This window comes from Halomonas sp. DP8Y7-3, assembly GCF_019801675.1.
In the GTDB taxonomy this organism is placed as follows: Bacteria; Pseudomonadota; Gammaproteobacteria; order Pseudomonadales; family Halomonadaceae; genus Halomonas; species Halomonas litopenaei_A.
Map to the genome: position 1 here is coordinate 1 of NZ_JAHVIO010000002.1, position 230,686 is coordinate 230,686.

At 62.3% G+C, this 230,686-nt stretch carries 173 protein-coding genes, 5 tRNA genes and 1 pseudogene; 116 read left to right on the forward strand and 63 right to left on the reverse strand.

Annotated elements, in window-relative coordinates; translation table 11 throughout:
* The 9 genes from KUV86_RS01470 to KUV86_RS01510 form a co-directional block, all read left to right on the forward strand.
* Positions 1 to 3,603 (forward strand): DUF637 domain-containing protein (locus tag KUV86_RS01470; protein ID WP_222483371.1); only part of this gene is annotated, 3,603 nt, incomplete at its 5' end.
* Positions 3,604 to 3,612: 9 nt separating this feature from the next.
* Positions 3,613 to 3,975, forward strand: a complete 363-nt coding sequence (locus tag KUV86_RS01475) for a hypothetical protein (RefSeq protein ID WP_222483372.1) — start codon at positions 3,613 to 3,615, stop codon at positions 3,973 to 3,975.
* Positions 3,976 to 4,160: 185 nt separating this feature from the next.
* Positions 4,161 to 4,505: a hypothetical protein gene (locus KUV86_RS01480; RefSeq protein ID WP_222483373.1), complete on the forward strand. Its 345-nt coding sequence runs from the start codon at positions 4,161 to 4,163 to the stop codon at positions 4,503 to 4,505.
* Positions 4,506 to 4,617: 112 nt separating this feature from the next.
* Positions 4,618 to 5,712, forward strand: coding sequence for a ribonuclease domain-containing protein (locus tag KUV86_RS01485; RefSeq protein WP_222483374.1), 1,095 nt, complete (start codon positions 4,618 to 4,620; stop codon positions 5,710 to 5,712).
* Between the two features lie 46 nt (positions 5,713 to 5,758).
* A complete protein-coding gene (locus tag KUV86_RS01490; RefSeq protein WP_222483375.1) occupies positions 5,759 to 6,136 on the forward strand; it encodes a barstar family protein in 378 nt (125 codons plus the stop codon).
* Between the two features lie 1,108 nt (positions 6,137 to 7,244).
* Positions 7,245 to 7,889: a hypothetical protein gene (locus KUV86_RS01495; protein ID WP_206940355.1), complete on the forward strand. Its 645-nt coding sequence runs from the start codon at positions 7,245 to 7,247 to the stop codon at positions 7,887 to 7,889.
* A 304-nt stretch (positions 7,890 to 8,193) separates the two neighbouring features.
* Positions 8,194 to 9,309, forward strand: coding sequence for an alanine dehydrogenase (gene ald, locus KUV86_RS01500; protein ID WP_206940353.1), 1,116 nt, complete (start codon positions 8,194 to 8,196; stop codon positions 9,307 to 9,309).
* 165 nt (positions 9,310 to 9,474) lie between these two features.
* Entirely contained in the window at positions 9,475 to 10,509 is a 1,035-nt protein-coding gene (gene trpS / locus KUV86_RS01505) for a tryptophan--tRNA ligase (RefSeq protein WP_206940351.1), read from the forward strand.
* 237 nt (positions 10,510 to 10,746) lie between these two features.
* The gene (locus KUV86_RS01510; protein ID WP_206940349.1) at positions 10,747 to 12,426 is read left to right on the forward strand and encodes an NAD-dependent malic enzyme; all 1,680 of its coding nucleotides are present in this window, start codon (positions 10,747 to 10,749) and stop codon (positions 12,424 to 12,426) included.
* Between the two features lie 166 nt (positions 12,427 to 12,592).
* Here the strand turns inward: KUV86_RS01510 and acnA are convergent, their stop codons facing one another.
* Positions 12,593 to 15,337, reverse strand: a complete 2,745-nt coding sequence (gene acnA, locus KUV86_RS01515; RefSeq protein WP_206940347.1) for an aconitate hydratase AcnA — start codon at positions 15,335 to 15,337, stop codon at positions 12,593 to 12,595.
* 209 nt (positions 15,338 to 15,546) lie between these two features.
* On the opposite strand from acnA, the gene KUV86_RS01520 reads away from it, so the two are divergent.
* The 3 genes from KUV86_RS01520 to trxB all read left to right on the forward strand — a co-directional run bounded on the left by KUV86_RS01520 (position 15,547) and on the right by trxB (position 17,781).
* Positions 15,547 to 15,756 (forward strand): CPXCG motif-containing cysteine-rich protein, encoded by a 210-nt coding sequence (locus KUV86_RS01520; RefSeq protein WP_206940345.1) that lies wholly within the window; start codon positions 15,547 to 15,549, stop codon positions 15,754 to 15,756.
* Positions 15,757 to 15,991: 235 nt separating this feature from the next.
* The gene (locus KUV86_RS01525; protein WP_206940343.1) at positions 15,992 to 16,594 is read left to right on the forward strand and encodes a peroxiredoxin; all 603 of its coding nucleotides are present in this window, start codon (positions 15,992 to 15,994) and stop codon (positions 16,592 to 16,594) included.
* A gap of 233 nt (positions 16,595 to 16,827) precedes the next feature.
* The gene (gene trxB / locus KUV86_RS01530; RefSeq protein ID WP_206940341.1) at positions 16,828 to 17,781 is read left to right on the forward strand and encodes a thioredoxin-disulfide reductase; all 954 of its coding nucleotides are present in this window, start codon (positions 16,828 to 16,830) and stop codon (positions 17,779 to 17,781) included.
* Between the two features lie 290 nt (positions 17,782 to 18,071).
* Here trxB and KUV86_RS01535 read toward each other — a convergent pair whose 3' ends face one another.
* A complete protein-coding gene (locus KUV86_RS01535) occupies positions 18,072 to 18,350 on the reverse strand; it encodes a SlyX family protein (protein WP_222483376.1) in 279 nt (92 codons plus the stop codon).
* 132 nt (positions 18,351 to 18,482) lie between these two features.
* Between KUV86_RS01535 and KUV86_RS20050 the strand changes: the two genes are divergently transcribed.
* Complete coding sequence (locus KUV86_RS20050; protein ID WP_206940336.1) at positions 18,483 to 18,947, forward strand: cold-shock protein; 465 nt, start codon at positions 18,483 to 18,485, stop codon at positions 18,945 to 18,947.
* Between the two features lie 72 nt (positions 18,948 to 19,019).
* Here KUV86_RS20050 and KUV86_RS01545 read toward each other — a convergent pair whose 3' ends face one another.
* The 7 genes from KUV86_RS01545 to map all read right to left on the reverse strand — a co-directional run bounded on the left by KUV86_RS01545 (position 19,020) and on the right by map (position 26,881).
* Positions 19,020 to 19,406: a hypothetical protein gene (locus tag KUV86_RS01545; RefSeq protein WP_222161653.1), complete on the reverse strand. Its 387-nt coding sequence runs from the start codon at positions 19,404 to 19,406 to the stop codon at positions 19,020 to 19,022.
* A gap of 7 nt (positions 19,407 to 19,413) precedes the next feature.
* Positions 19,414 to 20,610, reverse strand: coding sequence for a succinyl-diaminopimelate desuccinylase (dapE, locus tag KUV86_RS01550; protein ID WP_222483377.1), 1,197 nt, complete (start codon positions 20,608 to 20,610; stop codon positions 19,414 to 19,416).
* Positions 20,611 to 20,655: 45 nt separating this feature from the next.
* Entirely contained in the window at positions 20,656 to 21,681 is a 1,026-nt protein-coding gene (gene dapD / locus KUV86_RS01555) for a 2,3,4,5-tetrahydropyridine-2,6-dicarboxylate N-succinyltransferase (RefSeq protein ID WP_206940332.1), read from the reverse strand.
* Positions 21,682 to 21,718: 37 nt separating this feature from the next.
* On the reverse strand, positions 21,719 to 22,057 hold the full coding sequence (locus tag KUV86_RS01560; protein WP_206940329.1) for an arsenate reductase: 339 nt from the start codon (positions 22,055 to 22,057) through the stop codon (positions 21,719 to 21,721).
* 39 nt (positions 22,058 to 22,096) lie between these two features.
* Positions 22,097 to 23,293: a succinyldiaminopimelate transaminase gene (gene dapC / locus KUV86_RS01565; RefSeq protein WP_222237047.1), complete on the reverse strand. Its 1,197-nt coding sequence runs from the start codon at positions 23,291 to 23,293 to the stop codon at positions 22,097 to 22,099.
* Between the two features lie 114 nt (positions 23,294 to 23,407).
* A complete protein-coding gene (locus KUV86_RS01570) occupies positions 23,408 to 26,083 on the reverse strand; it encodes a [protein-PII] uridylyltransferase (RefSeq protein WP_222483378.1) in 2,676 nt (891 codons plus the stop codon).
* A gap of 6 nt (positions 26,084 to 26,089) precedes the next feature.
* A complete protein-coding gene (map, locus tag KUV86_RS01575; RefSeq protein ID WP_206940323.1) occupies positions 26,090 to 26,881 on the reverse strand; it encodes a type I methionyl aminopeptidase in 792 nt (263 codons plus the stop codon).
* Between the two features lie 422 nt (positions 26,882 to 27,303).
* Between map and rpsB the strand changes: the two genes are divergently transcribed.
* From rpsB to tilS, 18 genes and pseudogenes are all read left to right on the forward strand, one after another.
* On the forward strand, positions 27,304 to 28,047 hold the full coding sequence (rpsB, locus tag KUV86_RS01580; RefSeq protein ID WP_206940321.1) for a 30S ribosomal protein S2: 744 nt from the start codon (positions 27,304 to 27,306) through the stop codon (positions 28,045 to 28,047).
* A 149-nt stretch (positions 28,048 to 28,196) separates the two neighbouring features.
* A complete protein-coding gene (gene tsf / locus KUV86_RS01585) occupies positions 28,197 to 29,066 on the forward strand; it encodes a translation elongation factor Ts (protein ID WP_222483379.1) in 870 nt (289 codons plus the stop codon).
* A gap of 156 nt (positions 29,067 to 29,222) precedes the next feature.
* Positions 29,223 to 29,990, forward strand: a complete 768-nt coding sequence (gene pyrH / locus KUV86_RS01590; protein ID WP_206940318.1) for a UMP kinase — start codon at positions 29,223 to 29,225, stop codon at positions 29,988 to 29,990.
* A gap of 4 nt (positions 29,991 to 29,994) precedes the next feature.
* The gene (gene frr / locus KUV86_RS01595; RefSeq protein ID WP_206940317.1) at positions 29,995 to 30,552 is read left to right on the forward strand and encodes a ribosome recycling factor; all 558 of its coding nucleotides are present in this window, start codon (positions 29,995 to 29,997) and stop codon (positions 30,550 to 30,552) included.
* Between the two features lie 194 nt (positions 30,553 to 30,746).
* The gene (uppS, locus tag KUV86_RS01600; protein WP_224908674.1) at positions 30,747 to 31,517 is read left to right on the forward strand and encodes a polyprenyl diphosphate synthase; all 771 of its coding nucleotides are present in this window, start codon (positions 30,747 to 30,749) and stop codon (positions 31,515 to 31,517) included.
* Positions 31,510 to 32,316: a phosphatidate cytidylyltransferase gene (locus KUV86_RS01605; protein ID WP_206940315.1), complete on the forward strand. Its 807-nt coding sequence runs from the start codon at positions 31,510 to 31,512 to the stop codon at positions 32,314 to 32,316. The genes uppS and KUV86_RS01605 overlap by 8 nt, the downstream gene beginning before the upstream one ends.
* Positions 32,313 to 33,524 carry a 1-deoxy-D-xylulose-5-phosphate reductoisomerase gene (gene ispC, locus KUV86_RS01610; RefSeq protein WP_222483381.1) on the forward strand — a complete coding sequence of 404 codons (1,212 nt, stop codon included), beginning with the start codon at positions 32,313 to 32,315 and terminating at the stop codon, positions 33,522 to 33,524. The genes KUV86_RS01605 and ispC overlap by 4 nt, the downstream gene beginning before the upstream one ends.
* Positions 33,525 to 33,615: 91 nt before the next feature.
* Positions 33,616 to 34,974 carry an RIP metalloprotease RseP gene (rseP, locus tag KUV86_RS01615; protein WP_206940313.1) on the forward strand — a complete coding sequence of 453 codons (1,359 nt, stop codon included), beginning with the start codon at positions 33,616 to 33,618 and terminating at the stop codon, positions 34,972 to 34,974.
* A gap of 189 nt (positions 34,975 to 35,163) precedes the next feature.
* Positions 35,164 to 37,512: an outer membrane protein assembly factor BamA gene (gene bamA, locus KUV86_RS01620; protein ID WP_206940312.1), complete on the forward strand. Its 2,349-nt coding sequence runs from the start codon at positions 35,164 to 35,166 to the stop codon at positions 37,510 to 37,512.
* The gene (locus KUV86_RS01625) at positions 37,512 to 38,015 is read left to right on the forward strand and encodes an OmpH family outer membrane protein (protein WP_206940311.1); all 504 of its coding nucleotides are present in this window, start codon (positions 37,512 to 37,514) and stop codon (positions 38,013 to 38,015) included. Before bamA ends, KUV86_RS01625 begins: the two co-directional genes overlap by 1 nt.
* A gap of 58 nt (positions 38,016 to 38,073) precedes the next feature.
* Positions 38,074 to 39,114 (forward strand): UDP-3-O-(3-hydroxymyristoyl)glucosamine N-acyltransferase, encoded by a 1,041-nt coding sequence (gene lpxD / locus KUV86_RS01630; protein WP_222161565.1) that lies wholly within the window; start codon positions 38,074 to 38,076, stop codon positions 39,112 to 39,114.
* Between the two features lie 113 nt (positions 39,115 to 39,227).
* A complete protein-coding gene (fabZ, locus tag KUV86_RS01635) occupies positions 39,228 to 39,671 on the forward strand; it encodes a 3-hydroxyacyl-ACP dehydratase FabZ (protein WP_206940307.1) in 444 nt (147 codons plus the stop codon).
* The gene (gene lpxA, locus KUV86_RS01640) at positions 39,668 to 40,435 is read left to right on the forward strand and encodes an acyl-ACP--UDP-N-acetylglucosamine O-acyltransferase (protein WP_206940305.1); all 768 of its coding nucleotides are present in this window, start codon (positions 39,668 to 39,670) and stop codon (positions 40,433 to 40,435) included. Before fabZ ends, lpxA begins: the two co-directional genes overlap by 4 nt.
* A 76-nt stretch (positions 40,436 to 40,511) precedes the next feature.
* A pseudogene (gene lpxB, locus KUV86_RS01645) lies at positions 40,512 to 41,702 on the forward strand (lipid-A-disaccharide synthase); the annotation flags it as partial.
* Positions 41,703 to 41,934: 232 nt separating this feature from the next.
* The gene (gene rnhB / locus KUV86_RS01650) at positions 41,935 to 42,576 is read left to right on the forward strand and encodes a ribonuclease HII (protein ID WP_206940302.1); all 642 of its coding nucleotides are present in this window, start codon (positions 41,935 to 41,937) and stop codon (positions 42,574 to 42,576) included.
* A gap of 46 nt (positions 42,577 to 42,622) precedes the next feature.
* Positions 42,623 to 46,132: a DNA polymerase III subunit alpha gene (gene dnaE, locus KUV86_RS01655; RefSeq protein WP_206940300.1), complete on the forward strand. Its 3,510-nt coding sequence runs from the start codon at positions 42,623 to 42,625 to the stop codon at positions 46,130 to 46,132.
* Positions 46,133 to 46,286: 154 nt separating this feature from the next.
* Positions 46,287 to 47,240: an acetyl-CoA carboxylase carboxyltransferase subunit alpha gene (locus KUV86_RS01660; protein WP_206940298.1), complete on the forward strand. Its 954-nt coding sequence runs from the start codon at positions 46,287 to 46,289 to the stop codon at positions 47,238 to 47,240.
* Positions 47,241 to 47,333: 93 nt separating this feature from the next.
* Positions 47,334 to 48,617 (forward strand): tRNA lysidine(34) synthetase TilS, encoded by a 1,284-nt coding sequence (gene tilS / locus KUV86_RS01665; protein WP_222483383.1) that lies wholly within the window; start codon positions 47,334 to 47,336, stop codon positions 48,615 to 48,617.
* An 84-nt stretch (positions 48,618 to 48,701) separates the two neighbouring features.
* Here the strand turns inward: tilS and ppx are convergent, their stop codons facing one another.
* Positions 48,702 to 50,255, reverse strand: a complete 1,554-nt coding sequence (gene ppx / locus KUV86_RS01670; protein ID WP_222161569.1) for an exopolyphosphatase — start codon at positions 50,253 to 50,255, stop codon at positions 48,702 to 48,704.
* Positions 50,256 to 50,694: 439 nt separating this feature from the next.
* Between ppx and rho the strand changes: the two genes are divergently transcribed.
* The 6 genes from rho to KUV86_RS01700 all read left to right on the forward strand — a co-directional run bounded on the left by rho (position 50,695) and on the right by KUV86_RS01700 (position 56,941).
* Positions 50,695 to 51,954 (forward strand): transcription termination factor Rho, encoded by a 1,260-nt coding sequence (gene rho, locus KUV86_RS01675; RefSeq protein ID WP_206940285.1) that lies wholly within the window; start codon positions 50,695 to 50,697, stop codon positions 51,952 to 51,954.
* A 78-nt stretch (positions 51,955 to 52,032) separates the two neighbouring features.
* Positions 52,033 to 53,526: a 4-hydroxy-3-polyprenylbenzoate decarboxylase gene (gene ubiD, locus KUV86_RS01680; protein WP_206940282.1), complete on the forward strand. Its 1,494-nt coding sequence runs from the start codon at positions 52,033 to 52,035 to the stop codon at positions 53,524 to 53,526.
* Positions 53,523 to 54,302 (forward strand): FAD-binding oxidoreductase, encoded by a 780-nt coding sequence (locus KUV86_RS01685; protein ID WP_222161570.1) that lies wholly within the window; start codon positions 53,523 to 53,525, stop codon positions 54,300 to 54,302. Before ubiD ends, KUV86_RS01685 begins: the two co-directional genes overlap by 4 nt.
* Positions 54,299 to 55,012, forward strand: a complete 714-nt coding sequence (gene folM, locus KUV86_RS01690) for a dihydromonapterin reductase (protein ID WP_206940278.1) — start codon at positions 54,299 to 54,301, stop codon at positions 55,010 to 55,012. The genes KUV86_RS01685 and folM overlap by 4 nt, the downstream gene beginning before the upstream one ends.
* Before the next feature lie 75 nt (positions 55,013 to 55,087).
* Positions 55,088 to 55,291: a hypothetical protein gene (locus KUV86_RS01695; RefSeq protein WP_222483460.1), complete on the forward strand. Its 204-nt coding sequence runs from the start codon at positions 55,088 to 55,090 to the stop codon at positions 55,289 to 55,291.
* Positions 55,292 to 55,846: 555 nt separating this feature from the next.
* Positions 55,847 to 56,941 carry a 3-deoxy-7-phosphoheptulonate synthase gene (locus tag KUV86_RS01700; RefSeq protein WP_222483384.1) on the forward strand — a complete coding sequence of 365 codons (1,095 nt, stop codon included), beginning with the start codon at positions 55,847 to 55,849 and terminating at the stop codon, positions 56,939 to 56,941.
* Here the strand turns inward: KUV86_RS01700 and KUV86_RS01705 are convergent, their stop codons facing one another.
* Both KUV86_RS01705 and KUV86_RS01710 read right to left on the reverse strand, forming a co-directional pair.
* Positions 56,942 to 57,544 carry a lysozyme-like domain containing protein gene (locus tag KUV86_RS01705; RefSeq protein WP_222483385.1) on the reverse strand — a complete coding sequence of 201 codons (603 nt, stop codon included), beginning with the start codon at positions 57,542 to 57,544 and terminating at the stop codon, positions 56,942 to 56,944.
* Positions 57,545 to 57,806: 262 nt separating this feature from the next.
* A complete protein-coding gene (locus KUV86_RS01710) occupies positions 57,807 to 58,379 on the reverse strand; it encodes a hypothetical protein (RefSeq protein ID WP_222161573.1) in 573 nt (190 codons plus the stop codon).
* A 487-nt stretch (positions 58,380 to 58,866) separates the two neighbouring features.
* Here KUV86_RS01710 and KUV86_RS01715 point away from each other — a divergent pair, with 487 nt between their 5' ends.
* The gene (locus KUV86_RS01715) at positions 58,867 to 60,996 is read left to right on the forward strand and encodes a PhoX family protein (RefSeq protein WP_222483386.1); all 2,130 of its coding nucleotides are present in this window, start codon (positions 58,867 to 58,869) and stop codon (positions 60,994 to 60,996) included.
* Positions 60,997 to 61,226: 230 nt separating this feature from the next.
* On the opposite strand, the gene ppk1 is transcribed toward KUV86_RS01715, so the two are convergent.
* Together ppk1 and hemB are read right to left on the reverse strand one after the other, a co-directional pair.
* A complete protein-coding gene (ppk1, locus tag KUV86_RS01720; protein WP_222483387.1) occupies positions 61,227 to 63,449 on the reverse strand; it encodes a polyphosphate kinase 1 in 2,223 nt (740 codons plus the stop codon).
* Positions 63,450 to 63,497: 48 nt separating this feature from the next.
* Positions 63,498 to 64,505, reverse strand: a complete 1,008-nt coding sequence (gene hemB, locus KUV86_RS01725; protein WP_222161576.1) for a porphobilinogen synthase — start codon at positions 64,503 to 64,505, stop codon at positions 63,498 to 63,500.
* Positions 64,506 to 64,714: 209 nt separating this feature from the next.
* On the opposite strand from hemB, the gene elbB reads away from it, so the two are divergent.
* On the forward strand, positions 64,715 to 65,377 hold the full coding sequence (elbB, locus tag KUV86_RS01730) for an isoprenoid biosynthesis glyoxalase ElbB (RefSeq protein ID WP_222483388.1): 663 nt from the start codon (positions 64,715 to 64,717) through the stop codon (positions 65,375 to 65,377).
* Positions 65,378 to 65,577: 200 nt separating this feature from the next.
* Here elbB and tatC read toward each other — a convergent pair whose 3' ends face one another.
* The 14 genes from tatC to KUV86_RS01800 all read right to left on the reverse strand — a co-directional run bounded on the left by tatC (position 65,578) and on the right by KUV86_RS01800 (position 84,704).
* Positions 65,578 to 66,372, reverse strand: coding sequence for a twin-arginine translocase subunit TatC (gene tatC, locus KUV86_RS01735; RefSeq protein ID WP_206940260.1), 795 nt, complete (start codon positions 66,370 to 66,372; stop codon positions 65,578 to 65,580).
* A complete protein-coding gene (tatB, locus tag KUV86_RS01740; RefSeq protein ID WP_222161578.1) occupies positions 66,369 to 66,797 on the reverse strand; it encodes a Sec-independent protein translocase protein TatB in 429 nt (142 codons plus the stop codon). Before tatB ends, tatC begins: the two co-directional genes overlap by 4 nt.
* Before the next feature lie 6 nt (positions 66,798 to 66,803).
* Positions 66,804 to 67,064 carry a Sec-independent protein translocase subunit TatA gene (tatA, locus tag KUV86_RS01745; protein WP_222237063.1) on the reverse strand — a complete coding sequence of 87 codons (261 nt, stop codon included), beginning with the start codon at positions 67,062 to 67,064 and terminating at the stop codon, positions 66,804 to 66,806.
* A gap of 58 nt (positions 67,065 to 67,122) precedes the next feature.
* Positions 67,123 to 67,455 (reverse strand): phosphoribosyl-ATP diphosphatase, encoded by a 333-nt coding sequence (locus KUV86_RS01750; RefSeq protein WP_222161580.1) that lies wholly within the window; start codon positions 67,453 to 67,455, stop codon positions 67,123 to 67,125.
* A gap of 21 nt (positions 67,456 to 67,476) precedes the next feature.
* Positions 67,477 to 69,099, reverse strand: coding sequence for a ubiquinone biosynthesis regulatory protein kinase UbiB (gene ubiB, locus KUV86_RS01755; RefSeq protein WP_222483389.1), 1,623 nt, complete (start codon positions 69,097 to 69,099; stop codon positions 67,477 to 67,479).
* Positions 69,096 to 69,737 carry an SCP2 domain-containing protein gene (locus KUV86_RS01760; protein ID WP_206940831.1) on the reverse strand — a complete coding sequence of 214 codons (642 nt, stop codon included), beginning with the start codon at positions 69,735 to 69,737 and terminating at the stop codon, positions 69,096 to 69,098. Before KUV86_RS01760 ends, ubiB begins: the two co-directional genes overlap by 4 nt.
* Before the next feature lie 7 nt (positions 69,738 to 69,744).
* A complete protein-coding gene (ubiE, locus tag KUV86_RS01765; RefSeq protein ID WP_206940250.1) occupies positions 69,745 to 70,491 on the reverse strand; it encodes a bifunctional demethylmenaquinone methyltransferase/2-methoxy-6-polyprenyl-1,4-benzoquinol methylase UbiE in 747 nt (248 codons plus the stop codon).
* A gap of 111 nt (positions 70,492 to 70,602) precedes the next feature.
* Positions 70,603 to 70,986, reverse strand: a complete 384-nt coding sequence (locus tag KUV86_RS01770) for a gamma-butyrobetaine hydroxylase-like domain-containing protein (protein WP_222161581.1) — start codon at positions 70,984 to 70,986, stop codon at positions 70,603 to 70,605.
* A 169-nt stretch (positions 70,987 to 71,155) separates the two neighbouring features.
* Entirely contained in the window at positions 71,156 to 72,478 is a 1,323-nt protein-coding gene (gene hslU, locus KUV86_RS01775; protein WP_222161582.1) for an ATP-dependent protease ATPase subunit HslU, read from the reverse strand.
* 2 nt (positions 72,479 to 72,480) lie between these two features.
* On the reverse strand, positions 72,481 to 72,999 hold the full coding sequence (hslV, locus tag KUV86_RS01780) for an ATP-dependent protease subunit HslV (RefSeq protein ID WP_206940245.1): 519 nt from the start codon (positions 72,997 to 72,999) through the stop codon (positions 72,481 to 72,483).
* 330 nt (positions 73,000 to 73,329) lie between these two features.
* Complete coding sequence (locus KUV86_RS01785; RefSeq protein ID WP_222483390.1) at positions 73,330 to 79,389, reverse strand: Ig-like domain-containing protein; 6,060 nt, start codon at positions 79,387 to 79,389, stop codon at positions 73,330 to 73,332.
* Positions 79,390 to 79,915: 526 nt separating this feature from the next.
* Positions 79,916 to 80,659 (reverse strand): SPOR domain-containing protein, encoded by a 744-nt coding sequence (locus KUV86_RS01790; RefSeq protein WP_222483391.1) that lies wholly within the window; start codon positions 80,657 to 80,659, stop codon positions 79,916 to 79,918.
* Positions 80,660 to 80,662: 3 nt separating this feature from the next.
* Positions 80,663 to 82,348, reverse strand: a complete 1,686-nt coding sequence (gene argS, locus KUV86_RS01795; RefSeq protein ID WP_222483392.1) for an arginine--tRNA ligase — start codon at positions 82,346 to 82,348, stop codon at positions 80,663 to 80,665.
* A 130-nt stretch (positions 82,349 to 82,478) separates the two neighbouring features.
* Positions 82,479 to 84,704, reverse strand: coding sequence for a primosomal protein N' (locus KUV86_RS01800; protein ID WP_222483393.1), 2,226 nt, complete (start codon positions 84,702 to 84,704; stop codon positions 82,479 to 82,481).
* A gap of 168 nt (positions 84,705 to 84,872) precedes the next feature.
* Between KUV86_RS01800 and rpmE the strand changes: the two genes are divergently transcribed.
* Both rpmE and KUV86_RS01810 read left to right on the forward strand, forming a co-directional pair.
* Positions 84,873 to 85,085, forward strand: a complete 213-nt coding sequence (gene rpmE, locus KUV86_RS01805; protein ID WP_206940235.1) for a 50S ribosomal protein L31 — start codon at positions 84,873 to 84,875, stop codon at positions 85,083 to 85,085.
* A gap of 377 nt (positions 85,086 to 85,462) precedes the next feature.
* A complete protein-coding gene (locus tag KUV86_RS01810) occupies positions 85,463 to 86,734 on the forward strand; it encodes a malic enzyme-like NAD(P)-binding protein (RefSeq protein WP_206940233.1) in 1,272 nt (423 codons plus the stop codon).
* Between the two features lie 179 nt (positions 86,735 to 86,913).
* Here the strand turns inward: KUV86_RS01810 and KUV86_RS01815 are convergent, their stop codons facing one another.
* Positions 86,914 to 87,675, reverse strand: coding sequence for a YdiY family protein (locus KUV86_RS01815; RefSeq protein ID WP_206940232.1), 762 nt, complete (start codon positions 87,673 to 87,675; stop codon positions 86,914 to 86,916).
* Between the two features lie 103 nt (positions 87,676 to 87,778).
* Positions 87,779 to 90,307: a penicillin-binding protein 1A gene (locus KUV86_RS01820; RefSeq protein WP_206940230.1), complete on the reverse strand. Its 2,529-nt coding sequence runs from the start codon at positions 90,305 to 90,307 to the stop codon at positions 87,779 to 87,781.
* 237 nt (positions 90,308 to 90,544) lie between these two features.
* Between KUV86_RS01820 and pilM the strand changes: the two genes are divergently transcribed.
* From pilM to eno, 12 genes are all read left to right on the forward strand, one after another.
* Positions 90,545 to 91,597: a type IV pilus assembly protein PilM gene (gene pilM, locus KUV86_RS01825; protein ID WP_222483394.1), complete on the forward strand. Its 1,053-nt coding sequence runs from the start codon at positions 90,545 to 90,547 to the stop codon at positions 91,595 to 91,597.
* On the forward strand, positions 91,594 to 92,151 hold the full coding sequence (locus tag KUV86_RS01830) for a PilN domain-containing protein (protein ID WP_222483395.1): 558 nt from the start codon (positions 91,594 to 91,596) through the stop codon (positions 92,149 to 92,151). The genes pilM and KUV86_RS01830 overlap by 4 nt, the downstream gene beginning before the upstream one ends.
* Entirely contained in the window at positions 92,148 to 92,876 is a 729-nt protein-coding gene (locus KUV86_RS01835) for a type 4a pilus biogenesis protein PilO (protein WP_222483396.1), read from the forward strand. Before KUV86_RS01830 ends, KUV86_RS01835 begins: the two co-directional genes overlap by 4 nt.
* The gene (locus KUV86_RS01840) at positions 92,873 to 93,403 is read left to right on the forward strand and encodes a pilus assembly protein PilP (protein WP_222483397.1); all 531 of its coding nucleotides are present in this window, start codon (positions 92,873 to 92,875) and stop codon (positions 93,401 to 93,403) included. Before KUV86_RS01835 ends, KUV86_RS01840 begins: the two co-directional genes overlap by 4 nt.
* A 24-nt stretch (positions 93,404 to 93,427) precedes the next feature.
* Positions 93,428 to 94,804, forward strand: coding sequence for a type IV pilus secretin PilQ (locus KUV86_RS01845; protein ID WP_315899909.1), 1,377 nt, complete (start codon positions 93,428 to 93,430; stop codon positions 94,802 to 94,804).
* Positions 94,804 to 95,352, forward strand: coding sequence for a shikimate kinase AroK (gene aroK, locus KUV86_RS01850; RefSeq protein ID WP_206940219.1), 549 nt, complete (start codon positions 94,804 to 94,806; stop codon positions 95,350 to 95,352). The genes KUV86_RS01845 and aroK overlap by 1 nt, the downstream gene beginning before the upstream one ends.
* On the forward strand, positions 95,349 to 96,467 hold the full coding sequence (aroB, locus tag KUV86_RS01855) for a 3-dehydroquinate synthase (protein WP_206940217.1): 1,119 nt from the start codon (positions 95,349 to 95,351) through the stop codon (positions 96,465 to 96,467). Before aroK ends, aroB begins: the two co-directional genes overlap by 4 nt.
* Positions 96,468 to 97,014: 547 nt before the next feature.
* Entirely contained in the window at positions 97,015 to 101,460 is a 4,446-nt protein-coding gene (gene gltB / locus KUV86_RS01860) for a glutamate synthase large subunit (protein ID WP_222483399.1), read from the forward strand.
* Positions 101,461 to 101,494: 34 nt separating this feature from the next.
* A complete protein-coding gene (locus KUV86_RS01865; protein ID WP_222483400.1) occupies positions 101,495 to 102,913 on the forward strand; it encodes an FAD-dependent oxidoreductase in 1,419 nt (472 codons plus the stop codon).
* Positions 102,914 to 103,099: 186 nt separating this feature from the next.
* Positions 103,100 to 104,755, forward strand: coding sequence for a CTP synthase (locus tag KUV86_RS01870; RefSeq protein WP_206940212.1), 1,656 nt, complete (start codon positions 103,100 to 103,102; stop codon positions 104,753 to 104,755).
* A 5-nt stretch (positions 104,756 to 104,760) separates the two neighbouring features.
* A complete protein-coding gene (kdsA, locus tag KUV86_RS01875) occupies positions 104,761 to 105,612 on the forward strand; it encodes a 3-deoxy-8-phosphooctulonate synthase (protein WP_222483401.1) in 852 nt (283 codons plus the stop codon).
* A gap of 105 nt (positions 105,613 to 105,717) precedes the next feature.
* A complete protein-coding gene (gene eno, locus KUV86_RS01880) occupies positions 105,718 to 107,013 on the forward strand; it encodes a phosphopyruvate hydratase (protein WP_222161595.1) in 1,296 nt (431 codons plus the stop codon).
* An 832-nt stretch (positions 107,014 to 107,845) separates the two neighbouring features.
* Here eno and fdxA read toward each other — a convergent pair.
* Positions 107,846 to 108,169 (reverse strand): ferredoxin FdxA, encoded by a 324-nt coding sequence (gene fdxA / locus KUV86_RS01885; RefSeq protein ID WP_206940206.1) that lies wholly within the window; start codon positions 108,167 to 108,169, stop codon positions 107,846 to 107,848.
* A 250-nt stretch (positions 108,170 to 108,419) separates the two neighbouring features.
* A complete protein-coding gene (mutS, locus tag KUV86_RS01890) occupies positions 108,420 to 111,008 on the reverse strand; it encodes a DNA mismatch repair protein MutS (RefSeq protein ID WP_409996337.1) in 2,589 nt (862 codons plus the stop codon).
* Between the two features lie 372 nt (positions 111,009 to 111,380).
* Here mutS and KUV86_RS01895 point away from each other — a divergent pair, with 372 nt between their 5' ends.
* The 10 genes from KUV86_RS01895 to KUV86_RS01940 all read left to right on the forward strand — a co-directional run bounded on the left by KUV86_RS01895 (position 111,381) and on the right by KUV86_RS01940 (position 119,300).
* Positions 111,381 to 111,539, forward strand: a complete 159-nt coding sequence (locus tag KUV86_RS01895; RefSeq protein ID WP_206940204.1) for a YqaE/Pmp3 family membrane protein — start codon at positions 111,381 to 111,383, stop codon at positions 111,537 to 111,539.
* Between the two features lie 209 nt (positions 111,540 to 111,748).
* Complete coding sequence (locus KUV86_RS01900; RefSeq protein ID WP_222483402.1) at positions 111,749 to 112,240, forward strand: CinA family protein; 492 nt, start codon at positions 111,749 to 111,751, stop codon at positions 112,238 to 112,240.
* 225 nt (positions 112,241 to 112,465) lie between these two features.
* Positions 112,466 to 113,539 (forward strand): recombinase RecA, encoded by a 1,074-nt coding sequence (recA, locus tag KUV86_RS01905; protein ID WP_206940191.1) that lies wholly within the window; start codon positions 112,466 to 112,468, stop codon positions 113,537 to 113,539.
* A gap of 169 nt (positions 113,540 to 113,708) precedes the next feature.
* Positions 113,709 to 114,188 carry a regulatory protein RecX gene (locus KUV86_RS01910; RefSeq protein ID WP_222483403.1) on the forward strand — a complete coding sequence of 160 codons (480 nt, stop codon included), beginning with the start codon at positions 113,709 to 113,711 and terminating at the stop codon, positions 114,186 to 114,188.
* Between the two features lie 217 nt (positions 114,189 to 114,405).
* A complete protein-coding gene (alaS, locus tag KUV86_RS01915) occupies positions 114,406 to 117,012 on the forward strand; it encodes an alanine--tRNA ligase (RefSeq protein WP_222483404.1) in 2,607 nt (868 codons plus the stop codon).
* Between the two features lie 129 nt (positions 117,013 to 117,141).
* Positions 117,142 to 118,392 (forward strand): aspartate kinase, encoded by a 1,251-nt coding sequence (locus KUV86_RS01920; protein WP_206940185.1) that lies wholly within the window; start codon positions 117,142 to 117,144, stop codon positions 118,390 to 118,392.
* 192 nt (positions 118,393 to 118,584) lie between these two features.
* Positions 118,585 to 118,779 carry a carbon storage regulator CsrA gene (gene csrA, locus KUV86_RS01925; RefSeq protein ID WP_206940183.1) on the forward strand — a complete coding sequence of 65 codons (195 nt, stop codon included), beginning with the start codon at positions 118,585 to 118,587 and terminating at the stop codon, positions 118,777 to 118,779.
* An 85-nt stretch (positions 118,780 to 118,864) separates the two neighbouring features.
* Positions 118,865 to 118,957: transfer RNA gene (locus tag KUV86_RS01930), tRNA-Ser, on the forward strand.
* A 94-nt stretch (positions 118,958 to 119,051) separates the two neighbouring features.
* Positions 119,052 to 119,128, forward strand: a tRNA-Arg gene (locus KUV86_RS01935).
* A 95-nt stretch (positions 119,129 to 119,223) separates the two neighbouring features.
* A tRNA-Arg gene (locus KUV86_RS01940) sits at positions 119,224 to 119,300 on the forward strand.
* A 247-nt stretch (positions 119,301 to 119,547) separates the two neighbouring features.
* Here the strand turns inward: KUV86_RS01940 and KUV86_RS01945 are convergent.
* Positions 119,548 to 120,546, reverse strand: a complete 999-nt coding sequence (locus tag KUV86_RS01945; RefSeq protein ID WP_222483405.1) for a tRNA dihydrouridine synthase — start codon at positions 120,544 to 120,546, stop codon at positions 119,548 to 119,550.
* Between the two features lie 187 nt (positions 120,547 to 120,733).
* Between KUV86_RS01945 and KUV86_RS01950 the strand changes: the two genes are divergently transcribed.
* The 4 genes from KUV86_RS01950 to KUV86_RS01965 all read left to right on the forward strand — a co-directional run bounded on the left by KUV86_RS01950 (position 120,734) and on the right by KUV86_RS01965 (position 126,209).
* Positions 120,734 to 120,976, forward strand: coding sequence for an OadG family transporter subunit (locus KUV86_RS01950; RefSeq protein ID WP_206940179.1), 243 nt, complete (start codon positions 120,734 to 120,736; stop codon positions 120,974 to 120,976).
* Positions 120,977 to 121,104: 128 nt separating this feature from the next.
* Entirely contained in the window at positions 121,105 to 122,928 is a 1,824-nt protein-coding gene (gene oadA / locus KUV86_RS01955) for a sodium-extruding oxaloacetate decarboxylase subunit alpha (RefSeq protein ID WP_206940177.1), read from the forward strand.
* Between the two features lie 9 nt (positions 122,929 to 122,937).
* On the forward strand, positions 122,938 to 124,260 hold the full coding sequence (locus KUV86_RS01960; protein WP_206940175.1) for a sodium ion-translocating decarboxylase subunit beta: 1,323 nt from the start codon (positions 122,938 to 122,940) through the stop codon (positions 124,258 to 124,260).
* Between the two features lie 203 nt (positions 124,261 to 124,463).
* Complete coding sequence (locus KUV86_RS01965; protein ID WP_222483406.1) at positions 124,464 to 126,209, forward strand: lysophospholipid acyltransferase family protein; 1,746 nt, start codon at positions 124,464 to 124,466, stop codon at positions 126,207 to 126,209.
* A 111-nt stretch (positions 126,210 to 126,320) separates the two neighbouring features.
* Here KUV86_RS01965 and KUV86_RS01970 read toward each other — a convergent pair whose 3' ends face one another.
* Entirely contained in the window at positions 126,321 to 126,962 is a 642-nt protein-coding gene (locus tag KUV86_RS01970; RefSeq protein ID WP_222483407.1) for an IMPACT family protein, read from the reverse strand.
* Positions 126,962 to 127,435: a transcriptional repressor LexA gene (gene lexA / locus KUV86_RS01975; protein ID WP_206940169.1), complete on the reverse strand. Its 474-nt coding sequence runs from the start codon at positions 127,433 to 127,435 to the stop codon at positions 126,962 to 126,964. The genes KUV86_RS01970 and lexA overlap by 1 nt, the downstream gene beginning before the upstream one ends.
* A gap of 281 nt (positions 127,436 to 127,716) precedes the next feature.
* Between lexA and ccmA the strand changes: the two genes are divergently transcribed.
* The 13 genes from ccmA to KUV86_RS02040 all read left to right on the forward strand — a co-directional run bounded on the left by ccmA (position 127,717) and on the right by KUV86_RS02040 (position 143,131).
* Positions 127,717 to 128,358 carry a cytochrome c biogenesis heme-transporting ATPase CcmA gene (gene ccmA / locus KUV86_RS01980; RefSeq protein ID WP_222483408.1) on the forward strand — a complete coding sequence of 214 codons (642 nt, stop codon included), beginning with the start codon at positions 127,717 to 127,719 and terminating at the stop codon, positions 128,356 to 128,358.
* Positions 128,355 to 129,089 (forward strand): heme exporter protein CcmB, encoded by a 735-nt coding sequence (gene ccmB, locus KUV86_RS01985; RefSeq protein WP_224908690.1) that lies wholly within the window; start codon positions 128,355 to 128,357, stop codon positions 129,087 to 129,089. The genes ccmA and ccmB overlap by 4 nt, the downstream gene beginning before the upstream one ends.
* A gap of 50 nt (positions 129,090 to 129,139) precedes the next feature.
* A complete protein-coding gene (locus KUV86_RS01990; RefSeq protein ID WP_206940165.1) occupies positions 129,140 to 129,880 on the forward strand; it encodes a heme ABC transporter permease in 741 nt (246 codons plus the stop codon).
* Positions 129,880 to 130,089 carry a heme exporter protein CcmD gene (gene ccmD, locus KUV86_RS01995; protein ID WP_206940163.1) on the forward strand — a complete coding sequence of 70 codons (210 nt, stop codon included), beginning with the start codon at positions 129,880 to 129,882 and terminating at the stop codon, positions 130,087 to 130,089. The genes KUV86_RS01990 and ccmD overlap by 1 nt, the downstream gene beginning before the upstream one ends.
* Complete coding sequence (gene ccmE, locus KUV86_RS02000) at positions 130,079 to 130,549, forward strand: cytochrome c maturation protein CcmE (protein ID WP_222483409.1); 471 nt, start codon at positions 130,079 to 130,081, stop codon at positions 130,547 to 130,549. Before ccmD ends, ccmE begins: the two co-directional genes overlap by 11 nt.
* A gap of 30 nt (positions 130,550 to 130,579) precedes the next feature.
* On the forward strand, positions 130,580 to 132,619 hold the full coding sequence (locus KUV86_RS02005; protein WP_315900952.1) for a heme lyase CcmF/NrfE family subunit: 2,040 nt from the start codon (positions 130,580 to 130,582) through the stop codon (positions 132,617 to 132,619).
* Positions 132,616 to 133,164 (forward strand): DsbE family thiol:disulfide interchange protein, encoded by a 549-nt coding sequence (locus tag KUV86_RS02010; protein ID WP_206940160.1) that lies wholly within the window; start codon positions 132,616 to 132,618, stop codon positions 133,162 to 133,164. The genes KUV86_RS02005 and KUV86_RS02010 overlap by 4 nt, the downstream gene beginning before the upstream one ends.
* Positions 133,155 to 133,652 (forward strand): cytochrome c-type biogenesis protein, encoded by a 498-nt coding sequence (locus tag KUV86_RS02015; protein WP_222483410.1) that lies wholly within the window; start codon positions 133,155 to 133,157, stop codon positions 133,650 to 133,652. The genes KUV86_RS02010 and KUV86_RS02015 overlap by 10 nt, the downstream gene beginning before the upstream one ends.
* On the forward strand, positions 133,649 to 134,869 hold the full coding sequence (gene ccmI / locus KUV86_RS02020; protein ID WP_222483411.1) for a c-type cytochrome biogenesis protein CcmI: 1,221 nt from the start codon (positions 133,649 to 133,651) through the stop codon (positions 134,867 to 134,869). Before KUV86_RS02015 ends, ccmI begins: the two co-directional genes overlap by 4 nt.
* Before the next feature lie 3 nt (positions 134,870 to 134,872).
* Positions 134,873 to 138,370, forward strand: coding sequence for a chromosome segregation protein SMC (gene smc / locus KUV86_RS02025; RefSeq protein ID WP_222483412.1), 3,498 nt, complete (start codon positions 134,873 to 134,875; stop codon positions 138,368 to 138,370).
* Between the two features lie 224 nt (positions 138,371 to 138,594).
* Positions 138,595 to 140,568, forward strand: coding sequence for a cell division protein ZipA (zipA, locus tag KUV86_RS02030; protein WP_222483413.1), 1,974 nt, complete (start codon positions 138,595 to 138,597; stop codon positions 140,566 to 140,568).
* A gap of 248 nt (positions 140,569 to 140,816) precedes the next feature.
* Positions 140,817 to 142,862, forward strand: coding sequence for an NAD-dependent DNA ligase LigA (gene ligA / locus KUV86_RS02035; RefSeq protein WP_222483414.1), 2,046 nt, complete (start codon positions 140,817 to 140,819; stop codon positions 142,860 to 142,862).
* Positions 142,859 to 143,131: a YheU family protein gene (locus KUV86_RS02040; RefSeq protein WP_222237084.1), complete on the forward strand. Its 273-nt coding sequence runs from the start codon at positions 142,859 to 142,861 to the stop codon at positions 143,129 to 143,131. The genes ligA and KUV86_RS02040 overlap by 4 nt, the downstream gene beginning before the upstream one ends.
* A gap of 72 nt (positions 143,132 to 143,203) precedes the next feature.
* Here the strand turns inward: KUV86_RS02040 and mnmC are convergent, their stop codons facing one another.
* Complete coding sequence (gene mnmC, locus KUV86_RS02045; RefSeq protein ID WP_222483415.1) at positions 143,204 to 145,237, reverse strand: bifunctional tRNA (5-methylaminomethyl-2-thiouridine)(34)-methyltransferase MnmD/FAD-dependent 5-carboxymethylaminomethyl-2-thiouridine(34) oxidoreductase MnmC; 2,034 nt, start codon at positions 145,235 to 145,237, stop codon at positions 143,204 to 143,206.
* Positions 145,238 to 145,522: 285 nt separating this feature from the next.
* The gene (locus KUV86_RS02050; protein ID WP_206940143.1) at positions 145,523 to 145,822 is read right to left on the reverse strand and encodes a YciI family protein; all 300 of its coding nucleotides are present in this window, start codon (positions 145,820 to 145,822) and stop codon (positions 145,523 to 145,525) included.
* 233 nt (positions 145,823 to 146,055) lie between these two features.
* Here KUV86_RS02050 and KUV86_RS02055 point away from each other — a divergent pair, with 233 nt between their 5' ends.
* Entirely contained in the window at positions 146,056 to 146,994 is a 939-nt protein-coding gene (locus tag KUV86_RS02055; RefSeq protein ID WP_222161609.1) for a PHP domain-containing protein, read from the forward strand.
* 134 nt (positions 146,995 to 147,128) lie between these two features.
* Positions 147,129 to 147,752, forward strand: a complete 624-nt coding sequence (locus tag KUV86_RS02060; protein WP_206940141.1) for an L-threonylcarbamoyladenylate synthase — start codon at positions 147,129 to 147,131, stop codon at positions 147,750 to 147,752.
* 56 nt (positions 147,753 to 147,808) lie between these two features.
* Here KUV86_RS02060 and KUV86_RS02065 read toward each other — a convergent pair whose 3' ends face one another.
* Both KUV86_RS02065 and KUV86_RS02070 read right to left on the reverse strand, forming a co-directional pair.
* Positions 147,809 to 148,729, reverse strand: coding sequence for an ion transporter (locus tag KUV86_RS02065; protein WP_222161659.1), 921 nt, complete (start codon positions 148,727 to 148,729; stop codon positions 147,809 to 147,811).
* A gap of 235 nt (positions 148,730 to 148,964) precedes the next feature.
* On the reverse strand, positions 148,965 to 149,861 hold the full coding sequence (locus KUV86_RS02070; protein WP_222483416.1) for an inorganic triphosphatase: 897 nt from the start codon (positions 149,859 to 149,861) through the stop codon (positions 148,965 to 148,967).
* A 134-nt stretch (positions 149,862 to 149,995) separates the two neighbouring features.
* Here KUV86_RS02070 and KUV86_RS02075 point away from each other — a divergent pair, with 134 nt between their 5' ends.
* The 6 genes from KUV86_RS02075 (at position 149,996) to glrR (ending at position 157,905) form a co-directional block, all read left to right on the forward strand.
* Entirely contained in the window at positions 149,996 to 150,676 is a 681-nt protein-coding gene (locus tag KUV86_RS02075) for a TIGR00153 family protein (RefSeq protein ID WP_206940136.1), read from the forward strand.
* An 83-nt stretch (positions 150,677 to 150,759) separates the two neighbouring features.
* Entirely contained in the window at positions 150,760 to 152,025 is a 1,266-nt protein-coding gene (locus KUV86_RS02080; protein WP_206940134.1) for an inorganic phosphate transporter, read from the forward strand.
* 144 nt (positions 152,026 to 152,169) lie between these two features.
* Positions 152,170 to 153,480, forward strand: a complete 1,311-nt coding sequence (gene argA, locus KUV86_RS02085) for an amino-acid N-acetyltransferase (RefSeq protein WP_206940132.1) — start codon at positions 152,170 to 152,172, stop codon at positions 153,478 to 153,480.
* Positions 153,481 to 154,410: 930 nt separating this feature from the next.
* Entirely contained in the window at positions 154,411 to 155,916 is a 1,506-nt protein-coding gene (locus KUV86_RS02090) for a sensor histidine kinase (RefSeq protein WP_222483417.1), read from the forward strand.
* Positions 155,913 to 156,500: a hypothetical protein gene (locus tag KUV86_RS02095; protein ID WP_261397516.1), complete on the forward strand. Its 588-nt coding sequence runs from the start codon at positions 155,913 to 155,915 to the stop codon at positions 156,498 to 156,500. The genes KUV86_RS02090 and KUV86_RS02095 overlap by 4 nt, the downstream gene beginning before the upstream one ends.
* Before the next feature lie 19 nt (positions 156,501 to 156,519).
* The gene (glrR, locus tag KUV86_RS02100; protein ID WP_222161611.1) at positions 156,520 to 157,905 is read left to right on the forward strand and encodes a two-component system response regulator GlrR; all 1,386 of its coding nucleotides are present in this window, start codon (positions 156,520 to 156,522) and stop codon (positions 157,903 to 157,905) included.
* A gap of 81 nt (positions 157,906 to 157,986) precedes the next feature.
* On the opposite strand, the gene xseA is transcribed toward glrR, so the two are convergent.
* Positions 157,987 to 159,378 (reverse strand): exodeoxyribonuclease VII large subunit, encoded by a 1,392-nt coding sequence (gene xseA / locus KUV86_RS02105; protein ID WP_222483418.1) that lies wholly within the window; start codon positions 159,376 to 159,378, stop codon positions 157,987 to 157,989.
* Positions 159,379 to 159,715: 337 nt separating this feature from the next.
* On the opposite strand from xseA, the gene KUV86_RS02110 reads away from it, so the two are divergent.
* The 4 genes from KUV86_RS02110 (at position 159,716) to KUV86_RS02125 (ending at position 164,897) form a co-directional block, all read left to right on the forward strand.
* Positions 159,716 to 161,452 carry an alkaline phosphatase D family protein gene (locus KUV86_RS02110; RefSeq protein ID WP_222483419.1) on the forward strand — a complete coding sequence of 579 codons (1,737 nt, stop codon included), beginning with the start codon at positions 159,716 to 159,718 and terminating at the stop codon, positions 161,450 to 161,452.
* A gap of 61 nt (positions 161,453 to 161,513) precedes the next feature.
* Positions 161,514 to 162,131: a hypothetical protein gene (locus tag KUV86_RS02115; protein ID WP_222483420.1), complete on the forward strand. Its 618-nt coding sequence runs from the start codon at positions 161,514 to 161,516 to the stop codon at positions 162,129 to 162,131.
* A complete protein-coding gene (locus KUV86_RS02120) occupies positions 162,128 to 163,699 on the forward strand; it encodes a GMC oxidoreductase (RefSeq protein ID WP_222483421.1) in 1,572 nt (523 codons plus the stop codon). Before KUV86_RS02115 ends, KUV86_RS02120 begins: the two co-directional genes overlap by 4 nt.
* 70 nt (positions 163,700 to 163,769) lie before the next feature.
* The gene (locus KUV86_RS02125) at positions 163,770 to 164,897 is read left to right on the forward strand and encodes an alpha/beta fold hydrolase (protein ID WP_222483422.1); all 1,128 of its coding nucleotides are present in this window, start codon (positions 163,770 to 163,772) and stop codon (positions 164,895 to 164,897) included.
* Between the two features lie 24 nt (positions 164,898 to 164,921).
* On the opposite strand, the gene KUV86_RS02130 is transcribed toward KUV86_RS02125, so the two are convergent.
* From KUV86_RS02130 to KUV86_RS02145, 4 genes are all read right to left on the reverse strand, one after another.
* Entirely contained in the window at positions 164,922 to 165,992 is a 1,071-nt protein-coding gene (locus tag KUV86_RS02130; RefSeq protein ID WP_222483423.1) for an AbrB family transcriptional regulator, read from the reverse strand.
* Between the two features lie 142 nt (positions 165,993 to 166,134).
* Positions 166,135 to 167,640, reverse strand: coding sequence for a tripartite tricarboxylate transporter permease (locus KUV86_RS02135; RefSeq protein ID WP_206940114.1), 1,506 nt, complete (start codon positions 167,638 to 167,640; stop codon positions 166,135 to 166,137).
* Between the two features lie 42 nt (positions 167,641 to 167,682).
* On the reverse strand, positions 167,683 to 168,117 hold the full coding sequence (locus KUV86_RS02140; RefSeq protein WP_206940112.1) for a tripartite tricarboxylate transporter TctB family protein: 435 nt from the start codon (positions 168,115 to 168,117) through the stop codon (positions 167,683 to 167,685).
* Positions 168,114 to 169,097 carry a Bug family tripartite tricarboxylate transporter substrate binding protein gene (locus tag KUV86_RS02145; protein ID WP_222483424.1) on the reverse strand — a complete coding sequence of 328 codons (984 nt, stop codon included), beginning with the start codon at positions 169,095 to 169,097 and terminating at the stop codon, positions 168,114 to 168,116. The genes KUV86_RS02140 and KUV86_RS02145 overlap by 4 nt, the downstream gene beginning before the upstream one ends.
* A gap of 220 nt (positions 169,098 to 169,317) precedes the next feature.
* Here KUV86_RS02145 and KUV86_RS02150 point away from each other — a divergent pair, with 220 nt between their 5' ends.
* The 6 genes from KUV86_RS02150 (at position 169,318) to KUV86_RS02175 (ending at position 177,331) form a co-directional block, all read left to right on the forward strand.
* Positions 169,318 to 169,983: a response regulator gene (locus KUV86_RS02150; protein ID WP_206940108.1), complete on the forward strand. Its 666-nt coding sequence runs from the start codon at positions 169,318 to 169,320 to the stop codon at positions 169,981 to 169,983.
* A 34-nt stretch (positions 169,984 to 170,017) separates the two neighbouring features.
* Positions 170,018 to 171,499: a sensor histidine kinase gene (locus KUV86_RS02155; RefSeq protein WP_222483425.1), complete on the forward strand. Its 1,482-nt coding sequence runs from the start codon at positions 170,018 to 170,020 to the stop codon at positions 171,497 to 171,499.
* A complete protein-coding gene (locus tag KUV86_RS02160) occupies positions 171,496 to 172,752 on the forward strand; it encodes an ABC transporter substrate-binding protein (protein ID WP_261395932.1) in 1,257 nt (418 codons plus the stop codon). The genes KUV86_RS02155 and KUV86_RS02160 overlap by 4 nt, the downstream gene beginning before the upstream one ends.
* Positions 172,753 to 172,974: 222 nt before the next feature.
* Positions 172,975 to 174,444, forward strand: a complete 1,470-nt coding sequence (guaB, locus tag KUV86_RS02165; RefSeq protein WP_206940104.1) for an IMP dehydrogenase — start codon at positions 172,975 to 172,977, stop codon at positions 174,442 to 174,444.
* 108 nt (positions 174,445 to 174,552) lie between these two features.
* Positions 174,553 to 176,130, forward strand: a complete 1,578-nt coding sequence (gene guaA, locus KUV86_RS02170) for a glutamine-hydrolyzing GMP synthase (protein WP_222237097.1) — start codon at positions 174,553 to 174,555, stop codon at positions 176,128 to 176,130.
* A 676-nt stretch (positions 176,131 to 176,806) separates the two neighbouring features.
* The gene (locus KUV86_RS02175; protein ID WP_222483426.1) at positions 176,807 to 177,331 is read left to right on the forward strand and encodes a helix-turn-helix transcriptional regulator; all 525 of its coding nucleotides are present in this window, start codon (positions 176,807 to 176,809) and stop codon (positions 177,329 to 177,331) included.
* Between the two features lie 189 nt (positions 177,332 to 177,520).
* Here the strand turns inward: KUV86_RS02175 and KUV86_RS02180 are convergent, their stop codons facing one another.
* The 3 genes from KUV86_RS02180 to KUV86_RS02190 all read right to left on the reverse strand — a co-directional run bounded on the left by KUV86_RS02180 (position 177,521) and on the right by KUV86_RS02190 (position 184,056).
* A complete protein-coding gene (locus KUV86_RS02180) occupies positions 177,521 to 178,267 on the reverse strand; it encodes an alanyl-tRNA editing protein (RefSeq protein ID WP_222483427.1) in 747 nt (248 codons plus the stop codon).
* A 682-nt stretch (positions 178,268 to 178,949) separates the two neighbouring features.
* On the reverse strand, positions 178,950 to 182,573 hold the full coding sequence (locus KUV86_RS02185; protein ID WP_222483428.1) for a YadA family autotransporter adhesin: 3,624 nt from the start codon (positions 182,571 to 182,573) through the stop codon (positions 178,950 to 178,952).
* 1,180 nt (positions 182,574 to 183,753) lie between these two features.
* The gene (locus KUV86_RS02190; RefSeq protein ID WP_206940099.1) at positions 183,754 to 184,056 is read right to left on the reverse strand and encodes a hypothetical protein; all 303 of its coding nucleotides are present in this window, start codon (positions 184,054 to 184,056) and stop codon (positions 183,754 to 183,756) included.
* 295 nt (positions 184,057 to 184,351) lie between these two features.
* Between KUV86_RS02190 and KUV86_RS02195 the strand changes: the two genes are divergently transcribed.
* Complete coding sequence (locus tag KUV86_RS02195) at positions 184,352 to 186,073, forward strand: GGDEF domain-containing protein (protein WP_222483429.1); 1,722 nt, start codon at positions 184,352 to 184,354, stop codon at positions 186,071 to 186,073.
* A gap of 115 nt (positions 186,074 to 186,188) precedes the next feature.
* A complete protein-coding gene (locus KUV86_RS02200; protein WP_222483430.1) occupies positions 186,189 to 187,013 on the forward strand; it encodes an META domain-containing protein in 825 nt (274 codons plus the stop codon).
* Positions 187,014 to 187,094: 81 nt separating this feature from the next.
* Here KUV86_RS02200 and KUV86_RS02205 read toward each other — a convergent pair whose 3' ends face one another.
* Both KUV86_RS02205 and KUV86_RS02210 read right to left on the reverse strand, forming a co-directional pair.
* A complete protein-coding gene (locus tag KUV86_RS02205; protein ID WP_222483431.1) occupies positions 187,095 to 188,192 on the reverse strand; it encodes a GGDEF domain-containing protein in 1,098 nt (365 codons plus the stop codon).
* Positions 188,193 to 188,362: 170 nt separating this feature from the next.
* Positions 188,363 to 189,082 carry a YebC/PmpR family DNA-binding transcriptional regulator gene (locus tag KUV86_RS02210; RefSeq protein WP_206940094.1) on the reverse strand — a complete coding sequence of 240 codons (720 nt, stop codon included), beginning with the start codon at positions 189,080 to 189,082 and terminating at the stop codon, positions 188,363 to 188,365.
* A 176-nt stretch (positions 189,083 to 189,258) separates the two neighbouring features.
* Here KUV86_RS02210 and KUV86_RS02215 point away from each other — a divergent pair, with 176 nt between their 5' ends.
* From KUV86_RS02215 to KUV86_RS02230, 4 genes are all read left to right on the forward strand, one after another.
* Positions 189,259 to 190,443 (forward strand): M24 family metallopeptidase, encoded by a 1,185-nt coding sequence (locus KUV86_RS02215; protein WP_222483432.1) that lies wholly within the window; start codon positions 189,259 to 189,261, stop codon positions 190,441 to 190,443.
* Between the two features lie 83 nt (positions 190,444 to 190,526).
* Positions 190,527 to 192,365 (forward strand): ABC transporter ATP-binding protein, encoded by a 1,839-nt coding sequence (locus tag KUV86_RS02220; RefSeq protein WP_222483433.1) that lies wholly within the window; start codon positions 190,527 to 190,529, stop codon positions 192,363 to 192,365.
* Between the two features lie 286 nt (positions 192,366 to 192,651).
* A complete protein-coding gene (locus KUV86_RS02225) occupies positions 192,652 to 195,753 on the forward strand; it encodes an EAL domain-containing protein (RefSeq protein ID WP_222483434.1) in 3,102 nt (1,033 codons plus the stop codon).
* Between the two features lie 100 nt (positions 195,754 to 195,853).
* Complete coding sequence (locus tag KUV86_RS02230) at positions 195,854 to 196,795, forward strand: CorA family divalent cation transporter (protein ID WP_222161631.1); 942 nt, start codon at positions 195,854 to 195,856, stop codon at positions 196,793 to 196,795.
* Here the strand turns inward: KUV86_RS02230 and KUV86_RS02235 are convergent.
* The 7 genes from KUV86_RS02235 to KUV86_RS02265 all read right to left on the reverse strand — a co-directional run bounded on the left by KUV86_RS02235 (position 196,788) and on the right by KUV86_RS02265 (position 203,817).
* Positions 196,788 to 197,750 (reverse strand): hydroxymethylglutaryl-CoA lyase, encoded by a 963-nt coding sequence (locus KUV86_RS02235; protein ID WP_224908705.1) that lies wholly within the window; start codon positions 197,748 to 197,750, stop codon positions 196,788 to 196,790. The genes KUV86_RS02230 and KUV86_RS02235 overlap by 8 nt on opposite strands.
* Positions 197,747 to 198,322: a TRAP transporter small permease gene (locus KUV86_RS02240; RefSeq protein WP_222483435.1), complete on the reverse strand. Its 576-nt coding sequence runs from the start codon at positions 198,320 to 198,322 to the stop codon at positions 197,747 to 197,749. The genes KUV86_RS02235 and KUV86_RS02240 overlap by 4 nt, the downstream gene beginning before the upstream one ends.
* A 34-nt stretch (positions 198,323 to 198,356) precedes the next feature.
* Positions 198,357 to 199,403 (reverse strand): TRAP transporter substrate-binding protein, encoded by a 1,047-nt coding sequence (locus tag KUV86_RS02245; protein ID WP_222483436.1) that lies wholly within the window; start codon positions 199,401 to 199,403, stop codon positions 198,357 to 198,359.
* An 87-nt stretch (positions 199,404 to 199,490) separates the two neighbouring features.
* Entirely contained in the window at positions 199,491 to 200,783 is a 1,293-nt protein-coding gene (locus tag KUV86_RS02250) for a TRAP transporter large permease (protein WP_222483437.1), read from the reverse strand.
* A 111-nt stretch (positions 200,784 to 200,894) separates the two neighbouring features.
* Complete coding sequence (locus KUV86_RS02255; protein WP_222483438.1) at positions 200,895 to 202,103, reverse strand: CaiB/BaiF CoA transferase family protein; 1,209 nt, start codon at positions 202,101 to 202,103, stop codon at positions 200,895 to 200,897.
* 35 nt (positions 202,104 to 202,138) lie between these two features.
* Positions 202,139 to 202,834, reverse strand: a complete 696-nt coding sequence (locus tag KUV86_RS02260) for a GntR family transcriptional regulator (RefSeq protein ID WP_224851855.1) — start codon at positions 202,832 to 202,834, stop codon at positions 202,139 to 202,141.
* A 245-nt stretch (positions 202,835 to 203,079) separates the two neighbouring features.
* Positions 203,080 to 203,817 (reverse strand): Crp/Fnr family transcriptional regulator, encoded by a 738-nt coding sequence (locus KUV86_RS02265; RefSeq protein WP_222483439.1) that lies wholly within the window; start codon positions 203,815 to 203,817, stop codon positions 203,080 to 203,082.
* 219 nt (positions 203,818 to 204,036) lie between these two features.
* Between KUV86_RS02265 and KUV86_RS02270 the strand changes: the two genes are divergently transcribed.
* Together KUV86_RS02270 and KUV86_RS02275 are read left to right on the forward strand one after the other, a co-directional pair.
* On the forward strand, positions 204,037 to 204,243 hold the full coding sequence (locus KUV86_RS02270; protein WP_206940071.1) for a hypothetical protein: 207 nt from the start codon (positions 204,037 to 204,039) through the stop codon (positions 204,241 to 204,243).
* A gap of 335 nt (positions 204,244 to 204,578) precedes the next feature.
* On the forward strand, positions 204,579 to 205,325 hold the full coding sequence (locus KUV86_RS02275) for a TerC family protein (protein WP_206940069.1): 747 nt from the start codon (positions 204,579 to 204,581) through the stop codon (positions 205,323 to 205,325).
* A 95-nt stretch (positions 205,326 to 205,420) separates the two neighbouring features.
* Here the strand turns inward: KUV86_RS02275 and KUV86_RS02280 are convergent, their stop codons facing one another.
* Positions 205,421 to 206,233, reverse strand: coding sequence for an acyl-CoA thioesterase (locus KUV86_RS02280; RefSeq protein ID WP_222483440.1), 813 nt, complete (start codon positions 206,231 to 206,233; stop codon positions 205,421 to 205,423).
* A 125-nt stretch (positions 206,234 to 206,358) separates the two neighbouring features.
* Here KUV86_RS02280 and tadA point away from each other — a divergent pair, with 125 nt between their 5' ends.
* The gene (tadA, locus tag KUV86_RS02285) at positions 206,359 to 206,814 is read left to right on the forward strand and encodes a tRNA adenosine(34) deaminase TadA (RefSeq protein ID WP_222161637.1); all 456 of its coding nucleotides are present in this window, start codon (positions 206,359 to 206,361) and stop codon (positions 206,812 to 206,814) included.
* Between the two features lie 67 nt (positions 206,815 to 206,881).
* On the opposite strand, the gene KUV86_RS02290 is transcribed toward tadA, so the two are convergent.
* The 3 genes from KUV86_RS02290 to mltF all read right to left on the reverse strand — a co-directional run bounded on the left by KUV86_RS02290 (position 206,882) and on the right by mltF (position 212,548).
* Positions 206,882 to 208,900 (reverse strand): sensor domain-containing diguanylate cyclase, encoded by a 2,019-nt coding sequence (locus tag KUV86_RS02290; RefSeq protein WP_222483441.1) that lies wholly within the window; start codon positions 208,898 to 208,900, stop codon positions 206,882 to 206,884.
* 215 nt (positions 208,901 to 209,115) lie between these two features.
* A complete protein-coding gene (locus KUV86_RS02295; protein WP_222483442.1) occupies positions 209,116 to 211,077 on the reverse strand; it encodes a sensor domain-containing diguanylate cyclase in 1,962 nt (653 codons plus the stop codon).
* 13 nt (positions 211,078 to 211,090) lie between these two features.
* Positions 211,091 to 212,548 carry a membrane-bound lytic murein transglycosylase MltF gene (gene mltF / locus KUV86_RS02300; protein WP_206940059.1) on the reverse strand — a complete coding sequence of 486 codons (1,458 nt, stop codon included), beginning with the start codon at positions 212,546 to 212,548 and terminating at the stop codon, positions 211,091 to 211,093.
* A 156-nt stretch (positions 212,549 to 212,704) separates the two neighbouring features.
* Between mltF and purL the strand changes: the two genes are divergently transcribed.
* Both purL and KUV86_RS02310 read left to right on the forward strand, forming a co-directional pair.
* Positions 212,705 to 216,622: a phosphoribosylformylglycinamidine synthase gene (purL, locus tag KUV86_RS02305; RefSeq protein WP_222483443.1), complete on the forward strand. Its 3,918-nt coding sequence runs from the start codon at positions 212,705 to 212,707 to the stop codon at positions 216,620 to 216,622.
* Positions 216,623 to 216,877: 255 nt separating this feature from the next.
* Positions 216,878 to 217,681: a crotonase/enoyl-CoA hydratase family protein gene (locus KUV86_RS02310; RefSeq protein ID WP_222483444.1), complete on the forward strand. Its 804-nt coding sequence runs from the start codon at positions 216,878 to 216,880 to the stop codon at positions 217,679 to 217,681.
* 201 nt (positions 217,682 to 217,882) lie between these two features.
* Here KUV86_RS02310 and KUV86_RS02315 read toward each other — a convergent pair whose 3' ends face one another.
* Positions 217,883 to 220,954 carry an efflux RND transporter permease subunit gene (locus KUV86_RS02315; protein ID WP_222483445.1) on the reverse strand — a complete coding sequence of 1,024 codons (3,072 nt, stop codon included), beginning with the start codon at positions 220,952 to 220,954 and terminating at the stop codon, positions 217,883 to 217,885.
* A 2-nt stretch (positions 220,955 to 220,956) separates the two neighbouring features.
* The gene (locus KUV86_RS02320) at positions 220,957 to 222,078 is read right to left on the reverse strand and encodes an efflux RND transporter periplasmic adaptor subunit (RefSeq protein ID WP_222483446.1); all 1,122 of its coding nucleotides are present in this window, start codon (positions 222,076 to 222,078) and stop codon (positions 220,957 to 220,959) included.
* A 346-nt stretch (positions 222,079 to 222,424) separates the two neighbouring features.
* On the opposite strand from KUV86_RS02320, the gene KUV86_RS02325 reads away from it, so the two are divergent.
* From KUV86_RS02325 to nadA, 7 genes are all read left to right on the forward strand, one after another.
* Positions 222,425 to 224,251 (forward strand): DEAD/DEAH box helicase, encoded by a 1,827-nt coding sequence (locus tag KUV86_RS02325; RefSeq protein ID WP_222483447.1) that lies wholly within the window; start codon positions 222,425 to 222,427, stop codon positions 224,249 to 224,251.
* 332 nt (positions 224,252 to 224,583) lie between these two features.
* A complete protein-coding gene (locus KUV86_RS02330) occupies positions 224,584 to 225,576 on the forward strand; it encodes a ScpA family protein (protein ID WP_315900953.1) in 993 nt (330 codons plus the stop codon).
* On the forward strand, positions 225,573 to 226,487 hold the full coding sequence (gene scpB, locus KUV86_RS02335; protein ID WP_222483449.1) for an SMC-Scp complex subunit ScpB: 915 nt from the start codon (positions 225,573 to 225,575) through the stop codon (positions 226,485 to 226,487). Before KUV86_RS02330 ends, scpB begins: the two co-directional genes overlap by 4 nt.
* Complete coding sequence (gene rluB / locus KUV86_RS02340) at positions 226,484 to 227,344, forward strand: 23S rRNA pseudouridine(2605) synthase RluB (RefSeq protein ID WP_222161647.1); 861 nt, start codon at positions 226,484 to 226,486, stop codon at positions 227,342 to 227,344. The genes scpB and rluB overlap by 4 nt, the downstream gene beginning before the upstream one ends.
* Before the next feature lie 150 nt (positions 227,345 to 227,494).
* Positions 227,495 to 227,570 (forward strand) — tRNA-Lys (locus tag KUV86_RS02345).
* A gap of 40 nt (positions 227,571 to 227,610) precedes the next feature.
* A tRNA-Lys gene (locus tag KUV86_RS02350) sits at positions 227,611 to 227,686 on the forward strand.
* Positions 227,687 to 228,057: 371 nt separating this feature from the next.
* Positions 228,058 to 229,086, forward strand: a complete 1,029-nt coding sequence (gene nadA, locus KUV86_RS02355; protein WP_222161648.1) for a quinolinate synthase NadA — start codon at positions 228,058 to 228,060, stop codon at positions 229,084 to 229,086.
* A gap of 83 nt (positions 229,087 to 229,169) precedes the next feature.
* On the opposite strand, the gene KUV86_RS02360 is transcribed toward nadA, so the two are convergent.
* Positions 229,170 to 230,681, reverse strand: coding sequence for a M48 family metalloprotease (locus tag KUV86_RS02360; protein ID WP_224908712.1), 1,512 nt, complete (start codon positions 230,679 to 230,681; stop codon positions 229,170 to 229,172).
* Positions 230,682 to 230,686: the final 5 nt, after the last annotated feature.

Genomic DNA, 230,686 nt, shown 5'->3' on the forward strand with positions numbered 1-230,686 from the left:
CAGGTGGCGGCGCTGACCCACGACATCGTCTGGCTGGAGGAGCGTCAGATCGACGGCCAGACGGTGCTCGCGCCGGTGCTGTACCTGGCCAACCTGGACAGCCGAGACGTGCGCGGTGGCGGGGTGATCCAGGGCCGAGATATCGACCTGATCAGCGGCGGCGATCTGGTCAACGTCGGCACCCTTCGCGCCACCCACGACCTTAATGCCTACGCCGCAGGGTCGGTGTTGCAGGGCGGCCTGGTCGAGGCCGGTGACGCCCTGAACCTCACCGCCCGCGACGATATCCGCAACGCCATGGGGGGACAGATTCGCGGGGACCGGGTCAGCCTGACGGCCCTTGAGGGTGACGTAGTCAACGACCGCTTAAGTGTGGCCGCTGGCACCTCACGGGACTATCGCAGCTATCTTGACCAGGGCGGCAGCATCAGCGCCCGCGACCAGCTCGACATCCAGGCCGGGCGTGACGTGGTCAATCGTGGCAGCGTGACCAGCGGTGCTGACCTGTCCGTGACCGCCGGTCGTGACATCGTGGCCGGGGCCGTGGTGGACGTTAGCCACTGGCAGGATGCCCGCGGCCGCGATCGCCAAGACAGCGCCACCACGCTCGGCTCAACCACCGCTGCCGGGGGCGATCTTACCTGGCAGGCCGGACGGGATATCGCGATCGACGCAAGTCAGGTCTTAAGCGGTGATGACCTGGTGCTGGCCGCCGGGCGCGACATGGCCATTGTCTCCGGTGAGGACAGCGACGCCAGCCGCGACGTCAGTCGTCGCCAGATCACCGCCACCGACAGCGTGACCCAGGTGGGTAGCATCCTTGAGGCCGGAGGCAGTGCGAGCCTTAGCGCCGGGGGCGATATCGGCCTTCTCGCCAGCCGCGTCGAAGCCGGCGAGGGGCTGGGCCTGGTCGCCGGCGGCGACATCACCCTGGCGTCTGCGGCCAACTCCAGCGAGAGCCACACCCGCAAGCCCAACAAGACCTACGACACCCGCACGGTGCGTCAGCAGGGCAGCGAGCTGGCGGCCGGCACCGACCTGACGGTCGCCGCTGGGGGCGATCTCACCCTGGTGGCAAGCACCGCCAGCGCTGGCGATGAGGCGTATCTGTATGCCGGTGGCGACGTGGCCCTGCTGGCCGCCAACGACGAGGATTACTCCCGCTACGAGAAGAACGAGAGCGGCGGCCTGTTCGGCGGTGACAAGCATCGTCTCGATGAAGTGCAGGACCTGCGCGCCCAGGGCAGCGAGATCGCCAGCGGCGGTGACCTGATCATCGTCAGCGACGGCGACCAGACCTATGAGGGCGCCCGACTCGAGGCTGGCAACGACCTGGTGCTGGACAGCGGCGGCGAGATTACCTTCGCCCATGCCCGCGACCTGCATAGCGAGACCCACGAGAAGAGCTCGAGCAATGCCGTCTGGCAGTCGGCCAAGGGCGAAGGCGAGACCGTCGAGACCCTGCGCCAGAGTGAGCTGGTGGCCCAGGGGGAGCGGATCATCCGCGCCGCCCAGGGCGTCAACGTCGACATCGAGCAGGTCGATGAGCAGAGCATCCACCAGACCATCAGCGCCATGGTCGAAGCCGACCCGAGCCTAGCTTGGCTGGCCGAGATGGAAGCCCGTGGCGACGTCGACTGGCGCGAGGTCAAGGCCCTCCATGACCAGTGGAACTATGACCACTCGGGTATGAGCGCCGCCGCGCAGCTGGTGGTGGCGATTGTGGTGGCCTACTTCACCGCAGGGGCGGCCAGTGGATTGGTGGCGACCGCTGCCGGCACCGGGGGAGCCACTGCCGCCGCTGGCACTGTCTGGGCCGCAGCCACGACTACCACCGCGGCGGGCTGGGCCAATATGGCCGCTACCGCCGCCTTGACGGGCATGGCCAGCAACGCCGCTGTCAGCACCATCAATCATCAGGGTGATCTGGGCGAGGTCTGGGGCGACGTCACCTCCAGTGACGCCCTGCGCGGCTACGCCGTGGCGGGCGTGACCGCCGGACTGACCAGCGGCCTGTACGACGGCTGGACCGGTACTCAGACCGGCACCACCACCGGCCTGCCCAATAGCGGGACGGTCACAGGCGCCCCCCTTGGCACCTGGCAAGGGGCGGGCCAGTTCGGCGCCAACCAGCTGTTGCAGAACACCACCTCCGCGCTGTTGGACCGGGCGCTGGGCGGTGACGCCGAGCTGGGTGACGCGCTCCAGGCGAGCCTGGCCAACACCTTCGCCGCCGCTGGCTTCAACGCCATCGGCAATACCTCCCTTGAAAACGGCAGCCTGAACAAGGCTGCCCTGCATGCCGTCATGGGCGGCCTGGCTGCCGAAGCCGCGGGCGGCGACTTCACCACCGGTGCACTCGCCGCCGGTGCCAACGAGCTGCTGGTCGACAAGCTCGCTGGAGAGTACAGCGACCTGGACCAGGCCGATAAAGGCCGGCTGCTGGTAATGAACTCCCAGATCATCGGCGTCATCGCCGCCGAGATCGCCAGCAACGACGACAGTGAGCTGCAGATCGGCGCCCAGGTGGCGGGGAGCGCGACGCAGTATAACTACCTGAGCCATTGGCAGGAGGAACAGAAAAGCCAGGAGCTGGAGGCGTGTCAAAGCCTTAGCTGCAAGGCGGAGCGTAACGAATACTGGACTGAGGTGGACCAGCTGCAAGACAGCGCCTATCACTCTGGCATGGTATCAGGCGTTCCGGAAGCTCTCTACGAGAGTGCCGATGATCTTCTGGCCTTGTTTGATGGTGATACCTACGCCGCCATGGCGGCCTTGCTGCAGGAAGACAACATCATCGTCACGTTGATTGAATCGGCGGCTCAGGACTACGCCGAGCGGCTTGAGACCTACCAGCGTGAGTACGAGCGAGCGGGTGCTGACGGTGCTTACAACGCCGGGGTGGAGCTAGGCAAGGCCGCGGTGGAGTTGGTGTCGCTTGCCGGGACGTTAGGCCTGAAAACTGCCATGACGGCCGGAAGAACCGGTCGGTTGGTCACTACCGCTGCCAACAGCACCAGAGTGGACCTGCCAGCAGGCTCCCTTGAGCTGAGGCCGGTAGGCGCGCAGCACACCACGCCACCGGGATACAAGGTGTACCAGTCTCCAGAGGGCGACAGGTACTACGTATCGCCCGAGGGGCAGACGTATGCTAGCTTGGATGATGTGCCGGGGTCTGTGGGCACGGATAGTGTGCCAGGTGGTGGGTTGATACTGCACGAAAATGCCGGTGGTCATTTGATCGACAGACATGTTGGAAAAACAGACCAGCAACTGATTCAGCGAGCGAATGGCATAGGCGGGCAACGAGCTCCCAGCGGCGGTGCGTCATCATTTTTATCGATTTCAGATGCAGAGAGGTACACCGCTCAAGTTATTGCAGCTCGTCAATCTGATATTGAAGCCTATTTGGCAAATCCAGGAAGCCGTAGAGTTGCGGTTTTTGATTTGGATATTGGGCAACCAACAGGAAAGTGGGTTCCGAAGGGAGGAACTTTTCCACAATCGGTTACCGGGGTCAGAGTGGTAATAATGCCAGACTCATCTTTACCAAACGGCTATCGCATCATAACCGGCCATCCTGTGTCAAAAGTGATTAACTAAGGCCTTTTTATGAAAAATGCTCAGCAGCGTGCTATTTCTGATGCCGATTTGAAAACCCTACGCTCGTGGATGAGTGGGGCCTTTTATCAAACTTGGGACTTGGACGAAGAAGGCGGCATGGTCGAAGTGGTAGAGCGCGAATTTTGTCATACTGATGAAGCGTCTGAAGAGATGATTAAATATCTCAATGGATTGATTAAGTTGATATCTGATATTCCGGAGGTGTCAGAACTGATCGGGACTGTGACAGGTGACTACGATCCGCTTTTTGACGGTATGGAATCAATCGAATGGCTGGTATTATTAAAACAATATCTTCGAGGTGATAAGGATGTCTTTAACGGAATTGATTGTCGAGTGCGGACTGACTAGTGCGTGCCTTGTAGGCTAGGTGTCGTGTCTTGGATGTTTCAAAATGGCGATGATGTGGGGAATGTGACTGTGCGGCTGAACCGGGCCGATCCATATAATCCGAGGCCGGACAGCTTGACGATTGAGTACGAAATTGACGGCGTTCCGTTTGAGCGAAGATTCCACAATCAATCAGGACAGTAGCCATGACATATCCCATAGAAGATCAGCGCTTGTTAATCGATCAACTCTATCGAGCTGTGGCTGCGAGGGCACCGGAAGGGTTCACAAATGCCTCATGTCGGTTTGAGTATGATCATGGTTATGATGACGGAAGCTCTAGTGTCGGTAGCCAGCTAACTTTTTTTGTGGGGGGCGAAAAAAAATATGCCCTTTTGAGGAATGATGAAGCGTTAGATTTGGTCCCCCAGCTCCACTCGAAGATGAAGGCGCATACCGGTGGTGACTGGGATGCGTTTACGCTGTTTATCAATGAGGACGGGAGTATCACGACAAAGTTTGAGTACCCTGATCAGAAACCTCTCAGTTGATGATTCGTAACGACGAGTAGGGGAGCCTAGGCCTGGTCTCCGGCGGTGACGTCACTCTGGCATCCGCCGCCAACACCAGCGAGAGCCATACCCGCAAGCCCAACATCAGTCGGTGGCGTCGCTGGCCGATATCGGCGCAACGCCCAGCACTGCTGGCGGGGGGCTTGACGGTGCACTGCACGCCGTCATGGGCGGCCTGGCCGCCGAAGCGGCAGGGGGCGACTTCACCACCGGCGCACTCGCCGCCGGTGCCAACGAACTGCTGGTCGACAAGCTCGCTGGAGAGTACAGCGACATAAGCCAGGCCGACAAAGGCCGGCTGTTGGTGATGAACTCCCAGATCATCGGCGTCATCGCCGCCGAGATCGCCAGCAACGACGACAACGAGCTGCAGATCGGCGCTCAAGTGGCGAGCAGTGCGACGCAGTATAACTACCTGTCGCATCAGCAAATCGACGAGTACGTCGACGAGGTGGACGGCTGTGAGGCGAGAGAGGATTGCGGAGAGATCGAGGCGCGTTACCACGAGCTGTCTGATCGTCAGCAGCAAGAGCTGATCAACTTATGTCAAACCGATGTAGCGGCCTGTGCGGCAAGGTACGACCAGGACCTTGGTGATGAGGAGCTGTTTAAAGACGCACTTGATCGTCTAATGGGGCGGGGGCCTGAAGATATCCCCTTCAGTGCGGCAGACGATGCTATGGTGTTGCGTGAGCAGAAAGACGCGGCACTGGACCTAGTGGTCGATGCTGACAGAGTGGAACAGTTCCGGGGATTCTCGAACTTAAGCATTGAAGAGGCCGCCGCGTTGGCCACTGTGGTGGCGGCGATGGGCGGGCCAAGGAGGCCAACGGGGAGTGGTGCCTCAAACCGTCGGATTACTGACTTTGTTGACGGTGTGACGGTTGTTGATCGCAAAACCGGAACTGTATTTACCGGTACGGTTAATCTTAGACCGACGCTTGATCGAATTGAGAGTGGGCTGAAGTCTTCGGTTGGGAGAAATGATGGGGAAATTTTCCAAAACAGACCTGTTCGTGGAAAAACTGACCCAGAACTTCCGGTCCACCCAAAAGGGTATCATGTCGAATATGTTCATCCCACGCCAGGAATATCTGGACCCGGCCCTCAGAGAATCGTAACCGGGCAGGGTGGGGAGTTCTACTATACGCCTGATCACTACACAACATTTATAAGGATGGATTAGATATGGAAATGCCAAATTTTTTTTCAAGTCTCCTGAAATAGATGAGTTGCGTCAGCACGGTTGTGTGGCTTGTATTAATGGGGTTGATATTAGTGATCAAACTAATGTTTTCGAGACTTACGGGCGTGAATTGAAAGCTCCAAATGGATATTTCGGTGAAAATTGGAATGCCTTTAATGACTGTCTGTTGGATCTCGACTGGATAAGTGAATTTGATGTTTATATTGTTCATTTTGACCTTCCACGCTTAGAGAGGTCTGAAATGGTAGATTATCTTGAAATTCTTGAGCATGCGGTAAAAACATGGATGGATGAAAAGACTAAAGAGCTTTGCCAGCTCCATTCAGATTTTGTTCCACATCGTTTGGTTGTTTTTTTTCCTGAGGAAGCGGAACAAGAGGTTTTGTCATATTTAAGCTCATAGATGGTTTAATTTTTTTCAGTAGGTATGTCTTGGATGCTCAGTTGAGCAGAAACCCGTGGCAGTCCGGAGTGGGCTATGCCTCTCAGTCCTTTACCTGCCTAGACATACTTCTTTGCTGTTTGATTTTCTTGTAGTAGACTGCTTACCGAGTTCTTTGAGGCCGGATGAAGCTTCTTAGTGCAACACGATCGATGGGTCAACTGAGATCCCTTTAGTATTTCGCTTTCTGCTCGCTTATTATTATAAATCCATAGAATAATTACGAGACGTTGGGTAGCAGGTATATGCAGGTTGGTCCCGAAGAACCTTTTGCCTCACGCGCTGAGGAGGAGCCTGAAGCTTTTGGCGACGCCCTTCATGCCACCAAGGACCTCAATGTCAGTGCGGATGAGACAGGGATGCTTGGTTTAGACCGGCGACGCGCCGAACCATACCGTCAGCGACGATGTTTGCATTAATTAGCGGCCATGTGCTTCACAGTCTAGCATTTGACCATAGGTTTGTTTCCCATTTTATACCCCTTCTGGCTACACAATTGACTGTGCAGCTCAGTAGATTATCGCTTCAATCAAGTACTAATCGATAGTGCTCTGCCGTGGTTGCCTCCCTACTGAAAGAGTAGATAGTGTGATAGTTATCCTTTTTTTCGCCCACCAAAGGGCGAGCTAGGATATCGGTTTAAATGACTCTGGCCTGCTTTTTCTTTTAGTGCTCGATAGTGACTAACGTTGTTCGTTCGAATGCTGGATTCAGGATAGTTCTGCCTGGTAACCCCTCGGTTAATTGTCGTACTTTGAGCTTGCTGTAGACAGGGTGTGTTCAGGGCGCGACCGCCTCAGCTCTATTATGGCGGAGGCAATGATGTTGCTCGATCGATAGGACGCCAGCTGCTAATGCTAATGGCGGATGGCTGTGTCTCTATCATCGTATTGGCATGAAAAAAGCAGGTGTAGCATCACATTGTGCGTGCCACAGGCGGAGTCTTTGTGCGCAGGTGTTGACCTTAGAACCTGCGGCTAAGCTCTTTCGGTAGTAGCTCTGCCTTGATCAACGCTTAGGTTATCTTTTGTTGAAAATAACAATGTTCTGGAGTGTGAAGATGCGATGTATGGTTTGGTTGATGTTGGCCTTGGCGCTTGTGGGGTGCTCCGCCAGTCCGATGAAAATGGATGTACATAATTTGCATGAATCGGAGTCGGTGATTATTCATGATTCTAGGCCGGCTTCAGAGTCAGAGTTGGAAACCTTCAGTTATCTAGTGACAAGCGATGCCTACGGTATATACCGTGTGAATCATGATGCGACAGACCCGTCTCCGTTAAGGCTGTTTCAGCATATGGCATTTGATGCTATTTCGCCTGACGAGGATGCTGTTGAAATCAAGGTTCATCATTTTGTTATCTATTCGAATATGCGAAAGGCGCTAAAAGCTCAGGCAGCAGGTAGTGTTTTCGGGCTTATCGGTGCAGCCGTAGCGACATCGATGATGAACCATGAGGCGGATTTTAGCTTCACGGTCATGGACCAGAATGAGTTTGAAGAATATTTCTCAGGTGAGGAGTATTTAAGGGGCGTGTACTCGGAGGAGGAAAACCCCAACGATGCATCGATATTTATTATTTATATTGATGCTGAGGTGAATGGAGTGAGGCGTTTTATCAGGAGTGTCTATCCACTAGTAGCAACAGACGAAAGCCAGCCCCTGGAGATGGCGCTAAAAGATACGATCAAGGCGTTTCTTGCCCTTTACTAAGTGAAGGTGTGAGCAGAAGCCGAAGAACCTCTCCACCCTCTTGAAGTGCCCCCCTCCCAGGTCGCTGCCACGCCGTGACGTTCGGGAGGGGGCTGCGCTCCTCCCCCCCCCCAGCCTTGCCAGTCTGTCTTGCTGTTTAACCCTCTGATGGAAGAGGGTTGTTTTGCCTGGTCGCTGTCTTTTTAAGGATTTTTCCGTTTTTGATGGGGCGCTTCCACCGCAAAAAAATCTTGTGCTTCACTGGTGATGAAGAGAAAAGCACTACAGGTGCTCGCTATCGTTATCACGTGTGGAGAACGCCATCATGCAGATCGCCGTACCCAAGGAAATCAAGAACCATGAGTACCGTGTCGCGCTGACGCCTAGTGGTGCGCGGGAATTGAGCGAGCGTGGTCATCAGGTGGTGGTCCAGTCCGGTGCCGGTGACGGTGCTGGCTATAGCGATGATGCCTACATCGCCGCCGGTGCCTCCATCGAGGCCGACGTCGAGGCCTTGTTTCAGGCGGCGGAGCTGATTCTCAAGGTCAAGGAACCGCAGCCGGAAGAGGTGGCTCGGCTAGGACCCCAGCATACCCTGTTTACCTATCTGCATCTGGCTGCCGAGGAAACCCTGACCAAGGGTCTGCTGGACAGCGGAGCTACTTGCATCGCCTATGAAACCATTACCGCTGCCCAAGGCGGGCTCCCGCTGCTGGCCCCGATGAGCACTGTTGCAGGACGTATGGCGGTACAGGCGGGTGCCCATAGTCTTGAGAAGGCGCAGGGTGGAGCTGGCGTGCTATTGCCAGGCGTGCCAGGCGTCGCTCCGGCCCGGGTCACCGTGATTGGTGGTGGTGTCGTCGGCGAAAACGCGGCCCGTATGGCGCTGGGTCTAGGCGCCGAGGTGACTGTGCTGGACAAGTCGATTCCCCGCCTGGAAACACTGGATGACCGCTATCAAGGGCGCATGAAAACGGTGTTCTCCTGCGCCGATGCGCTGGATGAGGCGGTGCGCGAGTCCGATCTGATCATTGGTGCGGTGCTGGTGCCTGGGGCGGCAGCTCCAAAGCTGATTACCCGGGCCATGCTGGCCGACATGAAGCCTGGTGCGGTGCTGGTCGACGTGGCCATTGACCAGGGGGGATGCTTCGAGACCTCGCGGCCGACCACCCACGCGGCACCCACCTATATCGTCGATGGCGTCGTGCACTACTGCGTGGCCAATATGCCGGGTGCGGTCGCGCGCACTTCGACCCAGGCGTTGACCAATGCCACGCAACCCTTTGTGGTAGCACTGGCGGATAAGGGATGGCGCCGCGCGCTGGCGGAAGACCGCCATTTTGCGGCGGGGCTCAACGTGCACGACGGCAAGCTGACCTATGCGGCTGTGGGCGAGGCGTTCTCACTCCCTGTGGTCAGTGTCGACAGCGTTCTAAGCTGACGGGCTGCGCTGTTCCCGATAGGCAGAGCTCGCCGCTCCACTGGCGAGCCCTGAGCATGTCCACTGCGTCGCTGCTGGCAGCACGACGCAATGTGGCCGGGCAGGTCGCCATCGTTCGGCCTTGGCGTTACCATAGCGGGCATTTGCCGATACAGAGTGTCGTTCATGTCCGCTACTTCCGCAGCCTCCGACAAGACCCGGGTTCTCACCGGTATTACCACGACCGGTACGCCTCATCTGGGCAATTATGTTGGTGCCATCAAGCCTGCCATCGAAGCCAGTCTCGATCCGAGCGTCCAGTCCTATTATTTCCTGGCCGACCTGCATGCCTTGATCAAGTGTCAGGATCCCCAGCGGGTGCAGCAATCACGCCTGGAAATCGCAGCGACCTGGATGGCTCTTGGGCTCGATACCGACAATGCCATCTTTTATCGGCAGTCCGACATTCCTGAGATCCCCGAGCTGACCTGGATGCTGTCCTGCGTCTGCGCCAAGGGCTTGATGAACCGCGCACATGCCTACAAGGCCGCCGTGGCGGACAATGAAGAGGCGGGCAACCAGGACCCGGACAAGGGCGTCACCATGGGGCTGTTCGGTTATCCGGTGCTGATGGCTGCGGACATTCTGATGTTCCAGGCCAATCGTGTGCCGGTGGGGCGTGACCAGATTCAGCACATTGAAATGGCGCGTGACATGGCTGGCCGTTTCAATCACCTGTACAAAGGAGACTTCTTCACGCTGCCTGAGGCGGTGGTGGATGAGCGTGTGCAGGTGCTTGGTGGACTCGACGGACGCAAGATGTCCAAGAGCTACAACAACACCATTCCGCTGTTTGTGCCTGAGAAGAAGCTTCTGAAGCTGGTGCGCAAGATCAAGACCAATTCGCTCGAGCCCGGCGAGCCGAAAGACCCCGACAGCTGTACGCTGTTTCAGATCTACTCTGCGTTTGCCAGCGAGTCCGATACTCAGGCCATGCGAGACGATTACGTCGCCGGTATCGGCTGGGGCGATGCCAAGAATCGCGTTTTCGAGCTGCTCAACGAGCAGCTGCGCGAGCCTCGGGAGCGTTATCACGCCCTGATGGAAGACCCAGGCCACATCGAGTCAGTGCTGAAGAAGGGCGCTGAGCGTGCCCGGGCCGAGGCGGCTCCCTTGATGGACCGCCTGCGCATTGCCTCAGGCCTTGGCCGCTTCGTCTGACGCCGCAAGGGATGCTGACTCCGGCCCTCGGGGGCAGCATCCTTATGGTCGGCCTCCCGGGGTCTGAGCCAAACTGCGCATGACTGTCCCCTAGCACCACCGCTTTTCCTGGGGCCTGCTCGCTGGCGTGCTAGAGTGGGCACAAAGGGTACCGCAAGAGTACTCGGACTCGACCGAGCCCCCTGAGAAGGGCGATTGACAAGAGTCCCTTGACCGAGTCACCAAACGAGACGAGAGATGAGCACAGAACCTAAGCGTCCCCTCTATATTCCCTACGCTGGCCCCTCTCTGTTGGAGATGCCGCTGCTCAACAAGGGTAGTGCCTTCACCCAGAAGGAACGTCTGCAGTTCAACCTGATTGGCCTGTTGCCACAGAACGTCGAGACCATTGACGAGCAGGTCGAGCGCGCCTATCACCAGTACCAGCAGTGCCAGAATGATCTGGACCGCCATATCTATCTGAGGGCGATTCAGGACGATAACGAGACGCTGTTTTTCCGCCTGGTGTCCGGCCATCTCGAAGAGATGCTGCCGATCATCTACACCCCCACGGTCGGCAAGGCCTGTGAGGAATTCTCCAATATCTATCGCAACCACCGGGGCCTTTTCATCTCGTACCCGGATCGCGAGTACATGGATGACATCCTCAGAAGTGCCACCAAGGATAACGTCAAGGTGATCGTGGTCACCGACGGCGAGCGCATCCTGGGCCTGGGGGATCAGGGCATCGGCGGCATGGGCATTCCCATCGGCAAGCTGTCGCTGTACACCGCCTGTGGCGGCATCAGCCCCGCCAATACCCTGCCGATCATGCTGGACGTGGGGACCAACAACCAGCAGCTGCTGGATGACCCCCGCTATATGGGCTGGCGTCATCCGCGCATCAGCCAGGAAGAGTACGACGAGTTCATCGAGACCTTCATGCAGGCGGTGAAGCGTCGTTGGCCAAAGGTATTGCTGCAGTTCGAGGATTTTGCCCAGGCCAACGCGATGCCGTTGCTGGAGCGTTATCGCGACGAGATGTGCTGCTTCAATGACGATGTCCAGGGCACCGCCGCGGTCTGCGTGGGGACATTGATGGCAGCCTGCCAGGCGCGTGGCGAAGGCATGGCTCGTCAGCGGGTCGTCTTCGTGGGTGCCGGTTCTGCCGGCTGCGGGATTGCCGAGATGGTGGTCGTGGCGATGATGGCCGAAGGGCTGACCGAGTCCCAGGCCCGTGAGCGCGTCTACATGGTCGATCGCGAGGGCCTGGTCACCGATGATCAGACCTGGCTGAGAGACTTCCAGCGGCGCCTGGCACACCCCGCACAGTCAGTCGAAGGTTGGAACGGCCAGGACCTGCTGGAGGTGGTCAAGCAGGTGCAACCGACGGTGCTGCTTGGTGTGTGCGGACAGAAGGGCATCTTCACCGAACAGGTGGTGAAGGCGATGCATGCCAACTGCCAGATGCCGCTGATCATGCCGCTGTCGAACCCGACCTCCCGTGCTGAAGCGGTGCCCGCTGACGTGCTGGAGTGGACCAACGGTGATGCGCTGGTCGCCACCGGCAGTCCCTTCGCCCCGGTCGAGATCAACGGCCGCACCATTCCCATTGCCCAGTGCAACAATGCCTACATTTTCCCAGGCATTGGCCTTGGAGTGGTGGCCAGCGGCGCCCGCAGGGTCACCGACGCCATGTTGATGGCCGCCTCCCGTGCGCTGGCGCGTGAAGCCCCGATCGTCAAGGAAGGCGAGGGCGCCATGCTGCCGCCGCTGTCGCGTATCCGCGAGATCTCCAAGTCCATCGCCTTCGACGTCGCGGCCCAGGCCCAGCATGAAGGGGTGGCGTTGAAAAGTGACGGCACCAAGTTGCGTCGGGATATCGAGAAGAGCTGCTGGAGTCCGAATTACAGGGACTATCGGCGTCGCGCCTTCTAATCATCCCGCACGTCAACACCACACGAGGAACCCTGCCGGTCGGCAGGGTTCTGTGTTTTTAGCTTCAGCTTCCAGCCTGCCGCTAGCGGCACAGACAAAAAAAGACCCTGCCGGAGCAGGGTCTTTATGGCGATAACACCAGGAGCGGGGGCTCCTGGCTGGCCGATCAGGCGGCGCCGATCATCTTGCGCAGGACGTAGTGCAGAATGCCGCCGTGGCGGTAGTACTCGAGCTCGTTGGCGGTGTCGATACGACATAGCGCATCCAAGGTCTTCTCGCCCTTGTCGCTCTTGATGGTCACCTTGACCTTGCCACCGGGACGCAGGCTATCCAGCCCCTCGATGGACACGGTCTCGTCACCGGTCATGCCCAGCGACTTGCGGTCCTCGCCTTCGGGGAACTGCAGCGGTACCACGCCCATGCCGATCAGGTTCGAGCGGTGGATGCGTTCGTAGGATTCCGCCAGCACTGCGCGTACCCCAAGCAGCAAGGTCCCCTTGGCGGCCCAGTCCCTGGAGGACCCGGTGCCATATTCCTTGCCGGCGACCACCACCAGCGGTGTACCTTCCTGCTGGTACTTCATGGCCGCATCGTAGATCGCCATCTGCTCACCACTGGGCACGTGGCGAGTCTCGCCACCGACCACGCCATCGAGCATCTCGTTTTGAATGCGCACGTTGGCGAAGGTGCCGCGCATCATGACTTCATGGTTGCCCCGGCGAGAGCCGTAGGAGTTGAAGTCGACGGGTTTGACCCCGTTTTCCTGCAGGTAGCGGCCAGCCGGACTGTCGGGCTTGATGGCGCCGGCAGGGGAGATGTGGTCCGTGGTGACACTGTCGCCAAGCATCGCCAGGATATGGGCGTCCTTGACGTCCTCGACCTTGGCCGGCTCCTTGCCCATGCCCTCAAAGAAGGGCGGGTGCTGAATGTAGGTGGAGTTGTCGTCCCACTCGTAGACCTCGCTTTCCGGCACCTTGATGGCTTTCCACACCTCGTCGCCATCAAAGACTTCCGCGTACTCCTTGTGGAACATCTCGGTGTTGACCTTCTCGACAGCCTCGGCCACCTCGGCCTGGGATGGCCAGATGTCCTTCAGGTAGACCGGCTCACCTTGGCTATCCTCGCCGATGGGGTCCTTGTCCAGGTTGCAGCGCACATTGCCGGCCAGGGCAAAGGCCACCACCAGGGGCGGTGATGCCAGCCAGTTGGTCTTCACCAGCGGATGCACCCGGCCCTCGAAGTTGCGATTACCGGACAGCACCGAGGCCACGGTCAAGTCACCGTCCTTCACGGCCTCTTCGATGGGTTCCGGCAGCGGCCCGGAGTTGCCGATGCAGGTGGTACAGCCGTAGCCGACCAGGTTGAAGCCCAGCTCGTTGAGATCATCCTGCAACCCGGCTGCGGCCAGGTAGTCGGTCACCACCTTGGAACCGGGGGCCAGCGACGTCTTGACCCAGGGCTTGGTGGTCAGGCCCTTTTGCTTGGCCTTGCGGGCCAGCAGGCCGGCGGCCATCATCACGCTGGGGTTGGAGGTATTGGTGCAGGAAGTAATGGCGGCAATCACCACGGCGCCTGGGTCAAGGCTGAAATCCTTGCCCTTGTAATTGACGTCCTGGCTGCTGGAATGGCGATAGCTGCGCTCGACACCGACGGCGGTCTGGCCACCCTCAGAGCCCAGCTTGTCATTGCGGCTATCGGACGATGGCGTCCCCTCGTCGGCCATCAGCTTTTCGAAGGTCTGCGCGAGCTGGCTCAAGGCAACCCGGTCCTGTGGGCGCTTGGGGCCGGCCAGGCTGGCTTCGACGTCGCCCATGTCCAGCGCCAGGGTATCGGTGAAAATCGGCTCGTGGCCCGGCTCTCGCCACAGACCCTGCTGCTTGCAATAGGCTTCGACCAGCGCAATCTGAGCCTCGTCACGGCCCGACAGGCGCATGTAGTTCAGCGTCTCATCGTCCACCGGGAAGAAGCCGCAGGTCGCGCCGTACTCGGGGGCCATGTTGGCGATGGTGGCGCGGTCAGCCAGCGGCAGATCCTTGAGGCCGTCACCGTAGAATTCGACGAACTTGCCGACCACTCCCTTCTTGCGCAGCATTTCGGTGACGGTCAGTACCAGGTCAGTGGCGGTAATGCCTTCACGCAACTTGCCGGTCAGCTTGAAGCCGATGACCTCGGGGATCAGCATCGAGACGGGCTGTCCCAGCATGGCCGCCTCTGCCTCGATACCGCCGACGCCCCAGCCCAGCACGCCCAGGCCGTTGATCATGGTAGTGTGGGAGTCGGTGCCGACCAGCGTGTCGGGGTAGGCCAGGGTCTTGCCATTGTCATCCCGCGTCCACACCGTCTTGCCCAGGTACTCCAGGTTGACCTGGTGACAGATGCCGGTTCCCGGAGGAACGACGCGGAAGTTGTCGAAGGCATCCTGCCCCCAGCGCAGGAACTCGTAACGCTCACGGTTGCGATCCATCTCCAGCGCCACATTGTCCTTGAAGGCGGATGGGTCGCCGTACTTGTCGACCATGACGGAGTGGTCAATCACCAGATCGACCGGTGACAGCGGATTGATCCGTGAAGGCTCTTCCCCGAGTGTTTCCACGGCAGCGCGCATGGACGCCAGGTCGACCACCCCCGGAACCCCGGTGAAGTCCTGCATCAGTACCCGCGCCGGGCGGTAGCCGATCTCACGGTCGGAGCGGCCTTCCTTCTGCCAGTCGACCAAGGCCTGCAGGTCTTCCTTGGACACGCTCTCGTCGTCAGCAAAGCGCAGCTGGTTTTCCAGCAGCACCTTGAGGGTCATCGGCAGGCGCTGGATATCCCCCAGGGCATCTGCGGCCTGGGCGAGGCTGTAGTAATCGTACTGCGTCCCGCCAACGTCGAGGGTCTGGCGAGTATCCGGTAGGGAATCACTGCTCATGCTTTCCTCCTGAGGCATTGAGTCGAACGGTCCAGGTTCGCGGGGATCGGCGAGGTCTTGCGGCAGATCCCTTAGTAGTACTTGGTCATCATAGTTGCGTTATTCAACCATGGTGATGAAATCGGGTGCCGGATCGGGCCTTGAAAGCAGCGTCGGCCAACCCCATGGTGGGTCCTTCGACAGGCCTTGGCCAACCACGGAGGCGTGGCATGCATGAATCGACATTGCCTGAGTGGACGCTCGACTGTCCCTACTGCGATGCCACCATCGAGGTGTTGGTGGACACGTCCCAGGGCAGCCACGAAACCTGGGAGGACTGCTCTCAGTGCTGCGCACCCATCCATTTTCGTATCGAGGTGGACCCGGTGACGGAAGAGATCCTCTCCGTGGTGGCCGGAGACGATGACGAGGTCATCTAAGCGCTTGAGCGGTGGCCGGCCAGTGGCGGCCGCGAGGCGCGTTACCGCCGAGCAATGACAGGGTCATTGCGGCGTCATCCTCGGCAGGTGACAATAGCGAGCTTCTATCGGACCAGTGATGCTGGTCGATTGGCCCAGCAGGACGTGCTCGCCTAGGGTATGCCCTTGTCTTGTACGCCTTGCTGGGAACAAAGATAGCTTCCCTTATCACGCTTCAATCCCCAAGGAGACTTTCATGAGCGTACTGGTAGGACGTCAAGCTCCCGATTTTGAAGCTGCCGCCGTAACCGGCAGCGGTGAGATCGTCGACAACTTCAAGCTGTCCGACAGCAACGGTAAGCTGCGCGTGCTGTTCTTCTGGCCGCTGGACTTCACCTTTGTGTGCCCCTCCGAGATCATCGCCCACGACAACCGTCTGGCGCAGTTCAAGGACCTGGGCGTCGAGGTGATCGGTGTCTCCATCGACTCCCAGTTCACCCACTACGCCTGGCGCAAGACCAGCCCCGACGCCGGCGGCATCGGTGAAGTCGGTTTCCCGATCGTGGCCGACGTCAAGCACGAGATCACCCAGGCCTACGGCATCGAGCACCCGGACGCCGGCGTTGCCATGCGTGCCTCTTTCCTGATCGACGAAGACGGCGTGGTACAGCATCAGGTGGTGAACAACCTGCCGCTGGGCCGCAACGTTGACGAGATGCTGCGCATGGTCAAGGCGCTGCAGCATCACCAGAAGCATGGCGAAGTGTGCCCAGCTGGCTGGGAAGAAGGCCAGGAAGGCATGAAGGACACCGCAGAAGGTGTTGCCAAGTACCTGGGCGCGCACTCCAGCGCACTGTAAAGGTATGGCTGGCGCCAGTCTCGGGTAGATTGGCGCCAGTGGTGGACGGGGCGGCGAGCCCGCCCCGTCGGCCGCAGGCAGGGTGAAGAAGACGCAGCTTGGCCCATGGTGATGAACGCAGCTCCTCGATGACTGCACGACGACGTCACCAGCGGCGAATCTGCCGAATCATTTTCTGAATTTGCTGCACGTTCTCTCTGGACGTTGCAGCCATCTGGTCCAGTGAGGTAGCCATGAGTGAAGCGCGCCACGAACGTCTGATTATTCTGGGCTCCGGCCCGGCCGGCTACAGTGCCGCAGTATACGCTGCCAGGGCCAACCTGAAGCCGCTGCTGATCACCGGCATGCAGACGGGTGGGCAGCTGACCACCACCACCGATGTGGACAACTGGCCTGGTGATGATGCTGGTGTGCAGGGTCCCGAGCTGATGGAGCGGATGCGTCGTCACGCTGAGCGCTTCGATACGGAAGTGCTGTTTGACCATATCCATGAAGTGGAACTGCGTCAGCGCCCCTTCACGCTCAAGGGGGATAACGGTACCTACACCTGTGATGCCCTGATCATTGCCACCGGGGCTAGCGCCCGCTATCTGGGGCTGCCCTCCGAGCAGCAGTTCATGGGACAGGGCGTGTCTGCCTGTGCCACCTGCGACGGTTTCTTCTATCGCAACCAGGAAGTGGTCGTCGTCGGCGGAGGCAATACCGCGGTGGAGGAAGCGCTGTATCTGTCCAACATCGCTTCCAAGGTTACCCTGGTGCATCGTCGCGATAGCCTGCGGGCGGAAAAGATTCTGCAGGACAAGCTGTTCGAAAAGGCTGAGAACGGCAATGTCGAGCTGGTATGGAACCATACGCTGGATGAAGTGCTGGGTGACAACACCGGCGTGACCGGTGCCCGACTCAAGTCCGTCGAGACCGGCGCAACCCGCGATATCAGCGCCCCTGGGGTGTTCATCGCGATCGGCCACAGCCCGAACACCGCGATCTTTGAAGGTCAGCTGGATATGGCCGGAGGCTACATCAAGGTCAAGTCCGGCCTTGAAGGTAACGCCACGGCGACCAGTGTGGCTGGGGTGTTTGCCGCTGGTGATGTGATGGACCATGTGTATCGCCAAGCGATTACCTCAGCCGGAAGCGGCTGCATGGCGGCTTTGGACGTGGAGCGATATCTGGACAGCCTCGTCTGAGGTGATCGCCCGGCGCCTTTTCACAAGGTCAGCTCAGCCGGAAGCGGCTGCATGGCGGCGTTGGACGTGGAGCGATATCTGGACAGCCTCGTCTGAGGTGATCGCCCGGCGCCTTTTCACAAGGTCAGCTCAGCCGGAAGCGGCTGCATGGCGGCGTTGGACGTGGAGCGTTATCTGGACGGTCTCGAGTAAAGTCATAGCGCTAGTGGCCTGACGCCCCGTCAGGCCGTTGACAGCAGCACCGCCAGGCATCCGTCTGGCGGTGTTTTTTTATCTATGAGGCGGGGGCTTCAGTAGTGGGGGGGAAGCTCGTCCTCGGGGCCGGGAGTGTCACCAAGGTCACGTTCATTATCCGCTGACAGTTCGCGCAAACGCTGCTGCATCAGGCGGTTGATGCGCTCCAGCTCCATCATTCGGCGCTCTTGGGAGGCGATGGTCGCATCCAGGCTGTCGAGCCAGTGTTCTTGATAGGCCAGCCGGCTCTCCAAATCTTCGACACGCTTTGCTAGATCGGCGGACGGCTTGTCAATACCCGTGATAGACTCATGTTGCGGTGTGTCACTGTTCATCGTGTCTGCTGCCTGCCTTGGGCTTTTTCCAAGAAGTCGTGGCGGAAGGGTCTCGCCTGTGTCATTGGCATAGACGATGATCCCATGGTCTTTCCATCTATCTTCATCATGCCAAGAGAGTTTTTTACGTCCATGAATAAAAGGGTTTTCTTTCGTTGTTGTGTGATCAGTGTGCTGCTGGCCGCTCCTGCGCCGCTGCTGATTGCCCTGGCGGTGAGTCTTGCCACGGGTGTGTCAGTCGAGGCATTGCATGGGGTTGTCGGTGAAGAGGCGTTGCTGATCGGCTATGTCGCTGCAGCCAGCGCCATCTTTGCCGTGTTGCTGCTGGCTACCCTATCGCTTAATGCGCTGACGCCGCGCCTGGTCAATCTTGCCGATGTCGAAGATGACGACCGCGAGATTGGTGAGGTCAAATGGTTCAACGTCAACAAGGGATATGGCTTCATCACACGTGATGGTGGCGACGATGTGTTCGTGCATTTTCGGGCGATACGCGGTCGCGGACATCGCACCTTGGCCGAGGGCCAAAAGGTCCGCTATTACGTGGTCGAAAATGAGCGAGGGTTGCAAGCCGACGATGTAACGGTCATCACCTGACCCCTTTCCGCTGTCGTCGCTACCCTGAAGACGCCCCGCCATGTGCGGGGCGTCGTCGTTTGAGCCGGTCCCTCAATGGCCGGAGTCAGGCCAGTCGAACGCGCTTTCGCTGCCGTCGGGCAGCACCCGCAGGAAGCGGTCAGGGTCATCGCCAGGCTGCCAGCCGCCCAAGGAACAGCGGACCTCGCACTCCAGCGCCTTGGCCGCCGCGCGGGCGAACTCTGCGTCGGTAGCCCAAGGGGAGTCGGCGCTGTCGAGCCACAGGCTGGCAAAACCGTCTGCCGCCTTGGCCACCAGCAACACCGGGATCACGCTGGCATCACGCTGCCCTTGAGTGCTCCACTTGAACTTGCCGCGGGATACCAGCGGTGCAGCGTCGATAGTCTCTGCCAGCCAGCGACTGATGCGCTCAGGGTCGCAATCGCCCAGGTAGATCTCGATATCGGGATAGCGCTCCATCATCACCTCACTTCGTTGCGCTGGCGAAAAGCCGCGTCAGGATGGCTTCATAGACGTGGCTGAGGTCATCGAGATCGGCGGCGCGGACACGCTCATCCACCTTGTGGATGGTGGCATTGAGCGGGCCAAGCTCGACCACCTGGGTGCCCAGGGTGGCAATGAAGCGGCCGTCGGAGGTGCCACCGGAGGTGGACAGCACCGGGGTAATGCCGGTGACATCACGTACTCCAGCGACGGCGGCATCGACCAGGGCCCCTTCGCGGGTCAGGAAAGGTTGGCCGTTCAAGGTCCAGTCAATATCGAAGTCCAGGTCGAAGTCACGCAGGATGGCTTCGGTGCGATCACGCAGCTGCTGGTCGGTCGTCTCGGTGGAGAAGCGGAAGTTGAAGGTGGCCTCCACTTCGCCAGGAATGACGTTGGTGGCTCCCGTGCCAGCGCGCAGGTTGGAGACCTGAAAGCTGGTCGCCGGGAAACAGTCGTTGCCCGAGTCCCAGTGTTCGTTGGCCAACGCATCCAGAGCCGGAGCGATCTGGTGGATCGGGTTCCGCGCCAGATGCGGATAGGCCACATGTCCCTGTATGCCACGCACGGTGAGAACGCCACCCAGCGAGCCGCGACGCCCGTTCTTGATGACGTCGCCCAGACGCTCCGTCGATGACGGCTCGCCGACGATACAGTAGTCCAGGCGCTCGTTGCGCTCGCGCAGGCATTCGACGACGGCACGGGTGCCGTCCACCGCCGGTCCTTCCTCGTCAGCGGTGATCAAGAAGGCGATACGCCCAGGATGATCGGGGTGCTCCTGGATGAACCGCTCCACCGCTGTGATCATTGCCGCCAGGCTGCCCTTCATGTCAGCCGCTCCACGCCCCCTGAGCATGCCGTCGGCATCAATCTCAGGAGCGAAGGGAGGCGTCTGCCACTGGTGCTCCGGGCCTGTGGGTACAACGTCGGTGTGCCCAGCGAAGGCCAGGACAGGGCCATGATGCCCATGTACCGCCCAGAAGTTGTCGACGTCGCCGAAGCGCAGCGTTTCGACGTTGAAGCCAAGCCGCTCCAGGCGCTCGATCATCAGCGTTTGGCAGCCCATGTCGTCCGGTGTCACCGATGGACGACGCAGCAGCTCGAGGGCAAGCTCCAGGGTGGGCGAAAGCGTCTCGGACGGCGCAGTTGCGCCGGTCGGGGCGGGAAGATCGGTAGTCGGCATGGCGGTCTCGATGAGGGGCGGCGGCCGGGGCCGCCGCACTCAGGATCAATTGTGGGCGTGCAGCGCTTCGTTCAGGGCGATGGCGCTCTTGTTGGTCAGGCACTCGATGCGGCCGTTGGTCGAGTTGCGGCGCAAGAGCAGGTCGCTCTGACCCGCCAGCTCACGGGCTGCCAGGGTGCGAACTTCCTGGTTCTGGTCGTCGAGCAGGGTGACCTTGGCGCCCGCGGTGATGTAGAGGCCTGCCTCCACGGTGCAGCGATCGCCCAGGGGGATGCCGATACCGGCGTTGGCGCCGATCAGGCAGCCCTCACCCACGGAGATAATGATGTTGCCGCCGCCGGAAAGGGTGCCCATGGTCGAGCAGCCGCCACCCAGGTCGGAACCCTTGCCAACCATCACGCCAGCAGAGATGCGTCCTTCGATCATGCCGGGGCCCTCGGTACCGGCATTGAAGTTGACGAAACCTTCATGCATGACGGTGGTGCCTTCGCCCAGGTAGGCGCCCAGACGTACCCGCGCGGTATCGGCGATACGCACGCCGCCGGGTACCACGTAGTCGGTCATCTTGGGGAACTTGTCGACGCAGTCCACCGACAGGGTGCGGCCTTCCAGGCGGGCCTTGAGGCGACGCGCCGGCAGCTCGATGACGTCGATCGCGCCTTCGCTGGTCCAGGCAATGTTGCGCAGCAGACCGAACATGCCGGTGAGGTCGAGCTGGTGCGGCTTGACCAGACGGTGGGACAGCAGGTGCAGCTTCAGATAGACCTCGGGGGCCGACTGCGGAGGCAGGTCCTGGTCAATGAAGGTCGCGACCAGCGGGCGCTGGCTGGCAGCAAGGCTGGCGGCCAGGTCGGCCTGTTCTGGATGACCTGCGTCGCGCAGGGCATCAGCCAGGGCCTGGCAGTGCTCGGGCAGGAAGCTGACCACGGCGGTGCCCTTGGGCGCATCGAGGACCTTGGCTGCGGCCTCGACCAGGCTGGCGTCAGGGGTCAGCAGGGGGGCCGGATAGTAGACCTCGAGCCAGTCGCCCTGGGTGTTCTGAGTGCCGATACCAAGTGCAAAGCTGTGCATGCCGTATGTCCTTTAAAGTGAACGTGTTCAATCGGGGTTAGAGAGCGTCGTAATCGCCGTCGCGATAGCCGACCAGGATGTCATCACCCTTGTCGAGCAGCGGGCGTTTGATCAGTGTCGGGTTGGCCAGCATCAGCTCGCGGGCCTTGTTGGCGTCGACGTCCTGCTTGTCGTCGTCGGGCAGCTGGCGCCAGGTAGTGCTGCGGGTATTGAGCAGCGTCTTGACCGCAACCGACTCGAGAAAGTGCTCGAGCAGGGCGGCAGAGACACCGTCAGCGCGCAGATCATGCACCTGGTAGGGGTGTCCGCTTGCGTCCAGTGCCTTTTGCGCCTTGCGGCAGGTGTCGCAGTTCTTGATCACATAGAGCGTCAGCATGGCCTGTCCTCGAAGTGGGGCGTCGTGGTGGCAGCGACGTCAGCCGCTGGCCAGCAGGTGTCGAATGCGTTCTGCTGCCTCGCAGGTGGCGGTGAGCTCATCGACCAGAGCCAGGCGCAGGCGTCCACTGCCTGGATTGCTGCCATCGGCACCGATCCGGCCCATATAGCTGCCCGGTAGCACGCTGACATGCGCTTCAGCATACAGGCGCCGGGTCAGTGCCTCATCGTCACCGTCGGGCACTGCTGGCCACAGATAAAAGCTGGCTTCCGGAGTAGGAAAGTCGACCACCGACGAGAGAATCTCCGTGACCGCCGCGAACTTGGCGCGATAGGCGTCGCGATTGTCGCGCACGTGGGTTTCGTCGGCCCAGGCGGCGATGGACGCATGCTGAATCGGCAGGGCCATGGCGCAGCCGTGGTAGGTGCGGTAGCGACGGAAGCGAGCGATCAGATCGGCATCACCGGCAACGAAACCCGAACGCAGTCCCGGCAAGTTCGAGCGCTTCGACAGGGAGTGGAAGACCAGGCAACGTTGATAGTCGTGGCGCCCCATGGCGGCGGCAGCTTCGAGCAGGCCCGGAGGTGGCGCCTGTTCGTCCAGGTACAGCTCCGAGTAGCACTCGTCCGAGGCGATGATGAAATCGTGTTCGTCAGCCAGGCGGATCAGCTGCTGAAAATCCTCGAGGGGCGTTACGGCGCCGGTGGGGTTGCCCGGTGAGCAGATGAACACCATTTGAACGTCGCGCCAGGTGTCGGCATCGATGGCGGACAGGTCTGGCCGGAAGCCGTTGTCAGCACGGCAGTCCAGGTAGAGCGGCTGGCCGCCGGCCAGCAAGGTGGCGCCTTCATAGATCTGGTAGAACGGGTTGGGCACCACCACACGCGCCGGACGTGAGCGGTCCAGGCAGGCCTGGACGAAGGCGAAGATGGCTTCCCGCGTGCCATTGACCGGTAATACCTGGCGCTCGGCATCCAGGCCTTGCAGAGCAAAGCGGCGGCTGGCCCAGGCGGCGATGGCCTGGCGCAATGGTGGCAGACCAGCGATCGCAGGGTAGCGCGCGAACTCCCCCTGATGGCGCACCAGGGCGTCCAGTGCCGCCTGGTAGGGCGGATGCTGGGGTTCGCCGATGGTCAGCGGCCTGTGGCTTAGGTGCGCCGGTGGCGTCAGGTCGGCCTTAAGCGCCGCCAGGCGCTCGAAGGGATACGGTTGCAAGGCATCGAGATCAGGGTTCATGAGGTCCTGGCGCGCCCTTGGGGCGTCGTTGTCATCGCGGGAATGGGGCTGTCGGCGATTATAGGGAAGCGTCGGGCCCGCCTCAAATGCACGGGCGCCGACGGCTTCCCGTCGTTACACGCTGAGCACTTCGATCAGTCGCTCGCGCAGCGCCTGCTGGCGCTGCGGGTCGGTGATCGGGAGGCCGGCGCGGTCGGTGACGTAGAACACGTCTTCGACGCGCTCGCCCAGGGTCGCGATCTTGGCCGCCGACAGTGTGATGCCCTGCTCCATGAAGATGCTGCCGACCCGGGCCAGCAGGCCTGGACGGTCAGGGGCAGTAAGCTCCAGCAAGGTGCGTTCGCCGTTGGGGTCCTGTTCAATGGCGACCTGGGTGGCGACCTTGAAATGCTTGAGCTGGCGCGGTGTATGGCGCGTCACGATGGTGGGGTAGTCGTCCGGATCATCCAGTTCCTCGACCAGATGGCGGCGAATCTCCTCCAGGCGCACGGCGTCGCGAATCGGCTGGTCGTGATCGTCGAGCACGATGAAGGTATTCAGCGTCCAATCATTGAGCGAGGTGGCGATGCGGGCGTCGTGGATCGACAGACCAAGCTGCTCCATTGCCGCTGCGGTGGCGGCGAACAGGTCATCCACGGAGCGGGTATGGATGAACACCTTGGTGCCGCCCTCGGGCATGTCGTCGGTGGGGGCATTGATCAGGATCAGCGGCATGTCGCTGCCGGCGTGGTCGAGCATGCCCTGGGTCTGCCAGACCACTTCGCTCGGTGCGTACTGCAGAAAGAAGTCTTCTCCCAGAGAGCGCCACAGGGCATCTACCCGCGCCATGTCGGCGCCGATGGTCGCCAGTAGCGAGTGGGCTTCTTCACGGGTTTCGCGCACCCAGTCGTCACGCTCCAGCGGGTTCTCGAGTCCGCGACGCAAGGCGCGCCGTGTTTCGGCGTGCAGTTGGCGCATCAGCGACGCGCGCCAGCCATTCCACAGCGTCGGATTGGTGGCGGTGATATCGGCGACGGTGAGAATGTACAGGTAGTCCAGGCGCGTCTCATCGACCACCGTGGCGGCGAAGTCACGTATCACTTCGGGGTCGGTGATGTCCCGCTTCTGGGCCACCATCGACATCAGCAGGTGATGCTCCACCAGCCAGCTGACCAGGCGGGTGTCGCGCTGGCTGAGTCCGTGTCGCTCAGCGAAGACCTCGACCTCGCGCGCACCGATCAGCGAATGGTCACCGCCGCGGCCCTTGCCGATGTCGTGAAACAGTCCGGCAATCCACAGGATGTCCATCTTCGGCACCTGGTGGATCAGGGTGGCCGCGACGGGAAATTCCTTCTTGGACTCCGGCTTGCGAAAACCATGCAGGCATTTCAGCAGGCGCAGAGTGTGGGCATCTACCGTGTAGATGTGGAACAGGTCGTGCTGCATCAGGCCAACCGCCTGGCCAAAGGCCGGCAGATACTTGCCCAGCACGCCATAGCGGTTCATGCGACGGAGCTGGCGCGCGACATTGCCGGAAGAGCGCAACAGCGCCATGAACAGGGCCTGGTGGCGAGGGTCGTCGCGGTAGCGATCGTCCATCAGGTGTCGATGGTCGCGGATCAGGCGAATGGTATCGGCGCGCACGCCCTCAATTTCAGGATGTTCTGCCATCAGGTAGAACAGCTCGAGCAGGGCCGAGGGTTGGTCCCGAAACAGGGTGCGCGAGCGTACCTGGATGTAGCCACCGGCGACTTCAAAGCGCTCGTTGAGCGGGGTGACCGCAATCGGCTCGTCGGGGCGCAGGATCTGCTCGTCGAAGTGCTGCAGCAGCATGTCATTGAGCCCAGCCAGGGCGGTGACATGACGGTAATAGCGCTTCATGAACTGCTCTACCGCCAGACGCTCAGGGTTGTCGCGATAGCCAAACAGCTCGGCGATGGTGTTCTGATGGTCAAACAGCAGGCGATCTTCGGCGCGCCCGGTGAGCATGTGCAGGGCGTAGCGAACCTGCCACAGGAACGCCTGGCCCTGGCTCAGGATGCGGTGTTCGGCGTCGTTCATGAAGCCTTTGGCCACCACATCCTCGTAGGACTCGGTATCGAAATGGCGCTTGGCGACCCAGCCGATCATCTGGATATCGCGAAGCCCACCGGGTGAGCTCTTGATGTTCGGTTCCAGATGATACTCGGAGTTGTTGAAACGATAGTGGCGGGCGATCTGTTCCTGCCACTTGGCTTCGAAGAAGCGATCCGCCGGCCACATGTGCTCCGCCGCCAGCCGCTCACGCATGGCCTGGCGCAGCGCCTCCCGCCCTGCAATGGTGCGAGATTCCAGCAGGTTGGTGATGACGGTGACATCGGCTTCGGCCTCGCGCGCGCAGTCGTTGAGCGAGCGCACGCTATGGCCGATTTCCAGGCCGATGTCCCACAGAAAGGTGATAAACGAGGTCAACGCTTCCCGATAAGGGGTGTCGTCATCGTCTTTCAGCAGGAACATCAGGTCGATATCGGAATGCGGATGCAGTTCGCCGCGGCCGTAGCCGCCCACGGCGAGCAGGGCAACCCCGTCGTCCAGCCCCGTCTGACGTGACCAGGCAAGGGCCAGCAGCTGGTCGAGGCACCAGGCCCGCCCGCGTACCAGGTCACGGATGTCTGCGCCTCCCAGGAAGCGCTCATCGAGACGGGCCTGAATCTCCCTTAGCGCCCCCTTGAATGGAGCGATGGGAGAACGTTGGCCGTCGAGCTGGCGAGCAAAGTCGTCGACGTCGAACAGCTCGAATTCCGGTGCGAAGCGGTAGTGGTGCAGCAGCATGGGCTCTCAGCGCTCGAGGAAGGACAGGTCTTCATCCGAGCGAGCGGTCAGCACCTCGACCCCGGTCTCGGTCACCAGCAGGGTGTGCTCCCACTGGGCAGTCAGTCCCTTGTCCTTGGTGACCGCCGTCCAGCCATCGCGCAGCACCTTGGTGCGATGGTCGCCGACGTTGATCATTGGCTCGATGGTAAAGCACATGCCGGCCGCCAGTTCGATGTCGGCTTCCGGGGCGTAGCCATCGTAGTGCAGTACCTGGGGATCCTCATGGAAGCCGGCGCCGATGCCGTGGCCGCAGAAGTCCCGAACGACGGAGTAGCCGTTGGCCTGGGCATGGCTTTCAATGGCGCGGGCGAGCTCGGACAGCCGCACCCCGGGGCGTACCAGCGCCATGCTGCGGTACAGGCACTCCTGGGTGACGCGACACAGGCGCTCGCCCTGAATGGTGTCACCGATGATGAACATGACGCTGGAGTCGCCGTGATAGCCATCGGCAGTCTTCACGGTGATGTCCATGTTCATGATGTCGCCCTTCTTCAGCTTCTTGCTGTCGTCGGGGATGCCGTGGCAGACCACATGGTTGATCGAGGTGCAGATGGACTTGGGAAAGCCATGATAGTTGAGCGGGGCAGGGGTCGAGCCGAGCTCATTGACGATGTAGTCGTGGCACAGCTTGTCCAGGTGGCCGGTGCTGACACCAGCGACGACGTGAGGGGTGATCATCTCCAGCACGCTGGCCGCCTGGCGGCCGGCTTCGCGCATTTTTTCGATTTCGTCGGGCGTCTTGATGGGTACGTTCATGGAATCTCGATCTGTGTGGGGTCGCCATGGGGCAGGAGGCTGCGGCTGACACAGCGCAGAATGGCCGTATGCGGGTGTCGATGCGGCGGCGTCGAGCGCGCGAGACGCTGGGCGACTTCAATTCGAAAGTCATCCATGGTATAAAGCTGCGCGCTTTCCTGCAATCGCCGTTCCCTGCATGGGTGTGTCGATCACGGAGCGGGTGAGATAAGGAAGGGTTACGATCCTTCGCTCCCTGCCTGCGACGCCCTCGCCAGGCGGCGCGTTACGGGAAGGCGGCAAACAGAAGAGGCTTTCACAGTGGAAGCCTCGAGCCTTGAAAACACACATGCACCGACACATGGTCCCGGGTGCCTGAGGGAAACCTCTGGTCGGATCCATGGGGTGCATGGAGGCCTAACCCGATTTTTCAGGAGTCATCCATGGCACACGTCAATATGCGTGACCTGCTCAAGGCAGGCGCACACTTCGGTCACCAGACACGTTACTGGAACCCGAAGATGGGCAAGTTCATCTTCGGCGCTCGTAACAAGATTCACATCATCAACCTCGAGCATACCCTTCCGGCGCTCAACGAGGCGATCGATGTGGTCGAGAAGATGGCCTCTGCCAACAACAAGATCATGTTCGTCGGTACCAAGCGTAGCGCGAGCAAGATCATCAAGGAAGAAGCCAACCGCGTTGGTCAGCCGTTCGTCAACCACCGCTGGCTCGGCGGCATGCTGACGAACTACAAGACCATTCGTCAGTCCATCAAGCGTCTGCGCGAACTCGAGACCATGCACGAAGATGGTACTTTCGAGAAGCTGACCAAGAAAGAAGTCCTGATGGCGACTCGCGAGCAAGAGAAGCTCGAGCGCTCCATCGGCGGTATCAAGGAAATGGGCGGCCTGCCGGACGCACTTTTCGTGATCGACGTCGACCACGAGCGTATCGCTATCAACGAAGCGAACAAGCTGGGCATCCCGGTCATCGGCGTGGTTGACACCAACTCCGATCCGGACGGCGTCGACTACGTGATCCCGGGCAACGATGACTCCATCCGCGCCATCCAGATCTACGTCAAGGCCATCGCCGATGCCTGCGGTCGTGCAAAGGAAGGTCGCCCCGATGAGTTCGTCGAAGTGACCGACAGCGAAGGCGATGCCGCCGCTGCTGCCGAGTAAGCTTCGGCCCGCCTGGGCCAGCTGATCGCGCAAGCGATCCACGCCGGACAGGCGCAAAGGGGGCCGAGGCCCCCTTTTCTCTACTCTGGCCCGCGGTCAAGCCGAGGGCCTCTCCGACACCCAGGTCGAACCATTTAGAGGTGAATACCATGGCAGCTATCAGCGCCTCCCAGGTCAAGGAACTGCGCGAGCGTACCGGGCTCGGCATGATGGAGTGCAAGAAGGCACTCACCGAAGCCGGCGGTGACATCGAGCAGGCCATTGAGGATCTGCGCAAGAACTCTGGTCTCAAGGCCGCCAAGAAAGCGGGTCGTACCGCTGCTGAAGGCGTTGTCGTGACTCGCGTGTCCGAGGACGGCAGCTACGGCGTGATGGTCGAGATCAACTCCGAGACCGACTTCGTTGCTCGTGACGACAACTTCAAGGCGTTTGCCGACAAGGTGGCGGATACCTTCTTCGCTGCCAAGAGCGAAGACGTCGCCGCTGTGACCGCTGGCGAGCTGGAAACTGCTCGTGAGCAGCTGGTCCAGAAAATCGGCGAGAACATCGGCGTGCGTCGCGCTGTGGTCGTCGATGCGGCTGACGGCAACCTGGTGGGTGCCTATGTGCACGGTGGCCGCATCGGCGTGCTGACCGAGCTCAAGGGTGGCACTCAGGAAGCCGCCAAGGACGTGTCCATGCACGTGGCTGCGATCAACCCGGCCGTTGCTCGTCCTGAGGACATGCCTCAGGAAGCGCTCGACCAGGAGAAGGCCATCATCCTGGCGCAGCCGGATATGGCGGGCAAGCCCGAGCAGATCGCCGAGAAGATGGTGCAGGGCCGCCTGAAGAAGTACCTGGCCGAGAACAGCCTGACCGAGCAGCCCTTCGTCAAGGATCCGAACCAGAGCGTGGCCGAGTTCGTCAAGGCCGCCGGTGGTGAAGTGATCGGCTTCACTCGCTTCGAAGTGGGCGAGGGCATCGAGAAGGAAGAGGTCGACTTCGCCAAGGAAGTCATGGAACAGGCCAAGCGTAGCTAAAGGGATGTGTTTCCCGAGGCCCAAGGTTCCATACTGTGCTAGCACAGTGTAAAGATGGCGTGCGCGAAAGCGCACGCCTTCGTGTATGCGTCAGCGGTGAGCGTACGGCCTGACCGACCGTCACTCGACCCATCCAGTCCCCAGTGGAGAAATGCCATGAGTAGCGCCGATTCTTCCCCCCAGTCCAAGCTCGACAAGCCCCGTGCCGATGTGTCGAAGTACAAGCGCATCCTGCTGAAGCTGTCAGGCGAGGCGTTGACCGGGGATGCCGAGTTCGGGATCGATCCCAAGGTGCTTGATCGCATGGCCCTCGAGATTGGGCAGCTGGTAGGCATCGGCGTCCAGGTAGGCATCGTGATCGGCGGTGGCAACCTGTTCCGTGGTGCCGCCCTGCATGAAGCCGGTATGGAGCGTGTCACCGGTGACCACATGGGCATGCTGGCGACGGTGATGAACGCCCTGGCCATGCGCGATGCGCTTGAGCGTTCCAACATCCGCTCGCGGGTCATGTCGGCGATTCCCATGAGTGGGGTAGTGGAGCACTACGACCGACGCACGGCGATTCGTTACCTGACGTCCGGCGATGTCGTGCTGTTCTCCGCCGGTACCGGTAACCCGTTCTTTACCACCGATTCCGCTGCGTGTCTGCGCGGCATCGAGATCGATGCCGACGTGGTGGTCAAGGCAACCAAGGTAGATGGTGTCTACGACAAGGATCCGGTCAAGTTCGACGATGCCGTCAAGTATGACCAACTGTCCTATGACGACGCCCTCGAACAGAAGCTCGGGGTGATGGATTTGACCGCGATTTGTCTGGTGCGTGACCATGACATGCCGGTTCGGGTCTTCAACATGAACAAGCCTGGCGCCCTGCTCAACCTGGTAGTGGGTGGCAAGGAAGGCACGCTGATCGACAGAGGGTGAGATCGTGATCAACGACATCAAGAAAGACACAGAAACGAGAATGCAGAAGACCATCGAGTCGCTGCATCATAACCTGAACAAGATTCGCACCGGCCGCGCGCATCCCAGTATTCTGGATGCCGTCCAGGTCGAATACTACGGCTCCATGATGCCGCTGAACCAGGTGGCGTCGGTCAACGTCGAAGATGCCCGCACGCTGACCGTCGTGCCCTGGGAGCAAAGCATGGTGCCCAAGGTCGAGAAGGCGATCATGACCTCTGACCTCGGCCTCAATCCGGCGTCCGCCGGCAACGTGATCCGCGTGCCGATGCCGATGCTCACCGAGGAGACGCGCAAGGGCTACATCAAGCAGGCGCGTCAGGAAGCGGAGAACGCGCGGGTCGCGATCCGCAACGTCCGTCGTGATGCCAATAATGACATCAAGGCGCTGCTCAAGGACAAGGAAATTTCCGAGGACGAAGAGCGTCAGGGCGAGGATGAGGTGCAGAAGATCACCGATCGCTTCATCGCCGAAATCGACAAGACCTTGGCGGCCAAGGAAGAAGACCTGATGCAGGTCTGATCCGGCGCTGCTCCGGGGCTGCCGCGACGGCAGGCCCGGGGTGCCGCTGCACTGGGCGTGCGCTATCGTGTTGCATGTGACCAGTGGCCGAGGTTGCTTTGTCGGCCATCGCCTTGGCCGATGGCCGACAAATGAACCGATTGTCTTGCTGCCAGGATGCGGTGAGGCTGGATTCAAACGTCATGCGAGACCCCATGAAGTCAACGCCGTCTCCCGAACTTCGCCCGCTGCCGCCCTTTGCGAGTCTGCCTCGTCATGTGGCCGTGATCATGGATGGCAACAACCGTTGGGCCAAGGCGCGCGGTTTATCCGGTGTGCGCGGGCATCACGCGGGTGTCGAAGCCGTGAGAGCGGTGATTCGTCGTGCCGCCGAGAGACGTATCGAGACGCTGACGCTGTTTGCTTTCTCCAGTGAGAACTGGAAACGTCCCGCCGCTGAAGTGAACGCGCTGATGGAACTGTTCCTGATGGCGCTCAAGCGCGAGGTCAAGAAGCTCCACGAGCACGATATCCGTCTGTCGGTGATCGGTGATACCTCGGGGTTCTCGTCGGCGATCCAGAAGCGGATTGAAGATGCCGAGCGGTTGACGCAGGGCAATCAGGGATTGCGCCTGGTCATCGCCGCCAACTATGGCGGTCAGTGGGACATCGCCAGCGGCGCGCGGCGGCTGGCCGAGCGCGTCGCGCGGGGTGAGCTCGAGGCGGATGCCATCGACGAAGGCACCCTGGCACAGGAGCTGTGCTTGAGTGACGCGGCGCCAGTCGATCTGTGCATTCGTACCAGCGGCGAGCGCCGTATCTCCAACTTCCTGCTGTGGCAACTGGCCTATGCGGAGCTGTACTTCACGCCCGTGCTCTGGCCCGACTTCGATGGCGAGGCCTTCGACGACGCACTGGAGGACTTCTGCCAGCGCAAGCGCCGCTTCGGCATGACTGACGAACAGCTAGAGGCCCAGGGTGCTTAGACAGCGAATCATTACGGCGGTCTGGCTGGCGCCGTTGGCGCTGGCAGGCTTGTTTGGACTGGAAGGGGGCGCCTTCGCGCTGTTCACCGGCGCCATCGTGGTGCTGGCGGGCTGGGAGTGGGCCAACCTGGCAGGCCTGGATCGGGGAGTGAGGCGTTGGCTAGCCCCGGCGGCGCTGGCCGGGGTCATGCTGGTGATGTGGCTAACCGGTCAGTCTCACGCCCTGTGGCCCTTGGTGATAGGCGCCGTTGGCTGGTCGATCAATCTGTGGTGGGTGCTGGGGCATCCTGAGCGCACGCCGCAGTGGTCGTCGACCTGCATGCGCCTGGCCATGGGCGGCTGGGTTTTGCTGCCCACCTGGGTCGGCTTCAACCTGCTGCGGGAGAGCGGCGCCGCCTGGCTACTGTTCGTGCTGCTGCTGGTGTGGGGAGCCGATATCGGTGCTTACTTCGTTGGTCGCGCCTTTGGCCGTCGCAAGCTGGCGCCCAGCGTCAGCCCAGGCAAGTCCTGGGAAGGCGTATACGGTGGCATGGCCGTCACTGCCTGTCTGGCGGTGGTGTTTGCCCTGTGGCAGGCGCTATCGCTGTCCGCTGCCATCACGCTGGTGCTGCTGACACTGGCCGTGACCCTGATCTCGGTGCTGGGGGATCTGCTCGAGAGCATGCTCAAGCGCCATCGCGGGATCAAGGACTCGAGTGCCCTGTTGCCCGGGCATGGCGGCGTGCTTGATCGCATCGACAGCCTGACGGCTGCGATTCCCGTCTTCGCACTTTTCTTTACCTGGCTGGTGGCGTCATGACAGATCCTAAGCGCTCTGACGCACAGGCAGTAAAGGGGGTGACTGTGCTGGGAGCCACCGGCTCTATCGGCACCAGTACCCTCGACGTCATCGCCCGGCATCCCGACCGCTATCGCGTCCACGCCCTGACGGCACACCGGTCCCGCGAGGCGCTGCTGGAACAGTGCCTGTCTCACCATCCCGAGGTGGCCGTGCTGGGCGGTGCAGCCGATGCCGACTGGCTGGCACTGAAGCTCCGGGAGTCTGGCCTTGCCACCGAGGTACGCCACGGTGATCAGGCATTGGCGGAGGTCGCCAGTGCGCCGGAAGCCGAGGTGGTCATGGCGGCCATCGTGGGCGCCGCCGGACTGTTGCCGACGCTGGCTGCGGTGCGGGCGGGCAAGCGCGTGCTGCTGGCCAACAAGGAAGCGTTGGTCATGTCGGGGGCGCTGTTCATGCAGGCCGTCGAGGAGAGCGGCGCGGCGCTGTTGCCGATCGATTCCGAGCACAATGCCATTTTTCAGTGTCTGCCCGGTGAACACCGTGGAGGGTTGGCGCAGCATGGGGTCACCCAGCTGCTGCTGACCGCTTCGGGCGGTCCCTTTCGCGGTTACTCCTCCGAGCAGCTGGCCCAGGTCACCCCCGACCAGGCCTGTGCGCATCCCAACTGGTCGATGGGCCGCAAGATTTCCGTAGACAGTGCCACCCTGATGAACAAGGGGCTCGAGCTGATCGAGGCCTGCTGGCTGTTCGATGCTCGGCCCGAGCAGATTCAGGTGGTGGTACACCCGCAGAGCGTGATTCATTCCATGGCGGCTTACAGCGATGGGTCGGTGCTGGCACAGCTTGGCAACCCGGATATGCGCACGCCCATCGCCTACGGCTTGGCGTGGCCCGAGCGGATCGATGCCGGTGTGCAGTCGCTGGATCTGTTCGCGGTGGCTCGTCTGGACTTCGAGCCGGCCGACGAAACGGCGTTTCCCTGCCTGCGTCTGGCTCGCGAGGCGATGGCGGAAGGGGGACTGCAGCCTGCCGTACTCAACGCCGCCAACGAAATCGCGGTGGAGGCCTTCCTGGATCGGCGCCTGAGCTTCAATGCCATTGCTGCGCTGGTACAGGACGTCAGGGAGGGCCACTTTGATGGCCGCGCCGATGATCTGGAGGCGGTGCTGGCCGCCGACCGCCAGGCCCGGCGTCATGCGCTGGCCTGGCTGGAGGCACGCCGCTGATGCGTTGTTTAGTGGAACCTTTCTCATTCTCTGCTGCCGGAACAACGACGGCGCTGGCGCCGACGCACGCGACATTGCCAAGGAGACGTAGGTGGGCCTGATTCAGAACATTCTGGCCGTGCTGGTGGTGCTCGGCCTGTTGGTCACCTTCCATGAGTTCGGTCACTTCTGGGTGGCGCGCCGCTGTGGCGTGAAGGTGTTGCGTTTCTCGGTAGGTTTCGGCAAGCCCTTGTGGTCGCGAGTGGACCGCCATGGCACCGAGTTCGCGATCGCCGCCATTCCATTGGGCGGCTACGTCAAGATGCTCGACGAGCGTGAGGGCAATGTCCCGGCTGACCAGCTGGATCAGGCCTTCAATCGCAAGTCAGTGTGGGCGCGTATTGCGATTGTCGCAGCGGGTCCGCTGGCCAACTTCCTGTTGGCGCTGGTGGCCTATTGGGCGCTGTTTGTGGCGGGTACCACGACTGTCGTGCCGGTAGTGGGCGAGGTGACGCCGCAGTCTCCGGCGGCCGAGGCGGGGCTGGAGCAGGGCATGGAAGTCACCGCCGTCCGCGGTGAGCCGGTTCGCTCCTGGGACGACATCAACTTGAAGCTGGTGGCTGCCATTGGCGCCAGCGGCAGCCTGGCCATCGAGACACGGGCGGAGGGCAGCAGCGTTGCCCGGACCTACCCGGTCGAGGTGGACAACTGGCTGGTGGGGCAGGACCCACCGGAGCCGCTGGGAACGCTGGGTATCCGGCCGTGGCGCCCGGACATGCCGGCAGTGATCGGCCAACTGGTCGAGAACGAGCCAGCGGTCCAGGCGGGGCTGCAGCCCGGTGACCGGGTGGTGGCGATTGATGGCGAGCCGGTGGCGGACTGGCCGGACCTGGTCCAGCGCGTCCGGGCGCGTCCCGGCGAGGCCATGGAGCTCGACGTGCAGCGAGGCGATGCCTCTGTCACGCTAAGCCTGACCCCGCGCGGGAACCGTCTCGATGATGGTAGCGAGATCGGCTATATCGGTGCCGGCGTTGCACCGGTAGACTGGCCCCAGAAGTATCAGCGAGATATCCGCTACGGACCTCTGGAGGCCGTGGGGCAAGCTGCATCGCGCACCGCCGAAATGACAGTGTTGACCTTCGACGCGGTGCGCAAGATGCTGGTGGGCCTGATTTCACCGACCAACCTGTCGGGCCCGATCACGATTGCGCGCATCGCGGGCGATACGGCTCGCTCGGGTCTGGAGAGCTTCGTCAACTTCATGGCGTACCTGTCGATCAGCCTGGGGGTGCTCAATCTGTTGCCCATCCCGGTGCTCGACGGTGGCCATCTGCTGTATTACTTGATCGAGGCGGTGCGCGGACGGCCTGTCTCCGAGCGCACCCAGGCGGTCGGACTGAAGGTGGGTCTAGCGCTGGTCGGAACGCTGATGATCATGGCCCTGTACTTTGATGTGATGCGGCTCTGGTAGGGCGACAGACCATCAGCAAGGCCCGAGTGTCGGGAGACGCCGCAGTCGTCACCAGGGGTGGTGGCGGCGAGTGACGGGAGACGGTGCCCCTTTTTTGAGACGCCGCTGTCAACTTGTCAGTAAGGCGGAGAAATGTATAAGGTGCCTGTCTGGACAGGTACGCTGACTCAACGCGAGCGAATTGACTGCATGAAAATCAAGACCATCGGATTGGCGACACTCTTGACCGCCTGTGCCCAGGTGGCGCACGCGGATTCCTTTACCGTGTCGGACATTCGTGTGGAGGGCCTTCAACGGGTCTCCGCTGCATCCGTCTTCAATGCGTTTCCCGTCAACGCTCGCGACCAGGTGGATGACCGCGAGCTGGCCGACGCCGCGCGCCAGCTGTTTGCCACTGGGCTGTTCGAAGATATCGAGCTTGCTCGTGAGGGCGATGTGCTGATCATCCAGGTCGAGGAACGTCCGACCATTTCAGCCCTCAATATCGAAGGCAACTCACAGATCACCGATGAAGATCTGCGCAACGGCCTGAAGCAGGCCGGGATCAGTGAAGGCCAGGTGCTGCAGCTGTCGACCATCGACGAGATGAAGCGCGAGCTGGAGGGGCTGTACCAGTCCCAGGGCCGTTACAGCGCCCGCATTGATACTGAGGTGACGCCGGTCGGCCAAGGCCGGGTGCGCGTCGATATCAATATCAATGAAGGTGCCGTTGCCAAGATTCGCCAGATCAACATCGTGGGCAACGAGGCCTTTTCCGACGATATCCTGCTCGATGAGTTCGAGCTTGAGGATGATCCCGGCCTGTTCTTTGGCTGGTTCTCCGCCGACGAATACTCCCGGGAAGCCCTGGCGGGTGACTTGGAGCGCCTGCGCTCCTACTATCTCGACCGCGGTTACGTGAATTTCGAGATCACCTCGAGTCAGGTGTCCATCAGTCCTGACAAGTCCCGGATCTTCATCACCATCAATGTCGATGAAGGCAACCGCTATCGGGTCGGAGATATCAACTTCGTCGGCGACCTGAAGGTAGCCGAGGCAGAAGCCCGCGATCTGCTGCAGTTCCAGTCCGGTGACGTGTTCTCCCGCAGCAAGGTCATTGCGTCCTCTGAAGCCATGCGCTCGCGCCTTGGGGCAGAAGGTTTTGCCTTCGCCGAGGTCGACGGCATCCCGGAAGTACGCAGTGACGGCGAAACCGTCGACTTGAGCTTCCAGGTCGCCCCCGGACGTCGCGCCTATGTGCGTCGTATCCAGTTTGTCGGCAACACCACGACCAAGGACGAGGTGCTGCGCCGCGAGATGATCCAGGCGGAAAGCGCGCCGGCGTCGACCGAGGCCATTTCCCAATCGCGTCAGCGCCTGGAACGTCTTGGCTTCTTCAAGCAGGTCGAGGTGCAGACGGAGCCGGTGCCGGGCGAAAGCGACCAGCTCGATGTCACCTACAACGTCGAAGAGCAGCCTTCTGGCTCGCTCTCGGCAAGCCTTGGTTTCTCTCAGAGTGCCGGCGTCATCTACGGCGCCTCGCTGTCCCAGAACAACTTCCTGGGTAGCGGCAATCGGGTCAATATCGGTGCCCAGAAGAGTGATACCTACACCAGCATCAACTTTGGTTTCACTGACCCCTACTGGACGCTTGACGGTATCTCTCGCGGCTACAACTTCTACTACCGCGCGACCGACTACGAAGATTCCGATATCTCCACCTACTCCACCGATGCGCTGGGGGCAGGCATTAACTTCGGCTATCCGATCAACGAGCTGACGCGCATGAACTTTGGCGCCAACATCGAGAAGCTCGAGATCGACACCTATGACGACACGCCGTCGGAAATCAAGCGCTACGTGCTGGATGAAGGTGATGACGCCAACACCCTGTCGGTCACCGGTAGCTGGACCCGAAACGATCTGAACCGGGGCATCATGCCCACCGCCGGTAACTACCAGCGCCTGTCGCTGGAGCTGGGTGTGCCCGGCAGCGACGCCGAGTACTACAAGGCCCGTGCCCAGGCCAAGCAGTTCTTCCCGTTCAACGAGGAAGAAACCTGGTCACTCAAGTTCAGCGGACAGGTGGGTTACGCCGACGCGCTCAACTCGAGCGACCCCTATCCGTTCTACGAGAACTTTCTGGCCGGTGGTCTTGGCTCGGTACGTGGTTTCACCGACAACACCCTGGGTCAGCTGACGACCGAGCGTGAAGACGGTGACGACGAGACGCTGGGCGGTAACGTGCTGATCGAGGGCAGCATGGAACTGATCTTCCCGATGCCTTTCGTCGAAGACAAGCGTTCGGTGCAGCCGTCGCTGTTCATCGATGCCGGTAATACCTTCCTGACCGAGTGCTATGACGTACTGTCTGAAGACGAAGGTCGCCAGAAGTGTGATTCCGGAGTGGAGTTCGGTGATATTCGCTACAGCGCGGGTGTCGGCGTGTCCTGGCTGACGCCGGTCGGGCCGCTGACCTTCAGTATCGCTGAACCGCTTAATGACAAGGACGAGGATGACACCCAGGTGTTCCAGTTCTCGCTCGGTCAGACGTTCTGATGTCAGTGAGTGGACTGCGCCGTTGCCTGGCAGTCATCGTGGCGTGTGCCGCCCTGCCATGGCAGGCGGCGCAGGCCTCGGGAGTCGCGGTGCTGGATTGGCAGCAAGCGCTGCTGGACACCCGCATGGCCCAAGGTGCCATGCAGTCCCTCCAGCAGCAGGTGGGGCCGTGGCAGCAAGAGGCTGAAGTGCTTCGCCTGGAGCTGGAAGGGTTGGCCGATGAGCTTGCCCAGCAGGGGCAGCAGCCGAACCCCGCCAGCGTCCAGGAGTTTCAACAGAAGGGACAGCGATTCGATCGGCTAAGGCGTGATATCCTCAACGCTCGCCAGGAAACCGAACAGCGTTTGATAAGTCGCCTTGAAGGTCGTGTCGACGAGGCGGTGGCGCAGGTCATTGATCGCCACGATGTGGACGTGCTGGTCACGCCGGATGGCGTGCTGCACAGCAGCCGCGATCTGCCCGACCTGACCGCAGAGGTGACTCGGTTGCTGGACACGCCCTGACAGCGCGTGACCAGCGCTTCCTTTCTCGAATTTTATCGTTACCGCATCACGGTCATTCATGAAATCATCACGCACCCAGCCAAGCCTTTCCGAGATCGCCAGCCAACTGGGCGCGCGCCTGCACGGCGATGGCGATCAGCGCGTGCGAGGGCTGGCGACGCTCAAGGATGCCGGGCCTGACCAGGTCAGCTTTCTCGCCAACCGGGCCTACCTCAAGGACCTTCCCTCTACACGTGCCGCTGCCGTATTGCTGCATCCTGATCATCTAGAAGCCTGTCCAGTGCCCGCACTGGTGCTGGACAATCCCTATCTGGGGTACGCCGAGCTCTCCAGGTTGCTCGATCCCCTGGTCGGCGCTCATCGCCCGGGTGTGCATCACAGTGCCGTGGTGGCCGACGATGCGGTACTGGGTGAAGATGTCTGCATCGGCCCCAATGCGGTAGTCGAATCCGGCGTGAAGCTGGGCGACCGCGTTGTCGTAGGTCCCGGCTGCGTGATCGGAAGCGACAGCCAGATCGACGATGACGGTTTCCTGCATGCCAATGTCACGCTGTATCACGGGGTGGTCATCGGCAAGCGGGTGATCTTGCACAGTGGCTGCGTGATTGGCGGCGACGGCTTCGGCTTTGCCCACGATGGAAGTGGCTGGCGCAAGATTGCCCAGCTGGGTGGTGCGGTGCTGGGCGATGATGTCGAGGTCGGCAGCTGTTCCAGCATTGATCGCGGTGCACTCGGTGACACCGTGATCGGTAACGACGTCAAGATCGATAGCCAGGTGCAGATCGCGCACAACGTGCAGATCGGTGATCACAGCGCCCTAGCCGGCTGCGTCGGCATTGCGGGTTCCACTCGGGTGGGACGCCACTGCATGCTGGGAGGCGGGGTCGGCTTGTCCGGGCACCTGACCATCAGTGACGGCGTGCAGGTCACTGGCATGAGCCTGGTCACCAACTCGATTCTTGAGCCGGGAGTCTACTCCTCCGGCACCGGTGCCATGGAAAATAGCCAGTGGCGCCGCAATGCCGTGCGCTTCAAGCAGCTCGACAGTATCGCCAAGCGCGTCAGTCGCCTGGAGAAGCGGGATTCCAGCGATACTTGAGGGGGTGGTTCAGGTCGGTATAATCCACCGCCTATTGTCGGCTCGGCGCGCAAGCCCGACGCCGCTCGTGTCCTTCTCGGAGAAGGGCTCTTGTCATTTTAGAGGTCGCTACGATGGTTATGGACATCAACGAGATTCGCGAATATCTGCCCCACCGCTATCCTTTCTTGCTGGTGGATCGGGTCACGGAATTGACCCACGGCGAGACCATCGTTGCCTACAAGAATGTCAGCATCAACGAGCCGTTCTTCAATGGTCACTTCCCGCACCATCCCATCATGCCGGGGGTGCTGGTGGTCGAGGCGCTGGCCCAGGCCTGCGGCATTCTTGGCTTCAAGACGGTCAATAAGCTGCCCGCCGACGGCTACGTGTACTACCTCGTCGGTAGCGATAACGTGCGCTTCAAGCGTCCGGTCATGCCTGGTGATACCCTGCAGCTGCGTGCCGAGGTCGAGCGGGCCAAGCGCGGCATCTGGAAGTTCAAGTGCCGTGCCACCGTGGAAGGTGAGCTGGCCTGTGAAGCCGACATCATCTGCGCCGAGAGGAAGATCGCTTGATACATCCGTCCGCCATCGTAGATCCCGGCGCCCGCCTGGCCGACGATGTCGAGGTTGGGCCCTTCAGCGTGATTGGTCCCGACGTCGAGATTGGCGAAGGCACCGTGATTGGTCCCCATGTCGTGGTGCAGGGGCCGACGGTTCTTGGCAAGCGCAATCGCATCTTTCAGTTTGCGTCTGTCGGCGAGGCTTGCCAGGACAAGAAGTACAACGGAGAACCGACGCGCCTGGTGATGGGCGATGACAACGTTGTCCGTGAGGGTGTCACCCTGCACCGAGGCACCGTGCAGGATCGCAGCGAGACCACCATCGGTTCGCGCAATCTGTTCATGGCCTATGTCCATGTCGGGCATGACTGCATCATCGGCGATGACTGTATTCTGGCCAACCAGGTGACCCTGGCCGGACATGTGCAGTTGGGCGATTTCGCCATTATCGGCGGTCTGTCGGCGATCCATCAGTTCTGCCGCTTTGGTTCCCATGCCATGGCCGGGGGAGGCTCGATCATCACCAAGGACACACCCGACTTCGTGATGATCAACGGCAACCCTGCTCAGGCCCATGGTCTCAATGTGGTCGGCCTCAAGCGGCGTGGCTTTGCCAGTGAGGCGATCCGCGCGCTCAACGAGTCCTACAAGCTGGTCTACCGGCAGGGACTGACCGTCGAGCAAGCGGTCGCCGAGATTCGCCAGCGGTTCTCGCTGGCGGAAACCGACGCCTTCGTGGCCTCCATCGAGGCGTCTACCCGGGGCATTATCCGCTGATGAACAGCGGCCTTGCCTGACCAACCGGTGAGGCCGCTGCCCCCGGGACACTCCATCGCTGATCCGGGGAGCCCCCATGACCCACGTCGTTCGCCAAGCCGAGAGTGACGCCGTCCCTGTCCGCCGTGTCTACCTGGTCGCCGGAGAATTGTCTGGCGACATTCTTGGCGCGGGATTGATGCGCGCGCTCAAGGCGCGACATCCTGGCGTCGAGTTTCGTGGGCTTGGCGGGCCACGCATGCTGGCCGAGGGCCTGGCGTCACTGTATCCCCTGGAAACCCTGTCGGTCATGGGCCTGGTCGAGGTGCTCAAGCACCTGCCCGAGCTGGTGCGTGTGCGTCGCCATCTGCGCCGCGACGCGCTGGCATGGCAGCCTGACATCATGGTGGGCATCGATGCGCCTGACTTCAATCTGGGGCTCGAGCGACAGCTGCGCGAGGCGGGTATCACCACGGCTCATTACGTCAGTCCGTCGGTATGGGCCTGGCGCCAGGGGCGGGTCAAGGGCATTGCCCGCTCGGTGGATGCCATGCTGACCTTCTTGCCGTTCGAGGCAGCCTTCTACGTCAAACATCGCGTGCCGGTGGCCTTCGTCGGCCACCCGCTGGCTGACGAGCTGCCGCTGGTGAACGATCGGCAGTCTGCCCGCAGGGCGTTTGGGCTCGAGCCGGACGAAGAAGTACTGGCGCTGCTGCCAGGTTCCAGGCGCAATGAACTGCGTTTCATGGCGGCGACCTTTGTGGAGGCCGCACAGCGACTGGTGGAAACGCGTGAGCGCCTGCGGGTGGTGATTCCGGCTGCCACGCCCGAGCGTCGCCAGGAGCTCGAGGTTCTGCTGCAACAGCGGCCGGCTCTTCGCGATCGCGTCATGCTGCTGGACGGTCAGGCCCGCGAAGCCATGGTGGCCAGCGACCTGGTTCTGCTCGCCTCGGGTACGGCGGCGCTGGAAGCCATGCTGTGTCACCGGCCGATGCTGGTGGGCTATCGCATGGCGCCGATGACGCATCGGATTGCTCGCTGGATGGTCAAGACCCCGTGGATCTCGCTGCCGAACCTGATCGCCCAGGAGTCGCTGGTGCCTGAACTGATTCAGGACGAGGCCAATGCCGAAGCGATTGCCCGGCAGCTGGAGGCCATGTTGTCGGATCCCCAGGGGCGTAGCGCGCTCGAGACGCGCTTCGCGGCGATGCATGAAGGCCTGCAGCGTGATGCCAGCCGTCGCGCGGCGGAGGCCATCGAAGCGCTGGTGGCAGGTCGGCCGTTGCCACCGAGTGTGGCCCCGGAGTGTGCGCAGGAGGTGGCGGACCCGGACAGTGCCGTGAGCGACGCTGGCGCCTCTAATAAGACCGCCGCAGGTGCCTCTAATAAGACCGCCGCGGGCGCTTCTCACAAGACCGCCGCGGGCGCTTCTCATAAGACCGCCGCAGGCGCTTCTCACAAGCTGGCTTCTCAGGATAGCGACACCGGCGCTGCACCTACGCAGGCCCGAGGAGACACGGATGGCCGCTGATTCGGCTCGCAAGGGGCGCGCCGCGAAGGCGCCGTTGCCGCCATTGGTGGTGGACTATGATGGCCAGCTCCTGGCTGGGGTGGATGAGGTCGGGCGCGGGCCGTTGGTCGGCGCGGTGGTCGCCGCGGCGGTGATCCTGGATCCCGAGCGGCCCATCGACGGGCTGACCGATTCCAAGGCGTTGTCGGCCAAGCGCCGAGAAGCCCTCGACGGGCTGATTCGTGAACGTGCGCTGGCCTTCCACGTGGCAGCCGCCAGCCCCGAGGAAATCGATCAGCTTAATATCTACCACGCCACGCATCTTGCCATGCGCCGTGCCATCGATGGGCTGATGCCTTCGCCTGAATACCTGCTGGTGGACGGCAATCGCCTCCCCGGGCATCATGTTCCCGGCCAGGCTGTGGTCAAGGGTGATGCCCGTCACCCGGCCATCGCCGCCGCATCCATCCTCGCCAAGGTGGCGCGGGATGCTGCCATGGTGTCGCTCGACCGGCGCTATCCTGACTATGGTTTTGCCCGCCACAAGGGCTACCCGACGGCTGAACATCTGGCCGCGCTGGAACGTCTGGGGCCACTCGACGAACATCGTCGCTCCTTTGCCCCTGTCAAGCGCCAGCTGGCGCTTTTCTGACCCGTATTCACAGCCCCGCCACGGCGGGTCGAGGTAAGGCTTTCACATGTCCGCTCCTTTCGTTCATCTTCGCGTCCATAGCGAGTTCTCTCTGGTTGACGGCCTGGTGCGCCTCAAGCCTTACGTCAAGGCTGGCGTCGAGCATGGCGCGCCAGCGCTGGCGTTGACCGATGAATCCAATCTGTTCGGCCTGGTGAAGTTCTACAACGGGGTCCAGGGCGCTGGCATGAAACCCGTGATCGGTGCCGACCTGTGGCTGGTCAACGCCCATGACCTGGATCATCCGTATCGGGTGACGCTGCTGGCGATGAATGACGTCGGCTATCGCAACCTGACCGAGCTGATCTCTCGCGGCTGGGTCGAGGGCCAGCGTCAGGACCGGGCTTACCTGGAGAAAGCCTGGGTACTGGAGCAGAGCGAAGGCTTGATTGCGCTGTCTGGTGGGCGTGAAGGGGACGTGGGCCGCCATTTGCTCAGCGATCATCATGCCGATGCGCGGCGTTTGCTGGATGAATGGTGTCAGGCGTTTCCCGGCCGTTTCTATCTGGAGCTGACCCGGACCGGTCGCCCGCTGGAAGAAGACTGCGTGCATGCGTCGGTGGCGTTGGCCATGGACACCGGGGTTCCGGTAGTGGCGACCAACGATGTGCGCTTCCTCAAGCGTGAGGACTTCTGGGCCCACGAAACCCGCGTGGCCATTGGCGAGGGCAAGGCGCTGGATGACCCCCGTCGCGAGCGGCGCTACACCGAGGAACAGTACCTCAAGTCGCCACAGGAGATGGCGGAGCTGTTTGCCGATATTCCCGCGGCGCTGGAAAACAGCGTCATGATCGCCGCGCGTTGTAACGTCAACGTTCGCCTGGGCGAGATCTTCCTGCCGGAATACGGTATTCCCGAGGGCATGACCCAGGACGAGTTCTTCCGCAAGATCTCCCACGATGGCCTGACCGAGCGCCTTGACGCTCTTTACCCGGTGGACAGCCACCCACGCGACAGCGACGACTGGGCGGCGCTCGAGAAGCGCTACCGAGAGCGCCTGGACTTCGAGCTGGACATCATCCTGCAGATGGGGTTCCCCGGTTACTTCCTGATCGTGATGGACTTTATCCAGTGGGCCAAGGACAACGATGTGCCGGTAGGGCCGGGGCGCGGCTCCGGTGCCGGCTCGCTGGTGGCCTACGCGCAGAAGATCACCGATCTCGATCCGATCCAGTATGACCTGCTGTTCGAGCGCTTTCTGAACCCCGAGCGGGTGTCGATGCCGGACTTTGACGTCGACTTCTGCATGGAAAAACGTGATCGCGTCATCGATTACGTGGCCGAGCGCTATGGCCGTAACGCGGTGTCGCAGATCGTCACCTTCGGCACCATGGCGGCCAAGGCCGTGGTGCGAGACGTTGCCCGCGCCCAGGGCAAGCCGTACTCGCTGGGGGACAAGCTGTCCAAGCTGATTCCCTTCGAGGTGGGCATGACGTTGTCCAAGGCCATCGAAGAGGAGCCCCAGCTCAAGGAATTCATTGAGGTAGATGAGGAAGCCCAGGAAATCTGGGACATGGCGCTCAAGCTCGAGGGGGTGACGCGAGGCACCGGCAAGCACGCCGGGGGCGTCGTCATCGCGCCCACCAAGCTAACCGACTTCTCACCGCTGTTATGTGACGAGGATGGCTCCGGGCTGGTCGTTCAGTTTGACAAGAACGACATCGAGGATGCCGGACTGGTCAAGTTTGACTTCCTGGGCTTGCGTACGCTGACCATCATCGATTGGGCGTTGGAGATGGTCGATCGGGTGCGCGCCAGCGAGGGCAAGGGGGCGCTGGATATCGATGCGATCCCGCTGGACGACGGCAAGACCTTCGAGATGCTCAAGAAGGCCGAGACCACCGCGGTGTTCCAGCTGGAATCCCGGGGGATGAAGGAGCTGATCAAGCGCCTCTTGCCGGACTCGCTGGAGGACATGATCGCACTGGTGGCACTGTTCCGCCCGGGGCCGCTGCAGTCCGGCATGGTCGATGACTTCATCAACCGTAAGCACGGACGGGCGGAGATCTCCTACCCCCACCCGGACTACCAGCACGAGCTGCTGAAGCCCGTGCTGCAGCCGACTTACGGCATCATCCTGTACCAGGAGCAGGTGATGCAGATTGCCCAGGTGATGGCGGGCTACTCCTTGGGTCAGGCTGACCTGTTGCGGCGCGCGATGGGTAAGAAGAAGCCGGAAGAGATGGCCAAGCAGCGTACCGGTTTCATGGAAGGCTGTGCGGCCAACGGCATCGATGCGGACCTCGCTGGCAACATCTTCGACCTGGTGGAAAAGTTTGCCGGTTACGGCTTCAATAAGTCCCACTCGGCGGCCTACGCGCTGGTGTCCTACCAGACCGCCTGGCTCAAGGCGCATTACCCGGGCCCGTTCATGGCGGCGGTGATGTCCACCGAAATGGACAACCTGGACAAGGTGGTGCCGCTGATCGAGGAGTGTCGCCATCTCAAGCTCACGGTCACGCCACCGGACGTCAACGTGGGCGGCTACAAGTTCACGGTCGATGATGAAGGCCGGGTGGTGTATGGCCTGGGTGCCATTCGTGGCGTGGGGGAAGGTCCGATCGGCGCCATTGTCGAGGCGCGTACCGCCGAAGGCCCCTTTACCGATCTGTTCGACTTCTGTCGCCGTATCGACCCCAAGCGCATGAACAAGCGTACCCTGGAGGCGCTGATCCGCTCCGGGGCGCTGGATAACCTGGGGCCCAATCGTGCGGTGCTCAGCGCGGCCCTGGATGACGCCCTCAAGGCCGCTGCGCAGAGTCACAAGAATCACAACGCCGGGATGATGGACCTGTTCGGCGAAGCGTTTGCACCGGACGCCGATGAAGGGGCCAGCGATCCTTATGCGGACTACCTGCGCGTGCGGGAATGGAGCGATCGCGATCGGCTGGCCGGCGAGAAGGACACCCTTGGTCTCTATCTGACGGGTCACCCCATCGATGAGTACGAAGAGGAGCTGGCACGTTTTGTCTCGACCCGCATCGCGGACTTGAAGCCTTCCCGGGAGCCGCAGCGGGTGGCCGGGCTGGTGGTGGCGCAGCGCACCATGAAGTCCAAGCGGGGCGACACCATGGCCTTCCTTACCCTGGACGACCGCACGGGGCGGATCGAGGCGTCACTGTTCGGCGAGCTGTATGACAGCGTGCGTGAACAGCTCGACAATGCCGAGGTGCTGATCGTCGAAGGAGAAGTCTCCAGCGATGACTACTCCGGTGGCCTGCGCCTGCGAGGCAAGGACGTCACCCCCATGGTCCAGGCACGCTCGCGCTTTGGCCAGGCGGTGGAGGTCTCGGTGGATGGTCGTCAGGCGAACGGCCGGTTGATTGACAGCCTGCGCGCAAGCCTTGAGCCCCATCGACATGAAGAAGGCCTGCCGGTGCGCCTGCGCTATCGCAATGTCGACGCTACCGGCTGGCTGGAGTTCGACGAGCAGTGGAAGGTCCTGCCATCTGATGACCTGTTGATCGCCCTGAGGGATGTCGAAGGACAGGATGGCGTACGTCTCAAGTATCGCTGAGGCGGCCAAAATACGCTGCGGCGTTAAGGTCGCTGGACGGCTGCGCCTTGCGTGGCCCCGTCAGGGTGCGATAATGCACACCACTTTTTATTTGCCATGGGTGGGCCTGCGACCTGCGGTCGCGCCCGCCTGACCATGATCACAAGGCTGGCCCATGAACCCCAACTATCTCGATTTCGAACAGCCCATCGCCGAACTGCAGGCCAAGATCGAAGAGCTTCGTCTGGTCGGCAACGACAGTCAGGTCAGCCTGGCTGACGAGATTTCGCGCCTTGAGGAAAAGAGCCGCAAGCTGACCGAGTCGATCTTCAAGGATCTGACGCCGTGGCAGGTATCGCAGCTGTCTCGCCATCCGCAGCGCCCGTACACGCTGGACTATCTCGAGCATGTGTTCAGCGACTTCGATGAGCTGCATGGTGATCGCGAGTTTGCCGATGACGCCGCTATCGTCGGCGGTGTTGCGCGTCTCAATGATCGTCCGGTGATGATCATCGGTCATCAGAAGGGCCGCGACGTCAAGGAGAAGGTCCGCCGCAATTTCGGCATGCCCCGCCCGGAAGGCTACCGCAAGGCGTGCCGTTTGATGGAAATGGCCGAGCGCTTCAAGATGCCGGTGCTGACCTTCATCGACACCCCTGGCGCCTATCCAGGTATCGACGCGGAAGAGCGCGGCCAGAGCGAGGCCATCGCCTATAACCTGGCGGTGATGTCGCGTCTCAAGACCCCCATCGTCTCCACCGTGGTAGGTGAAGGTGGCTCCGGTGGCGCCCTGGCCATCGGTGTCTGTGACGAGCTGATGATGCTTGAGTACTCCACCTACTCGGTCATTTCTCCTGAGGGGTGTGCCTCGATCCTGTGGAAGAGCGCGGAACGCGCCAGCGATGCCGCTCAGGCCATGGGGATTACCGCCAGCCGTCTCAAGGAGCTCGGTTTCGTCGATAACCTGATCAAGGAGCCGCTGGGCGGTGCGCACCGCTTCCCTTACGAGGCAGCGACGCGAGTGCGTGACGCCATCAGCGAGAGTCTGGAGCGCCTGGACGCTCTGGACAGCGACGCCCTGTTGGCACGTCGCTATGAGCGCCTGATGAGCTACGGCGCCCCCGCCTGAAGCGTCGGGTCTTCGTGGTAACCCCGCGGCCCCTGTCGTTCTGCGATAGGGGCCGCTTGCATGTGATGCCCGGGTATCGGGTGGAGAGCAGGCATGTCTGAGTCCCCTGGCCTTGAGGCCATTGTCGAGCCCTTTATCGATGACGTGCCCGCTGATCGCACGCTATGGGTGGGGCTTTCGGGAGGACTGGATTCCTGCGTGCTGCTGGCACTGGCCGCGGATGCCTGCCGGCGCCGTGGGCGTGCGCTCAGTGCGATTCATGTCCACCATGGCCTGCAGCCGGCGGCGGACGACTTTGCGCGCCACAGTCGCTCCTTGTGTCGCGAGCAGGGCGTCGCGCTGAAGGTGGTCCGGGTCAATGTCGATCTTGCGGGCAAGGGCCTCGAGGCGGCGGCCAGGGCGGCCCGCTACCAGGCCTTTATGGACATCATGGAGCCTGGAGATCATCTGTGGCTGGCGCAGCACGCTGATGACCAGGCCGAGACCTTCTGGCTGGCGGCCCTGCGTCGGTCGGGGGTGATGGGGTTGGCTGGCATGCCGACACGCCGTCAGCAGCAAGGACGTGTCATCGTCCGTCCGCTATTGAGTGTCGGACGCCTCGCGCTGGAGAAGGAGGCCGCCAGGCGAAGGCTCGCCTGGATCGAGGATCCCAGCAACCAGGACCTGTCGCTGGATCGCAATTTCCTGCGCCATCGGCTGGTGCCGTCACTGCTGGAGCGTTGGCCTGAAGCCCTTCAAGCGCTGTCCGCCAGTGCACGGCATGCTGGTGAGGCGGTATCGCTGCTCGAGGAATACGCCCAGGAGGATCTGGACAGGCTGGGGGGCGATCCGGCCAGGTTGCCGCTAAATGGACTACTGGCGCTGTCGCGACCGCGCCAGCGCTGGCTGCTGGGCTGGTGTCTGCGCTGTCTGGACCTGGCCACGCCACCGGGGACACGGCTGGATGAGATCATGTCCCAGTGCCGGGCCCGACGTGATGCCGAGGTGAGAATCCACTGGTCAGGTGGCGAAGCGCGTTGCTGGCGCGGCACCTTGTATCTGCTGGCGGACAGCCGCACGACCCCGGTCTCGCTGCCGGAGATGCCATGGTGGTCTGGGCGTGAGGTCGTGGTGGCAGGGAGGACACTTGCCCTGGTCGCGCCTCCTGGCCAGGCCCGTTGCCTGCTGACGCTGCGAGCGCGCCAGGGGGGAGAGCGCATTCGCCTGGAAGGCCGTGGACGGCGCGATGTGAAGCGGCTGCTGCAGGAGGCTGCGGTGCCTCCCTGGCAGCGTTGTCATATCGTGCTGCTGTGGCGAGCGGACGAATGCGTCGCGGTGCTGGATGCCGCTTCAGGGGCCTGGATCGCGGTAGCACAAGGCTGGACGGCCATTCCCTGACGGGAGTTTGCTCGCCGACGGGAACTTAGTACATGAACCCGCTAGGTGATCCCGCCAGCGTGCGTCTGTTGTCTGGCCACGTCGTCAGCTGTCAGGGGTCACCGCATGTAGCACCAGCGCGAAGTCGGTGCTGGCAAGATAGTCGGCTTCTCGTTCCAGGTCGGTGCACAAGAGTCCTGGCTCATCGCCACCTTCGTAGTGCAGGTGAAGGGTGTCGCCATCCACCTCGAGGCGCGGCGCCGCGGGCGCTTGCTCGGGGCGCGAATGGTTGAGAATGACCGCCAGGCGCAACAGCCGGGCCAGGCGCTGGCTGTCGCGCTGTTCGCTTTCGGGCAGCGCTTGCCACTCCTTGAGCGGAAACTTGCGGCGGTGTGCCCGTACCAGGAAAGACAGCAGGCGCTGCTCCGGGCGAGAAAAGCCAGCCAGGTCGGAGTATTCGAGCAGATAGGCGCCGTGACGGTGGAACTGGCTATGGGAGATGGATTGGCCGATCTCATGCATCCAGGCGGCCCATTCCAGATAGCGTCCGCGCTCCTCGTCCAGGTTCCAGTCCTGCTTGACCTGCTCGAACATGGCCCGTGCCGAGGCGGCGACATTGTCGGCCTGGCGTGTGTCCACGGCATTGTAGCGGGCCAGCGTCTCCAGGCTCTTCAGGCGCGAGTCCTCAGGACTGTTGCGGCCCGCCATGTCGTAGAGCACCCCTTCGCGCAGGGCGCCATCGGCGAAGCGCATCTGCGTCAGCTCAAAGGCTTCGAAGATAGCGCTGAGAATCGCCACCCCGGCCGGAAACACTCGTGCACGATCGGCCTTCAGACCCTCCATCGACACCTTGTCCAGCTGTTTGGTCTTGATCAGACGCTTGCGCAGCTTGGCCAGCCCATCGCGAGTGATGACGCCCTCTGGGGAGTCACCTGCAGCATGCAACACCGCAGCTGCCGCCTTGATGGTGCCGCTGGAGCCGACCGGATCATCCCAGCCCAGACGTTGATAGGGGCGACGGATGTTGGCGAGCTCCGACAGCGCGGCAAGCTCGGCGTTACGCATGCGCTTTTCGGTGATGTCGCCATCGCCGAAGAAGCGGCGGGTGAAGGTGACGCAGCCCATGGAGAGGCTTTCCAGCGCCTTGGGCTCGAACTGTTCGCCGATGATGAACTCGGTGGAGCCGCCACCGATATCCACGATCAGGCGTCGACCGCTTTCCGCCAGGGCATGGGCCGCGCCCAGATAGATCAGGCGGGCTTCCTCGCGACCGGCGATGATCTCGATGCGCGTGCCGAGCAAGGCTTCGGCGCGATCGATCAGCTCCTGACTATTGTGGGCATCGCGCAGGGCGTTGGTGCCCACGACACGCATGCGCGTCGCCGGAATCCCTTCAAGGAAGGGGGCGAAGCGCCCCAGGCAGTCCAGTGCGCGCGCCATGGCGTCCTCATTGAGGTAACCGTCCTCGTCGAGCCCGGCTGCCAGCTGGACCTTTTCGCCCAGTCGCGCCACCACCTGAAGCCGATCGTCCTGATAATTGGCCACCAGCAGGTGGAAGCTGTTGGAGCCCAGATCGATGGCGGCCAGGCGAGCAGGGTCCTTGCCGGGGTCATGGGGCGTCTCACGCAGGGCGCTGAGCGAATCCGAGGGTTGGTTCATGTGGGGTCCTTCACTGGAGATGGGTCAAGGTTGCGTATCGCTTTCTGGTATGTCAATGATCTGGGGGAGGCAGGGGGCTTGCGTTCCCTCGCCGGCTTGTCTAGTATCGGGTCATTCGCCTGTTTCGAATGTGTTTTCCCGGTCGCGTCGCTGCCGCGGCGTGACCATCCCAAGTCGTCAGACAGCCCGCACGATGCCAGCTCTGCCAGAGCCCCCCTAAGGGTTCCAGCAATCGAGATCTGGCAATGGCGAATGAATCTGCTCCCTCGTCCAGACGCTGGCGTGGTTCTCCCTTCTGGAGAGTCCAGCCCATGGCCCTATCATCTTTACCAGGCCTCGCACGAGCAGCCCCGGGCTCTGAACGCACTCAATCGGCGTGTCCTTTTTTCGCCCCACGGCGCCCTGTCGCCCGGCTTCCACGAGTAATTTCTGAACTCTGATGAATCTGACCGAACTCAAGCAAAAGCCCGTGCCGGAGCTTCTCGATATCGCACGCGAGATGGGTATCGATAATCTGGCCCGGTCCCGCAAGCAGGACATCATTTTTGCCATTCTGAAGAAGCACGCCAAGAGCGGCGAAGACATCTTCGGCGATGGCGTACTGGAGATCCTTCAGGACGGTTTCGGATTTTTGCGCAGTGCCGACAGTTCCTACCTGGCCGGCCCCGACGACATCTACGTCTCGCCCTCTCAGATCCGTCGCTTCAACCTGCGTAAGGGCGACACCATCTCCGGCAAGATTCGCCCCCCCAAGGAAGGCGAGCGCTACTTTGCCTTGCTCAAGGTCAGCCAGATCAACCTTGATCGCCCGGAGAACGCCAAGCACAAGATCCTGTTCGAGAACCTCACGCCGCTGTTTCCGCAGGATCGTCTGCGCATGGAAATCGGCAACGGTTCCACCGAGGATCTGACGGCCCGCATCATCGACCTCACGGCGCCCATCGGCAAGGGCCAGCGTGGTCTGATCGTGTCTCCGCCCAAGGCTGGTAAGACACTGATGTTGCAGAATATTGCGACATCCATTACGCGCAACAACCCCGAATGCCAGCTGATCGTGCTGCTGATCGACGAGCGTCCGGAGGAAGTGACCGAGATGTCGCGGACAGTGCGCGGCGAAGTGGTGGCGTCTACCTTCGACGAGCCCCCGGCGCGTCATGTACAGGTCGCCGAGATGGTCATCGAGAAGGCCAAGCGGCTGGTCGAGCACAAGAAGGACGTGGTCATTCTGCTCGACTCCATCACTCGTCTGGCCCGTGCCTACAACACCGTGGTGCCGTCTTCGGGCAAGGTGCTGACCGGTGGTGTCGATGCCCATGCACTCGAGAAGCCAAAGCGCTTCTTCGGCGCCGCGCGAAACATCGAGGAAGGTGGCAGCCTGACCATCATCGCGACGGCTCTGGTCGATACCGGCTCCAAGATGGACGAGGTGATCTTCGAGGAGTTCAAGGGTACCGGCAACATGGAAGCCCATCTGGATCGTCGCCTGGCCGAGCGTCGCGTCTATCCCGCTCTCAACATCCGTCGCAGTGGCACCCGTCGCGAAGACCTGATTGCCTCCGATGACGAGATGCAGCGGATGTGGATCCTGCGCAAGCTGCTCAATCCCATGGATGATACGGCTGCGACCGAGTTCCTGATTGATCGACTCAAGGACACCAAGACCAATATCGAGTTCTTTGAGGCCATGAAGCGGCGCTGATCGTCGTTCATTCGAGGTCAGTCGAAGGGGCAGCATGCTATGCTGCCCCTTTGGTGTATTTGACAGCGAGAAATTCGCATGAAGTATAGCGACTTGCGTGACTTTATCGCGGGTCTTGAGGCGGCTGGCGAGCTCAAGCGCGTTAGCGCGGAAGTGGATCCGTATCTCGAGATTACCGAGATCTGTGACCGGACCTTGAGGGCCGGCGGACCGGCGCTGCTGTTTGAGAATGTGAAGGGCAGCGACATGCCGCTGCTGGGCAACCTGTTCGGCACCCCGAAGCGTGTGGCCATGGGCATGGGGCAGGAGTCGGTGGAAGCGCTGCGCGAGGTCGGCGAGCTACTGGCGTTTCTCAAGGAGCCGGAGCCCCCCAAGGGCTTCCGAGACGCCTGGGAAAAACTGCCGATCTTCAAGCAGGTGATGAGCATGGGGCCCAAGACCGTGCGCTCCGCACCTGTCCAGGCGCGGGTGTTCGAGGGTGACGAGGTCGATCTCGACATGCTGCCGATCCAGCATTGCTGGCCCGGTGATGCGGCGCCGTTGGTGACCTGGCCACTGGTGATCACCAAGGGCCCGCACAAGTCCCGCCAGAACCTGGGCATCTATCGTCAGCAGAAGCTCGGCAAGAACCGCTTGATCATGCGCTGGCTGTCCCACCGCGGTGGGGCCCTGGATTTCCAGGAATTCCAGCAACAGCATCCTGGCGAGCCATTTCCCGTAGCGGTGGCTCTGGGAGCCGACCCCGCCACGATCCTGGGCGCCGTCACCCCCGTGCCCGACTCGCTGTCCGAGTACGCCTTTGCCGGCCTGCTGCGTGGGTCGCGCACCGAACTGGTGAAGTGTGGTCATGCGGACCTGCAGGTACCGGCGTCCGCCGAAATCATCCTTGAGGGGTTTCTCTACCCCGATGATACGGCGCCAGAAGGGCCTTATGGTGACCACACCGGCTACTACAATGAGGTAGAGACGTTTCCGGTGTTTACGGTGACGCGCATGACCATGCGCAAGGATGCCATCTATCACTCGACCTACACCGGTCGCCCCCCAGATGAGCCGGCGATTCTCGGGCTTGCCTTGAACGAAGTGTTCGTGCCGATCCTGCGTCGCCAGTTTCCCGAGATCGTCGACTTCTATCTGCCTCCGGAAGGCTGTTCGTACCGCATGGCGGTGGTGACCATGAAGAAGCAGTACCCTGGCCACGCCAAGCGCGTGATGATGGGGGTCTGGAGCTTTCTGCGTCAGTTCATGTACACCAAGTTCGTTATCGTGCTGGATGACGACGTCGACGCCCGCCAGTGGGAAGACGTGATCTGGGCGATCACGACCCGCATGGACCCTGCCCGGGATACCGTGATGGTCGAGAACACGCCTATCGACTACCTGGATTTTGCCTCTCCGGTCGCCGGACTCGGCTCCAAGATGGGGCTGGATGCGACCAGCAAGTGGCCCGGTGAGACCGATCGTGAGTGGGGCGTGGCGATCAGCATGGACGACAGCATAAAGTCCCGGGTCAGCGAACGCTGGGACGACTATGGTATTCCCCTCCCTGACACCGACAAGAGGTCGACATGACGGCAAGGACCCTGACCTGCCAGGTTATCGAGGTCGAGGATCTCACTCCTGACGTATTTCGTGTGGTGCTTGAAGGACGCGCCGAGGCCATGGCGCATGCGCCGGGGCAGTATCTGGAGATGCGTCTGTCAGACGACTGCTGGGTGCCGTTCTCGATCGCCAGTCGCCATCGCGATGACGGCAGACTGGAGCTGCACATTCAACACTGGCCGGAGCGCTCCAACTCGGCGCAACTGCGCGCCATGCTGGTGGTGGCGGAGCACCTGACGGTGCGCTTGCCCAGCGGTGACTGTGTGCTGGACGAATCGAGTGTCCGGCCCCTGACGCTGATTGCCGCTGGCACAGGCTTTGCCCAGATGAAGGCCATCGTCGAGGCAGCCCGTCACCAGCATCCCGAGCGTCCCATCACCCTGTGGTGGGCAGCGAAGGAGCGACGCGACCTGTATGCAGAGGAGCTGGCGCGACAGTGGGTGTCCGAGTGCGACAACCTGGTGTTCCACGCGGTCTGTGAGGCGGGTTTCGAGGAAGGCTTCGATGGTGAGCGGGTATACGCCCACCATGGCCGTATCGATGCGGCGCTGGGCGATCACCTGGAGGATGTGTCACAGGATGATGTCTACCTGTCCGGCTCTCCTGGCATGGTCTATGCGTGCGTCGATGTGCTGGCGTCGCTGGGTCTTGAGCCGTCCCGGGTGTTTTCCGATGTGTTTGCCTATGCCCCGCGTGACCCCTTGGTGCCGGTGGTCGGCAGCCTGATCAAGGAAGAGGCCCCGTGAGCGCGTCGCCGATCCTGATTACCGGTGGCGCCCAGCGGCTGGGGAGGCACTGTGCCGAGCGCCTGGTGCAAGATGGACATCCGGTCATCGTCAGCTATCGCCGTGAGCGAGCGGAGCTGGACAGCATGCGCCAGCGAGGCATCGTGACCCTTCAGGCTGATTTTTCCAGTGAAGCCGGCATTCTTGACTTCATCGAGCGCCTCAAGGGCCAGACTAACGCTTTGCGGGCAATCGTCCACAATGCCAGTGACTGGGCGCCGGACAGCCTGGACAGCGACGCCGGGGCCAACTTCGAGCGGTTGTTTCGCGTCCACATGCTGGCGCCTTACCTGATCAACCTGCACGCCAAGAGCCTGCTCGACGCCTGCAGCGAACCCCAGCGCGATATCATCCACATGACCGACTACGTCGTGCAAAAGGGGTCCAAGAAGCACGCGGCCTATGCGGCGACGAAGGCCGGATTGGATAACCTGACGCTATCCTTCGCGGCCCAGTACGCCCCTGAGATCCAGGTCAATGCCATCGCGCCGGCGCTGATCATGCTGAACGAACAGGATGACGAGGCCTATGCCGCCAAGGCGCGAGCGAAGTCGTTGATGGACATGGTGCCTGGCCCCGGTGTGATCTATCAGAGTCTGCGCTACCTGCTCGACAATCGTTACGTGACCGGTACCGTGATGGCCGTCGATGGCGGACGCCATCTGCGCTGAGGGGCCTCGCCAGCAGGCCCTGGTGAGCTAGACTCGTGGTGTGCCCTGACAATCCAACGATGAGAAGAGGCTTCCATGGCCCACCACAACGCTCCTGAGCAGCGCCACGCCAGCGATCACGGCAAGACGCAGGGCAATGTCCATGACAGCCCCCACGACCCGGCTGACTTTCGTGATGAGAGCGGCTTTCTGATGATCTTTCTTGGCCTGGTGGTGATGGCGGGCATGACATGCCTGCCGGCGACCATCGCCTGGGTGACGCTGGCAACAGCAGGATAGGTGTCAGGGGTTGCCATTTGTCTCGGCGCCGGGCAGGATGAAGGCAGATTCAGGAGATCGCCATGTTATCAGTCACCTCTCAGCCAACAGCTTGCCCTGACGGAGCATCTTGCTCCGCAAGTGGTGCGCTGGCGACCGATGTCGCGTCGCTGAGTGGTGGGCAAGCGATGACGGGCGTGTCCTTTTATTGGTCCAGCTTTACCTGGTATTGGTTTGATACCGGGGCGCTGGTGCGCGAGGCCTGACGACAACGTCGGCACTCGCGAGGCGCTCCCACCCAGGGCCGCCTCCCAGAACCCCCGGACGGCAGCCCGTCCGGGGGTTCTTTGTTTTTGGCATGATGCTCCAGAGCGTCGCGACAGCCTGCAGTGGCAGGTAACAGGAGATAACCGATGACCGCATATCGAGATTTCGTCTACGCCGACTTCCAGGGTTACGCCTATGGGTATGGCTGGCGATTTATCGACACGCGGTCGGCCCAACTGGCCACCTCCGACCGTGAGCGCCTCGGTGGTCGACATGTTCAACGATGTACGACCCTTTGGAGCTGATACCATGACCGCGACCCTCTCCCTTGCTACGACCTCCCACATGGCCACGACGACCCCAGAGACTGCTGTGCAGGATCGATCTAACGGGACCGCATTGCCCGCACCGCTGTCGCTCAAGCAGCAGTACCCGTTGAGCGCCACTCTGGCGGACCGTGTCGACGCACAGCGTCAGGAAATTCGCGACATCCTGGAAGGCCGAGATGACCGCCTGCTGGCGGTGGTGGGGCCCTGTTCGATTCATGATCCCCAGGCGGCCCTGGAATACGCCGAGCGCCTGGCCGGCATGGCGGCCAGTATCCGCGATCGTGTCCTGGTGGTCATGCGCGTCTACGTCGAGAAGCCACGCACCACCGTGGGCTGGAAAGGGCTGGCCTACGATCCAGACCTGGATGGGACAGGCAACATGAGTCGTGGCCTGGCGCTGTCGCGCCAGCTGATGCGGGACATCGTTGAGATGGGGCTGCCGGTCGCCACCGAAATTCTGCAGCCGATGATGGCCCCGTACCTGGAGGATCTGCTGGCCTGGGTCGCCATCGGCGCGCGCACGACCGAGTCTCAGCTGCACCGCGAGATGGCCAGTGGCCTGGGGGCTGTCGTCGGTTTCAAGAATGCCACCAGTGGTGATGTGCAGGTGGCCCTGGATGCGATGCACAGTGCTGCCCATCCCCATCAACATTTTGCCGTAGGCAGCGACGGCCAGCCGATGATGGTCGAGACCCAGGGCAATCCCCATACCCATGTGGTGCTGCGTGGCGGCCACGGCGAACCGAACTACGATGTTGCTGCGGTGGCGGCAGCGCGTAGAGCTCTGCGCGAGGCCGGGCTGTCGCCGCGCTTGATGGTCGACTGCAGTCATGCCAATGCACGCAAGGACCACCGCCGCCAGAGCGAAGTCTTGCTCGACGTGCTGGCCCAGCGGCTGGCGGGCGATACGGCGCTGATCGGGGTGATGCTCGAGAGCCATCTGCATGAAGGCAAGCAGCCTCTGGACCCCGGCAAGCTGCGCTACGGTGTCTCCGTCACGGACGCGTGCATTGGTTGGGAGACCACCGAACACCTGTTGAGTGTGGCCGCAGAGCGCCTGGCCGAGGGCACCTGATCAACCCCGGCAAAATGGCCAGACCTCGAAGAATCCATCGCAACGAAACTCCGCCTCGCAGGCGGCCAGCTGGCCGCGATAACGCGAGGCGGTGGTCGCGACCTCGCGCGCCGCGCGTATGACCGCAGGCTTGGCGCGATAACTACCGCGCTGGTAGCCCCCCTGGCCCTCGTGGTAGGCCAGGTAGAGGTGTTCCGGATTGGCCAGCGAGACGCCGGTCATGCGCTGCGTTCGGGCGTTGTACCAGCCGATGAAGTCGGTGGCATCGTCCATGTCGCTGCGGCTTGAGAACAGCCCACCCGCATCATCAGTGTATTCTCCCCAGACCGGGTCCTGGGCCTGGGCGTAGCCGTAGGCCGAGGAGGGACGCGTCCACGGAATGAACCCCAATAGCGTGGTTCTGGGAGGCCTGACGTGGCTGCGAAACGACGATTCGCGCTTGATGAACGCCATTTGGGTCCAGGGGGGAGTCCCCCACTTTTCATACGAGGCACGCGTCGCGTCATACCAGTCCGGCTGCTGGCGAAAGACGTCGCACAGATTGTCCTGATGGGCCGGTGGCGCTGGGGCGAAGGCCGCACAGCCTCCCAGCAGCAGCAACATGCCGCTCAAGACCAAGCACTTCAAGACTAAGCACTTCAAAACCCTGCGAGCCGGTTGAGAGACAGCGCCCTTGGAGATACAGCGCCCATGGACAGAGCGCTTGGAGGAACAGCTCCTGGAGAGGGAGCTCCTGAAAAAAGACTCGGGGGCAGGCCTTGAGGCGGGCATGGACACTCCATTGTCGTGATGAGCTTGAGCATTATGCCGTTCTCGCCACCTGGAGAACACTTGGTGTCACCCATGCCGCTTTCATCGACTTGTTCTATGCCGTTTCAGGCGTCGCCTGAGAGAGCTCCCCTGGATCCTGCATATCTTCTGGCACTCGTGGCAGGTCGACGGGTAGATGGCGGGCGAAGAATGCCAGACAGTCGAGACTGCTGGAGGCGTCGGGAGCGAGCGGGCAGTTCCATGGGGAATCGCGCAACTCATCGGGCAACTGTTGGCTGAGCTGCTCCAGCTCCTGGCTCTTTGGCCAGCTGAGCCAACGCTCCCTCTCCAGGGCCTGGGGTTGACGCCACTTGAGCATCCAGTCGTCGCCCCAGGGCAGTACCGCCAGATGTCCGGGGTCTGGCAACGGCAGCCCCTGGAAGGCGCTGGACCACCAGGCGGGGTGGAGCTGCTGGCGGTGAAGCCGGTTCAAGCACTGGGCCAGCAGTCCCCGCTGGATCACCATCACATCCAGGTGCTGGTGGTCCTGATTGAGCACATGCACCGCCAGGCTCTGTCGATTCACGCACAGCTCTTTCGCGATCAGCGTGTCGAGTGACGCTTGCGGGTCACTATGGCCCAGCACTCCCCGCTCTAGTGCCACCAGAGCGATAGTGTGGGGTGGCATGACCAGCACGCAGGGTAGGGCAGGATCCAGTTGACCAAGGAGATCCAGCCGGGAGTGGCTCCCCCCTCGTTGCTGCCTTTGATCGGTGCAATGTACCCAGTGCCAGCAAGGTTCTGGGTCCTCATCGCTAGAGGGTGCCTTTTGCGGCATGAGCAGAATGCGCTGATGTCGGTGTCCCAGATGCCACATGGTTCTGGTCCTGTCGAGAGCAAGCGTTGGATCACTCTGTCGTCACCTAAGCTTAGTTTCTTTCACTAATTGTTACCCTTTTAACATTTCAGTTACCTCTTATGCTTTGTCCGGCGTACCGCATCGTCACATCCCTGTCATCTAGACATCCTAGGGTGTCGCGAGGACCGACATCGCCGAGATAGCGCACCCAACAGCGCAGATCGGCGCGAGTGACTGCCCGCCACCGGCCCGCAGCCGGCAACGACATCCCGTCTGCCGACGTTCCACACGTCGACGGCCAAGAGAGGACTGCGCAATGAGCAAGGAAATCGAAGATCACCGCCTGTTGAACCCCAGCAGCAATGAGCCCTTTTCTTCAATACTCGATCGTCGCCTGTCGCGCCGCGCTGTGATGAAGGGCGGCATGGGCATGGCAGCCATGTCCATGCTGGGGGGCTTCGGGCTGACCGCTATCGCCGATCAGCATGGGTCAGGCATGTCCAAGACGCCGCTGGCACTGGCCTTCGACGCGGTCAAAGGGTCGCGCACGGATGCGGTAGTGGTGCCTGCGGGGTATACCGCCCAGGTACTGGTGCCCTGGGGGACGCCGCTCGATGACAGCGCCCCCCAATGGCGCGACGACCTGGCCATGACGCCAGAGGGACAGGCGGCCAGCGTCGGCATGCACCACGACGGCATGCACCCCTTCGCTCTGGATGATGCCAGCGGCTCTGAGCGCTTCCTGCTGGTGATGAACAATGAGTACATTGATGAAAATGCCCTGTGGGCGCCCCAGGGCGGTCCCACCAACATGGCGGAGGGCAAGCGTCCTGCCGATGAAGTCCGAACAGAAATCAATGCCCACGGGGTCACGGTCGTAGAGGTGCAGAAGGGCGCCAACGGACACTGGAGTCACGTCAAGGGATCCCGTTACAACCGTCGCTATACCAGTGCCACGCCGATGCATCTGTCTGGCCCGGTGGCCGGCAGTGACTACGTCAAGACCCGGTTCTCTCCGGGGGGAACCCAGGCGCGGGGCACCAACAATAACTGTGCCAATGGGTATACCCCCTGGGGCACCTATCTGACCTGCGAAGAAAACTGGCCGGATTATTTCGTCAAGGACGAAGGGCGGACGCGGGACGATGATCGTCTTGGCATCGCCACCGGGCGCGGTCGCTATGGCTGGGAAACCGCAGCGGGCGACGCCAGCGAACGTGATGACGAGTTTACCCGGCTGATCGGCAACCCCGGCGATGGCGATGCTACCGGCGACTATCGCAACGAGGCGCGTCAGTTCGGCTATATCGTCGAGATCGACCCGTACACCGGCAAGCAAGCAGTGAAGCGCACGGCGTTGGGGCGTTTCCGCCACGAGGGGTGCTGGCCGGGCAAGCTGGAGGCTGGCCAGCCGGTCGTGTTCTACTCTGGCCACGACTCCCGCAACGAGTACATCTACAAGTTCGTGTCCAGGGCGGTCTGGGACCCGGCGGATGCCATCGCGCCCGGTGCCGAGGCCGACCGCCTGGCGCGAGGCAGCAAGTACATGGATGAGGGCACGCTGTACGTGGCTCGCTTCAATGCCGATGGCAGTGGCCAGTGGTTGCCGCTGACGCCGCAAGCTACGACCCAGGATGGTCGCCCCCTGGCCGAGGCCCTGGAGCTCGGTGCCGACGATCTGGCAGGGGTGATCATCCATACCTGCGATGCCGCTGACCTGATGGGGGCAACGCCGATGGATCGCCCGGAGTGGGGCGCGGTGGATCCTTCCACCGGTGAGGTCTACATGACCCTTACCAACAACTCCAAGCGTACCGAGGAAGGCACCGAGGCGACCCTGACCGGCGATGGGGACAGCATCGAGGCGTTGGGGAATGGCTATGCCACCGCTCCGGTCAATGCCGCCAACCCGAGGGCCAACAATGAGGCGGGGCAGATCATCCGCTGGCGTGAGGGGGCAGATGCCAGTGCTTTCGAATGGGAGGTCTTTGTCTTCGGTGCCGCCGCCAGCGATGCCGATAACCTGTCGGGCCTGACCGCAGACAACGAGTTCGCCAGTCCCGACGGTCTTTACTTCGACGAGCGCGGCGACGGCCAGGGTATCCTGTGGATTCAGACCGACAATGGCTATGAGGGCGTTGCCGAAAGCACCAATGACCAGGTTCTGGCGGTGGTGCCGGCAGGGCTGGAGCGTGCCGATGGTGCGGCTGCGGTGCTGTCCGGTGCCAACCAGGACAAGCTCAAGCGCTTCTGTGTGGGCCCCAACGGCTGCGAGGTGACGGGTATCTTCTCGACGCCTGACAAGACGGCGCTGTTTATCAACATCCAGCACCCTGGCAACTGGCCTGCCAGTGATGATGCCACCCAGGCCACCGATTCCAGCGTGCGTCCGCGTGCTGCCACGGTGGTCATTCAGCGCGAAGACGGCGGCCAGATCGGGCTCTAGCCTTCGCTTGCCGCCTTTGACTGCGGCGTCCAGCACCGGCCCCCGGCTCCTTCATCGGAGCCGGGGGCTTTGCTTTGGGGCAGGGGGCAACAGGGGCGGGGCGCGACAGGGGCGGTGCTGGCGCCAAGGCGCCCTGATGTCCGTGATGTTGGTGGTGCCGGCATGATATGCCCCCGACAGCATCGCTGGCGGGGGCTTTCTAGGAGCGCTGTGTCCTGGAGCTAAAGCCGTCAGGCACGGGCGGCATAGGCGTAGAGCAGCGTTTCCTGGGCCGAGATCGGGGCGGCCTCGCCGGGATCCTGCTTGATGTAGGTCCCGTCGCCCTGCAACAGCCAGCTCTGACAGTTGTCGACCAGGTAGGTTTCCAGGTCCTTGCGCACCCGTGCGGCCAGTTTCTTGTCCAGCAGCGGAAAGCAGGTCTCGACCCGGTGGAACATGTTGCGGGCCATGAAGTCGGCGCTGGAGCCCCAGGTTTCGGGCTTGCCGTCATTGTGGAAGTGGAAGACTCGGGTGTGCTCCAGAAAGCGACCGATGACCGAGCGCACGCGAATGTTCTCCGAGATGCCGGGCAGTCCAGGGCGCAGACAGCACATGCCGCGAATGATCAAGTCGCATTCGACCCCGGCCTGGGAGGCGCGATAAAGGGCCTGAATCAGCTTGGGTTCGGTCAGGGAATTGCACTTGACGATGATATGGGCGCGCTTTCCCTTGCGCGCGAATTCGGCTTCTCGCTCGATCATTGCCACCACTTGCTCGTGCAGGGTGAAGGGAGCGTGGAGCAGCTTTTCGATCTGGCGGGTGCGTCCCATGCCGGACAGCTGCTGGAATACCTTGTGCACATCGGCACATAGCACTGGGTCGGCGGTCAGCAAGCTGTAGTCGGTGTAGAGCTTGGCCGTCTTGGAATGGTAGTTGCCGGTGCCCAGGTGGGCATAGTGACGCAGCGCGCCCTTCTCGCGGCGCACAATATGCATCATCTTGGCGTGGGTCTTGTAGGCCATGACACCGTAGATGACGATGGCGCCGGCCTCCTGCAGGCGTGAGGCGAGGGCCAGGTTGTCGGCTTCATCGAAGCGGGCGCGCAGTTCGATGACAACGGTGACTTCCTTGCCATTGCCGGCGGCCTCCACCAGGGCGGTGACGATGGGGGAGTCGGCGCCGGTGCGATACAGCGTCTGCTTGATCGCCAGCACGTCCGGGTCGCGAGCGGCTTCACGGCACAGGTCTTCCACGGGAGTGAAGGACTGGAAGGGGTGGTGCAGCAGGATATCGCCTTCCTGCATGGCCTGCATGATGCTGTTGGGCTGTTTGACCTGCTTGGGTATCCCCGGCACGAAGGAGCGATACATCAGCTCTGGGCGCTCCGAGTCCCCCAGTACCGACATCATGCGAGTGAGGTTGACTGGGCCGTTGACGCGATAGAGGTCATTGGGCTCGAGCTGGAATTGCTTGAGCAAAAAGTCGGACAAGCCTTCCGGGCAGTTGTCGGCCACCTCGAGGCGCACGCCGCTGCCGTAGCGGCGGGCCAGCAGCTCACCACGCAGGGCCGAGGCCAGGTCCGAGACTTCTTCCGGGTCCACGGTCATGTCGGCGTTGCGGGTCAGGCGGAACTGATAGCAGCCCTTGACCTTCATGCCCGGGAACACTTCGTCGGCGTGGGCATGGATCATCGAGGACAGGAACAGGTACTCGTTGAAGCCTTCCTCACACAGCTCGCTGGGCAGTGCGATCACTCGTGGCAGGGAGCGGGGCGCCGGAAGAATGGCGAGGCCGCCTTCGCGGCCGAAGGCATCCTTGCCTTCCAGCTCGACGATGAAGTTCAGGCTCTTGTTGACCAGGCGTGGGAAGGGGTGCGACGGGTCCAGGCCAATCGGGCTGACGACCGGAATGATTTCGTTGGAGAAGTAGTCATGGACCCACTTGCGCTGAGCCTTGGTCCAGTCGCTGCGGCGGCGGAAGCGAATGTTCTGTGCCTCCATTGCCGGAATCAGCTGCTCATTGAGAATGCGGTACTGACGTTCGACATGCTCGTGGGCGATCTTGGAAATCTCGTCCAGCACGGAGCGCGGGCTGCGCCCATCGGCCCCGGTGGCGTCATCGCCCATGGCGATCTGGCTCTTCAGGCCGGCGACGCGAATTTCGAAGAACTCGTCCATGTTTGAGGAGAAGATCAGCAGGAACATCAAGCGGTTGAGCAGCGGATGCGCTTCATCCAGTGCCTGTTCGAGCACCCTGATGTTGAACTGCAGATGCGACAATTCACGATTGAAGTAGAGGCTGGGATCGCTGAGATCCGCCTCCGGGTCGGGCAGAGCCTTGGGCTTGATCCCGGTGCGCGTCTGATTCAGCCGCGGCACCGGGGTATCGGCCTGGGGGGAGTCTCCCACCGAGACATCGGACTTGCCCAGGGTGGCCTGTTCAATGGTGGCGTTGTCGGTCTGTGCGTCTTCCATGGTCATTCCTCAAAAAGGGGCCCGGGAAGGCGCCGTTCCTTCCCCTCGTCAGCTTGCCAACAGTCTGGCCGCTCGCTTGGCAAAATAGGTCAGCACGCCGTCGGCTCCGGCACGCTTGAAGCACATCAGGGACTCCAGAATGACGCTGTCGGCATCCAGCCAGCCATGGTCGAATGCCGCCATGTGCATGGCATATTCACCACTGACCTGGTAAGCGTAGGTGGGCACACGCAGTTCGTCCTTGACTCGTCGCACCACATCCAGATAGGGCATACCTGGCTTGACCATCACCATGTCGGCGCCTTCGGTGATGTCCATGGCGGCCTCGTGGAGCGCCTCGTCGCTGTTGGCGGGATCCATCTGGTAGGTGGACTTGTCGGCCTTGCCCAGGTTGGCCGCGGAGCCCACGGCGTCGCGGAAGGGGCCGTAGTAGCGCGATGCATATTTGGCGCTGTAGGCCATGATGCGGGTGTTGTGCAGTCCTTCCTGCTCCAGCAGCTCGCGGATCGCGCCGATGCGGCCGTCCATCATGTCGGACGGTGCCACCACGTCGGCGCCCGCCTCGGCATGGGACAGGGCCTGCTTGATCAAGGTCTCCACGGTGCGGTCATTGGCCACGTAGCCGTGCTCGTCGAGGATGCCGTCCTGGCCGTGGCTGGTGTAAGGGTCCAGCGCCACGTCGGTGATGACGCCGAGTTCCGGCAGGGCCGCCTTGAGCTCGCGCACGCTGCGCTGGACGAGTCCGCCTGCGCTGTAGGCTTCTTCGGCCAGCTCGCTTTTCTTGTCGGCATCGACGACCGGAAACAGGGCAATCGCGGGGATCCCCAGCTCGACCGCTTCTCGGGCTTCTTCAATCAGCAGGTCCAGCGACAGGCGCTCGACACCGGGCATGGACGGCACGGCCTCGCGACGACCTTCGCCTTCCAGCACAAACACTGGCCAGATCAGGTCATCGGCGGTCAGGGTGTTCTCACGCATCAGGCGGCGAGAGAAGTCGTCCTTGCGCATGCGACGGGGACGAGCAGCAGGAAACAGGCGAGGGGTGATGGCACTCAAGACGGCACTCCACTGGGAACGAGATTTGGCGCCACGCGCTAGTGTGGTGGCGTTAGATGACAGGCGCGTGACATCCGTCGAGTATATTCCTCCTCGCCTGTTCGTCGAAAGTCGCGTCTTGTCGCACCCTTGGTGACTCTCTAGAGTAGTGGCTGTCTTGGCTGCACTTGGCGCCCTGGAGAGCCAAGTGCGCTCATAAGGAGAATGAAATGAGTAAACAGGTAGCGATCGTCCTGTCAGGTTGTGGCGTTCAGGATGGCTCTGAAGTCTATGAAACCACCCTGACCCTGCTGCGCCTGGATCAACTGGGCATTGCCTATCGCTGCTTCGCACCGGATATCGATCAGGCGGTGGTCGATCATCACCGCGGCGAGGTGGTCGAGGAGACGCGGAACGTGCTGGTGGAATCTGCGCGCCTGGCCCGGGGAGAGATTTCTCCGCTGGATGAGCTGTCTGCCTCGGACTTTGATGCGCTGATCTTGCCCGGTGGTTTCGGGGTGGCCAAGAACCTGTCGAACTATGCGACAGCCAAGTCCGACATGGACGTGCACCAGGACTTGAGTGAGCTGTTGATCGAGTTTCACGACGCACGCAAGCCGATTGGACTGATGTGCATTGCCCCGGTGCTGGTGCCTAAGGTCCTGGGGCCGGGAATTGCAGTGACCATCGGCAGCGATCCGGAAGTGTGCGGCTGCATCAGTGCCATGGGCGGGCTGCATCGTAGCTGCGCCGTTGACGATATCGTGGTGGATTTCGAACACCGTATCGTCACGACGCCTGCTTACATGCTGGCGACCCGCATGAGCGAAGCGGCACTAGGCATCAACAAGCTGGTCGAGCGCATCGACGAGATGATGGACCTGAATCACTGAATGTGCGGTACGCACATCACCCAGTGATCGGGATTGGATAGCAAAAAAGCTGACGTTTTTACGTCGGCTTTTTTGCGTCTTTCGCTACAGGTCTTTCGCTACAGGTCTTTCGCTACAGGTCTTTCGCTACAAGTCTTTCGCTACCGAGGCGTCGGTTGCTGTGTCCCTAGCGACGCGCAGGTTTGCACAATGCTCCGGGATCAGGCGTCGTTGGCGTCTTCGCTGGTGCTGTCTTCCTGGTCGGCATCAGCGCGGCGGCGCTTGACGAGCCGGCCGAACAGCAGCCCCACCTCATAGAGCAGATACATGGGAATGGCCAGCAGGCTCTGGCTGACCACGTCCGGGGGCGTCATCAGCATGCCGATCACAAAGCAGCCGAGTATGACGTAGGGGCGCTTGGCGCTCAGGCTTTCGACGCTGGCGGCTCCGGTAAGCACCAGCAAGAAAGTGGCGATCGGGATCTCGAAGGCAATGCCAAAGGCGAAGAACAGCTTCAGTACAAAGTTGAGGTACTGGTTGATGTCGGTCATTACCTGCACGTTCTCCGGCCCGGTCTGGGTGAAGAAGGCGAATAGCAGGGGAAACACGACATAGTAGGCGAAGGCCGCGCCGAGATAGAACAGCACCACGCTGGAGGCCAGCAGGGGCAGCGCCAGGGCCTTTTCCTTGTCGTAAAGCCCCGGGGCGACGAAGGCCCAGGCCTGGTGCAGCACGAAGGGAATGGCCACGAATACCGCCACCACCAGCGTCAGCTTGAAGGGCGCAAGGAAGGGCGATGCGACCTCGGTGGCGATCATCTGCGAGCCTTCCGGCAACAGCTCCATCAGGGGATCTGCCACAAACTGATAGATATCGTTGGAGAAGGCGTAGAGCGCCAGGAAGATCACCACGATGGCGATCACCGCGCGCATCAGTCGCGAGCGCAGTTCCACCAGGTGTTCAATCAGCGGGGCGTGGCCCTGACCGGACGGCGGCGTGTCACCAGAATGGCTCATCGGGCGGTGGAATCCTTGTGATCGGAAGTGGCAGCTGAGTCGACGGACGAGGTTGGCTGGCTGGCGCTGTCAATGGCGGCGTCCAGACGCTGGTCCGCGCTGGTGCTGCCGTCGCTCTGCGGGCGAGCGCTGTCACGAGGCGGTGCGTCGGCGATGGATTCGACACTGCGCTTGGCGCTTGCCGCACTGTTCTTCGCCTGGCTGACGCCTTCGTTGAGCTTGCGCTCCTGCTCCTTGAGCTTCTGCCGCAGTTCCTCGGCTTCGAGCTGGGCGCTGATTTCGCGCTGCATGCCCGCCACTGAGCGTTTGATCCGGCCTACCCACAGGCCGGCGGTACGCGCGGCCTTGGGCAGACGCTCGGGACCCAGCACCAGAAGCCCCACCACCCCGATGATCAGCAGTTCGAGAAAGCCGATATCGAACATGTGGCGTTACTTGCGTTCGTCGGAGGACTCGGGCTTGCGCTCTGCCTCGACATCGTAGGTGTGGGTGCCGTTGGGCTCGTCATGACGCACCTGGGCCTGAGGCTTGTCTTCCTCGGACTTCTCTTCGTCTTCGTTGACGGCCTTCTTGAAGCCCTTCACGGCGCCTCCCAGGTCGCTGCCGACATTTCTGAGCTTCTTGGTGCCGAAGATCAGGATGATGATGCCGAGCACGATCAGCAGCTGCCAGATACTGATACCACCTAACATAAGTGCTTCCTCAATGTACGGCGCCAAGCGCCTTGAATCGTTGGTTCCGGCCGCCTTGTCAGCGGGGGCGGGACGCCTTTTCCTCGTGGCCCGATACGCCAAAGCGACGGGCCAGTTCATCCAGCACCTGCTGATGGTCAAGGCCCAGGTGCGAGAGCATCACCAGGCTATGAAACCACAGGTCTGCCGTTTCAGCGATCAACGCCTCTTGACTGGCTGGATCAGCGTCAACGTCCTTGGCGGCGAGGACGGTTTCCACCGCTTCCTCCCCCACCTTCTCGAGTATCTTGTTCAGGCCCTTGTGATGCAAGGAAGCGACGTAAGAGGACTCGGGGTCGGCGTGTCGACGTTCAGCGAGGGCGGCGTCGAGCTGCTTCAGAATATCGCTCATCGGTGAAGGTTCCATGAAGGGTCAGTTCCAGATCACCAGCAGGGTGCCAATGCCTGCCGCCAGCAGGACGGGCCATGGCTGGCCCGATAGCCATGCCGTCAATGGCTGCCAAGCCAGTGCGACGGCGGCCAGCGCCAGGCCCAGGCGGGTCCGTCGGACGCGCTTGGCCTGGCGGGTGAGCTGACTCAGGATATGGGTCAGTACATCGGCCTGCTGAGTGACCTGTCGGGAGCGCTTTTCGGTTTCCGACAGCGCCTTGTGGGCCAGCACGGGCAGTTCCGGTAGCTGGCGGGTGAGCTCCGGCGCTTGCCGCTTGAAGGAGTCCCAGAGTCCGTGGGCGCCGGCGCGCTCTTTCATCCACTGCTCCAGATACGGCTTGGCGGTGGCCCACAGGTCAAGATCGGGATAGAGCTGGCGGCCGAGTCCCTCGATATTCAACAGGGTCTTCTGCAACAGCACCAGCTGTGGCTGGACTTCCATGTTGAAGCGCCGTGCGGTCTGGAACAGTCCCAGCAGCACCTGGCCGAAGGAAATATCCTTGAGCGGCTTTTCGAGGATCGGCTCACACACGGTACGCACCGCGGCGGCGAACTCGTTGGCGCGGGTGTCTTCTGCCACCCAGCCGGACTCGATGTGCAGCGCCGCCACCTCGTAGTAGTCCTGGTGGAAGAAGGCCAGCAGGTTGCGGGCCAGATAGTCCTGGTCTTCCCTTGTCAGGCTACCGACGATGCCGCAGTCGATGGCGATGTACTGGGGATCGCTCGGATTCTGGCGGGAGACGAAGATGTTCCCCGGGTGCATATCGGCATGGAAGAAATTGTCGCGAAAGACCTGGGTGAAGAAGATTTCGACGCCTCGCTCTGCCAGCCGCTTGAGGTCTGTCCCCTGGGCCTTGAGGGCATCGATATCGGCCACCGGAACGCCGTGGATACGCTCCTGGACCATGACCTTCTGGCGCGTCAGCGGCCAGTGGATCGACGGTACGTAAAGCAGTGGCGAGCGCTCGAAGTTGCGCTTGAGCTGGGAAGTGTTGGCCGCCTCCTTGGTCAGGTCCAGTTCATCGAACAGGGTGACCTCGTAGTCGCGTACCACCTCCAGCGGATGCAGCCGGCGTGCCTCGGGCAGAAAACTCAGGGCCTTGGCCAGCAGATACATCAGCGACATGTCCTGGCGCATGACCCGGTCAATGCCCGGGCGGATGACCTTGACCACCACATCCTGGCCATCGTGCAGGCGCGCCGTGTGAACCTGGGCGATCGATGCAGAGGCCAGCGGCTCCCGCGAAAATTCGGCAAACAGCGCCGACAGCGGTTCACCCAGGGACTCTTCGATCAGCGCTTCTGCCTGCTCGCCAGGGAAGGGCGGTACCTGATCCTGCAGTCGCTTGAGTTCGTTGGCGATGTCGTCGGGAAACAGGTCTCGTCGCGTCGACAGCATCTGGCCAAACTTGACGAAGATCGGTCCCAGCGACTCCAGCGCCAGGCGCAACCGCTCACCCCGTGAGCGTTCACCTACGGGCACCAGCTTGAGCGGCGACCAGGTGAATACCAGGCGTAGCCACCAGGGTAGTTTCTCCAGTGGCAGCAGGGTATCCAGGCGATAGCGGGTGACGACCCAGATGATGCGCAGGGGGCGAAGGATCATGGGGCGTCGTTCTCCTGGGCCAGGCGGCGGGTCAGGCGCTTGAGGCGTGCTTCGGTGCGATCAGTGGCGAGTTCTAGCTCGGTCAGGGCGTCGCGCATGGCTTCCAGCTGGTGGCGGCCGGGCAGCCAGCGGGCTTCCTCGAACACGTACTCGGAGACATCGGCGCACAGTTCCCGCTGGGTGCGAAGTCCCCAGCGGGATAGACCGCGCAGCCCTTCGGCAAGCTGGTGGGCGGGCAGATCCCCCAGCCAGCGGGCGAGTTCGGCCTCCCAGTCCAGATCCAGGTCCAGCAGCAGGTCGCGGGTCGCCTCCAGCAGGTGGATCTTGCCGCGCACCGCCAGGCGGCCCTCGAACATCAGGCGCTCCATGTCGGCACCGCCGGCGAGGCGTCCCAGGGTATCCGTGTCCAGCTCGACCACCGCGTCCCAGGCAGCTTCCTCGACCTCGTCGATCAGCAGCAGGTCAAGCCCTTGAGGGTGGTAGCACAGGCCCAGCTGCACCGGCGGCGATTCCAGGCACAGCAGGACGCGCTGGCCCGCCAGCTGGCGTAGCCGCGAGGGGGCAGCGGGGTCGCGGGCAAGCAGGGTGTTGACGGTCTTCTCGATGCCGGCCAGCAGCAGGGTCGGGGTCAAGGCCATCATGTCCTCAAAGCTTGATGCCGCGGTGCAGGGCGACGATACCACCGGTGAGATTGGTGTATTCAACACGCTCGAGGCCGGCCGTTTCCATCATGCCCTTCAGCGTTTCCTGGTCAGGATGCATGCGAATCGATTCGGCCAGGTAACGATAGCTGTCGGCATCACCCGCCACCATTTCGCCCATCTTCGGCAACAGGCGAAACGAGTACTCGTCGTAGGCTCGGGTCAGCAGGGGGTTGCCGGGCTTGGAAAACTCAAGCACCAGCAGACGGCCTCCTGGCTTCAGGATACGCGCCATCGACGCCAGCGCGGCATCCTTGTCGGTAACGTTGCGCAGGCCAAAGGCGATGGTGATGCAGTCGAAGGTATTGTCGGGAAAGGGCAAGCATTCCGCGTTGGCCTGAACGTACTCGACATTGCCACCGACGCCGCGGTCGAGCAGCTTGTCACGGCCCACTCCCAGCATCGATGCGTTGATGTCGGCCAGAACGACCTTGCCGCGAGGGCCCACCATACGCGAGAACTTGAGCGCCAGATCCCCCGTTCCACCGGCAATATCAAGCACGCTGTGGCCTGGGCGAACACCGGAGCGCTCGATAGTGAGGCGCTTCCACAGACGATGGATACCGAAGGACATCAGGTCGTTCATGACGTCATAACGGGCTGCCACGCTGTGGAAGACATCGGCGACGCGTGACGCCTTTTCGTCGACCGGCACGTCCTGAAAACCAAAGTGGGTAGTGCGCTTATCCATGGGACTCCCGAGTCGTGAGCTGTCGCGAGATGGGCCTAGAAAACGGCCATTGTAGCCTTGCGGGCCGGGCTTGTCTTTGACCGTGGCCTGGCCTCGGAAAGACGAGTGCTGCTACAGCTGACGGATCTCGATACCCAGCGGCTCGCGGCTGGCGCCAGCGGCTTCGAGGCGTTCGAGGTAGTCGGCCCAGTTGGCGTCGCGCTCGCGGATCAACCAGGCCAGGTAGTCCCAGCTGTAGAGTCCGCTGTCATGGCCGTCATCGAAGTGAAGCTTGAGCGCGTAGCGTCCGGCCTGGCGAATATCGGCAAGGCCTACATCCTTCTTGCCTACCTGTAGGGTGGCGGTATCGGCGCCGTGGCCGCGAACCTCGGCAGACGGCGAAAACACCCGCAGGTATTCCACCGGCAGGCGGTGGCGTGAGCCATCGGCATAGCCAATCTCCAGCTCACGCGCTTTCCTGTGATAATGCACCAGGGTAGGGGTAGGGGCTGTCATGTCGATCTCCACGGAGTGATATGCCGATCTTGCGCTTGCTGCGGCCCTTGTGGTTGAAGCTGTTCATCAGGGATTGTCATGACAGCCTACCATCACGACACGGGCCGCGGCGCGATGCGCGGCGGCCCGTGGGGGGTGATGCTCAAGCCTCGTCGGGCATGGCACGGTATTACAGAATATACCGGCTCAGGTCCTCGTCCATCGCCAGCTCACCCAGCTGAGAATCGACGTAGGCGCGGTCGATGACCAGCGGGCTGCCAATGTCTGAGCCCTTGAAGGAAGCTTCTTCCAGCAGTCGTTCCATCACGGTGTGAAGGCGGCGAGCCCCGATGTTTTCGGTGCCTTCATTGACGTTATAGGCGATCTCGGCGATGCGCTCGATGCCGTCGTCGGTGAACTGCACTTCCAGGCCATCGGTGGCCAGCAGCGCCTCGTACTGACGGGTCAGGGCGGCGGACGGCTCGGTCAGAATGCGCTTGAAGTCCTCCGGCGTCAGCGCCGACAGCTCGACGCGGATGGGCAGACGACCCTGCAGTTCCGGGATCAGGTCTGACGGACGCGACAGGTGGAAGGCCCCTGAGGCGATGAACAGGATGTGGTCGGTCTTAACCATGCCGTACTTGGTCGACACGGTGGAGCCCTCGATCAGCGGCAGCAGGTCGCGCTGGACGCCCTCGCGGGAGACCTCCCCGCCGCTGGACTGTCCGCTGCCCTTGGCCACCTTGTCGATTTCGTCGAGGAAGACGATACCGTTCTGCTCCACCGCCTCCACGGCGCGGGATTTGATGTCGTCCTCGTTGACCAGCTTGCCGGCCTCTTCGTCGCGCAGGATGGAGAAGGCTTCCTTGACCGTGACCTTGCGGGTCTCGGTCTTGCCCTTGCCCATGCCCGAGAACAGGCTCTGGAGCTGGTTGGTCATCTCTTCCATGCCCGGCGGCGTCTGGAATTCCAGATTGGGTGCCTGGGGAGACACCTGAATCTCGATTTCCTTGTCGTCGAGCTGACCCTCGCGCAGCTTCTTGCGGAACATCTGGCGGGTGGACGAGTCTTGACGCGGTTCGTCTTCCTGGCCCCGCGGCGGCGGCAGCAGGGCGTCGAGGATGCGATCCTCGGCGGCGTCCTCGGCGCGGTGGCCGACCTCTTCCTTGGCCTGCTCGCGGACCAGCTTGATGGCCGCTTCGGTGAGGTCGCGGATGATCGACTCGACGTCGCGCCCGACGTAGCCCACCTCGGTAAACTTGGTGGCCTCGACCTTGATGAACGGTGCCTTGGCCAGCTTGGCCAGGCGTCGAGCAATCTCGGTCTTGCCGACACCGGTGGGGCCGATCATCAGAATGTTCTTCGGCGTGACTTCCTGGCGCAGCTCACCGTCGAGCTGCATGCGACGCCAGCGGTTGCGCAGGGCGATGGCCACGGAGCGCTTGGCATCCTGTTGACCGACGATGTACTGATCCAGCGCGTGGACAATTTCGCGGGGTGTCATCTGGGTCATGATCAAAGCTCTTCCAGGGTCACGTGGTGATTGGTGTACACGCAGATGTCACCGGCGATTTCCAGCGACTTCTCGGTGATCTCGCGGGGCGACAGCTCGGTGTTCTCCAGCAGTGCGCGGGCGGCGGACAGGGCAAAGTTGCCGCCGGAGCCAATCGCGATGATGCCGCGCTCGGGCTCGACCACGTCGCCATTGCCGGTAATGATCAACGAGGCCTTCTTGTCGGCGACCGCCAGCAGGGCTTCAAGACGACGTAGAGCGCGATCGGTGCGCCAGTCCTTGGCCAGCTCCACCGCTGCCTTGACCAGGTTGCCCTGATACTTCTCGAGCTGGGCTTCGAAGCGTTCAAACAGGGTGAAGGCATCCGCGGTACCGCCGGCAAAGCCTGCCAGCACCTGGCCATGATAGAGGCGCCGCACCTTGCTGGCGTTGCCCTTCATTACCGTGTTGCCCAGTGACACCTGGCCGTCACCAGCCAGCGCCACCTGGTCGCCGCGGCGAACGGAAACAATCGTGGTCATGGAGCATTCTCCTTGAGGAAACCCCGGCATTCGACCGGCCTCGGGTTTCCTGTGACTTTCGAGGGAAGGGTCCCTCGTTGAAGACGATAGTCTGGGAGGTGTGGGCACCATGCCGAGATTTCAACCGGGCACAGCGGGCATCGCGCTGGCGGTGGGGCAGAATACGTTCGTGGCGTAGCCATGGAGACTGTCGTTGGCCATGGCTGACGCTGCATTCATCGCTCCGGGCCCGTAAACGACAGCACCCGGCCGAGGCCGGGTGCTGTTTCTTCCTTTTACATCAACTGCTTCCTTGCTACTGCGGGTATCGATAGGGGCTCAATGCAAGCCTTACTCGATATCGAGCTGGTGGTTCTCCAACAGACCCTTGAGGAAGTCATCGCTGGAGCCCGACATGCTGACATCGGACAGCACGATGACCTGGCTGGCGTTGCTGCCATCGGCGCTGATGTTGCCACCTGCGTCGATGTGCAGCACGGTGTCGGCCCCTTGCTGTTCTGCCAGCAGGTAGTCAGACAGCGACGCCTCTGATGCATCTTCCAGCAGATCCGACAGGTCCAGCTTGTCGGCACTGGCACTAGCGCCATAGACACCGGTGTGGAAGTCGACAATGGTGTCCGTCGCGGGCGAGCCCTCGACGCCTGCGTCAGCGAGAGTGAAGACAAAGGTGTCTGCACCGCCACCGCCGATCAAGATGTCATCGCCGGCACCGCCCCTCAGGATGTCGTCACCGCCCTGGGTGCGAGTGGTTTCCAGCAGCGATTCGTAGTTGTCGCGAACGTAGTCGCTGAGCTGGGCATTGGTCGGTGCTTCACCATCACCGTGCTCCGGAGACCACGTCAGGAACTCGAATACCCCTCTCAGGCCCATGCCGTCATGGGTGCCAGCAGCGAAGCTTGCTCCCGTGTCGCCATTGGTCCAGCTCAACTCGTCACTGTTGGTGGTATCACCAAAGATGATGTCGTTGCCGCCGCCGCCATCCAGGGTGTCGTTGCCAAGACCGTTGTATCCAGTTTCCTTGGAGCCGGTGGCCAAGGCCAGGTTGAGCTCGAACTGGGTGTCGACAATCTCCGCCTCGCCAATGGTGCCGGTGAATTCGGTGCCGTCATCCAGAATGACGGTAGATTCCCCGACCACGTTGGTGTTGTCGAAGTACTGGGTGATCTGCGAGACGTTGGTATCGTCGGGCAGAATCGTGCGGGTCTTGGGCGTTTCATCCCAGCCCACCGCGTGCACATCGGTGTACTGTGTCAGGTCGTTGAAGGCATCTACCGTCTCCTGCATCGTGACCTGGGTGGTGTTGGCCGTCCACACCTTGGCGTCGTTGTTCACGCCCGCCATGTAGAACTGAGGCGTACCGTCGGTGTAGAAGATGGTCTGGTTTTCCACGTCGTCAGTACTGACTTGCTTGAACCAGGTCTCTGTCTTGCGGAACGCGTCTTCGGTGTTGGTGTAACCACCCGGGCCCCAGCCGTTGACACGGTCGATGATGGACTGGAACAGGTTGTTGCCGACGACGTCCTTGTACTCCATGGTGTAGGCGTGATCGTTGAAGATCACCACGTTCATGTTGATGACGCCGACATGATCCTTGAGGCCATTGACGAATTCGGTGACCGCCTCCCTCAAGATTTCGATACGCGTCTTGAAGTACCCGGGGTAGCCGTCTTTCGGTATGTCGGTATACGCCGCAGTACTCACCGAGAAGTCGAGCACCAGAGCCAGGTTGTAGTCCTTGCCGTTCTCGATGATGGTTGCGCTGCCGCCATCGTCGCCGATGATGACATCGTCGCCGTGGCCTGCGGTGATAGTGTCATCGCCGTCACCACCGGCCTGCACGCTGTCTTCCTCGCGGGTCTCGAGGGTCAGGTAGCCTTCGGCGTAGTCGCCATCCCCATCGGTACCGGTCAGCTCGTAGGTAACATCGAGGCTGCCACCTTCACCGCCCGAGCGATACTCCATGCCGCCGAGGCTAAGGTCATTGCCCGCCTGGCCAGTGATTTCCACTGCCTGGAAGGGCTGGCTGCTCTCAAGTTCGATACGCCATCCGTCCTGAATGCCGGCCACGGTGATGCTGTTGCCGTTATCGGTCAGGGTGATTTCCGAGGTGACCTCGACACCCACGGCATCGAATACCGAGATGTCGCTGACCGACAGGTCGACAGGAGTGCCACTGCCCAGGGCAGGTACCGATCTGCCGGCGCCGCCGTCGACATCAAAGGCAAATGCGGAGACAGAGAGTGACGCTGTCGAGCTGGACTTGCCATCAACATGCAGCGTCTGCTGGTAGCGGCTGATGGACTGATGGCTGTCCCAGGACGCTTGACTCTTGCTGATGACAGCATTGTTGAGGAAGTCGACGCGGATGACCTCACCAGCACTGATCTTGGCATCCTTGACGCCCAGGGAGTTGTCATCACGAACGATGGTCTGACCCTTGGAACTGATCAGTACATCGTTGCCAGGCTCTGCATCCGCCACGTTGTAGCCGATAAAGCTGTGGTCTTCGGCAGCGGTTCCCGTCGATACGATGACGTCATTGGTCTCGCCAGTGGTAAAGGCATCGCTGGCCATCACCGAGTAGCTGGTCCCATCGTCCGACAGGGCCACAGAGAAGGCAACGTCGCCGTCAGCGGTAACCGCTGACAGCATCTTGCCGTCGTCGCTCAGCGCGTAGGTCAGGGGTTTGCCAAGGTAGATCAGAGCGTTACCAGCGCTGTCCAGCGCTGCGGTGCCATCGATGTCGTCGTAGAACACCACGCTATCGGCACCATCGGCGCCGGCATGGGTAGCGAAGTTGAGGGAACCTGACGCACCATCTTCCAGGAAGGCAGGATCCGCCATGAACACTTCCGGCATGTCGTCATTGAGGTTGACAGTCAACTTGCCGGTGACGACATCACCATCACCATCTGTCAGCGCATAGCCGAGGTCCAGGGAAATAGTGTCCTCGGTATTGATCATCGGATGATCAAGGACATCGCTAAGGACCACTTCGTAGCTACCGGAGGCAAGGTCAGTGACCTTGGCGGTCAGTACTGTCGTGCCATCGGTCGTGCTACCCGTCAACACGGTGCCGTTGGCACTGACGGTAAAGGTGATGGCATCACCGCCAGAAGTCAGCGACGGTAGACCTGCCGTCTGCCAGGTGAAGGCGCCGGTGCTGGCCGGACCATCCTCGCCGAAGGTATAACCCAGAGATCCCGTCGTCTTCACGACTTCACCGGACACATCGCCGTTGCCGCCGGCCAGGCCACCTGACAGGCCGTCCTCATCGAGGGTGGTGACAGGGGAGGTGGTGTTAGGATCACCATCGGTCTCGGGCGTCGTGGGTACGATGCCGTTATCCATGACATTGACCGTTACCGTCGCGCTGCTGGTATCGCCGTCGCCGTCCTTGAGGGTGTAGGAGATCCTGGCAATCCCTTCAAACTTGGGAGCAGGAGTGAAGGTCAGAGTGCCATCGCTGTTGATGGACACGGAGCCAACGTCCGCACCGCCGACCACGGTCGCCTTGCTGATGTGGGCTCCGTCGGCGCCCAGCGCATCGTTCGCCAGTACGTTCAGCGTTATGGGTGAGTTGTTCTCGGCATCAACGCGGTCATTTCTTGCCTGCGATGAGTCGTCATTCACCAGGATCTTCAACGTGCCAGAGGCTTGAGCGCCAGCGCTGTTGGTGATGGTATAGCCCAAGTCCAGTACGAAGTTGTCTTCTTCTGTCGGGTTGGCGTGGTCCAGCGGCTGATGGAGCACCACCTTGTAGCTTGCTGACGCCAGGTCAGGCAACTGAACGGTGATCACCTTCCGGCCATAATCGTCAAAGCCCACCAAGGAGCGACCGTTACCGTTGAGGAAGAAGGTGACGTCGCTACCCCCAGAGGTCAGCTGCGGCAACGAGCTCTGATCCCAGGAAAACGCATCGGCTGGATCGGCAGGCCCCAACGAGCCAAAGTCGTAATTCAGCTGACCTGTTTTTACGATAGCTGTGCCAGCAATATCTCCGATGCCCCCTTCGTTTCCACCCGGCAAACCGTCCTCATCTACAATGGCGAGAGGAGCACTGGAAGAAGGGTCTCCGTCGGTTTCTGGCGTCGTCGGCCCTGTGGCCGTCTGGGTGACGTCTACCTTGAGCTTGCCATAGGCAATGTCGCCATCACCATCAGTGAAGGTGTATTCGACAATAGCTTTACCGGTGAAGTCCTGAGCCGCGGTAAACGTCAGGGTGTTGTCGGCATTGACCACAACGGTGCCGACGCTATCGCCGCCAGCTACGGTCGCAGACAGTTGCCCAGAGCCATCTGCTCCGGCCTGGTCATTGGCCAGAACGTCGAAGGTGATGGGGCTTTGGTTATCGGTGGACGTGTGGTCATCCTTCACCAGGGGGGAGTCATCATCAATGATGACTTTCAATGCACCTTCCGCCGTCAACCCTTGCTTATCGGTGACGGTATAGCCAACCACCAGGCGAATATCGTCCTCGACCTCAGGGTTGCGGTGATCCAGTGGCTTGGTGATGACCACCTTGTAAGTACCTGTAGGCACATCGGTCAACTGGATGAAAACGATCTTCTCGCCCGAGTCAGTGCTGCCGACCAGGGAGCGACCGTTGCCGTTCAAGTTGAAGGTGATGGCTTCGCCACCGGTGGAGATCAACGGCAGGTTGCTGGGATCCCAGCGGAAGGCGCCGGTATCCGCCGCTCCGTAGATGCCAAAGTCATATCCCAGCGTGCCGAAGCGCACAGTTGCGGTAGTCAGCGCATCATTGGCGCCGCCTCGCACCCCTCCCGCAAGCCCTTCTTCATCCAGCACGGTGATTTCCGTCTTGGTTAGCGGATCACCATCGCTATCAGGCGTGACTGGGCCCACGTTTCCTGCGCTGTCGACGCTGATTGCCAGCTCGCCGGTGGCTTGGTCGCCATCGCCATCCACCAAGGTATAGGTGATGACGGCGTCTCCTGCGAAGTTGACGTTTGGTGTAAAGGTCACGGTGCCGTCGGCGTTGATCTCGGCCGTGCCGGTAGCGGCTCCGCCCTGCACATCCACCTTTGTCACCTGGCTGCCATCGCCACCGGGACGGTCGTTCTCAAGGACGTCCACCGTCACCGCTGTGGCGCTGTCTGTAGAGGCTGTATCTTTGAGGGTCTTGGGGGAGTCATCATTGACGACGACGTTTAGCTTGCCATCGGCACTGAGGCCTTCGGCATCGGTGATGGTAAAGCCGACGGAGAACTCGATATTGTCCTCCATGGTGGTGTCGGAATGATCCAGCGGTTGGCGAATAAAGACGGTATAGGTGCCTTTCTCTACATCCATGAGCTGCAGAGTAATGACGGCTTCGCCATCTGGTGTCTTGCCTTCAATGACCCGGCCGTTGGGGCTCAGGGTATAGCTGACGGCTTCGCCTCCAGAGGTGAGCGCCGGCATATCTTCCAGGTGCCAAGAAAAGGCGTCGGCCCCGGCCGCAGGGCCACTGGCACCATAGCTGTAGCCGAGCTCGCCTCGGGCCGTGGCGAACATTTCAGGCACATCGCCGACGCCACCTTCGCCCCCGCCTTCTAGACCGTCTTCGTCGACGGTGGCAGTGGGTGAGGTGGTGGCGGGATCATCGTCCGTCTCTGGCGTGACGGGGACAGCCTTGAGTTTTACCGTGGTATTGAAGGTACGGCTGGTGACGTCACCGTCGGTGTCGCTGGCCGTCACGGTGAAGCTGAGTTTAGGGTCATCCTCGATGACGTCCCTGTCGATGGTGAAGGTCCAGGTGCCGTCGCTCTTGATGGTCAGCACGCCATTGTCCAGCTGAATGGCGGTATCGAGTGCATAGCTGGTGCTGTCGCCAGGCACCTTGACGCTGGCATCTTCCAGACCGTCAGCACCGCCGCTGAGCGTCCAGTTGCCGGTATGTGTGGTGGATACTTCGATTTCGCTGCCGTCCTGGTAAGTGATGGCAGGCGAATCATCGTCGATAAAGACAGCGATCATGTCGCTCGAGGTGGCGCCGGCACTGTCGGTCAGGGTGAAGCCAACCTGCAACAGCAGATCGTCTTCCGCCGTGGGAATGCCATGGTCGGCTGACTTGAAAAGTGTCGCCTCAAACAGACCTGAAGAGGTGTCTTGCATGACAAGTTCGAAGACTTTTTCGCCATCTTCGTCAGCGGCTGTCAGGGTCAGGCCGTCATCTGACACTGAGTACGTCACGGCGGAGCCGCCGGACGTGATTGCCTGAATACCTGTAGTTTTCCAGGTAAAAGGCGAGTTGCTGGCAGGGGTTCCATTGTTATAGGAAAAACTGATCAGACCCTGGGTGGTGATATCCGTGCCGGGGAGATCATTGATACCACCAGCATTGCCGCCTGTCAGTCCATCTTCATCAAGGAACGCGGTTGTGTTCACTGTTTCAACGTTGCTTTCAGCCATCACTGTCCACCTGTAAGTAGAGGAAAATGCGCCGACGCTCAATGACAGAATTCGCCATTGTTGTGCAGTTTCAGGGTTGTTGACGTAACCCCGTCATATGGGCATGCGCTGGCGAAAACCATGCTAGTGATAAGGACAAAGTGGTAATACTGGCTACATGGGCAGGTGGGGAAACTTTGGTATGCGTGATTAGGTAAGGTATGGATGAGTGCTCTAATCTAAGTCATTCATTCGCGTGATAATTAGAAAATGTAAATGTGCTTGTATGGCGTGTTTTTGGGGTTTTTTCTGAGATACGTCACTGTTTCTTGTACCACAGTACGTGAAAGATGCGTTCTAAATGTGAGAGTTGCCTGAGCATATTCAGAGATATGATAGAGGGCAAAGAAAATGAGCCATATGGCTGATGCCGTGTCGAAAACAACAAGGCCCGCTCCTGGGGTAGATCAGGAAGCGGGCCTCGAGGTGTCAGCAAGGCGTCGTCAAGTGACGGGGTAAGGCATCAATTCTGCAGTTGAATCAGCAAGGGTTCGATACCTTGGGTGCTCATCAGGTCCTGGGCGCGTGCCAGCTCGTTGCGGTCGCTGTAAGGACCGACCTGCACCCGGTGCCATGTCGCCCCGCCGGTGGCCTCGACCTCACTGATCTTGGCCAGCAAGCCGAAGTCCTTGAGCCGGCCAGCCAGTTGACGTGCATCACCCACTTCACGAAATGACGCTGCCTGCAGCATGTAGCGGCGTTCGGCGCTACGGGGCGTCTCGGAGGGCGTGCTCGCCGATGTGTCCTCGCGGGAGTTGGCGGCGATCACGGCGGCAATGGGGTCATCGTCCGAGATGGAATCATCACTGGACGTTGCCGCTTCCGGTCGACGAGCCGTGGACTCGGGCACTTCCTCGTCTGACGCAATGACCTCTGACTCGGGGAGCAGGGTGTAGAACTCGAAGGTCGGCATGGGCGGTTCGCTGTCGCTGCTCTGACCTTGTCCGCCGCTGGTGGAAGTACTACTTGTTCCACCGCCCTGGCCATCATTGCTCGATGGCTTGGGCAGTACCGCAGCGATCGGCGATCGCGGATCCTGCCATGGCGCGGTGCCGTTCTGGTGGTGTGCCAGCAGAAAGCCAGCCGCCAGGCCGACGGCCGCCCACAGCCAGCCGGGAATGCCGCCGCGGCCGCGCGTGGAGGGCTGTTTGCGCTTCTGGCTGCTGGTGGCTCCCCGCTTGCGGGGCGGCGCCTTGCGAGTGGCCATGGCTTACATCTCCTCCGGCGCGCCGACGCCCATCAGGTCAAGCCCATTACGCAGCACTTGGCGGGCAGCAAGGCCCAGTGCCAGGCGGGCATTGCGCAAGGCAGCGTCCTCGACCATGACCTTGCAGGCGTTGTAGCAGCTGTGGAAATCGGCAGCGAGGTCCTGCAGATACTGGGCGATCTGCTGGGGCTCGCGAGCCTTGGCGGCGTGTTCGACCACCTCGGGGTAGCGGGCCAGGCGATTGAGCAGCGCCTTTTCCTGATCCGCTTCGAGCAGGCCCAAGTTGGCCATGCCCGTGGCGTGGTCGAAGGCCAGGCCTTCGCTCTCAGCCTTGCGCAGCACGCTGCAGACGCGGGCGTGGGCGTACTGCACGTAGTAGACCGGGTTGTCATTGGACTGGGAGCGCGCCAGATCAATGTCGAAGGTCAGCTGGGAGTCTGCCCGCCTGGCAGCGAGGAAGAAACGGGTGGCATCTCGCCCGACCTCATCGATCAGGTCTCGCAGGGTGACATAGCTTCCTGCGCGCTTGGACAGCTTGACCTCGACCCCTGAACGGGTCACCAGCACCATCTGGTGCAGCACGTAGTCGGGCCAGCCCTTGGGAATACCCACGTCCAGGGCTTGCAGCCCTGCGCGTACCCGGGTCACGGTGGAATGGTGGTCCGCCCCCTGCTCATTAACGACGGTGGTGAAACCCCGTTGCCACTTGTCGAGGTGGTACGCCACATCCGGCAGGAAGTAGGTGTAGCCGCCCTCGCTCTTGCGCATTACCCGGTCCTTGTCATCGCCAAAGTCCGTGGTGCGCAGCCACTGAGCGCCGTCCTGCTCATAGGTGTGACCATTCTCCGTCAGGCGGCGTGCGGTTTCCTCGACCTTGCCGTCTTCGTACAGCGAGGACTCCAGGAAGTACACGTCGAAGCTGACGCCGAAGGCGCGCAGGTCGAGATCCTGCTCCCGGCGCAGATAGGCGACGGCGAAGTCGCGGATGGCCTCGAGGTCATCGGGATCGCCCTTGCCGGTCACATGGCGATCGTCGGCATGGACGGTGTCACCGGCCAGGTAGGCGTTGGCCACGTCGGTGATATAGTCGCCGCGGTAGCCGTCCTCCGGCCATCCTGCGTCGTCTGGCCCGAGACCCTTGGCGCGGGCCTGGACGGACAGCGCCAGGTTGCTGATCTGAGCGCCTGCATCGTTGTAGTAGAACTCGCGGGTGACGTCGTAGCCGGTGGCCTCAAGCAGGCGACACAGGCAGTCGCCGACGGCAGCGCCACGGCCATGTCCCACGTGCAGCGGGCCGGTCGGGTTGGCCGAGACGAATTCCACCTGCACCTTCTCTCCCTGGCCTGTCAGGCTGCGGCCGAACGTATCGCCAGCATCCAGCACGTGGCGCACGACCTGGGCAGCGGCATCCGTGGCGGCGAAGAAGTTGATGAAGCCTGGGCCCGCGATGTCGACCTTGGCGACAGCATCGCTTTGCGGGAGAGCGGCCACCAGTTTTTCCGCTATCTGGCGCGGGGCTGACTTGGCGGGCTTGGCCAGCATCAAGGCGAGGTTGGTGGCGTAGTCACCGTGAGCCTTGTCCTTGGTCGGATCGACCTTGTAGGTGGGGGCGAGTTCCTGGGGAATGACTTCCTGCTGCTTGAGCTCGGCAAGGGCGGCATCCAGCAGCGCAACGATAGTGTCTTTCATGAGGCGTCTATGTCCTGTGGCACGGTGGCCGAGCGCGGCGATCAGGGCGCCAGTCGGCAGGCAGACCGTGCATTATCGATCATTGCGTCCAGCCTTTAAAGGCCGGACGTCTGCTCATGGAAATTCCGGATCAGCTCAGGCTCTGAGGGTCGACATCGATCGACCAACGAACGCGTCGGGCGTCGGGCCAGGCCTCCAGCCGCTGTGCCAGCCACGCCAGGGCAGGGTGCAGCTGACTGCGCTTGTCAGACATCAGCGCCAGCTGCAAGTGGTAACGATTCTGTCGCCGCTCCATGGGGGCGGGCACTGGGCCGAGGCAGTCGAGTTCGAGCGCCTGTTGCTTGATGTGATCGCGCAATTCGCGGGCGAGCTCTCGTGCCAGGGTGGTCAGTGCCTCTTCTCGAGGCCCCTCCATGCGCAGCAGGGCCATGAAACGGTAGGGAGGAAGGGCGGCGATGCGTCGCTCATCCAGCAGTGTCTGGGCCAGAGCGTCATAACCCCGGTCTGCCAGCAAACGGAGGTTCGGGTCGTCCGGGTGCATGGTCTGTACCAGCACCCTGCCCGGGTGGGCCGCGCGCCCGGCGCGGCCGGCCACCTGCTCGAGCAGCTGGGCGGAATGCTCGAGGGCACGAAAGTCGCTGGCATAGAGGCCGGCGTCGGCATTGACCACGACCACCAGCGTGACGTGAGGCAGATGGTGTCCCTTGGCAAGCATCTGAGTGCCCACCAGGATGGCCGGCTCGCCCCGGCGCACCTCCGTCAGCATCTTCTCCAGGGCATCCTTGGTACGGGTACTGTCACGATCGATACGATGCACGGGAACGTCGGGAAAACTCTCCGCCAGGCTTTCCTCGGTGCGCTCGGTGCCGCTGCCCAGCGGGCGCAGGTCAGCACTGCCACACTCTGGGCAGGCGTCGGGAAGGACTCGCCGGCGGTCGCAGTGGTGGCAGGCCAGCATCGGAGGCTGGCGATGCCACGTCATGCGTGCATCGCAATGATCGCAGTCCGCCATCCAGCCGCAAGCATGGCAGGACAGGGTAGGAGCAAAGCCGCGGCGATTGATGAACACAAGGACCTGATGTCCGGCGCTCAGAGTGGCCTTGATGGCGTCGATAACCGGTGGAATCAGGCCTCCGCGGCGAGTGCGCCCCTTCAGGTCGACAAGCTCCAGGCGAGCGGGAGCGTGGCGGGTGGCTCGCTTGGTCAGCCGCAGGTGGGCGTAGTCCCCTGTCAACGCGCGATGCAGGCTTTCCAATGAGGGTGTAGCGCTACCCAATAGTAGCGGGATCTGGTCGCGCTTGGCGCGCACCACCGCCAGGTCTCGCGCATGGTAGCGCAGTCCGTCCTGCTGCTTGAAGGAGCCGTCGTGCTCTTCATCGACGATGATCAGGCCTGGCCTCGCCAGCGGCGTAAAGATGGCCGAGCGGGTGCCGATGATGATCAGTGCTCTGCCGCTGGCAGCGGCTTCCCAGGCATCCAGGCGTTCATGGTCGGTCAGACCGGAGTGCAGCGCAACGACGGGCACACGGAAGCGCTGGCGGAAGCGTCCCAGGGTCTGGGGGGTAAGCCCGATTTCCGGAATCAGCACCAAGGTCTGGCGACCTTTGGCCGCGACGGCCTCGATCAGCTGCAGGTAGACCTCGGTCTTGCCGCTTCCCGTGACACCGTGCAGCAGACACGGGTGAAAGCGATCCAGGCCCTGGTGCAACCGATTGAGCGCTTTCGCCTGTTCGTCGTTCAGGCTGAGGGCGGGGCTGGCGAGAAGGCCCTTGGTGTCGTCCGTGGGGGCCGCGGCGAGCGCTTCCTCATGGCGGATGATCAGTCCCTTGGCTTCCAGGGAGCCCAGCTGGTCTCGGCTGAAGGACTGTGCCAGGACCACCTGGGTCGTCAGGCCATGCGGATGCTGGCCCAGCATCTCGAGCAGTGCGGCCTGTCGAGGCGCGCGTCCCAGTCGCGAGCGGTCGGCGTTGGCATTGATCATCCAGCGTTCACGGGTGCGGGCCTGCAGTGGTCGCCCCTGGCGGAGGAGCACCGGCATGGCATGTGCCAGGGTGTCGCCCAGCGCATGTTGATAGTAGCGTGCGGTGAACCGGCACAGCCAAAGCCAGTCCGCCGGTAGCGGCGTGCTGTCGATACAGCTCTGAATGGGCTTCAGTTTGTCCAGTGGGAAGTCGCTGTCATCGGCGCAGGCCACGATGACGCCCACCACCTGCCGACGACCGAATTCGACGCGCACGCGCAGGCCCTCCTGCCAGCCGTCGGGCGGAACTGGGCCGCCAGGACGGTAGTCGAACAGTCTGCGCAGAGGTGAGGGAATAGCAATGCGCAGTACGCGCGGGGCAGGGGTGTCAGGCAATTGGCCTCCACAATGAAGTCTGCTAGAATGCTCCGCCGCCTGTAACAGGCAGGCGGTTCACCGGCCGGCACGGTGGTGCGTCACAGCATGCACGATGGCCGTGCCATTACCTGTATGCGGTGCCTGGCAATGGATCAGGTGGCGGCATACCGAAAAGTGAGGTTCACGATGAAACAAGGTATCCACCCGGATTACAAGACGGTCAACGCGACTTGCTCCTGCGGCGCCAGCTTCGAAGTCGGCTCCACTGTCGGTCACGACCTGCACCTGGACGTCTGCTCTCAGTGCCACCCCTTCTACACTGGCAAGCAGAAGCAGGCTACCACCGGTGGCCGCGTCGAGCGCTTCAACAAGCGCTTCGGTGCTGCACTCAAGCGTTGATCGTCTGATGGGCGCCGTCGTCAGGCGACGGCGCAATGTCATGATGACGCTCGGGCTTTGCCCGTCACAAACCCGCCAGCATTGGCGGGTTTGTTGTATCTGGAGGACGCATCGCACCACGTTTCTGGGTATCGCTGTTGCGGCGCATCAATGCGTAAGATGTCGCTGAGGTCTAGTCTTCTAAGGACTGTTGCGTCGCTCGGCTGATGGATTCAGCGCTTTGTTAGACGTTGGTGCAATGCAGCAAAAGTTGTCGACATTGTCAGCGAACATCTTCAAACGAGCGTGTAAATATCGCTTTTGGTGCCAATGTTGAGAAATGGAATATTTTTCTATATTGTGTGGCCACGTTCCACAAGGATATCCGGACACCAAGCATGACAGACGCAAAGAAGCAGGCTGCGCTGGACTATCACGCACTTCCCATTCCCGGCAAACTGTCGGTCGAGCTGACCAAGCCGACGGCCACCGCCAAGGACCTGGCGCTTGCCTATAGTCCTGGCGTGGCGGAGCCCGTCCGCGAAATCGCTCGGGACCCGGAGAATGCCTATCGCTATACCGGCAAGGGCAACACCGTCGCGGTGATTTCCGATGGCACTGCCATCCTTGGCCTTGGCAACCTCGGTCCGCTGGCCAGCAAGCCGGTCATGGAAGGCAAGGGGGTGCTGTTCAAGTGCTTTGCCGGCATCAACTCGGTCGATATCGAGGTCGATGCCGAGAGTCCGCAGGCGTTCATCGACACGGTGGCACGCATTGCCGACAGCTGGGGTGGCATTAATCTCGAGGACATCAAGGCGCCGGAGTGCTTCGAGATCGAGCAGGCCCTTGTCGAGCGCTGCAAGATCCCGGTCTTCCATGATGACCAGCACGGCACCGCCATCGTGACGGCGGCGGGCATGCTGAATGCGCTCGATATCGCCGGCAAGTCGCTTGAGCAGGCGCGGATCGTCTGCATGGGGGCTGGTGCTGCTGCAATTGCCTGCATGAAGCTGCTGGTGGCTTGTGGGGCGAATCCCGCCAACCTGGTGATGCTCGACCGCAAGGGAGTCATCCATAGCGGGCGGGAAGACCTGAATCAGCACAAGGCGATGTTTGCGGTAGATACCGACAAGCGCACCCTGGACGACGCCATCGATGGTGCGGATGTCTTTATCGGCCTGTCCGGCCCCGGCCTGATGACGGCCGACCATATCCGCAAGATGGCCAAGGATCCCATCGTCTTTGCCTGCACCAACCCGGATCCCGAGATTCATCCCGATCTGGCCCGGGAAACCCGCCCGGACGTCATCATGGCGACGGGGCGGTCTGACTACCCCAATCAGGTCAATAATGTGCTGGGTTTCCCGTTCATCTTCCGTGGCGCGCTGGATGTGCGTGCAACTCGCATCAATGAGGAGATGAAGGTAGCAGCGGTCCATGCGCTCAAGGACCTTGCCCGCGAGCCTGTTCCTCAGGCGGTGCTGGATGCCTACGAGCGTGACGCCATGAGCTTTGGCCGGGAATACATCATTCCGACCCCTGTGGATGTGCGCCTGCTGGAGCGAGTGACCTCCGCCGTCGCCCAGGCGGCTGTCGACTCAGGGGTGGCACGCAAGCCCTACCCTTCGCACTATCCGCTGAAGACCATCGACGACGTCTACGGCAGCTGAGTGCCGCCTCAAGCGTGGCGCTATGGTCATGCGGTAATGAAAAAGCCCTCCACAGGAGGGCTTTTTTTGTACGGGCTTTTTTGTATGGGCGGGCTCAATCAGGGAGCGCAGAGCTTGGTGTGTCGAGAGAGGATGGTTCACCAACGCTGGCACGGGCGCTGATCCAGGCTGACGTCGTCTTAGAACTCGTAGCGTAATGAGGCTGACGTAATTCGATCCGTCCGTGCTTCGGCGTCTTCGGGTGGATCCGAGTTGTGCTTTATCTCATGCGACAGTCGCAGCGACATGTGCGCATTGATCCGGGTATCGAGTGCGGTGTAAGAGCGTAGCGTCGAGTTCTTGCGCGTGGTCTCGACCGAGAGTTCCTGTTCAAGACTGGCGCTGGCGCTCAGGATGTAGCCGGCTTCCATGGCGCCGTAGGCGACGGCTAGGCGCTGATCGTCCTCGTCGGGCAGGATGTCTGCGCGATAGCCTGGGCCTGCCTCAAGCTCAAGGTGGGCGCGGGGAGAGTCGAGGATCTGCCGGCCGTAACCGGTAATGGCGGTGAACTGATGATCGTAGCCGCTGAAACGATCCTTCTCCCAGCGACCGAAGGCAAACAGATAGTGAGGACCTACCAGCTCGCGGCGCTGACGAAACGAGGTCATGTAGCGTTCGGCGCTGGTTTCACTGTCCTCGCTGGCATGGCGGGCTTCGGCCCGAAAGCGCGATAGCCAGGCGCCGTTAAGCCAGGTCAGCTGGGTCTTGCCCAGCACGGTCTCGGTATTGGTATTGCCGGAGAGGCGGGTATAGCCAAATTCGACATGCCCGATAAAGTCGGGGGCGTCGTCGTTAGGCGCTGCAGGGGCGTAGAAGGAATCGGCCAGGGATGGCGATATCGGCACAAAAAGCCCAAAGAAGCACAGTGTGGCTGCCAGCGTGCGTAAGCGGGAAAGCACCATGTGGTGGTCACCTGGATAAGGCTAGGGGAAGAGATCAGGATGCCGCCATGGCGGCAGTCTTGCTTCTCCCCCGGGCGGGGGAGAAGCGACTTGCGGGATGAGGCTAGAAGATAGCTTCGTAGGCGCCAGTGCCCTGGGAGCCGCTGTGACGCTCCACGGCGCTTTCCACGCGACGGGGCTGGACACTGGGCATGTGATCTTCGTCGAAGATTTCCTCGATGCCACCGCCCTGGTTGTCGCCGAGTAACCGGCCGGTGTTGGCGTCTACGCGGGCCGTCACGATACCTGGCGGCTGCGGCGGAATGTTCTCCGGCTTGCCCGCCAGCGCCTGGCCCATGAAGTCGACCCAGATCGGCAGTGCGGCCTGGGCGCCGTACTCCGCCGTGGGAGTGTTGTCGTCCTTGCCGACCCATACGGTGGTGGCGTAGTCGCCGTTGAAGCCCGCGAACCAGGCGTCGCGCTGATCGTTGGTGGTACCGGTCTTGCCGACGATATCGCTGCGCTCAAGGGAGAGCGCGCGACGAGCGGTGCCGCGTTCGACCACGTCACGCAACATGTCACGCAGCAGGTAGACCGCGCGGGCATTGGCCACCCGCGGAGCGACTTCATAGGTCTTGCCGTCGATCTCGGTGGTGCTTTGTCCTTCCTCGCACTCACGGCATGCCACCCGCGGGCTTGCCTCTTCCACCAGCGTCTGTTGCTCACCCTGGGTAATCTTTTCGATAAACCAGGGAGTGACGCGGAAACCGCCGTTGGCGAGCACGGCGTAGGCATTGGTCATCTCCAGTGGCGTCAGGCTGGCGCTACCCAGGGCCAGTGACAGCCCGTTAGGCAGACGCTCTCGGGAGAAGCCGAAGTCGACCAGAAAGTCGATGGTGCGATCAAGGCCAATGCTTTGCAGCAGGCGGATGGTGACCAGGTTGCGCGATCGTGCCAGGCCAGTGCGCAGACGGGTCGGGCCAAGGAAGTCGCCGCTGGAGTTCGATGGGCGCCACAGTTCGTTGCTGCCGTCGTTGAGCACGACGGGGGCGTCGTTGATCACGGTGGCGGGGGTCACATCGCCGCTGTTGAGGCCTGCCAGGTAGATAAACGGCTTGAAGATCGAGCCTGCCTGGCGACGTGCCTGAATGGCGCGGTTGAACTTGCTGGCATCGAAGTCAAAGCCCGCCTGCAGGGCCAGAATCGCGCCGGTCTTGGGATCCATCACCACCAGCGAGCCTTCCGCATCGGGCTGCTGGGAGAGTCGCCAGCTGTCGTCTTCGCGCTGCAGAATGCGCACGAGATCACCGCGGCTGGCGATCTGGGAGGCTGCCGTGGGCTTGGCCCCACGATAGCGAGCGCTCTTGTAAGGAGCTGCCCACTCAAGGCCCGCCCAGTCCAGGGTGATCAACTGGCTGTCGTGGGTGAGGACCTTCATTTCACGGCCATCGGTCGCCACCACAATGGCGGGCTCCAGGGGGCCGAAGGAGGGGGTGCGCTCGAGCACTTGCAGCCAGTTGCTGACGTCGCCATCGATGCCTTCGACCGTTGTCTGGCTGCGTTCTGCGGCACGACGAGCGGTTTCCATCACCTCGGGTGAGCCTGACAGCTCTTCTTCCAGGCCAGTGCGCTCGGTCTGGTCCTGCGCTTCTGCCAGACTTTGCGGGATATCGGTGTCTTCCGGGCCGCGCCAGCCGTGGCGGGTATCGTAGGCGATCAGGCCATTGGCCAGCGCCTGCCGCGCCATGGGCTGCAGCTCGCTGTCGATGGTCGTGGTGATGCGATAGCTGCCGGTATAGGCCTCGTCACCGAAACGCTCGGTGGCGAACTGCCGCGCCATCTCCGCGACATAATCGGCCTGAACTTCGGCACGGGCGACGTGACGGCTAGCCGTGATCGGGGCCTGGACGGCGTCGTCGTAGGCTGCCTGGTCGATATACCCGAGCTCGCGCATGCGGAACAGGATCCAGTTGCGGCGAATCAGAGCGCGTTCGGCATTGGCCAGCGGGTTGAAGGACGAAGGCGCCTTGGGCAGCCCGGCAATCATGGCGCTTTCGGCCAGGGTCAGTTCGTCCAGCGGCTTGTCATAATAGACCTCTGCCGCAGCGGCAATGCCGTAGGCGCGGTGGCCCAGGAAGATCTTGTTGACGTACAGCTCCATGATTTCCTGCTTGGACAGAATCTGTTCCATCTGCAGCGACAGCAGGATTTCACGCAGCTTGCGGGTAAAGGTGCGGTCCAACGTCAGCAGATAGTTTCTCGCTACCTGCATGGTGATGGTCGAACCCCCGGACTGGGGCGTGCCGCCGCTGGTGATCAGCTGCTTGACGGCCCGCGCCAGCCCTTTCGGATCCACCCCCGGGTGTTCAAAGAACGCCGCGTCCTCAGCGGCCATCAGGGCCTGCAGCATGGGCTCGGGGATCTCATCGAAATCGACGGGCATACGGCGTTCCTCGCCGAATTCGCCAATCAGCTGGTTGTCCCTGGTGTAGATGCGCAGCGGGGTCTGCAGCTCGAAGTCCTGCAGCTGGCGGACATCGGGAAGACCGGGCGCAAAATAGAGGGCGGCACCAACGACACCCAAGGCTGCTGCGGCGCCCAGTGAGATCACTAGCCACACGGCAGAGAATAAGAGCGTTCTGAGATACTTCATGAAATCGCGGTGTCCATGCTGAAAACGAAAACGGCGGGGTATATCACTGAAAAAGGCAATCCTTTGCGTCGGCCATTATAGGAACTGGGCGCAGCCGTCACCACCTTTGTGACGAATTACCCGCCTTGTTGCACAAAGTCGTGGCATAGATCAGTAACCTCTTGCCTACGGTTGGCTAGGCTGGCACCACGGTAATGTGCATCGGGTGCATGCCATAGCTGCGGATGCGACGACGACATGTGGTTTACCTCAAGGGCCAATGGCCTGGTGGGTGTGGATATCACGTCTGCCACGGTCAAGCTGATCGAGCTTGAGTCGGTAGCGGGTGGCCACCGAGTGGTCAGCCATGCGGTGGGACCCTTGCGCCAGGGAGCCGTGGTCGAACGCCGTATTCGCGATATGGGCGAGGTGATCGAGGTCTTGTCCCGTGTCGTCGAGCGCGCCGCCCCGCGCAGTCGGCATGCCGCCGTGGCGGTCCCTTCTGGAGCGGCGATCACACGCTTGCTGCGTTTCCCGGCGGACTTGAACGAGGACCAGGTCGAAGCCCGGATCGAGTGGGAGTCTGACAAGCACATTCCGTTTCCGTTCCGTGAGGTGGCATTCGACTTTCAATGCCTCGGTGAGTGTGTCGATGATCCGGCATTTCGGGAGTGGTTGCTGGTGGCGTGTCGACGCCACGATGTCGAGCAATTGACCCAGGCGCTGGAGGCCAGTGGGCTGGTGCCGGCCGCCGTCGATGTGGAGAACTTTGCCATCGAACGAGCCATGGCTGGGCTCTATCGGCGTCTGCAGATGGGGGATGAGGCCTTGGCGCTGGTGGATGTTGGTGCCTATCTCAATGCGCTGCATGTGCTTGAGGCAGGGCGGATTATCTATAGCCACGACAGTCTTTACGGCGGCATGCAGTTGACCGAGGCCATCCAGCGTCACTACGGCATGAGTCTTGATGAAGCGGGTTTCGCCAAGAAACGCGGCGGCTTGCCGGGGGACTATGGGCAGGCCGTGCTGCTGCCGTTTCTCGATACCTTGATCGGCCATATCGAAAACTCGCTCCAGCTCTATCGCGTGTCGGGAGGATTTCGCCCGCTGAGTCGCCTGTTGGTGGCGGGGGGCACCAGCCTGATCGGCGGCTTCGCCGAACGGCTATCTGAGTCGATCGGATTGCCGGTCAGCCTGGTCGATCCGCTGGAGGGCATGAGCATTGCATCATCCCTGGACGTCGACGCCGTGCGCGCCGAGGCCCCCGCGCTGCTGACCGCCTGTGGCCTGGCGCTGAGGGGGCGGGCATGAGCCGGGTGCGCATCAATCTGCTCGATTGGCGCGACGCGGCCAGGGTGCGGCGTACCCATGGCTTCTGGCTGACGGTGGTCATGGCTGCAGCAGCAGGCGTGGGAGTGGCCTTGCTGGCGTCGCTGTGGCTGCAGTGGCAGCTGTCGTTGATGGCTGAGCGCGACCAGCACGTGCAGCAGGCGATGACGCAGCTCGAGGCAACGTCGCGGGAAATGGCGGACCTTGACCGGCAGCTGGCGCTGCTTGACCAGGAAGAGGCACTGCTGTCTCGCTTGCAGGACCAGCGTCGGCAGACCCTGGATGTGGTCAATGGTCTGGCTGCGACGCTGGTCAATGGCGTGCGTTATGACCGGGTCGAGCGCCGCGATGATGCGCTTATCCTCGAGGGGGAGGCGGTCGACAGTGCGCGCCTGGTCGAGCAGCTGCGTGCCCTTGAGCGAGTGCCGACGTTCCTGGAGCCGCAGCTGTCTCGGGTAGGGGCACAGCATGGTCGCCAGCACTTTGTCGTGCAGTTGCAGCTGGCGTCCCACGCCGTCGAGAGGCCAAGGCCATGATGCCGTCACTGGATAGGCGCAGGGCGGTGGGGCATGGGGCCGACGCGATAGCGGGGGTGCCATCATCGCGCTCCCGGTGGCTGCGCCTAAGGGAAGAGTGGCGTCGCTTGGGTGTGGTCGACTGGCGACGGTTGGAGCTGGGTGAGGCCGGGCGCTGGCCATGGATGTTGCGCGTGCTGGTGGGCTCCAGCGCCTTTTGCGTTGCGCTTGTTGTGACGCTGGTGTGCTACGTGCGACCGCTGGCGATACGCCTGGAGCAGCTTGAGCTGCAGGAGCAGCAGGCGATCGGGGAGTTTGAAGCGCGGGCGCGTGAGCTGGCGGAGCTGGATCGCATGAAGCGCGTGCTGGTGAATCTGGATCAGATGGTCAGCGAGCGTCGGCAGATGCTGCCGGATGGGGCTGATATCCCCTCGCTGCTTGAAGGTATCGGGGATGAGGCCAGAGCCCGGGGGCTGGCACTGCAGGAGCTGGCGCTGTGGCAGCCTCGTCCGCTGGCGCTCTATGTGGAGCGTCCCTTCGAGCTGCGGGTGCGGGGGGGATATCACGCCATCGGTGGCTTTATCGCTGACCTCGCCAATCTGCCGCGCTTGGTGACCATTCACGACTTCAGTCTGCTGCCCGTGGAAGGCCAGCTTGAGCTGAGTGCTCGGGTGCAGACCTACAGTATTGGCGATGCGTCGGCCGCCGCTGTGCGAGTCTCCGATGAGCAGGTACGGCGTCAATGAGCAGCCGCTGTCGGGGAGAGTTCACCCGTCTGTGGCTGGTTCTGGCCTGTGTCATGACGGGCTGTGTCTTGACGGGCTGTGAACACGACAGCCTGGAAGCGTTGGATGAACGACTGGCGGCGGCGCTGACCACCGAATGGCGCCAGCCGGCAGGAGAGCTGCCTGAGAGCGTTGAGCTTCCGATTCTTCACTACCTGTATGCCGAGTCGAGAAGCCCCTTTCGCTTCGCCGGCCAGGTGCAGCGCGATCCCCAAGGGTTGGCCGCCTTTGCTCTGGACGAATTGACCCTGGTCGGGGTGCTGGAGCGCCAGTCCCAGCGCTGGGCCTTGTTCGAGACGCCTGGAGGGCGGGTGCATGCCGTAATGGAGGGGCAGTCGCTGGCCTCTCCAGCGGTCAAGGTGGCGGCCATCGAACCCGATGCGGTCAGGCTGGAAGCCGATCATCCGGAGCATTATGCCTGGCGGGATCGCCTGGTGTCGGTGGGCGAAGGGCCAGCAGGGTCCGTCGTCGCCACAGCAACTCAATGACGCGGGGCGAACATGCAGAGACTGATGAAATCATGGCGCAGCCCGATGAAGGGCCGCAAGCACCGCAGGCGGGGGCTGTTGCTCTGGCTCGTGCCGGTCATCTTGGGAGTGGCGTCCTGCAGCGTGCAGGCGGCAGATTATCCGCAGGCGGACTATCAGGGCGCGCCGATCACGCTGAACTTCCAGGATGTCGAGGTGCGTTCCGTGCTGTCGGTGCTGAGTGACTTCACCGGCCTCAATATCGTGGTCAGTGATAGCGTCAGTGGTCGCGTCACGCTGAATCTCGATAACGTGCCCTGGGACCAGGCCCTGGAAATGGTGCTGCAGACCCAGGGGCTGGGTAGTCGCCGCCAGGGCGATATCCTGCTGGTGGCCCCGGTGGCGGAGCTTGCCGAGCGGGACCGACTCTCGTTGGAGGCCGCTTCTCGACGCGACCTGTTGGAGCCGCTGGTGACGGAGCATGTCGAGGTGCGCTATGCCAAGGCCAGTGAGCTGGCCGCGCTGCTGCGAGGTGAGAGTGGCTTTGGTCTGCTGACCGAGCGCGGCAGGGTCGCCACGGATCCGCGCACCAACACCTTGCTGATCCAGGATGTGCCGGCTCAGCTGCTCGAGATCAGAAGAACCCTGGCGCGGCTCGATGTACCGGTCAAGCAGGTACAGATCTCGGCGCGTATCGTCGTCGCCAGGGACAATACCGCCGAGGAAATCGGCGTCAACTGGGGTGTCAGCAGTCGCCATGGCAAGACCGTCGGCGATAGTGGGGATATCACCATCGGGGATGTGATTTCGGGCAATCGAGGGGATACCTACGGCGGCATGTCCGTGGACCTGGGAGATGCCCTGGAAGCGGGTAACTCTTTCAACATCGGCTATCTGGCCGGTGACGTGCTGCTGGACCTGGAGCTTCGAGCGCTGGAGAGCGAAGGCAAGAGCCAGACCATTTCCGAGCCCAGGGTGATTACTTCCAATCAGCATACGGCGCTGATCAAGCAGGGTACGGAGATTCCCTACCAGGAGTCCACTTCCAGTGGCGCCACCAACGTGGAGTTCAAGGAGGCCGTGCTGGCGCTGGAGGTAACGCCACAGATCACCGGTGACGACCGGGTGGTGATGGATCTGACCATCAACAACGATACCTTGGCCGAGCAGAGCATCGACGGCGAGCCCGCTATTGATACCAACGAGATTCAGACCCAGGTGCTGGTGGATGACGGTGAAACCGTGGTGTTGGGCGGAATTTTGACCACGCAGCAGCTGCATACCCTCTACAAGACCCCCTTGCTGGGTGACCTGCCGGTGCTGGGTAGGCTTTTTCGCTATACCGAGGACGTCAACGATAAGGTAGAGTTGTTGGTATTCATTACACCCCGGATACTCGACGACGGCCTGGCGAATCACTGATGCAGGATGTACCGAACCTGATTCTGATAGGCCCCATGGGGGCTGGAAAGAGCACCATCGGCCGCCTGCTGGCGGCCGAATTGTCACGTCCCTTCTACGACAGCGACCATGAGATCCAGGCACGCTGCGGCGCGGATATTCCCTGGATCTTCGATGTCGAGGGCGAGAGTGGCTTTCGCGATCGTGAAAGCAGCATGATCAGCGAGCTGGTCGATTACGACCAGGTCGTCATTGCCACGGGTGGTGGCGCCGTGCTGCGCGAGGAAAATCGACAGTGCATCCGGGAGGGTGGCACCGTCATCTATCTCTATACCACCGTGGAACAGCAGCTCAAGCGTACCGCCAAGGATCGCAACCGTCCGCTGTTGCAGCGCGGTGATCGCGAGCAGCTTTTGCGTGACATGTTTGCGCTGCGCGACCCGCTGTATCGTGCCACCGCCGACCTGGTAGTGCGTACGGATCGCCGCGGACCGCGCTCCGTGGTCAACGATATCGTGCGGCGTGTCCATCGTCTTCTCGACCCCCTGACTTGCAAGGCTTCCTCATGACCACCGCATCGATTGCTGATCCCTTGTCGTTGAACGTCTCCCTGGGAGAGCGTAGCTACCCCATCTATATCGGTGCGGGACTGATGGACCAGGGCGAGCGCCTGGTCTCGCACCTGTCCGGGCGGCAGGTGATGGTGGTGACCAATGAGACCGTGGCGGCGCACTACCTCGAGCGCCTGACGACGGCGCTCGCCCGGGCGGACGAAACGCTGCGTATCGAAACCCTGGTACTGCCCGATGGGGAGGCGTACAAGAATATCGAAGGGGTGTCGCGCATCTGGGATGCCTTGCTGGAGGCTGGCTTCAACCGCCGCTCGACGCTCGTGGCCCTGGGTGGCGGGGTGATCGGGGATATGGTCGGGTATGCCGCAGCGTCTTATCAGCGTGGCATCTCGTTCATTCAGGTGCCGACCACGCTGTTGTCTCAGGTGGACTCTTCGGTGGGAGGCAAGACCGGGGTCAATCATCCCCTGGGCAAGAATATGATTGGTGCCTTCTGGCAGCCCCGTGCCGTGCTGATCGATACGGCGACGCTGGCGACGCTGCCCCAGCGGGAGTTGTCCGCCGGGCTTGCCGAGGTGATCAAGTACGGCTTTATCTACGATCGCGCTTTTCTCGAATGGCTGGAGCAGCAGCTCGACGCGCTACGTCGGCTGGATGACGTGGCTCTGGCCACGGCCATCGAGCGTAGCTGTGCGATCAAGGCCGAGATCGTGGCCCTGGATGAAACCGAGCAAGGTGTTCGGGCGCTGTTGAATCTGGGCCATACCTTTGGTCATGCCATCGAGGCCCATATGGGCTACGGTGCCTGGTTGCACGGCGAGGCAGTGGGAGCGGGCATGATGATGGCTGCCGACCTGTCGATGCGGCTCGGATTTATCGATAGCGAAGCGGTCGACCGCACACGGCGGCTGATCGAGCGCTGTGGTCTCCCGGTGTCGGCGCCGGCCGAGATGAGTGTGGAGGACTTCGTGTCACGCATGAAGCTTGACAAGAAAAATCTCGACGATCGCATTCGACTGATCCTGCTGCAGGAGCTCGGCAAGGCCTGCGTCCATGATCAGACGCCATCCGCGGTCCTTCACGATTGCATCAAGGAGTTCCCGCGTTGCTGATGCTGGGCTGCGGCAGAGGGTAGTGCCCGACCGGTTTTGCTCGAGCGTGGATCGCCGGCGCCCGCCATTGTGCGGGCGTTTGCGTGTCTGAGGGTAGCGTCGCTCGCGACAGACTGATGCAAGGGGGGGGGGCTCCGTCAGTCTGTCAGCCAGTCACAGGCAATCAGGGCGGATGGCGAGCAGGTTCACGAACAGCGTTCATGCGTCGATCAGTATGTCATATGCCTGATCGGCATGGGGTGTCGACAGTTTTTACGACTAAAGTCTAGTGGCGAAATCGGGGTAGTCGAACTTGCTGGAAAACACTTCCAAGTGGTTGACCTGATACGTTTTTTTTCTTGCCTGTCTGTGCAACCTTCAGATTTACGGTGTTTTTTTATCTATCTGGAGGTCGCGGGTAATTGCGCAAGGGCGGGGTGCTGGCTATGCTGGGAACCCATTTTTCCTGCAGTTAGCGATGGCCCGAGTGGGCGCTAAATAAAAAGAAAAACCGATAACAATATCGCGAAAATGCTGTGACTACAACCCTTTCACCCGAGGCGCGCCCATGAACAAAGGTCTTCATCAGCCTGGCGAGTTCCGTGACAACTGCGGGTTTGGCCTGATCGCCCACATGGAAGGGCAGGCTAGCCATGAATTGCTCAGCACTGCCATCGAGTCCCTTACCTGCATGACCCACCGCGGTGGTATCGCGGCCGACGGCAAGACCGGCGATGGTTGCGGGCTGTTGTTGAAGATGCCCGACGGCTTCATGCGTCAGGTGGCTCAGGAGAGCCTTGATGTGGCCTTGGGGGATCGCTACGCCGTAGGGGTGATCTTTCTGCCGGATGACGACCAGCGCGAGACGGCCGCCCGACAGACACTGGAAGACTGCCTGACCCAGCGTGGTGTCAAGGTCATCGGCTGGCGCGACGTGCCGGTCGACCCCAGTGTCTGTGGTCCCATGGCCCTCGACTGCCTGCCGCGGATCCGTCAGCTGTTTGTCGAGCCGGGTGCGGGGGAAGAAGCGTTTGATGTTTCCCTGTTCATGGCTCGTCGTCTGGCCGAGCAGGCCCTGATTCATGAGCCCGACTTCTATGTAAGCTCGCTGTCCAGTGAAGTGGTGTCCTACAAGGGGCTGGTCATGCCGGTAGATCTGCCGGCCTTCTATCAGGATCTCGGTGATGAGCGTCTGGAAACCGCTATCTGCGTGTTTCACCAGCGCTTCTCCACCAACACCGCCCCCCGTTGGCCGCTGGCTCAGCCGTTCCGTCTGCTGGCCCATAACGGCGAGATCAACACCATTGAGGCCAACCGTGGCTGGGCCAACTCGCGCAAGGAGAACTTCATCTCCGAGCGGCTGCCCGACATCGCCAGCCTCGACCAGATCGTCAACACCACCGGTTCCGACTCCTCGAGCATGGACAATATGCTGGAGGTGCTGTTGACCGGTGGCATGGAGCTGCACCGTGCGGTGCGCATGATGGTGCCGCCTGCTTGGCAGAACGTGGAAATCATGGACGGCGACCTGCGCGCCTTCTACGAATACAACTCCATGCACGTGGAGCCGTGGGACGGTCCTGCCGGCGTGGTCATGACCGATGGGCGTCAGGCGCTGTGCATGCTTGACCGCAACGGCCTGCGTCCGGCCCGCTGGGTGATCACCAAGAACGGCTTCATTACCCTGGCCTCCGAGATCGGCACCTACGACTACAAGCCCGAAGACGTGGTCGCCAAGGGGCGTGTCGGTCCCGGTCAGATTCTGGCGGTGGACACCGAGACCGGTGAGGTGCTGCACACCAGCGACATCGATGAGCGGCTGAAGTCTGCCTATCCCTACAAGCGCTGGCTGAAGCAGGAAGCCCAGTTCCTCGAGTCTGCCCTGACCGAGCTTGCCGCCTTCAAGAATATGGACCCTGAAACGCTGCAGGTGCAGCAGAAGATGTTCCAGGTGAGCTTCGAAGAGCGCGACCAGGTGCTGCGCCCGCTGGGAGAAAGCGGTCAGGAAGCCGTCGGCTCCATGGGTGACGACACCCCCATGGCGGTCCTGTCGGGCAAGCATCGCATGCTCTCGGACTACTTCCGTCAAAAGTTCGCCCAGGTGACCAATCCGGCCATCGATCCGCTGCGTGAAGCCATCGTCATGTCGCTTGAGACCTGCATCGGCGCCGAGCGCAACGTGTTCAAGGCGACCCCTGAACACGCCCATCGGATCGTGCTGACCACCCCGATCCTGTCGCCACGCAAGTTCACCGCCCTGGTGAGTCAGGACGACCCCGCCTTCGCCAGTCACACCCTGTCGCTGGGCTATGACCCGGAAGAGAAGGGGCTCAAGGCTGCGCTGCTGGAGCTTTGCCGTGAGGCAGAAGCCGCGGTGCATGAGCAAAAGGTCATTCTGGTCCTGTCCGACGCTGACCTTCCCCAGGGGCAGGTGCCGATCCATCCGGCACTGGCTGTGGGCGCGATCCACAACGAACTCGGTCGCAAGGCCCTGCGTCCTCGCGTCAACCTGATCGTCGAGACCGGCTATGCCCGCGACGCGCATCAGATGGCGGTGCTGTTCGGTGTCGGGGCGACGGCGGTCTATCCATGGCTTGCCTATCAGGTCATGGCCGATATGCACCGTAGCGGTGAGCTCTCTGGCAACCCCGCTGATGCTCGCGAGAACTATCGCAAGGGCCTGCAGAAAGGGCTCTACAAGATCCTGTCGAAGATGGGTATCTCGACCCTGGCGTCCTACCGTGGCTCCCAGCTGTTTGAGGCGGTGGGGCTGTCCTCGGAAGTCATGGATCTGTGCTTCACCGGCATGGCGTCGCGCATTCAGGGTACTGGCTTCAACGAGATTCAGCTGACCCAGGTGGCGCTGGCCAAGGACGCCTGGAAGCCGCGCAAGGGTATTTCCCAGGGCGGCCTGATGAAGTACGTCCACGGGCACGAGTATCACGCCTACAACCCCGATGTGGTGAAGGCGCTGCAGGAGGCGGTGCAGGAGGGCGACTACAGCAAGTGGAAGAAGTTTGCCCAACTGGTCAACGATCGTGATCCAGCCACCATTCGTGACCTGCTCAAGCTCAAGCCCGCCGCAGAGCCGCTTCCGCTTGAGGAGGTCGAGCCGGTCGAGGACCTGCTGCCACGCTTCGACAGCGCCGGCATGTCCCTGGGGGCGCTGTCTCCTGAGGCCCATGAAGCGTTGGCGCAGGCCATGAACGAGGCCGGCGGGCGCTCCAACTCTGGTGAGGGCGGTGAAGACCCCTCACGTTACGGCACTATCAGAAGCTCCAAGATCAAGCAGATCGCCTCTGGTCGTTTTGGTGTCACTCCGGCCTATCTGGTCAATGCCGAAGTGCTGCAGATCAAGGTCGCCCAGGGTGCCAAGCCTGGTGAAGGCGGCCAGTTGCCGGGTGGCAAGGTGAACGAGCTGATTGCCCGTCTGCGCTACTCGGTGCCGGGGGTGACCTTGATCTCGCCGCCGCCACATCACGATATCTATTCCATCGAGGACCTGGCTCAGCTGATCTTCGACCTCAAGCAGGTCAATCCTGATGCCCAGGTGTCGGTGAAGCTGGTGTCTGAGCCGGGTATCGGCACCATCGCGACCGGTGTGGCCAAGGCGTATGCAGACTTGATCACCGTGTCCGGTTATGACGGTGGTACCGCGGCAAGTCCGCTGACCTCCATCAAGCACGCCGGTTCGCCCTGGGAGCTAGGCTTGCCGGAAGTGCATCAGGCGCTGCGTATCAACGGCCTGCGCGACAAGATTCGACTGCAGACCGACGGCGGTCTGAAGACCGGTCTCGACGTGATCAAGGCGGCGATTCTCGGTGCCGAGAGCTTCGGCTTTGGTACGGCGCCGATGGTGGCCCTGGGCTGCAAGTACCTGCGCATCTGTCACCTGAACAACTGCGCCACCGGCGTGGCGACCCAGATGCAGTATCTGCGTGATGAACACTTCCGCGGCACGGTGGACATGGTCAAGCATTACTTCCGCTTCATTGCTGAAGAAGTGCGTGAGCTGATGGCGCTCGTAGGGGTGCGCAAGCTCACCGACCTGATTGGCCGCACCGATCTGCTGGAGGTGTTTGAAGGCCTGACACCGTCGCAGAACAAGCTGGACCTGACGCCGTTGCTGGCCAACGATCACGTGCCGGCAGATGCGCCCCAGTCCTGCCAGGTCAGCCGCAACGTGCCACATGACCCTGGTGCCAAGAACCTCGAGGTGCTCGATGCGCTCAAGTCGGCGATCGAGTCCAAGGCCGGGGCCGACGTGTCCTTCACCATCACCAACTGTGACCGTTCGGTGGGGGCGCTGACCTCTGGGGCCATTGCCAAGCAGTATGGCGAGGCTGGTCTCGACGATGCCCCGGTGACGGCACGCTTTACCGGCGTGGCGGGGCAGAGCTTTGGTGTATGGAACGCTCGCGGGCTCAACCTGTACCTGGAAGGGGATGCCAACGACTACGTCGGCAAGGGCATGAATGGTGGCAAGATCGTCATCACGCCGCCGAAGAACAGTCAGTTCGACAGCCACAAGACAGCGATCATCGGCAATACCTGCCTGTACGGCGCGACCGGCGGCAAGCTGTTCGCTGCGGGCACGGCCGGCGAGCGCTTTGGCGTGCGCAACTCCGGTGCCCATGCGGTCATCGAAGGCTCTGGCGATCACTGCTGTGAGTACATGACCGGCGGCATCGTCTGCGTGCTCGGTGAAACTGGCGTCAACTTCGGTGCAGGCATGACCGGCGGCTTTGCCTACGTGCTCGACGAAGATCGCTGTTTTGTGGATCGCTACAACCACGAGCTGGTGGAGATCCATCGCGTCAATACCGAGGCCATGGAGGCCTACCGGAGACACCTGAGGGAGACCATCGAGGAATATGTTGCCGAGACCGGCTCACAACGCGGCCAGGCGATCCTTGAGGACTTCAGCGACTTCATCCGCCATTTCTGGCTGGTGAAGCCCAAGGCGGCGAGCCTGAGCGGTCTGCTCGCCCAGTCCACGCGTCAGCCCGAATAACCCGACGGCGTCCCGAACAAGGCAGGAGAACATCATGGCAAACCGTTTGAGCAACGACTTCCAGTTCATCGACGTCGGTCGTCAGGATCCGCAGAAGAAAGCGGCGCGCACCCGCGCCCGTGAGTTCGCTGAAATCTACGAACCGTTCAAGCCCATGGATGCGGCGAGTCAGGCCCATCGCTGCTTGCACTGCGGCAATCCCTACTGTGAATGGAAGTGCCCTGTTCACAACTATATTCCCAACTGGCTGCAACTGGTCAGCGAGGGCAACATTCTCGAGGCGGCAGAGCTGTCTCATCGCACCAATTCGCTGCCCGAGGTATGCGGCAGGGTGTGTCCCCAGGATCGCCTGTGCGAGGGTGACTGCACCCTCAATGATGGCTTTGGCGCCGTGACCATCGGCTCCGTGGAGAAATACATCACGGACACGGCCTTTGCCATGGGCTGGCGCCCGGACATGAGTCAGGTGACCTGGACCGACAAGAAGGTCGCCATCATCGGTGCCGGACCCGCCGGGCTCGGTTGCGCGGACATTCTGGTGCGTAATGGGGTCAAGCCGGTGGTGTATGACAAGTACGCCGAGATCGGTGGTCTGCTGACCTTCGGCATTCCGGAATTCAAGCTTGAAAAGACCGTCATGGAGCGTCGTCGCGCCGTATTCGAGGAGATGGGCGTGGAGTTCCGCCTGGGCGTCGACGTCGGCAAGGACATTGCCTTCGACGAGCTGCTCGAGAAGTACGACGCGGTGTTCCTCGGCATGGGTACCTACACCTACATGGAAGGTGGCTTCCCCGGCGAGGACCTGCCCGGCGTGCACAAGGCGCTCGACTACCTGATCGCCAACGTCAATCATCGTCTGGGCTTCGAAAAGAACCCCGAGGACTTCGTGTCTCTGGAAGGCCAGCGGGTGGTGGTGCTGGGTGGCGGCGACACGGCCATGGACTGCAACCGTACCGCCATCCGGCAGGGCGCCAGGGAAGTCACCTGCGCCTATCGTCGTGATGAAGAGAACATGCCGGGTTCCCGTCGCGAGGTGGCCAATGCCCGGGAGGAAGGTGTCGACTTCCTGTTCAATCGGCAGCCGGTGGCGGTCGTCGGTGAGGAGCGAGTCGAAGGCGTCAAGGTGGTGCGCACGCGGCTGGGCGAGGCCGACGAGAACGGACGTCGTCGCCCGGAAGTGGTGCCAGGATCCGAGGAAATCATTGCGGCGGACGCCGTGGTCATTGCCTTCGGTTTTCAGCCTAGTCCGGCCCCCTGGTTCGAGACCTTTGGTATCGAGGTTGACGAGCGTGGCCGGGTGAAAGCGCCGGAGCACGGCAGCTTTGCTTTCCAGACCACCAATGAAAAGATCTTCGCCGGTGGTGACATGGTACGCGGCTCCGATCTCGTGGTGACCGCCGTGTATGAAGGCCGCCAGGCGGGCGAGGGTATCCTCGACTACCTCGATATCTAGAAACCGAGAGTGATGCTGGCGCCCGTTCGATCAGGAGGGCGGGCGCCAAAGCGCTGGCGAGTTGGGCAGAGAGAAGAAGCTTCCCTGTTGTGCAAATTGAGCCGTTGATCGAATTCTGCTAGTCTGTCGTCCCATCCTGGCGCGGCTTCCTGCCGGGCCTACCGATCACGTTTCGACAGGTTCTCCATGACACGATATATCTTCGTGACCGGCGGCGTTGTGTCCTCTCTTGGCAAGGGCATTGCGTCGGCCTCGCTGGCGGCGATTCTCGAGGCTCGCGGCCTCAAGGTCACCATGCTCAAGCTCGACCCGTACATTAACGTGGATCCGGGCACGATGAGCCCTTTCCAGCACGGCGAGGTGTTCGTCACCGAGGATGGCGCAGAGACGGACCTGGATCTGGGTCACTACGAGCGCTTCATCCGGACCAAGATGACCCAGGCCAACAACTTCACCACCGGCCGAGTGTATGAGCACGTGCTGCGCAAGGAGCGCCGTGGTGACTACCTCGGTGGTACGGTGCAGGTGATTCCGCACATCACCGACGAAATCAAGCGTCGCGTGTACGAGGGTGGTGAAGGGTTCGACGTAGCGCTGGTCGAGATCGGCGGCACCGTCGGCGACATCGAGTCACTGCCGTTCCTTGAGTCCATCCGTCAGATCCGCAGCGAGAAGGGCGCCAGCAACGCCATCTTCATGCACCTGACCCTGGTGCCGTACATCCAGACGGCGGGTGAGACCAAGACCAAGCCGACCCAGCACTCCGTCAAGGAACTGCGCTCTATCGGTATCCAGCCGGATATCCTGATCTGCCGCAGCGAGGTCGAGCTGGAAGAGACCGAGCGCCGCAAGATTGCGCTGTTCACCAACGTCGAAGAGCGTGCGGTGGTGCCGCTTCAGGATGCCGATACCATCTATCGCATTCCGCTGATGCTGCACGAGCACGGCCTTGATGACATCGTCTGCGACAAGCTGCGTCTGGAAGCCCGCGAGGCCGATCTGAGCGAGTGGGTCAAGGTGCTCGATGCCAAGCTCAATCCGCTGAAGTCGGTCAACATCGCCATGGTCGGCAAGTACATGGAGCTGCTGGACGCCTACAAGTCGCTCAACGAAGCCTTGATCCACGCGGGTATCCAGACCCGCGTGAAGGTCAACGTCGACTACATCGACTCCGAGGATATCGAGCGTCACGGCACCGAGCGGCTGGCAGGCAAGGACGCGATTCTTGTGCCGGGTGGCTTTGGTGAGCGCGGGGTCGAAGGCAAGATTGCCACCGCGCGCTTCGCCCGTGAAAACGACATTCCTTACCTGGGCATCTGCCTGGGGATGCAGGTAGCGGTGATCGAGTACGCTCGGCATGTGGCAGGTTGGGACGATGCCAACTCCACCGAGTTCACCCACGATACCCAGCATCCGGTGGTGGGCCTGATCACCGAGTGGCTCAATCCGGAGGGCAAGATCGAAATCCGTGATGAGGCCTCCGATCTCGGCGGCACCATGCGCCTGGGCGGCCAGGAGTGCCGGCTGGCCAAGGGGTCCAAGGCGCGTGACGCCTACGGCGACGAGGTCATCGTCGAGCGTCATCGCCATCGTTTCGAGGTCAATAACCAGTTTATTGAAGAGCTCGAGAAGACAGGACTGGTCATCTCTGGTCGCAGCGTCGACAACTCCCTGGTGGAAATGGTCGAGCTGCCGGATCACCCCTGGTACGTGGCGTGTCAGTTCCATCCGGAATTCACCTCGACGCCGCGTGACGGGCACCCGCTGTTTACCGGTTTCGTCAATGCGGCACTCGGGCACAAGGCCAAGCGCACCCGCGCCCAGTCCACCCATCAGGAGTGATACTGATGTCTGACGCCCAGCGTATTATCGAGTTTGCCGGCCTGAGGGCCGGCAATTCGTTGCCCCTGGTGCTGTTTGCCGGGATGAATGTGCTTGAATCCCGCGAGCTGGCGCTCGAGGTGGCCGAGGCCTACGTCGAGGTGACCGGCAAGCTCGAGATCCCTTATGTGTTCAAGGCGAGCTTCGACAAGGCCAATCGCAGCTCGGTGCATTCCTTCCGTGGGCCTGGGCTGGACAAGGGGCTTGCGATCCTCGACGAGGTGAAGTCGCGCTTCAATGTGCCGGTGATTACTGACGTTCATGAGCCCTACCAGGCGGCGCCCGCCGCTGAGGTGGCTGACGTCATCCAGCTGCCGGCGTTTCTGGCGCGCCAGACGGATCTAGTGGTGGCGATGGCCGAGACCGGGGCGGTGGTCAACATCAAGAAGCCCCAGTTTCTGGCCCCCCACGAGATGCGCCACATCATCACCAAGTTCCGTGAGGCCGGCAACGAACGGCTGCTGCTGTGCGAGCGCGGTTCCAGCTTTGGCTACAACAACTTGGTCGTCGATATGCTCGGTTTCGGCGAGATGAAAGACACCGGCTTCCCGCTGTTGTTTGACGTCACCCACTCGCTGCAGCGTCCGGGCGGACGCGCCGACAGTGCGGACGGACGCCGTGCGCAGGTGCTGGACCTGGCCCGTGCCGGGGTTGCCGTCGGTATCGCCGGGCTCTTCCTGGAAGCGCACCCGGATCCCGACTCGGCAAAATGTGACGGCCCATGTGCCTTGCCGCTTGATAGACTCGAGCCCTTCCTGGCACAGATCAAGACGTTGGACGACGTCGTGAAACAGCTTCCGTCCATCGAGATACGCTAGCGCTACCTCTGATAGCCTGACGGGCCTGACCCAAGGGCCTATGGCACGTCCAGAGTAGATCGACAACGCTGACACGAGCTTTATCACCCACAAGGACCCATCGAGATGACCAAGATCGTCGATATTCGCGCCCTAGAGGTGCTGGATTCACGCGGTAACCCCACCGTCCAGGCAGAAGTGCGCCTGGAAAGCGGCGCCGTGGGCGTCGCCTGCGCGCCGAGCGGCGCCTCCACCGGCTCCCGCGAGGCGCTGGAGCTGCGTGACGGCGACAAGGGTCGTTACCTGGGCAAGGGTGTGCTCAAGGCCGTCGACGCGGTCAATGGCAAGATTCGTGACGCTCTGGTGGGCATGGATGCGCGTGATCAGCGTGGCCTGGACGACGCCATGCTCGAGCTCGATGGTACCGACAACAAGGAAAACCTGGGCGCCAACGCTATCCTGGCGGTGTCACTGGCCGCCGCCAAGGCAGCGGCCAACGCCAAGGGCGTACCGCTGTACGCCCACATCGCTGAGCTGTACGGCCAGCCTGGGCAGTACCTGATGCCGGTGCCGATGATGAACATCCTCAACGGTGGCGAGCATGCCGACAACAACGTCGACATTCAGGAGTTCATGGTGCAGCCGGTGGGTGCCGCCAGCTTCCGTGAAGGCCTGCGCGCCGGTGCCGAGATCTTCCATGCCTTGAAGAAGGTGCTGTCGTCGCGGGGTCTTGCCACCGCCGTAGGTGATGAAGGTGGCTTTGCCCCTAACCTGTCTTCGAATGCCGAGGCGCTGGCGGTCATCAAGCAGGCCGTCGAGGACGCTGGCTACGAGCTCGGCAAGGACATCACTCTCGCGCTGGACTGTGCCGCCAGTGAGTTCTACAAGGACAGCCAGTACGTGCTGGCAGGCGAGGACAAGCGCTTCGACGCCGAAGGCTTCGGTGATTACCTGGTGGGTCTGGCCGACGAGTATCCGATCGTGTCCATCGAGGACGGCCTGGACGAGTCCGACTGGGACGGCTGGAAGTCTCTGACTGCCAAGCTGGGAGACCGTGTCCAGCTGGTCGGTGACGACCTGTTCGTGACCAATACGCGGATTCTGAAGCGTGGTATCGATGAATCCATCGGCAACTCCATCCTGATCAAGTTCAATCAGATTGGTTCGCTGTCCGAAACGCTGGATGCCATCCGCATGGCACAGGACGCGGGGTTCACGGCGGTCATCTCTCACCGTAGCGGTGAAACCGAAGACACGACCATCGCCGACCTGGCGGTAGGCACTTGCGCGGGCCAGATCAAGACGGGTTCGTTGTGCCGTAGTGATCGTGTCGCCAAGTACAACCGCCTTCTGGTCATCGAGCAGGAGCTGGGAGAGCGCGCTACTTACCCAGGTCGCGCGGCGATCAAGGGACAGGCGTAGGGTTTGATAAACCCTTTGCGGTGGTTGTGTCCTCACATCTTGTAAGACATTGACTACATTTTATGTAGGACATTAACCCCATATGACCTGAAGAGGCCCGCGATGTTATCGCGGGCCTTTTTTATGTTGTTCATTTCTATATATTTTTTGGGGCGTCGCAAAGAAGCGGGTCACGTAGGACATGTCGCACTGCAAAATAAGGCGACTTGAGATGATGCCCAAAGCTGACAGAATGCACTCATGAATCGAGAGGTCAGGCTTCGCGGCATCAGGCTGCTTGCCAGGACTGCGAGACGCCTAGGGTGGTCGGATTCGTCTGCATGGAGGTAGACAGGTTCGGCAACAACAGGCAGGCATGGAACGCCGATCGCAGGACCATCACGGCATGTGGCTCGACGTTCGATTCAGTTGGGTGTTTTCGGGATGCGTTCTAGAGTCAAGAGTGCGCCTGGTGCGACAGGATGTCGCTTCTGGGCACGGAGGGCACTCAGGGAGTCGGGCGGAGGGAGCCGCCCAAGGAAATGCTTGGAGCGGGCGGCCTACGGGCCGCCTTTTTTTATGCCAGCAGGTTGGCTGTCGTGACGAGATGCTGAGCCTGGTGGCCGGCGCGGTCGGCTCGAACAGCTGCCCTGAACAGCGGGTCCGGGCAGGTGGTTTGGACAGGTCGTTTGGATAGTGAAAACGGCCAGCCGAGTTCGGAGAGACGCCTGATGGCCGGGAAAGCGAGCGCCATGGAGGTATCGTCTGAAGGATGTTCGCCACCGCCAGCAACACAATAGCCGCCTCGTTGGGCGGCTATTGTGTTAAGCAGGTAGTGGCTTGTCGTGCCAGATCAGCGTTCGAGCTGCTCCAGCTTGCCTGTCTTGCCGTCCCACTGCTCGGCGTCTTCCGGTGGATCTTTCTTTTCGGTGATGTTGGGCCACACCTCGGAAAGCTCCGCATTGATCTCGATGAACGCCTCCTGGCCCTCGGGCAGCTCATCCTCGGAGTAGATGGCCTCGGCCGGGCACTCGGGCTCACACAGGGCGCAGTCGATACATTCGTCCGGGTGGATCACCAGAAAATTGGGACCCTCGTAGAAGCAGTCCACCGGGCAGACCTCGACGCAATCGGTGTACTTGCACTTGATGCAGTTTTCGGTGACGACGAATGTCATGCCAGTCTCCCTTCCTCGGGCCAGTTCGGTGCTGGCCGCTCAATCATTGGTCACTTGCGCCCGAAAGGTCGCCATGGCGACGCTCCGGATCATGGGTAGCTCGCGCCCCGACGCAGAGGAGCTGAGCGTCGTTTCGCCTGTCGCGTGTTAAGCCTTAAAGTTATATGGAAATGGCTTTCTTATAATGCACGGTCCTTGGGTGCCACATTCTAGACCCGCACTTCTGTAGGGGCAAGCGCGGGGTGCACGGTCATACTGACGATTTCCAGCGGTATAGAAGCTCCAGTGCCTGACGCGGTGACAGTTCATCGATGGCCAGTTGCTCGAGCTCGTCGATCAAGGGGTGAGGCGTGCTGGCGAACAGGTCTGCCTGCTGGGGGGCAGGCTCCGCTCGCGACAGGCTGGACGGGCCTTGTCCATGATCCACTTCCTGCTGCTCCAGCGCGGCGAGCTTGATCCTGGCTTCGGCGATGACGGACTGGGGGACGCCGGCCAGTTGCGCGACCTGGAGACCGTAGCTTTGGCTGGCTGGGCCTTCTTCCACCCGGTGCATGAACACGATGCCTTCATTGTGCTCTGCGGCGGTCAAGTGCACGTTGGCCACCGCAGCAGAATCTCCGGCCAGAGCGGTCATTTCGAAGTAGTGGGTGGCAAACAGGGTGAAGGCCCGCGTGCGGGTCAGGTGTTCGGCACTGGCCCAGGCCAGCGACAGTCCATCAAAGGTACTGGTGCCGCGGCCAATTTCGTCCATCAAGACCAGGCTATGATCTGTGGCGTTGTGCAGGATGTTGGCAGTCTCGGTCATTTCCACCATGAAGGTGGAGCGGCCACCGGCCAGGTCATCGCTGGACCCTATGCGGGTAAAGATGCGGTCCACCGGGCCGATGGTGGCACTGTCAGCGGGAACGAAGCTGCCACAGTGGGCAAGCAGGGTGATCAACGCGGCCTGACGCATGTAGGTCGATTTACCGCCCATGTTGGGGCCGGTAATGACCAGCATGCGGCGGTCGTCGTCCATCAGCAGGTCGTTGGGCACGAATGGCGTGTCACTGACCTGTTCGACGACCGGGTGGCGTCCACCGCGAATATCGAACCCGGCCACATCAGCGAGCGTGGGGCGTACAAAATCCAGTGCCCGTGCGCGTTCGGCCAGGGCGCATAGCACATCAAGGGAGGACAGTGCTCTGGCGGTGGCCTGCAGGCGAGCGAGCTCCGCGTTGAGGCTGTCGATCAGGCCATCATAAAGCAGCTTTTCCCGGGCCAGTGCGCGGGATTTGGCGGATAGCGCCTTGTCCTCGAACTCCTTGAGCTCCGGGATGATGAAGCGCTCTGCGTTCTTCAGTGTCTGGCGCCGGATATAGTCCGCAGGGGCTTCCTTGGCCTGGGCTCGAGGAATCTCGATGAAGTAGCCATGGACGCGGTTGTACCCCACCTTGAGCCCGGCGAGCCCGGTGCGTGCCCGCTCCCGTGCTTCCAGTTGCACGAGGTAGTCACCGGCGTGCTCTGCCAGCCCTCTGTGTTCGTCCAGTTCACTGTCGAAACCGTCAGCGATCACGCCCCCATCCCGAATGACCACCGGGGGATTGTCGATCAGCGCACGGGTGAGCAAGTCCGCCAGCTCGGGAAATGGCTGGATATGGACGCGCAGTTCGTCAAGCGTGGTGCCTTCAGCGTAGCCAGCCAGCTGATCGCGCAGAGCGGGTAACGCATTGAAGGCGTCTCTCAGTCTCGCCAGGTCCCGCGGGCGAGCGCTGCCCAGCGCCACCCTGGCCAGGATGCGTTCGATGTCGCCAATGGCCTTCAACTCGTCGCGCAGCGGCTCATAGCCTTCCTGGTCCAGCAGCAAGCTGATCGCGGATTGACGTCCCATGACCTGCTGCTTGTCTCGCAGCGGGCGGTTCAGCCAACGCTTGAGCAGGCGCGAGCCCATTGCCGTGGTGGTGGTGTCCAGGACGCTGGCGAGGGTGTTGTCGCTGGTACCTCCCAGGTTGATGTCAATCTCCAGGTTGCGCCGGCTTGCTGCATCAATGACCACGCTATCGTCACGGTTTTCCACACCGATCGCGGTGACATGGGGCAGGGCGCTGCGCTGGGTGTCCCTGGCGTAGTCCATCAGCACACCAGCCGCAATGATGGCAGAGTGCAGGTGTGCGCAACCAAACCCCTTGAGGTCTTGAACCCGGAACTGATCACACAATACCCGGTGCGCACTTTCATGATCGAACAGCCAGTCACTCTGGCGTCGAAGCCCGCGTCGCTCGGACATGGAGGCGGGTAGTTCCAGGCTTTCCGGCACCAGCAGTTCGGCTGGATCCAGGCGCGTCAGCTCGGACAGCATCTCGGTTTCACTGTCGACCTCGAGCACGCTGAAGCGTCCGCTGGAGACCTCCAGCCAGGCCAGGCCAAGGTGGTCGCCATGGGGAGCTACCGCCACCAGCAGGTTGTCGCGGCGTGCATCCAGCAGTGCCTCATCATGCAGGGTGCCTGGGGTGACGATCCTCACCACTTGACGCTCTACCGGGCCCTTGGACGTCGCCGGGTCACCGATCTGCTCGCAGATGGCCACCGATTCGCCCGCACTGACCAGGCGAGCCAGATACCCCTCGGCGCTATGGTAGGGAATACCGGCCATGGGAATCGGCTTGCCTGCTGACTGGCCACGCTGTGTCAGCGTGATATCAAGCAGTGCCGCGGCGCGCTTGGCGTCGTCGTAGAACAGTTCGTAGAAGTCCCCCATACGATAGAACAGCAGGACGTCAGGATGCTCGCGCTTGATCCTGAGGTACTGGGTCATCATCGGCGTATGGCTGGGAGCACTGGGCTTGGCCATGTCGTTCATGGGATCTCAATGCGCTGGTGGGCGGATGGATAAAGCGAGGATCGGTCGGAACCAGGCCGACGAAAGCCCATAAGGATAGCATGGCCGACGGGCCGATCTGTAGCGCAGCCAGGACGACGGAGGGGGATGATAGAACCGCCTACATCATGGCAATATGATGCATGCGCGACACGGCATCTGTTTGTCGGAGAGATCTCCGGCTACCCTAGGTGGTATGCCTCAGGGCGCGAGCAAAGGCGGTGACGGAGTCACCGCTGCCCCTGGGAGCATCAGCCAACAGATGTCACTGCAAGGACCACGCTTCCCGATCCCTCTTGGGCGATGATCCAAGTTGGGTGATGATTCAAGGACGTTGAATAAAGGAGCAAGTATATGGACGTTATTCGCATCATTCTGGCCATCCTGCTGCCCCCGCTGGGTGTCTTCCTGCAAGTTGGCTTCGGTCTGCACTTCTGGCTGAACATCCTGCTGACGCTTCTCGGCTATATTCCCGGGATCGTTCACGCGGTGTGGATTATCGCGAGGCGCTAGGTGGCCTCGTCGTCAATCCTCTGATCGGCGGTAGAGCACATTGCGGCGACTGAGGTCGCCGCAATGCGTTGATCCCGAGTTGCAGGCACGATGTTGGCGACGTATCCCGCGCGCCTGCATGACGTCGCGGCCCTATCGTTTCGGCCCCATCGTCGCGGCCCTATCGTTGCGACCCGTGCCCCCCCACCTTCACTTCAGGAGCTGTCTCCATGACGCCTGCACCAGAAGATATCCGAGTGCTGTCGAGTCGCTTGGGTGAACTGTGCCTCAAGCTTCAGGTCCAGGTGACCACCGCCGAGTCCTGCACCGGTGGCGGCGTGGCCACCGCGATCACCGATATCGCAGGCAGCTCGGACTACTTCGAGACGGGCTATGTGACCTATTCCAATGCCGCCAAACAGCGCCTGCTGGGGGTGCCGTTGGCCTTGCTGGAGCGCCACGGGGCCGTCAGTGAGTCAGTGGTCGAAGCCATGGTGGTTGGAGCATGTGCCGAAAGTGGCGCATCCCATGGCGTCGCCATCAGTGGTGTTGCGGGGCCTGGTGGGGGCAGCGACCATAAGCCGGTGGGCACGGTCTGGTTTGCCTTTGCCGCAGATGGCGTGTGCGTGGCAGAACGTTGCCACTTTGCAGGAAATCGCGATGACGTGCGCCGCCAAGCCATTGCCTACGCGCTGCAGGGGCTGATTGATCGGCTGAGCTAACGCCAAGGCTAGCGTTAGCCCCCAGGGTGACGATGTTGGCGGCCGGCGGCTCGCTGGCATTGGACTCCGATGGCAGCAATAGGCCTGGAGCAGGGGTGGTGGTCAGCGCATTTTTTCGTCATACTACTGTTCAGTCATACAGTAATTGCCAGGGTCCGGCGCAGGGCCCGATGGGGACCAGGACACGCCGTTCGGCCCCGATCCATTGTCTACAGGAGCTCCGAAATGGCGCAGGATCAAAACCGCAGCAAGGCGCTTGACGCCGCTCTTTCTCAGATCGATCGCCAGTTTGGCAAGGGCACGGTCATGCGTTTGGGCGATGCCCCCAGGGTGGTCATGCCGTCGGTGTCCACCGGCTCCTTGGGTCTGGATATCGCCCTGGGCATTGGCGGACTGCCTTACGGGCGCGTCGTGGAAATCTTTGGCCCGGAATCCTCGGGCAAGACCACGCTGACGCTGTCGGTGATCGCTCAGGCACAAAAGGACGGCAAGACCTGTGCCTTTATCGATGCTGAGCACGCCCTTGACCCGAGCTATGCAGAAAAGCTCGGTGTTAACCTGGATGATCTGCTGGTCTCCCAGCCGGATACCGGCGAGCAAGCCCTGGAAATCTGCGACATGCTGGTCCGTTCCGGCGGTGTGGACGTGATCATCATCGACTCGGTGGCGGCCCTGACTCCCAGGGCGGAAATTGAAGGCGAAATGGGGGATTCCCACGTGGGTCTCCAGGCGCGTCTGATGTCCCAGGCGCTGCGCAAGATTACCGGCCACATCAAGAATGCCAACTGCATGGTGGTGTTCATCAACCAGATTCGTATGAAGATTGGTGTGATGTTCGGCAGCCCGGAAACCACCACTGGTGGTAACGCCCTGAAGTTCTATTCCAGCGTGCGCCTGGATATCCGCCGCACCGGTTCGGTCAAGCAGGGCGATGAGGTCACCGGTAACGAAACCCGGGTGAAGGTCGTCAAGAACAAGGTGGCTCCGCCGTTCCGCCAGGCCGAGTTCCAGATTCTCTACGGCAAGGGTATCTATCACGCCGGCGAAGTGGTCGATCTGGGCGTCCAGTGCAAGCTGGTGGACAAGGCAGGTGCCTGGTACAGCTACCAGGGCAACAAGATCGGTCAGGGCAAGGCCAATGCCGCCCAGTTCCTGGAAGACAACCCTGCGATCATGGAAGAGATCGAGTCTCAGATTCGTGCTCAGCTGCTGGTCCAGCCAGATCCCAAGAAGGAAGAGCAGGACAAGCAAGCGGAAGCCGCACCAGCGGGTGACGATTTCGGCGATGACCTGCTGTAATTCTCTGCTGCGGTACTGGATGGGGGTAGGCAACGCCGGCCTCCATCGCCATTCGGGCCCCTGCTAGGGGCCCGTTGCGTTTTGACGTTCACCAGATGGGTGGGGCGCGCGCCGTACCACGCCGAGCATGAATGCTGGTGGTCATGCAGTGCACATACGGGAGGCTTGCATGCGCAAGGCGAGAACGGAGATGTCGCCACGGGAGCAGGCGGTCGAACTGCTCGCCCGGCGTGAATATGGTCGTCAAGAGCTGACGACACGGTTGCTGAGCCGGGGGCACGAGCATGATGAGGTCGAAGCGCTGCTGGACGAACTGGCCGAGCAGGGCCTGCAGAGTGATCGTCGCTTCGCCGAGAGCTTTCTACGTGGACGAGTGCTGCGCGGGCAGGGGCCGGTCAAGATGCTGGCGGAGTTGGGGCAGCGTGGGGTCGACCGGGAGTTGGCCAGAGACGCCCTGAGAGAGATAGAACAGGAGGAGTCGGTGGACTGGTATCAACTGGCGACCGAGGCCCTCGAGCGTCGATTCGGCAGAGGGCCTGCAGGCGACCCGAAAGAGCGGGCAAGGCGAGAGCGCTTCCTGGCCGGGCGAGGGTTTGATTTTGATCACGTCCGCGAGGCACTGCGCGCCATGTCTGAGGCAGATACCTAGTATCGTTGAAGGCTCATATAAAGCGGTGTGGTTGTCCGCCCATCCCAGGGCTCGTGTGCAGGTGTTTTACGTGACCCACTTTAGTCGCTTGACAACTACGCTATAATGTCCTCTTTTGCGACGGCTCCGGGGTGTGGTGTCATGCCCGGTAGCTGCCGGCGTGCCACGCCAGCTGGCCGGCTCGACGCGCTCTATCGCTCATCGTCACGGGTATTTCATGAAAAGCGCAGATATCAGACAGGCCTTCCTGAGGTTCTTCGAGGAGCACGGTCACACTCGCGTGCCGTCCAGCTCCCTGGTGCCGGGCAACGACCCGACCCTGCTGTTCACCAATGCCGGCATGGTGCCGTTCAAGGATGTGTTCCTGGGGCGTGATCCCCGCGACTATGTCAGGGCCACATCCTCCCAGCGCTGTGTGCGTGCTGGAGGCAAGCACAATGACCTGGACAATGTCGGCTACACCGCTCGCCATCACACCTTTTTCGAGATGCTGGGCAACTTCAGTTTTGGCGATTACTTCAAGCGTGACGCCATCGGCTTTGCCTGGACCTTTCTGACCGACGTGCTGGGGCTGCCTAAGGAAAAGCTGTGGGTCACGGTGCACATCAGTGATGATGAGGCCGAGCGCATCTGGAAGGACGAGATCGGGATTGATCCCGAGCGCTTCTCCAAGCTGGATGAAGACAACTTCTGGCAGATGGGCGACACCGGTCCCTGCGGGCCCAGCTCCGAGATCTTCTACGACCATGGCCCTGAGGTGTGGGGTGGTCCTCCCGGCAGTCCGGAAGAGGATGGCGACCGTTACATCGAGATCTGGAACCTGGTGTTCATGCAGTTCGATCGTGACGCCAGCGGTGAAATGACCCCGCTGCCCAAGCCGTCCATCGACACCGGCATGGGCCTCGAGCGGATCGCCGCGGTCATGCAGGGCGTGCACTCCAACTACGAGATCGACCTGTTCCAGAATCTGCTCAAGGCCGCTGCAGAGGCTACCGGTACCGACGATCTGGCGTCTCCGTCGCTGCGGGTGATCGCCGATCACATCCGCTCCTGCGCCTTCCTGATTACTGATGGCGTGCTGCCTTCCAACGAGGGGCGCGGCTACGTCCTGCGCCGGATCATTCGTCGTGCCATCCGCCACGGGCATAAGCTCGGCGCTCAGGATGCATTCTTCCACAAGCTGGTGGCGGCCCTCGACAGCGAGATGGGCGAGGCCTATCCCGAGCTGCGCAAGGCCCGCGATCAGATCGAGCGCGTGCTGCTCAAGGAAGAAGAGCAGTTTGCACGCACCCTGGACCACGGGATGGGGCTGCTCGAGCAGGCACTGACGCAACTGGATGGGGACACCCTGGCCGGTGAGACTGTGTTCAAGCTTTACGATACCTACGGTTTCCCCTACGACCTGACGGCAGACGTGTGTCGCGAGCGTGGCGTGACCCTCGATGAAGAGGGCTTCAACCGTGAGCTGGAGGCCCAGCGCGAGCGTGCGCGTGCCGCCAGCCAGTTTGGAGCCGACTACAGCGCCACTATCGAGCTGGATGGCGCGACCGAATTCACCGGTTATGACCGCCTCGACGACCAGGCGCGCGTGGTCGGGCTTTATGACAGCGAAGGCAATGCTCTGGAGCGGCTGACTCAGGAGCAGTCCGGCGTGGTGGTGCTGGATCGTACCCCGTTCTACGGAGAATCCGGCGGGCAGGTAGGGGATACCGGCTATCTGTCCTTTGGTTCGGGACGTTTTCTGGTCAAGGATACCCAGAAGCAGTCCGGCCACCACTTGCATCAGGGGATGCTGCTGGAGGGTGAGCTGGTCGTGGGCGCAGACGTCACGCCGCAGGTGGATTCCAGCCTGCGTGCCGCGACCGTGCGTAACCACTCGGCCACACACCTGCTGCACAAGGCGCTGCGCCTGGTGTTGGGCGAGCACGTTCAGCAGAAGGGCTCGCTGGTGACGCCCGAGCGCCTGCGCTTTGACTTCAGCCACTTTGAAGCGATGACCGCCGAGCAGCTCAAGGAAGTGGAGCGCCTGGTCAACGAGCAGGTGCTGGCCAATGCTCCGACCCGCGTCGAGACCATGACCCTCGACGAGGCGAAGGAGAAGGGGGCCGCGGCGCTGTTCGAAGCCAAGTACGCCGACAGCGTCCGCGTCCTGACCATCGGTGCCGACGATTTCTCGATAGAGCTGTGCGGCGGCACCCACGTGGCACGTAGTGGCGATATCGGCTGCTGCCATATCGTCGCGGAAAGCGGCATTGCCTCTGGCGTGCGTCGTATTGAAGCGATCACGGGAGAGGGGGCGCTGGCCCACTTCGCCGAGCAGGAGGCGCGCCTGTCGCGGGTGGCCGAGCGCCTCAAGGCCAAGCCTGAACAGCTGGAGGAGCGGGTCGAGAGCTTGGTGGAGCGTAATCGCGGCCTCGAGAAGGAGCTGGAGCGGCTCAAGGCCAAGCTGGCCAGCGCGGCAGGCAGCGACATGCTGGCCAAGGTGGTCGAGGTCAAGGGCGTCAAGGTCCTGTCCACCCGCCTGGAGGGCGTGTCAGGCAAGGAACTCCGCGGCATGCTGGATCAGCTCAAGAACAAGCTGTCCTCAGGCATCGTGGTGCTCGGTGTGGCGGATGAGGCCACTGGCAAGGTCAGCTTGATTGCCGGTGTCACCGATGATCTGACCGCCAAGGTCAAGGCTGGCGAGCTCGTCAATCATGTCGCCAGTCAGGTCGGTGGCAAGGGCGGTGGCCGCGCGGATATGGCACAAGCAGGGGGGAGTGACGTTCAGGCGCTTCCTGGCGCACTGGAGAGTGTGCCCGCCTGGCTCGATGCCAGGTTGTAGCCCCTGCGGGGTCGTGGACTCGAGAGAGTCCACGGCCCTTTTTTCTGTCTGACACAGCGCTGTGCAGATACAGCTTCGCAGAGACAACAGTTTCATTCATTGGAATCCAACGAGCGAGGATGACGGCATATGGCACTATACGTACAGAAGTTTGGTGGGACGTCGGTCGGCTCGGTGGAGCGGATCAAGGCGGTCGCCGAGAAGGTCAAGGGCTTTAGAGACCAGGGCCATCAGGTCGTGGTGGTGGTATCTGCCATGAGTGGCGAGACCAATCGCCTGATCGGTCTGGCCAACGAGATCAACGACGAGCCTACCCCCCGCGAGATGGACATGCTGGTGTCCACCGGTGAGCAGGTGACCATTTCCCTGCTGGCCATGGCGCTACACAAGCTGGAAGTGCCCGCGACGTCCTACACCGGCTCGCAGGTTGGCATCATGACCGACAGCGCTCACACCAAGGCGCGTATCCAGCGTATCGAGACAGATGAGATGCGCGAGGATCTGGATGCCGGGCAGGTGGTAGTCGTTGCCGGCTTCCAGGGCGTCGATGCGGAAGGCAATATCACGACCCTCGGTCGTGGTGGTTCAGATACCACCGGTGTGGCGCTGGCGGCCGCGCTCAAGGCTGATGAGTGCCAGATCTATACCGATGTAGACGGTGTCTATACCACCGATCCCCGCGTCTGCAGCAAGGCCCAGCGCCTGGATGAGATCACCGTGGAAGAGATGCTGGAGCTCGCCAGCCTCGGTTCCAAGGTGCTGCAGATTCGCGCTGTCGAATTCGCCGGTAAGTACAATGTCCCGCTGCGTGTGCTGTCTAGCTTTGAAGACGGCCCCGGCACCCTGATCGTTGCAGACTCTGACCAAGACGAGGATTCCATGGAAGAACCGCTGATTTCCGGTATCGCCTTCACCGCCAATGAAGCCAAGCTGACCCTGCTGCACACTCCGGACGTGCCGGGCGTGGCCTCGCGCATCCTGGGTCCGATTGCCGATGCCAACATTGAAATCGACATGATCGTGCAGAACGTTGCGCCGGCGGGTGACTACACTGACTTCACCTTTACGGTCGCCAAGGGTGATTACAAGCAGACCATGCGCATCCTCGAGCAGCAGGTTATCCCTGATCTGGGCGGCGGTGAGTTGCGTGGAGACGATAACATCGCCAAGGTGTCACTGGTGGGTGTCGGTATGCGCTCTCACGCGGGGGTCGCTTCGAAGATGTTCCGCGTGCTGGCCGAGGAAAATATCAACATCCGCATGGTGTCCACCTCGGAAATCAAGATTTCCGTGGTGATTGACGAGAAGCAGATGGAGCTAGCGGTGCGCGCCCTGCACAAGGCTTTTGGTCTCGATAAGGCAGACATCGAGAGCGAATAAATTCCTCGACGCGGCGCACACCATCTACGCTTTAAGGAGTCCCCGGTACCGCTACGGCGGTAGGGGGCTTCCCTTAAACGGCACAATCAGGTGTCATGAGTCGCTAGTGCTCGCCACCAAGAAAGAGGGCACGTCGTTCGGAGACGGGACGGCGTAGCGGCTCACGTAACAAGTCTGAGAAGGAGATCAGTCATGCTTATCCTGACACGCCGCGTCGGCGAAACTCTGATGATCGGTGACGATATCACCGTTACGGTTCTAGGAGTGAAGGGAAACCAGGTGCGTATCGGCGTCAATGCGCCGAAAGACGTTGCTGTACACCGCGAAGAGATCTATCAGCGCATTCAGCGCGAGAAAGCGGATGACGGTAGCGTTGATGACGAGTGACAGCGCAGAGACCTTGCGCAACTTTTTTTGTCACGGGCTGGACAAAGGCCTTAAGTCTCGGTAGGATACGCACCGTGCCGATGAGGGAGAGGTGGCCGAGTGGCTGAAGGCGCTCCCCTGCTAAGGGAGTATGGGGTTTATAGCCTCATCGAGGGTTCGAATCCCTCCCTCTCCGCCATTTGCCTGTCGTGAAGCGAGTAGCGGCAGTCAAAGGTCTTCATGGGTACTGACAAGAAGGCGTATCTGCCGTCTTGTTATCGTAAGTGTGAAACGCGCCCGTAGCTCAGCTGGATAGAGTACCTGACTACGAATCAGGTGGTCGGAGGTTCGAATCCTCCCGGGCGCGCCATACACTTGCACATCGTGGTTTGTGCTGTCCTGATGTCGCCAAGCGCTGCAGGAAAGAATGAGCACATGTCACCTGCAATACGATGTATTGCTCACGCGCCCGTAGCTCAGCTGGATAGAGTACCTGACTACGAATCAGGTGGTCGGAGGTTCGAATCCTCCCGGGCGCGCCAGAATTTCACCCGCTCTCCCCGGAGGGCGGGTTTTCTGTTTGTTACCGTGCTGCGACGGTTCTGCATGAGTGTCCTGTTGAGCGCTTGTCGGTCGACGGTGACGTGCACTCGCCTCAGGAGCTAGTGGCAGCGGTCTACTCTCGCGTTTTTTCATGCTGACCGGCTTGCGGGCTCGCCGCCCGGTCGCGATCGTTTGGGCGTCCATCTCTCGATGGACGCCTTTTTTTATGCTCGGCACAAACGGGTGTCAGTCTGCGGCTATCGCCTGTGGTCTGGCGTTTAGTGCCGTGTGGCGGGCAGGTGAGCCGGATTCGGGGGTGTCAGCGGAGAGTCCGGCGATAAAGTCATCGAGATCGGTGATGCGTCTCAAGGCCTTGAAGCGGGCTGCGGACTCCTCGTCACGTGCTCTCATGTGGTTCATCCACTGCTTTAGTAGTGATACCACCACTTTCGCCGGGAGTATGCTACGCTGCATTGCAGCATATTCCATTAGCACTTGTGCGCGCTGTGCCCAGGTCGTGGCTGGAAGGCGTTCGCCGGTGAGCTGCCAATGTTTCAGGCGCGGGGCGAGGAGGGGGTCGGCGAGGGCGCCGCGGCCCAGCATGACGTCGGTGCAGTCCGACAGGGTGCGTGCCTTCCAGTAGTCTTCGAGGGTGAAGATGTCGCCGTTGGCCACGACCGGGATGCGCAGGCGTTGGCGGATCTTGCCGATCCACTCCCAGTGGGCCGGGGGGCGATAGCCTTCGTCGCGGGTTCTCGCATGGACGACCAGCTGTCTGGCGCCGGCGGCCTCCGCTGCCAGGGCGCAGTCCAGGGCCAGGCGGCGGTGGGAGAATCCGAGCCGGATCTTGGCGGTCACCGGGATGTCCTCGCCGACGGCCCGATGGACTGCGGCGACAGCAGCGGCCAGGCGCTGAGGGTCGCGCATCAGCGACGCGCCGCCGTCGTGGCGGTTGACCAGCTTGGCCGGGCAGCCAAAGTTGAGGTCCAGGCTGATGGCGCCCAGGCGCAGCGCTTGTCGCGCGTTGGCTGCCAGGGCGTCCGGGTCTGAGCCGAGCAATTGCAGGTGTACCGGGATGCGTGACGGCGTCGTGACGCCTTGCGTCGCCAGTTCAGGGCAGTGCTTGTAGAACACTCGGGGCGGCAGGCGTGCGTCAACGACGCGGACAAACTCGGTGACCGTCCAGTCGAAGCCCTGCTGTCGGGTCAGCAGGTCGCGGGTGTTGGCATCAATGACGCCCTCCATGGGCGCCAGCCCTATGCGACCTTCGTCCAACCTATGTCTATGTAGTAAATTAACAACCAAAACTGCTACCTTTAGACCATGGCTATACGCCGGGGGTGTGGCAGGGTATAGCAACAAAAAATATGCGCAAGCCGAATGATCTAGAAAGATCAAGGCAACTTAGTCGTCGTAAAGCGGAGGATCCCGCATGAACGAATCACAGCTTGTTAGCGAGGGTTTGTCCCTCATGGCCCTTGGGATGGGCTTCGTTTTTGTTTTTCTTACGGTTCTGGTGGTCACGACGACACTGATGTCGCGTGTCATCGGGCGCTTCTTCCCGGAGCCGGTAGCCGAGGCTTCCGCTCCCCGCTCAAGAGCGGCGCCGACGCAGGACGACACCCTGATGGCGGTAATCGCTGCTGCTGTTCACCGTCACCGCCAAAAGCGATGAGTCTGCCAGGCGCTGTCAGTGGGCTCGTCAAACCACGTTGTTGATGAGCTCCCTCGCACAGTGCCGGCGGCCGTGATTTTCGACGAAAGCGCTTGGTATCGACAAGCCATAATGATAAGGACTCGACCATGAGCGACACTGCACGCCCACTTGGCATCACCGATGTCGTGTTGAGAGACGCACACCAGTCTCTGTTTGCGACCCGTATGCGCATCGATGACATGCTGCCCATCGCCGAGAAGCTCGACAACATCGGCTTCTGGTCACTGGAATCGTGGGGTGGGGCCACCTTTGACGCTTGTATCCGCTATCTCGGTGAGGATCCGTGGGAGCGGATACGGGCGTTGAAGGAGGCCATGCCACGTACTCCACAGCAGATGTTGCTGCGCGGGCAGAATCTGCTCGGCTATCGTCATTACGCCGACGATGTGGTGGATCGCTTCGTCGAGCGCGCCAAGACCAACGGAGTGGACATTTTCCGTGTCTTCGACGCCATGAATGATCCGCGCAACCTCGAGCGTGCGATCAAGGCGGTGAAGGCCAACGACGGCCATGCCCAGGGCACGATCTCCTATACCAAGAGTCCGGTACACACCCTGGACAGCTGGGTAGAGCTGGCGCAGTCGATCGCTGACATGGGGGCCGACTCCCTGGCGATCAAGGACATGGCGGGCTTGCTGACGCCTTACGATGCCTATGAGCTGGTCACCAAGCTCAAGTCGGCGCTGGATATTCGCATTCACCTGCACTGTCACGCCACGACCGGTCTATCGTCGGCGACGGCCCTGAAGGCGGCTGAGGCGGGTGTCGATAACGTCGATACGGCCATTTCCTCCATGTCCATGACCTACGGTCACAGCCCCACTGAATCCTTGGTGGCCATGCTCAAGGGAACCGACCGCGATACCGGCCTTGATCTTGAAGCGCTCGAGGACATTGCGGCCTACTTCCGCGAAGTGCGCAAGAAGTACGCCGCATTTGAAGGCTCTCTCAAGGGCATTGACTCACGCATTCTGGTGGCTCAGGTGCCTGGTGGCATGCTGACCAACATGGAGAGCCAGCTGAAAGAGCAGGGTGCGGGTGACCGGCTCGACGATGTACTGAACGAGATTCCGCGGGTGCGCGAAGACCTGGGCTTCATTCCTCTGGTGACGCCTACCTCACAGATTGTGGGCACCCAGGCGGTCATGAACGTGATGATGGGGGAGCGGTACGCCTCTATCTCCAAGGAGGTGCAGGCACTGCTGAAAGGGGAGTACGGTGCCGCGCCTGCGCCCTTCGAGCGAGACCTGCAGCAGCGTGTGCTGGAGGGCGCCTCGCCGATGACCGAGCGTCCGGCGGATCGCCTTGAGGCGGAGATGCCGCGCCTGACCGAGGAGCTGCTTGCCAAGGCCAAGCAGGATGGCATTCGCCTGGCCGACGGGGAGCAGCAGGTCGATGATGTGCTGACCTATGCACTGTTCCCGCAGATCGGTCTCAAGTTCTTGAAAAACCGGGACAACCCAGACGCCTTTGAGCCTGCTCCCGAAGCCGAGACGGCGCCGGCCGCAACAGCGCCCGCGGCCAGTGCTCCGGCCAAGTCGGCGGCTCAGTCCGGTGGTTCAGACACCTACACCGTCACCGTCAATGGCACCGCCTATGTGGTCGAGGTTGCCGAAGGGGGAGATATTTCCCAGGTTCAGCCTGCAGCAGCGTCCGCTACGCCAGCTCCGGCGCCCGCCGCTGGCGGCGAGGCCTCATCCGGAGCCACGGTGCAGGCGCCGCTGGCGGGCAACATCTTCAAGGTCAACGTCAAACCCGGTGATAGCGTGGCGGAGGGCGACGTGGTGATCATCCTTGAAGCGATGAAGATGGAAACAGAGGTACGCGCTGCGTCGTCGGGAACCGTGTCCGATGTGAAGGTGGCTGAGGGTGACAGCGTCGCTGTCGGTGATGTACTGGTAGTGCTCTAAGGACGGGTCATGGAGAAGATACTGACGCTCTGGTACGGCTCCGGCCTGTATAACCTGACGCTCGGCCAGGCGGTGATGCTGGTGGTGGGTCTACTGCTGCTGTGGTTGGCCGTCGCCAAGAAGTTTGAGCCGCTGCTGCTGGTCCCGATTGGTTTTGGTGGAATTCTCGCCAATATTCCCGAGGCGGGTCTGGCGCTGTCCGCGGCAGAGCAGGCCGCTCATCTGGGTCGCCCTGAACTGCTGGCGCAGATGGCTCAAGCCTTGGGGATCAGCTTGCCCACCGGTGCTGAGCTGGATATCTGGCGCCACACCCTGTCTGACGCGCTGCACGGGGACATGTCCCCGGCGCTGATTCGCGCGGCCAACGATGTGGCCATGGACGGTGGCTATGCCCACGGCATGTTGTTCCAGTTCTACAACGTGGCGATTGCCTCAGGTATTGCGCCTCTGGTGATCTTCATGGGGGTGGGGGCGATGACCGATTTCGGCCCGCTCCTGGCCAACCCTCGCACCCTGTTTCTCGGTGCTGCGGCCCAGTTCGGAATCTTTGCCACCCTGTTGGGGGCGGTAGCGATGACGGCGATGGGGTGGATGGATTTCAGCCTCAATCAGGCCGCTGCGATCGGCATCATCGGCGGCGCCGATGGGCCGACGTCGATCTACGTGTCGAGCATTCTGGCGCCGGAACTGCTGGGTGCCATCGCCGTGGCCTCCTATTCCTACATGGCGCTGGTGCCGTTGATTCAGCCTCCGATCATGAAGGCGTTGACGACGCAAAAGGAGCGTAGCATCGCCATGACCCAGCTGCGCCCGGTGTCGAAGCTCGAGAAGATCGTGTTTCCTCTGGCGCTGTTGATTCTGGTGGTGCTGTTCTTGCCCGACGCTGCACCCCTGTTGGGCATGTTCTGCTTCGGCAACCTGATGCGCGAATGTGGCGTCGTCGAGCGTCTGTCGGATACCGCACAGAATGCGCTGATCAACACGGTGACCATCTTTCTGGGGCTGTCGGTGGGCTCCAAGCTGATGGCCGACCGTTTCCTGGCAGTGGAAACCTTGGGCATCCTCGGTCTTGGTATGGTGGCCTTTGCCATTGGCACGGCGTGCGGGGTGCTGATGGCGAAGTTCATGAACCTGGTGAGCAAGCACCCGATCAATCCGTTGATCGGCTCTGCCGGCGTGTCGGCGGTACCCATGGCGGCGCGAGTGTCCAACAAGGTCGGGCTCGAGTCCAATCCTCACAACTTCCTGCTGATGCATGCCATGGGGCCAAACGTGGCGGGTGTCATTGGTTCCGCGGTGGCGGCTGGGGTGATGATCAAGTACCTCGGATAGGTTCCAGCACTACGCCATATGCCCAGGATCGGCGTGACGTCTGATCCTGGCAGCCACATGCGGCGCCCCTGCTGAAAGGTGGGGGCGCCGCATGCTTTTGCCGTTCAGCTGCGTCGGGCACGTCATCCGCTCAACATCGAATCGCCACGCTTCTGTCATGCTCGCTTCCTAGTCTGACGTTCGACACGTCAGGGGGAATGCGCATGATCGATGTAGAGAAGGCTCTGCTGGCCAAGGCGCCGAAGGTCGGGGGCTGGCCTCGTTGGGGACGACAGCTGTTGATGTCCGGCCTCAAGCGTCTGGTACACGAGCGTGAGATCAATGCCTTCCTCAAGCAGCATCGGCGTGCCGGTGGGCTCGAGTTTATCGATGCGGTGCTTGATCACCTGAATTTCGGCTATTCGCTGTCGTCGCGAGATCGAGACAACATTCCGGTGGCTGGTCGGGTCGTCATCGTGGCCAATCATCCACTGGGCGCCCTTGATGGCCTTGCCCTGGTGCGTATGGTGGCGGACGTGAGGCCGGATGTAAAAATCATCGCCAACGACCTGCTGATGCAGCTGTCTCCCCTGGCGCCGCTGCTGTTGCCGGTGGACAACCTGTCTCGCCGCGGTTTCCGCAAGAGCCTGCAGGGTATCGTCGACGCCCTGGACGATGAGCAGGCAGTGATCGTGTTTCCCGCGGGGGAGGTCTCGCGGGCAGGTCCTGGAGGCATCCGGGATGGCAACTGGCTGTCCGGTTTCCTGCATGCGGCGCGGCGCACCAACGCGCCCATCCTGCCGGTGCATGTGGGCGGCAGAAACTCTCCGCTGTTCTACTCCCTGACGTCGCTGTACTCCCCGCTGGGGACCTTGCTGCTACCCAACGAGATGTTTCGCCAGCAGGGGCGCCATATCACGATCAAGATCGGCGGCGAAATTCCGCTGGCGCGGTTTGATCGAGACGACCTGGCGACTCAGGCGAAGCTGAAGCTGCTGCGCAAGCATATCTATCGGTTGGGCCGCGGCAAGAAGGGGGTGTTTGTCAGCGAGGCGGGGATCGCGCATCCCGAGAACCGCCAGCACCTGCGCGAAGAGCTGGCGCAGGCCGAGGTGCTGGGTAAGACCCCGGATGGCAAGCAGATTCTGTTGTTTGAGCATCAGCCAGATTCCGCCGTCATGCGGGAAATCGGACGGCTGCGGGAGATTGCCTTTCGCCGTGTCGGTGAAGGGACGGGCAAGAAGCGCGACCTGGACGAATACGACGAGCACTATCGTCATCTGGTGTTGTGGGATGACCGCGATCTGGAAATCGCCGGGGCCTACCGCTTGGGGGATGTGGGCCACATCCTCGACAGCATCGGCATCGAGGGGCTTTACAGTGCGACCATCTTTCACCTCGACCAGGCGCCCTGGGAGCAGTGGCGCCATGGGCTGGAACTGGGCCGCAGTTTCGTCCAGCCACGCTACTGGGGACGGCGCAGTCTAGATTACCTGTGGCATGGGTTAGGCGCCTATCTTCGCCACCATCCCGAGGTGCGCTGGATGTTTGGCCCCGTCACCATACCCAACCATTTGCCACCGCTGGCCAAGGACCTGCTGGTCAGCTACTACCGGCACTATCATGCCGATGGCGACAGCCTGATTCGGGCCAAGGCGGTCTGCCCACTGTCCCGCGCCGGGCGCGAAGAGGCGGATCGCCTGTTTGATGGCAATGATGTGGCAGAGGATTTCTTGCGCCTCAAGGCCGCGCTTCAGACCATGGGGGCGGGTGTGCCCGCACTCTACAAGCAGTATGTCGATGTCGCTGAGCCTGGCGGGGTGTCGTTCAAGGCCTTTGGCGTCGACACGGCGTTTGGCTACTGCATCGACGGCCTGGTGGTGGTGGATGTGGCGCGGCTCAAGGCGGACAAGCGCAAGCGCTACATCGGGGCTGCATCAGCCCCTGCCTCAGCCCCTGCCCATGCATAGGCGTGTCACCACCTTGGTGTGCAAACACGAGGTGTGCATAGGTTGGGTGTGCATGCTTGGGCGCGTCAACAGGGCGCGAGTCAAACCGTCGGGCTGCAAGGGCCTTCTGGTTTAGACGACCATGTCGTTTTGCTCGTCGTCCAGGGCAATGGCGATGCGTCCCTTGAGGCGGGTGCTCAACTCACTCAGGTCCACGGGCGCGTCAGTGGGCCAGCCCAGGGTCAGACTGACGCCTTCGGCCGCGTAGTCGACCGCGTCGACAGGAATGTGCCGGGACTCACACCACTGGCGCGCGTCGGCTTCGCCCGCAAAGTCGACCTGGATACGCACCTGGCGGCGCTCTACGCATTCGCGCCTGGGCAGTGTCTCCAGGGCCTTGACCAGGGCCTGGGTGTACGCCCGCGCCAGTCCGCCAGTGCCCAACTTGGTGCCGCCAAAGTAGCGAATCACCACCGCTGCGGTCTGGCCGATTCCGTCACCCTCCAGCGCCTGGAACATGGGACGTCCCGCGGTGCCGCCTGGCTCGCCGTCGTCGGAAAAGCCGATGTGGACCTGCTCGCCGGGAGGGCCAGCCAGATAGGCGCTGCAGTGGTGGCTGGCATTGGGGTGCTGTCGCCGGGCCTCGGCCAGCAGCACATTGAAAGCGTCCACATCAGGGGCGTGAGCCACCCAGGTGATGAAGCGGCTTTTTTCCACCTCAATTTCCGCCACGTGCCATTCGCCTGCCGCGAGATCCGGTATCGGGTAGCGCATCAGGCAACCAGTTCTGCCTGGCGAGCCACGCCCATCACCAGTCCAAGCACCCGAATGTCACTGTTTTTCAGGTAGATGGGCGGCATTGTCTCGTTGGCGGGCTGAAGCCGCACGCCATTCTTCTCGATGTACAGCTTTTTCAGGGTGACCTCCTGGTCATTGATCATCACCACCGCGGTTTCGCCGTTCTCGGCGCTTTCCTGGCGTTCGATAATGATCACATCGCCGTCGAAGATATTGCAATCGATCATCGAGTTGCCGCACACCTTCAGCGCGTAGGTGTTGCGACGCACCATGCGCGAAGGTACCTGCAGAGTCGCGTTGTCGAGGCAGGCTTCGATGGGCATCCCGGCGGAGACATGTCCCAGCAGGGGGATGTCCACCAGCGCATCGGGGGTGTCAATGGGCTCCCAGCTGTCGGCGATGGGCAGGTTGGGCAGGCGTTGAAGGAACTGGCAGGTCGCGATATCCATGGCACGGTGTCTCCCTGGTGGTAAGGGTCGGGCTGTCACGGGTACGGAAGTGCGGCGCGGGCTGGGCTCCGGCGGCGGGTCATACTGGATACTGTCGATTCATACAGTACACGAGAAAGATAGCAGGGCCTAGCGTTCGCGCAAGTGCCATGGATCAACGAAAGGTGCATTGGCTGTGCGATTGCGCTGGTACGAGGGGCCGGCTGTCTGGTTCGGATGTGGCAATCGGTGTAAAGTCTGTGCGTGTTTTCCCCCTCTCGGTCCTGGCAGTGGAGTGCCCTTTGCGTCTGTGTCTTGAAGCCCGACAACTGGCCTGTGAGCGCGACGGTCGCTGGCTGTTTCATGGGCTCGACCTCATTCTCGGGGCAGGCGACGTTCTGCGGATCGAGGGCCCCAACGGCAGCGGCAAGACGACGCTGCTGAAGGTGCTGTGCGGCCAGATCAGCGACGTGGAAGGGCAGGTGTTATGGGACGGCAGAGCGCTGTCCAAGGCACGCGCCGACTTGCTGGCCAATCTGCTCTACCTTGGCCACGCGCCGGGTATCAAGGCCCACCTGACGGCGATGGAAAATCTGCGCTGGTATCAGGCCTTGGCAGGTCGCCGATGTAGCGATCGCGAGCTTGGCGCAGCGCTGGCCGAGGTCGGCCTGGCGGGCTTCGAGGATGTGGGGGCCTCCCAGCTGTCCGCTGGACAGCAACGCCGAGTGACCTTGGCCCGCCTTGTGCTCAGTCGTCATCCACTGTGGATCCTGGATGAGCCTTTCACGGCCATTGACGTCGATGGCGTGTCGGCGCTGGAGCAGCGTCTGGTCGAGCACGCCGGCCGGGGCGGTGCCGTACTGGTCACCACCCATCATGCCCTGGCCAATGTGCCTGGTCTGCGCAGGCTGTCCCTGTCAGGCCCAGCCCGGGAGGTGGCATGAGCGCTTGTTCCACTGACGTCGAGCCCGCGGTGGTGGCGGTCAAGGAGGCCGGCGCGGGGCTGGGAATGGCGCTATGGGCGACCTTTCAGCGAGATCTCGTCGGCGTGGCCAGGCGTCCCGCTGACGCGCTGACCCCGCTGGTGTTCTTCGCCATGGTCATCACCTTGTTTCCCCTGGGAATTTCGCCGGAACCGGAGCGTCTGGCCTGGATAGCCCCCGGCGTGCTGTGGGTGGCGGCTTTGCTGTCCGCGCTGCTGTCGCTGGATGGATTGTTCCGCGCGGATTATGAAGACGGCACGCTGGAGCAGCTGTTGCTGGCTCCCCACCCGCTGTCACTGTTGGTGGTGGCGAAGGTGCTGGTGCACTGGCTGACCACAGGTCTGCCGCTGGCACTGATGGCCCCGTTGCTGGGAGTGCTGCTGGCCTTGCCCCAGGGCAGCTACCTGGCCTTGAGTGTCACCCTGGCCGTGGGCAGCGGCTGCATCAGCCTGATCGGGGCCATTGGCGCTGGATTGACGGTAGGGTTGGCCCGCGGAGGCATGCTGTTGTCGCTGTTGGTGCTGCCATTGTTCATGCCGGTCCTGATCTTCGGTACAGGAGCCATGGGGGCGGCGCTGTCGGGGGGCGAGTGGCTGCCTCACCTGGCGGTGATCGGCGCCATGCTGGCGCTGGCACTGGCCAGTGCACCGTTGGCGATTGCCGCGTCACTGCGCATCAGCGTGCATGGCTGATGCGCTGATGTCGGCGACACGATTTCACGCTTGATCGAGGTACAACGCTCATGTGGGCCTTCTTTCACAAACTGGGGTCGCCGCGCTGGTTCTACGGCATCGCGGCCAGGCTAGCACCATGGTGCTGGGGCCTGGCGCTGGCGTTGATTGTGGTGGGTAGCGTCTGGGGACTGGCGTTTGCGCCATCCGACTACCAGCAGGGCAACAGCTTTCGCATCATCTACGTCCACGTGCCGGCTGCGTTTCTGGCCCAGTCGATCTTTATCGCCTTGGCCGCGTCGGGCTTCGTGTTCATGGTCTGGAAGGTCAAGATCGCCGACATGGCCGCGGCGATGATGGCGCCCCTGGGCGCCGCCATGACCGCGATTGCGCTGCTGTCAGGCTCCGTCTGGGGCAAGCCGACCTGGGGCACCTGGTGGCAGTGGGACGCGCGCCTGACCTCAATGCTGATTCTGCTGTTCCTGTACGTGGGCGTGATGTTGATCCGGCGCGCCTTTCCGCGTCCACTAAGTGGCTCGAAGGCGGCCTCGGTGCTGGCCATGGTCGGGGTGATCAATATTCCGATCATCAAGTACTCGGTGGAGTGGTGGAACACGCTGCATCAGCCGGCCAGCTTCACCCTCACCGAACGGCCGGCCATGCCTACCGAGATGTGGCTACCGCTGTTGATCATGGTGCTGGGTTTCTATGCCTTTTTTGCCGCTTTCACCCTGACCCGCACGCGCACTGAAATTCTACGCCGCGAAGGCAGCAAGCGCTGGGTCAAGGAGCTGTTCAAGGAGGATGCGTGATGGCATTCGAATCATTGGCTGAGTTGTGGCAGATGGGCTCCCATGGCCCCTACGTCTGGACGGCCTGGGGTGCCACTCTGGGGGTGCTGCTGCTTAGCGTGTTGCTGGTATGTGGTGAAAGTCGTGACGTTCGGCGCACCCTGCGTCGTCGACTCAGGCGAGAAGGCGCCGCGGCGCTGAAGTCCACGGAGGGTCGCCATGAGGGCTAAGCGTCGAAATCGGATGTTGCTGGTGCTCGGGCTGGTGGCGCTGTGTGCGGTGGCGGTGGGGCTGACGCTGTATGCGCTGCGCTCCAATATCAATCTCTTCTTCAGTCCAGTGCAGATTGCCGCGGGAGAAGCTCCCGTCGACCGCCAGCTGCGGGCCGGAGGCATGGTCAAGGAAGGCAGCGTGCGGCGTGATAGCGACAGCCTGGACGTCAGCTTCGTGGTCACTGACTATGTCGACGACGTTGAAGTGCGCTACAGCGGCATTCTGCCGGACCTGTTTCGCGAAGGGCAGGGGGTCGTGGTGGTCGGTAAATTGACTGATGATGGCATCATCGCTGCCGACAAGGTACTGGCGAAGCACGACGAGAACTACATGCCGCCCGAGGTTGCCGAGGCGCTTGAAAAGGCCGGCTATTCCCCCGCCGACTACAAGCAAGCCGCGCCGGGTTCCCCCCAGTGACGCACAGACCGGGCAGACCAAGGTGATGTCATGCTGATCAAGATGATCCCCGAGATCGGACACTATGCGCTGGTTATCGCGCTGTTGATGGCAGTGGTGCAAGCGGTGCTGCCTCTGGCGGGGGCTGCCACGCGACGTCCCTTGTGGATGGCGTATGCCAGGCCCATGGCGGCCGGCCAGCTGGCCTTTCTGCTGATCGCCTACGGCTGCCTGACAGCCAGCTACCTGCTGGATGACTTCAGCGTGGTCAACGTGGCCAACAACGCCAATTCGTTGCTGCCCTGGTATTACAAGTTCAGCGCGGTGTGGGGCAACCACGAGGGCTCGGTCCTGCTGTGGAGCCTTATCCTGGGAATCTGGACCTTCGCGGTCGGTTGCTTCTCGGGTCGCCTGCCGCCTGACATGGTGGCGCGGGTGCTGGGAGTGATGGGACTGGTCAGCGTCGGCTTTCTGGCCTTCGTGCTGATCACGTCCAACCCATTCGAGCGCTCGCTGCCCAATATTCCGGCGGACGGTGCAGACCTCAATCCGTTGCTGCAGGACGTCGGCCTGATCATTCATCCGCCGATGCTGTACATGGGCTATGTCGGTTTCAGCGTGGTCTTTGCCTTTGCCATTGCGGCCCTGCTGGGGGGGCGTCTCGACAGCGCCTGGACCCGTTGGGTGAGACCCTGGACCAACATCGCCTGGGCTTTCCTCACGGTCGGCATCGCCCTCGGCAGCTGGTGGGCGTACTACGAATTGGGCTGGGGCGGCTGGTGGTTCTGGGACCCGGTGGAAAATGCTTCCCTGCTGCCGTGGCTGGCCGGCACTGCGTTGATCCATTCGCTGGCGGTGACCGAAAAGCGCGGGACCTTCAAGAGCTGGACGGTATTGCTGGCGATCACCACCTTCTCGCTATCGTTGATGGGGACCTTTCTGGTCCGCTCCGGCGTTCTGACCTCGGTCCATGCCTTTGCCAATGATCCGTCGCGGGGACTGTTCATCCTGGTCCTGCTGGGTATCACCGTCGGCCTGTCGTTGCTGATCTTTGCCCTGCGTGCGCCGCGGGTCAGCCAGCCAGGCGGATTCAATTGGCTGTCTCGGGATGCGCTGTTGCTGGTCAACAATATCCTGCTGGTGGTGATGACGGTGACGGTGCTGCTCGGCACGGTCTATCCGCTGCTGCTGGATGCGCTGAACCTCGGCAAGATCAGCGTGGGGCCGCCTTACTTCAATGCCTTGTTCGTGCCGTTGACGGTATTGCTATGCGTGTTCATGGGGCTGGGGCCCAGCGCCCGCTGGAAGCGCATGAGTGGTCGCGAGCTGCTGTCGCGGCTGTGGCTGGCGGGAGCTGCGGCGCTGGTCATTGGTGTGCTGGCACCGCTCGCCTATACCGGGGCATGGAATCTCAAGGCGTCCATTGGCCTGGTGGCGGCCCTGTGGCTGGTGCTGTCGCTGGCACGGGACCTGTGGGACAAGACCTCCCGCGGCGCTTCCCGACGCCAGGCAGTGATGCGCCTGACGCCAGCTTACTGGGGTATGGTGCTGGGCCACCTAGGCCTCGCGGTCACGATTGTCGGTGTCGCTCTGGTCTCCAACTATTCGGTGGAGCGCAATGTGCGGATGAATGTCGGCGATAGCGTCGATGTCGCTGGCATCCGTTTCCACATGACCGCTCTGGATGAGCGCAGGGGGCCCAACTTCGTCTCCGATGCTGCGACCATCGAAGTGACCCGCCAAGGCGCCACGCGGAGCTTCGAGATGCATCCAGAAAAGCGCCTCTATATTGCCAGGGGGATGCCGATGACCCAGGTCGCGCTGCGTCCGGGACTGTTCCATGACCTGTATGTGGCCATGGGCGAAGAGCTCGACGATGGCAGCTGGGCGCTGCGGGTGCAGATCAAACCCTTTGTTCGCTGGCTGTGGCTGGGGGCGTTGCTGATGGCGGCAGGCGGCATGATGGCCGTGGCGGACCGTCGCTATCGACGCCAGCTCAGCACCCGTGCACCTGAGCGCGAGTCGAGCAGTACGGCCAGCTCCGGCGTGGTCAGCGCCAGTCAGGTCACCTCCAAGGATGTGCGGGCATGAAACGACGGCTACTACTATTGGTGCCACTGGTGCTGTTTCTGGTGTTGGGAGCCTTCCTGTATCAGGGGCTGTCGATCAACCCCTTCGACAGAGAGTCGGCGCTGATGGCGCGCGAGTTTCCCGCCTTCGAGCTGACCACGCTGGATAATCCCCAGCAACGCGTGGATGAAGGGGATATCAAGGGAGAGGTGACCTTGGTCAACGTCTGGGGCAGCTGGTGTCCCACCTGTCGCCAGGAAATGCCGCAGCTTCTGGACCTGGCGGACCGAGGCGTGCGCTTGATCGGTGTCGACTACAAGGAGACCGCTGCCAGCGATGCGGAAAAGCGTGCGCAGGGCCAGGCGTTCCTGACCCAGTTCGGTAACCCTTTTGCCTTCAACGTGTTTGATCCGCTGGGCAGCCTGGGCTTTGATCTCGGCGTTTACGGGGCTCCTGAGACGTTTCTGGTGGACGCAGACGGTATCATTCGTTACCACCACACCGGTTACATCACCGCTGATGACGTGGAGAGCATCATTATGCCGGAGGTGGAGAAATGGCGCTGAAGGCACCTTCGCAAGGGCACCCTTGGCTGGCCAGCGTGCTGCTGTTGACGGGCTGGCTACTGGCCCTGCAGGTCATGGCAGAAGCGATTGAAGTGCGTCGCTTTGAGAGTGCGGTGACGGAGCAGCGCTATCAGTCGCTGACGGCGACCTTGCGCTGCCCCAAGTGCGAGAACCAGGCCATTGGTGACTCCAACTCGCCGATTGCCGCGGACATGCGTGACAAGGTCTATGAACAGCTGAATGACGGCAGGTCTGACAAGGAAATTATCGACTTCATGGTCCAGCGGTTTGGCGACTACGTGCTCTACAACCCCCGGCTGGAAGGTCGCACCCTGCTGCTGTGGGGACTGCCTGGGGCGTTGGTGGTGGTCGGCGGGCTGGCGCTGTGGGCCATCATTCGCTCTCGCCGTCGGGTGAGTGTCCGGCAGCTGTCTGCCGAAGAGCAGGCCCGTCTGGACGAACTGATTGATCGAGAGAGACGCTCATGACGCTGCTGTGGCTCGCCTTTGCCCTGTTACTGTTACCGGCTGCCTGGCTGCTGATCCTGCCTCTGCGGCGAGCGGCGTCTCTGGAGCAACGTCAGCGCGAGCTGGAAGCCAACGACGATGCGGCTGCCCAGAACGTGGCGGTGTATCGCCGCCGCCTGGCCTCGCTTGAAGCCGCCAGGTCTCGCGGCGACATTGACGCTACCCGTTTCGATGAGGATGTCAGCGAACTGAAGCGAGCGCTGCTCGACGATACCGAACGGCTAAAGCGGGCTCCGCTCAAGTCAGCGGGATCGGGCAAGCTGGCGATTCCCGTGGTGCTGCTACTGGTCATCGTGACCAGTGTGGCGTGGTACCAGCGCGAAGGTGCCGAAGGCGATCTGGTGCTTTATCACACCATCGAAGAGGTGCGTAACGACCCCGCGGCCAGCCTGGCGCTGATGCTGGAGCGCCTCGAGGCCCAGGCCGAGCGCCAGCCCGACAATCCCCGCGTGTGGCAAACCCTCTATCCCCTCTACCGAGATAGCGGCGCCTACCGCGAGGCCGGTCAGGCCATCGAGCGGGTGCTGGCGCTGGAAGGGCGCTCCCCCTGGTGGCTTGGTGAGCTGGCCAAGATGGAGTACTTCACCAACGAAGGGCGGTTGAACGAGCGTATCCTGGCGCTTTCACGAGAGGCCAGTCGTGAGGCGCCGAACCTGCCCTCCGCCATGTGGTTCCTGGGAGTCGAGGCCTTTCAGCAGGATGATTATCAGGCGGCCCTGGGGTACTGGCGCAGAGGACTTTCCGCCGCAGACGGCTCCCCCCTGCAGGAAGCCATGCGGCAGGGCGTGGCCCAGGCGGAGCAACGTCTCGCTCCGGCGGGTCAGCACGCCATTCGCATTCATCTGTCGCTGGCACAGGCGCTGAAGAGCGACCGGCTGCCCCCATCCACCACCGTGTTCGTGGTGGCCCGTGACAGCGACGGCAAGCTTCCTCCTCTGGCGATCCAGCGGCTGACCCTGGCCGAGCTGCCAGCGAGCATTACCCTGGATGCCGGTGATGCCATGTCGCCGATGGCCAGCCTGGAGGATGTCGAACAGGTACGCCTGTTGGCACGGGTCTCACCCAGCGGTCAGGCGCAGCCGCAGCCCGGTGACCTGATGGGACAGCGTGAAGGGGTTGCAGTGGGGGCCTCGGATCAGGATCCTGTCACGCTTGTCATCGATCAAGTGATTGAATAACCCATGCGTCTGACGTCGATCCGGCTGGCCGGCTTCAAGTCTTTTGTCGACCCGGTCACGGTGCCCTTCGACAGCAACATGACCGCGATTGTCGGTCCCAATGGCTGCGGCAAGTCGAACATCATCGATGCCGTGCGCTGGGTCATGGGGGAATCCTCGGCCAAGACCCTGCGCGGCGAGTCGATGACCGACGTCATCTTCAATGGCTCCACCGGGCGCAAACCCGTGGGCATGGCATCTATCGAACTGACGTTCGATAACCGTGACGGGACCATGGGGGGCGTCTACGCCCAGTACGCCGAAATATCGGTCAAGCGTCAGGTCACGCGTGACGCCCAGTCCAGTTACTTCTTCAACGGCCAGAAGTGCCGTCGCCGCGATATCGCCGATCTGTTCCTGGGGACCGGCCTTGGTCCCAGATCCTACGCCATCATCGGCCAGGGAATGATCTCGCGGCTGATCGAAGCTCGCCCCGAGGAGCTGCGTTCTACCCTCGAAGAGGCGGCCGGCATCTCCAAGTACAAGGAACGACGACGCGAGACGGAAAATCGCATGCGTCGGACCCAGGAAAACCTGGATCGTCTGGACGATATTCGGGAAGAGCTCGACAAGCAGCTCGAGCGACTCAAGCGACAGGCAGAAGCCGCCAAACGGTATCAGTCGCTCAAGCAGGAAGAGCATCGGGTCAAGGGGGAGCTGGCGCTGTTGCGGGGGCGTGCCCTGCGAGCCGCCCAGACCGAGCAGGACAGTCGAGTACGCGAGCTGGAAACCGCCGTCGAGCGCGAGGTGCTGGGCATGCGCCAGTGCGAGACGCGCCTGGAAGAGGCGCGTGCCGAGCACGACGGCCTGGCCTCTGAGCTGGACCAGCGTCAGGCGAGGTTCTACGAGACCACCACCGCCATCGCTAGATTGGAACAGGAGCTCGAGCATACCCGCACCCGGGATCAACAGCTCGCCCGAGATCTTGAGAGTGCCAGGCGCGAGCTAGGTGAGCTGGATCGCCTGGGGGAGACCGACAGCGAACGTCTGGCGGCCCTGGATGACCGGCTAGAGACACTGGGACCCGAGCAGGAAGAGTTGGCCGAACAACTGGCCGAGCTCGAGGCAGCGCTGGAGGAAGCCGAGCCCGCGGTAGAAGACGCCGATGCCGAGTGGGAAGCGTTCAACGAACGCTGGCGTGGGGATAGTCATGAGGCCGAGCGTACCCAGGATCGGCTGCGCGAACTGGAGGCGCGGCTGGAGCGAATCGCTGGCGATCAGACCAAGCGGCGTCAGCAGCTGGGTGAGTTGCCCGACCTGTCCGAACTGAGTGCTCAGCGCGACGAAGTGCGTGCGCAGCTGTCCGAGCATGACGCCCGCGCCCAGGAGCTCGAGCAACGTCGAGAGAGTGCCAGAGAGCAGCGTGACGTCAGCCGCCGCCAGATCGCCGAGCATGATGCCTCCCGGGAGCAGGCTCGCTCACGCCACAGCGCCCTGACCGGCGAAATCGCCTCGCTGGAGGCATTGATCGAGGCCGCCCTGGCCGACCACGACGAAGGGCTCGACCGCCATCTCGCCGCCCATCAGCTTGACCAGGCCCCGCGCCTGGGCGAGCAGTTGGTGGTCGAGCCCGGCTGGGAAGAGGTGGTGTCATGGGTGCTGGCGCCCTGGCTCAAGGCTCGATTAGCGCCCGACAGCAGCCTGCGCAATGCCCTGGGCGAGCCCCTGGACGCGGAACTCGCCTTGCTGTCGTCTGCCTCCCCAGGGTCGCCCCCGGGCGATAGCCTGGCAGCCAAGGTGTCCGGAGCCGGTGCCGCGGCCAGCTGGCTGTCGCGAATTCGCTGCGTCGAGTCCCGCGACGCCGCTTGGCAGGCTCGGTCCCAGCTTGATCCCGGCGACAGCCTGATGTCGGCTGACGGTCTGTGGCTAGGACCTGACTGGGCGCGCCAGCGCGGTCACGGGGAAGGTCCTGACGCGTTGCTGGTCAGTCGCGCACGGCTGAGTGAGGCCAGCGAGTCGTTGGCGCAGGAAGCGCAGCGGTTGGAGGCGCTGGACGAGGCACGGGAAGGCGCCCAGCAGGCCATGGACCAGGCCGAGCACGAGCTTGAGCAGCTGCGTCTTGCCGAGCGCGAGCTCGACCAGCAGCGGCAGCAGCTGGCGGTTCAGGACAGCGGCCTGGCCAGCCGGCTGGAGCACCTTTCACGTCGGGGTGCGGAGATCCACGAAGAGCTGGAAGGACTCAGTGAGGCAGATGAAGAGGCGCGGCTCGCCATTGAGGAAATGCGCGAGCAGTGGCAAACGGCGATGGCCCGCCTCGAAGACGGCGCCAGCGTACGCGAGCGCCTCGAGCGCTCCCGCAGCGAGGCCCGCGAGCGTCTCGCCACGTTGCGTGCTCGCCAACGCCCGCTGGCCGAACGGGCTCAGCAACTGACGCTGGAGCACCAGCGGCTGACCACCGAAAGAGCCGGCCTGGCCGAGCAGCAGGGCCGTGCGGGGGATACCCGTGCACGCCTGGAAGAGCGTGTGGCAGAGCTTGAAGAGGCCCGCGAAGGCCTGCATGAGCCTGATGAAGAGCGTCGTGAGCAACTGGATGAGTTGCTGCATCGGCGTGAGCAGGAGGAGCGTCAGCTCAACGAGTCCCGGGCCAGAGCGGCCGCGCTGGTCGAGCGCCTGAGGGATGACGAGCAGGCGCGACAGTCTCATGAACGTAACCTGGACGGGGTGCGTGAGCGGCTGCAGGAAGCGCGCATGCAGGTGCAGGCGCTGGCGCTGAAGGCCGAGACCCAGGACGAACAGCTCAAGGAGCTGGGACACGATGCGGCGGCATTGACCGAGCAGCTCGACCCGAATGCCACCGAATCGGCCTGGCAGACCCGGTTGGAAGAGCTGGGTGAGAAGATCCGGCGGCTGGGTGCCATCAACCTGGCGGCCATCGAGGAGTACGAGCAGCAGGCCGAGCGGCGCGACTATCTGGAGGCGCAGCAGGCCGAGCTGAATGAAGCGTTGGAGACACTGGACAAGGCGATTCGGCGCATTGACCAGGAGACCCGTGCCCGTTTCCGCGATACCTTCGAGCGGGTCAACGCCGGGCTGCAGTCTCTTTTTCCTCGAGTCTTTGGGGGCGGAGCCGCATGGTTGACCCTGACAGGCGAGGATTTGCTGGAGACCGGCGTGGCGATCATGGCACGACCACCGGGCAAGAAGAACAGCACCATTCATTTGCTGTCAGGGGGAGAAAAAGCCCTCACCGCGCTGTCGATGGTATTTGCGATCTTCCAATTGAATCCGGCACCGTTCTGCATGCTGGATGAAGTGGATGCACCTCTGGACGATGCCAATGTTGGCCGCTATGCCAAGTTGGTGAAGGAGATGTCCGACAGCGTGCAGTTTATCTATATCACCCATAACAAGATCGCCATGGAAGCCGGGGAACGATTGATGGGTGTCACCATGCAGGAGCCCGGTGTCTCTCGTCTGGTGTCTGTTGGCGTTGACGAAGCTGCGGCTTTGGCAGAAGCATGATGCACTTTAAAGGCGGTTATAATAGGGTGTCCCAATAAGACCATGATGCTGCATGGCAAGGTAAGCAAAGGGAGTTGGAAGGGCGAATGCGAAGGGCATTGTCGAGAAGAGCGGAAAAAATCCGACGCTTGACAAACAAAAAAGTGGCCCTTTTTTTCGCAATCACGCTATGCTGTTGACGGACAACCATCAGGCATGGCGCCTTAGCAAAGGCATGACGACCCATGGAACTAAGAGAGTGGCTGATCATTCTGGGGCTGGCACTGGTGACCCTCATCGTTATCGATGGGGCGCGTCGCCTGCAGCGCCAACGTCGCACTCCCCGCCTGGATGAGGTGCAGGGAGACGTTCTCGATGACGCTGGCTTGGATCGAAGCCAGACACAGGAGGCCGCCGTTGCGGGCCATCCTGGCGTCAATGTGTCCGCCAGACGTGACACAGTAGACGGGGGCTCTGATCTGGATGACCCCGAAGAGAGAGCGCGCGAGGAAGAAATCAATTGGGAGCTGCCCAACGGAGGGGCTCGGGTGATCAAGCCCGCCGATTTCTCCAGTGTGCAGCCCAAACCCAAGCTTGAGCGCCAGGAGCATCCTGGACCTTCTCGGGTATTGTCCGAATTCCGCTCCAGTCAGGCCCACCGTGGTAGGGCTGGGGTGACGACTGCTAAAGCGCCTGCGGCTGGGGTTGAAGAAAAAACGCCTGCGGCCGGGGTTGACGCTGAGGTTAAAAGGTCAGCGCCCGCGGCTGGTGTTGAAACGACAGCGCCTGCGGCCGGGGTTGACGCCGAGGTTGAAAGGAAAGCGCCCGCGGCTGAGGTTGAAAGGTCAGCGCCTGCGGCTGAGGTTGAAAGGTCAGCGCCCGCGGCTGAGGTTGAAAGGACAGCGCCCGCGGCTGGGGTGGATAGAACAGCCCCTGCGCCCGCCATCCCGAGTGAGGCCCCAGAAGCGTCAGAGGCTCCATCCGCCAACACCCCGAGCGTTGCCGAGACACCGGCGGCGCACGTGGACGCAGAAGCGGCTGGTCCGGCCGATGCTGGGGATCGTCGCGAGCCGGTGCTGTCTGCCACCGCTGACGATACCGACACCACTGGCGAAGCTGGCGTCAAGAGTGCGGAAGAGCGCACCGCAAGACGCGACCCGAACGCCATGCACCTGGCTGCCGATCCTGAAGATCATGAAGACTTCGACGAAGATCAGTATCGCCTGGTCGACTTCGAGGGCATGGGTGACTCGCTCAAGGATCGCTCACGCCGTATGGGAAGCTCCATGCAGCGCTTTGGCGCCTCGTTGCAGAAGAGCGTCAGCGAGCGCCGCGAACGGCGTGAACAGCAGAAAGCGGAAAAGGCCCGCCTCAAGGCTGAGCAGAAAGCAGAAGCTGCCAAGCGCAAGGCCGAGCAGGATGCCGAAAACGCTGCCAAGCGGGAACGCGAGCAGGCAGAGCGACAGCACCTGGCCGCAGAGCGGGAAGCTGCGCTGAAGCGGTCCGAGCGCGAGCGGATAACAGCCGAGCGCCAGCGGGCAACAGCCGAGCACGAGCAGACGCTTCAGGCCTCCCACCAGGCACCAGCGGCCGAGCCGCGCTGGGAAGCAGACGTTCCCGAGCCCGAGTTTGACGTTGAGGATGGTAGTGGGTATGCCGCTTACGACGAAGGTTTCGATAGCGGGCACGGCGGCAAGGTACGCCCGCATCCTGTGCTGGAAAAGGCGCTTCGTCATGATGTCAATGCCGAGCACGCCCGCGACAGTCTCAGCAACGCCGAGGAAATCATCGTCATCAGCGTCATGTCCCGTGATGAGAACGGCTTCCCCGGCACAACGCTGCTAGAGCTGATGATGGCCTGCGGCCTGCGCTACAGTCGTGAGATGGGGATCTTCCACCGGTTCGAGACCGAGGACGAGGGCAGCGCCCTGCAGTTCTCCATGGTGAACGTGCTCAAGCCGGGCACCTTCCCGATCGAGGCGATGGACGACTTCACGACCCCGGGCATCACCCTGTTGATGCCGCTACCCAGCGCCAAGGACAGCTCGGCTGCCTTTGAGGCCATGGTCGAGACCGCCATGGTGATCGTGCGCCACATGGGGGGCGAGCTGAAGGATGAAAACCGCAGTGTAATGACCGCTCAAACCGTGGAGTTCGCTCGTCAGCGCGTGCAGGAGTTCGAGCGCAGGCATCGTCTGCATCGCTACCAGGTCAACTGAGAGGAGCGGCGACGCTCGTTCTCCATCGACCGACGGCTACGGCGTGATGCATGGCGAAGACTGCCACCGTGACAGCGATACCAGACAGCCGGTCAAGTCAGCAGTAAAGAGAAAGCGGCCCCGTGAAAACACGGGGCCGCTTGCATTTGCGTCGTCTGGCGAGAGCGGTCCCGCAGCGGTTTTTTCCCGAGGGGCATGGGGTAAAATGGTGCCAGACCAAGACGTTTGCTATTCGCCAAAGGGCTGACATGACCACCGACGCTTCGATTCGCGACGAGGTGGCGCAACTGCGCACCGAACTCGATGACGCCAACTATCGCTACTACGTGCTGGATGATCCGCGTCTGCCGGACATCGAGTATGACCGCAAATTGCGTCGATTGAGCGAGCTCGAGCAGGCGCACCCCGACCTCGCCAGCCCGCAGTCCCCGACCCAGCGGGTCGGCGCCAAGCCTGCCGATGGTTTTCCTGAAGTCACCCATGCGCTGCCGATGCTGTCCCTCGACAACGCCTTTGACGATGAGGAGCTTCGCGCCTTCGTGAACCGCGTGGCCGAACGGCTGGAGCTCTCGCCTGAGGCGCTGTCGTTTGTCTGCGAGCCGAAGCTGGATGGCGCCGCCGTGTCGCTGGTGTACGAGCAGGGTGTGCTGGTCAGCGGTGCCACCCGCGGAGATGGCCGTACCGGCGAGGGAATTCTGTCCAACCTCAAGACCCTCAAGTCGATTCCGCTGCGCTTGCGCGGTGACCAGGCGCCTAGCCTGATGGAGGTGCGCGGCGAGGTGGTCATGCGCCACCGGGAGTTCGAAGCCATGAACGAAAGGGCGCGGGAGCAGGATGGCAAGGTCTTCGCCAATCCCCGCAACGCCGCCGCCGGCAGTCTGCGTCAGCTCGATCCCAGAGTGACGGCCAAGCGTCCCCTGGAATTCAGCGCTTATCAGGTCGCCAGGCTGGAGCCGGATCAGGGCGCCAGGACCCACAGTGAGCTGATGCACTCTCTGGCAGCGGTGGGGCTTCCGGTCAGCCGTGACCTCGAGGTGGTCACCGGCGCCGAGGGGGTGATCGACTACTGCCGGCGCCTTGGCGAGCGCCGCGATTCCCTGGATGTGGACATCGATGGCGTGGTGATCAAGGTGGATGAGTTGCGCCTGCAGCGGGAGCTGGGGTTCGTCTCGCGCGCGCCACGCTGGGCGATTGCCTTCAAGTTTCCCGCCCAGGAGCAGACCACCACCTTGAAGGATGTCGAGTTCCAGGTCGGCCGAACCGGCGCCATCACTCCGGTGGCGCGACTGGAGCCTGTCAGCGTGGCAGGCGTCACGGTGTCCAATGCGACCCTGCACAACGCGGACGAGATCGCCCGCCTGGGTGTGCGCATCGGTGATCGTGTCGCCATTCGGCGCGCAGGTGACGTTATTCCTCAGGTGGTTCGGGTGGTCGAGGCTGCCGCCGACGGCGACGGCCAAGACATCGCCTTTCCCCAGCATTGCCCGGTCTGTGAGTCCGAGATCGAGCGTATCGAGGGCGAGGCGGTGGCTCGCTGCTCCGGCGGGCTTTACTGCGCTGCCCAGCGCAAGGAAGCGCTCAAGCACTTCGCCTCACGTCGCGCGCTGGATATCGATGGACTTGGGGTGAAGCTGATCGAGGCGCTGGTGGATCGTGACATGGTCAAGACGCCGGCGGACCTGTTCTCGCTGACGACACCGGAGCTTGCCGGGCTGCCTCGCATGGCGGAGAAGTCCGCGACCAATCTGGTCAAGGCGCTCGAGCGCTCGAAAGATACAACGCTGGGTCGGTTCATCTATGCGCTAGGAATCCGCGAAGTGGGTGAAGCCACGGCGGCCAACCTGGCTAGTCACTTTGGCAGCCTGGAGGCCCTGATGCAGGCCGATGGGGAGGCCCTGGAAGCTGTCGAGGACGTAGGGCCGGTGGTGGCGAAGCATGTGGCCACCTTTTTCGACCAGGAGCACAACGTCGATACCATCAAGGCGTTGCTGGCGGCTGGAGTCCGCTGGGACGAGATCAGCGTCAGCGAGCAGGCAACACCGCTAGAAGGCCAGACCTGGGTGTTGACCGGCACCCTGGAAACCATGACGCGGGATGAGGGCAAGGCGCGCCTGCAGGCGCTCGGTGCCAAGGTCTCGGGTAGCGTCTCGAAGAAGACCCATTGCCTGGTGGCTGGTCCCGGTGCGGGTAGCAAGCTGGCCAAGGCCGAACAAGCCGGTGTCCCGGTCATCGATGAAGCCACGTTTCTCGAGCGTCTAGCGCAATGGGAAGCTAGCGATAAGGAGGACGCATGAGTCGATTCGTGGAAGTACCGTATCGGATGCTGCCTGGCGAGACCCTCGATGCACTGCTCGAGAGCTTTGTGACTCGTCAGGGCTACGACACCACAGACACAGGGGAAGGCATGCACGGCTGGGTCAAGCAACTCAAGGCCCAGCTGGAGCGCTCAGAGTTGATCATCGCCCACGACCTGGAGACCGAGAGTACCGAAGTGCTGACACTGGCCCAGTGGCGTGCCTTTGGCAGGGATCTGGCTGACGACGAGGAAGAAGGCGATATCTAAACAGCGAATGGACGCTCGACTCACGTCTAGCGCCCCTTCGCTGCCGATCCCCCAGTGAAGCAAGGGTGGGTATCAGTGGCGACGCTTGCCTTGAATGATGTCTCTGATCACCCTGCGCCCGGGGTGCAGATGGTCGGCCAGTGGCGCTTCTAGTGGCAGCGGTTCGTCGCAGATGCGTGATGCCAGCACCTCAGCGCACAGTGGCGCGCTGGCCAGGCCACGGGAGCCGTGGGCGGCGCTGATCCAGAGCCCCCGATGGTGACGACCTGGTGTATCAGGCACTCGGGTGGCGTCCTTTTCCAGTACCGCATAGTCCTCGACCCAGGCCTGCTGGTCGGGCAGCGGGCCTGCGTAGGGGCTCTTGTCAGGGCTGGCGCAACGTACGCCACCTCTGCCGTCGAGAGACACGGTACTTAGCGTGATTCCCTGTGCACGCAGCCGGTCGGTGTAGCCAGGCAAGGTCTGGTCGAGTTCTCTTAGATTGGCCGCATGATCCTCTGGCAGCGTGTCGGCATCGCTGCGGCCGGGGACGAAGGTGGCGCCAAAGGTCAGTACGCCCTCCAGGGGCGGAGCCACATAGCCGCCTGCGCAGACGACCCGCTGCGGCGCCGGCGCGTCAGGGGGCAGTCGCCAGCGACTGACCTGGCCTCTGACCGGCTGCAGCGGCAGCCCCTGGGTATACTCGAACTGGTTCGCCTGGTGGGCAGTGGCGATGACGACCTGGTCTGCGTCAACTGCCACCTGACTGCCATCCGCTGCGGTGCCCAGCAGACGCCAGCCCTGGTCTGAGGCCTTCAGGTCATGGATCTGGGCCTTCACGAAGTTCACGCCAGGACGCGCGACCAGAAACTCGCACAGGGCGCGTGGCTTGACCCAGCCCGCTCCGGGATAACAGAGCCCACCCGCTGTCACAGGCACTCCTGCCAGTTGTGATGCCTGCGCGGCATCGATCGAATGCACCACCGAGTGCGGCAGCGGGTGATGCTCGAGGAAGCGCCGCTGACGACGAGCCTCGCGGTCCCCATGAGCCAGCTGCAGCACGCCACAGGGTGACCACAGCTGACCCTCGCCGTCGAGCCGAGCCAGCCAGCGCTGGCTATAGAGCAGACCAGCCAGGTAGACCCTGCTCTGGTGGTTGGTGTCGGCCGCCAGCTTGACGTAGAGGGCGCCCTGTTCGTTGCCCGACGCCCCGGCCCCGGGCGCAGTGCTGTCGATCAAGGTGACCGCGATACCACGGCGAGCCAGCGCCTCGGCGGTGGCACAGCCGGCGATCCCGGCGCCGATGATGGCCACCCGGCGATGGGGCAGAGCTGGCGGTGGGCTATACCAGGGGGTGGCCTGACGCCGCTTGTCGGCTGGGGGCGTGTCGATCTCGCCGGCCAGCATCTCTCGTTTACGTCCATGGCCTGGGACCTTGCGCCACTGAAAGCCCGCTGCCTTGAGGCCACGTTTGACGATACCCGCGCAGGTGAAGGTGGCAAACGTCGCGCCGGGGCGCGAGCGCGCCGCCATCTGCTCAAACAGCGCGGGTTGCCACATGTCAGGGTTCTTGGCCGGGGCGAAGCCATCCAGAAACCAGGCATCCACTCGGCCATCCAGCAATGCCAGGCGCTCGCTACTGTCCCCGATGTGCAGGTCCAGAGTCACCCGCGGGGACAGCGTCAATCGGTGAACGCCGATGACCGGTTCAGGCCAGGCCTCGATGAGCGCGGCGGCGCGATCCGCCAGGTCTGGCCACCCCGCCAGCGCTTGGGCAAGGTCAGCGGCGGACATGGGGTAGCGCTCAGTGGACACCAGGTGAAGGCGGGCACCGGCGGGGGCATGCTGGTCAAAGGCTTGCCAGGCACACAGCATATTCAAACCCGTACCGAAGCCTGTCTCGCCGATCACGAAGGGCCGCTCCAGAGTCCATTCCCGGAATCGCTGGGGCAGGTGATTGGCGTGAATGAACACGTGCTCGGTCTCAGCGCGACCGTCATGGCGGGAGAAGTAGACGTCGTCGAAGACGCGTGAGTGCGGGCTCAGGCCGCTGCTTTCCTCACGCCATTCAAGCTCGGCCGGCGTTGCGGAGGTCAGGGCGGGAAGGCCGTCGGGAGCGTGGGTCACGGCTATCGGTTCCTGCGGATGAGAGCTGGTCAAGAAATGATCATCTTGCTGTCATAAGCGTGACAGCAGGGCTGCAGCAATGCGTCCGCGGCGTTTCAACAGACTTTTCCACAGTCTCTGTGAACAAGCTGCTGTGGATAATGGCGTCTGCGCCGTCGCAGCGAGGGGCCCCAGGTTCTGGGGAGCGGAACGCCTGACACATTGGCTCGCTGGCTGACAGGGTGCTGCGTTGGATTCAGGGGTGATGGCGCCCCGACCGACGTGTCGGGGTCGCGCGTGCCTGGTTCAGGGCAGGACCTTCTTGAAAGGCTTGACGCTGACGTTGGCGTAGACGCCCGCGATCACGTAGGGATCGGCGTCCGCCCAGGCCTGGGCGGTGGCCAGGTCGGCAAATTCGGCCACGACCAGACTGCCGCTGAATCCGGCATCTCCAGGGTTGTCGCTGTCGACGGCGGGGTGCGGGCCAGCCAACACCAGTCGTCCTTCGTCACGCAGCGCTTCAAGGCGGGCCAGATGGTCCGGTCGCGCGGCCAGGCGCCGTTCCAGGCTGTTATCCACATCTTCACTGATGATAGCGTAGAGCATCGCATCTTCCTCGATTAGGGCCCGAGCGTGACAGCTGGGGCAGGCTAACTGGCATCACCGGATGGCGTCGGCGCGGACAGGTAAATGCCCGTTGAACCGGTCACCGGAGCGGCAGCACAGGCTGGCGTTCAGGGCGTCAGCATTGACCGTGGCGGGCGCCACGCGCACCATGGACGGCATATTCTGTCAAAGTCGCCGCCCGGCGTCATGTCGAGGAGCCAGTTTCCTGTCCCATGCCTTCCCTTTTTGATACCCCTGCGCTTGCTGATACGCCGGCGCTGGACAGCCGCGCTGCGCTGGTTGATACCTTCGAAGGCGCGCCCCTCGCCGTTGACCTCCACATGCATTCCACGGCCTCGGATGGCGCTCTCGCACCCACTGCGCTGATGGACCTTTGCCATCAGAAAGGGCTGAGCCACGTCGCTCTCACCGATCATGACACCCTGGCTGGGGTGGATGAGGCGGGCCAGCGTGCCCGCGACTTGGGCATGTCACTGCTGCCGGCCACGGAGCTTTCCTGCCAGTGGCGGGGGATCAATATCCATGTGGTGGGCTTGCTGCCTGGTGGCGCCGGTCCCCTGCTCGAAAGCGGTCTGGCCGGGCAGGCGCTGGCGCGGGAAAAACGCGCCGACACTATCGCCAAGCGGCTGGAGCGCATCGGGCTGAGCGACGGGCTGGCCAAGGCGCGTGCCTGGGCCGGCAGTGATCGTCCGCTCAATCGCCCGGACTTTGCCCATGTCATGGTCGCCGAGGGACTGGTGGCCGATCTGCCGACCGCGTTTGGCAAGTATCTGGGCAACGGCAAGATAGGTGACGTGAAATCGCATTGGCCGTATCTGTCGGAAATCGTCGAATGGATCCTCGATAGTGGCGGCGTTGCGGTGCTGGCTCATCCCTTGCGCTACAAGCTGACCCGGCGCAAGCGTGGTCTGCTGCTGGATGAGTTCTGTGCGGCTGGCGGACAGGCAGCCGAACTGGTCAGCGGTTCCCAGAATCCAGACGTCACGCGGGATCTGGCGCGACAGCTGATGGAACGCGACATGTATGGATCCCTCGGCAGCGATTTTCATTTTCCTGGGGGGCATCTGGCGCCAGGTACCATGACGGCGGTCCCGCGCACCGCCGTGCGGCCGGTATGGACCCATCCGCAGCTGTCTCGGTGGACCGCCTGAGCGGCGCGAGCGAGGACGCCGTCCGGAGCAATTCGGTCTAGGCTCACAGCAAGGCCTGAAAGACAGCGGATGCCCGGGATGCCTGATGCGCTGCTGTCATTACATACGCTCTATTGCATCGCCAGGGAGGCGACATGACTCAGTATTTTCAGATACACCCGGACAACCCCCAGAAGCGCTTGATCGATCGCGCGGTGGAGATCATCCACAAGGGGGGCGTGGTGGCCTATCCGACGGATTCGGGCTATGCCCTGGGCTGTCATCTGGGTGACAAGAAGGCCATCGAGAAGATCAAGTGGCTGCGCTCGTTGGATGACAAGCACAATTTCACCCTGGTGTGTTCGGACCTGTCCGAGATCGGTACGTATGCCAAGGTGGACAATGCCGTCTTCCGCTTGCTCAAGGCTCATACGCCTGGTGCTTACACCTTTATCCTCAACGCCACCACGGAAGTGCCCCGGCTGTTGCTGCATCCCAAGCGCCGCTCGATCGGCGTGCGGGTGCCGGACCACGAGATATCGAGAGCGCTGTTGGAGCGGCTGGGCGAACCCTTGATGAGCGTGACCCTGATTCCCGTGGACGAGACGCTGCCTATGACCGATCCGGAAGAGATTCGTGACCGCTTCGGTGCGCATCTCGACCTGATCATCGATGCCGGGGCCTGCACGCTCGAGCCCACCAGCGTCATCGACCTGCGCGAGATGCCGCCCGTCATCGTGCGTGAAGGCCGTGGGGATGTTGCGCCGTTCACCGAGTAGGCGAGCCGGAGTTGCCCCGGGGAAGCCTGCCCCGAGGCATGGTGAGTGCGAGCTGTCTATTTGTCGTCAGCAGGGCTGGGCGTTTGTTCATCGCCCGCGTCGCCCTCTGATTCAGGTTCTGGCTCTGGGGCGTTGGGGTCCGGCGTTTCCTCGTCCAGCCAGGTGCCACAGATCAGGCAGTACTTGGCCCGCTGCTCATGACGGTCATGGCCGCAGCCAGGGCAGGCCTCGTCCGAGTAGCGGTCTGATCGGATCGAACGGATGACCTCGGCGGAGAACACGCCGGTGGGCACCGCGATGATCGAGTAGCCGATCAGCATGACCACCACACTGATCGCCTGGCCCAGCGGTGTGACCGGAGAGATATCGCCATAGCCGACGGTGGTCAGCGTGACCACCGCCCAGTAGATGGCGACGGGGATACTGGTGAAGCCCGCTTCCCTGGGCTCTATCAAGTACATCAGGGAGGCGAAGATCGTGACCAGCATGAACACGGTGAACAGAAACAGAAAGATCTGATGGCCGCTGCGTTTCAGGGCATCGATCAGCAACCTGCCTTCGCCGACGAACTCCATCAGTCGCAGTACTCGGAAGATACGCAGGCTTCTGAGCAGACGAATCACGATCAGCGACTGTGCGCCGGGAATCAGGAGCGCCAGCCAACTTGGCAGGATCGCGATCAGGTCAACGGCGCCGTAGAAGCTCTTCAAGTAGTTGAGTGGGCGCTCCAGGCAGTAGAGCCGCAGTCCAAGCTCGATAGTGAAGAGAATCGTGAAGGTCCATTCCAGCGAGCGAAACAGCTCTCCATGCTCGGCGCGCAGTCCATCCACACTCTCAAGCACCACTACCAGCACGCTGAGGAGAATGGCCGTGATCAGGGCAATATCGAAGCCTTTGGCAAGGCGCGTGTCGGACTCGAAGATGATCTGAAACACGCGAGTCTTGAGGCCTTCGGCAGCCGGCTTATGGCCATTGATCACGGGCGCTTTCCTTTCGCTGTAGTGGGAGATAGGGCTGATAGATAGGGCTGAGAGACAGTGGTAAGAGACATAAGCCTGATCATGATCTGTGTCGGCCAGGGTCTGTTCGATACAAGGGCTGCTCGATACAGGGTCTGATCGACACAGAGTTGGATCGACACAGGGCCTGATCGATCGGGATACAGGCCTGGGGTGGTCGCGCCGTAGACAGCGCGCTACCTCGCCACTGACGTTACTCCATCTCGACGCTCTGGGGTAGCCGGCGACCCAACCGCAACAATAGTGCTCCCATCTCCGAGGTGAGCCAATCCTGCTCCTGCGGTGCCTGCTGCAACGCGTCGCGCAAGCAGTGAGCGTCGCGGCTGATGTCGGCACTGTCGCTGTCCTCGGCTAGGTGTCCAAGCGCCTCGCAGGCGGCCTCGCGCCAGCGCTGCTGCTGGGTATCTGCGTAGGCATCCAGAGCAACGACCACCTGGTGCAGGCGATCCTGTGGTCCTCTGCCAGGGGGCAGTTGCCAGCCTTGGGTGAGGGCGGTGCCGCGTGCAGCCTTGCTCGAGTCCGAAGGCCGCAGCGGCACGCTTTCAGCGAAGCCCTCGGCCAGTTCGAGCAGGCGCGACGCCTCACCCTGCTTGAGTTCGAGCTCCAGCTCACGAATGACGCAGCAGGCCTCGCCCACCTCGATGGAGCCCTCGTCGAGGGCGACTTCGATCTGGCTGCCATCGCTGTCTACCCACCACAGCTGGCGCTGGAAGTTGGTGGTGAAGCGAGGCCTCAGGCGCGACAGCAGCACATCGATATCGACGTCATCGGCCAGCGCCTGAAAGGGCGGCAAGTCACGCAGACCGTCGAGGTCCAGCTGGTCGCCGTCTACCTGCCACTCCCACTCGCCACGGGTGGACAAGCCGGAGCTGCCCTGGCCACTGGTTTTCAAGGTCTGCAGCCACTGGTCGCCGATCTTTCTGAGCCGGAGGGCGACGCGTGCCTTTTTCAGGTCATCTTCAGGGGTGTCGAAGTAGGTATTGATCAGCGTCTTGCGCTGGCTGTCGGCGCCGGCCAGGCGAGGGTGGCGGCGCAGCGCGTCGGGGCCATGCTGTCCGAGGGCGAGCTTCAGTTCGATTTCATGGCTCATAGTGGTGTCCTGGCGTGCCAAAGGGAATGTGGACCGGGTCAAGGTTACGCGGTGATGACGGTAACTTTTCCATGACGTGACAGTTTGGGGTCACTATACTGTCGCCGCCATTTCTCCAGTGTCTGTGACTCCCTATGGTGACATCAAATCCGTTTTCGGCGATGTTTGGCCGCTCCCCGTTTCAACCGCTGCTGGCCCACATCGAAAAGGCCCACGACTGCTCTGCTGAGCTGTTGCCGTTCTTCGAGGCAACGCTGCAGGGTGACTGGGATGCTGCCGCCGCGCACCGCGAAGTGATCACTCGACTCGAGCATGAGGCCGACTCGCTCAAGACCGAGCTGCGTCTCAACTTGCCCAATACCCTGTTCTTGCCGGTATCTCGCTCTGACCTGCTCGATCTGGTCAGCGTGCAGGACAAGATCGCCAACAAAACCCGCGATATCACCGGCATCATGCTCGGGCGTCAGATGCAGGTGCCTGACTCCCTGGCGACGCCGATGCGCGAGTACATCGCCACATCGGTGGACTGTGTCGCCCAGGCACGCCAGGCCCTGGAAGAGCTCAAGGACCTGCTCGAGTCCGGCTTCGGCAAGAACGTGACCGAGCTGATGCAGAAGCTGATTCGTGACCTGCACGCGCTGGAACAACGTGCCGACGAGCAGCAGATCGCCATTCGCCGCCAGCTGTTTGTCCTCGAGAAGGACCTGCCGCCGGTTGACGTGATGTTCCTCTATCAGATCATCGAATGGATCGGTGAAGTGTCGGACCGCGCCGAGCGGGTCGGCAGTCGCCTCCAGATCATGACGGCGAATTGAAGACCGTCGCCCCGACAGGCCGCGCCAACGCGGCCTGACGTCATTCAGAGTTTCCTCAGTCAGCAATCAAGGGATCTTCTCCCATGTCGATCATTGCCCAGCACGGTGACATCTTCATCCTACTGGCCTGCGTGTTTGGTTTCTTCATGGCCTGGGGTGTCGGCGCCAATGACGTCGCCAACGCCATGGGGACCTCGGTAGGGTCTCGGGCGGTCACCATCAAACAGGCGATCATTATCGCCGTCATCTTCGAATTCCTCGGCGCCTGGCTGGCCGGTGGCCAGGTCACGGAAACGATCCGCAAAGGCATCATCAATCCGGCGCTGCTCGAAAACGACCCACAACTCCTGGTCTACGGCATGCTGGCTTCGCTGCTGGCGGCAGGGACCTGGCTGTTGATCGCCTCGATGAAGGGCTGGCCGGTGTCCACCACCCACTCCATCGTCGGCGCGATTGTCGGTTTTGCCCTGGCCGGCCTTGGTATCGAGGCCGTCGGTTGGAGCAAGGTCGGCCAGATCGCCGCCAGCTGGATCGTGTCCCCGCTGCTGGCGGGTTCCATTGGCTTCATGCTGTTCAAATCGGTCCAGCGCCTGGTCTTCGAGGCCGACGATCCGTTCGTCGCGGCCAAGCGCTACGTGCCCATGTACGTGTTCCTGGTCGGCTTCATCGTCGCCATGGTGACCTTGACCAAGGGCCTCAAGCATGTGGGTCTGCACCTGGCGCCCTTCGAGAGCCTGCTGATTGCCTTGGCCTTTGGTGTGGCGCTGGCGGGTCTGGGTGTCTGGCGTGAGCGCAGCATCGATCGCAGCCAGCGCAAGACCGATGCCTTCGGCTTTGAAGGGGTCGAGCGAGTCTTCGGCGTACTGATGATCTTTACCGCCTGTGCCATGGCGTTTGCCCATGGCTCCAACGACGTGGCCAACGCCGTGGGCCCGCTGGCGGCGGTCATCAGCGTGGTGCATGAGCACGGCAGCATTCAAGGGGCGTCGGCTGTGCCCTGGTGGGTGCTGGTGCTCGGCGGCGGGGGTATCGTCGTCGGCCTGGTGACCTATGGCCACAAGGTCATCGCCACCGTGGGGACCGGCATCACCGAACTGACGCCGAGCCGTGGCTTCGCCGCGACCCTGGCCGCCGCCACCACGGTGGTGCTGGCATCGGGCACCGGTCTGCCGATCTCGACCACCCATACGCTGGTAGGTGCGGTGCTTGGTGTGGGACTGGCACGCGGTCTGGCCGCGCTCAACCTGCGCGTCATCGGCACCATCGTGATGTCTTGGCTGATCACGCTGCCGGCGGGTGCGGGTCTTGCCATCATGTTCTTCTTCATGTTCAAGGGCATCTTCAACTGATCTCAGTGTCTGCCCTGGATATCGACGGCGCCTGCGGGCGCCGTCGTCGTTTGCGACCCTGGGCGCGCAGGTGTGGAGCGCCAGCAGGCTCTGATATAGTGATGACTCCATCATTCCCCTCGTCCGCTGCAGCAGGTTCGGTCCTTGACTACCTCTTTCTCCTTCGTTGACTGGTTTCGCCACTCATCCCCCTACATCAATGCCCACCGAGGCCGAACCTTTGTGGTGCTGGTCGAAGGGGAGGCGATGGCGGCCGGCCGAGGCGAGTCCCTGATTCAGGATCTGGCACTGCTGCATACCCTGGGGGTCAAGCTGGTGGTGGTCTTTGGCATTCGTCACCAGGTGCACGCCGTGCTCGACAGTGAGGGCATCGTTCCGGTGCGCCACCAGGCACGTTGGGTGGCCGACGACACCATCATGGCTCGGGTGGAGCGTGTCGCCGCCGAGCAGCGTCTGTGGCTGGAAGCACGGCTGTCGCTGGGGCTACCCAATACGCCGCTGCATGGCATCGAGCTGACGACCGTGTCCGGCAATCTGGTCATGGCCAAGCCGCTGGGCGTGCGTGACGGTGTCGACTTTCAACGCTCCGGCGAGGTGCGCCGGGTGCGCTCTGGTGCGGTGCGGGCCTTGCTCGACCAGCAGTCGCTGGTGTTGTTGCCACCGCTTGGCTTCTCCAGCACCGGCGAAGTGTTTGACCTGGATGCGGCAGAAGTCGCCCAGCAGGTCGCTGTGGCGCTCAAGGCCGACAAGCTGATCCTGCTGGGGCAGTCCGACGGCCTGTGCGATGAGGGCGGGCAGCTGTTACGCCAGCTCACCCCTGCCCAGGCGCGCCCGCTGTTGGCCGAGGCTGATCCGGCGGAAGAGCGCTCGCGACATCTGGAGGCCGCCTGCGAGGCGGCCACCCATGGGGTGGCGCGCACCCACCTGCTGTCCTGGCGTGATGCGGATGCATTGCTGGCCGAGCTGTTCACCCGTGATGGTGTCGGCACCATGATCACCGAGCATCGCTATGAGCAGCTCCGAGCGGCCGAGATCGATGATATCGGTGGGTTGCTCGAGCTGCTGGAGCCCCTCGAGAAGCGCGGTATGCTGGTGCCACGTTCCCGCGAGCGACTGGAGCATGAAATTGATGACTACCTGGTCATCGAGCGGGATGGCATGGTGATCGGTTGCGCCGCACTGCACCGTTTCACTGACGCAAGCGTCGCCGAGCTGGCCTGCGTGGCGGTGCATCCTGACTATCGCAGTGGGGCCAGGGGGGAGCGCCTGCTGGCGGAGATCGAGCGTCTGGCTCGGCGGCAGGGGATTCAGCGTCTGTTCGCACTGACGACGCATACGGCCCACTGGTTTCTGGAGCATGGTTTCGTGCCATCGGCGCTGGACGAGCTCCCACCGCTCAGGCGCGATGCCTACAATCATGCGCGGCAGTCCAAGGTTCTCTGCAAGGGGTTATAGCCTAGGCAAGCTCCGGGTGAGTAGCTGACCGGTCACGATGATCGCCGTGCGTGCATTCGCGGGGAGATTGACCGTCGGCACCGACAAGCGCTGTTTGTCAGCCCGGTTTATCCGCCCTAGCGACAAGCCCTGTTGTTGGTAGGGAGTCTCAGAAAAGACGCGGCGTCTCCAATAGGAGACGCCGCATCTTTTTGTTTTTCCAGGTTTTCTGAAAAAATCCTGAAATTGCGTCGGCAAACAGAGACGTTTTTGGTCGTGGGCGACATGTCGATCGACGCTGATTGAGCTTACAGCACAGTTTGGTGACGTTTCTTATTTTTTATCTTGTTGATATTAATGGCTTTTATGTTTTTTGGCACAGCTTTCGCTATGTATTTAACGAGCGGGGAGGACTAGCCGGATAGCCGTCTAATTCTCCGAGGTTGGCACAGAATCACTGCCCTGTGCGTCTATGTCGATCTCTGCGTCTGCTCCGCGTGATGTGCGACACGCTATGTGAAACACAAGGTTGCGATGAGACGGTACCGGCCTTGTTGGCATGGACAGGTATCGTGAAGAGCAAGGATGCTCTGGCAAGGATGCCGACCCCTTCGGGGGAGTATGTTGCTCCGGCGCTGCGGCGACGGGGCCAGAACGAGGCGGGATGGGAGACCATCCGCTGAACACCGTCAGGTCCCTGGTGACGACGGCGGTGTTCTGGCTTCGGGCCTTCGGGCCAACGGAAAACCGTTCAATGGGCGGACCAGGCCATCGATTGATCTGTTTTTCGACCCTTCAGTTCCCTGCGTATTCGGGCCGGCTCAGCCGGCCCCTTTTTTTTCGCAAGCGATGCCGAATGAGAGGTTGACGCGGGGCGAGTGGCCTAACTCTGGTATCCTTCTGGATGGATTGATGGACGCTTCATTCACCTTCCTTCACAGAACTCTGGTCATGACCACTGCCGCTACGCGCCGTTGGCGCCCCCGTTCGTTGTTGCAACTGGTATTGCTGGCCTTTGTGGTGGTGATGCTGCCGCTTGGTGTACTGATGTACCAGGCAGGTCAGGCGCTGTCCGAATTGTCGCGCCTGGCCGAAGTCAGCGCTCGTCAAGCGGTGTCGGAGACACGGCGTGCCCGCACCTTGGGCTCCCTGGCGGTGGAGATGGAGCGTGGGGCGCGCCAGTACGCCGTGGTTCAGGAAGAGAGTCTGCTCGACATCTACGCCGAGAGGGTGGCGGAATTCCGCCAGTTGCTGGCGCGCCAGCGCCTGCTGCTGCCTGAGGATCCCGACATCCTGGCACTGGAACGGCTGTTGAATCAGCTGGCGACCCTGCCCGAGAAGGAGCAGGACGCCTTCATCGGTTCGCTGGACACCTTTGTCCCCTTTTCCCGACACGTCGAAGGCATGCGCCAGGCCACCAACCTGCGCATCGATCAGCGCCTGGATGCCATACGCGAAAGGGCCGAGCAGGTGCAGCAGCGGCTGTGGTGGCAGACGGGGGCGCTGGTGTCATCCAGCCTGCTGTTGATGCTGCTGTTCACGCGGCTGATCATTCGCCCGGTGCGTCAGTTGGAGCGGCGTATTCTCGGCATCGGCAGTGGTCATCAGGATCGTCTCGCTGGTCGCGTTCAGGGTCCCGCGGAGCTGGTCGCCCTGGGTGAGCGTCTGGACTGGCTGACCCACCGCCTTGAAGAGCTCGAAGCGCAGAAGCAGCAGTTCCTGCGGCATATGTCCCACGAGTTGAAGACGCCGCTGGCCAGTGTGCGAGAGGGCTCCGCCCTGCTGTCTGATGGGGTGGCAGGTGAGCTCAGCCCACGTCAGCGAGAAGTGCTGGAGTTGATCGACGCCAGTGGCGCCGAGCTTCAACGGCTGATCGAGCAGCTGCTGGACTATAATTTGCTGCAGCATCACCGCAGTGCCTCCATCGAGCGCATCGACATAGCGACCGTGGCGCGAGAGGTGCTGGCCAAGCACAGGCTCAGCCTGCAATCGAAGGACATGCAGGTCGAGGTGTTTTCCGGTCCGCTGCAGTGGAACGCCGATCACCAGGCCACCGCCAGACTGCTGGATAACCTGGTATCCAATGCGGTGGCATATGGAGAAGACGGCGGCAAGCTGCTTATTCGTGCTCGGACCCGCCAGGACCGCCTGGAACTTGAGGTGGCCAATACCGGCGATCCGATCGCAGAGCAGGATCGCGAGCATCTGTTCGAGGCCTTCTATCAGGGCCGGGCTCGCCGCAAGGGCGCCCTCAAGGGCTCCGGGATTGGCCTGTCGGTGGCGGCAGACTGCGCACGGCTGCAAAATGGCCGGCTCGAACTGGTCGACGATCCAGACTGGCCGGTGTGCTTTCGCCTGAGTCTGCCCGTGGCGCCGCCACAGGGTCGCGGTAGCGACCCCTATAACGATACAAGGCCCGCATTGACGGGCCAGCACGCAAGGAACCTGACGCTATGACCTCTAGGGGTGTGACCCTGACACCCCGGCGCTCGCGATATCGCGCCGCCGGCCCCGCTGCTGTTGTCGCCCTGTTGGCGCTGCTCAGCGGCTGTGAGTACCTGCCTATCGAGCCTGGTGGCGTGACCGCACCCAAGGTCGAAACGCTCGACCTGAGCGCATGCCATGCCGATATTCCCAGCTTCGCTGAGTCAGAGTGCATGCTGACGGACTGGGTCGCCTTTGGGCTTGCCTCCCAGCGGGGAGACCGCGAGTGGCGCAATACCATGCTGGCCCTGCTGGAGGGACACGCGCCGGAACAACGCCTTGGCCGTGCCGTGGTGCTTGCCTGGGGCAGCGAGGCGCAGTGGAACCAGGCCTCCGAATTGTACAAGGCCGACCTCAGCATGGCCCCCAGCGAATTGCAGCCGCTGATGCGCTACTGGCTTAACGAGCTGGAGGGTCGCCGTGCTCTCAGCCAGCGGGCCGGACGTCACCATGGCGAGCTATCGCGACTGCGTGAGGAGAATCAGGCGCTGGCCGACAAGCTGGACGCGCTGACCGCGATCGAACAGAACATCAACCTGCGCCAACAGACGGAATGAAACCTGTGGAGACGGCGATATGAAGCAAGTCGCAGCAACCCTGAGTGCCAAGACGAGTGCCCATGTACTGCTGGTTGACGATGATGTCAGCCTGCTGAAACTTCTTGGCATGCGCCTGGAAAGCCGCGGCTATCGCGTTACCACTGCCGAGAGCGGTCGCGAGGCGCTCAAGCGACTGGAGGAAGGGCGCCCGGATCTGGTGTTGTCGGATTTGCGCATGGATGAAATGGACGGCATGGCGCTGTTTCAGGAAATTCAGCGGCGCATGCCGGGTCTTCCGGTGATCATCCTCACCGCCCATGGGTCGATTCCGGATGCGGTCAGCGCCACTCGCCAGGGTGTGTTCAGTTTCCTGACCAAGCCGGTGGACCGTGAAGAGCTGTTCGGTGCCATTGACGATGCATTGTCGAACACCGCCAGCGGTGTCGAAGGTGATGACAGTTGGCGCGAGGCCATCATTACCCGCAGTCCCGAGATGGAGCGAATCCTCGAGCAGGCCAGGATGGTGGCAGGCTCCGACGTCAGCGTATTGGTCACCGGACCTTCTGGCTCCGGCAAGGAGCTGTTGGCCAACGCGATTCACAAGGCCAGCGCGCGGGCCGACAAGCCTTTCATTGCGATCAACTGCGGTGCCTTGCCGGAACAACTGCTGGAAAGCGAGCTGTTCGGCCACGCCAAGGGCGCCTTTACGGGCGCCATCAGCGAACATGGTGGCCTGTTCCAGGCGGCAGATGGCGGCACCCTGTTCCTGGACGAAATCGGGGACATGCCCCTGGCGATACAGGTCAAGCTGCTGCGCGTGCTGCAGGAGCGTCAGGTACGGCCAGTGGGCTCCACCACGTCAGTACCGGTGGATGTGCGGGTGCTGTCAGCGACCCACCGCGATCTCGACCAGGCCATGCACGAAGGCGAGTTTCGTGAAGACCTCTACTATCGACTGAACGTGGTCAATCTGAAGCTGCCGGCGCTCAAGGATCGCGCCGAGGATGTGCCGCTGCTGGTGAAGCACCTGGTTGCCCAGGCGGCGTCGCGCCACAAGCCGTTCGTCAAGGGCTTCTCGCCGGAAGCGCTCAATCTGCTGGCAACCTGCGCCTGGCCTGGCAACGTGCGTCAGCTGGTCAACGTGGTGGAACAGTGCGTGGCGCTGTCCAGTGCGCCAATGATTCCCGAAGCCTTGGTGGCCCAGGCGTTGGCGGCGGAAGACAATGCCATGCCGACCTTCAACGACGCGAGGGCAGGCTTTGAGCGTAGCTATCTGGTCAAGGTGCTGAAGATCACCGAAGGCAATGTGACACAGGCGGCACGCATCGCAGGCCGCAACCGCACCGACTTCTACAAGCTGCTGTCCCGTCACGAGCTGGAACCCGCATCGTTCAAGCCGGGAATGGCCGATCAGGCGCGCTAGCCAGGCGTAGGAGCGCCAGCCGGCGACGGCTTCCGCAGTGAGTCGGGCTCCGTCGCCAGAAGCCGTTGTCAGTCCCCGTTGTCAGGAGCTGCCAGGATCGATGACGGTGGGGGAGCGCTCGCTGGCCGGGGCGGTATCGATCACCTCGAGATGCAGGACCCCCTCCTGCAGGCGAGCCTGCAGGTGCTCCCCTGGGTGCGTCTGGCTCGCCTGGGTCAGCGCCTCACCCCGTGGATTGGTCAGGATGCTGTAGCCACGGGCCAGCACGGCCAGTGGACTGACAGCCTGCAGCTCGCGCACAGTGGCGCTCAGTCGCTGGCGCTGTCGCGTCAGCTGCTGGTACTGGGCAGCCACAAGCCGTCGCCTCAGATCGGTCAGCTGTTTGTGATGCTCCGCCACAGCCCGTTGTGGAGAGCGTAGCGCCAGGCGTCGGGTCAGATCGAGGTATCGTTGCTGCTCGCCGTTCATCCTCCCGGCCATGGCCCGCGCCATGCGTGAGCGCAGCTGGTCGAGTGTCTGGCGCTGGCGCACGATGGCCTCCCCGGGATGGCGTAGCCGCGCCCGCAGGTGATCCAGTCGCTGTCCTTCCCGCTGCAAGTGGCGTAACTGGGCGCCCTTGAGTCTCCCTTCGAGTTGCCCGAGCTGGCTGACCAGCTCCTGTTTCGATGGCACCAGCCGTTCGGCCGCGGCTGAGGGCGTCGGCGCGCTGGCATCCGCCGCCAGATCGGACAGGCTCTGGTCGGTTTCATGACCTACCGCTGACATCACCGGCAGACGGGAATGATGAATGGCTCTGGCCAGATGTTCGTCATTGAAGGCCCACAGGTCCTCCAGGCTGCCGCCACCACGGGTGATCAATACCACGTCTTGTGCGGGATCGAGCGCTGGCTGGCGATTGAGCAGGCCAAGGGCGGCAGTGATCGCCGGTGCCGCCTCGGCGCCTTGCACCGGCACGGCAATCAACGTCACCGTGGTCAGCGGCCAGCGTTTGCTCAGCACCGCCAGCACGTCGCGCAGGGCGGCTCCCGTGGCCGACGACAGCACCAGCACATGGCGGGGAGGGTAGGCGAGGGGGCGTGCGTTGGTGAAGACGCCCTCGTTGGCCAGGCGGGTCTTGAGCGCCTCGAGTGCCGCCAGAAGCGCCCCAGCGCCCGCGGCCTGGACCGCCTCCACGATTAGCTGATAGTCCCCTCTTGGCTCGAACAACGACACCCTGGCGCGTACTCGAACCAGGTCACCGTCGCGCATGGGCGTAGAGACGAATCGCGCCCGAGTGCGGAACAGCACGGCTTTTACCTGGGCGCGCTCGTCCTTGAGGGTGAAGTAAAGATGGCCCGAGGCCGGCCTGGAGACCCCAGACAGCTCGCCTTCGATCCACTGTTCGCCAAGATCCGCTTCCAGTGCCTGCCGCGCGCGCAGGTTGAGATCGCTGACCGATAGCACGTGCTGGGGGTCGTCCGAAGGATCCAACATGACGGCAATTCCTGAAGGGTGGGGCGTGAACCAGGCCAGTCACAACGACTCCCCCAGAAGACAGGCAGTCGGAACAGGCATGGCAGCAGTGACGCCACAGGGTAGCAGAGGCCAGGTCGCCGCTTCACCAAAGGCGAACTATCTTTACTCTCAGTGTGTGATAGCAGCGTTTGCACAACGTTGAGCGATGGCGGAGGTGGGAGCCGTAGCGAGCCGCACCGCGCAGGCGACGTCGTGATGCAGACACACTGACCTAGATACAGTGAGCTGGACACATCGTGACGCGGACACAGGGACTGGACACACAGGGACGAGACATCGTGACGCAGGAGGCCCCATGTCGGGACTGCGCTCGCCCGATATCGGGCCTATCGTCGGACATACCACCGCCCATAGTTGCCGGCTGTGGGTGCGTGGCATCGCCCCCAGCGATGACGGAGTCGATCTTAGCGCCTCGCTGAGAACCGTGGGGCTGGTAGCCGTGGTGGAAGACAACGGGATGCCGTGTCGGCTGGCAGGCAGCCCACCCCGGGCGCATGCTTTCTACTTCCGCCTGCATCGTGAATTTGACCGCACCGGCACCTTCGAGCTGGGTGCCGAGCAGGGCCTTGGCGCAAAGGACGGTGTCGCTCCGTTGGGGCAGCCAGATGGCGTGGTGCCCCTGGCGCCGGACACCCGCTACCGGGTGCGTGTCGCCACCCTGACCCTGGATGACACCACCCCAGACGTCGAGAGTCTCAGCGATAGCGAGATCGTGGCGCGGCTGCCGGATATCGGTGGCATGTCCAAGTTGCTGGCCAGCCTGGAGGGCGCTCACTGCGAGGCGGAATTCACGACCTTTCCGGAGCAGCCGTCAGCCCGTCTGGCCTTTCTGTTGGGGTCCTGTCGCTATCCAGGCACGCTATGGAAGACCAAGGAGTCGGACCGCATCTTCGGTCCCATGCAGCAGCACCTGCGCCCCCGAGGCAGCCGAGCGGCTGCGCGCTTCAGCCTGCTGGTCGGTGACCAGATCTACGCCGACCAGTACAGTCGCTACCTGCCGATCGGTCGGGCCGATACCTTCGCGGAGTTCCAGGAGCGCTATCGCACGGCCTTTGGCTCGCCGCTGGCGCGGCGTTTCCTGCGCCAGGCCCCGGTGTACATGATCCTCGACGACCACGAGATCGAGGACAACTGGCATCGCGACCGGCTGAGCGCCAAGCGCGAGCTGTTCAACGTCGCCATCGGTGCTTACATGAGCTACCAGTGGTCCCACGGGCCACGCAGCTTCGGTCGCCATCTGCACTATCACTTTGACTGCGGCGGTTATCCCTTCTTCGTCTGCGATACCCGCACCCATCGCACCTACGGGCGCGAGGGGCGGGTGATGGACAATCACCTGCTGGGGCGGCCCAGTATCGACCCCCTGCACCTCTCTCAGCTGGATCTGTTGCTGCAATGGCTGAGCGACCAGCAGGCGCGGTGGGGAGCGGTCCCCAAGTTCATCGTGACCTCCACGGTGTTTGCCCCCAGCCCGTTGGACGAGCGACTGGACCCCAGCCTAGATGGCCACGACGACCAGGCGGCGGTGGACCTGGCGCGCACCAACCTGTCACGCCGAGCCGACAGCGACAGCTGGTCCGGTTTTCCAACGACCCGCAAGGCCTTGATCGAGCACATCGTCACCGCCGGTATCGACAACGTGATCTTTCTCAGCGGCGACGTTCATTGCGCCAATATTGCTGAGATGCATGTTGAAGAAGAGGGAGGCGGCGGCGGTCAGCGGCTCTACGACATTACCTCCTCGGCCCTGTACTGGCCGTTCTTCTGGGCCGATGGAGACCCCAACGGCTTCGTGCACGACTCTCGGGTGGCGGGACAGCGCGATGGCTTCCCGCTGTTCGACGGTGCCATGACCCTGCACTACCGGGCATACGGCTTCTATCAGCAGGAGAACTTCTGCCGCCTCGAGGTGGATCGCCAGCGCCATCGGCTGAGGGTGAGGGTGCTGGACAGGGACGGTCACGAGGTAAAGGTAGCGGGACCGAATGGCCAGACCGTGGCCTATAACGACCTCGAGCTGAGTCCCTGGTAGCCGATGACCGTTGGCAGTTGAGGCGAGCCAGGGGAGCAACCATCGTGGCAGGGAGGTGCGTGTGAACAGAATCACCATGGCGCCAGGCTTGACCTTCGAGGAGACCATGTCCGGCCACTTCTCGCTGGATAGCCAGATGCCCGAGCGCGGTGAGCGGTTGGGACATCGCGAAGGCACCGAGCTTGCGCTGCACGCCAAGATCCAGATCGACGACATGAATGCCTTTCTGGCCGACGAGCATCACCATGGCAAGCTGGGTGGCGTGGTCGACTTTGCCCCCCTGGGGCTGGGACTGGTCATTCTGGAAGGCGATTTTCAGCTGTTTTCCCAGGGGCCCGGAGCCGGGCGTCAGATGGTCTACGATGCGTTGCTGGAATACGGCCACAGGCGACTCTTTCTGCATGGCGTCAAGCGCGTACACGATGATCCTGGGCCCGATCTGTGGAGAGACACCACGACGCTGTATACCACCTTGCATGAAGGTGTCAGCGACACCGCCGACATCATAGGGGCGGGGGTACTCCACCTGGGGGTAGCGGAGCTGATGGCCATGCTCGGGACATTGACGCCCAGCGGTCGGGGGGACCTGGCGACGGTCGCGGACTTTGGTCGCTTCTTCTTCGGTGAACTGTGGCACCTGTATGCCCCCTGGGTGATCCGCCGGGAGTCCAACGCATGAGCTACGACGCGATTGTGGTGGGCTCCGGTTTTGGTGGCGCAGTGGCGGCCTGTCGTCTGGCCGAGGCTGGCCAGCGGGTGCTGGTGCTGGAACGAGGACGGCGTTGGGAGCGCGAAGACTTCCCGCGGGGGCCCGACGATGACTGGTGCTTCGACGTTGAAGAACCGCGTGGTCGCCATGGCTGGCTCGACCTGCGCTTTTTTCCGCGCATGGCGGTGGCCCAGGGAGCGGGGGTAGGCGGCGGCTCTCTGGTCTACGCCAATGTCTCGGTGCCTGCCCAGCCGTTTGCCTTCGACAGCGGCTGGCCTGAGGCGATCAGCTACAGTGACCTTGCGCCCTACCAGCAGCGCGTCGGGCAAATGCTGGAGGTCTGTGAAGTGCCCTCGGCTCAGGTCAGCGAGCGCCACAAGCTGCTGAAGCAGGCGGCGGAGGCCAGCGGGCACCCTGAACGCTTCCGCTCGCTGCCCTTGGCGGTGCGCTTTGACCCGGACTGGCATTACCGGCTGGAGGAGCCGCATCATCGTCGGCACAGTCGACAGAGCCTCAATGCCTACGGCAAGTCCCAGGGGACCTGCATCCACTGCGGTTACTGCGACATCGGCTGTCCCGTGGGAGCACGCAATACCCTGGACCTCAACTATCTGGCCAGGGCAGAGCAACTTGGCTGCGATATTCGCCCGCTGAGCCTGGTCCGCTCGCTGGTGCCAGAGGGCGATGGCTACCGGGTCACCTTTCAGCATCTCGAGGGCGCGCCAACCATCCGTCACGAGCGAGCCGAACGGGTGATCCTGGCGGCGGGCTCGCTGGGTTCCACCGAGCTTTTGCTGCGGGCTCGCGACCAGTACCGCACCTTGCCGGAACTGTCGCCCCTGTTGGGCCATCGCTGGTGCGCCAACGGCGACTTCCTGACGCCCGCGATGTATCCGAATCGGCGTATCGATCCCTGTCGCGGCCCGACCATCAGTGCGGCCATCGACTTTCTGGACGGTATCGACCAGGGCCGGCGTTACCTTGTCGAGGACGGCGGCTACCCGGACCTCATAGGCCATGCGCTGTCGCGGCTGCTGGCCCATTCCTCTGTCGCCGGCATGCTGCGAAGCGGCTGGCGTGCGGTGCTGGCGGAAGCGCTCAAGCACAACGACCCGGATCGTTGCCTGATGCCGTGGTTCGGCCAGGGCGTGGATGTTGCCGATGGCGTGCTGCGGCTCTCGCGCCGTTGGCTGGAGCGAGAGCCCGCGCTGTCGCTGGATTACCGCGTGGATGCGTCACGCTCGGTGGTTCAGGCCCTGTGCGATCGACACAAGCAGTTGAGTGAGCTCACCGGAGGCGTCGCCATCGAGCCACCCAGCTGGCGCCTTTTGGATTACCTGGTGACGCCTCATCCCCTGGGAGGCTGCCCCATGGGCGAGAACCGTTGGGACGGGGTGGTCGACCACGCCGGCGAGGTATTCGGATATCCGCGGCTGTACGTGCTCGACGGTGCCATCGTGCCGCGCGCGCTGGGGCTGAACCCATCACGCACCATCGCTGCCCTGGCCGAACGTGCCATGGCGCGGATGTTGGCCTGAGAAGACATTGCTGCCTGGGCAGGATGAGGCTCTTCGGTGGCGGCAGGGTCGATGATAGAGAGGTGACCCCATGGTCCGGGAAATCGCACTGCACACCCTGGAAGGCGTGACCGATGCCGAGATCAGCCAGCATGGCTTCTGTACCGGTGACGGCCTGGGTCTGTCGCTGCTGCGTTTTGTCCGTAGTCGCGGTTCCAGTTCCTGCGCCAAAGGGCGCCGGGCGGTCATGATCGTGCATGGGCTGACGACATCAAGCGACATGTTCATCCAGCCCGAACACCGCAACCTGGTGAGCTTTCTGCTGGACGAAGGGATCGACGAGGTGTGGACGCTGGATTTCCGCATGAGCAACCGCCACCCCTACAACCTGCAGCCCACCCGCTATTCCATGGATGACTGCGCGGTGTATGACATACCGGCAGCGGTAGCGGCGATTCGTCGCCTGACCGGCGATCCCGCCGGGAATGAGCTGCAGCTGCATGTCATCGCTCATTGCCTGGGGTCGATGAGTGTCGCCATGGCCCTGTTCGGCGGCACCATCCGGGGGATTCGCTCCTGCGTGCTCAACAGTGTGGCGTTGACGCCCCACGTGCCACGCTGGTCGATGGTCAAGGGCCACGTGTTTCCCTTTATCGTTGAGCGCATCCTGCAGCAGCCTTATGTCAGCCCGCGCTGGAGCGACGACCCTCGCCTGACCCTGGGCAAGCTGCTGTCGAAGGGCGTCTCGCTGTTTCACCGGGAGTGCGACGTGCCTGCCTGCCATATGCTGTCGCTGATGTGGGGCACCGGCTGGCCGGCGCTATACCACCATCACAACCTGGACGAGCGCACCCACCGGCGAGGTGGAGACCTGTATGGCCCGGTAGGGCTCAACTATCACCGTCACGTCATGAAGATGCTGCGCCGAGGGCATCGCACCGTGAGAATGCGCAAGGCGCCCGAGTATGACGTCTTGCCCGATGACTACCTGGTCGCCGCAGAGAGCATCGAGACGCCATGCCTGCTGCTTACCGGCCGCGATAACCGAGTCTTCAGCGACAGCAATCTGCACTGCCACCGCGCACTGGAGAAGGCGGCGCCTGGTCGCCATCGCCTGGACATTGTCGAGGGCTATGGCCACCAGGACGTGTTCATGGGGGCGCGGGTCGACCGAGACGTGTTCCCGCGCTTGATGGACTTCATCAGCGCCAACGCATGAGCCGCAGGCGGCGGGGGACAAAGCCTAGCGCTTGAGTCGCCGGTGGGCCCATGTCACCAGCGGCGGCAGGGCGATCAGCAGCACGGTGATGCGCAATAGATGGTGGGAGGTGACGAACGCCGGCTCGATGTTGAGCGATAGTGCCACCAGGCTCAGCTCTGGCGCGCCACCCGGCATGTAGGCCAGCAGGGCCGCGGCGACGGACATGCCGGTCAGGGCCTGGCCGACCCAGGCGGCGATGACCGCCAGAATCACCAGAATCAGCGCCTGCACCACGGCCAGCCCCAGATGCCTGGCCATCTCCGACAGCGCGACCCCGACGAAGCGCACGCCGACCGAGGTGCCGATGACGACCTGGGCCAGGGCGATCAACGCAGGCGGAAGCACCGCGTGGGTCATGCCCGAGAAGTGCAGTATCGACGACACCAGGGCGGGGCCGAACAGCAGGGCGTTGGGCAGGCGCAGGACCTTGCCTACCAGTGCGCCCAGAGCCGCCGCTGCCACCAGCCATGCGGTTCCGCTCAGGGTGGGTAGTTCACTCCAGCGGGTGGGCCCGTTGCTGGCGCCGGCCAGATCCACATGGCCCATGATGGTGAGGATAGGAGGAATCGCCAGCAGCAGCACCAGGATGCGCACGGCGTGGGTGATGCCCACCGCCTTGAGATCCGCGCCGGACTCATGGGCCATCATCAGCAGCGCCGACAGTCCACCAGGGGCTCCAGCATATAAGGCCGTGTCCAGCGAGTGCCCCGCCACCTTGTAGCTGAAGGCGACCGCGACCACCATCATCACCGCCGTGGCGGCGAGCATGATGGCGGCACTGGCCAGCCAGGCAGAGAGATTGCCTGAAAGCTCCGGGGTGAAGGCCGAACCCAGCATGACGCCGATCACCACCAGAACTCCCTTGCGCAGGCGCCCGGGGGAACCCAGTTTGATGCCGGTCAGGCTGATCAGGGTGGTGGTGATCAGCGCCCCCAGCAGCCACGGGAGCGGCAGATCGATGAGGAAGGCCAGGTAGCCGCCCACCGAGCCCAGGGCCAGGGTGGGAAGGAATCGCCAGGCGCCGGAGGGAAGAGAAGAGGGAATGGCGGGCATGGCGTCTCCTGGCAGGGCGACCGGCAGTGGGTCGTGGGTAAGTAACGATATCGGGGATAGTGGTCGATCGGTTCAGATGGCCGTCGATGTGGGTCGTGGTTAAACGGCGCGCGGCGCCATCAGGCGCCGCGCAGGGATAGCGTCAAGACTGTGCCGACGGACGCCGTTTCAGCAACATCGGCACCAGCCACGGCAGCACCAGCAGCGCGATGGCGGCGATCCACAGTCCCAGCGAGATGCCGGACTGCCACAGGATGGAGGTATCGCCTCCGCTGATCGCCAGAGCACGGCGCAGGTTCTCTTCCATCAAGCCGCCCAGCACATAGCCGAGAATGACCGGGGCCAGCGAGAAGCCCAGCTTGCGCAGCAGGTAGCCGAACACGCCGATGATCAGCATCAGGTAGATGGCGGTCAGGTCGGAATGCAGCTGATAGACCCCGACGAAGGATAGCACGGCGATGGCGGGCACCAGTACCCAACGGGGGATCGTCAGCACCTTGGCGAACACCCCGGCCAGGGGCAGGTTGAGAGCCAGCAGCACCAGGTTGCCAATATACAGCGACGCAATCAGACCACCGGCCACTTCCGGGTTCTGCGAGAACATCATTGGGCCCGGCGTGATGTTGTAGAGCATCAGGGCGCCGAGCAACACGGCGGTGGTGCCGGAGCCGGGAATGCCAAGGGTCAGCATGGGCACGAACGAACCGGCGGCAGAGGCGTTGTTGGCGGCCTCGGGGGCGGCCAGGCCGCGCATGTCACCGGTGCCGAAGGTGTTGTCCTTGTCGACCAGGCGCTTTTCGGTGGTGTAGGAGACGGCACCAGCGACCGAGGCACCGGTCCCTGGCAACACCCCGATGATGAAACCCAGCACCCCAGAGCGCAGCATGGTGCCCTTGCAGGCCAGCACTTCCTTGAGGCTGACGAAAACGCGTCCCAGCGGTGGCAGCTCGTTGTCCACGTCCTTGCGATGGGCGTGTTCCAGCATCAGCAGGATTTCGCTGATGGCGAACAGGCCGATGATCATCACCACAAAGTCGATGCCATCGTAGAGCTCCGGCATGCCGAAGGTGTAGCGCATGACGCCGGTACCGGAGTCGACGCCAACGGTGCCGATCAGTACGCCCAGCACGGCGCCGATGGCGGTCTTGATTGGATCCTTGCCCATCATTACGGACATGGAAGAGAAGGCGAATACCATCAGGGCGAAGAATTCAGCGGGACCGAACATCACCGCGACCCGGGCCAGTAGTGGGGCAAACAGGGTCAGGCCGATGATGGCGATGGTGGCGCCGATGAAGGAAGCCACGGCAGACAGGCCGAGCGCCGGGCCGGCTAGGCCTTTCTTGGCCAGCGGGTGGCCGTCCAGGGTGGTCATGACCGCGCCGGCATCGCCCGGCACGTTGAGCAGAATGCTGGACATCCGGCCGCCATATTCGGCGCCGGTGTAGATACCCGCCAGCAGAATCAGTGCGGACTCGGCCGGCAGGCCCAGGGTGTAGGCCAGCGGCATCAGGATGGCGATACCGTTGATCGGTCCGATCCCCGGCAAAGCCCCGAACAGGGTGCCCAGCAGGGCGCCAAGAAAGGCCAGGCCAAGGTTGAGTGGCGTCAGGGCAACGCCGAAGCCTTCGATAAGGAAGTCGAACATGGGGATACCTTGAGCAGGAAGCGGTCGCGTCGGTGGCCTGGCTTACCAGGGCAGGCCGGGCAGGGTGATGCCAAGGCCGTGGGTGAACAGCCACTGGCCGCCGAAGGCCATCAGCACACCGGTGGCAATGGCCTTGGGCCAGCTTGCCTCGAACAGCCGGGCGAGGGCGGCGATCACCAGCATCGAGCTGATGGCAAAACCGAGGCGCGGGAACAGCAAGGCGTAGACCAGCAGCAGGGCCAGGACGCCGATCAGGCGCAGCGCCAGGCGCTTGTCCGGCCAGTGGCCGTTCTCGCCGGGACGAATCACCAGCACCACAGACAGCAGGCCCAGCAGGATCGAGAGCCCCAGAGGAAAGGCCTTGGGGCCGACGGGGTCGTAGCTGAACGGCACTTCGAGGGACAGGGCGTTGACGGCGGTAAACGCCGCCAACCCCATCAGGGCAATCCCCAGACAGCGGTCGGCGGCAAGACTCATTGTGTCAGACCCACATCAGCGGCCAGCTGCTTGAACTCCGCAACCTGATCCTTCACGTAGCCGTCGAAGTCATCTCCGAACAGCGCCATGGGGAACAGGCCACGAGCTTCCCGCAGCTCGGCGAAGGTGTCGTTCTCGGCCAGGTGTTCGAACTTCTCGACCCAGGCCTGGTAAGCCTCATCGCTGACCTCGGGGCCCATGTAGTAGCCGCGCCAGATCGGCCACTCGACGTCATAGCCCTGTTCCGCGGCGGTGGGGATGTCGGCGTAGGGGCCCTCGACGCGCTCTTCGGCCAATGCGGCCAGGACTCGGATATCACCGCTTTCCAGCTGCGACTTGAGCTCGGAGAGGTCACCGGTGAAGACCTGGATGTGATTGCCCAGCAGAGCCGCCAGGGCTTCGCCGCCGCCTTCGAAGGCCACGTAGCGAAGGCTTCTGGGGTCGACGTCTGCGGACTTGGCGGTGAGGGCTGCCTTCATCCAGTCCTGGCTGCCGACGCTGCCGCCGGCACCGAAGGCGACCTGGGTTGGATCTTCCTGCAGCGCGGTCATCAGCTCTTCCAGGTTCTGCCAGGGAGCATCGGCCTTGACCACGATGGCACCGTAGTCGACGCCGAGCGCGCCGACCCAGCGCACTTCGCTGGCGTCATACTGGCCAAACTTGCCCAGCGCCAGGTTGACGGCGGCGCCTGTGCTGGCAGCGACGATCAGGTTGGGGTCATCGGTACGCACGCCGTTGACGTGGTTGTAGGCTACCGCGCCGATGCCGCCGGGCATGTAGGTCACCAGCATCGGGTCTTCGATCAGCCCCGTCTCGAGCAGGCCATTGGCGGCCAGACGGCAGGTCAGATCGTAACCGCCACCGGGCTTGGCCGGAGCGATGCACTCGGCGTCGTCGGACGCCTGGGCCGTGCCGGTCGTCAGGCTGGCACCCAGCAGCAGTGCAGCAAGGCCTGCGGGAAGGGCTATGGTAGTCTTCATGCGTACTCCTGATCAGATATTATTATGAGTCGACGAAAGTGATGGGTGTTGCCGACGGCGGCTGGCACGGCGCTGGCGCAAGCTAGCGCAAGATAGTGGCGTGCAGCACTGGCCAACCGGAGCGAAGCGTACGGCGCGTATCGTCAGCCCAGCGGATGCTAGGCCTTCTAGCTTTCATCAACCTGTCATCCACCTGATTTACGGATAAGACATTAGTCTCATGCGCCTTCTCGTCGTTGAAGATGATGCCCTCATCAGCCGCTCCTTGGTGGAGGCCCTGACACCGCTTGGCAACACTGTCGAGGTGCTGTCGACCCGTGCCGCTGCGCGTTCAGCGTTACGCCAGGGTGGCGTCGACCTGGTGCTGCTCGATATCGGGCTGCCCGACGGTGATGGCCTGTCGCTGCTGGCCGAGATGCGTGATGGCGGCGATCGCACGCCGGTCATCCTGCTGACGGCCAGGGATGCTCTCGATGACCGAGTTAGGGGACTCGACCTGGGGGCCGACGACTACCTGGCCAAGCCCTTTCAATTGGCCGAGCTGGAAGCGCGCGTGCGCGCCTTGCTGCGGCGCAGCCAGCAACGTGCCGATAACCGCCTGAGCCTTGGCCCACTGACCTTCGACCCGGCCAGCGGTGCCGCCAGCCTGTTCGGTGAGCCCATGGCCCTGCCTCATCGCGAATTGCTGTTGGTCGAGAGCCTGCTGCTGCATGCCGGGGCCATTGCCCCGCGGGAAACCCTGGAAGGGCGTCTGTTTGGTTTTGGTGAGGTCGGCTCCAATGCCCTTGAGGTCTATGTCAGCCGTCTGCGCAAGCGGCTCAAGGACTCTGGACTGCGGATTCGCACGTTTCGGGGGCTGGGGTATCGTCTGGAAGATGACGCGTGATGTCGTCTCGACAGTCTAGCCATGGAGCGATGCTGTGATCACCCTCGGGAGCTCGCTGAAACGGCAGTTGCTCGGGTGGTTGTCGGTCACCGTGTTGCTGTTGGGCCTGGCGTTGATGGCGGAGGCCTGGATCAGCAGTCAGCGCGCGGCGAATCGCGCCTTCGATGCCCAATTGCAGGCGGCTGCACTGACGATCGCGGAAGCGGTTCGCTGGCGAGAGGGGGTGCCCCATGTGGTGGTGCCAGAAGCGGCGCTGCAGATACTCTCCACCGACAGTCAGGATCGCGTGTTCTATGCAGTGCTCGACGAGGACGGCGGCGTATTGTCGCGCAACTGGCCGGTGGTCATCCCCTCCGCCTGGCAGGACAGGCTGGATGCCGGTGGCCTGTCCCGCGACTTGATGACCTCCCGGGGTGACCTGCGGGTCCATGGGCAGCGGGTGGCCTCGGCGGGTTGGGTCAGTCAGCTGCCGGTACAGGTCTGGGTCGGTCACACCCTGGAAGGCCGAAAGGCGCTCGCCTGGGCGCTGTTCCGCGGCTCCCTGTCGCGGTTTGTGGCCATGGTGCTGATGACCAGCGCGCTGATGGGGCTAACCGTGCGCGCAGTGCTGCTGCCACTGCGACGATTGCGACGACAGCTCAGGTCACGAAGTGCCGATGACTTTCGGCCATTGTCGGCCAAGGTACCCCAGGAGCTGCACGAATTGGTCCAGGCCCTGGATCACCTGTTTGCCCGCCAGCGCCAGGGACGGGAAGACCTGCTGCGTTTTACCGCCGATGCCAGCCACCAGTTGAAGACCCCATTGGCCGGGTTGAAGACCACCTGTGAACTCGGGCTTCGCAGTCATTCCCCGGAGCACTGGCGCGATGCGCTGGTACGGGTGCACCAGCGGGTCGACGATACCAGTCGCCTGGCGGGACAGTTGCTGTCGTTGGCGCGCCTCAGGCACCTTGACCAGGATCAGGGATGCCCGGCGCTGGAGCTGACCGCGCTGGTGCGCGATGTTGCGCTGGACTGGGCGGGTCGAGACCAGGCCCGGGATCACGACCTGGGGCTGGGCGAGGTGCCCGCCGGGCCTGTGCTGGTGCGCGTCGAGGGTTGGGCGCTGCGAGAAGCGCTGGGCAATCTGATCGACAATGCGCTGCGCTATACCCCGGCAGGGAGCGCGATAACGGTGATGATGGAACGAGAGACCCCGTCCAGGGACTTGGCATCTCGTCGTGTTCAGGTGTCAGTGATGGACAATGGCCCGGGCGTCAGCGACATGGCGCTGGCTACCCTCGGCCAGCCGTTCCAGCGGGCGGGGCGCCAGGACACCGCTGGTTCAGGTCTGGGACTCGCCATCGTCGAGACCACGGCCCGCCGAATGGGGGCAACGCTGTCCTTCGCGCACTGCCAGCCCCAGGGGTTGAGGGTGACACTGTCGCTGCCGCTGGCCGACGACGAGATGCAACAGGCCCCGCTGACAGCGGCGTTAGAAGAGAAGAGCGACGTGCCAGTAGGGGGGCAGGCATGAAGTCTTGGCGAAGCATGCTGCTGTGGGTGATGGCGCTGTCGCTGGTGGCGGTGTCGCTGGCGGGCTGTGGTGATTCACAGGACAGCGTGCCGACGGTGGAGGATCCACTGGTGATCTCGGCCGCACTTGATCTGGATGTAGTCGAGCCTCTGCTTGAGGCCTTCCGCGACGCGTATCCGGAGATTCCGTTGAGCTTTATCGACCGATCGACGCTTGAGGTGGATCGCAGTGTGGTGGCAGGCACCGCGTCGGTCGACCCTGTCGCGGAGTCTCAGCCAGGGGGCGCGGAATGGAGAGCGGAGTGGAGAGCGGAGACCCCGGACGTGGTGATCAGCTCTGCGATGCCCTGGCAGATGGACCGCGCCAACCAGGGGCTGGCTCAGCGTCTGCAGGGGCCCGAAATCGACAGCTGGCCAGCCTGGGCACGCTGGCGCGATGAGGTCTTCGCCTTTACCTTCGAGCCGGTGGTGATGGCCTATCGACTCGACCTGTCCCGACACATGCTGCCACCCCAGAGTCATGGTGACCTGCACCGCCTGCTGGCCACCGAGGCAGAGCGATTGTCCGGCCGGGTGACGACCTACTCACCGCTGGACAGCGGTGTGGGCTATACCCTGGCACAGCAGGATGCACGCTATTCCTCGCGCTTCTGGGATCTGGTGGCGGCGATGGGGGCGGTCGACACCCAGCTGGAAGCCAGCACCCGAGACATGTTGCGGGGGCTGAGCGACGGGCGTTATTGGCTGGGCTACAACCTGTTGGGGTCCTACGCCATGGTCTACGCCCAGGAGCATCCTGAGGTCATCGTGCAGGTGCCCATGGATTACTCCCTGGTGCTGATGCGTCTGGCGTTCGTTCATCGTCACGCCCGCCATCCGCAGGCGGCCGCCACCTTCGTCAAGTTTCTGTTGAGTCGAGCCGGCCAGCATGTGCTGGCGGGGCAGACCCCACTGTTCAGCATTCGCCCCGACGTGACGGGGCCCTATACCGCAGCACGGCTGCGCTCTCAGGTCGGGGAGAGGCTGTATCCGATTCTGCCCAAGGCGTCCTTGCTGGCGTTTGTTGATCCGGTGCGGCGCCAGGAGTTTATCGATCGCTGGGAAGCACGCTTTGGCGATAGCGCAGGCAAGGCCGACATCGAGGCACCGTCGGAGATAGAGGCACCGTCGGAGATAAAGGGTGAGACAGCGGATGCGAAAGCATCGATCGACACGGGGTCACTCTCGACACAGGGAGACTCTCGATACAGATAAGCAGTGGGCGCAGATGAACCTGGGCTGTCGCGTCGATAGCGGGACTTCATCGAGGGCAGGCAGCGCCCGTCATAGGCGGGCTTGAGGACGGCGTAAGAGGGCGCCGGACAGGGCCGAGCCATGGCAGTATCGAGTGGGCACATTGCCCGATGGTGGGGCGAAACGTTATAATGCGCGATTAACTTCTTCCCTCCCTCCAAGCCTCTGTGGGTGTTGCCGATTATGCTACGTATGGCCCAAGAAGCACTTACGTTTGACGACGTATTGCTCGTTCCCGGCTACTCCGATGTTCTGCCCAAGGACGTCAGCCTCCGGACCCGCCTGACTCGCGACCTCTTCCTGAACATCCCCCTCGCCTCTGCTGCCATGGACACTGTGACCGAAGCCCGTCTGGCGATTGCCATGGCTCAGGAAGGTGGCATTGGCATCATCCACAAGAGCATGAGCATTGCCCAGCAGGCGCTGGAAGTGCGCAAGGTCAAGAAGCACGAGAGCGTCATCGTCAAGGATCCGGTGACCGTAGGTCCCAAGGCCAAGCTGCAGGATCTGCTGTCCATGGCCAAGGAACATGGGTTCTCTGGTTTCCCTGTGGTGGAAGGTGAGACCCTGGTCGGCCTGGTCACCGAGCGTGACATGCGCTTCCAGCCCAACCATGGCGACAGCGTGTCGGACATCATGACCCCGCGCGAGCGTCTGGTGACGGTACCGGAAGGCACCCCGCTGGACGTCATCAAGGGCAAGATGCAGGAACACCGCGTCGAGAAGATGCTGGTGGTGGACGCTGAGTTCCGCCTGCGCGGCCTGGTGACCTTCCAGGACATCGAGAAGGCGCGCACCTTCCCCAATGCCGCCAAGGATGCCGATGGGCGTCTGCTGGTTGGCGCCGCCGTGGGCACTGGTCCCGAGACCCCTGACCGGGTCAAGGCTCTGGCAGAAGCTGGCGTCGATGCCATCGTGGTCGATACCGCCCATGGCCACTCCCGTGGCGTCATCGAGCGCGTGCGCTGGGTCAAGGAGCACTTCCCCCAGATCCAGGTGATCGGTGGCAACATTGCCACGGCCGCCGCCGCCAAGGCACTGGCCGAGGCGGGCGCCGACGCGGTCAAGGTGGGCATCGGTCCCGGTTCCATCTGTACCACCCGGATCGTGGCCGGTGTGGGCGTGCCCCAGATCACGGCCGTGTCCAACGTGGCCGAGGCGGTCAAGCCCTATGACATTCCGCTGATCGCCGACGGCGGTGTGCGCTTCTCTGGAGACATCGCCAAGGCGGTGGCAGCCGGTGCCAGCTGCATCATGGTGGGTGGTCTGCTGGCGGGTACCGAGGAAGCCCCGGGCGAGGTGGAACTGTTCCAGGGACGTACCTACAAGGCCTATCGTGGCATGGGCTCCATGGGAGCCATGTCCCAGACCCAGGGTTCCAGCGACCGCTACTTCCAGGACAAGGATGACGGTGTCGAGAAGCTGGTACCGGAAGGCATTGAAGGCCGTGTCCCCTACAAGGGGGTGATGAGCGCCATCGTGCACCAGCTGATGGGTGGCCTGCGAGCGTCCATGGGCTATACCGGTTGCGCCAGCATCGACGAGATGCGCACCAAGCCTGAGTTCGTCAAGATCACGGGCGCCGGCTTCAACGAGTCCCACGTGCATGACGTGCAGATCACCAAGGAAGCCCCGAACTATCGCGTAGGGTGAGGCGTCCACCGTCGCCCTGAAGCTGGAAGCGCCCTGGCGCTTCCAGCTTTTCACTTTATTGCCCTTTGATCGCCAGGCCTTTTGGCCACCGCCTGCAAGGTAATTCCCATGACCGATATCCACGCCCACAAGATCCTGATCCTCGACTTCGGCTCCCAGTACACCCAGCTGATTGCCCGTCGGGTTCGCGAGATTGGCGTCTATTCCGAGATTCGCGCCTTCGACATCACCGAAGAGGAAATCCGCGAGTATCGCCCCAATGGCATCATCCTGGCCGGTGGGCCGGAGTCGGTGACCGAGCTGGATTCGCCGCGTGCGCCCGCCTGCGTGTTCGAGATGGGCCTGCCGGTGTTTGGCATCTGCTATGGCATGCAGACCATGGCCGAGCAGCTGGGCGGCAAGGTCGAAGGTTCCAACAAGCGCGAATTCGGCTATGCCCAGATTCGCCTGGATGCCGAGACGGCGCTGTTCAAGGACATCAAGGACCACGTTGATCCCGAGACCGGTCGCGGCCTCCTGGATGTGTGGATGAGCCACGGCGACAAGGTTGCCCAGGCGCCTGAAGCGTTCACCGTGACGGCCTCCACCCCGAGCTGTCCGATCGCTGCCATGTCCTGGGAAGAAAAGCGCTTCTACGGCGTGCAGTTTCACCCTGAGGTGACACATACCCAGCAGGGCCAGCGTATCCTCGAGCACTTCGTGCTGGACATCTGCGGTGCTGAACGCAACTGGACCCCGGCCAAGATCATCGAAGACCAGATCGCCCGGGTGCGCGAGCAGGTAGGCGACCGTCACGTGTTGCTGGGCCTGTCTGGCGGCGTCGATTCCTCGGTGGTGGCCGCCCTGTTGCACAAGGCCATCGGCGACCAGCTGACCTGTGTGTTCGTCGACAACGGCCTGCTGCGCAAGAACGAAGGTGACCAGGTCATGGAGACCTTCGCTCAGCACATGGGCGTTCGCGTCATCCGCGCCGACGCCGAAGACCTGTTCCTCGGCAAGCTTAAGGGCGAGGCCGACCCCGAGGCCAAGCGCAAGATCATCGGCAACACCTTCATCGACGTGTTTGATGAACAAGCTGCCAAGATCGACGGCGTGGACTTCCTGGCCCAGGGCACCATCTACCCGGACGTGATCGAGTCCGCCGCGGCCAAGACCGGCAAGGCCCACGTGATCAAGTCACACCACAATGTGGGTGGCCTGCCGGAGACCATGAAGCTCAAGCTGGTCGAGCCGCTGCGCGAGCTGTTCAAGGACGAAGTGCGCAAGCTGGGACTTGAGCTCGGCCTGCCCTACGACATGGTCTACCGTCACCCCTTCCCGGGGCCGGGCCTGGGGGTGCGTATCCTCGGCGAGGTGAAGAAGGAGTACGCCGATATCCTGCGCGAGGCCGACGCCATCTTCATCGAAGAACTGCACAACTCCGGCTGGTACCACAAGACCAGCCAGGCCTTCGCCGTCTTCCTGCCAGTGAAGTCCGTTGGTGTGGTGGGCGACGGGCGCCGCTACGAGTGGGTTATCGCCCTGCGCGCCGTCGAGACCATCGACTTCATGACCGCCCGTTGGGCGCACCTGCCCTACGAGCTGCTGGAGAAGGTGTCCAACCGCATCATCAACGAGCTGTCCGGCGTCTCCCGCGTCACCTACGACGTGTCGTCCAAGCCGCCGGCGACGATTGAGTGGGAGTGATAATCCCCCGTTAAGTGACGGTCAGTCGTGACTGAGAAGGCGACGCAAGCTTTTGAATTTCATTAGCTTGTGTCGCTTTTTTTAGTGCCGGATGTAGGCCGGTCAGCATATCCTACGCCTCGACGCATCGGCGCCCGTGACATGCCCGTAAGACGGTGGGCAAGGGCCACTCCACTCTCTCGTTCAGCACATTCAGCGCTATAAGCGCCCTGGCTCGTGCCGGGACGTTCGCCATATGTTCCGGTTCAAGTTCTGCTCCCATTGAGGGTAAAGAGTGATGCCTTTCTCAACGTATTGACCCATTGCGGTAGCAACTCCATCGGTGTGAATGCCCTGCTAGTGGTCGTTAGCTGCTCGGTGTCAGTATGGTGAGCCGGCTGCTTGGCCGAGAGGAACCGCTTTATAGTTTAGGTTGTCGTTTGACAACCTGAGGTGTCGTTTCCATACTGGAGCCTTGGAATGACTCGTCCATCGAGTTGAGGTAGGAGGTAGCCACGCCTGGGGCAAGATCTACTGTCCTTACAATGATGATGAGTGCCGCTGTGGCGAGTTCTGTATCGCAAGTGTGTGGAGTACGCCGAAAATCCCCGGCAGTCACGCCCGGGCGCTGAGAAGGGTCGTAGACAAGTGCGCTACCCACAAGCGCCGGAGCAGACAGCAACCGGAGGATTGAGCCGTGGAATATGTCTTTACGCTGAAGTACCAGTTGGCTGACCAAGACAGTGATCAAGATGCACTGGTAGAGCGGCTGGGTGCAGCCGGTTGTGATGACGCCCTGGTGGGAGTGGGGCAGGCTGGACGTCTTGCGCTGGAATTCTCCCGTGAAGCAGACGATGCCGAGCAAGCGATTCGCACTGCGTTGGCTGATGTTAGAGGCGTCGTCCCGTCCGCGCGTTTGATCGAAGCCTCGCCAGACCTCGTAGGCTTGACTGACGTTGCCGACGCCGTGGGCGTTTCCCGCCAGGCCATGCGGAAACTGATGCTCATCCACCGAGCCACGTTTCCCCTGCCGGTTCACGAAGGTAGCGCTTCGATCTGGCATCTCGCAGAAGTGCTTGATTGGCTCAACGCGCGAGGGGGCTACCAAATAGATGCTGGCGTATGGGAGGTAGCGAGGGTGGCGTTGGCAGTGAATATCGCCAAGGAGGCGATTCGTCATCCAATGCGTGACCAAGGGAATATGGAACTGCTGACCGCCTAGCCAACAGCTCAGTCATTGCGCAGCGGTCCTTCCTTCCCACGGTTTCATGGACGCCGCTTGCCTTTCCCATGTCGAAGGCAAGCAATGAGCTCGCTTCTTCAGCGAGCATCGCGGCATTATATGGAGCGGGTTGTAGGTGGCCTCGTGAGAGGTTTGATCTGAGAGCGCATCCGTCGTTATGCGCGCGATTCATTCTACCCTCGGCCACTCCAGTGCCAGTACCACCCTACGAGTGCTCGCCGATGTCTTCTCTATCTTGGACACGCTCACCGCGCCAACCTCCCGTGTATTGACGACATGGGTCCCCCCGCATGGCTGTAGATCGGTATTCTTGATGTTCACGAGTCGCACCTGCCCGCAGCCCATGGGCGGATGGACACTCATGGTACGCACGAGCTCTGGATTGGCTTGCAGTGCCTCGTCGCTTATCGTTTCGACCGTTACCGGGTGCGCCGCCTCGACCATTGCCGCCAAGGCTGTCTCAATGCGTTCAGGTGACAGCGGGTCGCTGGTCACGACGTCAAGGCGCGCATAGTCAGCGGTAATACTGCAGCCGTTGACCGAATACGGCAGCACGGCACACAACATATGTGCGGCGGTGTGTAGGCGCATGTGTCGGTAGCGGCGCTGCCAGTCGATGTTGGCACACACCTCGTCACCAGGCTTGATTCTCTGAACCAGGGGTGTCTGACCAAGAGCCGGGATATGCAGCACGGTATTCTTGTCAGGAAATGCCTCACCTGCCTTGCGCGACTCTGTAATCCGTAACCGGGACCCACCTTTCAGGGTCAACCAGCCGCTGTCTCCTGCCTGGCCGCCACCCTGTGGGTAGAAAACCGTTTGGTCAAGCAGTAGCCCTTCTTTTGAAACATGAGACACGATGGCCCTGCACGCGACTTGATAAGCGTCGTTGAGATACAGGTGATCAGTTTGCATGATGCACTTACCTCGTAATGTGGGCCTACATAGCCTCTTGTCCCGCCGTCTTTCGGAGAAGTGCTTGATGAAGGCAACGCGGGTCAAGGGGCAAAGGTCAGATGGCCTCATCAGGCCAGGCAAATAGTGGCATTCTCGTAGTGTGTCCTGATATTGACGGCGAACACCGAGAGAAGAACGAAGCCAGCAGAAAATATGAAAGCGGCCAAGCGCTGAGACGCCCGCGGAGAGTTCGCCGATGGTGGCCACCAGGCTACGCCAGAGCCCTGGAGGATTGAGCCACGAAGGGCAGCGTACAAGCACCACGTTACTTGGGTACGTGTTGCTGCGTAAGAGTGTGCCAACCACAAATGTCTTAACGACATGGAGCAAAAATGAGTGATCCATGGCGTACATGCCAGGTGGAAAGATCAGATGATAGGTGAGGAGTTCGAGCACCTGAATGCACAGGCGTAGAGCGGTATTGCCAACTGAGATGGTGGCAATGGCTTGGCATTGAACACTGTCTAGCGGTCGTACGATTTACGATAAGGGATCTCATCACAAGAGAAGAAAGCGGATGGTGAGTGGCAGTGACGTTGTCGACCTAGAGCATTGCCGGCTTGGACAGTGCATCGTCGGCGAGTCCTGCCACCACCATCGCGCTTTTCCTAGTATAAGAAGGGCGTTTTACCCATTTGTGTTACCAGTGGAAGCCTGCGCCTACACCGATCCCCACATTCCCCTGGGTATCGCCGGAGCCATTGATCTTGAAGGCCCACTTGCCGTTCTCCGTCAGGTGAGAAACGCCTACCGCCGCTGCGGATTCGCCTGAGTAATTGCCTCCACCCACCGCGACCATGCTTCTGCCCGGCAGATACGCCTGGGGCACGGATGCCATGGCAATGGCGGTAGCTGAGCCGGCGTTGGCATCGTCCTCTACGTCACCAATCTTTTCCGCCAGTCGACTGAACTGACGCTGCACGTTCTGGTTGAGGGCATTCAGCTGCCCCACGTTGGCTGCATCGGTGTCAGCGACGCCAGGCCCGACGTTGTGAACGGTGGTGGGGCCAGCAGTGGCATCGCCAAGGGTCACGGAGCCATAGTCGACGCTGCCATCCTCGTGCCGGTCGTAGTTGACGGCGCCTGCCTGAACGGACTCAAGCTGGCGAACATTGACCGCGTCGGTGGCTTCGGTGCCCCCCGCAACGTTGGTGATCTGACGCTCACCTCCCGCGCTACCTACCGACAGTGCTCCCGCGGTAGAGCCAACAGCGACATCGGAGAACGCCTCGCGGGCACCGTTCATTCCACCGCGGTCAGCCACGGAGCCTGAGCCCAGGGCGATGCCGCCTTCGGCTCCCTGGTCCACGCGAGCGCCGCCGCCCATGGCAATGCCATCGTCTGCATCGACCTGGGCGCCAGGCCCTGACGTGCTGATATTGCTGTAGATGCCACCGCCGCCGCCAGCGCCGCTGAGCTGCTGACTAAGGTTCCAAAGTTGTCCCCCGGTTACCGCATCGGTGCTGCCACTGCTGATGTCCCCGTCGGCCAGGTTGGTGAGGCTAGTACCACTTTCTCCACCGAGGGTAATGCTGCCTTTATCAGAACCGGAGTCATAGGTCAGGGCGTCGTCGCTCAGGCTGGCGTACTGGCCCTCGAGGTCATCCACTCGGCTTGAGACACCCTCGACTGCCTGGTTGGTGGCGTATAGCTGGCTACCATTGATGGCATCGGTGCTGCTGGCGCTGACCCGACCCGCGGCCAGATGTGTCAGGGTCCGCTCTTGACCAGCGCTGCCAATGCCCACGGTGGCGATTGGCGAGCTACCGGCGAAGGTGTAGTCCGTACCGGCCAGGGTGATACTCGACGTTGCCACTGCTGCGTCGGCCACCGAGTTGCTCCCCAGCGCTACGCCGGACGCTCCCGTTGCTTTCGCCCCCGCCCCCAAGGCGACGGAAAGCTGTCCTTGCGCTTCACTGCTGGTGCCGATGGCAATGGCGTCTTCCAGGAAGCTATGGCTGCGCTGGCCGATGGCAATACCGCCCACTGCGCTCTGGTCGACGGCAGCACGATCGCCCATGCCCAGGCCACCGTCCCCATTCACCACGGTACCGGGGCCGACGGCGATCGACTCGCTGCCCACGGCCGCAGAATCTGACGGGTTGGTGGAGTTGGCGTGGAAGTACTTGTTGCCGCCTCCCACCGTCAAGGAGCCCAGTGCACCCTGCAACTGGCGCATGGTGACAGCATCTTGATCCTCGATACCGTCGGCGACATGAGTAATCTGCCGGTACTCATCGTCACTTCCCACCGACACGGCGCCAAGCAGTGTCTTGTCACTGGTGTTATAGGTAATGGTGGCGCTACCGGCACTGATGGAACCGGTGGCCGGTGACACCGTGCGTGAGGAAACAGCACCACTGCCAAGGGCCACGCCACCGCTGACGCTGGCATTGGCTCCGTTGCCGATGGCGACACTATTGACGGCAGAGGCGGCGCTCTTGGGACCCATCGAGAGGCTTTCTGCCCCGGTGGCCATGGCGCCAGCGGCCGTCGAGTTGGCCTGATAGTAGGTGGAATCCTTGGCCATCTCGTCCAGGCGGTCACTATTGCCATCTACACTGGTGGTCAGGTTGCTGATGGCCGTCGCATTATCTCCCACGCTGGTCGTCAGGTTGCCAAGGGCGGTGGTGTTTCCCTTGACCAGTTCATTGGTCGCGAAGAGCTGAGCACCGTTCACGGCTTCCTGGCTGTCGGCGGTCAAGGCGCCAGCGTTAAGGTTGTCGATGGTCGTACCGTCTTTGTCCAGTACTACCTTGCTGGTGTCGAAGGTGCCATCGCCATTGGCCAGATAGCTGACAGAGCCTTGTTGCAGTGAGGTGACGCCACCTTGAAGGTTGGTGATCGCCGTGGTGTGCTCGCCAAGGGTGGTCGTGTGACTGCTGACCGTTGTGCCAAGCGCGTCAATGTCGGTTCGCGCCAGATCGACGGCCTGGTTGGTCGCATGGAGCTGACTGCCGTTCACCGCGTCAGTACTGGTGGCCGACAAGCGACCGGCCGCTACGTGGGTGATGGTGCGCTCGGTGCTGGCGACAGGATTACCTCCGCTGTCGGTCGTCGCCGCAGAGCCGACACTGATGGTTCCTGTCGGCGAGCTACCCGCAAACAGGTACTGTTTCCCCGCCACCGTCGCATTCGCCGTGCCGACGGCCTTTTCCGTCGTCGTGCCACTGCCCAGCGCCACGCTAGACGCCTCACTGGCATTTGCTCCGTGCCCAATGGCGATGGCATCCACGGCCGATGCGATACCGTTGGAACCCAGCACCAACGTATGGTCGGCGCTAGCGGTTCCGGTACTCCCCACAACCGTTGCCCCCACACCATTGACCGTTGCGTTGTTACCCATGACATTGGCGTGCATGGAGGTAGCCGAAATTGTATTGTTCGAGCCGGAGACGCCAACGAAATCAGCACCGACCGTATTGTTGTTACCCAGTACCCGCGCTGCATTGCCATCCACATCATTCTTCATGCCAAGAACGCTGGCATACTTTGATGCGTCGCTGATCGTGTTCGAGTCACCGATCGCGTTCGCGCTGACCGCATTGGTGCCAATGGAGCTGTTGTTGCCAATCACCACGCTATTTTCGGCGCTAGCGACGAGTGAACTACCGAGACTCACCGCTCGACTACCGCTCGACGTAGTACCTTCCCCAATGGCAATGGCTTGAGAGCTGGTGGCGGCTGACTCTCCCCCCAGAGCGATGGCGCCTTTGCTGGTGGCCTGCGCGCCCTTGACGGTATTACTGCCGATAGCGATAGCGCCAACACCAGAGGCGGTCGTGGAGTTGGCCACGCTCAAGGTGCCGCCGCTGGCTCCTGCTGCACCTGCACTCGTGCCATCGCTAGCCCCGCCGATGGCCACTGCATTGGTAGCCTGTGCATTGGCGCCAAATCCCAGGGCGGTGGCGCCGGAGGACGAGGCGACGCTCTCAAGGCCGAAGGCGCTGGCAAAGCGTGCCGTGGCAGAGGAATGAAATCCTACAGCCGTGGCCCCCTCCGAGGTGGCAGTGGTAAGCCCCCCAATGGCGGTGTTGGCGTAACCGTTTGAGCCGGTGCCTCCACCGGTGGCGTTGCAGCCAGCTATCAGGGAGAAGGTTCCGTTACCGTCTGTGGCCTGAGACGTGTTGTGAAGATTCCCCACACGACCCACAAACTCCGGACTAGATAGCGTGGCCCCGGAACAAGAGGCTTCTGTGTTGATGTAATTGGCCTGAGCCGTTGTGGACATGCCCGCCATGATGACCAGGCCTAGCGCTGGCATCAGCGGTCGGTGGAAAAGCCCTTTGCCACTGCATGCCATCGCTGTGAGTAGCGCGCGATGCTGAAATCCAGATCTATCCGCGTCGCTCGTTGTACGCCCGTAAGATGTTTTCATCGTTGACACTCCCTGCTTACTGTCGCAAAAGGCTGCGGTATCCACTGCCGCGCCCATCATTCGTCAAGATGTCGCAGTAACTGGACCGGAATAGGCGCAGCTAGTCCGCCACCACTACGACGAGAATCACTAATGTTTCTGCAAGAATGTCGTAGTGTAATGTTAAGTAACAAGTCGGTAGCGGCCGAGAGTGGCCCGATCTAGATGACATGATTTTCTATGCAGAATTGGCTTTTATCGCTTTGTGATAACGAGGAGGTATCGAGATTGTTGACATAACCAAGGAGGATGAGCTTCGCAATTTTTTGATTTTTTAAAAAAATATAGTTAAAAAACAATGCTTTGTTTTGTGTGTTTATATAGATGTAGAATTCATTTGGAGACATTTTTTGACGTACTAATAATGGTTAATGAGTGAAGCGCAAGAGTTATATTTGTGCACATATGGCTAATTAGACCTCCTCTTAAAAGCATGTCAAATTCTTTTTGATTTTGGCAAAATTCTTTTATATTAGTGTTTTATGTTTTTGTTTATATGTAATGCGCTTTTTGGTCCTTTCGCGAGCTCGCTCTTTTTGGCAAAAATCGTCGACAATCTAAACCAAGAATGCGAAGTAAATGTTTCAATTGTGCTGAAAATGCTTACAAATATGTCGGTGTGGCGTAGTTACTACTATGTGGAGTGTGATGGAGCCTCTGTGGAGATCAGGCGGGTCACGGCGGTACTTTTCGATTCTTTCCAGAAGACCGCTCTTGGTGCCTATCCATATTCGGAGTTTTACGGGTATCAATAACGAAAAGCGCACAGATAGGCGACGTGTCGAGGAGGGGAGAGCCGGTGGATGTGGCCTGTCTCAGCCAGCTGGGGTCACACCCGCCATGGAGCGGGTGCCGCCACTTGAGTGTTGTCGTACCGGATGTTGCCTCTCAAGGATATCTTCTGGCGATGTAGAGGACTGGGCCGACTAGAGCGTAGCGGTATGTCATCATCACAACACCCGCCGATGGGCGGGTGTTGTGTTCGAGTGGAGAAGGCCGACCTGGCGTCGTCAATCCAGGCTGGGTGTCAGTCGCTCTCGTAAAGCTCTGCCTTGGCATCGCGCATGATGTTTTCACAGGCGGCGTGCTGGGCCAGCTCTGTCATCAACGTCTGGGACAGGGCGAAGCCCTTGCCCAGGCAGCGATCCACGTCTTCACGGGGGATGCCGGGCCGCACATCCACGTCCAGGGTGAGGGTTCGCTTGCCACCTTCGAGGCGGTCGGCAAGGTGCCTGAGCTGCCATGCCAGGCGGTGTTTCCAGCTTGCGGTTGTTTCCACGCCTTCGGTCACGTCCAGGGTGCACTGCCACTGAGGCTTGTAGACCTTCATGGTAACCTCCTTGCTGGTGAAGTGAGCGTTCTCCTGTTCCTTCATCACGTTCAGGTTTCAGCATACTCGCATATGTCCTCCTTGCCACTCCCTCCCACGGGGGCTGCCGCTTGTTTCTATCGGATGGGGTCTCTTGAGTCGGTTCTATTGGGTCGTACCGGGTAAGCGAGTCCTTGCTGGGGCAGAACAAAAGAATGCTGAGAGATGGAACAAATGGTCCTCGGGTTGCGGCCTCAGGCGGCTGAGCACCTGCGGAAACTGGCTACACTGAACCGGGGTCACGGGGAGTGCTGCGATGCAGTCTCGGGGGGTAGGAGCGGCAATCGGCAGGGACAGGCGGCTATGGCTGGTACTGCTGGTGGCAGTGGTATCACTGGCCTGGGAGCTGGCGGGAGAAGCATCGCGGCCACCGCCCAATGTCACAATGTGGGTGCTCGACCACACAGATGAGCTGCCGCCGCCGTCGAGCAGCTCTGATGGCTTGGTGCAACGCCGGCTGGAAGAGCAGGTGAGCCTTGGTCTCAGGGCGCATCCTGTATGGATGCGTGTCGTCATTCACAATGTGCAGGCGGGCCAGCGCCTGGTGTTCTCGAATCCTCTGGTCCAGGGCATCGAGTTGTTTGGATGCACCGCGAACGATTGCCGTCCCGTTCGTAGGGCGGCGCATTTCGCCGACAATGAGGGTATCGCGGCAGCGCTTCCCCAGTTTGTGCTGCCTGACGGAGTGAGCGAGTACTTGCTCAAGGTGGTGACCCATCAAGCGATCCGCTTTGACCTTACCGTGCTCGATGACGCCCAGCTGCATCGTCACTGGCGTCAGCTGCTGTTGGGCCAGGGCCTGTACTTCGGCCTAATTGCCGGTCTCGCTGCTTACAATAGCCTCTTGCTGTTCAGTCTGCGCGACGGTAATTATCTGTGGTACTTAGGGTTTCTCAGCGGTTCCGGGCTTTACTTCCTGAGCCAGAATGGCCTTTTGATGATGCTCTTTCCGCATATGGGCGCTCGCCTCAACGAGGCGCTGCTGCTGTCCTCCCTGTCGGTGATCAGTATTTTCGGTATTCAATTCTGTCGTCGCTTCTTGCGCACGCCCTATCAGGACCCTTGGGTGGACAGGCTGATGCGTTGGTTGTGCTGGCCGTTGTGTGCGGCGATAGCGGTGGCCTGGCTTCTGCCCAGCTTCTTGACGGTGGTGCTCTACTCGGTACTGGGTGCGCTAGTGCTGGCGGCCTTTCTGGTGTCATCTCTACGGGGACTGTGGCGAGGGTTTCGCCCAGCCCAGTGGCTGCTGATGGCGTGGTCGGTGCTGGTGGTGGGGGTCTCGCTATTGCTGCTGGTCACCTATGGGATCATTCCCCATAACGTCTGGACGTTACACGGTTTTCAAATGGGCTCCGGGCTTGAAGCCATCTTACTGTCGTTGGCCCTGGCCGATCGCATCAGCTTGCTGCAGCACGAGCGCGAAACTTTGCTGGAGGAGAAGGCGCGGCTGCATGGCATGAGCTATCTGGACGGGCTGACCGGCGTGCACAACCGGCGTTATCTCGATGAAGCACTGCCCGCAGCCATCGCTCAGGCCGAGGCGAGTGAGCACCCGCTGTCACTGATCATGTTGGATATCGATAACTTCAAACGCTTCAATGATGGCTGGGGGCATGCCGAGGGGGACCGCGCCCTGCAGCACCTGGGAACGGTAATAGAGGACGTGGTGCGTGATGTGGATCCTGTCTGCCGCTACGGTGGTGAAGAATTTGTCATCCTGCTCAAGGAGCGTGATGAGCACCAGGCAATGGAAGTGGCCGAGCGAATCCGCCATGGGTTGGCCTCGACACCGCTGCTGCTGCATAGCGGCGAGTCGGTGCTGTTGACCTGCACCCTGGGAGTAGCGCGACGCCAGCGGGGAGAGTCGGCCAGTGACCTGCTGCGACGTGCGGATCAGGCGCTGTACCGTGGCAAGTACGCCGGGCGCGACCGCGTGGTACTCAATGCGTCTGTTGTCAGTGCCGGCGACACGCCCTGAACATACCGCCTTCCCCATGACCTGTCGCACTATGTCATTCGTTTCGGGGAACCCTGATGGTGGTGCGGGTCGAAGCTAGCGGGTGTCACGTTGTTCAATAATCCAAGGAACCGGCATGAAAGATGTCTCTGTGTTACCTCGGCCAACAGCGCCCGGCGCTGCGTTTCTGATGGTGATGGCGGTGGTGCTGTCGATGGCGCTACTGGTATCGGGTGGTGCGAGTGCTGCGATGGACAAACAAGACAACGAGATGGCAGAGCCGTTAGAGGGACAGGCGGCCCTGGCGCTGCCGGCCACCTACCTGGGCACCTACCTGGGAGAGCTACCCTGCGATGACTGTCGTGGCATACGACTCGAGCTGTCCCTGGATGGTGCTGGCCGCTTCCTGCTCAAGGAGCGTCACCTGGGGCCGGGGGAACAGCCTGACCGGCGCTACCGCGGCGACTATGAGATCCAGGCGAGTCGTCTGGCACTGATGGGGGCAGTCCCTCAGCCGTTTGATGAGTGGCGGATGGGCGCCAATGGCGGCTGGCTTGGCCAGGGGGATCAAACGGGTGAACAGGGAGCTCGCCTGGAGCGACTGGAGACCGTGCTGTCAGAGCCGCTGGAGGGGCGCTACTGGAAGCTGGTCGAACTGGCGGGCAAGTCACCGCTGACCGGTGAAGCGCATCTTATATTGCAGGAAAAGGAGGGGCGCGTTGCTGGCTTTACCGGCTGCCACCGCTTGATGGGCCGCTACCAGGTAGAAGCGGACGCGTTGGCGCTATCGCCGCTCGGTACGACGAAAATGGCCTGCGCTCAACAGACGATGATCCAGGAACAGAAGTTGCTGGAAGCGCTGCAAGCGACTCGCCGCTATCGAATACTGGGCGACGAGCTGTTCCTGCTGGGCGACCAGGGCGTGACCCTGGCGCGCTTCGAGGTCGTGCATCTGACCTGAGCTGGCTTGAACGGATGTGAACTGGGCTGGGCTGATGTGGACTGGACTGGACTGGCTCAGCTCAGCCCCTTCAAGGTGTTATCAGGCGGTCGTCGGGCTGACGTCTGCACGGTCGCTGACGATGCGATCTCGGCCCTCTGCCTTGGCACGGTACAGCAGTCTGTCCGCATGGTTGATCAGCGCATCGTAGCTGACGCCGGGAGAATGGCTGGTCACCCCAGCGCTGACCGTGAGCGAGATCACATCGCCATTGTGCATGATCGGCAAGCTGTGCAGTCGCTTTCTGAAGCTCTCCAGTACCGGCAGTATTTCGCCCAGGTCAGCGCCGGGGAAGATCAGCAGAAACTCTTCGCCTCCCCAGCGGCATAGTACGTCGGAGCGTCGAAAATGACGCAACAGCAGGTCCGACAGCTGGATCAGGCACTGGTCGCCCACACGATGACCATGCTTGTCATTGATCAGTTTGAAGTGGTCGATGTCGATCAAGGCAAGACTGTAGGGGATGCCCTTGCCTTCCCTGCGGTCACTGGCCAGCTGACGCAGGTATTCCCCCGCGTAGCGGCGGTTGTGAAGACCGGTCAGCGCGTCTCGGGTGGCCATGCTGGTCAGGCTTTCTTCCTGCGTTTCGTAGACGTGTCTTGCCAGCATGGCAAAGCCGATCATGGTGAACAGCGCGATCGCCAGATTCAGCGTCGCCAGAATCAGCGGGAAGGGCGCTGCCTGCTCGACGGGAAACAGCTGGGCGATCGGAAATTCGAGGAAGAGGAAGATGACCATCCCCATCAGCCCCAGCAGCAGCGATACCCACCTCACCGAGTGGGTGACCGCGGCCCAGCAGGCCAGGGTCAGCAGGTAGAAGTGGAAGCCCGCTGTGGTGCCGAGCACAAGCGTGGCGATGATAGCGTGGCAATAGGCTTCCGCGATGATCAGATAGACAGCGCGATCCTGTTCGCCCCGCTCGTTGGCCAGATAGGCGCCCAGCCACATGCCGACGCTGACGATGTTGGTCAGTGCCAGCGCGGGATAGCCCAGCCACCAGAACAGCGGAATAAACAGGAAGTGAACGCCAGCCCCCATCAGGCTGGCCCAGCGCGTCAGCAGGTGCTTGCGCAGGCGTCGATGGCGGATGGAGGCCGGGCGCTGGAGTGCCGTCTGGGCGAGAATCGAGTGTCGGTCCATGCACGGGAGCCTCGCATTCGGTAAGGGGAGTCTCGACGTCTCGTCAGACGACGTGCTTGACCATCAGGGTGGGGCGAAGAGCGTGCCTGAAAGCAGGCTCCCGCCGGACACCCGGCTACAGGTTGCTACATCCAATGTAGCAGTTCCGGTAGATGAATAGTGCTACGCACTCACGCCAGTTCAGCGCTGTGATACACGTTCTGAACGTCGTCGAGATCGTTGAGCATGTCGAGAAGCTTCTCGAACAGGGCCACGTCGTCCCCTTCCAGCGGGGTAGTCGCCTGGGGCAGGAACTGGATCTCGTCCACCTCAAATTCTGCCGCGCCCACGGTATCGCGCAGTGCCTGGCGAGCCTTGGCGTATTCGGTCGGCGGAGCGAAGACGGTGATCACGCCGTTTTCGTTCTCGATGTCAGTGACGTCCACGTCAGCTTCCATCAGGGCTTCCAGCGCCGCTTCTTCGTCTTCGCCGGCGTAGGACAGGATCGCCAGATGGTCAAACATGTGGCTGACGCTGCCGGGAGTGCCGATCTTGCTTTTGGTCTTGGTAAAGCAGGCGCGCACGTCGCCGAAGGTGCGGTTGGGGTTGTCGGTCAGGCACTCGACAATGACCATGGCATTGCCGGGGCCGAAGCCTTCGTAGCGCGCGCTGGAGTAGTCCTCACCACCCACTCCGGAGGCCTTCTCGAGCGCGCGCTCGATGACGTGGCCGGGTACCTGATCTTTCTTGGCGCGGTCCAGCAGACTGCGCAGCGACAAGTTGGCGGTGGGGTCAGGCCCCCCGGCCTTGGCGCAGACGTAAATCTCGCGCCCATACTTGCTGTAGACCTTGGTCTTGGCGGCGGCCGTCTTGGCCATGGATTCCTTGCGGTTCTGAAAGGCCCTACCCATTGCGTATTCCTGTGACGTGACAACACGAACACAGAATTCTACGAGAGTCTGCCCCCTGGCGAGAAGCCTTATTTCCCGCCGAGAGGGCTTATTCCCCTGCTGAGTGACCGGCCCGGGTCGCCCAAGCATAAGGCATGAGCTGTCTACACTGGGGATACTGACCAAGGAGAGCGCTTATGGATCATCTTGCCTATCGCCATGCGTTGACGGGACGCCTGGCCGGTGCCGAGCTTCCCTTTGCCGCTGAAGAGTTTGATCGACGGCTGGCCCGGACCCGCGATGCGATGCAGCGTCAGGGACTGGACGCGCTGCTGCTGTGTCAGCCATCGGACATCTTCTATCTGTGCGGGTACCACACCTTTGAAGTGTCGGTACATGCCGCGCTGGTGGTCACGACTCGGCGCACCTTGTTGCAGGTGGCCTCGATCGAAACCGGGCCCGCCGTGGTGACCGCGCGGGTCGACGAGATTGTCGGCTATCGCTGGGAGGCGCCCGAGGAGATCATCGACCCGCTGGCGCAGGTGCTGTCAGAGTGTCGCGCCATCGGGGTGGATGGCAACAGCCCTGGTCTTCGACACAGCGTGATGCAGCACCTTCAGGGACGCTTGGGAGGTGATCGTTTCCAGCACGCAGCAGGACCCTTGATGGCCGCACTGAGATTGGTCAAGAGCGACGCCGAGATCGATTGTCTCGCGCGCAGCGCCGCGATGACGGCTGAGGGACTGGAACGAGCCATTGAGGCGGTCGAGCCGGGCGTCAGCGACAATCACATCGCCGCCGCTGGCGCCCAGGCCATGCTGGAGGCTGGCAGCGAGTTTTTCAGCCTGGCGCCTATCGTGACCACCGGCCCGCGCAGTGGCACGATTCATGTCAACCATCAGCGTCACCCCGTTCACCAGGGGGATGTGGTCTTTCTGGAGTTTGGCGCGGTCTGGCGCCGCTATACCGCCCCCATCATGCGTACCGTGGTGATCGGTAGCGTCACTGACGAGATGCAGCACGCAGCCGAGCTCTGTGCCGTCATGGAGTCCGAGCTGTGCAAGGCCATGGTGCCGGGACGCCGGTTCGAGGAAGCCGCCAATGTGGCCGATCAGCTGCTGGCGCCGCAGCGCGACAGCTTCTTTCATTCCGGGGTCTACGGATACTCGGTTGGGGCCCAGTTTCCGCCTAGCTGGGTGGAGGGAACCGGTTACCTCGCCCCGGGCCAGACGACTCGATTCGAGCGCAACATGGTTTTTCACTTGCCCCTGTGCCTGCGTGTTCCCGGCCAATTTGGTATCGGCCTGAGCAACACCGTGCGAGTCACCGAGCGAGGGGCGGTGCGCCTGACAAATCACGACATGACATTGGTCCAGCGGTAGGCCTGGCCTGCTGCTGGGGACATGGGTGCCGATGCACCACATTCAGCGCTAGACTGGCGCGCCAATGCGCTTGAGAGCACAACATGCTGAGCTTCTTTGAACGGCTGGTCGATCCCTACCCGGATCAGCCCGAATCGGTGCCGACGCCCCAGCTTTGGCCCTTTATCCTGCACTACTCGCGGCCCTTTGCCGGGCTGCTGCTTTCCATGGCGCTGGTCACGGCCCTCGTATCTGCCGCCGAGGTGGTGTTCTTCACCGCCATGGGCGAGCTGGTGGACTGGCTGGCCGAAGCGGATCGAACCCGCTTTGTCGATACCCACCTGATGGCGCTGGTGGGGTTGGGGGTGGCGGTGTTGGTGGGGTTGCCGCTGCTGGTACTGGTGCTGTCTCTGATCACCCATCAAGGCATTTTCGGCAACTATCCGATGCTGGGGCGCTGGCTATCTCACCGCTTGATGTTGAACCAGAGCCTGTCGTTCTTTCATGACGAGTTCGCGGGAAGGGTGTCCCAGAAGGTCATGCAGACTGCCCTGGCCATGCGCGAGACGGTGACCAAGCTACTCGACATGCTGGTGTATGTGCTGGTCTATTTCACTGGCGCACTGGTGGTGCTGGGCAGCGCAGAACCCTGGCTGATGGTGCCGCTGCTGGTGTGGCTGGGAGGCTACCTGGGGTTGATGCGCTGGTTCATTCCGCGGTTGCGTCGGGTGTCGATGGCCCAGGCCGACGCCCGGGCGGTGATGACGGGGCGGGTCGTGGACAGCTACAGCAACATCCAGACCATTAAGCTGTTTGCCGATGACGGTGCTGAACAGGCCTACGCTCGGGAGGCGATGGATGGCTTCATGGGCACCGTGCATCGGCAGATGCGGTTGGCGACGGGACTGTCGGTAGCGCTGACGATGCTCAACACCTTGCTGCTGGTGGCCATGGCCGCGCTGGTGGTGCTGGCCTGGTACCACGAATGGGTATCGCTTGGGGTGACCGCCGTCGCCATTGGCCTGGTCATGCGAGTGCGCTCCATGTCGGATTGGATTCTGTGGGAAGTGGCAGGCCTGTTTGAGAACATCGGTACCGTGCAGGACGGCATCAACACCCTGTCGAAGGTCCCTGAGGTGCAAGACCAGCCTGGCGCTCCCCGGCTTGTGGTGTCTCGAGGCAAAATTGTGTTCGACCACATCACCTTTGGCTATGCGCGGGGACAGCTGCCTGGACGCAAGGTATTCGATGGCTTCGAGCTGCAGATCGCTCCGGGTGAGAGAGTCGGCATCATCGGTCGTTCGGGTGCGGGCAAGTCGACGCTGGCATCGCTGCTGTTGCGATTTCACGATGTCCAGGATGGACGAATCCTGGTGGACGATCAGGACATTGCCGGCGTCAGTCAGTCGTCACTGCGTCAGCAGATTGGCATGGTGACCCAGGACACCTCGTTACTGCATCGGTCGTTGCGCGAAAACGTGCTGTATGGCAGCCAGCCATTTAGCGAGGAACGCCTGTGGCAGGCACTGCGTCAGGCGCATGTGCATGAGTTCCTTGATGAGCTGGTCGATCCGCAGGGACGGCGTGGGCTCGATGCGCAAGTGGGAGAGCGTGGAGTGACGCTGTCTGGCGGCCAGCGCCAGCGAATTGCCATCGCCCGGGTGCTGTTGAAGGATGCTCCCATTCTGGTGCTGGACGAGGCCACATCCGCGTTGGATTCAGAGGTGGAGTCGGCGATTCAGGAACAGCTCTACACCTTGATGGAAGGCAAGACGGTGATTGCGATTGCGCATCGCCTGTCCACCATTGCGATGCTGGATCGACTCGTGGTGATCGACAGGGGGCGCATTGTTGAAATGGGGGATCACCACAGCTTGCTGGCCCAGGATGGGCTGTACGCCTCGCTGTGGCAGCGCCAGGCAGGAGGATTTTTGGGGGAATAGTCTTCGTTTGCTGTAGCGGTTTTCTTGGGTTTTCTTGGGTTTTCTTAGCTGATAGCTTCGCCATATGTGCGTCAAGTCAACGTCTTGGCTACCATTCGTGTGATACTGGACAGCTATTTCAACCGTCTGTGGAGATGACCTATCCCATGAAGGCTCCTGAGAGTGCTCATGACCTGTACCAACAACGGCGTGAGCGCTCTGGCGGACGGGGTGTCGCCCGCTGGTGGCGTTGGTGACAGGGGGGCGTGCTACAGCAGAGCGCCATCCTGAGCCTGAGCCCCGATCAATGCCGTCCCAGGGGCAGCGGCGGCGTCTCGCCCTCACGATTTACGGCGTTGCCCTGGTGGCCCTGGTGGTGACGCTGGCGGGTTCCCTGCGAGCGCAATACCTAAGTGAGCTCGAACGGATCGACCAGCGTCTGCTGGCACGCGCGAGTGTGGTGGAGGCCCTTGTCGGTGGCGCCTTCGACACGGTATCCAGCACGCTGTCCGGAATTATCGCCCTTGATGATGCCCTTGACGGTGTGGATGCAGGCTACTCTCGAGATGCCTTGCTGGCCGAGCGGGCAGCGCAAGTCCCCCTGGTTGATCGTCTGATGATGGCCCCGCTGTCCGTACCTCAAGAGTCAGCGCTGGCCAATGGATGGCTTCCCCTCGATAGCTTTCATCAATACCTGGCAGCGCTGGCGCCTGGGGACACCTTGATCTCTCCCTTGCACAGGCCGGAGCGCGCCGATGGCTACCGGGTGACCGTGGCACAGCGCAGCGCCTCTCCGACATCATCGCAACACGTGGCTCTGGCGCTGGTGGATCCTCAGCCGCTGGCCGAGCTTATCGCAGGCCTGGGACTGGTGGATGGGGAGAGCATTGCACTGGTCGATAGCGCCTCCCGCCTGCTGGTTCGCGTACCCCATGTCGCACTGGCGACGGGTGAGGTGGTCCCCCGGGTGGAAGCCCCGCTGTTGACGACGAACACCCCCGACACCCTGCGCTTCCGTGAAGTGTCTCATCTGGATGGCCAGGCGCGCTTCTTTTTGGCACGCCGGGTCAACGGCATGCCGCTGTGGCTGGTGTTGGGGCAGACGGAGGAAGACGCCTTGGCGGGCTGGTACCAGCGCCTGTGGTCCCTGCTGGCGTTGGCGGCGTTGCTGGCCCTGAGTGGCGGGTGGCTGCTGCGTCACATGTTGGCCCAGTGGCGTATCCAGGCCGAACTGCGCGGAGAGGTGATCGAGCGTCAGCGGGCAGAGCAGGCGGCACACCGGCGAGAAAACCGCCTGCAGGCGTTGATCAAGTCCATGCAGGATGTGGTGATAGTGCTGGATGGAAGAGGGGTCTTCACCTTCGTTCATGCCGGTGATGAGGGGCTGTTGATAGCCCCTGTCGAGCAGCTGATCGGACGCCACTACACGGATGTTCTCCCTCAGGATATTGCGGCACGACTTCGCAATACTCTCGCCTCGAGGATCGATAGTGGCGATGCTCATCGGCTCGACTACAGCTTGACCCTCAACGGCGAGCGCCATGAGTTCAGCGCGCTGATCAGCCCGCTGTTCAGCGGCAGTGGGGGGCATGATGGGACCATGATGGTGGTGCGTGATGTCACTGAGGATCGCTTGCTGCAGGCACGTATGAGCATTGCCGCGGTGGCCTTCGAGACCCATCTGGGGATGATGATCACGGATGCAGATGGCGTGATTCTCAACGTTAACCAGACGTTCACCGAGATCACGGGTTACACCGAGATAGACATGAGAGGCCAGCGTCCCGGCATTCTGCGTTCAGGCCGACACGATGAGCATTTTTATCGTGAGATGTGGTGCCAGATAAGAGAGTACGGGGTGTGGCAGGGGGAGATATGGAATCGCCGCAAAAGCGGTGAGATTTACCCGCAATGGCTGACCATCAGTAGCGTGCATGACGATCAGGGGTGTGTGCGCAACTATGTGGCGACCCTTAGCGACATCACTGAACGCAAGGCCGCCGAAGAAGAGATTCACAAGCTGGCCTTTTTTGACCCTCTTACCGGCCTTGCGAATCGACGCCTGCTGCTCGATCGCCTGGAAGAGGCGTTGGCGTTAAGTCGCCGCGAAAATCACTACGGTGCTCTGCTGATCGTCGACCTGGATAACTTCAAGCAGGTCAACGATATCCTGGGTCACCGAGGGGGCGATGCCCTGCTACGCGAGGCCGCCAAGCGCTTCAAGGCGGTGCTGCGGGAAGGGGACACGCTAGCTCGCTTCAGCGCGGATGAGTTTGTTGTGGTGGCGAGTCACCTGGGGGCCGAGCAGGAAACCGCCATCCGCCTGTCTGAGGTTATCGCCAGCAAGCTGCTGTCGACACTGGAAACGCCAATATGGGTCGAGGGACGCCCCATGACCCTGACCGCACGGGTCGGTATCAGCCCGTTCCGCGATGAGGTGTCCAAAGAGCGACAGATGCAACAGGCTGACATGGCACTTTTCCACGCCAAGTCACGCGCCGTGACACCAGTATGCTTCTTCGATCCAGGCATGCAGCAGCGGATGCAGCAACGCGCCCAGCTCTACGAAGACCTGGTCGGAGCGATCGGCCGTGGAGAGCTCTATCTGGCCTATCAAAAGCAGGTCGACGAGCACGACCGCGTGACCGGAGTCGAGGCGCTGTTAAGGTGGCAGCATCCTCAGCGCGGGATGGTTCCCCCTGCCGAGTTCATTCCCCTGGCCGAGGAACGCCCACTGATCCAGGAGCTCGGACTCTGGGTGATCGAGCAGGCCTGCTTGACTCTGGTGGCCTGGCAACAGGCACAGGGCGACATCGCGGCGCAGCCAGCGGGAACAGAGCCAGGGGAGATAACGAGCGCGGCAGTCACGCAAGAGGCGAGAACGACGGGCGCCGATGCAGTAAAGAAGGCGCCGTGTTCCAGCGTGTCGGTCAACGTCAGCCCCAGGCAGTTTCAGGATCCGGGCTTTGTGGCCAGGGTCAGCGACATCCTGGCCCGTACCAAGGCGCCTGCCGAGCGGCTCAAGTTCGAAGTGACCGAGACACTGTTTGTCGGGGACCGTGACGGCGTCGAGCGCACCATGAGACAGCTCAAGGCACTGGGCGTGACCTTTGCGCTGGATGACTTTGGCACCGGTTACTCATCGCTGGCCTACCTGAAACGCCTGCCCCTGGACGAACTGAAGGTGGATCAGTCGTTCGTGCGCGATGTGCTCGACAACGCCACCAGCTCGGCCATCGTGGCCAGTACCATTGCCCTGGCGCGCAGTCTCGGGCTCGATGTGATCGCCGAGGGGGTGGAAACCCTTGAGCAACGTGACTGGTTGATTCAGCATGGCTGCCATCGTTTCCAGGGCTACCTCTATGGCCAGCCAGCGCGCATATCGGAGCTGAGTCTTACCGTGTTGTAGCCGTTCTATCGCCAGTACTATCGCCAGTACTATCGCAAGCCCTATCTCCAGTACTATCGCCAGCCCTGTCGCCGGTGTTGTGTTGAACCATGATGGAGCCATGATGACAGCGCCATTCTTTATCGATGCCTGGTCGTTCACCCATGGGCGGCGCCAGCTGCCTGAGCCCGCACCAGGTCCCCTTGAAGTGGGCGCCTGGTACCACTTTCAGCGCGATGTCGAGGAGACGTATCACCGGCTGGAACAGGCCGGCATCCCGGAGTCCGCAATTGACGGTGTCCTGGCCGAGGACACACGACCACGCTTTGAGTCACTGGGCGATGGCAACTTTCTGTTGATCTTGCGGGGGGTCAACCTCAACGCAGGCGAGCAGCCGGATGACATGCTCAGTATTCGCATCCTGCACTACAACGGGGTGCTGATCTCGACCCGCAAATTACCCTCGCGCGCCATCGCCGACATTCGCCATGACCTGGAACAGGGCACTGGCCCGGACGATCTAGGAGCGGTGGTGGTGGAGATCATCGAGAAGCTGCACCAGCGGATCGAAGACTTTGTCGAGCCCTTCGATGCCATCATCGCGTCACAGGAAGAAGCACGCGAGACCGACAATAGTGTGCTGATGGCGCTCAATAAACGCCTGATCAAGCTGAGACGCTTCCTCAAGCCCCAGCGTTATGCCCTGGAGGCCATGATCGACAACCTGCCGCCATTGCTGGGCGACGATCGCTTTGACCTGGCCAATGGACGAGACACCATTCAGCGCATCAACGAGTCGGTGGATTTCTATCTCGAGCATGTGGGGATGGTGCAGCAGTACCAGGCTCACCAGCACACCGAGAAGGTCAATCGCAACACCTACCTGCTCTCGATCATCTCCGGCGTGTTCCTGCCCATCAGCTTTCTCACCGGGCTGCTTGGGGTCAACATTGGCGGCATGCCCGGTGTCGATAGCCCGCTGGCCTTCGCGCTGTTCTGCATCTTCATGGTCGTGCTTGTCGCGGTCGAGATGGTCGTGCTCAAGCGCTGGCGCTTTATCTAGTCGATGGGCTAGCCGGGGCTGAGGCTGGCCTGTTCAGGGTATCCCGCGGGACACGCCGCAGGTGGCTTTCTGTCTTGCCTCCCGGCAGGGCGGCGATCAAGTCGGCGGCGTGGAGCAGGCGCGGCAGATCAATGTCGCTGACCAGACCGCCGCCCTGCAGGGCATAGACCAGATCCTCGCTGGCGGTGTTGCCGGTGGCTCCAGGGGCGAAAGGACAGCCTCCCAGCCCACCGCTGGCCGCGTCCAGTGCGGTGGCGCCCTGAGCCACCGCGGCCAGCGCGTTGGCAACGCCCATGCCAAAGGTATCGTGGCCATGGAAGGCCCAGGCCAGCGTCGAGGAGCGGTGACGTTCCGTCAGCCGGGCGAAGTGGTCCGCTACCTGGTAGGGCGATGCCCGCCCTGTGGTGTCACACAGCGCGACCTCCAGCGGCACATCGCCAATGATCGCTAGCGCCCGCTCCAGCACGTCATCCACCTGTTGCCAACGAATCGTGCCGTCGAAGGGGCAGTCGAAGCAGGTGCCCAGACCCAGGCGCAGCGTGGTATTGCCCTTGGCCCGCAGCGCCTCGACCACCCGGGAAAGCCCTTCAAGGGATTGCTCCACCGTTTGGCGCACGTTGTTGAGGTTGTGCGCCTCTGACACCGACACCACGTAGACCAGTTCATCCAGGTCATGGGCCAGGGCCAGTTCCGCGCCCTTGAGGTTGGGCACCAGGGCGGAGAAGCGCACGTCCTTGCGATGTGCGAAGGCGTGAATCAATTCGCTGGTATCTGCCATCTGAGGAATGGCGCGAGGACTCACGAAGGAGCCGATTTCCATGCGCGTGATGCCGGCATCGAGCAGGGCCTGGATCACCTGAATCTTGCGCTCGGTGGGCAAGGGTTCGGCAATCGATTGGAAGCCATCGCGGGGCGCGACTTCGACCAGTTCGACAGCGGCGGGTGTAGCAGTCATGACGATTCTCCAGAGTGTTCAAGGGCAGAAGGGGATGGCTGGTCAGCGATCGGCTGATCGGGAGGCGGCAGCGGTCCGCCGCGACCCATGCTGGCTAGCGTGTCGATCAGAAACTGCAGCCCCAGCGCGGTGAAGCCGATGGGGAGCAAGGCGTAGGGCAGCACCATGGGCGTGCCGAGAGAGCTTGAGACCCGCTCGCCGTATTCGAACGCTTGATACGCCATCAGCCCACCACGCCAGGCAAGAATGGCGCAGAAGATGACGCCCGCAAGACCCGTAAGGACCTCAAGCCAGCGGCGAACCGCCTGGGGCAGCTTGTCCTTGAAGAAGGTGATGCGTATATGGGCATCGAAGCGCTGGGCCTCGGCGGCGCCCATGACGGCCAGATAGACCAGCAGGAAGGAGTTGATCTCCAGACTCCAGTGAGTGGGGGCGGCGAAGGCGTAGCGCATCAGGGTGTCGTAGCAGATGGACACCATCATGAAGACCAGCACCAGCATGGATGCCGCCCGCAGCAAGGTGAGTACCCTGTCCCAGCCCAGACGAACCAATGTCAGAGCAAATGTGTTCATGTGTTGTCGTTCTCCTTCCGATGACCCCAGGTGCTCACGACTGTCCCAGCGCCAGCTGAATGGCGCGTTCTCCGATGTCTTCACCCACCTCGCCTTTCCAGTGATCCCAGACCTTGTGGGTGGTTTCGTTGAAGGCCGCCAGGTCCTCCTCGGTGGGCGCGATGACCTCGACGTTCTCGGCGCGCACCTGGGGCCAGTAGTCATTGGGGTAAATGTCGTCATTGCAGTGGTGGATGAAGTTCTCGTCGTACCACCGTGCGGCGTCAGTCAGCAGGCTCCGGCTGTCGTTATCCAGCGCGTCCCAGCGATCTCGCAGCATGAAAGGGGCGACCGAAAAGCCGGTGATGGGCAGCTGATAGCACACGTCGACCTGCTCCTGAAGGCTGCGCCCGATGATGGTCGAAATGTTAAAGACCCCCGCATCCACGGTGCCGCGCTGCAAGGCCATATACGTCTCGGAAGAGGGAATCCTCACGGCGCCGATATCGTAGGCCTCCAGTGCTGAGGTGGCCTCGAAACTGACGACGCGCACCTTCTTGCCACGAATATCGTCTAGCTGACGCACTGCGTGCTGCTGGGTGCTCCAGATGTATTCCGGCTCGAGAATTCCGCCGCCGGAGGACAGCATGTAAAGGTTCTCCTTGGCCAGCTGTTCGTTGATCAGCTCGAACAGTGGGCTGCCAAGGCGAAGGCGCTCCGGGTGTCGGTACAGCTCCCCGACGACGCCGGGCAAGCCAGTGATGCCAAGAATGGGGAGAGAGCGGGTGATGTAGGAGGTGGTATGAAACATGAAATCGATCGTGCGCGAGCGCAGCGCCGGAAGCTGCTCGTCGGCCTTGAGCAGCTGGCCCGAATCATAGAAGTCCACCTCCAGGACGTCGCCCCCGTTGTTGCCCAGGTAGTCAACGAATCCTGCCGACCCGTAGGTCAAGGCCTTGTAGGACGGTGGCAGATAGGTGACGCCGGTGAAGGTCGTGGCGGCCTGGGCGCGCCGTGTCATGAGCGCCTGGGGCCCCAGCAGTGCGGTACCGGCTCCGGCGAGTGCGGTGGTCTTCAGCAGTTGGCGGCGAGTCAGTGTCATGGGAGCATGTCCTCTTATCGTTGTCGTTGTCGTTGCTTCAGCGGTTGCTTGGCTCTTGGGCAGAAGTGTTGGTTGAGACTTGTCTGGTCAGTGCATCAGGCCGGGTAACCATAGGCTGATGCTGGGAAACATGACGAACAGCATCAGCACGATGAACTGCACCGCGACAAAGGGCAGCGCACTCTTGATGATTTCCTCGACGGATAGCTCGGGGCAGACGCCTCTGAGCGCGTAAAGATTGAGGCCCACCGGCGGTGTGATGACCGCGATCTCCAGGTTCAGCACCATGACGATGCCGAACCACAGCGGGTCATAGCCCATGGCCTGGATCAGCGGCAGCAGTACAGGGGTGGTCACCACGATCAGGGACACCGCATCGACAATCATGCCGAGCAGGATCAGCAGCAGCATGATGGCCAGCATGATCGCCCAGTCAGGCAGACCAGACACCGTCAGTGACTCGGTCAAAAGCTGTGGCACGCGGACCATATTGAGATAGTCGCCGAAGATCTTGGCGCAGCCGATAATCAGCAGAATGGCGCCACTGATGCGTGCCGTACTGGCGAGAATCCTGGCGAAGGAGGCCCAGGACAGGCAGCGGAACACCAGCGCAGCGATGAGCAGGGCCCCAAAGGCACCAATCCCCGCGGCTTCGCTGGGGGTCGCCAATCCCGAGTAGATCGACCCCAGCACGACCAGCACAAGCAATGCGGCATGCCAGATATGGGCGAGACTGTGCCAGCGCTCTCGCCAGCTGAAGCGCTGCTCGACGGCGGGCGCCTCTGCAGGCCTGAGGCTTACCCGCACAAAGATGAAGAGTGACAGGGCCAGCGCCAGTACGACGCCAGGCACGATGCCGCCAATGAACAGGTCGGCGACCGACACGCTGGCCACGGCGCCATAGATGATGAAGGGAACGCTCGGTGGAATCAGCATGGCCAGGGCGCCAGCGCTGACGACCGCCCCAGCCGCTAACGAACGGCTGTAGCCACGTTCAAGCATCTGGGGCACGGCGATGGAGCCGACCGCTGCCACCCCCGCCAGACTGACTCCCGACACGGCACCGAAGACCGCAGAAGCGCCCACCGATGAAATCGCCAGGCTGCCCCTGAGCCAATGCAGCCACGCCAGGGCCGCGCGGAACAGATGGCTGCCTACCGGCGTTGCCCCCAGCAGGTTGCCCATGAGGATGAACAGGGGCAAGGCAATCAGCTCGAACGCATTGAGCTGACCAAACAGTGATGAAGGGGCGAAGAAGAACGCCATGGAGCCGCGGGCCATATAGAGGCCCGCGAGGCCAGCAAGCCCGAGTGAAAGAAAGATCGGGATGCCAAAGGCAATCAGCGCAATCAGCAGCGCCAGCACGATGATGGGTTCCATTCAGAGGCCTCGTTGTTGTTGTAGCCTGTTGCCGGCACTGACGAGCAGCAGCGGCTTAGGGAAACACGGCATAAATGCCTGCGCCGCTCGGCTGATGACGTCAGCGCTCCCTCAGATGACCCCGTCTCTACGCAGCTGGTCGATATCGCCTGACGCCATCGACAGCCAGTCTTCCAGTATGGTGTCGGTGTGCTCGCCCAGGGCGGGACCAACATGGCGGACCTGGCCAGGAGTCGCCGACAGACGAGGAAAGACATTCTGCATGGGCAGCGGTTGGCCGTTGCGGTCAGGCACGTTGACGATGGAGCCGCGCTCACGGATGTGCTCGTCCTCCAGCATGTCCTTGGCGGTATACACGAGACCGGCGGGCACACCTGCCTCGGCCAGCAGGTCGACGATGTGCTGGGCATCGTGGCGGGACGTCCAACCGGCGATCAGCGCATCGATGGCCTGCTGGTTGTCGCCTCTGGCACGATGGTCGACGTAGTCGGGGTGGTCTGCCAGTCCTGGCTGGCCCATGGCCTGGCACAGCCTGCGGAAGACGGTGTCCTGATTGGCGCCGATGATGACGTCACGTCCATCCCTGGCGGGGTAGGCGTTGGACGGCGCAATCTTGGGCAGGAAGCTGCCGGCGCGTTCGCGAATCTTACCGGCCCTGGCGTAATCGGGTATCAAGCTTTCCATCATCGCCATTACCGCTTCGAAGATGGCGCTGTCCACCACCTGGCCCTGCCCGCTGCGCTCGCGCTGGTGAAGGGCAAGCAGCGCGCCCATGGCGCCCTGGACGCCGGCCAGGGTGTCCCCCAGCGAGATGCCTACCCGGACCGGCGGACGATCGGGATAACCGCTGATGTAACGCAGTCCGCCCATGGCCTCGCAGACAGCGGCAAACCCTGCCCGTGAGGCGTAGGGGCCATCCTGACCGAAGCCGGTGACCCGCACCATGATCAATCGAGGGTTATCCGCAGACAGGCTGTTGTAGTCGAGCCCCCAGCGCTCCATGGTGCCTGGACGGAAGTTCTCGATCAGCACGTCGGCCTCTGCCGCCAGGCGCTTGAGCAGGGCCTGACCTTCGGGCTTGCGCAGGTCCAGCGTGAGCGACTGCTTGTTGCGCGCAATCACGTTCCACCACAGCGGCTCGCCGTTGGCGTCGGTCTGGCCCCATTGGCGCATGGCGTCACCCTTGCCCGGTGGCTCGATCTTGACCACCTGGGCGCCGAAGTCGGCCAGGATCTGGCCGCAGGTCGGGCCGGCAATCAACTGGCCTAGTTCCAGCACCTTCAGGTCATCGAGAGGCAGGTTGGCGATGAGGTCTTTCATGGCGGAGTCCGTAGGTAGAGGTTCAATGGAGCGCGTTACCTGGCCGTGTCAGGCGACGTGACGATAGTGGTATGCAATTCGCGGGCGGCGAGCAGGTGGGCTCGCATCACGTTCTCGGCCCAGGCGGCATTGTCTGCCGCGATGGCGGTCAGCATTTCCCGGTGATGCTGCATGCTGCGATGCAGGGCCTCGCGGTCGTAGCTCGCGAAGTTGCGGCGGATGATGGAGGTTCGCACGACGCTCTCGAGCATCTGGGCCAATCGCTGATTGCCGCTGGCCTGAATCAACAGCCGGTGAAAGCAGTGATTGAGCGAGGCAAGTTCACTGTGCTCCGCGCCGCCGAGCGGCCCTTCTGTCAGCGCTTCCATGCGAGTTGCCAGGTCCTTCAGTTGGGTCATGGTCGCAGGATCCATGCGCCTGGCCGCCAGGCCGACGGCCATGGGCTCCAGGACCAGGCGCAGCTCGAAGACCTCCCGGGCATCGTCTGCGGTCCATTCGCTGACCCTGGCGCCCTGATGGGGAATCGCCTCGAGCCAGCCTTCAGACACCAGTTCGCGCAGCGCCTCTCTGACTGGGGTACGGCTGACCGCCAGCTCTCTGGCTACCGCCGCCTCGCGGACGAACTGGAGGGGACGATAGGTCCCGTCGAGAATTCGCTGCTTGATGGCCTCATGGACCTGAGCAGTGGCCGTGGGGCCGGGCGTGGCGGTGCTGTGGTCGGTAGACGTCACGGCGCTTCTCTCACATTGCATGCAATACCAAGGGTAGCGGCTAACATCAACGCCTGAAGTTAGACTTTGGAACGAAATTGCATGCAACCTGCGTCAACTATGGGCAGGAACGGGCGAGGACGAGCTGAAGGCGTGGGCGGACAGGTAGGGGCAAACAGGGGAAAGCAGGGGAAAGCAGGGCAGCACAAGATAGCCGCAGCGAGGGGGCGCTGATGATCAGGCCCCACCGCGGTCAGCGACCTGCGTCAACGATGCGCGGCGAACAGGCTGTCGGCCAGGTAGCGCTTGTCGAACTGTCCGGCGTCAGCCAGGGCGGCCGGATCCGGCAGCAGCAGGCGATGTCTGCTGCGATGGATAAGGCCTTCCTCGTCCAGAGCAGTAAAGGTGCGGCTGACATGTACCGGGCTCAAGCCCAGCACATCGGCCAGCATTTCCTGCGACAGGGGCAGGCGCAGTGCATGGTCCTGTTGTCGTCCTGCGGTCTTGGCCAGGCGTTCATACATTTCCATGATGAAGTGTGCGAGCTTCTGACGAGCGCTGCGGCGCGACAGGTTGACCAGGCGTTCCGTCAGCAGCACCTGCTGTCGGCTGGCCATGGCGAACAGGATGGCGGTCAGGTTGGGTGACTGGCGAAAGATGTCGTCGAGTCGGTCGTGGGGAAAGCGGCAGACCACCCCATCCTCGATCATGCGCACGCCGGTCAGGCGCTGATGAAAGGCGTACTCCCTTAGCCCGATCACGTCCCCGGGAAGGTAAACCTCGAGAATCTGGCGCGATCCATCTTCCAGCTGCCGATAGGAGTAGGCCCAGCCTTCGCTCAGCGTCAGGAAGTCGTTGGCAGGATCTCTCTCTTCCCAGAGTTGCGCGCCCGCGGTCACGTCCAGAGGGGACTTTTCCAGCGCTTCCACCAACTGTTGGTCATGCTCGCTCAAGCTGCGGTAATGACGAAAGTGTCTGACGATGCAGCTGTCCTTGGACGGCACGGCAAGGCTCCTTGAGGTGTGATCGTGACGCAGATGAATCCTGCGGTTACGTTAACCCAGGTTATGTCGGGGCGGTAGTCGTGGGCGCAGGATGGACGAGCTGTCGTAGGGATTCCCTCAGCATCACCCGGTCTGCGCTCGATACTGCCTTGAACGGCGGTGCCGAGCATCCCGTGGGCGAGGGAGCTTCCTCCCACTCTCCACCGAAAGGAAAGCATCATGCATATCGGCGACACCCTGCGGATCCGTCGCGAGCTCGTGATGGTCGCAGATGACCAGCTCGTGTCCGGCAATACGGCAGACATCATTGATACATCAGGCCTTAGCCCGGACGACCACCAGGATCCCTTACCCCGCTATCGCGTGTTGATCGACGACGTTGGCGAGCATGAGTGCTCGTGCACCATCCTTGATCGCCTCACGTAATGCTCTTTTGAGGTTGGGGCCAAGCCCTGGCGTGCCGTTGCGGCACGCTCGTGCATCCAAGCGGTAGGTCTCCCTCGTCGGCCAGTGCCGGCGAGGTGGCGATGTCTTTAGAGAGGCTTCGTTGGCCAGGATCCAGCGCGCACAATCTTTCTTACTCACTCACTCTCACTCCCTCATCCTCATTCCTTCGCTCTGATTCCCTCATCCTCGTTCCCTCATTCTCCTTCCCTAGGCTTCTTTTCTTCACCATCTTGTGCTGAATCGGAAGGTGGCTGATAGTGCTCGGGAAGGCGTCTTGCCTTCGCATTGGGCTCTGTTCTGGCGGGAGGGAAGGCATGTTCGACTGGGTGGCATCACCCGAGGCATGGATTGCGCTGGGCACGTTGACGGCGCTAGAAATCGTGCTCGGCATCGACAATATCATCTTTATTTCGATACTGGTGGGACGCCTGCCGGAGCATCAGCGCCAGCGCGCCAGGATGCTGGGGCTGGGACTGGCGATGGGGGCACGCATTGCGCTTTTGCTATCGCTGGCTTGGGTGATGAGCCTGACGGCACCACTGTTCACGATACTGGACGTGGAGATATCGGGGCGTGATCTGGTGCTGTTGCTGGGTGGCCTGTTCCTGCTGGCAAAGAGCACTCACGAGATTCATGCGGCGGTGGAAGGTGCCGGCGACACCTCCGCGACCAAGGCCGCGGCGTCCAGCATGGTGGCGGTGCTGGCGCAGATTGCCGTCATCGACATTGTGTTTTCTCTGGACTCCGTCATCACCGCAGTGGGCATGGTCGACCATGTTCCGGTCATGGTCATTGCGATAGTGGCGGCCGTGGGTGTGATGATGGTGGCAGCCAAAGGCATAGGGGAATTTGTTGATCGTCACCCGACGATCAAGATGCTGGCACTGAGCTTTCTCATTCTGATCGGCGTCATGTTGGTGGCCGAGGGGCTCGGCTTCCATATTCCGAAAGGCTACATTTACTTCGCCATGGCCTTCTCGGTCACCGTCGAGATGCTTAATCTCAAGATCCGCGCAAGGAACCAGCGGTCAGACCAGAAGGACGTTCCTTCCGACGGCTGACCCCGCAGCGAGAGGCCGGGTACAGGCGTCGACATGCTCAGCCGCCGCTGGCTCGCACGAACAGCAAGCGTTTTGCTGTTCGTGCTGAGTGGACGCTAGGACCCCTGGCGCAGCCGTGTCAGACCTTCCTGAGCACTGGAGGCCACCAGCTCGCCCTTGCGGTTGTAGATGCTGCCGCGGGCGAGGCCTCGCGCCCCTCCTGCCCAAGGGCTGTCCATGTCGTACAATAGCCAGTCGTTGACGACGACGTCCTGATGGAACCAGAGCGAGTGATCGAGACTGGCGATCTGCAGTGAAGGATCGCCAAAGCGAATACCGTGTGGAACCAGCGACGTGGTCAGCAGATTGAAGTCCGAGCTGTACGCCAGCAGGTAGCGGTGAAGGGCGGCGTCATCGGGAAGCTCGCCACGCAGGCGGAACCACAGTCGCTTGCGCGCAGGCTGTCCCGGCTCAGCGCTGTCCTCGACGTGGCGAAACTCGATGGGATGACCGGGGAACCTTAGTATCGCATTGCTGGCGTCCGGTTCGCTGATATCGAGGCTGGGCATGCTGGCCTGATGGCCGAAGCCGTCTTCACGGCCGTGGAAGGACGCACTGCAGAAGAAGATGGGGCGGCCTTTCTGAATAGCGGTGATGCGACGAGTGGTGAAGCTGCCGCCGTCGCGCACGCGGTCGACCTGATAGACCACCGGCATGGAAGCGTCACCCGGGCGCAGGAAGTAACCGTGCAACGAGTGCACTTGGCGCTCAGGATCGACCGTCTGAGTGGCCGCGGACAGGGCTTGCCCAAGCACCTGTCCACCAAACAGCTGAGGCAGTCCCAGATCCTGGCTACGGCCCCTGAACAGGTTCTCCTCCAGCATTTCCAGGCCCAGCAGGTCAACCAGGCCCTTCAAGGCGTCGGACATTCGCGTATCCTCCATGAGCCGGCATGAAACCGGCCTGTCGATGACCGCTGCGACAAGGTGTTCTTCGCCGCGGCGATCAGAAATCAGTAATGTGCTTGTTGACCAGTTTACGGGAGAGACCCATCTTGCGCAGTGATGAATTCTATATGCACCGAGCGCTTGAGCTGGCCGAGCAGGCGGGGCGCGCGGGAGAAGTGCCGGTGGGGGCGATCGTGGTGGATGCCGAGGGAAACATCGTCGGCCGAGGATTCAACTCCCCCGTTTCCCGTCATGATCCGAGCGCCCATGCCGAGGTCCAGGCGCTAAGAGACGCAGGCGTCACGTTGTCCAATTATCGTCTGGAAGGGTGCACGCTGTACGTCACGCTGGAACCCTGCATGATGTGCAGCGGCGCGATCATTCACGCGCGCATTCGCCGCCTGGTGTATGGCGCCAGTGAGCCACGCTCGGGAATGGTCGAGTCCAAGGCAAATCTGTTGGCCCAGCCTTGGCACTTTCACCGGGTGGAGGTGCAAGGCGGTGTCCTGGCCAGTCGCGCCTCTCGACTGTTGAAGGCATTTTTCGTGGAGCGCCGCGGCTGAACAGCGCAAGGGGCAGGACGCTAGCTGAGACAGGTGGCAGGTAACTCAAGTCCGTCAGCGGCTGGCGTCAGCCACCGGGCTCAGCGTGAAGGCCTGTGCTATCGACAGCTCCCTCGGGGGCCGCTGAGGCTTCCTCCACTCGGTTGCGCCCCCTTCGCTTGGCCCGATAGAGCGCCAGATCCGCTTGGTGTAACAGATCCTTGGGCGCAACGCGGCCTTGGGCCTGCGTGATCAGGCCAATGCATACGGTCAGTGGGCGGCCATCGACATGCTGTATGCCGCTGGACTGAACCGCCTCACGCAGCGACTCAGCCCACTCTCTGGCCTTCGCAGCGTCGCCCTGAGGAAGGTAGATGACGAACTCTTCCCCTCCGTAGCGGGCGGCGAGTCCGCCCTCGGGCAGTCGTCTACGAACGGTCTCGGCGAATCGCTTGAGCGCCCGATCACCCGCCTGGTGGCCTTGCTGGTCGTTGATGCTCTTGAAGTGATCCAGGTCGCACAGCAGTAAGCTCAGCGGCTGCTGTGAGGCGCTTTTCGGCAAGCTCGCCAGAAACTTGCGGCGATTCAACAGTCCTGTCAGGTCGTCATGGTCTGCCAGCCATTCGATGTTTTTCTGCAGTCGCGAACGGCGACGCATCTCACGACGTAGCTCAATGTTGGTGTCGGCGATCTGGTGGTGCTGTTGACGCTGCTGGTGACGGCTGTAGAGCAGCTGATACAGCAGCCAGGCCACAATGAAACCGGCGCACAGTGAGGCAGCCGGGTAATGCAGCTTGAGTTGGCTGAGCAGGGCGTGGCTGGGGCGAACCTCCAGGCGCAGGGGGTGCGTCAACAGTGTCATGTCGCTGCTGACCGACCAGGGGCCCTCTATATCGGGGCCGGGAAGGCGCCACACCGGACGCTTGCCCGCCCACAGTGTGGCCTGCCAGACACGGCCGTCGCGCGCCTCGGCAGGCATGGCTTGGGTGGTCAGCCGGTCCAGATCGAAGGCCAGCCAGATCGTGCCCATTCGCTGGTGGCTGGCGGACGATCTGACCGGCAGGAAGCTGATAATGCCGCGTGCCCCGTCCGGCAATGTCAGCACGGAAGAGGCGCTCTCACGGGGGGATGTGGCGGTGTCTTGCGCGTCTGGCATCAGCAGGCCGAGATGGCGGACGGCGTCGCGATCCAGGCCGGTGTGACGTGCGGACTGAAACCGTCTTAACCTGCCCTCTGGGCCTGCCAAGGCGATGAAGGCCAGGTTGGGGAAGTCAGCGAGAAAGGCTTGGGTCTGGGCCTGCCAGCGCAGTGGGTCCGGCAGCGCCCCGTCGAGTTCCCAATCCAGGCGCAGGCGACGCACGGCCAGCAGTTTCTCATTGATCCGAGAGGTGATCTGCTGGGCAAGGCGGTCCGACTCGCGCTGGGCCCTTTCCATCAGTTGGTGATTGGCCTCGCTTTCCTGCAGATACCACACCCCCATGGCGGCGCTGGCGATCAGAAAGGCGGGTCCGAGGCCACGCATAATGCTGGGTAGGGTGTGGCGCCATCCGGTGACGACGGTGAGAAACTGGGTGACCAGCAGCAGCGCAGCGACGGCCAGGAACCATGGTCCGGCCATGGGCGCGAGGGGGATCATCGTCCCAGGCCACCATTGCAGGTAGGCCAGCATCGCCCAGACCAACGCGGCCAGGGCATGCATGAGCGGCGTACCGAGACTTGCCCGCGTGCGCAGCAGCAGACTGAGGCTCAAACAGGTCAGCAGCAGGGTATCCAGCAGGCTGGGTGGGCTAAAGCCCCAACGTGGCGGCGAGCTGGTGAGCGCCAATGGTTGGTCGAGGAGGGGAGCGGATAGCCACGGCACGGGCAGCAGGTAGCTCGCCAGCACCACCAGCATTATCACCAGAGGGGGCACCAGCAGGCATTGGCTGAGCCATAGTCGCTGGTGATACCAGGCGAGTTGGCCCAGGCCGATCAACAGCGCCAGGCAAAGGGCGGTGCCGGTCGATGAGGCGCCGAAGGCCGTGTCTGACACTACCAGCGTTGCCCACAGTCCTGCTGCAGACAGCGCCAGAGCGGCGAACGTCAGCGGAATCCGCAGGGGATGCATGATGTGGCTCCGGGAAGACATGTCAGATGCTGCTTGTCAGCGCGGCTTGCTGATCTTTCCCGCATTGGCAAATGTGCTTATATCGGCAAATTTCAGCGGTCATGCGCCAATGGTAAGCAACCTAATATCCTTGTGTCTCAATGTTCCCCGTTTAACCGGCGGCGGCTTGATCCTCGTCAAGCCAGTCGTCTTCATAGGCCGCGATCAACGGGACGTCAGGCGTCGGTCTCTATGCGATTGCGCCCATTGCGCTTGGCACGATAGAGCGCGACGTCGGCGCGATGCAGCAGATCTTCGGGAACCAGAGTCTGGTCGTCGTGGGTCGCGACGCCAACGCTGACCGTCATGGGGCGACCATCGGCATGCTCTATGCCGCTATGCATCACCGCCTGGCGCAGGGTCTCGGCGATTTCCAGGGCGTTGTCGGCATCATCCCCGACCAGTAGAACCACGAACTCCTCACCTCCGTAGCGTGCCAGCACGGCATCTGCCGGTATCGCCAGGGCCCCGACTCTGGCGAAGCGGCGCAGGGCCTCATCACCGGCCTGATGGCCCAGCTGGTCGTTGATGCTCTTGAAGTGGTCGATATCACACAGCAGGACCGCCAAGGGACGCTGCTGTCGTTCACGCTGCAGGGTGGTGAGAAATAAGCGTCGGTTCGGCAACAGGGTCAACTCATCGTGGCCGGCGAGCCATTCCACCTCTCGCTGAAGCTGGGTTCGGTGGCGCACTTCACGACGCAATTCCTCGTTGGAGCGGAACATGCTGGTGTGCTGCGCGGACATGCGGTGGTGGCCGAAGACCACCATGTACAGCAAGTAGGCCAGCAACAAGCCAATGCTGAGGCTGGCGGCCGGCTGGCGTGACTGCTGGGCCAGCAGGTACGCCGAGGAGGCGCTGAGTGACACCACCAGTTCGTGACGTCCCAAGGCGATGACGCTGTCGTGGGTCCAGGGGCCGGGTGTCTCTGCTGTGGGCCAGTCGCGGATCACATTATCGGCAACGGCCAGGCGCATGTGGTTATGCTCGCGGTTCAGGCGCGTTGCGGCGTACAGCTGATCGGCCAGCACCGGCAGGCTGAGCACCATGGCGGCTGCCCCGGTGACCTGCTGGGTGCGGTCACTGATGATGGGAAGATAGTAGATCATGCCCGGCATTCCTTGCAGCAAGGGCACGACGCCGGTGTGCCCCTCCTCGCCCTCGCGCAGCGCCCGTGATAAGGCGTCGATATAGGGGCGGTTAACGTCCAGCGCATTGATCCCGACGATGGCGAGGTTGGCGTCGTCCCGGGGGTAGACGTAGCGAATCGTGCCGTCGGGTTCGACGTAGGCAATGTTGAGGAAGTAGGCAAAATCGCGATGGTAACGTTCTGCCTGGCGCTGCCATTGTGTCGCGGTAGGTTGCACGTCGAGCAGGCTCCAGAAACTGGCAAAGCGACGTACCGCTTCAAGGTGAGCCGTCACCTCGTTGCTCAGTTGCTCCGACAGTCGATCCGTCTCTTCCTGCATCTGGGCCTGCAGTCGGCGATCTTCGTACAGCCGTTGCTGGTGCCACACCAGGATGGTGACCAAGACCAGTGCCAAGGACGGTAACAGGCTGCGCAGAATGCTGGGACGGGTATGGCGCCAACCGGCGACGACGCCGCTGAACTGGGCGCCAAGAAGCAGCGTCATCAGCGCCATGCTGGCGGGGGTGCCCGCAAGATTCTGTGGGGAGTCGGTGTGGCCGTTGAGCACAAGCCACAGCTCGGTGATCAGCAACAGCAGTGACAGTGACTGGAGCAGCGGCGTGGCGAGGCTGGCACGTGTGCGTCCGAGCACTCCTCCGGCCAGCGCCAGCAGAATGAACAGCTCGATCAACGGAGGACGCAGGCTGTCGATACCGCTGACGCCGGGCAGGCGCGCGGCCCAGTGCTCGAGCGTGGCGTAAGGAATCAGTCCCTCGGGCAGCAGGTAGCTGGCCAGGCCCAACAGCAGCACGGCGAGCACCGGCGCCAGACAGACAGCAGACAGACGCACCCCCCGCCAGTACCAGGCGGCTTGCCCCAGGCTCACCGCGAGCAATAGCGACCAACTGGCGATGTAGCTCTGGTCTTGGATCATCACTGGCTTGATGATCAGGCCCGTCGCTGCCAGCACAGCAACCAGCAGGGTGAGGACCAGGGCGATTCGCGACATTGGCAGGGGTGTCCTATGGCATCGGCGGAACGAGTTCAAAGATCTCGGAATCCGCCTGGTCCGGCAAGCGCGCATTCAGCTTGTGAAATTGCTGTTGGCTGCGGTCGACGTAATCGAGGATCTCAAGATAGCGGCGGATATTCTGCACATAGATCACCGGTTCGCCACCCCGGGCGTAGCCATGGCGGGTCTTGCTGTGCCATTGGCTTTCCTGCAGGAGCGGTAACGCGTCGCGAACATCTCGCCAGTGATCCGGGTTGCCACCCCGCATCCGGGCAATATCACGGGCGTCGTAGAGGTGCCCGAGGCCGACGTTGTAGGCCGCCAGGGCCATGTAGAGTCTGTCGTCGCCGCGAATCGAGTCAGGCAGACGTTCCTCGATGCTGCGCAAGTAGCGGGCGCCTCCCTCGATGCTTTGGGCCGCGTCCAGGCGATTGGCCACGCCGACTTCCTCGGCGGTGGCATTGGTCAGCATCATCAGGCCGCGGACGCCGGTGGGTGACGTCGCCTCCGGGTCCCAATGGGACTCCTGATACCCCACAGCGGCCAGCAGCTTCCAGTCAAAGTGCTGCTCTCTTGCCGCCTGCTTGAACAGCTCATCGTAGCGGGGCAGGCGCTGGTTGACGTGGTGGATGAAGACCCGGGCACCGACATACTCGAGATAGTCATCGTGGCCGAAGTAGCGGCTGACAAGAAGGTCCAGCTCACCGCTGTCCTGCAAATCCTCTAGAAAGGCGTTGGCCTGTTCGACCAGGGCCAGACCGTCCAGGGAGGCAAAGGCCCAGGCCATGGTGACCGGCTGGCCGACATCGAAGCCATCTTCCACCTCAGGGAAGAACAGGCGGTTGAGCCGGAACTGGTGGGCATAGACCACCGCAGCGTCCAGATCGCCATCTTCGACTCGGCGCAGCAGGGCGGCGATTTCCAGGTCCTCCGCCTCCTTCCAGCTGAGCTGTGGACGACGCTGCTGCAGCTCGTGCATGACGCGACTGATACCGGTGCCCTTGGCGATGCCGATGTTCAGTTCGAGCAGATCATCAAGCTCGTCTGGCGGTGGCAGGTCACGCCGGTAGACGACCATGGGCTGCATCGACAGAATGGGCCGCGAGAACATCAGCCCCGGTGCCAGCGGGTCCAGCGGCAGCGCGGCGGCGCCCAGGTCTCCCTGATCACGCACCGCGTCGAGCACGCTTTGCACGTGGTGATCATCGCTGAGGTTCAGGCTGACCCCGAGGCGATCAGCGAAACGCCGCATCAACTCGTACTCGAACCCTGTGGGCCCTTGGCGTCCCTCGTAGTAAGTGAAGGGGGTGTTGCGGGTGTGCACCGTGATGAAGTCGCGCTCCAGCACTCGCTGCAGCGTGACGTCGGAGGGGGGCACGGGCGGTCTGGGCCAGCATGCGAGAACCAGGCCCAGGCCGATGGTGACAAGGGTGCGCAGGTGTCGCGCGTGACGTAAACCGTCCTTCATCTTAAGACATCGCTGGCCGTGGAGCGCCCACCTTACCCAGCCCCTGCGAAACTGTCATCCGCGACGATTTCTCGCACCCGCCGGTTTCCAGTATCATATGCCGTCTCGCCCGCCGCGGCCCCTTCTTTTATCGCTGACCTTCAGAGGCTCCTGGATATGCTCGAACTGCGCGGAGCGCCCGCCCTGTCCAACTTCCGTCACGCCAAGCTGCTGGCTCAACTGCGTGCATCCGTCCCCGAGATCGAGGCACTGCACGCCGAGTACGTGCACTTTGCCGATGTGGGGGAGGAGCTCAACGCTGACGAGCAGGCCCTGCTGTCACGGTTGCTCGACTACGGTCCGGCGCAACAGGAATCCGACGTGGAAGGCCTGACGCTGTTGGTGGTGCCGCGGGTTGGCACCCAGTCCCCGTGGTCGTCCAAGGCCACCGACATTGCTCGTAACTGTGGCTTGACCCAGATCAAACGTCTGGAGCGCGGTGTTCGCTACCGCTTGAGCGTCCGCGGTGAGCTCAAGCAAGCACACTTTGATGCCATCGTCGCTGGCCTGCACGATCGCATGACCGAAACCGTGCTGCATGATAGCGCCGACGCGGCGACCCTGTTCGCCCACCACGAGCCGGCTCCGCTCGGCCAGGTCGACGTTCTTGAAGGCGGCCGCAGCGCGCTGGTAACCGCCAATCGCGAGCTCGGCCTGGCCCTGGCCGAGGACGAGATCGACTATCTGGTCGACGCCTTTGTCGAGTTGGGGCGTAACCCCAGCGACGTCGAGCTGATGATGTTCGCCCAGGCCAACTCAGAGCACTGCCGTCACAAGATCTTCAACGCCGACTGGCTGATCGACGGTGAAGCCCAGAGCCACTCGCTGTTCAAGATGATCAAGAACACCTATCAGGCCTCGCCTGAGGGGATCTTGTCCGCCTACAGCGACAATGCTGCCGTCATCCAGGGCAGCGAGGCGCGACGTTTCTATCCCACGCCGCTGACCGGCAAGGACGGAGAGCGTGCCAGCTATGGCGGCAAGGTGGAGCCAATCCACATCCTGACCAAGGTCGAGACTCATAACCACCCCACCGCCATCGCCCCGCATCCGGGCGCCGCTACCGGTGCTGGCGGCGAGATTCGCGATGAAGGTGCCACCGGTATCGGCGGCAAGCCCAAGGCGGGCCTGACCGGCTTTACCGTGTCCAACCTGCGCATTCCCGAGTTCGTGCAGCCCTGGGAAGCCTTCGACTACGGCAAGCCCGAGCGGATCGTCACCGCGCTGGACATCATGCTTGAGGGCCCCATCGGTGGCGCCGCCTTCAACAACGAATTTGGGCGTCCCAACCTTACGGGCTACTTCCGTACCTACGAGCAGGACGCCCTGGGCGCCGGCGGTATCGAGCGTCGTGGCTACCACAAGCCGATCATGATCGCTGGCGGTTACGGCAACATCCGTGATGAACACGTTGCCAAGGGCGAGATCCCGGTGGGCGGCAAGCTGATCGTGATGGGCGGTCCGGCCATGCTGATCGGACTGGGCGGCGGCGCGGCCTCTTCCATGGCCTCGGGCTCATCCAGCTTTGATCTCGACTTCGCTTCGGTCCAGCGCGACAACCCCGAAATCGAGCGACGTGCCCAGGAGGTCATCGACCGCTGTTGGGCCCTGGGTCAAGACAACCCCATCTGCTTCATTCACGACGTGGGCGCCGGTGGACTGTCCAATGCCTTGCCGGAGCTGGTCAAGGATGGCAATCGTGGTGGACTGTTCAGCCTGCGCGAAGTGCCCAACGCCGAGCCGGGCATGAGCCCGCTGGAAATCTGGTGCAACGAGGCCCAGGAGCGCTACGTGCTGGCGGTGGCCCCCGAAGATCTCGAGACCTTCGACGCCCTGTGCAAGCGCGAACGCTGCCCCTACGCGGTGGTCGGTGAAGCGACTGCCGAGCATCATCTGGCCGTGGTGGATGGCCACTTCGATACGCGCCCGGTTGATCTGCCCATGAGCGTGCTGTTCGGCAAACCGCCGAAAATGCAGCGGGAATTCGAGCGCAATAGCCTCGAGCTACCGGGCGTCATGCTCGATAACCTGGATCTGCGCGAGGCTCTGGACCGAGTGCTGCGACTGCCGACAGTGGCGTCCAAGAGCTTCCTGATCACGATCGGCGATCGCTCCATCACCGGACAGGTGGCGCGCGACCAGATGGTGGGTCCGTGGCAGGTGCCGGTGGCCGATGTGGCCGTGACCACCGCCAGCTTTGATACCCATGCCGGTGAAGCCATGGCCATGGGCGAGCGTTCGCCGGTGGCCTTGATCAACCCTGCGGCCAGCGCGCGACTGGCGGTAGCCGAGTCCATCACCAACCTGGCGGCGGCCCCCATCGCCAAGCTGGGCGATATCAAGATGTCCGCCAACTGGATGAGTGCTGCTGACCACGTCGGTGAGAACCAGGCATTGTTCGACGCCGTGCACGCCGTAGGCATGGAGCTGTGCCCGGCGTTGGGTATTGCGGTACCGGTCGGCAAGGACTCGATGTCGATGCGCACGGCCTGGGAGCAGGACGGCGAGCATAAGGCCGTCACCTCGCCGCTGACCCTGGCGATCACCGGGTTTGCCCCGGTGACCGACGCGATGAAGACGCTGACGCCGCAGATTCGCCTGGACCAGGACGAGAGCGACCTGCTGCTGATCGATCTGGGCGCTGGCCTCAACCGTCTCGGTGGCTCTGCACTGGCTCAGGTCTATGGCCAGGTTGGCAACGACTGTCCTGACCTGGACGATGCCGAGGACCTCAAGGCGTTCTTCAGCGTGATCCAGGGGCTCAATGCCGATGGCCGCCTGTTGGCCTACCATGACCGCAGCGACGGTGGCCTGATCGTCACCCTGCTGGAAATGGCCTTTGCCAGCCGCGCCGGTCTCGAGATCAAGCTGGACTGGTTGATCGATGAAGCCTCCGAGGCGGTCAATGCCCTGTTCAGCGAAGAGCTGGGCGCCGTCATCCAGGTGAGCCGCGAGCACACCGAAGAGGTGCTGGCGCAGTTCGCGGCGGCGGGGATCGAAACCTGCGGCGTCATCGCTCGTCCTCGCTACGACGACCAGATCCGCGTGACGCTGTTCGAGGAACCGCTGCTTGAGACCACGCGCCAGCTGACTCAGCGTACCTGGTCCGAGACCAGCTATCGTCTGCAGGCCCTGCGTGATAACCCAGAGTGCGCCAAGAACGAGTTCGACAACCTGCTGGATACCCGTGATCCCGGGCTGAGCGCCACGCCAACCTTTGACGTGGACGAGGACATCACGGCGCCCTTCGTCAATCTGGCGCGCCCCCGTGCAGCCATCCTGCGTGAGCAGGGCGTGAACGGGCATCTGGAGATGGCCTGGGCCTTCGACAAGGCCGGTTTCGAGGCCGTCGATGTGCACATGAGCGACCTGCTGGAAGGGCGCGTGGGTCTGGACGAGTTCAAGGGACTGGCCGCCTGCGGTGGCTTCTCCTACGGCGATGTGCTCGGCGCGGGCGGTGGCTGGGCCAAGTCGGTGCTGTTCAACGAGCGTGCTCGTGAGCAGTTTGCCGCCTTCTTTGCCCGTGAGGACAGCTTCTCCCTGGGCGTCTGCAATGGCTGTCAGATGCTGTCGCAGCTCAAGGAACTGATTCCCGGTGCCGAGAGCTGGCCGCGCTTCGTGCGCAATGAGTCGGAGCAGTTCGAGGCCCGTGTGGCCATGGTTCAGGTAGAAAAGACACCGTCGATCCTGCTGGCCGGTATGGAAGGATCGCGACTGCCTATCGCCGTGGCCCATGGCGAGGGGCGTGCCGAGTTCCGCGACAGCGCCCACCTGCGCAGCATGCAGGGCTCGGGGCAGGTGGCATTGCGCTATACCGACAACTACGGCCAGTGCACAACGCGCTACCCGGCCAACCCGAATGGGTCGCCGTCCGGCATCACCGGACTGACGACACCGGATGGCCGCGTCACCATCATGATGCCGCACCCCGAGCGGGTGGTGCGCGCCGTGACCAACTCCTGGCGTCCGTCAGAGTGGTCCCAGGATGGCGCCTGGCTGCGGTTGTTCCGCAATGCGCGGGTGTGGCTGGGCTGAACCAGGTCCCTCTCAGGACTCAGCGTGTCTGATAGCCCCTGAGACAGCCCCGGTGATAGCCCCTGAGATCGCCACGGTGATAGCTCCTGTGGTGATAGACCCTGAGATAGACCCTGTGACAGCGCCGCCTTCGGGCGGCGTTGTCGTTGCTGGCGATGATGACTCGCAGGAAAGGTTGATGCTTGAGCTTGTGCTGCTACGCAACAGGTGCCAAGTTGATGCTGCCGATATCGGTCTTTTTCAGATGGAGCTTCCATGTCGCCTTCCACCCAGCGCCGTTTCCATGATCGCCTGAGCGTGACCCTGGCCAACCACGTGGCCAAGGTTCATCTCGAACGGCCAGATCGTCACAATGCGATGGACCCCCCGATGATCGACGCTCTGCTGGATGCCCAGCAGTGGCTTGCCGAGCGTGTCGGGGTTCGCGCGGTGGTGCTCAGTGGTGAGGGCGAAAGCTTCTGCTCTGGTCTCGATGTGGCCTCGGTGGTGGCGTCCCCGGAGCGCATCGCCTGGCTGTTGAGCCCGGATGCCCGCGGCATCAACCCCGCTCAGCGTCTGGCGCTGGGCTGGCGCGAGCTGGGCGCACCGGTGGTGGCGGCGCTGCATGGCCATGTCTATGGGGCAGGCCTGCAGATGGCGCTGGGGGCAGATATTCGGATTGTTCATCCCGAGGCGATCCTGGCATTGCCGGAGATCGAGTGGGGGCTGATGGCAGACATGGGGGTCAGCGTGACCGCCGCCTGGCTGCGCCACGATATCCTTCAGGACATGATGCTGACCGGGCGCCATCTTGCCGGCGATGAAGCCATGGTGCTGGGCCTGGCGTCGCGCCTGGATGAGGACCCGCGGGATGCTGCGGCTGAACTGGCGGGCGACCTGGCGCGACGCTCGCCCAAGGCGGTGGCCGCCGCGCGCAAGTTGTGGCGTGAAGCCCCCGGTCTCGACCAGCGCGGGCGTCTGGCGATGGAGGCCGAGCTCCAGCGCAATCTGCTGGCCGGGCAGGAACAGCGCGAGGCAACCCGTGCTCGCCTGGATGGCAGACCGCCGCGCTTTGACTGAGCGCGAGCTAAGCCGCCGTGCTCGCCTGGATGGCAGACCGCCGCGCTTTGCCTAGGGCTGTGACGAGGCGCGGACCAGATAGCCTCTCCTTGGCGTAGCGCTTGCTGATATTGATACAGGGCCCCGGCGGTGCATCAGCACCGTCGGGGCCCTGTCGTTGACGCTATCCCCCGCGTTATCACTGGGGACTCACCCTTGTGGTCAGTCCGCAGTGGCGGTTCGGGCCGGTGTATTCGGGTAGATGCCGAACAGGGTGGCGTAGATCACGGGCAGAATCACCAGGGTCAGCAGTGTCGCCGCCCCCAGGCCGAACACGATGACCACTGCCATGGACGCGAAGAAGGCATCACCGAACAGCGGAATCATGCCCAGCATGGTGGTGATCGCGGCCATGGAGACGGGACGTACCCGGCTGATGGCGGCGGCCATGATCGCGTCGAAGGGCGCATCGTGCTCACCCATCTGGATCTTGATTTCCTCTACCAGCACGATGGCGTTCTTGAGCACCATGCCCACCAGGCTGAGGGTGCCGAGCAGCGCCATGAAGGTAAAGGGGGCGTTGAATGCCAGCAGACCGCCGACGATGCCGATGACGGTCAACGGCACGATGGACCAGATCGCCAGCGACTGGCGCAGATTGCCAAACAGCAGCATGGTCAGGATGAACATGCCGAGAATGCCGAGAGGCAGCAGCTTGAACAGCGCTTCCTTGGCATCCCGTGAGGTTTCGTCCTCGCCCCCCCAGCCAAGGTGGTAGCCCTCGGGCAATGGGATCGCCTCGATCTTCGGCTGCAGCCTGGCCAGGATATTGGCCGCCGTCTCGCCGGACAGCGGCAGCGGTTCGGCGTACACGGCCAGCATGCGTTGACGATCTCGGCGCTTGATCAATGGGTCGTGCAGACGTGTCTGCAGCGGCCCCATGACGGACCCGGCGCTGACGTACTTCTGTTGTTCGGCGCTCCACACATTCAGGCTGGAAAGGTCATTGAGTCCGTAGCGCTGGGAGGCTTCGTCACGCAGGACGATGGGTATCAGGTCAGAGCCCTCGCGGTAGACCCCGGCGACCTGACCGTCATTGTGAATCAACAGCGCCTGATGCAGGGCTTGGCGGGTGACGCCCACGCGGCGGGCCTGCTGTTCAAGAAAGTCCGGGGTCAGTTCTTCCACCCGATTGCCCCAGGACAATCGGATGCTGTCGACCAGCGGATCGGCACGGAACACGTCGCTGACCTGGGTAGCCAGGGTACGCAGGGTGTCAGGATCAGGACCGTAGATCCGCGCCTCCAGACTTGCCTTGGCCGATGGCCCCACCTGCAGTGCCTGGACCTTGTACTGTACCTCGGGGTATTCGTCGCGCAGCAGGGTGATGATGTCGGCCATGCGCTGGGCTCTGCTGTTCAGGTCGTCGGTCTCGACGATCAGCTGGCTGTAGCTGGCGTAGCGGTCCTCCGGCGAATAGGTCAGGGTAAAGCGCTGGGCGCCGCCGCCGATGACGCTGGTGACGTGGACCACTTCATCCATCTTGGCCACCTGGGCCTCCAGCTGCGATGCGATCCGCTCGCTTTCGAGGATATCGCTGCCCTCCGGCATCCACACGTCGACAAAGAACAGCGGAGTGGTGGAGTCGGGGAAGAAGGCATTCTTGATATTGGAGGACAGTGCGAAGGCGCCGACGAGCAAACCGATGCAGGTGGCGATGGTGAGCCAGCGGAAGCGGATGCCCTTGTCGACCAGCCAGCCGAAGATAACGAAGATCAGTCCCTTGTAGGGGTCGCTGTCTGTCTGCTCCGCGTCCGCCGGTGCGTCCTTGAAGAACATGTCGAAAAAGAAAGGCGTCAGCGTTAGGGCGGTCACCCAACTGAGCAGCAGGGAGTAGAACAACACCCAGAACAGTGAACCGACCAGTTCGCCAGTGGCGTCCGGCGACAGACCGATGGGAGCAAAGGCGGTGATGGCGATGGCGGTGGCACCCAGCAGCGGTAGCCAGTTCTGGCCAGCCACTTCCTTGGCCGCTGCGAGCTTGCTCTTGCCCTTGCCAAGGCCTATCAGCATGCCTTCGGTCACCACGATGGCGTTGTCCACCAGCATGCCCAGCGCGATGATCAGCGCGCCGAGGGAGACCTTCTGCAATTGCAGGCCGTGGGCGGCCATCAGCATCAGCGTGCCGAGGATGGTGATGGTCAGGATCAGCCCCATCAGCAGGCCCGAACGCACGCCCATGAAGATCAGTAGAACGACGATGACGATGCCGACCGATTCCATGAGGTTGATGACGAAGCCGGATACCGCTTCCTTGACCACTTCGGGCTGGTGGTAGACCGGCGTCAGCTCCATGCCCAGTGGCAGGCGGGATTCTAGCTCGGCCAGGCGCGCATCCACGGCCTCGCCTACCTTGACCACGTTGACACCGGAAACGAAGGACAGGCCGATGGAGATCGCCGGTTTTCCATCGGCGTGATAGAGCTGCCCGGGTTGGTCCGTCAGCCCACGCGTCACGGTGGCGATATCGCCCAGGTGTACCGGGTTGGCGTCTGGGCGCCCGATGATCAGATCCTCCAGCGCCTGAACGCTCTTGAACTCGCCGCTAGGCTGCAGTGAGATGATCTTGCCGTCACGACGCACGCTGCCGGCATCGGCCACGGCATTCTGGGCGTTAAGCAGGGCGATCAGTGCATCTGGCGGGATGTTCAGCGCCTGCATCCGCTCGCGGTTGAGCGAGATGGTGACCTGTTCGGGACGGTCGCCGGCAATGACCACCTTCTTGACGCCATCGACCAGGCGCAGCTCCCGCTGCAGGAAGTCGGCCTGGTTCTTCAGGTCATACAGGCTGTAGTCGTCGCCGGACAGGTTGAGCAGCAGACCGTAGACGTCGCTGAAGTCATCTACCACCAGCGACTGGCCGGCGCCGGGTGGCAGGCTGGCCTGGGTATCGCCGATCTTGCGCCTGAGCAGGTCCCAGTATTGGGGCAGGGCGGTACCCTGGACATCGGTGTCGAGCTCCACCGTGATCTGGGATAGGCCCGCACTGTTGACCGTGCTGACCCGCTTGAGGTTGGGGATCTCCTGAATGGCCTTTTCCAGCCGCAGGGTGACTTCTTCTTCGACCTGCTGTGGGGTGGCGCCAGGGTAGGCGGTGCTGACCAGCGCCATGCGGATGGTGAAGTCAGGGAATTCGAGCTGGCCAAGGCCAAGGAAGGAGACCACGCCGCCTACCGATAGCAGCAGGGTGATCATCCAGCTGATGGTCTTGTTGCGTAGAAAATAGCCGATCATGGTCAGAGCCCCGCTTCCTGGACCCAGGGAGTGACCGTCAGCTTGTCACGCATAAGGTGGGCGCCTGCGGTGACCAGCTGATCTCCCGGCTGGAGATCACCGGCAATGAAGACGCCATCGTCATTGGTGGTGTGCACCTCGACCGCGACTGCTTCGACATGGCCTTCGGTCTCGTCGTCGGCCACGTAGCGCCACACCACGGTGTTGTCCGGGGCATCCTCAAGGGTGACGACGGTGCCGAGAGGCACCCGCCACAGGCCCTCGCTGTCCCCGGTCAGGGCGTTGATGTCGATCTCCACCACGGCACTCATGCCCGCCAGAACGTTGACGTCATCGGGGGTGGGCAGGGTCAGCTTGACCTCGTAGCTCAGGGTGCCGCTTGACGCGCGGGAGTCGTGCTCCTTGTAGCGCGCCGGGAAACGGCGTGGATCGTCACCCAGACGCACCCAGGCCAGGGAAGCGTCACGGCTCTGGATATCGCGAATGCGCTCCCGATTGAGGCGGCGCACCTGTTGTTCCGGCAGCTCGAAGGTCACGTCGATATTGCCCGGCTGCTGTAGTACCGCGATGGTCTGCTGGGGGGCGATGACCTGGAAGTTGTCGACGGGAACACTGGCGATGACGCCATCGAAGGGAGCTTTCAGCTCGGTGTAGTCGAGCTGATCCTTGGCCAGGTCGAACTGGGCCTGGGCCGAGAGAAAGGCCGCGCGAGCTTCGTCAAAGGCGGCGCGGCTGATGGCGCCCTTTTCCACCGAGACCTGCATGCGGTGGTAGGTCGCCTGGGCCAGGTCATAGCTGGATTGGGCGTTGGACAGGGCGTTGCGAGCATCACGGTCGTCGAGCAGGGCCACCCGCTCGCCGCTGCTGACGACCTGGCCTGCTTGAACATTCAGCTCCTTGAGTTCGCCGCCGACCCGGAAGGACAGGTCGGTACGCTCTGATGCCTCGACGACGCCGGGGTAGGCGCTCATCGAGCTGTTTCCGATCTCGTCCAGGGTCAGTAACTTGACGGGTCGAGTCACCTGCTTGGTCAGGGGAGGCGCTTCTTCGCTGCAGCCGTGCAGCAGCGGTAACCCGGCGATGACGAAACACGTAGCCAGCTGGCGAAAGTGGCGAAGGATCATGAAGGGGTCCTTGGTAAGGGGACAAGGTGGTCGGCGGGAGGTGCCGACATGGATGACGCAGCTGGGCGGGGAGAGCCCGGCTGTCAGCCTGTTGTGACGGGTTACCAAGATGGCGTAGAGTGCACCGCCTTCCTGGTGGGATGACCTGCGGTGGCTCGCGCCGCTGGGCGCCCTGATGGTTACCCTGACGACGCTCATGTCGTGATGCCGGTGGCAGCTTCGCCTTCGATAGCGGCCTTTATCCCTTCGACACGCACGCGCAGGCGCTCCATGCTACGAATCGAACGGGTTAAGTATCCTGCGCTAGATCAAGACATGCCGAACTCGGCAGAGGAGTGTTGCGCGAATGGCGGTAGCTGGTGCGAAATTTGACCAAATAAGCACACCGACACTGCGCCCCTACCAGCAGCAGGCCGTGGCGCAAGTGGTCAGTCACTTTCGTCGCAGTGATGACCCCGCCGTGGTGGTGCTGCCCACGGGCAGTGGCAAGTCACTGGTGATTGCTGAATTGGCACGGCTGGCCAAGGGCCGTGTGCTGGTCCTTGCCCATGTGCGGGAACTGGTGGAACAGAACCACGCCAAGTATCTGGCCTACGGCCTGGAGGCAGATATTTTCAGCGCGGGCCTTGGCCGCAAGGAAAGCGCACGGCAGGTCGTGTTTGGCTCGGTGCAGTCGGTGGTGCGCCATCTGGATGCCGTCAGTGATGAACAGAACGCCCACGGGCCTTTTACCTTGCTGGTGATCGATGAGTGTCACCGGGTGTCGCTGGAGGCCTCGTCTTCCTACCATCGGGTCATTGATCACCTGCGTCAGCGCAACGCGTCGCTCAAGGTGCTGGGCCTGACGGCGACGCCTTATCGGCTGGGGCAGGGGTTTCTCTATCATCGTCATCACCATGGCATGGTGCGGGGGGATGAAGACTGCTTCTTTCGCGACTGTGTATTCGAACAGCCGCTGAGGCTGATGGTACGCCAGGGCTACCTGGCCAAGCCGGTCAAGATTGATGCGGCGGTGGCACGTTACGATTTTTCCCGACTGGTGCCGGGCAGCACCGGTATCTACCGCGAAGAGGACCTGAATCGTGTCGTGGCAGGTCACCGTGCGACGCCTGGCATCATCAGTGAAGTGATGGAGCGCGCTGCCGATCGTCAGGGGGTGATGCTGTTCGCGGCCAGCGTAGCCCACGCTGAGGAAATTCTGGGCTATCTGCCCGCGGCGGACGCCGCCTTGATCACCGGGGCCACCGCTGGGGACGAGCGTACCCGGATCATCGATGCGTTCAAGGCCAAACGCCTCAAGTATCTGGTCAATGTGTCGGTGCTGACCACCGGGTTTGATGCGCCCCATGTGGACCTGATTGCGATCCTGAGGCCTACGGAGTCGGTCGGTCTGTACCAGCAGATCGTGGGCCGGGGGCTGCGTCTGTCACCGGGCAAGCAAGACTGCCTGATCCTGGACTATGCCGGTAACCCTTGGGACCTGTACGCGCCTGAGGTGGGGAGCCCGCGTCCAGACAGCGATAGCGAGCCGGTTCAGGTGCCTTGCCCGCAGTGCGGACATGCCAACCTTTTCTGGGGAAAGCGTGATGGCGAACTGGTGATCGAGCACTTCGGTCGGCGCTGTCAGGGGCTGGTCGATGCCCAGGGGCAGGCGTTGACGCAGGCGGAGCCAGGTGCAAGGCAGTGCGATTTCCGCTTCCGCTTCAAGACCTGCGGCGACTGCGGCGCAGAGAACGATATTGCGGCGCGACGCTGCCATGGGTGTCAGGCGTTGCTGGTGGATGCCGATGACAAGCTGCGCGACGCGCTCAAGCTGAAGGATGCCAGAGTGCTCCGAGTCTCGGGCATGCAGCTTGAGGCGACCACCAACGGTCGTGGCCTGCCTCGGCTCAAGGTCACCTATCACGACGAAGATGGCGCCAGTCTGTCGGAGTGGTTCGCGCTGGAAACGCCGGCACAGCGCAGGGCCTTTACGGCGATCTTTTTGCGTGATCACGCCCGTGCACCTGGGGTAGAACTGGCGCCGTCGACGCCGCAGCAGGTCTGCGACGATCAGCACCGGCTGAGAGCGCCGGACTTTGTGGTAGGGCGCAAGGTGGGGCGGCACTGGCAGATTCGCGAGAAATTATTCGACTACCGTGGTCGCTACCGCACCGCCGACAGCGCGCAGTAGTGCCGTAGTGCAAAAGTGCAAGAGTGCAAAAGCGCAGGCAGCGCGGAGCATGCGCTGTCGTCTGCAGCCAGGCAACGACCGTCCCTGTCGTCGTGGCTCAAGGCTATTGAGCAGACGCTTCCGGGCATCGGTCTCGGCTTAGCCAGAACGCGCAGAGCTTGATAAACTGGGCGATCGGTAACGCAGCGGTAGTTCTTTCATGTCGGTCTCACATCGGGGCCAGATCCAACGCGACCAGGTTCACGTGTGTGAGTGATTTGCCGACAACCAGCGAGAACGACGCCGGGGGGGAGGACGCTTCCTCGACGAACACGGCGTCTGCACCGACCCAGGTGCAGGCATTGGGCCGGCTGTTTGATGAGCCGATCACCGAATTACCCGAAGATCTCTACATTCCCCCCGAGGCGCTGCGGGTGTTCCTCGAGGCGTTCGAGGGACCGCTTGATCTGCTGCTTTATCTGATTCGCCGTCAGAATCTCGACATCTTGTCGATCAATGTTGCCGCCATTACCCATCAGTACATCGAGTATGTCGAGCTGATGAAGGCCATGGAGATCGAGCTGGCGGGCGAGTACCTGCTGATGGCGGCGATGCTGGCCGAGATCAAGTCGCGTACCCTGCTGCCTCGACCGCCGAAGAGTGAAGACGGCGATGAAGACGAAGATCCTCGTGCCGAGCTGATTCGGCGCCTGCAGGAATACGAGCGGCTCAAGCTGGCTGCCGAAGCGTTGGCCGAGCTTCCGCGGATAGGTCGCGACTGGTTTCCGGCCCGAGCGGTACTGCCTCCGGTGGAGTCGCGGGTCATCCACCCCGAGGTGGAACTCGACGAATTGCTGGGTGCCCTGGCGGGCATCCTGCGTCGCGCCGAACTCAACCAGGCGCACCAGATCGAGAGCGAGGTGCTGTCCACCCGCGAGCGCATGCTGGCCATCATGGAGCGCCTGACCCATGAGCACTACACGCCCTTCGAGGCCTTGTTCTCGCTGGAGGAGGGCCGGGCCGGAGTGGTGGTCACCTTCATGGCGATTCTTGAGCTGGCCAAGGAAGCGATGATCGAAATTGTGCAGAATGCACCGATGTCACCGATCCACGTTCGAGCGAGACTGGCCGGCGACGAGGAAGAAGACCCCTACGAGGCGCTCGACGATGACGGCGAAAGCGCGTTCGATGTTGAGCCATTCGAGGAAGGGGGAATGGATGAGGAGATGCTGGACGACGACGTATCCGGCCAGGATAGCTTGGACGATGGGCACGGTGATGCCTACGATGAGTCTGCACCAGCCTCCACCGGAGAGGGGCTGAGCGAGGGAGACAAGCCCGCATGAGCGTGATGGAAACGCCCGATGCGCTGGACGAGATCGTCGAGGCAGCGCTGTTGGCTGCCGGTCAGCCGCTGGCGCTGGACCGGCTTGAGCAGCTGTTTGACGATCATGAACGTCCGACCAGACGACGTCTCAAGGAGGCGCTCGAGCGTCTGACCGAGCGCCATGTCAGTGGTGCCATGGAGCTGATCGAGACCGCCTCGGGATACCAGCTGCGGATTCGTCCGCGCCTGGCCAACTGGGTGGCGAGGCTCTGGGACGAGCGGCCCCAGCGATATTCCCGCGCCCTGCTGGAAACGCTGGCGCTGATTGCCTACCGTCAGCCGGTCACCCGCGGCGATATTGAAGAGGTGCGCGGCGTGACCGTAAGCGGTTCGATCATGCGGACGTTGCTGGATCGTGGCTGGATTCGTGTGGTGGGACACCGGGATGTACCGGGCCGTCCGGCGGTCTACGCCACCACCCGCAGCTTCCTTGATGACTTCGGCCTCAAGACGCTGGATGAACTGCCGCCGATGCATGAACTAAAGCAGTTCGAGGAATTTGATACCGAGGATGAGCCGCCTCCGCCACCTCCCGCGCTGCTTTCCCAGGCCGACGAGCCTGTGGAGGATGACCTCCAGGAGGGCCTTCAGGATAACCTTCAGGAAGGCCAAGGACGGGATGAGGCAGACATCCCTCACCAGAACGCTGGGACGGCTGAGGGGGCGGCAGGCGATCAAACCGAGGCGCCCATTGAGGGCGCCGACACGACGGCCGGGATGGCCGACGAGCAGCACGCCGGGAAGGCGTCCGAGCGGGCAGGGCTGAGCTTCGCCGATCTTGAAGCCAGGCTGTCCGAACGCGCCCGGGGCCGCGTCGACGATGACACTGCCTCGGGGGTGGAACCCACAGAAAGCGAGAACGATGAATGACGACCACCAGCGAAAAACTGCAAAAGGTGCTGGCCCGTGCCGGCCTGGGATCCCGCCGCGAGATGGAGACCGCGATCTCCGATGGACGGGTCAAGGTCAATGGCTCGGTGGCGACTCTGGGTGATCGGGTCGAGGCCCGCGATAGAGTCAGCTTTGATGATCGGCCGATTACCTTGCGCGCGGCCGATGAGGTGCCGCGCCGAGTGATCATGTACAACAAGCCGGAGGGTGAGCTGTGCACGCGCAAGGATCCGGAGGGGCGTCGTACCGTGTTCGACCGGTTGCCGCGTCTCAAGGGCGAGCGCTGGATTGCCATCGGGCGACTCGACATCAACACCAGCGGCTTGCTGCTGTTCACCACTGACGGCGAGCTGGCCAACCGCTTGATGCACCCTTCCACCGAGGTCGAACGCGAATACGCGGTTCGCGTCATGGGGGAGGTCAAGCGCGAGCATGTCGTGGCCATGGTCGACGGCGTAATGCTGGAAGATGGCCCGGCACGCTTCACCGACGTGCAGGAGTTCGGCGGTGAGGGCATCAATACCTGGTTCCATGTGGTGATCATGGAAGGGCGTAACCGTGAGGTCAGACGCTTGTGGGAGTCGCAAGGCCTCACCGTGAGTCGCCTCAAGCGTGTGCGCTACGGCAACATCTTCCTCGACAAGCGCGCCAAGGCCGGAGAGTGGGTGGAGCTGTCCCAGGACGAGGTGGACGATCTTGCCAGCGTGGCGGGACTTGAGTCGCGCAAGGTGCCTGAGCTGACCCCTGATGAAAAGAACCGTTGGAGCCGTGACAAGCACAAGCGCCGTCCGGTACAGACCATGAAGCGTGGTGGCAAGCCTGCCCGCAAGGGCTGATGTTGGTAGCGCGAAGGCGAGCCCGGACCTGGGCCGGGTGCAGCGTCGAGGTGCCCCACGGATATGCCCCGAGGGACAAGAAAACGCAGGTAATGAAAAAAAGGCTTGCGTCTAAAGGGGCATATCCGTAATATCTGCACCCGTTCGGAAGGGTCGTTAGCTCAGTTGGTAGAGCAGTTGGCTTTTAACCAATTGGTCGTAGGTTCGAATCCTACACGACCCACCAACCGAACCTGTGCATGGTCAGGCTGATTGCCTCCATGATTGGGTCGTTAGCTCAGTTGGTAGAGCAGTTGGCTTTTAACCAATTGGTCGTAGGTTCGAATCCTACACGACCCACCAGTTTCGCGGCCCTCGCTCTTCGGAGCGGGGGCCGTTTTTGTTGGGTATTCATGACGCTGCACGCTGGCATAGGGCCACGGCCCGTTGCCGTCAGGCCCGCCAGACCGAGACACACCGGTGTGCTGGCGTCATTCCTTGGTCAGCTTGACGCAGCGGAACTCGGCATCCTGTGGTTGCTGGGTTAAACTGTGTAGCAGCTCGCCGTAGCGATAGACGCATGGGCGAGGGTGAGGACCCCGCATCGAGGGTGCCGCCGGCCTGAAGGGCTGGCCGCTCTGACAGAGGGTCCTCCTGGCGTGCCATGCAGCGGATGGCTGGTGGCACTGTCCCATCTGCAGGGGGATTCCCTGCCGGTCACAGTGGTAGACACGATGACAATCATGACTTCCCGCGCCGAGATTCGAGAGCATCTCGCGCGTCCCTACTGCCCCACCCGTATTCCCTCGGAAGACGCCGCTCGCGTCGATGAGATCAAGCGACTGCTGAAGGCCAATAACGCCGTGCTGGTCGCACACTACTACACCGATGATGCGATCCAGCAGCTTGCCGAGGAGACCGGCGGCTGCGTGGCAGACTCGCTTGAGATGGCGCGCTTTGGCGCCCGCCACGAGGCAGACACCCTGGTAGTGGCCGGCGTGCGCTTCATGGGCGAAACGGCCAAGATCCTGTCACCGGAAAAGCGCGTGCTGATGCCAACGCTGGAGGCGACCTGCTCGCTGGATGTGGGCTGCCCCGCGGACGAGTTCGCCGCTTTCTGCGACGCGCATCCAGATCGCACCGTGGTGGTCTACGCCAACACGTCGGCGGCGGTGAAGGCCCGCGCCGACTGGGTCGTCACCTCATCCATCGCGGTCGACGTGATCGAGCACCTCAAGGCCAAGGGCGAGAAGATCCTGTGGGCGCCGGACAAGCACCTGGGCGGCTACATCCAGAAGCACACGGGTGCCGACATGCTGCTCTGGGATGGCGCCTGTATCGTCCACGAAGAGTTCAAGGCCAAGGGCGTCGAGGATCTGAAGTCGGTCTATCCCGATGCCGCCGTACTGGTTCACCCGGAGTCACCGGAAGCGGTGGTCAGCCTGGCCGATGTGGCCGGCTCCACGTCGCAGCTGATCAAGGCCGCCAAGGAATTGCCCAACGACAAGCTGATCGTGGCCACCGACCGCGGCATCTTCTTCAAGATGCAGCAGGCTGTGCCCGAGAAGACACTGTTTGAAGCGCCTACTGCCGGTAATGGCGCCACCTGTCGCAGCTGCGCGCATTGTCCCTGGATGGCGATGAACGCCCTCGACAATCTGGCAGAAGCACTGAGGCATGGCTCGGGTGAGATTCAGGTCAGTGATGCATTGCGGGTTCAGGCGCTCAAGCCGCTGACGCGGATGCTCGAGTTCCAGGCCTGAGATCGTCGCTGGAGAACGCTTGCCGCAAGAAACGCCCACGAGGCCCTGGATGAAGAGGGATCTCGTGGGCGTTGTCGTTGTCGCTAGCGGAATTTTTCCATCGTGCGGCGGTAGTCGAGGAAAGCGTCGCGGCGTCGCTGAATGCTGGCTCTGGCGTTAAGGTCGCCCTGACGATCCGCCACCGCTTCGGCCACCTCCAGCTGACGAATGGCGCGATCGATCTCGCCGGTCAGCTGCAGCTGTTCGGCACGCGCCAGGTGCCCCCACGCTTCGCGACCGCTGCGGCCTGCGGCTTCGGCCAACAGCCCGAAGACGGTGGGGTCTTCAGGGCGCCGTTGAGCCAGATCGAACAGCTCGCGATAGGCCGCATCGGGGTCACGCTGAAGCAGCGCTTCGCCCAGCAGTTGGCTGGTGGGGGGGTATCCCGGCATCAGTCGCAGCTGGCGTTGAGCGCGTGCGATGGCATCATCCACGCGGCCGCCTTCCAGTGCGACCTGGACGGCGCTGGCCGGGATCAGGGCGGTATCCGGGTGAGCCCTGGACAGGCTGTCCAGCGCCGAGAGAGCCGTGTCGGTCTGACCCGAGCGGGCGTCGATCAAGGCCTGCAGGTAGCGTTGTGCATCGGCAGGTGCCTGGTCTTGACGTAGTACCGTCAGGGCTTGTCCCGGGGCGCGCTCGTGGATCGCCAGCAGCGCCCTGGCCCGGATGAGCTGGTACTGCAGGTCGTCCGGTGCGGAGCCGCTGACGCGCGTCTGGTTGACCCGTGACTGGGTATCGCTGATGCGCGACTCGGTAATCGGGTGGGTCAACAGGAATTCAGGCGGAGTGCCGCCTTGCAGGCTCATCATGCGCTGCATGGAGCGGAACATGTCCACCATCGCCTGGGGGTCGTAGCCGGCGCTGGCCATCGCCTGCAGCCCGATGCGATCGGCCTCTTCCTCATAGCGACGGGAGTAACGCAGCTGGTCCTGAATCATCGCCGCCTGGCTACCGGCCAGTGCAGCGATGCCGGCGTCGCCGGCGCCACTGGCGGCCAGGATCAAACCTGCCAGCATGGTGGCCATGGCGGGAACCTGGGTTTGTTCCGCGCGAGCCTTGCTGCGCGCGTAGTGTCGCTGAGACAGGTGTCCCAGCTCGTGGGCCAGCACCGAGGCGACCTCAGCTTCATGGGTGGCGAAGCCGAACAGGCCGCTGTTGACCCCGACCACACCTCCGGGAACGGCGAAGGCATTGAGGGTCTTGTTGTCGACCAGGGTAACCGCGATATTGATCCCGCCCAGATCGCTGTAAGGCACCAGACGGCCTACCAGGGTTTCCACGTAGTGCTGGGCCAGCGGGTCCCGCCATTCCGGTACGTGGGCGCGAAACTGGCGTAGCCAGGCTCGGCCTAGGCGGGTTTCCTCACCGCTGATGGCGTTGCTGCCGGTGGACATCAGCGAGGGCAGGTCGAGCTCTCTGGGCTCATTCAGTCGAATGCCCTGGTCCAGGTACTGTGCCTGGGCGAGGGGCGCGGTCTGGGTCAGGGCCATAACGAGGATCAACCCCGCGCTGGGCAGGGGGCGAACGGTGGCGGCGAACAGCGATCGCTTGAGCATCGTGA

Bases quoted from the DNA above. Each gene is read 5' to 3' on its own strand.
- KUV86_RS02110 (WP_222483419.1), top strand. From the start codon at position 159,716: ATGTCGGGACTGCGCTCGCCCGATATCGGGCCTATCGTCGGACATACC.
- KUV86_RS02225 (WP_222483434.1), top strand. From the start codon at position 192,652: ATGCCGTCCCAGGGGCAGCGGCGGCGTCTCGCCCTCACGATTTACGGC.
- KUV86_RS01510 (WP_206940349.1), top strand. From the start codon at position 10,747: ATGAGCACAGAACCTAAGCGTCCCCTCTATATTCCCTACGCTGGCCCC.
- ald (WP_206940353.1), top strand. From the start codon at position 8,194: ATGCAGATCGCCGTACCCAAGGAAATCAAGAACCATGAGTACCGTGTC.
- KUV86_RS01715 (WP_222483386.1), top strand. From the start codon at position 58,867: ATGAGCAAGGAAATCGAAGATCACCGCCTGTTGAACCCCAGCAGCAAT.
- KUV86_RS02325 (WP_222483447.1), top strand. From the start codon at position 222,425: ATGGCGGTAGCTGGTGCGAAATTTGACCAAATAAGCACACCGACACTG.
- alaS (WP_222483404.1), top strand. From the start codon at position 114,406: ATGAAAAGCGCAGATATCAGACAGGCCTTCCTGAGGTTCTTCGAGGAG.
- KUV86_RS02240 (WP_222483435.1), bottom strand. From the start codon at position 198,322: ATGAACACATTTGCTCTGACATTGGTTCGTCTGGGCTGGGACAGGGTA.
- KUV86_RS01525 (WP_206940343.1), top strand. From the start codon at position 15,992: ATGAGCGTACTGGTAGGACGTCAAGCTCCCGATTTTGAAGCTGCCGCC.
- KUV86_RS02135 (WP_206940114.1), bottom strand. From the start codon at position 167,640: ATGTTCGACTTCCTTATCGAAGGCTTCGGCGTTGCCCTGACGCCACTC.
- KUV86_RS02210 (WP_206940094.1), bottom strand. From the start codon at position 189,082: ATGGGTAGGGCCTTTCAGAACCGCAAGGAATCCATGGCCAAGACGGCC.
- KUV86_RS02040 (WP_222237084.1), top strand. From the start codon at position 142,859: ATGAGTCGATTCGTGGAAGTACCGTATCGGATGCTGCCTGGCGAGACC.
- csrA (WP_206940183.1), top strand. From the start codon at position 118,585: ATGCTTATCCTGACACGCCGCGTCGGCGAAACTCTGATGATCGGTGAC.
- rpmE (WP_206940235.1), top strand. From the start codon at position 84,873: ATGAAACAAGGTATCCACCCGGATTACAAGACGGTCAACGCGACTTGC.
- bamA (WP_206940312.1), top strand. From the start codon at position 35,164: ATGAAAATCAAGACCATCGGATTGGCGACACTCTTGACCGCCTGTGCC.
- ccmI (WP_222483411.1), top strand. From the start codon at position 133,649: ATGACGCTGCTGTGGCTCGCCTTTGCCCTGTTACTGTTACCGGCTGCC.
- KUV86_RS02090 (WP_222483417.1), top strand. From the start codon at position 154,411: ATGACCACTGCCGCTACGCGCCGTTGGCGCCCCCGTTCGTTGTTGCAA.
- KUV86_RS02180 (WP_222483427.1), bottom strand. From the start codon at position 178,267: ATGCAAACTGATCACCTGTATCTCAACGACGCTTATCAAGTCGCGTGC.
- KUV86_RS02310 (WP_222483444.1), top strand. From the start codon at position 216,878: ATGTCGCCTTCCACCCAGCGCCGTTTCCATGATCGCCTGAGCGTGACC.
- KUV86_RS02290 (WP_222483441.1), bottom strand. From the start codon at position 208,900: ATGCATCCCCTGCGGATTCCGCTGACGTTCGCCGCTCTGGCGCTGTCT.
- KUV86_RS01920 (WP_206940185.1), top strand. From the start codon at position 117,142: ATGGCACTATACGTACAGAAGTTTGGTGGGACGTCGGTCGGCTCGGTG.
- tatC (WP_206940260.1), bottom strand. From the start codon at position 66,372: ATGAGCCATTCTGGTGACACGCCGCCGTCCGGTCAGGGCCACGCCCCG.
- KUV86_RS01835 (WP_222483396.1), top strand. From the start codon at position 92,148: ATGATGCCGTCACTGGATAGGCGCAGGGCGGTGGGGCATGGGGCCGAC.
- KUV86_RS02230 (WP_222161631.1), top strand. From the start codon at position 195,854: ATGATGACAGCGCCATTCTTTATCGATGCCTGGTCGTTCACCCATGGG.
- KUV86_RS02015 (WP_222483410.1), top strand. From the start codon at position 133,155: ATGGCGCTGAAGGCACCTTCGCAAGGGCACCCTTGGCTGGCCAGCGTG.
- KUV86_RS01570 (WP_222483378.1), bottom strand. From the start codon at position 26,083: ATGCTGCTGCACCACTACCGCTTCGCACCGGAATTCGAGCTGTTCGAC.
- KUV86_RS02125 (WP_222483422.1), top strand. From the start codon at position 163,770: ATGGTCCGGGAAATCGCACTGCACACCCTGGAAGGCGTGACCGATGCC.
- rpsB (WP_206940321.1), top strand. From the start codon at position 27,304: ATGGCACACGTCAATATGCGTGACCTGCTCAAGGCAGGCGCACACTTC.
- KUV86_RS02150 (WP_206940108.1), top strand. From the start codon at position 169,318: ATGCGCCTTCTCGTCGTTGAAGATGATGCCCTCATCAGCCGCTCCTTG.
- KUV86_RS01480 (WP_222483373.1), top strand. From the start codon at position 4,161: ATGACATATCCCATAGAAGATCAGCGCTTGTTAATCGATCAACTCTAT.
- ispC (WP_222483381.1), top strand. From the start codon at position 32,313: ATGACAGATCCTAAGCGCTCTGACGCACAGGCAGTAAAGGGGGTGACT.
- pyrH (WP_206940318.1), top strand. From the start codon at position 29,223: ATGAGTAGCGCCGATTCTTCCCCCCAGTCCAAGCTCGACAAGCCCCGT.
- KUV86_RS02235 (WP_224908705.1), bottom strand. From the start codon at position 197,750: ATGACTGCTACACCCGCCGCTGTCGAACTGGTCGAAGTCGCGCCCCGC.
- KUV86_RS02205 (WP_222483431.1), bottom strand. From the start codon at position 188,192: ATGGACCGACACTCGATTCTCGCCCAGACGGCACTCCAGCGCCCGGCC.
- KUV86_RS02050 (WP_206940143.1), bottom strand. From the start codon at position 145,822: ATGCTCTACGCTATCATCAGTGAAGATGTGGATAACAGCCTGGAACGG.
- KUV86_RS01495 (WP_206940355.1), top strand. From the start codon at position 7,245: ATGGTTTGGTTGATGTTGGCCTTGGCGCTTGTGGGGTGCTCCGCCAGT.
- KUV86_RS01770 (WP_222161581.1), bottom strand. From the start codon at position 70,986: ATGACAGCCCCTACCCCTACCCTGGTGCATTATCACAGGAAAGCGCGT.
- ubiD (WP_206940282.1), top strand. From the start codon at position 52,033: ATGAAGTATAGCGACTTGCGTGACTTTATCGCGGGTCTTGAGGCGGCT.
- KUV86_RS01660 (WP_206940298.1), top strand. From the start codon at position 46,287: ATGAACCCCAACTATCTCGATTTCGAACAGCCCATCGCCGAACTGCAG.
- KUV86_RS01815 (WP_206940232.1), bottom strand. From the start codon at position 87,675: ATGGTGCTTTCCCGCTTACGCACGCTGGCAGCCACACTGTGCTTCTTT.
- fabZ (WP_206940307.1), top strand. From the start codon at position 39,228: ATGGTTATGGACATCAACGAGATTCGCGAATATCTGCCCCACCGCTAT.
- tilS (WP_222483383.1), top strand. From the start codon at position 47,334: ATGTCTGAGTCCCCTGGCCTTGAGGCCATTGTCGAGCCCTTTATCGAT.
- KUV86_RS01750 (WP_222161580.1), bottom strand. From the start codon at position 67,455: ATGAGCGATATTCTGAAGCAGCTCGACGCCGCCCTCGCTGAACGTCGA.
- hslU (WP_222161582.1), bottom strand. From the start codon at position 72,478: ATGACCCAGATGACACCCCGCGAAATTGTCCACGCGCTGGATCAGTAC.
- map (WP_206940323.1), bottom strand. From the start codon at position 26,881: ATGAACGTACCCATCAAGACGCCCGACGAAATCGAAAAAATGCGCGAA.
- guaB (WP_206940104.1), top strand. From the start codon at position 172,975: ATGCTACGTATGGCCCAAGAAGCACTTACGTTTGACGACGTATTGCTC.
- hslV (WP_206940245.1), bottom strand. From the start codon at position 72,999: ATGACCACGATTGTTTCCGTTCGCCGCGGCGACCAGGTGGCGCTGGCT.
- KUV86_RS02120 (WP_222483421.1), top strand. From the start codon at position 162,128: ATGAGCTACGACGCGATTGTGGTGGGCTCCGGTTTTGGTGGCGCAGTG.
- KUV86_RS01520 (WP_206940345.1), top strand. From the start codon at position 15,547: ATGCATGAATCGACATTGCCTGAGTGGACGCTCGACTGTCCCTACTGC.
- KUV86_RS02270 (WP_206940071.1), top strand. From the start codon at position 204,037: ATGCATATCGGCGACACCCTGCGGATCCGTCGCGAGCTCGTGATGGTC.
- KUV86_RS01820 (WP_206940230.1), bottom strand. From the start codon at position 90,307: ATGAAGTATCTCAGAACGCTCTTATTCTCTGCCGTGTGGCTAGTGATC.
- KUV86_RS01950 (WP_206940179.1), top strand. From the start codon at position 120,734: ATGAACGAATCACAGCTTGTTAGCGAGGGTTTGTCCCTCATGGCCCTT.
- KUV86_RS01845 (WP_315899909.1), top strand. From the start codon at position 93,428: ATGAAATCATGGCGCAGCCCGATGAAGGGCCGCAAGCACCGCAGGCGG.
- elbB (WP_222483388.1), top strand. From the start codon at position 64,715: ATGAGTAAACAGGTAGCGATCGTCCTGTCAGGTTGTGGCGTTCAGGAT.
- KUV86_RS02010 (WP_206940160.1), top strand. From the start codon at position 132,616: ATGAAACGACGGCTACTACTATTGGTGCCACTGGTGCTGTTTCTGGTG.
- glrR (WP_222161611.1), top strand. From the start codon at position 156,520: ATGAAGCAAGTCGCAGCAACCCTGAGTGCCAAGACGAGTGCCCATGTA.
- KUV86_RS01865 (WP_222483400.1), top strand. From the start codon at position 101,495: ATGGCAAACCGTTTGAGCAACGACTTCCAGTTCATCGACGTCGGTCGT.
- KUV86_RS01560 (WP_206940329.1), bottom strand. From the start codon at position 22,057: ATGCTGACGCTCTATGTGATCAAGAACTGCGACACCTGCCGCAAGGCG.
- lexA (WP_206940169.1), bottom strand. From the start codon at position 127,435: ATGGATATCGCGACCTGCCAGTTCCTTCAACGCCTGCCCAACCTGCCC.
- tatB (WP_222161578.1), bottom strand. From the start codon at position 66,797: ATGTTCGATATCGGCTTTCTCGAACTGCTGATCATCGGGGTGGTGGGG.
- KUV86_RS01535 (WP_222483376.1), bottom strand. From the start codon at position 18,350: ATGAACAGTGACACACCGCAACATGAGTCTATCACGGGTATTGACAAG.
- KUV86_RS01970 (WP_222483407.1), bottom strand. From the start codon at position 126,962: ATGCGCTACCCGATACCGGATCTCGCGGCAGGCGAATGGCACGTGGCG.
- purL (WP_222483443.1), top strand. From the start codon at position 212,705: ATGCTCGAACTGCGCGGAGCGCCCGCCCTGTCCAACTTCCGTCACGCC.
- KUV86_RS02360 (WP_224908712.1), bottom strand. From the start codon at position 230,681: ATGCTCAAGCGATCGCTGTTCGCCGCCACCGTTCGCCCCCTGCCCAGC.
- rluB (WP_222161647.1), top strand. From the start codon at position 226,484: ATGACGACCACCAGCGAAAAACTGCAAAAGGTGCTGGCCCGTGCCGGC.
- dnaE (WP_206940300.1), top strand. From the start codon at position 42,623: ATGTCCGCTCCTTTCGTTCATCTTCGCGTCCATAGCGAGTTCTCTCTG.
- aroB (WP_206940217.1), top strand. From the start codon at position 95,349: ATGACCACCGCATCGATTGCTGATCCCTTGTCGTTGAACGTCTCCCTG.
- dapC (WP_222237047.1), bottom strand. From the start codon at position 23,293: ATGAACCCTGATCTCGATGCCTTGCAACCGTATCCCTTCGAGCGCCTG.
- acnA (WP_206940347.1), bottom strand. From the start codon at position 15,337: ATGAGCAGTGATTCCCTACCGGATACTCGCCAGACCCTCGACGTTGGC.
- dapD (WP_206940332.1), bottom strand. From the start codon at position 21,681: ATGCACAGCTTTGCACTTGGTATCGGCACTCAGAACACCCAGGGCGAC.
- KUV86_RS02280 (WP_222483440.1), bottom strand. From the start codon at position 206,233: ATGTCCGACGCCTTGAAGGGCCTGGTTGACCTGCTGGGCCTGGAAATG.
- KUV86_RS02185 (WP_222483428.1), bottom strand. From the start codon at position 182,573: ATGCCAGCGCTAGGCCTGGTCATCATGGCGGGCATGTCCACAACGGCT.
- lpxD (WP_222161565.1), top strand. From the start codon at position 38,074: ATGAAATCATCACGCACCCAGCCAAGCCTTTCCGAGATCGCCAGCCAA.
- KUV86_RS02095 (WP_261397516.1), top strand. From the start codon at position 155,913: ATGACCTCTAGGGGTGTGACCCTGACACCCCGGCGCTCGCGATATCGC.
- KUV86_RS01990 (WP_206940165.1), top strand. From the start codon at position 129,140: ATGTGGGCCTTCTTTCACAAACTGGGGTCGCCGCGCTGGTTCTACGGC.
- KUV86_RS02220 (WP_222483433.1), top strand. From the start codon at position 190,527: ATGCTGAGCTTCTTTGAACGGCTGGTCGATCCCTACCCGGATCAGCCC.
- KUV86_RS02055 (WP_222161609.1), top strand. From the start codon at position 146,056: ATGCCTTCCCTTTTTGATACCCCTGCGCTTGCTGATACGCCGGCGCTG.
- KUV86_RS01700 (WP_222483384.1), top strand. From the start codon at position 55,847: ATGACCGCGACCCTCTCCCTTGCTACGACCTCCCACATGGCCACGACG.
- KUV86_RS02320 (WP_222483446.1), bottom strand. From the start codon at position 222,078: ATGATCCTTCGCCACTTTCGCCAGCTGGCTACGTGTTTCGTCATCGCC.
- ligA (WP_222483414.1), top strand. From the start codon at position 140,817: ATGACCACCGACGCTTCGATTCGCGACGAGGTGGCGCAACTGCGCACC.
- fdxA (WP_206940206.1), bottom strand. From the start codon at position 108,169: ATGACATTCGTCGTCACCGAAAACTGCATCAAGTGCAAGTACACCGAT.
- KUV86_RS01960 (WP_206940175.1), top strand. From the start codon at position 122,938: ATGGAGAAGATACTGACGCTCTGGTACGGCTCCGGCCTGTATAACCTG.
- ccmE (WP_222483409.1), top strand. From the start codon at position 130,079: ATGAGGGCTAAGCGTCGAAATCGGATGTTGCTGGTGCTCGGGCTGGTG.
- KUV86_RS02005 (WP_315900952.1), top strand. From the start codon at position 130,580: ATGCTGATCAAGATGATCCCCGAGATCGGACACTATGCGCTGGTTATC.
- recA (WP_206940191.1), top strand. From the start codon at position 112,466: ATGGCGCAGGATCAAAACCGCAGCAAGGCGCTTGACGCCGCTCTTTCT.
- tatA (WP_222237063.1), bottom strand. From the start codon at position 67,064: ATGTTAGGTGGTATCAGTATCTGGCAGCTGCTGATCGTGCTCGGCATC.
- KUV86_RS02295 (WP_222483442.1), bottom strand. From the start codon at position 211,077: ATGTCGCGAATCGCCCTGGTCCTCACCCTGCTGGTTGCTGTGCTGGCA.
- ppx (WP_222161569.1), bottom strand. From the start codon at position 50,255: ATGAACCAACCCTCGGATTCGCTCAGCGCCCTGCGTGAGACGCCCCAT.
- KUV86_RS02275 (WP_206940069.1), top strand. From the start codon at position 204,579: ATGTTCGACTGGGTGGCATCACCCGAGGCATGGATTGCGCTGGGCACG.
- pilM (WP_222483394.1), top strand. From the start codon at position 90,545: ATGTGGTTTACCTCAAGGGCCAATGGCCTGGTGGGTGTGGATATCACG.
- KUV86_RS02160 (WP_261395932.1), top strand. From the start codon at position 171,496: ATGAAGTCTTGGCGAAGCATGCTGCTGTGGGTGATGGCGCTGTCGCTG.
- KUV86_RS01900 (WP_222483402.1), top strand. From the start codon at position 111,749: ATGACGCCTGCACCAGAAGATATCCGAGTGCTGTCGAGTCGCTTGGGT.
- oadA (WP_206940177.1), top strand. From the start codon at position 121,105: ATGAGCGACACTGCACGCCCACTTGGCATCACCGATGTCGTGTTGAGA.
- scpB (WP_222483449.1), top strand. From the start codon at position 225,573: ATGAGCGTGATGGAAACGCCCGATGCGCTGGACGAGATCGTCGAGGCA.
- ubiE (WP_206940250.1), bottom strand. From the start codon at position 70,491: ATGGATAAGCGCACTACCCACTTTGGTTTTCAGGACGTGCCGGTCGAC.
- KUV86_RS02130 (WP_222483423.1), bottom strand. From the start codon at position 165,992: ATGCCCGCCATTCCCTCTTCTCTTCCCTCCGGCGCCTGGCGATTCCTT.
- KUV86_RS20050 (WP_206940336.1), top strand. From the start codon at position 18,483: ATGAATAAAAGGGTTTTCTTTCGTTGTTGTGTGATCAGTGTGCTGCTG.
- trxB (WP_206940341.1), top strand. From the start codon at position 16,828: ATGAGTGAAGCGCGCCACGAACGTCTGATTATTCTGGGCTCCGGCCCG.
- nadA (WP_222161648.1), top strand. From the start codon at position 228,058: ATGACAATCATGACTTCCCGCGCCGAGATTCGAGAGCATCTCGCGCGT.
- ppk1 (WP_222483387.1), bottom strand. From the start codon at position 63,449: ATGGAAGACGCACAGACCGACAACGCCACCATTGAACAGGCCACCCTG.
- KUV86_RS01830 (WP_222483395.1), top strand. From the start codon at position 91,594: ATGAGCCGGGTGCGCATCAATCTGCTCGATTGGCGCGACGCGGCCAGG.
- KUV86_RS02075 (WP_206940136.1), top strand. From the start codon at position 149,996: ATGGTGACATCAAATCCGTTTTCGGCGATGTTTGGCCGCTCCCCGTTT.
- KUV86_RS01685 (WP_222161570.1), top strand. From the start codon at position 53,523: ATGACGGCAAGGACCCTGACCTGCCAGGTTATCGAGGTCGAGGATCTC.
- KUV86_RS01710 (WP_222161573.1), bottom strand. From the start codon at position 58,379: ATGCCACCCCACACTATCGCTCTGGTGGCACTAGAGCGGGGAGTGCTG.
- KUV86_RS01870 (WP_206940212.1), top strand. From the start codon at position 103,100: ATGACACGATATATCTTCGTGACCGGCGGCGTTGTGTCCTCTCTTGGC.
- KUV86_RS01705 (WP_222483385.1), bottom strand. From the start codon at position 57,544: ATGTTGCTGCTGCTGGGAGGCTGTGCGGCCTTCGCCCCAGCGCCACCG.
- KUV86_RS02250 (WP_222483437.1), bottom strand. From the start codon at position 200,783: ATGGAACCCATCATCGTGCTGGCGCTGCTGATTGCGCTGATTGCCTTT.
- trpS (WP_206940351.1), top strand. From the start codon at position 9,475: ATGTCCGCTACTTCCGCAGCCTCCGACAAGACCCGGGTTCTCACCGGT.
- KUV86_RS02070 (WP_222483416.1), bottom strand. From the start codon at position 149,861: ATGAGCCATGAAATCGAACTGAAGCTCGCCCTCGGACAGCATGGCCCC.
- KUV86_RS01475 (WP_222483372.1), top strand. From the start codon at position 3,613: ATGAAAAATGCTCAGCAGCGTGCTATTTCTGATGCCGATTTGAAAACC.
- smc (WP_222483412.1), top strand. From the start codon at position 134,873: ATGCGTCTGACGTCGATCCGGCTGGCCGGCTTCAAGTCTTTTGTCGAC.
- KUV86_RS02215 (WP_222483432.1), top strand. From the start codon at position 189,259: ATGGATCATCTTGCCTATCGCCATGCGTTGACGGGACGCCTGGCCGGT.
- rho (WP_206940285.1), top strand. From the start codon at position 50,695: ATGAATCTGACCGAACTCAAGCAAAAGCCCGTGCCGGAGCTTCTCGAT.
- KUV86_RS02190 (WP_206940099.1), bottom strand. From the start codon at position 184,056: ATGAAGGTCTACAAGCCTCAGTGGCAGTGCACCCTGGACGTGACCGAA.
- zipA (WP_222483413.1), top strand. From the start codon at position 138,595: ATGGAACTAAGAGAGTGGCTGATCATTCTGGGGCTGGCACTGGTGACC.
- KUV86_RS01760 (WP_206940831.1), bottom strand. From the start codon at position 69,737: ATGGCCTTGACCCCGACCCTGCTGCTGGCCGGCATCGAGAAGACCGTC.
- ccmD (WP_206940163.1), top strand. From the start codon at position 129,880: ATGGCATTCGAATCATTGGCTGAGTTGTGGCAGATGGGCTCCCATGGC.
- KUV86_RS02140 (WP_206940112.1), bottom strand. From the start codon at position 168,117: ATGAGTCTTGCCGCCGACCGCTGTCTGGGGATTGCCCTGATGGGGTTG.
- KUV86_RS02255 (WP_222483438.1), bottom strand. From the start codon at position 202,103: ATGAAAGACCTCATCGCCAACCTGCCTCTCGATGACCTGAAGGTGCTG.
- KUV86_RS02195 (WP_222483429.1), top strand. From the start codon at position 184,352: ATGCAGTCTCGGGGGGTAGGAGCGGCAATCGGCAGGGACAGGCGGCTA.
- gltB (WP_222483399.1), top strand. From the start codon at position 97,015: ATGAACAAAGGTCTTCATCAGCCTGGCGAGTTCCGTGACAACTGCGGG.
- KUV86_RS01545 (WP_222161653.1), bottom strand. From the start codon at position 19,406: ATGGAGCGCTATCCCGATATCGAGATCTACCTGGGCGATTGCGACCCT.
- KUV86_RS02200 (WP_222483430.1), top strand. From the start codon at position 186,189: ATGAAAGATGTCTCTGTGTTACCTCGGCCAACAGCGCCCGGCGCTGCG.
- rnhB (WP_206940302.1), top strand. From the start codon at position 41,935: ATGGCCGCTGATTCGGCTCGCAAGGGGCGCGCCGCGAAGGCGCCGTTG.
- KUV86_RS02245 (WP_222483436.1), bottom strand. From the start codon at position 199,403: ATGACACTGACTCGCCGCCAACTGCTGAAGACCACCGCACTCGCCGGA.
- KUV86_RS01625 (WP_206940311.1), top strand. From the start codon at position 37,512: ATGTCAGTGAGTGGACTGCGCCGTTGCCTGGCAGTCATCGTGGCGTGT.
- guaA (WP_222237097.1), top strand. From the start codon at position 174,553: ATGACCGATATCCACGCCCACAAGATCCTGATCCTCGACTTCGGCTCC.
- KUV86_RS01895 (WP_206940204.1), top strand. From the start codon at position 111,381: ATGGACGTTATTCGCATCATTCTGGCCATCCTGCTGCCCCCGCTGGGT.
- KUV86_RS02145 (WP_222483424.1), bottom strand. From the start codon at position 169,097: ATGAAGACTACCATAGCCCTTCCCGCAGGCCTTGCTGCACTGCTGCTG.
- KUV86_RS01790 (WP_222483391.1), bottom strand. From the start codon at position 80,659: ATGGCCACTCGCAAGGCGCCGCCCCGCAAGCGGGGAGCCACCAGCAGC.
- KUV86_RS01945 (WP_222483405.1), bottom strand. From the start codon at position 120,546: ATGGAGGGCGTCATTGATGCCAACACCCGCGACCTGCTGACCCGACAG.
- eno (WP_222161595.1), top strand. From the start codon at position 105,718: ATGACCAAGATCGTCGATATTCGCGCCCTAGAGGTGCTGGATTCACGC.
- aroK (WP_206940219.1), top strand. From the start codon at position 94,804: ATGCAGGATGTACCGAACCTGATTCTGATAGGCCCCATGGGGGCTGGA.
- KUV86_RS02315 (WP_222483445.1), bottom strand. From the start codon at position 220,954: ATGATCGGCTATTTTCTACGCAACAAGACCATCAGCTGGATGATCACC.
- mltF (WP_206940059.1), bottom strand. From the start codon at position 212,548: ATGAAGGACGGTTTACGTCACGCGCGACACCTGCGCACCCTTGTCACC.
- argS (WP_222483392.1), bottom strand. From the start codon at position 82,348: ATGAAAGACACTATCGTTGCGCTGCTGGATGCCGCCCTTGCCGAGCTC.
- KUV86_RS01695 (WP_222483460.1), top strand. From the start codon at position 55,088: ATGGCCCACCACAACGCTCCTGAGCAGCGCCACGCCAGCGATCACGGC.
- xseA (WP_222483418.1), bottom strand. From the start codon at position 159,378: ATGTTGGATCCTTCGGACGACCCCCAGCACGTGCTATCGGTCAGCGAT.
- KUV86_RS01965 (WP_222483406.1), top strand. From the start codon at position 124,464: ATGATCGATGTAGAGAAGGCTCTGCTGGCCAAGGCGCCGAAGGTCGGG.
- KUV86_RS01810 (WP_206940233.1), top strand. From the start codon at position 85,463: ATGACAGACGCAAAGAAGCAGGCTGCGCTGGACTATCACGCACTTCCC.
- KUV86_RS02080 (WP_206940134.1), top strand. From the start codon at position 150,760: ATGTCGATCATTGCCCAGCACGGTGACATCTTCATCCTACTGGCCTGC.
- KUV86_RS01910 (WP_222483403.1), top strand. From the start codon at position 113,709: ATGCGCAAGGCGAGAACGGAGATGTCGCCACGGGAGCAGGCGGTCGAA.
- tsf (WP_222483379.1), top strand. From the start codon at position 28,197: ATGGCAGCTATCAGCGCCTCCCAGGTCAAGGAACTGCGCGAGCGTACC.
- KUV86_RS02060 (WP_206940141.1), top strand. From the start codon at position 147,129: ATGACTCAGTATTTTCAGATACACCCGGACAACCCCCAGAAGCGCTTG.
- kdsA (WP_222483401.1), top strand. From the start codon at position 104,761: ATGTCTGACGCCCAGCGTATTATCGAGTTTGCCGGCCTGAGGGCCGGC.
- uppS (WP_224908674.1), top strand. From the start codon at position 30,747: ATGAAGTCAACGCCGTCTCCCGAACTTCGCCCGCTGCCGCCCTTTGCG.
- ccmB (WP_224908690.1), top strand. From the start codon at position 128,355: ATGAGCGCTTGTTCCACTGACGTCGAGCCCGCGGTGGTGGCGGTCAAG.
- dapE (WP_222483377.1), bottom strand. From the start codon at position 20,610: ATGCCGACTACCGATCTTCCCGCCCCGACCGGCGCAACTGCGCCGTCC.
- mutS (WP_409996337.1), bottom strand. From the start codon at position 111,008: ATGAACGACATGGCCAAGCCCAGTGCTCCCAGCCATACGCCGATGATG.
- ubiB (WP_222483389.1), bottom strand. From the start codon at position 69,099: ATGATCCTTCGCCCCCTGCGCATCATCTGGGTCGTCACCCGCTATCGC.
- KUV86_RS01840 (WP_222483397.1), top strand. From the start codon at position 92,873: ATGAGCAGCCGCTGTCGGGGAGAGTTCACCCGTCTGTGGCTGGTTCTG.